We start from the raw sequence: 218,683 nt of genomic DNA on the forward strand, positions 1-218,683 counted from the left end.
CTACGGACACTACGTCCCTTCGTTTGTGGTCCTGGGCAGCGCCTGGCTGATCTCCCTGGTTGCAGTGTTCTTTGTATACCGCCGGCTGGTCTTCCGGGTCACCGGGCACGTGCTGAGGGACCTGGGCAGGTTTGCGCTGGTCAACCTGACGGCCCTGCTGGTGAACATGGTCCTGCTCTTTGTCGCATCGGATCTGCTGGGCGCGCCCCGGATTCCTGCGCAGATCATCATCACCTGCCTGACGGTCTTCATCAACTATTTCGGCCACAAGTACTTTTCCTTCCGACGCAAACCATCAGAAGTCCCCGGCACGGCTGAGCCGTCCGGGAGCAGGAAAGAGGACGACGCATGAGTCCCCGTGTTTCAATCGTGATCCCGGCCTACAACAATGCCGCCTATCTGCAGGCGACGCTGGAGTCGGTGTTCGCGCAGACCTACCAGGACTACGAAGTCGTCATTGCCGACCACAGCTCGGTCGATAAGACGGCAGAGATCATTGAGTCCTTCGCCCACGAGCCGCGGCTGCGGATCCTCAGCCCAACTCCGCACGGGGGAGGGGCAAAGGCAAACTGGAACCGGGTCAGCCAGCATGCCCAGGGTGAATGGATCAAGCTGGTCTGCGGGGATGACCTGCTGGCGCCGGACGCGCTGGCAGCTCAGATGGCTGCTGCTGATGCCAACCCCAGCGCCGTTATGGTGGCAGGTAAGCGGGACATTGTGGATGCCCGTGGCAAAGTCGTGATTTCTGCCCGCGGCCTCGGAAACCTGGAAGGTTTGGTTCCCGGAACGGAGGCGGTCCGTGCGACGGTCCGCAGCGGCACCAACATCTTCGGAGAACCGGCTGCTGTGCTGCTCAAGCGGGAGGTGCTTGCAGATGGATGGTGGGACGATTCATTCCCCTACATGATCGACGTGACGGCCTACGTGCGGGTTCTCCGTTCCGGCGACCTGGTTGCCCTGCCGAGGACGTTGGCGAGTTTCCGGATCAGCGCAAGCCAGTGGAGCGTCCGTCTGGCCCGATCACAGGCCGAGCAGGCGTCCGGACTCTACCGTGCTATCATGACCGATCAACCCGGAACTCTGACAAAACTCGATGCAGCCAGAGGCAACATGCTGGCGTTGGCTAATGCCTACGCGCGGCGTCTGGTGTACGTCGCGCTCCGTCGCCGCATGGGACACGAGCATGCCGTGGAGAGCACCATATAGGAACCTGCACCTGTAGGAGCGTGCCATGAGCCAGCGGACCGGCCCCCGGGCTCAGGAAGGCGTCCGCCGAACGGGGCTGCAACCGGTCCTGTCCTGGCTGCGTACAAAGGACAGCTCGCTGCGCGTTGCCGTCCTCCTGGCCTACACCGTGGTTGTGGTCCTGGGAGTGACCACCTCATCGATTGGCATGGGGCACCTGCGGCAGGATCCCGAAAACCCGCTCGGCACGCAGCTCGGCGAGTCACGGTTCATCCGGTCCGATGAGTACAACGCGTTTTCGCCGATCGCTCTGTCGGTCATGGCGACCGGGGCCGCGCCCACCCTGAGTGCCATGGGTGCCCGCGCCGATTTGGTGCACCGGTTCACCTCCGGGGGATTCTTCGAATCCGTCGTGTTCTTTGATTCAGGCCTGCTCAAACTAGCCGGGTTTCTCCCGGACGCCAGCGTCTTCGCCGCTCACTGGTGGCTGCCGTCCCTGCTCCTCCTGCTGTTTCTGCCCATCTGGTTCGAACAGGTAGGCGGAACCCGCAGGATGGGCTGGCTGGCGGCAGGACTGACCATCCTTGCCCCAGCTGTGGCATGGTGGTCCCTAATGCCGGTGGCCCTCATCGCCTATACCCTTACGGGCAGCAGTCTGATGATCACCTGCTACCGCCGGCTGTTGTGTGGCCGGTGGATCACCGGAGTCCTTGCCGGAGTGGCAGGCGGCATCCTGATAGCGGGAATGCCTTCGTTCTACACTCCGTGGTCCCTGGTGCTGGGTCTTCCGGTGCTGCTTGCCTCCGTCCTATGGATCCTCAGCCGTTCCGGTACCTGGTGGAGCCGAATCCGGCCCGTTGCGCTGACGGGTGTCACCGCGGCGGTCTTTGGCGCCGGCCTGCTCCTGGAAAATGCCGAAGGGTTGAACGCGCTTTTTGGTACGGTCTACCCGGGTGCCAGAAGGTCCACTGGGGAAGCACAGCCTTTCTCGCTGCTGTTCGGGGCGCCGCTGCTCTCTCCTTTGCAGGACGGAGCTGTGCCTGTTCAGGCCAACGCCAGCGAAGTCTCAATGTCGTTTACCGTTGCTTTCATCTGGATAGCGGTACTGATTCTGGCAGGGCTTGCGCCGGCGTTCCGCCGGGGAATCGCAGGATGGACAGTTCTTGTCTGCGCGCTGGTGTGGCTGGCATGGGCGGTGGCCGACTGGGGCGCGTTTGGAGCGCAGATCCCTCTCCTCAACCTTGTTCCGGCGGTTCGTGCCGCACAGGTAGTCGGCATTCTGGGTGTTATTGCGCTCTGCTTGTTTCTGTCTCAGTGCGAGCGCGGAAAATGGAGTGCCGCGGTAGTGGCAGCGGCGGCCTGCAGCACGGTGACGGTCTTCGCCGGATTCCAGTTGCGGACGGACTATCTGCCGGACCTCAGCCGCGGTGCCGTTCTATGGGCAGGCGCGGGCGTTGCTTTGGCGGTACTGGCGTTGACCCGGTATCCCAACCGGTCCTGGTCCATAGTGTTGGCACTTGCATTGGCCGCGGTGCCGGTTTTCCGTGCCAACCCGGTAGTCTTTGGCCTTGGCGACCTGCGTGAGTCTGAGACCGCCGGAGAACTCTCGGTGCTGGGTGTCCAAGCCCGCTCAGACGGCACCTATTGGGCCTCCAACTCCGGTGCGTTTGACACCGTTGCACTCGCCAATGGCGTGCCGCTGCTCTCCGGCCTGCAGCGATCCGGACCGGACGCCGGAATGTGGGAGCGGCTTGATCCTGGCCGCAGAGCCGAAGACGCATGGAACCGTGGAGGCGGATACCTTTCATTTGGCTGGACTCCGGGGGAGCCGACCGTCATTTCCACTAACGGTCTGGACGTCACTTTCGTGCATTCCGATCCGTGTGTCCTCGCATCCGAGATCCCCGAACTAGGGAACATCGCGTCCACCGCAGAATTGTCGGGTCCGTGCCTTGAACCCGCAGGCACACTCCAGTGGGCCGGAAAACAGATCTACCTATACAGCGTGGTCAGGGACTGAAGAGCCGTCCCTGGCTCGAATGGGCCCCTACTTTTGCAGATAGGCGCGCAGCGCTTCCTCTGCTGGGCGGGGAGTGAAACCCGTTGCCTTGATCTTTCGCAGATCCAGGACGCTGTTCAGGGGACGGGGCGCCGCCTCCGGTTTCGTGGCGAAGTACTCCTCGGTGGTGACACCGGTCACCGCCAGCGGGTCGGAACCGGTCAGCGCATAGACCTCTGCGGCGACGTCCGCCCAGGACGACGGCTCGCCGTCGTTGGTTATGTTGTATGTTCCGAAAGGTGACCCGGACTCCGTGAGGTGGCGGATGGCCGCAGCGAGGTCCCGGGTGAAGGTCAGCCTCCCGATCTGGTCACTGACGACGCTGGGCTTGACCCCCTTGGCGGCCAGGGACGCCATGGTGCGTACAAAGTTGCTGCCTTCACCGATGACCCAGCTGGTGCGCAGGATGTAGTGCTGCGGTACGGCTGAGACCACGGCGTCTCCGGCAGCCTTGCTCTGTCCATAGACACCGAGGGGGGAGAAAGGCTCGTCCTCGGTGTGCACGGGGTTCGTTCCGTCGAAGACATAGTCCGAGGAAACGTGGACCAGGGTGAGGCGGTTCTCTGTGGCCACGCGTGCCAGCCGGGCGACCGCGGCCGCGTTGATCTCCCACGCCGCGGGGCGTCCCTCAGGAGTCTCGGCAGCGTCCACGGCCGTGTAGGCCGCAGCGTTGATGATGGTCCCGTAGTTCTTCCAGCTCCGGTCCCAGGACGCCGGATCAGCGAGGTCGAACTTCGTCCTGCCCGCGAATTCGACCGACGTGTCGCCGTCGTATTCTTCGCGCAGGGCCTTGCCCAGTTGGCCGTCCGCGCCGATGACCAGTGTCTTCTTCGGTGCCATGGGCGCAACGTCCGCCAGGCGCGGATGTGCCTTGTCCTTCTCCGAGAGTTCGGCCCGTTCCAGAGGAATGGGCCACGGGATGGAAACCGTCTCATCGGCAAGGTTCAGGAAGGTGTACTGGCCCTGCGCTCCGGCGCTCCAATGGTCGTTCACCAGATACGTGTAGGCAGTGTTGTCTTCCAGCGTCTGGAAAGCGTTGCCGACGCCGCGCGGAATGAAGATGGCACGGCTCGGATCCAGCTCCGCGGTGAAGACAGCCCCGAAAGTGGGGCCTTCGCGCAGGTCCACCCAGGCGCCGAAGATCCTGCCGGTGGCCACGGAGATGTACTTGTCCCAGGGCTCGGCATGGATGCCGCGGGTAGTTCCTGCCTTTTCGTTAAAGGAGATGTTGTTCTGGACCGGACCAAAGTCCGGCAGCCCCAGTGCGAGCATCTTCTCGCGCTGCCAGTTTTCCTTGAACCACCCCCGGTTGTCCCCGTGAACCGGCAGATCGTAAAGGACGACGCCGGGAATCGGGGTTTCGCGAGCTGTGAGGGCCTTGGAGAATTCAACCATGGCCGTTACTGGCCCTGGACCTTGTACTTGGCTTCGGTCTCGGCCTTCTGGGGCCGCCACCAGGCTTCGTTCTCGCGGTACCAGGCGATGGTGTCCTCAATGCCCTTGTCGAAATTCGAGAACTTCGGTTCCCAGCCAAGTTCGGTGCGCAGCCGGGTAGAGTCGATGGCGTATCGCAGGTCATGTCCCGGGCGGTCAATGACCTGGTCGTAGGCGTCGGCCGGCTGGCCCATGTGGCTGAGGATCAGCTCGATGACTTCCTTGTTGTTCTTTTCACCGTCGGCACCGATCAGGTAGGTCTGCCCGATTTCGCCCTTTTCGATGATGGTGAGAACGGCTGAGGAGTGGTCATTGGCGTGGATCCAGTCGCGGACGTTCTCGCCGGCACCGTAGAGCTTGGGCCGAATGCCGTCGATCACGTTGGTGATCTGCCGTGGAATGAACTTTTCAACGTGCTGGTAGGGGCCGTAGTTGTTGGAGCAGTTGCTGATCGTCGCCTGCAGCCCGAAGGAACGCACCCAGGCACGCACCAGCAGGTCCGACCCGGCCTTGGTGGAGGAGTAGGGGCTGGAGGGGTTGTACGGCGTGGACTCGGTGAACCGCTGCGGATCGTCCAGTTCCAGGTCGCCGTAGACCTCGTCCGTGGAGATGTGGTGGAAGCGTGTCCCGTGCTTCCGGGCCGCCTCGATCAGCGTGTACGTGCCGACGATGTTGGTGTCCAGGAACGGGCGGGGATCGTGCAGCGAGTTGTCGTTGTGCGACTCGGCGGCGTAGTGGACCACGACGTCGGTCTCGGCCACCAGCCGGTCCACCAGCTCGGCGTCGCAGATATCACCCTGGATGAGCTCAAACCGGTCGGCAGGGAGCCCCTCGAGGGAGGCCTTGTTGCCGGCGTAGGTGAGTTTGTCCAGCACAGTGATCGAAGCGTCCGTGTGGGCCAGTGCGTAGTGCACGAAATTGGAGCCGATAAAGCCGGCGCCGCCGGTGACAAGGAATCTGCGCATGTATATGTACGTTACCGGATTTGCCGTGCCAGATCAGACGGGCGAAGATGAGCACCATGCGTGGAATTATTCTGGCCGGCGGTACCGGTTCGCGGCTGCACCCCATCACCCTTGGCGTCAGCAAGCAGCTGGTCCCGGTCTATGACAAGCCGATGATCTACTACCCGCTTTCGACCCTGATCCTGGCAGGGATTAAGGACATCCTGATCATCACCACGCCGCACGATGCTGACCAGTTCCAGCGCCTGCTCGGCGACGGTTCGCGGTTCGGTGTCAGTATCACCTACAAGCAGCAGCCCTCTCCTGACGGCCTGGCGCAGGCTTTTATCCTGGGTGCCGAGCACATCGGCAACGGACCCGTGGCACTGGTGCTGGGGGACAACATCTTCTACGGCGCGGGTATGGGTACCCAGCTCCGCCGCTTCTCGCAGATCGACGGCGGTGCGGTGTTCGGCTACTGGGTGGCTGATCCCACCGCCTACGGAGTGGTGGAGTTCGACGCAGAGGGCAAGGCGATTTCCCTTGAGGAGAAGCCGGCCAAACCGAAGAGCAACTACGCCGTTCCCGGCCTGTACTTCTATGACAACGACGTCGTTGAAATCGCCCGGAACCTCGAGCCCTCTCCGCGCGGGGAGCTGGAAATCACGGACGTGAACCGGGTTTACCTTGAGAAAGGCAAACTGCAGGTAGAGATCCTTCCGCGCGGAACCGCATGGCTGGACACTGGCACATTCGATTCCCTTAACGAGGCGTCCGAGTTCATCCGCACAGTCCAGAAGCGCCAGGGACTTTCAATCGGCTGCCCCGAGGAAATCTCCTGGCGTCTTGGCAACCTTTCCGACGACGAGCTGCGGGCCATCGCGGAACCGCTGGTGAAGAGCGGATACGGCGCCTACCTGCTGGGGCTGCTGGAGAACCGCGCCCGGTAGCTGGCACCGGACACAAAAAAGGGGCGCTCCTGGCGCCCCTTTTTTGTGTTTGGCTACGGTTGGTATTCTTCCTGGCCGTCGTTCTGAGGGCCGGGATCCGGGGCAGTCCCGGATGCGGATTCCTCCGGAGTCAGCGACGTCACCTCGGAGCGCAGATCTCGGACGGCGGTTTCAAGAATGGCAACTTCCTCGGCCAGGACACGCGTCTCGTCCTCCACCATCGAGAGTTCCCAGGAGAGGTGGAGCGAAACGCCCATCAGCAGCACGATGCTCATGGCAAAGAGCAGGTTCGCCGGAACTTCCACCCCCAGCCAGCCGGCCACGAGCGCCAGCAGATGCGGCCAGCCCGCGAGGATCAGTGCCCCGCCGCCTACCAGCAGCCACAGGACGGCGTACTTTTCCCGGAGTTTCCTGCGGCGCAGCAGGACCAGGACGATCACGACCATAAAAAGTGAGAACAGGAATGCAGCTGCGACAGCCATGGGTTATGCCTTACCTGAGTGAACCTGGGACCTGCGGCGTGTCATTGCCAGTCCGAGGGCGAAAACGGAGCGCAAGAGGTAGACAGTCGATTTGGCCGGGTTATGGCTCGGCACACCGCCCTGCCTGACCCGCATCTGCACCGGAATCTGGGTCACGGTGCACCCCGAACGGACGGCGACAACGAGCGAATCAATGGTGTCGCCGAGGTATTCGGCCGGATAGTGGTCAATGTACTGGTCCAGGGCGCGGACGTTCGCTGCCCGGAAACCGGACGTGACGTCCGTGAGTTTTTCTCCCGACAGCCGGGAAATGACCGCAGCGAGAAATGACATGGCCCACTTGCGGGGCCCGGAAACCTTGTAATTGCCCGCCTCTGCGAAACGTGCCCCAATGGCGATGTCCGCCTTTTGCAGGCCTTGGACCACACGGTCAATGTCCCGGGGATCGTGCTGCCCGTCGGCGTCCACCTGGACGACCTGCCGGTAGCCTTCCCGCCGGGCATATTTGAATCCCGCACGCATTGCACCGCCGACCCCAAGGTTAAAGGGGAGCCGCAGGACCGTGGCGCCGGCCTCCTCTGCCAGGGCGCCGGTGTTGTCGGCGGAGCCGTCGTCAACAACAAGGACGTCGTAGCTCTTTCCCTGGGCCAGGACCTCGCGGACCGTGTTTCCCACGGTTTCGCCTTCATTCCATGCCGGCATGATGACGAGGAGGCGATTTGGGTCCTGCATGGGCATGGCGGGGTTCGAGTTCCTATCTGGTTTTGAAGTCTGGTGCTGCGGATGCCTTGATCTGCGCAAAGTTCCGGACAAGCCCGAAGCGTCCAGTGCTAACATCGTAGCCGAACCCCGAAGGCCCGTCATGCGGAGCACCCGCGGGTGAGCATGCGCTCGGCAGGCCCGGCGGCTGCGATCGAGCACTAGGAACCAGAGGAGCACCGCACATGCTGCGCGAAGACAATCCGGAGGGTTCCACAGCGCCGCTGGCCCGCATTCGAAACCTGGTTTTTGGCCCGGCAGGACGCTATCTGCTGGTGGGTGTCCTGTCCTTCGCCATCGACTTCGCCCTGCTCGTCCTGCTCTACGAGGTCTTCGGTGTGGTGCTGTGGCTGGCGACGGCAGCCGCCTTCCTGACCAGCCTGGCCGCCAACTACCTGCTGCAGCGGTACTTCACCTTCTCGGGGACCCCGACCCGGGGGACCAGCTTCATCAAGTACATGCTCCTGGTGGGAGTGAACACGGTGGCTGCCAGCCTGATTGTCTCCGGCTTTGAAGCCATCGGCAGCAGCTACATGCTCGGAAAAATCATCTCCACAGCGGCCATGACCGTGTGGAATTTCTTCGCCTACAAGTACTGGGTGTTCGCCGCCCGGGGCGGGGACGGGAACGAAACACCGTCCCCGTCCCCGGCCCGCGAAGCTTAGCCCAGCGGAAGGATGCCCTTCCGGACGCCCTGCCGGTAGCCTTCCTGCTGCATGCCGGTCAGCGGGTAGGTCCAGTAGACCCCGGTGCGGTCGACGGCACCGAGAAGCCCTCCACCGCCGGCAGGTGAGGGAGCCGGGAACACACGGCTGAAGACGTTCCATCCGGTTCCAACGGTCTCGTGAACACCCAAGGTGCCGTTTCCGGTTCCCCGCCACAGGGACAGGCGGCCGTCCGGCGACCAGCCCAGTATGTCGCTGCGTCCGTCGCCGTCGTAGTCCCCGGGAGCTGCCAGCGCGGTAAAGCCGTCCCAGCCCCCGCGCCCGATCAGGGTGCGCTGTGCGTAGCCTTCCTCGCTTCCCCGGACGATTCCGGTTCCGTTGTACCGCCAGAGGTTCCCGGAGCGGTCGCGGGCCAGCAGATCCGGCCTGCCGTCCCCGGTCAGGTCGCCGGCACCGAGGACCTGGGTGTAGTCATTCCAGCCGGTGCCGATCCGCACCGCCCGGGCGTAGCCTTCGCTGGATGCGGACACCCGCCCGGTACCGGCGTAGAACCACAGCGTGCCGTCCGGCTTGCGGGCCAGCAGATCATTGCGGCCGTCGCCGTTGAAGTCGCCCACGCCCGTGATCTCTGAGTAGATCTGCCAGCCGGAGCCGATCCTGACCCGGGTGCCGAACGTACCGTTGGCTTTGCCCGGCTGGAACCAGAGCACCCCGTCCGCCGCAACGGTGAGCAGATCTGCAACGCCGTCGGAGTTGAAGTCCGGGGTTGCGGCTGCCAGCTTCTGCTGGGTCCAGGCCGCTGTGCCCCGCCGGACACCGGCGTTGTAGCCTTCCGCGACGGCGCCGGTTCCCTGGTAGAACCACACCCGCGAATCAGTGCCGATGCCGAGGAGATCAGTACGTCCGTCGCCGTTGAAGTCGCTTCCGCCCAGCACGGTGCTGAAGATATTCCAACCGGTGCCGACCACGTGTCCGGGCGCGAAGGCACCCCCGCCTGAGCCCTGCAGGAACCAGAGGCGGCCGTCGGAGGTCCGGGCCGCGATGTCTATCCGCCCGTCGCCGTTGAAGTCGCCGGTGCCGGTGAAATCGCTGAAGCGCCACCAGTCCCCGGAAGCTGAAACCGCCGGGCCGTGGGCCCCGGTGCCGGTGCCCCGGTAGATGACTGCTGAGCCGTTTGGCCGCACGGCAAGAATGTCCGTCCGCCCGTCGCCGTTGCTGTCCCCGATGCCAAGGAGGTGGCGGAACTCTCCCCAGCCGCCGCGGCCGATGACCTCGCCCGGACGGTATCCCTCGCTGGCTGCCGAGACCGAGCCGGTTCCGGCGTAGAAGTACAGGTTGCCGTCCACATGACGGGCCACAATGTCAGCCCGCCCGTCGCCGTTGTAGTCACCGGCAGCCACCAGGGCATTGAAGACCTGCCAGCCGCTGCCGATCTGGCGGGGTGAGCCGAAGCTTCCGGAGCCGGTGCCTGCATGGAACCACAGTGTTCCGTCTGACCGGCGCGTGAGCAGGTCCGGCCGGCCGTCGCCGTTGAAGTCACCGGGGCTGATGACCCTGCGGGTCCAGTCCGGAGCGGGTCCGTTCATCGCGAACCTGGCGAGGTCGTCAGCGGATCCCCGCCACACGTTTGAATCGCCTTCAAAGGGCCCGGTGCTGCTGTACTGCCAGATGTTGTAGGTGCTCCAGCCTGCGGGCATCGAGCCGGGGCCCGCAGTGCTGTAGCGGGCAATGTGCAGCGGGTGGTTGGCAAAGGCCGTGCTGTTGCCGGTGCAGCGGTTCCACCAGTCGGCGGTGGTGTAAATCATCGGCACCCGGCCGGTGCGTGCCCTGACCGTGTTGGAGAAGTCACGGATCCAGGACACCATCTGAGCGGGGCTGAAGTCGTAGCAGGTGTTGCCCAGCTCCGGATACGGGTTGTATTCGATGTCGAGCAGGGGAGGCAGGGTCCTGCCGTCGGCTGTCCAGCCCCCGCCGTTGTTGACGAAGAAGTTGGCCTGAGCGGCGCCGGAAGAATCCTTGGTGGGGATGGCGAAGTGGTAGGCGCCGCGGTACATGCCCACGGAGCCGGCCCCGCTGTACTGGCTGGCGAAGCGCGGATTCTTGTAGGTGGTGTGCTCGGTGGCTTTGACATACGCAAACCGTGACCCCTGGCTCCAGGCCCGGCTCCAGTTCACTGAAGACTGGTGGCTGCTGACGTCCATGCCCTGGATTCCGGCCGGCCGCCAGGTTGCCAGCGGTGCTGCCGCCTCCGTCTCGGCCTGCGCCTGCAGATTCTGCGTTGCCTGCCCGGGCGTCCTGGCCCCGGACTGCAGGGGAGCTGCGAGTCCGGCGTCAACCAGGGTCTGTTCAGCAGCCAGGCGCTCGGCGGTTTCACCGGCGGAAGGGGTCTGCGGATCACTGGTGGTCTCCATACGTTCCAGTCCCTGACCCATCTTCGCGCCGAGCAGGCCGATGAGATCCGCGACGTCGACCCCCTGCGCGGGTGCGGGGGCTTCCGCTTCGGATTCCGCAGTGCTCTCCGGCTCTGCGTTTACAGCGCTTCCGGAAGCCGTCCCGTCTGCCGGCGGCTGAGCGGGGTCAGTTTCTGCGGACTCTGTGCCAGCGGGGTCTGCTTCAGCCTCCGTGGGCTCGGGGAATTCGTTCTCCGGCACGTCCTCAGGGAGCAGCGCGGGAGTTTCGCCCGGGGCCGGTGCGGGCGTCTCCTGGACCGGCGGTGCCTCATTCAGCGTGGTGGCATAGGCAGGAACCGCGGAAACGGCGAGGGTGAGGGAAAGTACGCCTGCCAGCACAGGCGCGATGTGTCGTTGTTTCACGGGGTCTCCAGAGAGCAGATGTACGTCAGCCTGAACAATACCGGGGCTGCTGTGAATTTTGAGACTGGTGAACCTTCGTTCGGAAGTTAGGCCCGCAGATGAGGAAAACAAAAGCGTGCCGCTGCCTGGGGCGGACCTGCAGCATGATTCAGCTGGCTTCCCGCGCCGGAGTCTTTTCCACAAATGCCTCCGTCACTCTCGTCAGGGGCAGGGATATCTCCTATCCTCGCCCGCATGGCCGCAGGGGCCTGCAGGTTCTGTCTCCAAGATGCAGCAGGAATGCTGTGCGGATTCCGGGGGAGCGTTGGACGCGTTACGTATTGTCGAGGATGAGGTGCGGGAGCTCATCCGTGTGCGCGGGCTTGATCCGGCACGCCAGGGCGCAGAAGTGCGGCGCCTGGTGGAAGCTGCGGTCCAGGACTATGACCAGCGGTCCCTGCTGGGGACGCTCCCGCCGCTCGGCCAGCTTGAAAAGGCCCGGAAGCAGGTGTTCGACGCCGTTGCCGGCTATGGAGCGCTCCAGCCGCTGCTTGACGATCCAACCGTCGAAGAAGTCTGGATCAACTCACCGGGTGAGGTCTACGTCGCCCGGGACGGGCGTTCTGAACTGACAGCACTGAACCTGTCAGCGGAGCAGGTCCGGGATCTGGTGGAGCGGATGCTGAAGTCATCCGGCAGGCGCCTGGACCTTTCGTCCCCTTTTGTGGACGCTGCACTGCCTGACGGGTCACGCCTGCACGTAGTAATCCCCGATGTGACCCGACGGCACTGGGCAGTCAACATCCGGAAGTTCATTGTCCGGGCCAGCCGCCTGGACCATCTCGTTGAACTGGGAACCCTCACTCCGCAGGCCGCCCGTTTCCTTGCCGCCGCGGTCGCCGGGGGACTGAACATCCTGGTTTCCGGTGCTACGCAGGCAGGGAAGACAACCATGCTGAACTGTCTGGCAGCCTCGATCGGTGCCCGCGAACGGGTGGTCACCGTGGAAGAGATCTTTGAACTGCAGCTTCCCCTTCGTGACGTAGTAGGCCTGCAGTGCCGCCAGCCGAATCTGGAGGGGACAGGGGAGATCCCGCTGCGGCGCCTGGTCAAGGAGGCGCTGCGAATGCGCCCGGACCGGCTGATCGTCGGTGAGGTGCGGGAAGCGGAAAGCCTGGACATGCTGATTGCGCTTAACTCAGGTCTTCCCGGGATGTGCACGGTCCACGCGAACAGCGCGCACGACGCCGTTACGAAGATCTCCACGCTCCCGCTGCTCGCTGGAGCGAACATTTCCAGTGCCTTCGTGGTGCCGACCGTGGCCTCCTGCATAGATCTGGTGGTTCATTGTGTTCGGACCCCCGCCGGGCGGCGGGAAGTCGCGGAGATCCTCGCCCTGGGCAGGAGGGTGGAGAACGGAGTCATCGAGTCGACGCTGGTGTTCCAGCGTGAGAACGGACGGCTCGAAGCCTCGCCGTCGTCCCTTCCGTCACCGGACAAATTCGCCCGCGCGGGAATGAACCTCGCCGAGCTCCTGGAACCGGCAGCATGACCGCCGCCGCCGGTCTGGCCCTCGGCATTGGCCTGTTCCTGATCTGGTGGTCCTGCTGGGTCCTTCCGGAACGTCCGGCCAAGGTGCGCCGTCCCGGACGGATCGAAGAGCTGCTGAGGGCATCCGGCATCAGCCGCGTGACGCCGGCAGGACTGGTGCTGAGCAGTGCCCTGCTCGGAATGCTGGTGCTGCTCACCGTCTGGGTGCTCACGGCATCCCTGCCCATCGCAGGGTGTTTTGGTTTGTTTGCCTGCGCCGTTCCGGTCAGTGCGGTGCGGTGGCAGGCACGCAGGCGAAGCGCTTCGCTTCTGGAGCTGTGGCCCGACGCGGTGGATCATCTGCGCTCAGCTATCCGCGCAGGAATGTCGCTGCCCGAGGCATTGATCCAGCTTGGGGACAACGGACCTGCCGAACTGCGCTCTCCCTTTCGTGAATTCGGCGCCGATTACCGCTCCGGAGGCTCATTCGACGGAGCGCTGGACAGTCTGAAGGAACGGCTCTCCGATCCGGTGGGCGACCGGATTGTAGAGTCCCTGCGGCTGACCCGGCAGGTGGGCGGTTCAGACCTGGGCCGCCTACTTGGAACACTGGCGGAGTTCCTCCGGGAGAGCGCGCGTACCCGGAGCGAACTCTTGGCCCGGCAGTCGTGGACCATCAATGCTGCGCGCCTGGCGGTTACCGCCCCCTGGATCGTGTTGGTGCTGATGGCATCCACACCGGAGGCTGTGAATGCGTACAACACACCGGCCGGTGCCGTGGTCCTTGCCGCAGGCATGCTGATTTCAGTGGGCTGCTACCGGCTGATGCTCCGCATCGGCGCACTGCCTGCGGAAAAGCGGGTCCTGCGGTGACCGGCGTATGGCCGGCGGCCCTCCTGGCAGGAGCAGGCCTGGGAGTGGGACTGTGGCTGGCCGTCGTCCGGCTCCCTTTCCTCCGTCCCCAGTCCTTCACCGACCGCATCGCGCCGCAGCTGCGTTCAGCCACCCCGGGGTCAAGGCTGCTTGTGTCAGCGGACGTGACGCCGTTTGGGCCGCTGGAACGAGTGTTCCGCCCTATCCTCACGGACATGGTTGCCAAGCTGGAAAGGCTGAACCCGGCCGCTTCGGCACTGCAGAAAAGACTTGACCGGGCAGGCAACCGCATGACCGTGCTTGAGTTCCGGTCCAGCCAGCTGGTTTTCGCGGGCGGAGGGCTGCTGGCCGGCGGTGCTGGTGCCGTGTGGCTGGCAGCCCGGGGGCAGATCTCGGTTCCTGCGGTGGCGGTGCTGTCTTTGGCTGCCGGGCTGTTCGGTTACCTGCTGCGCGACTACCTGCTGACCCGGGAAGTATCCCGGAGGGAAGCACTTATGCTCGCGGAATTTCCCAGTCTGGCGGAGATGATGGCGCTGGCAGTCGGTGCCGGAGAAAGCGCCGGGGGAGCCCTTGAACGAGTTGCCCGGACATCGCGCGGCGAGCTTGCCGGCGAGTTCGGCCGTGCGCTCGCCGAGACGCGGTCGGGCGTACCGCTGCTAACCGCGCTGGGCAACCTGTCAAAACGCACTCAGCTGGCGCCGCTGTCCCGGTTCGTGGACGGAATCTCGGTGGCCATCGAACGGGGCACTCCGCTCGCTGACGTGCTGAGGGCCCAGGCCCAGGACGTGCGTGACCTCGCCAAGCGCGAGCTTATGGAAGAAGCAGGAAAGAAAGAGATCGCCATGATGGTCCCGCTGGTATTCGGTGTTTTGCCGCTCACCGTCCTCTTCGCCATCTTCCCGGGACTGTCGCTGCTCAGGATCGGCCTGTGAGGGCTGCTCAACCGCAAGGAATCACTTCCCCACAAGGAAAGGAACCCCAATGAAAACCCGAATCGTCCTCCGTAACCTGCCCGCCCTGCTGGCGGTCAGCCTCACCATCAGGCTGCGTGCGGCTTTGCTTCCGGAGGCTGACCGCGAGCGCGGAGACGTACCGGGATGGGTGATGATCACCCTCATGTCCGCTGTCCTCGTCGCCGCGATCCTCACAATTGCGCGGCCCGCGCTGGTATCTCTTTTTGAGTCTGCGATCGCCCAGGTCCGGCAGTAGCCGCCGGGCACCGGGCCCCGGCGACGAGGGGTCAGCCGTCGTCGACTTTGTCCTGGTCGGGGCGCTGCTCACCATCCTGGTACTGGCGGTGATTCAGCTGGCGGTTGTGCTGCACGTGCGGAACACCCTGATTGATGCTGCTTCCTCAGGCGCGCGCTATGGGACGCTCGCAGACCGGAACCCGGAGGACGGCGTGGAGCGGACAAGACAGCTCATATCCGGGAGCCTGAATGCCGGGTTCGCCCAGGACATCAGCCATGACCGGACGTCCCAAGCGGGCAGCTCCATGCTCAAGGTGACAGTCCGCGCGCCGCTGCCGGTCATCGGCCTGATCGGCCCGCAGGGAGGAATGGAGGTGACCGGGCATGCATACTGGCCCGAATAAGACTCCCAAAACCTTACTCCCTGGCGGGGAAGAAGGCAGCGCTGCGGTGGAGTTTGTCTTCCTTGGCGTGCTGCTGCTTGTTCCGCTGCTCTATCTGATCATCACGGCCGGCCAGGTCCAGGGTGCCGCATATGCCGTTGTAGGCGCCGCTGACCACGCAGCCAAGGTGTATGCATCCGCCGGGCAGGGAGGAGCACCCGGCGAGCAGGCGACTGCCGCGGCCGAGCTGGCTCTGACAGATTTCGGGTTTGATCCCGGGACCCTTGAACTCAGTGTTTCCTGCAGCCCGGAGTGCGGTATGCCCGGTTCAACCGTGACCGTCACCGCTGCGATGAACGTTCCGCTGCCGGTGGTAGGTTCCGTACCGGGGCTGAACCTGGCACCGGTGCGCGTGGATGCAACATCGATGCAGACCGTGGAGCGATACGGATGAGCCGGACTGCAGGCTGGAACCCGAAGCAAACAGGGGACAGCAGCGAAGCCGGCCAGGTGGGGGTCCTAATCATCGGCTACGTCCTGCTGGCACTGCTGCTCATCACGGTCATCGCCGCGGCTTCCTCCGTTTATCTGGGACACAAGAAACTCCTCTCAGCAGCCGACGGCGCAGCGCTCGCCGCAGCAGATACGTTCTCGCTTTCGCAGGTTCAGGGTTCCGGGGGAGATACTCCCGCAGCCGTCCTGGAGTCCTCCAGGGTCACGGCGGAAGTGCAGCGGTATCTAGCGGAGAGCGGGGCTGGAGAACGGATTGAGTCCCTGCAGATTGCGGCGGAGACGGGCACCCCGGATGGACGCACGGCCCGGGTGGTGCTGACCGCGGTGGTTCATCCGCCGATCGTTAATTTCCTGGTGCCGGACGGCGTCCGCATCAGCGCGGAATCCGACGCGCGGGCGCGGCTGACGCGCTGACGATTCTGCTATCCGGGCCAGCCCGCGCGGTCTCGGCGTCCACAGCGCACACGTAGACTGGTTGTCGATGTTTGAACGCCCGGCGACCAGGAATTGTTGATGACGGTTTTGGAACAGACTGACGAAGACCGCCCGCAGGGGCGGCGGAACCGCAGGCTTGGCGCGCCGGATGCGGGCGGTGCCCGGCGTATGCTCACCACTTCCTTTTTTGTGGTCTTCGCGCTGTCCATCCTGTGGTCTCTGGCATCTCCGCTGATGTCGGTGCCGGACGAACCCGCGCACACAATCAAGGCGGCCGCCGTTGCGCGCGGTGAACTTCTCGGTGAGACGGACGGGGAGCAGGGCTCAGCAATGACCGTGACCGTGCCCGGATACATCGCAGCCACGCATGACCAGACCTGCTATAAGCATCAGAAGCAGATTTCCGCGGCATGCGCCCCGGGCGTCGGGGAGGACACTGCGCTGGTGTCCGCTGAAACCACGGCAGGCAATTACAACCCGCTCTACTACTTTGTAACCGGTCTGCCCTCCCTCTTCCTCAGCGGAGCTCCGGCGATTTACGGAATGCGGATTGCCAGCGCACTGTTCTGCTCCGTGTTCTTCGCCATGACGTTCGCTGCAGCCGCCAAGTTCAAGCGTCCGCTGTGGCCCTTCGCGGCCGCAGCCGTTTCCACCACACCGATGGTCCTGTACCTGACGGGCTCCATCAATCCCAATGCCTTGGAAATAGCCGCCGCCGCAGCCTTTTTCCTCAACCTCTGCGCGGTCCTCGGCAGCAACACACTGAAGCAGGTCCGGAGCAACATGGTCTTCGTGGGTCTCTCCGGGCTCGTCCTGGCCAACACCCGGCCGCTGTCCCTGCTCTGGATGGCCCTGGCCGCCGCTGCAGCGCTGTGCATCTACGGATGGCGGCCGCTTCTGAAGGTGTTCAAGGACGGTCTTGGCCTTGCCATGACGGCACTGGTGGGCCTGGGCTGCGGGCTCAGCCTTGCCTGGTTCGCGGTGGCTAACAGCTTCGAAAGCCTCACCGGCACCGGCGTGGAGCTGAGTAAGTCCGACGCGGCCATCATCATGTTCGAGAGCACCCTGGACTATGCCACGGGCTACGTTGGCCGGATGGGATGGCTGGACACGGACCTGCCGATGGCCGTCTATATCCTCTGGTATTCCCTGATGGCACTGCTGCTGGTCCTTGGCCTGACCGCACGCGGATGGGGAAACCGTGCTGCGGTGACCCTGCTTGCGGCCGGGCTCGTGGCCCTTCCGCCGGTCATGCAGGCACAGGTCATCAACGAACTGGGCTGGATTTGGCAGGGCCGCTACGTCCTGGCATTGGTGGTCGTCCTGCTGCTGTGCTGCGGAGTTGTCAGCCAGTCCCTGGTGCTGCGCAGCTCTCCCCGGACCCGGAGCGTGCTGCGGCTCCTGACCGGCTTTGTGGTGCTGGCCCACGTCTTCAGCTTTATGTTTGTGCTGCGGCGGTACGCCGTCGGCATGATCGGCGAGCCGAACTGGGGACGTTTCCTGCTCTCGCCCGAGTGGCAGCCTCCGCTGTCCTGGCTGGGACTGACGCTGATCTATGCTGCAGCAGCTGCCCTGGCCGGGTTCCTGGCGTACCGGTACATGACCGCTGCCACAGTCCCGGACGAAGCTCCGGGCCCCGTCCAGGGCCGGAGCGCGGGAGCCGGCACGCCGGCCCCGGTTCAGCAGGTTTCCTAGGAGGCCCTGGCCTGCTTCAGCGGAGGGTAGTGCGCCCAGCCGCCGTGGTCCACCTCAAGCAGCGTGCCGTCGTCGGCGTAGCAAAGGGTGACCCGCTCACCGTAGAGATCGCAGTCCGGGTCGGGGCAGCGGTCGCGGAGTGAACCCGTGTAGTCGGCGGCGTCGTACTGGTCCCAGTCGTCCAGTTTTCCAAGGGCCCAGGGATCACCCTGCTCTGCCAGCTCCTCGAGCTCCTCGCGGCTGTAGCTGTGTCCGCGCTCAGGATGGCGGATGGGGGAGGGGGAAGCGTTCATTGAATTCTCGAAGCTCCTTTCCGGATCGGACAGCACCAATGTACTCCCGGGCCCTGACATCCCCGTGCCTATCTGCCGGTGTGCCGCCGGTGCACTGTGTCGCTGGAGCGGGGCGGTCCGAGCCGGGAAACCGGGGCATGGCGTAGTCTGTAATCACCATGGCTGAAATTGATTTTCCCGCAGAAATCCGCGCTCTCCGCTCAACGTTTGCCTCCATCGAGGACGTCTCAGACGTCGCTGCGATGAAGGAGGACATCGCTGAACTCAGCGAGATGGCGGGGGAGCCCAATCTGTGGGACGATCCGGACGCTGCGCAGAAGATCACCTCCAGGCTCTCGCATAAGCAGAGCGCCCTGGAACGGCTGCAGAGACTCGAAGCCCGGATCGACGACCTCGAGGTCCTCGTGGAACTGGCGCAGGACGAATCCGACGCCGACAGCAAAGCAGAGGCCGTCACTGAGCTGGAGTCACTGCGCAAGGCGCTGTCGGAGCTGGAAGTCGTGACGCTGCTCTCCGGCGAGTACGACGAGCGTGAAGCCGTAGTAACCATCCGCTCCGGTGCCGGCGGCGTGGACGCCGCGGACTTCGCGGAAATGCTGCTGCGGATGTACCTGCGCTGGGCCGAGCGGCACGGTTACCCGACCCAGGTCCTGGACACGTCCTACGCCGAAGAAGCCGGCCTGAAGTCAGCCACGTTTGAGGTCAAGGCGCCCTACGCCTTCGGCACCCTCGTGGTGGAAGCCGGCACGCACCGGCTGGTGCGCATCAGCCCGTTCGACAACCAGGGCCGGCGCCAGACGTCCTTCGCCGCCGTCGAAGTCATTCCGCTGATTGAAGCTACTGACCACATCGACATTCCGGACAACGAGATCCGCGTGGACGTGTTCCGCTCCTCCGGCCCCGGCGGCCAGTCCGTGAACACCACGGACTCCGCAGTCCGGCTGACCCACATCCCCACCGGCACTGTGGTCTCCATGCAGAACGAGAAGTCGCAGCTCCAGAACCGTGCAGCTGCCATGCGCGTGCTCCAGTCGCGCCTGCTGCTGCTCAAGAAGGAACAGGAAGACGCCGAGAAGAAGGCCTTCGCCGGAGACGTGAAGGCGTCCTGGGGTGATCAGATGCGTTCCTACGTGCTCAACCCGTACCAGATGGTCAAGGACCTGCGGACGGAGCACGAAGTGGGCAACACCTCGGCAGTGTTCGACGGCGAGATCGACGACTTCATTGACGCCGGCATCCGCTGGCGCGCCAACGGCAGCGTTTCCGCGCGCAAGTAGGCGGCGCCGGACCGGCAGGTGTCAGATTCCCAGGCTGTCCCGCAGCGGCAGCGCAAGGGTTTTGGCGAAGGAATCGGTGATGTGGTTGTCCCGGTACACCAGCACATTTCCCAGCACGGCCTGGCACTGCCCCTCCGGGCAGAAGTAGCCGCGGAAGTCCACCAGCTTTACGCCGTCGAGTTCCTGCGCGGACTGGGTCAGCGGTGCCGCCTCTCTGGGGGCGGGGAAGGCGCAGTCCGCGGGGTCATCACTGCCGGAGACGCATTCGGGAACGTTGAACGGCGGATAGGGCACGTCGCTGAGGACCGCAACCGAAAGCCCGGCGTCCCGCAGCGGGGCCAGGGCATTGGCATACCCCAGCTTCGCCTGCTCCGGGCTGTCCCAGCCCCAGTCCAGGGCATCCGCGTATCCGGCAGGGGTGAGCGACGCCGTCAGCACGAACGACGGGTCCAGATCAATGATCTGCTGGAGCGTCTGAGTGTTGATTCCTACGCAGGTCCGGTGGATTACTGTGCCCGAGTGAAGCGGTTCCAGGCTGAACGGGCAGCCGTTTCGTGCCAGCACATACAGCCGGTACCCGCTTTCCCGGGCGAGGAGGTCCACGGAACCCATGTACTGGGCAGCATGCGAATCACCAACCAGCACTATGCTCCGGGAACTGCCCGTGTCGCCTGCAACGCAGTCTTCCAGGTCCATAGTCCGGGGATCCCAGGCCGTCAGGCACGCTTCGACGCCGTCGGGCTGGTCTGAAACCGCCACCGCCGGGTCAGGCCGCACCGGCATTTCGGGTACGGGTGCGTTGGCGTGCACGGCACCGGCACCCGGATAGGCTGCCAGATCAAGTTCCTGGCTGAGAGCCCGGGTCTTCTGCTCCACGACCAGGTAGGGGGCAGCCGCGGCGGCTATGGGAACCAGGGTCAGAACGGCACCCAGGGCGAAAATCGGGCGGTACGCGCCCGCCGCAGCCCGGCGGCGCCCGCCGCGGCGCGGTTTCGGTTCAAACCTGCGGAACGGTTCCTCTATGAACCGGGTGGAGAGTGCTGCCAGCGCCACACTGAGCACGATGACAGCTCCTCCGTGGAGCCAGCCCGGATTCGGCCCCAGCACGTAGACCGAGAAGACGATCACCGGCCAGTGCCAGAGGTACAGCGAATAGGAGATGTCTCCCAGATACGTGACCGGACGCAGTGCCTGCCAGCGGGACACGGACCCAAAACCGGATTCCTTGACCGAACTGCCGGCCAGCAGCAGGGCCATGGTTCCCAGCACCGGCAGCAGCGCGGCATAACCCGGGAAGTCCATGGCAGTGGAGAACAGTACGGCGGAAGCCAGCACCATTGCCAGCCCCAGCCAGCCCAGCAGCACCGGTAGGAGAGAGCCGGAACGCAGCTGCGGAAGGGCGACTGCCAGCATGCCGCCGAGGGCAAGTTCCCAGATCCGTGTGGTGGTGAAGAAATAGGCCAGGTCCGGGTTCGAGGCGGAGAAGAGTACGGAGTGGACCAAAGAGGCCAGCGCGACGGCGGTAAGCACGGCAAGCAGCAGCGTACGGCCGGGCCTGCGGCCCCGGGAAGCAGCGGCACAGATGAGGATCAGCAGCGGAATGAACAGGTAGAACTGTTCTTCCACCGCAAGGGACCAGAAGTGCTGCAGCGGGGACACGGATGCTGTTGCGCCCTCGTAGCTGGTTGTTGAGAATGCCTGGTTCCAGTTCTGGATGTTCAGCCCCGAGGCCGCGATGTCCCGCGCAACGCCCTGCCAGCGTCCCTGCGGGAACAGCAGCACGGTGGCCGCGAGGGTCGCCAAAAGGACGGTTGCGGCAGCCGGCAGCAGGCGCTTGATGCGCCGGGTGTAGAACTTGGCAAGTTTCAGCGACCCCGTGGACATGGCTTCGCGTGCCAGCGACCCCACGATCAGGTATCCGGAAATGACAAAGAAGACATCAACGCCAACAAAGCCGCCCGGCAGGGTCTGCGGCCAGATGTGATACCAGACCACGAGTCCGACGGCGAGGGCACGCAGCCCTTGGATGTCCGGGCGGTGGCGCGCCGGAGCGGTGTCAGACGGAAGCCGTGCTGAGCGGCTGGCCCTGGCGGGGCCGAACGCCGGGGCGTTCAAAGAGAGTGGGGGCACAATCGGCCATTATATTCGGCATCCTAACCGCGCCGGTGCTGCCCCCGCCGGGAATTCACCGGCCGGAACGGGTTAGCCATTGACGCCGGTGTGATCTGTGCCATACATTTTCCGTAACCTGAATCGCCTTTCAGGTTAGTGCTCCAAAACCCCGGCCCGGCCGGCACCAAATGCATCCACTGCAGCCACCGCACTGAAAGGCACACCACCGTGAAGGCAACAAAGAAGTTCCTCCTCGCTTCGGCACTAACTGCCGGACTGGCATTGTCCGCCTGCGCCCCTGCCGCGGATTCCGGCACCGCACCGGCCGACGGCGAGGCGCCGTCGAGCGTCGACGTCGGAATCGTTTATTCCAAGACCGGGGCCCTGGCAGCCTACGGCGAGGCCTACTACGAGGGTCTGCAGGCAGGCATTGACTACGCCACCGACGGCACCGGCAAGGTCGGGGACACTGAGCTGAACATCACCTACCACGACGACGGCGGAGACCCGGACAAGGCAGTCACCGTTGCCAAGGACCTGATTGGGCAGGACTACAAGATCCTGGCCGGCACCGTGGTCTCCGGCATCGCACTGAAGCTGGCCGAACAGGCCGAGCAGAACCAGGTCCTCTACATTTCCGGTCCCGCGGCAACGGACGCCATCCAGGGCATCAACAAGTACACCTTCCGTTCCGGCCGCCAGTCCCTGCAGGACGTGGCCACGGCTGGATCCTTCGTGGACGACCTGTCCGGAAAGAAGGTAGTGGTCTTTGCGCAGGACAACGCCTTCGGCCAGGGAAACCTCGCCGCTGTGAAGGCTGTCCTCGGCGCTGAAGGCGCAGAGGTCTCCAGCGTCCTGGTCCCCGAGGACGCCACCGAGTTCACCCCGTTCGCCCGGCAGCTGATCGACGCCGCACCGGACATGGCCTTTGTGGCCTGGGCCGGAGCATCATCGGGTTCCATGTGGCAGGCACTGGACCAGCAGGGGGCTTTTGACGCCGCACCAATCGTCACCGGGCTGGGCGACGCCGCCACCTTCGGGGCCTACGGCGCTGCCGGCACCAAGATCTCCTTCCTGAACCACTACTTCCCGGGCGCCGGGGACAACGAGGTGGAGAAGGCCATGATCGAGTCCGTGGAAGCAGCCGGAAAGCAGGCCGACCTGTTCACCCCGGACGGTTTTGTGGCCGGGCAGATGATTGTCCAGGCTGTCCGGGAAGGCGGCAGCGACGTCGATGCGATGGTCTCCGCACTGGAGGGCTGGAGCTTCGAGGGGCCGAAGGGCACCACCACCGTCCGTGCTTCCGACCACGCCCTGCTTCAGGACATGTACCAGGTCACCCTCAATGACCAGGGCGGCACCTGGGTTCCCACCCTCGTTGAAACGGTTGCCGCGGATTCCGTTGCTCCGCCGGAAGCGGCAAAGTAAGCCGTGGACTCCATGGACACACGCATCGCCCTGGAACTCACCGGCGTCGGGCTCAGCATTGGCGGGGCCCGCATCCTGGAAGACGTCCACCTCTCTGTCCGCAGCGGCGAAATGATCGGTGTGATCGGACCGAACGGCGCCGGCAAGACCACCCTGTTCAACGTCATCTCCGGACTGCTGCGCCCCACCGAGGGGACCGTGGCAGTCTCGGGGAACGACGTCGGGCGGCTGGCGGTGCACCGGAGGGCGGCCGCCGGGCTGGGCCGGACGTTCCAGACCTCCAGCCTGTTCCCGCAGCTGAGTGTGCTCGAAAACGTGCGGCTGGCCGCCCAAGCCAAACTGGGCGGCAGCCTCTCGCTGCTGCGCTTCCCGCGCAGCGGAGACGAGGCCACCCGGATCGCCGCCGAGCGGATCGAGGAGGTTGGCCTGGGCGCGAAGGCGGCGGCCGGAGCCGGCGGCCTGTCCCACGGAGACAAGCGCAAGGTTGAAATCGCGATGCTGCTGGCTGCGGATCCGGCAGTGATCCTGCTCGACGAACCCATGGCCGGGGTCGGCTCGGGAGACGTCGCCGGGCTTTCCGAAGTCATCCGCCGGATGCACCGGGAGTCCGGACGCACCGTGCTGATGGTGGAGCACCACATGGAAGTGGTCCTGGGCCTGGTGGACCGGGTTGCAGTGATGCACCACGGCAGCCTGCTTGCCGTCGATACCCCCGACGCCGTCATGGCCAATCCGCTGGTCCAAAGCGCCTACCTGGGAGAACCTGTCTGATGAACACTGCCGCCGCACCCATCCTGCGGGTGCAGAATCTTTCCGCCTCCATCGGCGGCCAGCAGGTCGTCGAAGACGTCAGCTTCGAGGTCCCGGCCTCCGGCGTCACCGCACTGCTCGGCCGCAACGGCGTGGGCAAGACCAGTACCATCAAAGCGATCATCGGACTGATCTCCCGGACCGGCGGGGTAGAGCTCGACGGCGAGCGCATCGACGGAGCCGAAACGCACCGGATCATCGCCCGCGGCGTGGGCTACGTGCCGGAGGACCGGGAAGTCTTCTCCCGGCTCACGGTCGCGGAGAACCTGCGGCTCGCCGAGCGGGACGAACACCCCCGCCGCCAGCTCGTCGAAGACCTCTTCCCGGATCTGGTCAAGCGCTCCGCCCAGATGGCAGGCACGCTGAGCGGCGGGCAGCAGCAAATGGTCTCCCTGGCCCGTGCGCTGCTGAACACCAACAAGGTGCTCCTGGTGGATGAGCCCACCAAGGGACTGGCACCGAAGATCGTGCAGGAGGTCGGCGAGGCCCTGGCCGAAGCCGCACGCACCGTGCCGATCCTGCTGGTGGAACAGAACCTGACCGTAGTACGCCAGCTCGCCTCCACCGTCACCGTGCTCTCCGGCGGAAAGGTGGCGCTGACGGGCATGGACGCCGGGGAGTTCCTTGATGACACGGATCTGAACCACCGGCTGCTGGGCGTTCACACCGGCACCGCGGCGGAGACCCCCAACCCCGCCGGCACGGCCGCGCCGAAAGGAGCCTGAGGCATGAGCACCATCATCCTGCTCACCGTCACCGGCCTGGGCCTGGGCGCACTGTACTTCCTGGTCGCCTCCGGGCTGTCCCTGATCTACGGACTCATGGGCGTGCTGAACTTCGCCCACGGCTCCTTCCTGACCCTCGGCGCGTTCATTGGCTGGCAGGCGGCGCAGGCACTCGGTGCCGGGGGCTGGGGAGTCTTCTTCATCTCCCTGGCCGTCGGAGCCGCCACCGGCGCGGTGTTTGCCGCCCTGACTGAACGGATCCTCATCCGCCCGCTCTACCAGCGCCACATTGAACAGGTCCTCGTGACGGTGGGCCTCTCCCTGGCCTCGGTGGCCCTGTTCGAAGGTATCTGGGGCACCGATCCGTCCTTCATCGCCGGCCCCGCCTGGCTGAAGGAAACCACGGACCTGTTCGGGGCCCGGATCCCGAATGACCGGTTCGTCGCCATCCTGGCCGCAGCACTGGTCCTCGGCGGGCTGCTGCTGTTCCTGAAGAGGACGCGCTACGGCATGATCATCCGGGCCGGCGTAGAAAACCGGTCCATGGTTACCGCCCTGGGCATCGACGTACGCAAGGCCTTCACCCTGGTCTTCACCATCGGCGGGGCCGCCGCGGGTATGGGCGGTGTGCTGGCCAGCCACTACTTCGGCTACGTGTCACCGCTGCTGGGAGGTTCACTGCTGATCTTCGCGTTCATCGTCACGGTGATCGGCGGCCTCGGATCACTCACCGGCGCAGCACTGGCCTCCGTGGCAGTGGGGATCCTGCAGCAGTTCGCAAACTTCTACTGGGGTGTGGGGGACTTTGTGGTGGTCCTGCTCCTCGCCGCGGTGCTGCTGGCCAGACCGGCAGGACTGATGGGAAAGGCGGTAACGGCATGAGCACGGCCCAGGTCCGGGAGGACACCAAGAACCCGCCCGCGGCACAGCCTGCAGGCAAGGCACGACGCCGGCCCGCCGCCTGGGCAGCCGGCGCTGCCGGAGTGCTGATCCTTGCCGTGCTGCCGCTTTTCAACCTTTCACTGCCCGGGCTGCTGCCCGGCCCCACCTACACGCCGGGCTCTCTGCAGCTGATGGCCCTGTGCATGCTGATGGCTGCCGCAGCGCTGACCTACCACCTGCTGCTCGGGGTGGCAGGCATGCTCTCCTTCGGGCACGCCCTGTACTTCGGTGCCGGTGTGTACGGTCTGGCGATCATCCTGGACCGGACCGGGCTGCCCCTGCTGCCGGCCATGGCCCTGACCCTGGTGGTGGTGATTGTGCTGGCCAACCTGACCGGCGCCGTCGCACTGCGGGTCACCGGCATCCCGTTCGCCATGGTGACCCTCGCCTTCGCCCAGGCGGGGTCCGTGATGGTGAGGCGCAACCCGGACGGCGCCACCGGGGGAGAGGAAGGCCTGAGCCTGGCCACCGAGCATGTGCCGTCCTTCCTGGTGGGCGTGGCCAACACCCGGAACCTGTACTGGCTGGCGCTCGCCGCCCTGGTGGCCGTGTTCCTCGTAACGGCCTGGATCCAGCGCAGCCGGGCAGGGCACGTGGCTGCTGCCGTACGCGAGAACGAGATGCGTGTCCGGGTGCTGGGCCTGCAGCCCTACCTGGCTAAGCTGCTCATCTTTGTAGTGGCGGGCACCCTGGCCGGGGTAGTGGGCATGACGTACCTGCTGCTGCAGTCCGGTGCGGTACCGCGGGCAGTGTCTTCGGACTTCACCATCACCCTGCTGGTGATGGTGGTCCTGGGTGGGGTGGGATCCCGGTGGGGCGCCGTGCTGGGCGGGGTGGTCTACACCCTGCTGGACCAGCGTCTGACGGCACTCGCCAACTCTGATGCCATTGCCGGACTGCCGCGGATCCTGCAGATCCCCCTCTCGGAACCGCTTTTTATCCTCGGTACGCTGTTCATCCTGGTGGTGCTGTTCCTGCCAGGCGGACTGGCAGGAGCTGCCGCACGGCTGCGCAGCCGAGAAGCTGCCCGCCGGCCGCAGCAGATCCTGGAGGAAGCCGGATGAGTTCCCTGCATACCCTGGGCCGCTGGACGGCCGACCGCGCACTGTCCACCCCGGACCGCACCGCGATCGATGACCGCGGTGTGCCGCTGAGCTACCGGGACCTGGAGAATCGGGCCGCAGCTCTCGCCCGCGCGCTGAAGGATGCCGGCTACCGGCGGGGTGACCGGATCGCCACTGTCACCGGCAACAGTGCCGACCACGTAGTTGCCTTCTTCGCCTGTGCCAAGGCAGGGCTGGTCCTTGTCCCGTTGTCCTGGCGGCTTTCGGCCCGTGAACTCGCTGAGCAGCTCGCGCTCGCGGACCCGGCTCTGCTGCTGGTCGAGGATGAATTCTCCGCAGTGGCCATGGAGGCGGCCGCGCGCCTTGCCGTTCCTCCGCAGTCGGCCGCCCTGGGCCGCACCGGAGTGGAAGCCAGACCGCCGGCCCCGCTGCGGCTGCTGGAGGAACCCGTCAGCCCCGGGGACCGGGTCCTGGATGATGACCCGCTGCTGATGGTCTTTACCTCCGGTACTGAAGCGGACCCCAAAGCCGTGGTGCTCACCCACTCGAACTGTTTCTGGACCAACCTGTCCCTCTCCCGCACAGCGGAAATCGGGAGCCGGGACGTGGTGCTCGCGGTGCTGCCCCAGTTCCACGCCGGGGGCTGGAACATCCAGCCACTGCTGGCCTGGTGGACCGGCGCCACCGTGGTGCTGGAACGGACGTTCGACGCCGGACGCGTGCTGGCGCTGATAGAGGACCGGAAGGTCACCACCATGATGGGGGTTCCCGCGCATTACCTGATGCTCGCCTCCCATCCGCGTTTTGACCGGACGGACCTCTCCAGCCTGGGCCGCGCCGTCGTCGGCGGAGCGCCCATGCCGGCGCCGCTGCTGCGGACCTGGCACTCGCGCGGGGTTGCCCTGGCCCAGGGCTACGGGCTCAGCGAAGCCGGACCCAACGTGCTGTGCCTGCCGGAGGAGGAAGCCGGCGCCAGGGTGGGCATGGCGGGCAAACCGTATCCGCACGTAGACGTTGCCGTTGCCGACCCGGTGACCGGTGAGCACCTGCACGGGCCCGGAACGGGGGAGCTGCTGGTCTCCGGCCCCGGGGTTTTTCCCGGCTACTTCCGTAACCCGGAAGCGACCGCTGCGGCGCTCGCAGGGGGATGGCTGCACACCGGAGACCTGGTGGAGCGCGACGCCGACGGGTACCTCCGCGTGATCGACCGGCTCAAGGACATCTACATCTCCGGCGGCGAGAACGTCTCTCCGGCGGAGGTGGAAGCAGTGCTGCTGGAACACCCGGCCGTGGCGGAAGCCGCCGTTGCCGGTGAACCGGACCCGCGGTGGGGCGAAACCGGCGTTGCCTGGGTGGTCCGCCGCCCCGGAACTGCCCCGGATGCCCTGGACATCCTGGAGCACTGCAGCGCGAGGCTGGCCCGCTACAAAGTACCCGCACGCGTGTGCTTTGTGGATTCACTGCCGCGCACTTCGCTGCACAAAGTGGCCCGCTCCCGGCTGCGCGCCCGATCCGGCAAACAACAACCCGCAACCCCCGACCGGCAGGACACCAGATGAGCACCACACCCAGGACAGCCCGCGGCACCAGGACCCGTGCCCGGCTGCTAGAAGCCGCCGAACAGGTCTTCGAATCGGTGGGCTACCACGACGCCTCGATTGTGAAGATCACGGAACAGGCCGGGATTGGCCTGGGCACCTTTTACCTGTACTTCGAGGGCAAGCAGGCCATCTTCGACGAGGTGGTGGAGGACCTGAACCGCCGTGTCCGCCAGGCCATGACGGAGGCAGCCAAGGCCGCGGGCAACCGGATCGAGGCGGAGCGGGCGGGCTTCCGGGCGTTCTTCCGGTTCACCGCCGAGCACCCCGCGCTCTACCGGATCATCCGCCAGGCCGAGTTTGTTTCACCCGGAGCCCTGCGCATGCACTACACGCGGATCGTCAACGGCTATGTGGAAGGCCTCAAGGCAGCCCGTGACGCCGGCGAGATCCGTCCGATGGATGTGGACACGGTGGCGTGGGCACTGATGGGCATCGGCGAGATGCTCGGCATGCGCTGGGTCCTTTGGCACGCCGACCGGTCAGACGGAGGCACCGCGCCGGAAATCCCGGAAGCGGAATTTGAGGAAATGATGCGGTTCATCGAACGAGGCATGGCGCCCGAGGCGCCGGAAAACGGAGGCGGAGCATGAGCACTGAGGCAATTCTCCCGGCAGGCCTGGAAGGCAGGACGGCGCTGGTCACCGGAGGCGGGTCCGGCATCGGGGAGGCATGTGCCCGCACCTTCGCCGCCCTGGGCGCGAAGGTGACCGTGGCGGACGTCAACCGGGAAGCGGCGGAACGGGTGGCCGCTGCCACCGGCGGAACGGCATGGGAAGTGGACCTCAGCAACACGGGGGAGCTTGAAAACCTGTCCCTGGACACGGACATCCTGATCAACAACGCCGGAATCCAGCGGATCAGTCCGATCCAGGACTTCGACCCGGAGACGTTCCGGCTGATCCACCGGCTGATGGTCGAATCGCCTTTCCTGCTGATCCGTGCAGCGCTGCCGGGGATGTACGAACGGGGATTTGGCCGGATCATCAACATTTCCTCCGTCCACGGCCTGCGCGCCTCTGCGTTCAAGAGCGCGTACGTCAGTGCCAAGCACGCCCTTGAAGGGCTCAGCAAGGTCACCGCGCTGGAGGGTGGAGAACACGGCGTCACCTCCAACTGCATCAATCCAGCCTATGTGCGCACAGCGCTGGTTGAAGCGCAGATCGCGGACCAGGCCCGCATCAACTCGATTCCCGAAGAGGAAGTGGTCGCCTCGGTCATGCTCACCGAATCCGTGGTGAAGCGGCTGGTCGAGCCCGAGGAAGTCGCGTCTCTTGCTGCGTGGCTCGCCGGGCCGGGCGCTGGAATGGTCACCGGCGCTTCCTACACCATGGACGGCGGGTGGAGCGCGCGATGAGCACCTACACGAGCACTGCGGTCCCCGTCCGGGGCGGTACCCTGCACACCGGCATCTGGGGGCCCACCGACCCGGATGCGCCCACAGTCCTGGCCATCCACGGTGTCACGGCCTCGCACCGGACCTGGGGGATGGTTGCCGCAGCCCTGCCGGAGGTGCGCTTCATAGCCCCGGACCTGCGCGGCCGGGGCCGGAGCAACACCCTGCCCGGACCCTACGGGATGCCGGTCCACGCCGATGACCTCGCGTCCGTGCTGGAGGCACTGGACGTGCCCCGCGCCGTCGTCGTCGGCCATTCAATGGGCGCATTCGCGGCACTGGTGCTGGCCAACCGGCACCCGGCGCTGGTGGAGTCCCTGGTACTCGTGGACGGCGGACTGCCCCTGGACGTTCCGTCCGGACTGAGTGATGAGCAGATCATCCAGGCCGTGCTGGGTCCGGCCGCCGAACGGCTGGAACAGGTGTTCGCCTCTCTTGCTGACTACGAACAGTTCTGGGCTCCGCATCCGGCGTTTGCGGGGCACTGGAATGACCTGCTGCGCGATTACCTTGCCTACGATCTGCAGCCCCACGGCACCGGGTTCCGCGCCGCCACGTGCACCCAGGCACTGATTGAGGACACGGCCGAGCTGCACCGCGGCACCGCGCTGCTTCAGGCGCTGGGGGAGCTCGCCCATCCGGTGCGCCTGCTCCGTGCCCCGCGCGGGCTGCTGAACGAGGAACCGGGCCTCTACTCGCAGGAGTACATCCGCTCCTGGCAGGACCGGATCCCGGACCTGGAGATCACCGACGTGCCCGGCACCAACCACTACACGGTTGTCATGGACAACCCCGGGGCTTCAACTGTGGCCGCGGTGCTCGCGGAGCAGGCAGTCCGGCTGCCGGCAGGTGAACCTCCAGCGGGCTAAGGGCCGCCGCCGGGCATCCGGCGGCGACACACCACTTGATGCTCTGCCCGGCAGCGGGATCCGCTGGCTATAGTCGAAAGGCCGGTTCCCTGCTCCCAAGGCCAAAGGCCCTTGCCGTTCCGGCTGCTACGTAAGGGCATGAAACAGCAATGATCACTTTCGACAACGTCACCAAGGTCTACGACAGGAATTCCCGGCCGGCCCTGAACTCGGTCAGCCTGGACGTGGACCGCGGCGAATTCGTCTTTCTGGTGGGTGCATCCGGTTCGGGCAAGTCCACGCTTATCCGGCTGGTGCTCAAGGAAGAGCACGCGACGCGGGGAACCGTCTACGTCGCGGGTTCCAACGTGGCCAAGATTCCCAGCTGGCGCGTTCCGCGCCTGCGCCGCGGCATCGGCGTCGTTTTCCAGGACTTCCGCCTGCTGCCCAACAAGACCGTTTTCGCCAACGTTGCCTTCGCCATGCAGGTGATCGGCCGCTCCCGTGCAGTGATCCGTGATTCGGTTCCCGAGGTCCTGAAGACCGTTGGCCTGGAGGGCAAGGACAACCGCCTGCCCCACGAGCTTTCCGGCGGCGAGCAGCAGCGCGTAGCCATTGCCCGTGCGATCGTGAACCGTCCCGGCATCCTGCTGGCCGATGAACCGACCGGCAACCTGGACCCCACTACCTCAATGGGCATCATGAAGGTCCTGGACCGGATCAACCAGAACGGCACCACCGTGGTGATGGCCACCCACGACCACGACATCGTCAACGCCATGCGCAAGCGCGTGATCGAACTGCGCAACGGCAAGGTGGTCCGCGACGAACGTGAGGGCATCTACCTGGCGACGGCGATGCAGCCGGTCGTTCCGGCTGCCGGTGCCGGCGCTGCCGCGCCCGGATCCGAAACCGCATCCGGTGCGGCCGCACCAGCCGCTCCAGCCGCCGAAGGCCGTCCCGCAGACAAGGCAGAAAACCCCGGCGCCGCGGCGAAACAGAACAGCTCCGCCGGATCGGAGGTCTCGGAATGAGGATGGCTTTTGTCCTCGGCGAGATTGGCTCCGGCATCCGCCGCAACCTTTCCATGGTTGTCTCTGTCATCCTGGTGACCTTCGTGTCGCTGACCTTTGTCGGCGCGGCAGGCCTTCTGCAGATGCAGATCAACCAGATGAAGGGCTACTGGTATGACCGCGTCCAGGTTGCAGTGTTCCTCTGTGTGGACAACGACGTATCGCCGTCCTGCGCCTCAGGCTCCGTCACCGACGAGCAGCGCAGCGCCATCGAAACCAAGCTGAACTCAGCGGAGTTCGAGCAGTACATCGACACCGTGCATTACGAAGACCAGGAAACCGCCCTGGGCCACTTCCGCGAACAGTTCGCCAATTCGCCGATCGTGGACAGCGTCACCGCTGATCAGCTGCCGGAAACTTTCCGCGTCTCCCTGGTGGATCCGGAAAAATACGAAGTCATCAACGAAGCGTTCTCGTCGATGCCCGGAGTTGAATCGGTCAGTGACCAGCGTGAACTGCTGGAAAAGGTATTTTCCTTTATGAACATTGCGTCCCTCGTGGCGCTCATCATCGCGGTGCTCATGCTGGTCTGCGCGATCCTGCTGATCGCCACCACCATCAGGCTTTCCGCCTTCAGCCGCCGCCGGGAAACCGGCATTATGCGGCTGGTCGGGGCCTCGAAGGCAGTGATCCAGCTGCCCTTTGTGCTCGAAGGCGTGATCGCAGCGCTGATTGGCGCTGTCCTCGCTTCCGGAACCCTCTGGGCCGTGGCACACTTCTTCATCGGTATGCTGGCCCGCCAGTATCCGGCAACTGCGTTCATATCCGCACGTGAAGTACTTCTTTTGAGCCCGATCCTGCTCATTTTGGGTACATTACTTGCGGGTGTGTCATCGCTGCTGACACTCAGGCGCTATATCAAGGTCTAGAGTGTGGGCACTGGTCAAACGAAAGCAGAAACGTTTCATGGATAGTCTCGTCAATGGATAACCGCCGCGATTCCCGGCCGCGGGCTGCAGCAATGGCCGCTGCACCGCTGGGCAGCGTGCGGAAAACGGCTGCAGCCGGGGCAGCGCTGCTCCTGGCGCTGGTGCTTGCCTTTGCTTCCGTCCATGCTCCCGCGCAGGCCGATGAGCTGAACGACCGCAAGAATGCCCTGGAAGCGGAGCAGCAGCGCGTCCAGGAGGAATACGAGTACCTGGACGAAGACATCGCCCGGACCGTGGCCCAGCTGAACATTTACCAGAACGAAGAACTGCCCGCGGCGCAGGCTGTGCTCTCCGACGCCGAAGGCCGGGTCAGCAGTGCATCCGCCAAGGTCGGGGCGCTCACCGACCGCGTGGCCCTGGCGCAGGAAAGCCGCAACAAGATCGCTGCGCAGATCGAAGAAGACCAGAAGGCGCTGGACGAGACGCAGAAAGTCATCGGCCAGATCGCCAGCCAGGCGTACAAGAGCGGGGGAGTGCCTTCCAGCCTCACCCTGATGTTTGGGGCCGAGGGCGCTGACAGCCTGACGGACTCAATGGGCATGGCCGGGCAGGCGCTGCGCGGCCAGAACGCCGCCGTCGAACGCCTCTCCCAGCAGGCAGCGACGAATGTGAACTCCGAAGCGCGGCTTACCGCAGTGGAGGAAGAGATCTCCTCGCTCAAGGCACAGGCTGAGGAAGCCCTGCGTGCCGAGCAGGCAGCCCGCGACGAAGCGGCCGCTGAGAAAGAGAAGGTGGACGACCTCATCGCCAGCGCGGAAGCGCTCAACGGTGAGCTGGAAGCCAAGAAGCCCGTGATCCAGGCGAAGCTCGCTTCGATCCAGTCGGAGCAGGCAGCCGTCCAGGCAGAGATCGCCGAACGCCAGCGCATCCTCCTCGAAGAGGCACGCCGTGCCGAAGAAGCACGGATCGCCGAAGCCAACCGGCGGGCCGCTGAGGAAGCCGAGCGCAACAACCAGCCGGCGCCGCCGCCGCAGACCATCCAGCCCACCAACCCGTCGGCGTTCGGTCTGCGCTACCCCGTCAGCGCACCGCTGACTTCCGGATTCGGCTGGCGTGCGACGCCGGCAGGCACCATCGACTTCTCCGGCACCGGCGGCTACCTGCACTCCGGCATCGACTTCGGAGCCCAGTGCGGCACTCCCGTGTATGCAGCGGCTGCAGGTGAGGTCTGGCGCTCGGACACCGGCGGCGGCGAGATGATCGGCACCGGCAACCGGATCGTGCTGAACCACGGCGTGATCGGCACCAGCGCCCTGGCAACGAACTACTACCACCTGAGCAGCCGGATCGTCTCTGCCGGTCAGTGGGTCAATGCCGGACAGCTGATCGGCTACGTCGGCACTACCGGAAACTCCACGGGCTGCCACCTGCACTTCGAGACCATGCTCAACGGGCAGCTGGTAAATCCCATGGGACTGCTCTAGGGCCTAGAATGGGTGTTTCGCCTCCGGGAACGTGCCGGAGACGAAGGAACCGCGAGACGCAAAGCTATGAAGGAGAGTTGACCCGTGCCCAAAGAAAGTGGCCGAAAAGTCGTGGCCACCAACCGCAAGGCCCGGCACAACTACGAAATCCTGGACACCTATGAGGCCGGGATGGTGCTGATGGGCACCGAGGTGAAGTCTCTGCGCGAGGGACGCGCTTCCCTGGTGGATGGGTTCGCCACGTTCTACAACGATGAACTCTGGCTTGAGGCTGTCTACATTCCGGAATACCTCAACGGCAGCTGGACTAACCACTCCGCCCGCCGGCGGCGGAAGCTGCTGCTGCACCGCGAGCAGCTGGACAAGATCTCGCAGAAGATCCGCGAGTCCGGCTTCACGATCGTTCCGCTGCAGCTCTACTTCCTGGACGGCCGCGCCAAGGTTGAAATCGCCGTCGCCCGCGGTAAGCGGGATTACGACAAGCGGCAGAGCCTGCGGGAGAAGCAGGACAACCGTGAGGCGCTGCGCGAAATGCGTGCCAAGAACCGCGGAGCATAGCCGCCGGCGTCCGGTCTGACGTTCCAGCGCAGATGCGCTATAGTTAACGATCCGGCTGGTAGCAGCCGGACAAATCAGTTTGGTAACTGAATACGGGGATGACAGGTTTCGACGATGTTAGTCGCGACAGGTGAAGCGGGCCGAGGATGCAGGGTTATCTCGTAAACGCTCTCTGCAAACCAATAAGTGCCGATTCTAAGCGCACTGACTTCGCTCTCGCTGCCTAAGCAGCGGGCATAGTCCGTCAGACCGGGAATGCTCTCGTCCCGGATCCTGGCGTCATTTAGAGGGCCACTGCTGAGCACTCTCGCCGTTGGAGTGCTCGGGACTTTTAGACGGCTGGGCCCGGATCAGCCACTTGTTCACATGATGGCTGGGGCCGAGAAAATCCGACGTGAACTGCGCCCGGAGAAGCCCTGACAACACGACATCGGACGGGGGTTCAATTCCCCCCATCTCCACCATTGAAAAGCACCTCGGCCTTCGGGCCGGGGTGCTTTTTGTGTTCCGTTCCTCTGGCAGCCATTGTGCGGTCCGGCAGGAGAACCCGGGACGGCGGCAACGAAAATCCCTGCTCGCAGGGCTCACAGCGATTATTAAAGCCGCCTTCCCCCGGGTCCTCCGGCCTTGAGGATGGCTTAGCAGATGCCGAACTGCCAAGCGTCGATGGGGCATGCCCGCCGGTGACACGTACGCATAAAGTAAACCGGTTTGTCAGTGGGATCTGAGAGGATCGTCACTATGTCTAAATCTCAGGTTCTCTTCCGTGTCCTCGACACGGGTCGCATCCAGTGCGACGTCGTTTCTCCCAAGGGTTACAAGCTCACCCTGTCCGGCAGCCACACAGACGCCGAGCCTGAAGTCGGGCAGGGCATTCTTGGCGAAAACCAGTCGCTGATCAGTAACGCCTGGGCATACGCCCTCAACCGGCATGCCGCTGTGAACCTGCCCGACGAAGATCAGCAGAAGGCAGCAGAGAAACGGGCCAAAGGATTTAAGAAGGCCGCCGCATGGATCGCCGAACTGGCCGAGGACCTGACAGTGGAGGAGAGAACAGGTTGGTGCTCCTCCTGCTTCGGCAAGCATGCGCACCGCAAGGCCAACCGGCCCGTGGGACAGCTGCCCGCCTATATCTGCACCGGGTGCGGGGCGCCGACGCTTCCCTGTGCGGCCGTGATGTGTACGAACATGGCTGTCCGGGAAGAGGGCGCGATTCGGGTCCAGCGCTACTGCGCCGAGCACCGGCACGAAATCCCTGGTTTCGAGAAAGCCGATCGAAAGATGGGTGCGCTCAATGACTATGAGGAGTTTCTGAGTTACGAAAAGCCCAACTTGGCGAAAACGGTCAAGGTGGTGGGACTTGCAGGCGCGGGTGTTGCAGCAGCCACTCCTTTCGCCTTCCTCGCTGCACCCGCACTCGGAGGTGCGGTGGGAGCTGCTGTCGGAGGTTACAGCGGCATTGTGGCGACAAACTTCGGGCTGGCGCTGCTCGGCGGTGGTGCTGTGGCGACCGGCGGTTTGGGTGTGGCCGGCGGAACGGCTGTGGTCACCGCGGTCGGAGCAGCTCTGGGTGCGGCTCTCGGTGGCACGATTGCGAACGCCTACGTGCGGCAGGACAAGTCCTTTCACATCGAAATGCTCCAGGATGGAACCGGGGTTCCGGTCATTGTCTGCAACGGCTTCCTCAGCGAAACCAAAACCGGTTGGGGCGAGTGGCGGAATATCGTGACGGACCGCTATCCGGATTCACCCGTATACCGCGTCCATTGGGGTGCGCGTGAACTTCGGCACCTTACATTGTTCGCAGGTGCGAACGTGGGCAAAGCCGCCGCGGGGGCCGCGGTGAGAGGGGCTGCAGCAAAAGCCGCCAAGGTGGCCGCCAAACGGCTGGCTCCGGTTGCCCCAGCGCTGATCGCGGCCGATGTCGCGAAGAATCCCTGGCACATGGCGAAGAACCGTGCAGAGAAAACCGGCGTCATCCTCGCTGACCTCTTGGCTCGAACCGAGGTCGAGTCTTACGTCCTGATTGGGCACAGCTTGGGGGCCCGGGCAATGGTGGTTGCGGCCCAGGCGTTGTCCAGCAAGAAGGGTGGGCCGCGTGTCCAGTCGATGCACCTCCTGGGAGCAGCCATTGGTGCAAAGAGTGACTGGCACAGCCTGACGTCCATCGTCGACGAGGCCGTTTACAACTACCACTCGTCGAATGACCCTGTTTTGAAGTTTGCTTACCGTGGGACCCAGCCAGGTGAGAGGGCCGCAGGCGAGGTGGGCTTCCGGCCAGCTGACGCAAAACTCCAGAACGTAGACGTTTCCGCGAACGTCAGGGGGCACTCCCAGTACCATCAGGAGGTCCGGCTGCTGACTGAACCGATGATCCGGTGGGACCCGGCCGGGATAGGGTCTTCGGTCCGCTGAGATCTGTTCCTCTGGGACGGCGCGCCGTCCCAGAGGACATCGAAGCTGCAATCGTAGGTTCTGGCACCTACCTCCTGATAGTGACTACCGGCAGCAGCTTCATATCGGCGAAAGCCCCTCGTCCCCCTCGGATGTGGCCGCTGACAAACTCCGTCCGCGGAGCGTTGGGTGCTGAACCTTTGGGGCGCCTGTAGAAAGGGCGCACCTCGGAGGGCTTCTTGTCATCGGGGGAGCTGAAGAAATCCTCATCCAGAGTGGTGTTGACCTGCCCATCAGTGATGGTGATAGGGACCAGCCAAGTGCTCTCGGGCCGGTATCCAAGTTGCCGTGGAGGGGAAAGGGGCGACTGTGTGCCGCGTGTCGTATCCATTGCGGGAAGTCCGGAGGTTGCCTTCTTCCCTCGCACGCCGCGAACACCTTGTCTCAAGTTCCCGGCCACTTCCACCATGAACTTCACAATGTCCTGGTCACGTCTGGACAGGTCCGAGGAAACCGGGTTTTTGTAGGTTCCCAAGGGAATGTGATGCGTCGTCAGGGGGACGTACTCGCCGGCTTTCAAACCCTCTACCCAGTCGAGGGTATCCTCGAACCGGACTTCGAGCAGGTCCCAGGTCTTACCGACCCGCCACAGCACGAATCTATGATGGCTCATGTCTGTCAGCACACCCATATACATGGGACGCAACTTTACTAAGCCATTTTTGATGTTCCTGGCTGAAGGGGACGGCGCGAGGCGGGCGATCCGGCCAAGCTTGGCGCCAATGTCAGCGTAGGCGAAAATCCCATACTTGTACTCACATACTTCATTTATGATCCTTGCATGTTCCGGGTTCGTGGTCCCGTAGTTCTTTCTCCGGCCCATGGTCTGAGCAATCCTTCGATCCAGCTCGAGAGCTTCTCGGAACTGGTCAAAGAACTTCGAGTACATGCTGGGATGAAACTCTCTGAGCGTTTGCTGGAGACCGACAACTGCGGTCGAATTGGTCCCGATCGAGGTTTTGAAAGATTGAAAGGCCGACTCAGGCGCGGACCCGGTGTGCAGGCCGCCCTCAATTTCCTTGCGGATAAGTCCGGTGACACCCTGATTCTGGAGCCGCAACACGGAGGCTGGTTTTGGCGGAATCAGAGCTGTTGCCGTTGCTGTCGTGATTCGTGGCCGTCCGAGAGCGGACGGCTCTCGGCTTGGTGCCGACGTAGATGAGCCCGAGGCGGAGACCACGGAGGACTGGGCCTTTGACTGTGTGGAGCGTGAGTGTGTTTTCAGGTGGATAGGTGGGGTTCGACCCGAAACCGTGTCCCGGGCAACTTGCTGTTGATCCCGAACCTGGCGAAAGTGCTTGATTATTTGTCCCCACTCACGGTCCGGGTATCTGACCATCTCGCTCAGGGAGGGGAGGAAACCAGCCTTTACAAGTCCTTCACGGATACGGACGGGAATCCGCTGGTAGGTTTCGAAAGAGATCTTTCCGTCCGGTGAGGGCCTGTAGACAACGGGTATCCTTTGACGGGATTTGGTCCGTTCCGCGAAAAAACTCGTTAAGATCTCCACTTCTTCGGAGGTGAGAGGGAGAGAGGACTTGGCATGTTTCCTGGCGACGCCACGGCGGATGACCTCCTCCGCCACGTCGTGCCTCGGGACTCCGAGTTCTAAAGCGAGTGCCTTGATCGTTACGGGGGCAGGTTCGCGTCTCTTAGGACGAGGAGCCTCCTCCCTCTGATGCGCCGTTCTCACGCTTGATTCTTGTGCGGATGTGAGACGGGAGCTCTCATCCATGTCGCGAAAATCACCACCGGTCTTACGGATGACCCACTGGATTGACCGGTTCAGCTCTTTTGCCAGCCGGTACACGGGCGTCTTCAGGTCGTACTCCGGATCGGTCACGCGAGCGAGATCGTCTCGAAGCGGCTGAAGTTTTTGACGGAGTTCTTTATCTAGCACGGTGGATCATCTTTCGGGCAGCACGTCATCGTTGACGCGGAAGGAAAAAGAGAAGCTGGACAGGGCGGTGGCCCGGCACAACTGCCGGACCACCAGGGATGAAATGAGAAGAACGGGAAACCTACCCCGCCCGGGCCTCCGCAAACCGCGGCGCCATGGATTCCATCTGCTCCATGACGAGCTTGATCGCGGCAGGCTGCTTGTCCGGCGGATAGCCGTTCTTGACGAGCAGCCGTTTGATGGAGGAGCGGAGCTTGGCACGGACATCGTCGCGGACCGTCCAGTCCGTGCGGACATCGCGCCGCATCACGGCGACCAGGTCACGGGCGATATTCGCGAGGACGCCTTCACCCTGAACATCCACGGCTGAAGCGTTTTGGTACACGGCGTCGTAAAAGGCCAGTTCATCCTGGTTCAGCTCCGGGTTAAACTGCTTGCCGCGGTTCTTCTCCTGCGAGACTTCTTTGGCCAGTTCCACCAGGGCCGCAATGACCTCCGCCGAGGTCAGCTGCTGGTTGGTGTACTTGTTCATCAGCTCCGTGATCCGCTCCGAGAACGCACGCTCTCGGATGGCGTTGTTCCGCGTCGTCCGCAGGGCCTCCTCGGAGATGAGTTTCCGCAGCGCCTCGATGGCGAGCTGCGGGTTCCGCGCCTGCTGCGTCTTCGCCATGAACTCGGGAGTGAGGTCTTCGAGGGAAGGCTTGGGCATGCCGGCAGCCTCGTAGATGTCCATCACCTCGCCCGAGACTGTTGACGTGGCAATCAGCTGGCCGAGCAGGCGCTGGATGTCCTCCGGTACGGGGATCCCGCGGGACTGGCGGTCTTCGGCGTCCCACTTCGCCATCCATACCCGGATCTCTTCGTACACCTTGATCTCGGGCAGCAGGTGCGCCAGATGCGCCGACCCTGAACAGAGTGCCCAGGCCCGGGCCAGCTGTCCCGAATACCGGCGGTACTGGGAGGCCAGGGTCTCACTGTCGGGGGCGGGTTCGTTGCCGGGCGTCAGCGGGTCACGGAGGTAGTTGACGGCACCGGTGACAGCGTGGAGGAAAGCCTTGGGCCCGCCTTTGTTCAGTGTGGCCTTCCAGTTGTGCCCGGCCAGCAGTTCGCGGAGCTTCTCGACCAGTGTTTCGGTGAGCGCAATCGCCTCGTCGAGGTTCTTTCCCACCGGCTGATGCGCGGCCCCGTCCTGGCGGCTGTACTCCTTCAGTGCCGCCGCCAGGTTCTCCGCCAGCGGGGCGTACGCCACCAGCAGGCCGTCTTCCTTTCCCCGGTAGGTGCGGTTTACCCGCGCCAGGGTCTGCATCAGCAGTGCGCCCTTCAGCGGCCGGTCCAGGTACAGGGTGTGCAGGGGCGGGGAGTCGTAGCCCGTGAGCATCATGTCCTTGACGATCACCAGCTCCAGCTCATCGTCCGCGTCCTTGAGCCGCTGCTTGATGGTGGCGTTCTGCGAATCGCGGCGCACATGGTCGGAGACCGGTGGAGTGTCCGAGGCAGTCCCGGAATAGACAACCTTGATCTTTCCCCGTTCCAGATCATCGGAATGCCAGTCCGGGCGCAGCTGAACGATCGCCGAATAGAGATTCGCGCAGATCTCCCGGGTGCCGCCCACGATCATGGCCTTGCCCGGCGCGTCGATGAACTTCCGCATCTGGTCCCGCCGGTTCTCCCAGTGCGCCACCAGATCTTCGGCCAGCTTGGCAATGCGTTCCGGCGCGCCGTATACGGCATTGACGACGGCGACGCTCTTCTCGATACGCGCCCGTTCCGTGTCATCGAGGCCAGCGGTGACTTCATCGGCGGCCTGGTCCAGGGACTCCTCGCTGACCCCGTCGGCCAGGCCCACCTTGATCAGGCGGGGCTCGAAGTAGACGGGGACGGTGGCGCCGTCGTCCACTGCCCGGTTCAGGTCATAGATGTCGATGTAGTCGCCGAACACGTCACGGGTGTTGCGGTCCTCGAAGGAAATCGGCGTACCGGTGAACGCGATCAGCGTGGCATGCGGCAGGGCATCGCGCAGGTGCCGGGCATACCCGTCCAGGTCGTCATAGTGGCTTCGGTGGGCCTCGTCGACGACGACGATGATGTTGCGGCGGTCAGAGAGTAGCGGGTGCTCCGCACCGGCGTCGCGTTCTGCCTTGCTGCGCCCGAACTTCTGCAGCGTGGTGAAGTAGATGCCACCTGTGGTGCGGCTGCTGAGTTCCTCCCGCAGCTCGGAGCGTTTGCGGATTTGCCGTGCCGTTTCGGGCAGGAGCTGGCTGCGGACGAAGGTCTCGTAGAGCTGGCCGTCCAGTTCGTTGCGGTCGGTGATGACGACGACGGTTGGGTTGCGCAGCTTCGGGTGCCGGATCACCAGGTTGGTGTAGAGCTCCATTTCCATGGATTTGCCCGAGCCCTGGGTATGCCAGACGACGCCGGCTTTGCCGTTGCTGCCCACCGCCTGCACGGTGCTTCCCACGGCTTTGGTGACGGCGAAGTACTGGTGCGGTTTGGCGATGCGTTTGATCAGTCCGGACGCGCCTTCGTCGAACGCGGTGTAGCTGTTCATCAGCTGCAGGAAGCGTTCCTGGTTGTAGAGGCCCAGCAGTGCAGTGTCCAAACCGGTGACGGGTTCGCCGTCGAACAGGGCACCGGGAGGCACGGGCTTGCCGTCGTCGTCGACGTTCCACGGCGAGAAGTGGTTCAGCGGGGTGAAAGGGGTGCCGTAGCGGGCGAACAGGCCGTCGGAGGCGAGCGTGAAGACGCAGAAGCGGAATGCCATGGGGAATTCACGGACGTAGGTGGCCAGCTGGTTGTGCGCGGCGGCTACGTCGGCAGACTTGCTGCCTGCCTTCTTGAGCTCGATGATGCTTACCGGCATGCCGTTGCAGTAGAGCACCAGGTCGAAGCGGCGTTTGTAGTCGCCGTGCTGGATGGTGACTTGGTTGACGGCGAGCCAGTCGTTGTCGTCGGGGGAGTGGCTGACCAGGCGCAGTGTGGGGCTGACTTCCGTGCCGTCGGCGTCAATGTAGGTCAGGCGGAAACCATTTGTCAGGTAGTCGTGGATGCGTTTGTTCTCGGTGATCGCATCGGTGGACGTGGGAGCAGCGATTTCCGCCAGTGCCTGCTTGAGGTACTGGACGGGGACTTCGGGGTTGAATTTCTGCAGGGCGGACAGCAGCCGGGGTCGGATGAGCAGTTCATCCCACGAATCTCGTTCGCCGGTGCCGGGTGCAATGTCGTGTCCGGTTTTCGGACGCCAGCCGAGCGGTTCAGCGAGCATTTCCAGTGCGTCGCCTTCCCAGTCGGCTTCGGAATACCCCAGCTGCTGTGCCTGTGCCATTTAGACCATTTCCCCCATGGTGTTTTCGATATCTTTTACTCGCAGTTTTCCGGACATCAGCTGCGGGAGCAGTGCGTCGCGGGTGGCGGCGAGGGTGCGGTTTTCTTCAATGGATATCCTGATGGTTCCTTCAATCGAGGCAATTTCTGCCTCCAATGCCGTACCCGTTTCGAGCATCGGCACCTGTATGGTCTCCAACTGTTTTCTGTTTATCGAGCCGAAGACAGTTCCCTCGGCTTCATACGGTTCCCAGATGTCAGTCGAGGCCTGGAGAAGATGGAACAAGGTCGAGGGCGTGTCTCTCGTGGATCGAACGGATGCCAGTCCACGCCCTATACAGGTTCGTTCGCTCGCCAAATTGACCCGGCCCACAGGAGCTCGGACGCTTACCAAAGTGTCTCCCGGCTCCGCCATCCGTGTCGGACTCGTTGTCCAAATGCGATTTGCAGGAAAACGAAAACCGAAGTCGCGAACCCCTTGATAGAAGACGGTTCCGAGTCCAGATTCGTTTAGAGTTTCGCCAGTCGGAGAGGAACCCATGATCACCGAGGCAATTTCGTTCAACGGCTGCTTTTTGCCAGTGAAGTGGCTGCGCACGAGGCTGATAGCGAGTGCATCGGCGGTTTCGGCGAGCTTGGTGTTGGCGGCGATCTTGTCGTCGAGGGCTCCCAGCACTTCCGCGATCGCATCTTGGACCTCGCGGGCAGGTACTACGAGCGGGACGCGTTCAAGGATCCTTTGATTAAGCGAAAGCATCGTTGAGCCGGAGGCATGTTGCAGAAGCCACTCACGGACCGTCGGATTCTGAAACTGATATGCGAAGAACCTCGTATTTACGTCGAAGGGGAGGCGTAGTCGAATGCCATCTGATCCCAAGAACCAACCATCCTCGCTGGATTTCACCCATGCGCTACGGTCTACGGCTCCTTTCCTGCCGAACACGATGTCACCAGCTCGCAACACATACTCCGGCAGTCGTTCTGTGACTTCGACCGGTGCATGAGGAGTGTCTTTCCGTAGGCGAAGGGAACCATAATCGACTTCGCCCACCGAAATGATGGGGACGCCCGCGCCAGCATACTCGGCTGCCTTCAGCACGGTGCCGAAAGGACCAGTTTTCACGGTTCCGCCGTCAGCGAGCACATCTGCCAGGGTGACCTTTGCAAAGTCGGTCATCAGATCCGCCCCAACTGCTCGCGCACGACCTTCGCGAGCCGGTCGGATTCCTCGAACTGCTCGAACAGTTCCTTCTTCAGCCGCTCGATCTTCTCTTCGATCGGCTCGCCGTCGTCCTCGATGGCGGCAGCACCCACGTATCGGCCGGGTGTCAGGGCGTAGTCGGCAGCCTTGATCTCCTCCAGGGTGGCCGAATAGCAGAAGCCGGGCTCGTCGTTGTACTCCATCCCGGCCTCGACCGCGGATGTCTTGCCGCGCCAGGCGCGGAAGGTGTTGGCGATCTTGTTGATGTCGTCGTCGGACAGGGCGCGCTCGGCACGGTCCACCATGTGCCCCAGGTTGCGGGCATCGATGAACAGGACCTGGCCGGACCGGTCGATGGAACCGTTGGGACCGGCGGTTTTGTCCTTGGCGAAGAACCAGGTGCAGACCGGGATGCCGGTGCTGCGGAAGAGCTGGGTGGGCAGGGCGATCATGCAGGAGACCAGATCGGCCTCCACCAGCTGGGCACGGATCTGGCCTTCGCCGCCGGAGTTGGAGGACATGGAGCCGTTGGCCATGACCACGCCGGCCTTGCCGCCCGGCGCCAGCTTGGAAATGATGTGCTGGATCCAGGCGTAGTTCGCGTTGTTGGCCGGCGGCACGCCGTACTTCCAGCGCGGATCGGACTCGGAACGGGCCCAGTCCTTGATGTTGAAGGGCGGGTTGGCCAGCACATAGTTTGCTTCCATCTCCGGGTGCTGGTCCCGGGCGAAGGTGTCGCCCCAGCGGGAGGCAAGGTTGCCGTTGAGCCCGTGGATGGCCAGGTTCATCTTGGCCATGCGCCAGGTGCGCTCGTTCAGCTCCTGCCCGTACACCGAGATGTCCGAGCCCTCTTTTTTGTGGGCTTCCAGGAACTTCTCGGTCTGCACGAACATGCCGCCGGAGCCGCAGCACGGGTCGTACACCCGGCCGTGGTCCGGTTCCAGCACTTCCACCAGCACACGGACGACGCCGGCGGGTGTGTAGAACTCGCCGCCCCGCTTGCCTTCGGCACGGGCGAACTTCTCGAGGAAGTACTCGTAGACCTCGCCGAGCAGGTCGCGGGCCTTCTTGGCGCCGTCGCCGGTGAACCGGGCGGAGTTCAGCAGGTCCAGCAGCTCGCCGAGGCGTCGCTGGTCCACGTTGTCGCGGTTGTAAATGGTGGGCAGGGTGGCGGCGAGGGTGTGATTGGCACCCATGATGAGCGTCATTGCGTCATCGATCAGTTCACCGATGGACTTCGCCGGGGCGTCGGCGGAGGCCTGGGTGCCTTTGGCATTTTCAGCCAGGTACTGCCAGCGGGCCCGGGCCGGGACCCAGAAGACACCGCGGCCGGTGTACTCGTCGACGTCGTCAATGAACTGGGCAATCTGGTCCTCGTTCATCCCATCGGCTTCGAGCTCCACTCGGATCTGCTCGCGGCGCTCGTCAAAGGCGTCGGAAACGTACTTCAGGAAGACCAGCCCCAGGATCACGTCCTTGTACTGGGACGCATCCATGGAGCCGCGCAACTTGTCGGCGGCCTTCCAGAGCGTGTCCTTGAGTTCCTTCATGGTTGACGGCGCGGCCGCAACCTTTGTCTTCGGGGGCACTAGGTGATTCCTTCCATTGGGGCGTGAGTGGCTGTCACGGTGACGGTTCCACCGGCTACGCCGTCCAGGACAAGCGTAGTGAGTTCATCGAGTTGTTTCAGTCGGGCACGCGCCTGGGCACGCTGGGTGTCGAGCTCCAGCAGGAGACTGGAGACCTCCGGTCCGGGGTCGGCAGGGGTCTGCCGGACCGGCCAGCGCCGCCAGCTTCCCGGGGTGTCTGCTTGGGCGTTGATGTCCGCTGCCACCAGCTCAGGCAGCACCCCGGCCCGCTTCGTCTTGTTTACACGCAGCACACGGGCCGGGTACTGAACGACGGCGCCACCCGCGGCATCGACGAACGCTGCGGCCTGCGGACCGGTGCAGAACACGACGTCGCCGGGTTCCGTCCTGCGGTCGACCACGTGGGCATAAAAGTCCAGCAGTTCCATGCGGCGGGTGCCTCTCGGCTGGGTGCCGAGCAGTTCGGGAGTTCCATAGACCGGGACGCTGCCCGCAACGCCGGCCATACCCTCGGCCAGCCGGGTCCCCGGCACATACTTGACCAGGCCCTCTTCAACGAGCGATCCGAGCGGGCGCGGACGGCGTCGGGTGCCGCCGTCGGGCGTTGGCTCCACGGAGTACCTGGACAGGCGGTCCTGAGAGGTGCCGGTGCTGAGTCCTTCCAGCAGCTGGTCCGCCCGGAGAGCAGCTGCCGCACCGCGTGGAGCGGGCACCGGGGGTGCGGCGTGGGCTGTGGCGGTCAGCGCTGTGCTGCCGGGGAGGATGACACGGGTAAGGACTGGCCGGGCAAAGCGGAAGGAATGGGCCCGGACCTGCTCCTGGGACCCAAGGCTCGCGGCGAGGTCGCTGATGAGGTCCTGGACTGTGCCGGGATCCAGCTTCTCACCGGTCAGGTCCGCAACTACGGTCCAGCGGTCGGCGATTGGCACGTCCGGGTGCGCCGGTCCCAGCACCCAAAGCGCCAGCGCCTGCCGGGGTTTGCTGCGGAGCAGGCCCTCCGGCAGCCGCACGATGGCCCGCACACGGCCCTCGCGGATCAGCCCGGCACGTGCCTCCCGTGCCTCGCCCTTGGGCTGCACATCGGCCAAAACGGCAGCTGGAGCCAAAACGACCCCGCGCTGGCGGTCATCCATCTGCAGAACGGCCTGGTCTACGGCCGTGAGGATCTCCAGTGGAGTCATTCCGGGACGGCCGGGGGAGGGGTAGTGCGCCAGGTGGACGGCGGCGCCGTCGATCCCGAATTCCCCGCTGGGATCAACGGTGAGGGTGCGGCCGGATATGCCGTGGACGCGGAGCCGCCGGCGGACCAGCCGCGCGGTCTCTCCGCCTCCGCTGCGCGTCACGAGGGTGGCATCGGCCGCGTCGCCGAGGGCGGCGGCAAGTGCGAGCAAAAGGTCGCTTCCGCCGTCTGACGGGTCTGCGAATATGGGCGTCTCCGGGAGACCGGAGGCCAGTTCGACGGCGATCCCGGCGACCAGCCGGGCTGCTTCATCTGTGAGTGCAGTATCAGTGTGGCTTCGCAGGCCGGCACGGAACCGGTTTGCCATCAACAGTTCAAAGGCAGCAGCCGGGTTGAACGCGGCGTCTGCCAGCTCGGAAGCAAACCGTGCCAGGACAGGCAGGTCCGCCTGCACGGCTTCCAGCTCGCGGTAAAGGATCTCATCATCTGGGTCGTGTTCATCGGCAAGGTCCAGCAGGTCTTCAGAATCCCAATGCGAAAAGGGCTCTCCGCTCATGGCCAGGAGGGTCAGAAGTGATGTCAGAGCCTGGAAAGCCAGCGGATCATCCCGGCGGCCGTCGGCCAGCACGGCAAAAGCCGCAAGGTCGTCGTGAGCCTGCGGATTGTTTCCATGACCTGTCTCGACCAGCCACGCAGCTACCTCGCGCGCATCGAACAGTTCCTGGCCGCCGGTCTGTGTCACCGGGGCCGGGAAGGGGCGTTCCTTGCTGCGGAACCGGGTCCGCCACATGGAAACCACTGCGCGCTGGACTCTTGCAAGGGAAGCCACATCGGAAAGGGAGATGTGCAGTGCTGATGACGCCGTCATTGCATCTCCCTTCTCTGGATTAGTCCTGTGGTTACCAGCTTAGGGGCTAGTCAATCGATACGAAGCAGAATCCTGATAAGAGGGGTTATCAGCACTCTTGGCTCGAGATCAGGGTGGCGCGGCTTAGGTTGATGGAACGGGAACGGCCGGCGAGCTGAACCCGGGATCCGCGGTTGCTAACGGTTGGGGGGAGCAGCCGCGGGTCCGCCTCTTTCTCCCGCTCCCTGTCACGAAGGAACAACCATGACGCAAGAAACCAGCAACCAGCCGGGGCCCGGCACTGATGCCCCTGCAGCAGCGCCGCAGGGTCCTGGTGATTCTGAGGGCACCGATAATCCGTTCCTCAAGACACCCGGCAAGAAGACGCCCTTTCTCTGGGCGGGGGCTGGGCTGGCCGAAGGACTGATCCTGGGCATCGGAATAGCGCAGATCGATCTGGGCACCCAGTCACAGGCGCTGAGCCAGGCCGTGGCTGAGTGCGGAGTCGAGGATGAAATCTGGATCGAGCTGGGCGACGAGGGCCAGAGCCTCTCCATGGACACCGAGGGCGAGGAATCATCCGGAGCCTCCTATTCGGACGTCGTCTGTGTGCTGGATGAGCTGGGGATGCCGGACAGCGTCAGCAGCCGGATGGGAAACACCCGGGCCCTGGACGGCCGGCAGGAAGCGCAGTGGGGTGAATTCTCCGCTACGTGGGGCTATCACCCGGACAGCGGAATGAACGTCGTCATCGAAGTCGTGGAGGCGAAGTGACGAATGCTCATTGGCCGCCCGGCGTCAGGAAAGCGCCTACTCGGGAACCGGAGCAATCCTCCGGGACCCCTGCAGAGATGCCATTGCTGGAAGAGGAGCTTCCAGAGCCGAAACGCAAGCGTCGTTGGCTGGGACGTACCGCAGCCGTGGTGCTCCTTGTTGGCACGGGAGCCGTGTCCGGTGTCCTCCTCACCGATCCGACAGCCAGCGAAGAATACAAAGTCCTGGCCGCCGAACTGGAAGAGGCGATTGGGGACTACCAAGATCTCGACGCGCGGTACGTACGTCTATCGGCCGGGATGAGCAGCCGCGAGGACGCTGTCGCCGAGAAGGAAGAGGCACAAATCGCCCAGGGACTGGAGCTGGTGAAGCGTGAGGAAGCGGTCAAAGCACGCGAAGAGGCGGTTACGGGAGCCGAGGAAGAGAAAGCGGCGAACACGGTTTCCGACGGCACGTGGACGGTTGGGCGCGACATCACTCCAGGCACGTACAGATCCTCCGGTGAGGTCGGATCCCGGTGCTACTGGGCCGTGCTGCGCAGCGGTTCCAACGGTGCGGACATCCTCGAAAACGACATCCCGGGTGGTGGACGCCCGGTGGTCACGCTGGCAGAAGGCCAGGACTTCAACACGGCCCGCTGCGGTACGTGGGAGAAGCAGTAACGCTCCCGGCGCAAAGAGCAATCGGAAAACAATCAACAACAGTTAGGAAGAACGATGAACATTAATCACATCCGCAAGCCGGCGCTCGCCGCCTCCGCAGCGCTGATCCTGGGGCTGACCATGTCGGCCTGCTCCGCTGAAACCGGCGGCAGCGGAACAGAGGCTGGACAGCCTGCAGCGACCGCTCCCGAGACCGTGGAGACCCCGGCGCCGGAGGCACCGGCTGCACCTTCGGTGGGCATTCCCTTCACCGCCGACATGGGCAATGGGAACACAGCCCGCATTACTGTGGTCTCCGCTGAGTACAGCGACACGGCCAGCACCCAGTCCTTCGCCCCGGCGGCGCAGAACGGTGGGTTCCTCGTTCTTGACGTGCTCTGGGAAACCGAAGCCGGAGTCACCTCGTCTCACCCGCTGTACTTCAACGCAAAGGATGCCGAAGGCCGGGCAGGGGAGTACTACATGTTTGCCGATAACCAGCTGGCCAGCGGAGAGGTTCAAATGGGAGACAAGTCCCGCGGCACGGTCGTATTCGACATCGCTCCGGGCCCGGCGACAGTGGTGATCACCGATCCTCTGCTGCAGGAAGCCGCGCGGATCCAGGTTGGCGGCTGAGAAACGCAATAAGTTGAGGGTTCTCCTGCTGCTGGGGGCAGGAGAACCCCAGCAATGTCAGACCTTGGGCGAAATGCCGTCCAAACCCTCAGCAGACCAGAAGCTCATGGCCATGGTCGAACAGGTGGGAAGGTGCACGCGAACTACGCGGCTCGCAGACCCCACACAGCGTCTTCATAGCGCAGGGCTGGAAGGTGTGGCGGCAGCAGAAGCAGTCCTAACCGGGTGGGGATTTACGCGCCGTCCTGGTAGTACTGGCTGGAGATGCCGTAATCCGGGTCCAGCTCGGAGCGCTGCATCTGATGTTCCGGCGGGTTTTCCCGACAAGGAGAGGTGGCCAGTACTTCCACCCACGGGCGTCCGCTTTCCCTGTATGTGGCAGTGAGAATCACATCGTCCTGGGAATACACCAGGACCCGGATGTCGCCGCGTTCCTTAGGCGGAGAGGTGATCTCATCCTGGAGTTCCCATCCCTCAGCGTCCAGCCATGCTCCTACACGGTCCAGTGCGGCGTTGGCTGTGTCGCTGTCGGGCACCGAGTTGGCAGCGATGCCAAGCCACCTGGTCTCCAGATGCTGGTCCTCGATCTCAGGACGCAGGCAGGACTGCTCCCGCAGGTCCTCGATAAGGAGTCCGGCGTCGGCCTGTTCCACCAGGGCGGGAAAGACCTGCTCAAACCGGGACAGATAATCCGGTGATGTCTCTCCGGCAGGATCAGGTGTTCCTTCGGTGTTCATGGCACAGCCTCCCAGGGATGCGGTCAGGACGATTGCTGCGGAGATTGCAGCGGCTGGACGCAGGTTCATTTTTCGAGACTCTCGGTGCTCACAGTCGGCCACTTTCTGATCGTGTAATCTTCCGGGCGGTCTTCCAGCGGGCTTTCCCAGTAGGAGTAGCCGAATCCGTAGTGGAATACCTCTTCAACGTACAACCTCACCTCACCTCCATCGATCACAGCCTCGATGTTTGCCGCAGACGTTGACCGCTCGACGAAGTAGTCCGTGTGTCCCTTCATCAGCGCATCCGTCCGGGCCTGGTCCAGGAACCCGGACTCCAGGCGCACGGCGCCCATTTGAGTTTTGGGATCTCCGCCGCTCCAGAACGACCCGCTGTGGAACCCGCCGCCGGCCACCTGCGCTACCGTGATCGGGTCATCACGGGTCTGGATCCAATAACGGTTGGCGTCCGGGTTGGCGGTGTCCTGAGGACTCGATACTTCGTAGCCGGTTCCGGCGGTCGCCACGTAAACGATGTTCGTGGCATCCAGGCCCAAACGTTCGCCGGTGCCCAGCAGCGAGCCGCCGGCGCTGTAGCCGATATAGGTGCTGCGGGTGTCAGGGGGAACTTCAAGATCCAGCGCATGGTCGAAGGCTGCCAGCAGCGGACCTCCCTCCTCGTTATAAGAGCTGGTGAGGTTGTGGTGAAGTTCGTCCGGCAGGTCCGATCCCTGCCAGTAGAAGGAGAGTTTTTCCGGCCCGGCGTCCCCGTCCACGGCGTTCAGCCGGTCCGTGTAGCTTTCCACGCTGCCCAAGGCGGCTTCAGTCCCCGGCACCAGGACAGCCGACGTCGTCACCTCCGCGGAGGGCGTGCCCTTCATGGTGACGATCCGTCCGTCTCCTTCGGTGCTGACCATGACTACCTGTGCGTCGGCGCTGATCAAGTAGTCCAGTCCCTTGAGTTCGCCAGCCAGCCGGCCGTGTTCAGCTTCCCACGCTTCGTAATCACGCTGCCAGAGGATTACAGCTGCCTCTGTATGCCCGTAGTTGGAGAGCAGCGGTTTCTTCAAAGCATCCAGCTCCTGCTTTACGGTGTGCCGGTAGCCGGCCACCGTGATGGTGTTGGCGTGCGCCCGGGACGCAAACGGCACGCCGTTGAGCGCTCCGAATACGGCGGGGTAGAGGAGCAGGAGCTTCTCCTGGTCTGCTGCCGGGAGTTCCAGCCAGGCACCGCGGATTGCGGCGATTCCCGCTTGGGACAGGCTGTCATTCATCACGGCGGACATGGCTGCTTCCGGGCTTCCGGGGGAGAACGGCCCCATTGGCGTGTTGGCGGCCAGCAAAGCGGCGGCCTCCGGATTGGCTTCGGTCCAGGCCTTCAGCTCGGCCTTGTCCAGCCCCCGGAGTGACTCCAGCAGCTGACCGGGGGTTACGGCACCCAGTCGATCATCGAGGGTGACGGTCAGGGCAGCCCAGTCCACCTTCGGGAGCACGGGTCCGCCGGCCCGGGCGTGAATGGGCAACCCCTCTCCGGTGCCACCGGAGACGGAGGCGAGCCGGGCGGCTGTCTCCTGCTGGAGGGTGTTCCACCGCTGGGTGAGGTCACCCGCGCGCGAGTTGAATTCATCGAGGGCGCGCTGGGCAGAGGGATCGTCTTCAGCAGGAGCGGCCGCGGGCCGTTCAGCCTCGAGTGTCCGGCACTCGGCGCGAAGATAGCCCGCGGCCGCAGCGAAGTCCTGGATGATGCCGGCAGCGGCAACGAGGGCCGACCGCCAGCCGGCCATGGGAGCGGCCAGCGAATCCATTGCCGTGTGCACCAGGTCCTGGGTTGCCGGTTCCTGGTACGCCGGAATCACCCTCTTCCACGCGGCCGCGGCGTCGGTCAGGTAGCTCTCAGCCACTCCAGCCCGCACCCGCAGGTCCTCGGCGGCGGCTTCCAGGTCCGAGAAGTTCCCGCTGATGTCCGGGAGCGCGGCGCCTGCCATCATTCCTCCATGAACCGGAGCCGGCCCGTCCGCGGCGGGGAGGCAGGGGAGTAGGTTGTGGGCAGCATCGCCAGCGCCGACTCGGCAGCAGCGCTCATCTGGCCGTCAGCGTCCACAAAAGCCGCGGTGGCCTCTGCCAAGGCAGAGGTCTTGCGGAAGACCAGGCTGGCGACGTTCTGTGCGACATCCCGGCGCGAATCCCAGAACGTGGAAAATGCCCCGGCGACCGTTGCCGCGGAACCAAAGCTTCCGGCGAGCTGGTCAGCGCTGCTCCCGGCATCCCTGCCGGCGTCGAGCAGAGCCTGGCCGTCCGCAGCGATATCCACGATGGCCGCATGGATGACACCCGGCTGGATCTCGTACTGCATGTTCCCCCTGGAGATGATGGACATCTTCGTTACCGGAGAGTCTGGATCCTTTCCCTGCCGAAGTCGATGGGCAGAACTACCCATGTCAGGGCCTTGGGCCGGGAGCGGGAACGCAGGAAGACCCCGCGGCGGGGCTGCAGCGGACCATATTTGGCACCGGTCCCGGCCAGCCCTTGGTAAGCTTGGAAGAAGCCCTTCGCCCGCCGCACTGCCCACAGCAGTGTCCGGCTTCCGGCGCGGAGGCGCCCCTTTCCACCGCACCCACCACTGACCTGCTGCTCCGCTCTGCCCTGCGCCTTCGCAGGTGCCGCCAGGCCGGAGCAGCTGCACTGTGCCCCACGCCCCGCGGCGGGAAGACACGCAATACCGTAGGAGAAGCGCCACCCCCATGCAGTCCGCCCCCGCAGAAACGTCCGCAGACGCCCACGAAGATTCCCCCGCGGAAACCCCCGCAGAATCATCCGCAGATTCAAGCGCGCTGTCCCTGTTCGACCGCCGCTACGAACCCAATGTCGCTGAAGTAAACCAGCTGTGCGACACCCTCGCCGGACTCAAACCCGGCAGCGAAGTTCCCTATATCGATCCGCAGCATGACGTGGACGAAGCCCGGATCGTGAGCCTGTTCTCAAACAACGGCCCAGCTCACCCGTCGGGCTTCATCACCGCCGGCAGTGACGAAGCCGTCACCCGCCTCCTCGGCGTTCACTGGCAGGTGGGCCTGCAGCCCAAATACGTCATGCCGTGGAACGTCCACCCCTGGTACACCCCGGGAGAGCCGCACACCAAGCTCACCAAGGAAGAAGTTGCCGAGGGCCTGAAGCCGCTGCTGCGCTTCCTGGCACTGGTTCCCCGGGCATCGGTCATCGTTGCCCACGGCACCGAGGCACAGCGGCTGGCAGCAGCATTCCTGAAGACTGAAAACAGGATGATCTACCGCCGCAGTTTCAAGGTCTACAAGGCACGCTCTGCCGAAGGCCGTTCGTTCGGCGCCACAGAGGAACGCCAGCAGGAATCGCTGGCCGAAATGCGGATCGTCTACAAGGACGCGATGGCCCGCACCGGTCTGGCTGCGACCGGCCGCTAGAAAAGCTCGAAAGCTAGTTCGACCCGCTCACCGGAACATCGACGATTCCGGTGAAGCGGGAGCCAACACCCTCATATTCACTGCGGACGCTGCCTTCAGGAACTGCCGGCAGTTCCCGGCCGCTGTGGTCGTCACAGGCCACAAAAGTAAACTCCGGCCACCACTTCTTCGGACGGGCCGTTTCGCGGAAACCGCACACCGCGCATTCCAGCTGTACCCAGACGGGCCGCTTGCCAGTGCGGTTGGCGCGCGACTGTGCCAGCCAGGCCGGAGGATTGGCGTCGAGCTCGTTGAGCTCGGCCTGTTCCAGCCGCGCCGGGATGCCGTGCTTGGCGGCCATTTCGAGCGGAATATCAAGGTACTGGGCTGCCTGGCGTCGAGTAATCATCACTTCAACGATACGGCAGGGCACGACGGCGATTTGCCGCCGTCGTGCCCTGCCGCAGGTTTCGCAGCCCTTAGCTGCCGGAACCTAGTCTGCCTCGGCGAAGGCCTGCCGCAGATTCGCTTCCTGGTCCTTGGAGAGGTTGGTGGCGATCAGCGTCGCACCCGGGAAGCCATCCTTGAAGGCATCAAGGACCCTGTCCTCCACAGCATCGGAGGAGAGCACAAACAGGGCCGAGGTGCCCGGAGTGACTTCCTGGCGGACCTGCTTGATGAAATTGTCGTCGATGCCGACGTCCACCATGGAGCCGGTCAGGGCACCGATAGCAGCTCCGACAGCTGCACCAATCAGCGGGATGAAGAAGATCAGCCCAAACAGCAGGCCCCAGAAACCTCCTCCCAGGGCGCCGGCGCCAACCATGTTGTGCTCCTGGATGGTCCGGGGCTTTTTCTTGTCCTGGGGCCAGGTGACAATGGCCTCGTCCTGCACGGTGATGAGGCTCTGGGACTCAAGGCTGGCCAGGGTTTGCGTTGCCCTTTCAGCTGCGTCCGCGTCGGGGAATTTCCATACGGTAAGTGTTGCCATGGCAGATGCTCCAAACAGTTGGGATCCAGGCACTATCCGGCGTGTGCCGGGCACACGGACGGTTAGAGTAGGTGCCACGCTAGCCAGCGCCGGCCGCCCGCGGCAAGGGAACAGGGCCCGGGAAGCCCGCTGCCGCCCAAGTCTTCCCGCTGTCTCTGTCCCGCAGGGTTGTGCGGTCGTAGACTCAGTTCTGCGGCACGCCCGGACCGCCAACCCAGGAGCCTGAATGAGGGACCTTTCCCGCCCGGCATGGTGGACCAACGCGGTGGTCTACCAGATCTATCCGCGCAGTTTTCAGGACACCACGGGCGACGGCATCGGTGACCTGACCGGCATCATCAGGCGGCTGGATTACCTGCAGGAACTCGGGGTTGACGTTCTCTGGCTTTCCCCAATCCACGAGTCCCCGCAGCGGGACAACGGCTACGACATCAGCAACTACTGGAAAGTTGATGCGTTGTTCGGCACAGAGGATGAATTCGACGAGCTGCTCTCCGAGGTTCATGCCCGCGGCATGAAGATGATCATGGACCTGGTCATCAACCACACCTCCACTGACCACGATGCTTTTCAACGGTCCGTCTCCTCCCGCGAGAGTATTTCCCGGGACTCCTACTACTGGCGTGATCCGCGCCACGGGTTCCGCGGCGGCGAGCCCGGTGCGGAACCCAACAACTGGGGATCCCTTTTTGGCGGCTCAGCGTGGACGTGGCATGAGCCCACACAGCAGTACTACCTGCATATCTTTTCGCGCCACCAACCTGATTTGAACTGGGCTAGTACCCGGGTCCGGAACCGGGTCTACACGATGATGAACTGGTGGATGGACAGGGGAATTGACGGTTTCCGGATGGACGCCGTGAACTACATATCCAAGGATCAGCGCTTCCCTGACAGCATGATCCAGTTTGGCGGCGTGTGGGGCGACGGTGCTCCCTTCTACACCTCGGGCCCCCGGGTGCATGAGTTTGTGCAGGAGATGATGCGTGCGGTGTTTGCACATCGCAGCGGGGACTATCTGGTTGTTGGGGAAACCACCGGAGCAACCGTTGAGGAAGCACGGCTCTTCACCGATCCCTACCGGAATGAGCTGGACATGCTGTTCCAGTTCGAACACGTGAACCTGGACCACGGACCGGGCGGCAAATGGGACCGTCGTCCGGTAAACCTGCGGGACCTGAAGACCAGCTGGAACCGCTGGCAGCACGGTTTGGCCGAGCGGGGCTGGAACAGCCTGTACCTGAGCAACCACGACCAGCCACGCCATGTGTCCCGGTACGGGAACGACGGCGTCTTCCGCTACGAGTCAGCCACTCTGTGGGCGACCCTGCTGCATATGCAGCGCGGAACGCCGTTCATTTATCAGGGCGAGGAAATCGGCATGACCAACGCCGGTTTTACGCGGATCGACCAGTATCGGGACGTCGAATCGCTGAACTACTATGCGGATTCGACGGCCCGCGGAATTGATCCCAAGACGACCCTTGAAATCCTGGGGAAGGTCAGCCGGGACAATGCCAGGACCCCCATGCAGTGGACACCGGGACCGGGTGCGGGGTTCACGGACGGAACGCCCTGGATTGGAATCAACCCCCGGCACACCGAGATCAGCGTTGAGCAGGACCGGGCGTCATCGAAGTCCATCTTCCGCTATTACCAGCAGCTAATCCGCCTCCGCCATGAGCTGCCGGTGATCGCAACAGGCGACTTCCAGCTGCTCCACGGCAACCATCCGGCGCTCTTCGCATTCAGCCGCAGCCTGGGGGAGATGCGCCTGGGTGTCATGGGAAACCTCTCCGGCGCGGAGCAGAATATTCCGAATGACCTGCAGGGAGGCGAGCTGATTCTGAGCAATTACGAGTCCGGCCGGCAGACGAGAATACTGGGGCCCTGGGAAGCCCGCGTGATGGACATCAGCGGACTTCCCTAGAGACTGCGCACTGCTTTTGCTCCCAGCCGCTACTCGCCGGCTAATGTGGACCCGTAGAGCTCAAGCAGCCCGGCCGTTCCGCCGGAGTCCATGGCACGGCGCTGGCGTTCCGATCCGGTGCCGGAATCCCAGACGTCGTCCAGCCCGGCGCGTACCCACTCGGCGTCGTTCTCGGCGTCGAGCGCTTCGGCAGTGAAATCCAGCAAAGCCTGGATCCGGTCCCGGGCCGGGACCAGCTCCGCACTCACTGGATCCACGAGCTTGCCGGTCAGTCCTTCGCGTGCGGCCTGCCACATGGCAGCGTCGAGCAGCTCGGATTCGGGCACCGGACGGCCGGTTCCGCGGCCGGCTTCCTCAACTGCGGTGCTCACCAGCCCGCGGACCAGGGCTGCGATCAGAACGGAGTCGCGGGCCCGGAGCTGTGCATCACCGGCGCGTACTTCCAGCGTGGGATATGAATCCGACAGCCGGGCCATCCAGGTGAGCACACCCCGGTCGAGGATCGCTCCGGTGGACACCAGCTGCTGCACCCGGCGTTCATAGTCCGCGGCGTCCCGGAAGGTGGGAGGGCAGCCCTGCACCGGCCAGCGGCGGTAGTGGACCACGCGCCAGCTGCCAAAACCGCTGTCCCTGCCCAGCCAGTAGGGCGAGTTGCAGCTCAGGGCCACAATGGCCGGAAGCCACTCCCTGATCCGGTTCAGCGCCTGGACCCCGGCTTCACGGTCCGGAATCGAAACGTGGACGTGGAGCCCGTTCACGAACTGGTCCCCGACGATTCCCGGAGCGCTGTCGCGCAGCTGGCGGTAGCGTTCTTTGTTCGTCAGCTCCGGGTAGTGGTCTTCAATGAACGGCGCGGAGGCCGTTCCGGAGGCCACCACCGCTGCCTTGCGGGCCGCTGTCTCAAGCTGTCCGCGGAAGTTCAACAGGTATTCCTCTGCCTCCGTCAGGGTGGCTGAGACCGGTGTGGCGGTTTCAATCTGGCAGCTGAGCAGTTCACGCTGGATCTCCCCCTCGGTCACCCGCGGGGAGTGATGCAGGTAGCCTGCCACCTCCTCCGCCTTGTGTACCGGGAGCCCGGAGACCGGGTCCAGCAGCAGGTACTCTTCCTCGATGCCCAGTGTCGCCATGCATCCCTCCACATCTTTTCCGGCCGCAGGCATCCACCCGCAGCACTTCCTCAAAAAGACTAGGGCCGAAGGGTGCCCCGAAGCCAAATGAGAAGCAGGCTGAGGTTTTGTTGCGAAGCTATGCTCCGGCGGTCAGTGCCGACTGGTAAACGCCGGCGAGGCCCTCCCAGCCGCCGGCGGTGTAGGCGGCGCGCTGGCGTTCGGCTCCCGTCCCGGAAACGAGCATCCGCTGCACTCCGGCAAGGACATAGTCCAGGTCTCCGCTGTCCTCCAGCGACGGCCGGATGTGCTCCAGCAGGGCTCCCACCTGGTCAGCGGCAGCGGCTGAATCGCCCAGGATCCCCATCAGCCGTCCGCCCAGTCCGTACCGGGCTGCCTGCCACAATCCGGCGTCGAGCAGTTCAGGTTCGGGGACGGATCCCGGCGCCGCGGCGGTCAGTACCAGGCCGCGGACCAGAGCCGCGAGCAGCACGGAATCGGCGGCCTCCAGCTGTGCGTCACCAACCCGCACCTCCACGGTGGGGTACCGCTGGGAGAGCCTGGCCGCCCAGCCGATGTGTCCGGCATCCAGTACGGCATCAGAGTCGAGCAGCCGGGCAAGCCTGCGGTCATAGTCCGCCGCATCGGCAAACTCCGGCGGGCACCCCTGCACGGACCAGCGGCGGTAGTGGATCAGCCGCCAGCTGGCGAAGCTGGTGTCCCGGCCGCGCCAGAAGGGGGAGTTGGCACCCAGCGCGGCGAGGGTTGAGAGCCAGGGCCGGAGTTTGTTCAGCGCAGCTATGCCGGTTTCCCGGTCGGGAACCGCTACATGGACATGGGTGCCGTTGAGGTAGTGCTCCTCCGCGACAGCCCCGGTGAGTGCGCCCATGGCCTGGTACCGGCCGCTTCCGGTGATTTCGGCAGGACTGTCCGGAATGCGCGGCGCGGCCCCGGAAACCACGACGCCAATTCCCGCGGCTGCAGCAGCCGCCGCTACCGCGGAGCGGGCGGTGAGCAGGGATGCCGCTGCTTCCTCTACCGTCTCGCAGACGACGGTTGAGGTCTCCAGCTGGCAGGCGAGGAACTCAGCCTGGCCGGACGGTGCTGGTATGCCCGGGGGCGGGACGGCAGGTGCGGCGGCGAGGGCCTGGGACATCTCCGCTGCGCGGGGAGTGGGAAGCCCTGTGGCCGGGTCGACCAGCAGGAACTCTTCCTCGATGCCGAACGTCGCCATGCGTTCCCCCTGGTCGCCGAAGGATCCGGGAGATGCCTTCCCGTCGGCTCAGTTTAGGGCAGGTTTCTCCGCTGCCGGGAGGGGTCAGGAGGAAGTATCCGTGCCAGGGATCTCAGGGCCGGACTGCACGCCAGGTGAGCGTCAGGTAGGGAAGGCGCAGCTCTTCTCCCGGAGCGTGTCCCAGATGCTCGTAGAGATACCAGGAGAGGTTGGCCAGGACCTTGGCTCGGGTGGTTTCGGACGCGGACAGGTAATAGGCGCGCGACTGTGCAAGTTCCGCCAGGTCTTCCGGGGTCATGGCCACAGACCAGGAGGTGGTGTGGAATTCCTGCAGCTTCAGCTGCGGCCCCAGGTCGGGCCGGAACCCCGGCCGCAGGACGTCGCCGGCGTGGATGATCCGGGAAAACCGGTGCACCCAGGGCACACTGACATCCAGCTGGTTCCAGACCAGCCCGGCGAATCCTCCCGGAGCGAGGATCCGGTCGAATTCCGCGGCGGAAGCTGCAGGGTCGCACCAGTGCCAGGCCTGCGCCACGGTGACTGCGTCGAAGGATGCGTCCGGAAGACCCGTGTGCTCGGCCGTGCCCTCGGTGGCCGGAACTCCCGGCAGGGACCGGGAGAGCTGGGCCAGCATGTCCGCTGAGGGGTCAACGGCGTGGACCCGGAAGCCCGCGGAGGCGAGGGCAGCCGTGTACTTTCCCGTTCCGGCACCGACGTCCGCAACGGCGACGGCAGATGCCGGCCGTCCGGCGAGCGAAGGGACGTCAAAGAGCCAGTCCACCGCTTCAGCCGGGTAGCCGGGCCGGATCCGGTCATAGTGTTCGGCACCGGTGCGGTAGCTGCCGCCGAGCTGCCGGCGGCGCAGACCGTCTAGCTTGGGTCCGCGGGAAGCCAAATCAGTCCTGGAAGAGGTCGTCGAGGTCGGGGTTGAGGCGCTGCAGTACTTCGTTGTGCAGCATGCCGTTGGTGGCCAGGGCGTTGCCGCCGAAGGGTCCGTCTTCACCCTCGAGCGAGGTGAAGCGGCCGCCGGCTTCGGTCACGATCGGAACCAGCGCAGCCATGTCGTAGAGGTTGAGCTCCGGTTCGCAGGCGATGTCCACCGCGCCCTCAGCCACCATGCAGTAGGACCAGAAGTCGCCGTAGGCACGGGTCCGCCACACGGATTCAGTCAGGCCCAGGAACTCGTCCAGGTTCCCGCGCTGCTTCCAGCCGGTGAGGCTGGAGTAGGACAGCGACGCGTCGCTGAGATTGGAGACATCCGAGACCCGCAGCCGCGTTGCCGAGGCCAGGGAACGTCCCATGTAGGCACCGGTGCCCGTGGCAGCCCACCAGCGTTTGCCCAGCGCCGGAGCGCTGACGACGCCGACTACCGGAACGCCGTCGTCCACCAGCGCGATGAGCGTGGCCCACACGGGCACCCCGCGCACAAAGTTCTTGGTGCCGTCGATCGGATCGATGATCCAGCGCCGTGGCCCGGAGCCGGTTGAACCGAATTCCTCGCCCAGGACGGCGTCACGCGGTCGGGCCCGGGAGAGCTGGCCGCGGATGGCGTCTTCGGCTGCCTTGTCTGCGTCCGTGACAGGTGTCAGGTCCGGCTTGGTCTCGATGCGGAGGTCCTGGGCCTTGAACCTGGACATGGTCTGGTCGTCCACGGAGTCGGCCATTACATGGGCGAGACGCAGATCATCGTTGTAGTTCTGAACGAACGGCATACTTCAACTTATCGCTATTGCCGCTGCACTGCCCACGTTTACGCGGGCGCGCGGCGTGTGCCTGCCTGGAAGAGGTCTCCAGGATGTGCCTACTGGGTGCCCAGTTCTTTGGCCTGGGCGCGGTTCTCGGTCCGCAGGCCCCCGGATCCGAGGAGCCGGCGCAGGGAGGCCAGCCGGGCGGGACCGGCAGCGCCGGCACTGCCTGACTCAACCCAGGCGTCAAGGCCGCAGTTCACGGCGTCGTCGTCATGGCGGCAGCCGCGTTCGCAGGCTTCGGTGCCCGGTTCCAGATCGGGGAAGGCGCTGAGGATTCGGTCCGGATCCACGTGCGCGAGACCGAAGGAGCGGATGCCGGGAGTATCGATGATCCAGCTGCCCGCCGGGGCGTCCTGGACCTTCAGCGCGAGTGCCGACGAGGAGGTGTGCCGGCCGCGGCCGGTCACGGCGTTGACTCCGCCGGTTGCGCGGCGGGAGCCGGTCAGTGCGTTCACCAGCGTGGACTTCCCGACGCCGGAGTGGCCCACCAGGACGCTCACCTTGCCCAGCAGGTGCTCGTGCAGGGCTGAGACGGCGCCGCCGGCCAGCCGGGCGGACAGGCCGTCGTCGGATTCAGAATCGATCCCGGCGTCTTCAGCCTGGGCGGTGCGGCTGATGAGGACGTCCAGGTCCAGATGCTCGTAGTTGGCCAGCAGCTCGGCCGGGTCCTTCAGGTCTGCCTTGGTGATGCAGAGCAGGGGGGAGATGCCGGCATCGTACGCTGCCACCAGGGCACGATCGATGAACCCCGTGCGCGGCTCCGGATTGGCGGCGGCGACCACGATCACCAGCTGGTCCGCGTTGGCCACGACGACGCGTTCCACCGGATCAGTGTCATCCGCAGAGCGGCGGAGCAGCGTGGCCCGCTCGTTGACCTTGACCAGCCGGGCGAGGCTGTCCGGGGAGCCGCTGACGTCGCCGACCAGTCCCACCAGGTCTCCGGCGACCACCGGGGTGCGCCGCAGTTCCCGGGCCCGGGCCGCGGTGACGATTCGTTCCTGCGGGGTGTCTTCGTCCACGATTGCGGTGTAGCGGCCGCGGTCAACGGTGATGATGCGCCCGGTGACCGCGTCTTCGTGTGCCGGACGATCCTTGGTACGGGGCCGCGAGCCCTTTTTGTTGGGGCGGATGCGGACGTCTGATTCGTCCCAGCCTGAGGTGCCTCGTGCCACGGCTACTCCTCCCGCGCCGCCGTCGGCCCGGTTCCGGCCACCAGCGCCGTCCAAAGCTGCGCGAATTCGGGCATGGTCTTGGATGTGGCTGCGATGTCCTCCACGGCGACGCCGGGGACCACGAGTCCCAGGATCGCTCCGGCGGTGGCCATGCGGTGGTCCGCATAGGTGCCGAAGATCCCGCCGTGCAGCGGTGCGGGCTGGATGGACAGGCCGTCAGCTGTTTCAGTGACGTTCCCGCCCAGGGAGTTGATTTCAGTTCTGAGCGCTGCCAGCCGGTCGGTTTCGTGTCCGCGCAGATGGGCAATGCCGGTAAGGACCGACGGCGATTCCGCCAGTGCGCAGAGGGCGGCGACGGTGGGGGCCAGTTCACTGGTGTCCGCGAAGGTTCCGCCGCGGATCTCTCCGGTGCCGGTCACCGTCAGCACGCCGTCGGCCAGTTCGGCGGTGGCACCCATCTGCGGAAGGATGCTGCGCCACTTGTCGCCCACCTGGGTGGTCTGAGCCGGCCAACCGGGAATGCTTACTCTGCCGCCGGTGGCAACGGCGGCCGCCAGGAACGGTCCGGCGTTGGAAAGGTCGGGCTCGATGTCCACGTCGAAAGCCTTGACGGGGCCCGGGGCGACCTGCCACTCGTTGGGCACGGAGTCATCCACGTCCACGCCGCAGGAGCGCAGCACCTGAACGGTCATGGCGATGTGGTCCAGGCTGGGAACGGTCTGCCCGGTGTGGATCAGGTGCAGTCCGTTGGTGAAGCGCGCGCCGGCCAGAAGCAGCGCGGAGACGAACTGGGAGGATGCTCCGGCGTCGATCTCCAGCCGTCCGCCGGGCACAGTGCCGCGTCCGGTGACGCTGAAGGGCAGGGCGCCGCGTCCGCCGTCGTCCACCTCAATGCCCAGGCCGCGCAGGGCCTCGATAGTTGCACCCATGGGGCGCTGGCGGGCGTGGGGATCGCCGTCGAACGCTGCGGTGCCGGTACGCAGTGCGGCCAGCGGCGGCACAAAACGCATCACCGTGCCGGCCAGGCCGCAGTCAACCTCAGTGTCGCCCGAAGCTTCAGCGGGAAGCGGCTCAACCAGCAGGTCCGGACCAAATGGTCCGCTGCCGGGAGCTTCGGTGATCTTCGCGCCGAGGGACCGCAGCGCGGTGACCATCAGTGCGGAGTCCCGTGAGTGCAGGGGAGCGCGGAGTCGGGAAGGCCCGTCGGCCAGTGCGGCCAGTACAAGGTAGCGGTTGGTGAGCGATTTGGAGCCTGGGACCCTGACCACCCCGGTAACGGGGCGGCCAGGGGCGGGGGCCGGCCAGCCTTCTGTGACAGGCACGGATGTTTCAGTCATGGTGCTTAGGAACCTGCGATATCTGATGCGGTGCTGCGGACGGCGCGTTCTGCCTTGGCCAGCTGCTTACGGGTCTGCTTGGTCACTTTGCGGGAACGGCGGCCGGCGTCCTTGCCCATGGCCCGCACGCTGCGCTGCGTGTCCGAAACCAGGTGCTCGGCCCGCCATGCCAGTCCGGGACGGCCGTTGGTGTCCACAGCAGCCAGGAGCACCCCGCCGATCAGGGACATGTTCTTCAGCAGCTGGGTGCGGCGTGCCTTGCGGCCCTCTGCCGTGGTGGCATCTCCGTTGCGGTACTCCACCAGTGTGTTCACACCGGCGGTCGCTGCCAGGACAAGCCCGGCGAGGCGGGAGAACTTGCCCAGGCCAAGCATGGCCGCAGCACCAAGCTGGGTGGCGCCCAGAACCCGGGCGACGGCGGCCGGGTTCTCTGCAAGCCCGGCAGCGGACGGCACAGCCGAGCCCAGCCGGTTAAGGGTGGGGGTGAGCTGCTGGGCGGTCTGCTCGGCGTTGCGCAGCCGCTCCACACCCGCTGCCACAAAACCGGCGGCGAGGAGCGGGCGGGCTAGGGTTCGGACAATGCTCATGCGTGGCCTCCTGGGTTACGCCGGACCGGCGTGCGTTCAAAGATGATACGGCTGTGCCTGGCGGGACATGCCGTATGCAACGGATACCCCCTAGTCTGGCACCTTTGGCCCCCTTATACACCTCGGCGGGATTATCACCGGCGAGGGCCGCGCTCAGGAATATCCGCAGGCGGGCGGCCGTTATGGCTGATGTCGGTCCTGCACCGGCAGGTCCGGTGCGTACGCCGCCGGGAGTCGAGAGCGGAGTCGGAGGCGACGGATGGCAGGTTCGCTGGTACAGGAACGGAACACAGCACAGGGGGCCGTGCCCGGGTTGCTGGTGCGAACGCGCCCCTTACACTTGGAATTAATGAGAACTGATGTGCCGGAAGGCAGCCCACAGGTGGAAGATCCGGGCCTCGACGTCGCTACTGAACCGGAAGAGGCCCGCAAACTGCGCTTCGAGCGCGATGCCATGCAGTACGTGGACCAGCTCTATTCGGCTGCCATGCGCATGGCCCGCAACCCGGCGGACGCTGAGGACCTGGTACAGGAGGCCTACACCAAGGCCTTCTCGGCGTTTCACCAGTACAAGCCGGGAACCAACCTGAAGGCGTGGCTGTACCGGATCCTGACCAACACCTACATCAATCTGTACCGGAAGCGGCAGCGCGAGCCGCTGCAGGCGAACTCAGACGGTGTGGAGGACTGGCAGCTGGCCCGCGCGGCTGAGCACAGTTCCTCCGGCCTGCGTTCGGCTGAAGCTGAAGCCCTGGACCACCTGCCGGATTCCGACGTTAAGAGTGCGCTGCAGGCCATCCCGGAGGAGTTCCGCCTGGCGGTCTACTTCTCCGACGTCGAGGGTTTCGCGTACAAGGAAATCTCAGAAATCATGAACACGCCGATCGGCACCGTGATGTCCCGGCTGCACCGCGGGCGCAAGATGCTCCGCGAGCTGCTGGCCGAGTACGCCTATGAGCGCGGCATTAAGGGCAAGGCACAGAAGGCTGCCGCCGGAGCGGCGGAAACCGAGAATCAGGGGAAGACACTATGAGCGATTGCCAAAGCCTGGGTGATTGCGATGACGCACGCATCGAACGGCTGTATGAATACCTTGACGGTGCGCTCTCGCATGAAGACCTGGTTGAAATCAAAGAGCACCTCGACGGCTGCCCGGAATGCGCGGAGGAACACGACCTTGAATGCGTCATCCGCTCCGTCGTGAAGCGCTCCTGCACCGAAGAGGCACCGCAGACGCTGAAGGCGAATATCCTTGCCAGGATCAGCCAGATCCAGTCGGTGGACCACTAGCCTGCCCAAAAGGAAAACCCCCGCTGCCGGAAGGCTTCGGGGGTTTTCTTTCGTTAGCGCGGAAAATCCGGCCAGACGTCCGACTTAAGTGTTGGGACGCTTGCCGTGGTTTGCGCCGCCGCGCTTACGGTCACGACGCTTGCGTGCTCGCTTGCTCATGGCTGCCTCCTTCTTTCGCTTTCAAGTTCTGCCCTTCAGTCTCCCACACACTGCGCCCGTTGGCATAAATGCAGACGCGGTGCCTGCACAGCCGCGGGAGGGCTTCGCCTAGGATGAATCAACCAAGCGAGAAAAGGAGTTCAGGATGCGAGCCGTGTACGCCCAGTCCCAGTCCCAGGAGGACCCGCTCAGCGGCCTCGTGGTAGGTGAACTTCCCAGCCGGGAACCGGAGCCGGGGTTCCGGCGTGTGCGTGTCAAGGCGTCGGCCCTGAACCGGCATGACCTGTGGTCGCTGCAGGGCACCGGCCTGCCAGCGGACCGGCTGCCGATGATCCTGGGCTGCGATGCCGCTGGAGTGGACGACGACGGCAACGACGTGATTGTGTACTCGGTGATTTCCACCCCGGGCTGGGACGGCGACGAGACGCTTGACCCGCGCCGGACCCTGCTTTCCGAGCGCTACCCGGGCACCATGGCGGACGAGGTCTGGGTCCCGGAGCGGAACCTGGTGCCCAAACCGGCCCAGCTGAGCTTCGAGGAAGCCGCCTGCCTGCCGACGGCGTGGCTGACCGCCTACCGCATGCTCTTTACGGTTTCACCGGCGGCACCAGGGTCCACCGTGCTGGTCCAGGGCGCCGGGGGAGGGGTATCCACGGCCCTGGTGGCCCTGGCTTCCGCTGCCGGGTTCCGGGTGTGGGTTGCCGGACGCAGCCCGGCCAAGCTCGAGGACGCGCGGCGGCTGGGTGCTGAGGCGGTCTTTGAATCCGGAGCCCGGCTGCCAGAGCGCGTGGACACGGTCTTCGATTCGGTGGGCGAAGCGACCTGGAGCCATTCCCTGAAGGCTCTGAAGCCCGGGGGCGCGCTGGTCACCTGCGGAGCAACCTCCGGTCCGAATCCTCCGGCGGACCTGAACCGGATCTTCTTCCTGCAGCTGAAGGTCCTTGGTTCCACCATGGGCACCCACGCCGAGCTGCAGCGCCTGGTCCAGTTCCTGCTGGCCACCGGCGTACGTCCGGAAATCGATTCGGTGCTGGGCCTGGAAGACGCGCCCAAGGGCTTCCGCCGGATGCACGACGGCGCGGCCACCGGAAAGATCGTCTTCCGGCACTGACCTGCCCGCTGGCCTTCCCGGCACTCACCCGGGCATGGAAAAGGCGTCCGCCTCAGCGGACGCCTTTTCCATGCGGCGGGGTACTAGTTCATGTCCGGCAGGTCCAGCCAGCGGAACCAGCCGCGGTGCAGGACCAGCCAGGCAATCAGGCCGTACCCGGCCTGACCCGGAGTTCCTCCGTTTGATGCGAGGTCAGTACGCCACTGCTCATGGTTCAGCAGCGGGGTCAGCGTGTCCACGTAAACGTGCTTGCGGCGCGTTGTGACATCTCCGAAGGCAGCCGAGAGATCCGCGAGCCTGCGGTTGCGTTCGGCGTCGAGCCCGGGCGGCGGGCCGACGACCAGGACCTTGATGCTCATCTGGGCGGCGCCGTCCAGGATGTTGGCCAGGTTCAGCCGGCTGCGGGCCGTGGAAAGATCCAGGTCGAGGTCACGGTCGGAAAGGCCGATCACCAGCCTGTTCTCGCACGTCTCATCGAACCTTCGGCCGGCCTCCATGAGCCAGCGGTTGGCCAGGGCTTCCGTGCCCTCGCCGGGGGCGGCGAGGCTGTAGGCCTCAAGGTTTGCGTTGTCCGGCGTGGTACGGGCCAGCACGCGTCCAAGCCAGCCCAGGGCACGGGGATCGCCATGACCGGCGAGCAGTTCGTCACCGACCGCAGCGAGCCTGATTCTGCGTTGTTCCACGAGTTCCCTTTTCAGTTGCGTGTGTCCAGATGAAGGGTGGGTTAAAAGCCGGGTGGGGCACCACCCGGTGCCCCACCCAAACCTAACCTATTAGCGGCGTTCGAACGCCTTCTTGACCAGGATGTCCTGCTCAACGGCGTGGCGCTTGGCCGAGCCGGTGGCGGTGGAAGCCGACGCAGGACGCGAGACCAGCCGCAGCGGGCGGTCCAGTTCCGGCGGCAGGTTCAGGCCGATGAACGGCCACGGACCCTGGTTGGCCGGCTCGTCCTGTGCCCAGATGAGCTCCGCGTTCGGGTACTTGGCAACGGCGTCCTGGATCTCCTTGTAGGGCAGCGGGTAGAGCTGCTCGACGCGGATGATCGCGGTCTTCTCATCGCCCGCCTTCTGGCGGTTGGCCAGCAGGTCGTAGTACAGGCGGCCGGAGACCAGCAGCACCTTGTCCACGGCGTTGCCGTCCAGTTCAGCATGCTCGGCGATGACCGGCTGGAACGAACCCTGGGTGAAGTCATCCACCGAAGTGGCGGCTGCCTTCAGGCGCAGCAGCTGCTTCGGGGTGAAGATCACCAGCGGCTTGCGCGGCCGGCTGTACGCCTGGCGGCGCAGCAGGTGGAAGTGCGAGGCGCCGGTCGTGGGGTTGGCCACGATCATGTTGTCTTCGGCACACAGCTGCAGGAAGCGTTCGATCCGGGCCGATGAGTGGTCCGGGCCCTGGCCTTCGTAGCCGTGCGGCAGCATCATGACCAGCGAGGAGCGCTGGCCCCACTTCTGCTCGGCAGAAGAGATGAACTCGTCAATGATGGTCTGGGCGCCGTTGACGAAGTCGCCGAACTGCGCCTCCCACAGAACCAGTGCATCGGGACGCTCTACGGAGTACCCGTATTCGAAGCCGAGGGCAGCGAATTCGGACAGCAGCGAGTCGTAGATCCACAGCTTGGCCTGGTTGGGATCCAGATCGCTCAGCGGGGTCCACTCTGCGCCGGTGGCGCGGTCGTGGAAGACAGCGTGGCGCTGCGTGAACGTGCCGCGGCGGGAGTCCTGACCGGCAAGCCGGACGGGAACACCTTCCATAAGCAGCGAACCGAAGGCCGCAATCTCAGCGAAGCCCCAGTCGATGTTGCCTTCCCGGGACATCTGCTCGCGCTTTTCCAGCAGGGACTTCAGCTTCGGGTGGACCGTGAAGCCTTCGGGAATGGTCACGTGTGCCTTGCCGATCCGGGCAAGGGTGTCAGCGGAAATCGCGGTGCTGGCCGGCGCCACAATGGTGGAGCCCTCCTGCTGCGCGGCGGGACGCTCCAGGTCGGAGACAGCCTCGGAATCCTTGGTGATGACCGGGATCGGGGAAGTCTGGGCGGCATGCGTTTCCGCGAAGACCCGCTCAAGGCGGCTCTGGTAATCGCGAAGTGCCTGCTCAGCTTCTTCCTGGCTAATGTCGCCGCGGCCGATCAGCGACTCGGTGTAGAGCTTACGCACCGAACGCTTGGCCTCAATAAGGGAGTACATCATCGGCTGCGTCATCGAGGGGTCGTCGCCCTCGTTGTGGCCGCGGCGGCGGTAGCAGACCATGTCGATGACGACGTCCTTGTTGAACCGCTGGCGGTAGTCGAAAGCCAGCTGGGCCATCCGGACAACCTGCTCGGGGTCATCGCCGTTCACGTGGAAGATCGGAGCCTGGACCATCTTGGCGACGTCGGTTGCGTACACGGAGGAACGCGAAGACGTCGGTGCGGTGGTGAAGCCAACCTGGTTGTTCACGATGACGTGGATCGTGCCGCCGGTACGGTAGCCGCGCAGCTGGGAGAGGTTCAGCGTTTCCGCCACCACGCCCTGGCCGGCAAAGGCCGCGTCGCCGTGGATGAGGATCGGCAGCACGGGGAACTCGTCGCCGCGGTCCAGCCGGTCCTGCTTGGCACGGACAATGCCTTCGAGGACGGAGTCGCCGGCCTCGAGGTGGGACGGGTTAGCGGCAAGGTAGACCTTGGTCTGGTTGCCGTTGTCAGAGGTGAAGGTGCCCTCGGTGCCGAGGTGGTACTTCACGTCGCCCGAACCCTGCACGGAGCGCGGATCCTGGGTGCCTTCGAATTCGCGGAAGACCTGGGCATAGGTCTTGCCGGCGATGTTGGTGAGCACGTTCAGGCGGCCGCGGTGGGCCATTCCAATGCCTACCTCTTCCATGCCTTCGTCCGCGGCACCGGAAATGATGGCGTCAAGCAGCGGAATCAGGGACTCGCCGCCTTCCAGCGAGAAGCGCTTCTGGCCGACGAACTTCGTCTGCAGGAAGGTCTCGAATGCCTCTGCGGCGTTGAGCTTGCTAAGGATGCGCAGCTGCTCTTCGCGGGAAGGCTTGCTGTACGGAGCCTCCAGGCGGTTCTGGAACCAGGAGCGTTCCTCCGGATCCTGGATGTGCATGTACTCGATGCCCGCGGTACGGCAGTAGGCATCGCGGAGCACGCCAAGGATCTTGCGCAGTTTGAGCATCGGCTTGCCGCCGAAGCCGCCTGTGGGCCACTCGCGGTCCAGGTCCCACAGGGTGAGGCCGTGGTTCAGGACGTCGAGGTCCGCATGGCGTCGCTGGACGTACTCCAGCGGGTTGGTGTCCGCCATCAGGTGGCCGCGCACGCGGTAAGCGTGGATCAGCTGCTGGATGCGGGCAACCTTGTTGATCTGCTCGTCCGGGTTGACCTGGATGTCCGGGCTCCAGCGAACCGGCTCGTACGGGATGCGCAGCGATTCGAAGATGTCGTCGTAGAAGTTCTGCTCACCCAGCAGCAGCTGGTGGATGATGCGCAGGAACTCGCCGCTGCCGGCACCCTGGATGACACGGTGGTCATAGGTGGAGGTGAGGGTGATGATCTTGGAGATGGCGTTGCGGGCGAGGATCTTCTCATTCGCGCCCTGGAACTCTGCCGGGTACTCAAGGGCACCTGCGCCGATGATGCAGGCCTGGCCCTTGGAGAGGCGGGGTACGGAGTGAACCGTTCCGATGCCGCCCGGGTTGGTCAGGGAGATGGTGGTGCCCTTGTAGTCATCGGCAGTGAGCTTGCCGGCGCGGGTGCGCTTGACCAGGTCTTCGTAGGCGTGCCAGAACTCGGAGAAGTTAAGGGTCTCAGCCTTCTTGATGTTCGGCACTACCAGCAGGCGGGTTCCGTCCGGCTTGGGCATGTCGATGGCCAGGCCGAAATTGATGTGTGCGGGCTGGACTGCAACGGGCTTGCCGTCCACCTCGTCGTAGTACACGTTCTGGGAAGGGAACTGAGCGGCGGCGCGGATGATGGCGTAGCCGAGCAGGTGGGTGAAGGAAACCTTGCCGCCGCGTGCACGTTCCAGGTGGCTGTTGATGACAATGCGGTTGTCGATCAGCAGCTTGGCCGGCACCGCACGCACGGTGGTGGCCGTGGGTACGCTCAGGCTGAGGTCCATGTTTGTGGCGATAGCCTTGGCCGGACCGCGCAGCACCGTAACGGTATCTTCTTCGGTCTCCGTGCTGGGCTTGGTCTTGGGCAGCTGGGCCGGGATGGGCGCAGACTTGGTTTCCTGCTTTGCTTCCGGCTTCGCAGCGGCAGCAGCGGACTTCGGCTCATCCTTGGGGGATGCTGCTTCCTTGGCCACGGGGGGCTTTCCTGACTGCTGGGTTGCTGCGGGGGATTCGGCGGAGGCCTTCGGGGCCTGGGCCTCGGTGTTCACAACGGGCAGCTGGCGAGTGGCCGGATTGGCGCCGAGTTCGCTCGGAGGGGTCGAACCGTTGCCGGAGGCTGAGTTGCCGGCGGAGGACTTGGCATCCTCTGCTTTAAAGGAGTCGAAAATGCTCCACCACTTCTTGTCGACAGAATTCTTGTCTTTGAGGTACTGCTCGTACAATTCGTCGACAAGCCATTCGTTCCCGCCGAATTCCTCCGGCAGGCGGTGGTTGGGTTGGTCTGGCACTAGATATACGCCTCTTCCATGAGTTGCCGTTTGCCCTGATGGCACCATGATCTGAGCGCTTCCGCCTCAAGACTTGCTGGTGCGGCCCGGTGCGCAGTGACCGAGACTTGGTTGCAAGTCTAGTTACAGATCGATGGAAGTGGCCAATCTCAGGGGTGTCTGCCTGTGGGATGCGACACACTTTGCTCAGCTTTGAGCGCGAGATTGGGCACAGTGGTGCCCTGCGGAATTTGATCTGGTGCGCCGCGGCCAAAGCTGTAAACTGAAAGGTCTATGGACAGCAACTCTAGGCGCCGGCCTGCATCCACTGCGGTAACACCGCCACGGACGCACAGAGCCGGCAACGCCCGCATAAGATCCCCGCACTCTCCGGCTGCGTCATCGGAGCCTTCCAGTTCGGCTTCAGCCGAACCCCCTCCTTCCGGCGGTAATCCGCCAACAGGCTCCCGGGGAACCCCGCGCCCGTGTCTAAGCACGGAGGCTGGTTCCTGAGATGGAGTGGCTTTTCCTTCTGGCCGGGCTGCTGCTTATCTGCGGCACCGGCTTTTTCGTGGCCGTTGAATTCTCCCTGGTCGCCTTGGACCAGCCCACCGTGCGCCGCGCGGTGGAAGACGGAGATACCCGCGCGGAGCCGCTGCTCCGGTGCCTGACAACCCTCTCCACTCAGCTCTCCAGCTGCCAGCTCGGCATCACGCTGACCACCCTGCTGACCGGTTACGTGATGGAACCATCGGTGGGCCGGCTGCTGCAGGGTCCGCTGGCTGCGCTGGGACTGCCTCCCGCGGCGTCGCTTTCGGTATCAGTGGTAGCGGCCATGGTGCTGGCCACCCTGCTCTCGATGCTGCTTGGGGAACTGATCCCAAAGAACATGTCCATTGCCCTGCCCTTTAAAGTAGGGCGGGTGCTGGCGCGTCCGCAGCTGGCGTTCACGTTTGTGTTCAAGCCGGCCATCCTGCTGCTCAACGGCTTTTCCAACAAGGTGCTGAACCTCTTTGGCCTGGAAGCCAAGGAAGAGGTCTCCGGAGCCCGAACCCCTGCGGAGCTTTCATCCATGGTCCGCCGCTCGGCGGAGATGGGAACCCTGGATGCCGGCACCGCCAACTTCCTGGCCCGGACGCTCTCCTTCTCGGAACGGACCGCAGCCGACGTCATGACTCCGCGGATCCGGCTAGAGACGATCGACGCCGAGCAGCCTGTTTCGGACGTCATCGAAGCAGCCCGCCGAACCGGCTACTCACGTTTTCCCGTGCTGGGCGATTCCCCGGATGACATCCGCGGAGTGGTGCATGTGAAGAAGGCTGTTGCTGTTCCGCGCCGGAAGCGGTCTGAGCTTCCGGCGGCCGCCATCATGAGTGACATCCTGAGGGTGCCGGAGACCGTACATCTGGATTCGCTCCTCTCGGAGCTGCGCAGCGCGAACCTGCAGCTCGCCGTCGTGCTCGACGAATACGGCGGCACCGCCGGCGTGGCCACGCTGGAGGATCTGGTGGAGGAAATTGTCGGTGAGGTTTCCGACGAACATGACAAGCTCAAGCCCGGCGTGCTGCAGAGTGCCTCCGGGTACTGGTACTTCCCGGGCATCATGCGACCGGATGAGGTCTCGGACCTGATTCCCTCACTGCACGTACCGGACGAGTCCGGATATGAGACTGTGGGCGGCTACATCATGGCTGAGCTCGGCCGCATTGCAGAGGTTGGCGATACTGTGCCGGTTCCGGGCGGGATGCTGGAAGTTGAACGCATGGATGGCCGGCGGATTGACCGTGTCTGCTTTGTGCCCGGTGAACCCGATCCGGAGTCTGACACTGCCGCTGAGTCGACGCCGTCGGGCCGGCAGCAGCGCGCGGCTGCACTGGGAGTGTCCGGTGAACCCGGCGGTTCGGGTGTTCCCGGAGCGCCGGGGAAGCGCGGGGTATCTGCCCAGCCGGTGTCCAAAGGATCTTCGCCGGATGCGGCCGCTTCGGCGTCACCGGCCGCATCGCCCACTGCGGATGCCAAGGCCGCTGACGCCCCGGTTGCGCCGCATGGCGCACGGGCTGTGAACAGCACCTTCGGTGCGCCTGCCCGCAGGGAGGGAACACGATGAGTGATCTTGCCGGTATTTTCTGGCTCGTAGTCCTGCTGCTGGGCAACGCCTTCTTTGTGGGTGCGGAGTTCGCGGTGATGTCCGCGCGCCGCAGCCAGATCGAACCCCTGGCCGATGCGGGTTCCAAGCGGGCGAAGACCACTCTTTGGGCCATGGAGCACGTTTCGCTGATGCTGGCCTGTGCCCAGCTGGGCATCACGGTGTGTTCTCTGCTGATTCTCTATGTGGCCGAGCCCGCGATTCATCACCTGCTGGCAGCTCCGCTGGAAGCAGTGGGTGTGCCGTCCGAGGTTGCGGACCTTTCCGGTTTCCTGGCGGCGCTGCTGTTCGTCACCTTCCTGCACGTGACCATCGGTGAGATGGTCCCGAAGAACATTTCCGTGTCCGTCGCGGACCGGGCTGCCCTGGCACTGGCGCCGCCGCTGGTCATGATCTCGCGGGTGGTCCGTCCCATCACCGCAAGCCTGAACTGGATTGCCAACCATGCGCTGCGCGTCGTCGGGATCACTCCCAAGGATGAGGTGACCTCTTCCTTCACGCTGCAGGAGGTGCAGTCGATTGTTCAGGAATCCACCAGGCACGGCCTGGTGGCAGACGATTCCGGCGTCATTTCCGGGGCGCTTGAGTTCTCCGGTCAGACGGCCGGGGAAGTTATGGTGCCGCTCGATGAGCTGGTTACCCTGCGTACTGACTGCACGCCTGCAGAGTTTGAAAAGGCTGTGGGGCGCACCGGGTTCTCCCGCTTTGTGCTGATGGATGAGGCCGGCAACTTTACCGGCTACATGCATCTGAAGGACGTCATGGCCATCCCGGAGGAGGCCTACGAGCTGCCGATCACGGAGAACAAGGTCCGCACGCTGGCAAACCTGCGCCTGAGTGACGGAATCGAGGACGCGCTGGCAGTCATGCAGCGCACCGGATCCCATGTGGCCCGTGTCCTTGGCGACGATGCCCAGACCCGCGGGGTGCTGTTCCTGGAGGACATCATCGAACAGCTGGTGGGGGAGATCCGGGATGCTACCCAGTCCCAGGGGCTGCGCCGCTCCGGTGAGAGCTTCACGGGCTGAGCCGAAGGGGCCTGGTCCACGGGCTGGTCGCCGGGGGGCTGGTCGCCGGGGGCCGGTCGCCGGGGGCCGACCACCGGCCGGGCCCCGGGCAGCCCGCTCGGGGAGAGAATTACCTGAGCGGCTGCCCGGCTTCTTAGATGCGAATGATTCGCGTTTAGGTTATGCTGATCAAGCCCCGGTGCCGCCGGAGGTTGCACCAACACTTGAAACGGGGATACTGACACTATGCGCCGCCTGCCCATCCGTGTGGCTGGAATTCTGACCGCTTCCGCACTCGCGCTGTCCGCCTGCTCCGGAGGTTCCTCGGATGACAGCGCAGCCGGTGAGGGCGGAGACACCATCCGCGTGGTGGCCTCCACCAATGTGTACGGGAACATTCTCGAATCCGTAGGCGGCGACTTTGTCAGCGTCGAGTCGATCATCAACCGCCCGTCCCAGGATCCGCACTCTTATGAGGCGACCGCACGGGACAAGCTCGCTGTCTCCGAAGCAGCGGTTGTTGTCCTGAACGGCGGGGGATACGACTCCTTTATGGAGACCCTGGTCCAGGAAGAGTCCGTTGCATCCGAGAACGTGCTCAACGCCGTCGAGATCTCAGGTCTCGAAGAGGAGGGGCACGACGCCGAGGACCATGAAACCGAAGAATCCGGCGGCGATCACGCCGGGCATTCCCACGGCGGCTTCAACGAGCATGTCTGGTACGACCCGGAGGCCATGGGGCTGCTGGCTGAAGCCGCTGCCGAGCGCCTGGCTGAACTGGATCCTGAAAACGAGGAGGCCTTCCGGGACAACGCGGCAAGCTTCAATGCAGGGATCCAGGAACTGGAGGACCGTCTCGCTGAGGTACGTACGGTTGCAGCGGGCCGCGACGTCGCAATGACCGAGCCGGTCCCGGCATACCTGCTGGAAGATGCCGGACTGCACAACGTCACCCCCGATGACTTCACCGAGGCTGTGGAAGAGGGGCAGGATGTTCCTCCTGCCGTGCTCAAGGAGATGCAGGACCTGATGGCGTCCGGGGATATTGCGTTCCTGGCCTACAACGAACAGACCTCCACCTCGCAGACCGATGCTGTCCGCAGCACGGCCGAAAAAGCGGGAGTTCCCGTCGTCGACTTCTCCGAGACCCTGCCCGAGGGCGAGGACTTCCTCGCCTGGATGAACCGTAACGTGACGGACATCCAGGACGTCCTGAAGTGAGCCGCGCCGTCGTACAGCTGCGCGGGGCCTCAATGGCCTTTGGCAGCCGTACGCTCTGGCAGGGGCTTGACCTGGACATTAATGCCGGGGAGTTCCTCGCCGTCCTGGGTCCCAACGGGACGGGAAAAACCACGCTTTTGAAGGTGCTCCTGGGGCTGCAGCCGCTCAGTGCCGGTACCGTCACCATTAACGGGCACAGGGTTGAACGCGGCAGCAAGGACATTGGCTACATTCCGCAGCAGAAGTCCTTTGCTCCCGGAACTCCGCTGCGTGCCCGGGATCTTGTGGGTATGGGGGTCGACGGCGACAAGTGGGGTATCCGCCTGCGCCGCGGTCCGGTTCGTGCCCGGGTTGATGAGCTTCTGGCCCAGGTGGGTGCCACCAGCTACGCCGATGCTCCGGTGGGGAAGCTGTCAGGCGGAGAACTGCAGCGGCTGCGGGCTGCCCAGGCCCTGGCTACCGATCCGGACCTGCTCCTTTGTGATGAGCCTTTGCTCTCTCTCGATTTGCACCACCAGCAGGCGATCAGCGCTTTGATTGATGAGCGGGCGCATGTGCATGACTCTGCTGTTGTGTTCGTGACGCACGAGATCAATCCGATCATCGACTATGTGGACCGCGTCCTCTACCTGGCAGGCGGCCAGTTCCGTACCGGTACGCCGTCGGAAGTTCTGCGCTCTGACGTGCTTTCGGACATGTACGGTTCCCATGTGGAAGTGCTGCGCAGCCACGGCCGGATTGTGGTGCTTGGAGTTCCGGACGCCACTACGCACCACCACGGCGAAAGCGAGTCCGATCTTGGACCTTTCTGAGTTCTTCTCTTCTGTTTTCGACTTCAGCGACTACGGTCAGCTGCTTCCTCTGGTTACCAACTCTCTTTGGGCTGCGGCCATTCTGGGTTTGGTTGGCGGACTTATTGGCGTCTTTGTGATGATGCGCGATCTGGCGTTTGCTGTTCACGGCATTGCCGAGCTGTCCTTTGCCGGTGCTGCTCTGGCTCTGCTTCTGGGTGCGAACGTTGTTCTTGGATCCCTCGTCGGTTCCATAGCTGCCGCTCTAATTCTTGCTCTGCTTGGTTTGAAGGCCCGCGACCGGAACTCGATTACCGGTGTCATCATGCCGTTTGGTCTGGGTCTGGGTATCTTGTTCCTTGCTCTCTATGAGGGCCGTTCTGCCAACAAGTTCGGCTTGCTTACCGGTCAGATTGTTGCTGTGGACAGTGTCCAGCTGAACCTTCTTGCCATTTGTGCCGCCGTCGTTGTTGTGGGTCTTGTTGTTGTGTGGCGTCCGTTGACGTTTGCCAGTGCTGATCCTGAGCTTGCGCAGGCCCGTGGTGTTCCTGTGGGCGTGCTTTCCATAGTGTTTATGTTCCTGTTGGGGCTTTCCGTTGCGCTGTCCATCCAGGTTGTCGGTGCTCTTCTGGTGCTCTCGCTTCTGATTACCCCGGCTGCAGCTGCCCTGCTTGTGACCTCTTCTCCTCGTCTTGTTGTGGGGCTGAGTGTCATCTTCGCGCTGGTTTCTGCTGTGGGAGGCATTCTTCTGGCTCTGGGCGGGCGCATTCCCATCAGTCCCTACGTGACCACAATTTCGTTTGCGATCTATGTGGTTTGCCGGATCATCATGGCTGTCCGTGGCCGGACCCGAAAGCTGGCTACTGCTGCGTGAGCGGTGGGGCTGGCTGCCACGAGAGTTGGCTCCTGCTCCAGCCGCGCCGACGGCATAGGGATCAGGGGGCCGGTTGATGGGCAGCTGTTCAAGACTTTCTGCCCGAGACGTATTCGTGAACCATCAGGCAGATGACTGACGCGGCCGCAGCGACCGGGAGTGCCCGGAGAACGCCTGCTTGGGGGACGAACGTGCCTATCGCCGCGCTCAACAATGCTCCGGCAATGACCACTCCGATGGAGATGAGTGCGATTCTGGGTCCAGACATTTGGGAACCTTCCGGGGAGCCTCAACTCCGGTCAGAGTAACTTCCATCCGGTTTGCCGTCACTATGGACCCCGGCCCCTGGACCCTGGGAATCACTGCCGTCGCAGGTGCAGCGCCGGGCAGCGCCGTCCAGAGGGAGCCGGTTAAAGACGCTATGAGGAGCTAGAACGGTGGTGGATCATCGTCAGGACTCTCGCCTTCCTCCGCCAGGGCTGAGGATCTGGCTGTTGCCCTGGCCGGCATGAAAGCCAGTTCGGCGCCGGTGGTGTAGGTGCGGCCGGTGGGTGAGTCCCATTCGATGGTTCCGGGTTCGGGTTGGCGTGCTTTCCAGTGTCCGAGGGTTTTGAACCGGTGGTGTTTTGGACAGATGTTCCAGGTTCGTATGTTCTGTGGATCCCCCGTGGGAGAACGGTGTGGTGTGGTCGATCTCCGCGTGCGTGACACTGACTGAGCAGCCGGGGAACCGGCAGGTTCCGTCCCGGGCCTGGAGCCAGCGTTTGAGTCCGGCGGGGATGCGGCGTGTTCGTCCTACGCCCAGGATTTCTCCGCTGTTTGGGTCCTGGGCTAGGGGTGTCCAGTGCAGGGCGTGGAGGATCATGGACCGTGCGGTCTCTGGGCTGATTGGTCCGTAGCCGTTGAGTTCGGCGGGGTTCTCGTCGAGTCCGGCCAAGGTGTCTGCGTTGATCAGGACCATGACTTCCGTGCGGACTTTTGAGCGGTTCTGGTTGCGGTGCCGTTCGGCCCGGCGGGGACGTTTGATCGTGCTGGTCCCGGTATCGGGTCCTGCAGGAGCATGTGCCCCGGATTCGGATTCGGAGACGGTTCTGCTCTCAGTTCTGGCTCCGGGCCCGGTGCCGGTTCCCGTCGCAGCGTCGGTCCCAGTCCCGATTCCGGTCCCGGATCCGGTCTCGGGCTGGTTCGTAGCGGGCACGGGTTTCACCAGTCCGGGGCCGCCGTTGGTGTCGGTGCCGGCCCGGCTATCACGGCTGGGCGAGGTGCGGTGGCAGGGTCCTTCCTGATTGTCAGCACCGGACCGAGGAACGGTATGAGGCGCACCAGGATTCGTGCTGGCGGGCCCGGCGTCGATGAGCAGTTCGGTGAGGGTGTCGGCGCGGAGCTGGTCCATAGTTCGTGGATCTCCGGCTCGTTTCCCGGCTTTCGCGGCACCGGTGAGGGCGGCGAACATGGCCTGGCCTTTCTCCGCGGCGATGATCGCGCTAAGGCAGGACATACCGTCGGGCAGGGGCTGGAACATGATCCGGCGTTTGTCCTTGGCCTCCCGGTGGCGGACCGGAATCAGATCCGGGAAGCGGGACTCACGGAGCCTGCGGGCCCGCCGTCCGAATCCGGCAGCAGTCCTGCCCTCAGCCTGCGCGAGCAGATCGCGTTCGAACGCGCCACGGACACTCAGTGCACCGCTGACTACGGCCGTGTCTTCGGTCCCGGTTCCTGTTTCTTCGCCGACTGCTTCGTCCGGGGCGTCGGGACTGTGCTCAGTGCCCAGCCCGCCGTCCTGCCCAAAGTCCAAGTCCAGCTGGCCCGAATCGCTGGTGGACGAACCGTCCGGTGCCGATGGGCTGACGACCTCTGGGCCGGTCCCCGCTTCTGGAACGTCAGGGACGTCGGCGGGAAGGTTGTGGGTTTCGTCGAGGATGATCCGGGCATGCTGGAGCGCGATCTTCCCCTCGGCCAGACGGTCAAGAGTGTCCGGCGCCTCTGTACACAGCCGGGTGGATTCGCTGATCAGCTGCATCGCGGTCATGTGCGGAATGTTGAGGACAGTGGAAGCCTCGGCAGCTGCAAGACTCATGGCCAGGGCGGGCTCTTCCCGGCCGGACGCTTCGGCAATGTCCCGGGCGAAAAGCACTTCCAGGCGGGCAGCAACACGTGCCTGCTGCGCCTGCGCCCAGGACACCAGCATGCCCAGACGCTGCAAGGCCGAGACGGTTTCCTCATAACCCAGGGTCTCGGCACCCCGGAACGACAACCTCCCGGCAAATCCCTCCGGAAGGGACGACACCGACGCATCATCATCCACATCAGGATTGGCGCGGAACACGGATCCTGAACGGTTAACGGAGTCGGGGTGTGGGCCAGACGGGTGCTTGGGATCTGGGCCAGACGGGTGCTGCGGACCAGGCTCTGGGGGCTTTCCAAGATGAGTGTCAGACGGCCCACCGGGATGAGGCCCAGAGAAGGCGCAGGCACCCGGGCAAGCAAAGGACTCGGCACCCGATTCCACGGCGGGTTCAGTACCCGGCACACCATCGCCATCCCGGTCTGCTGACCGGGAAAACGGGGTGTCCGAGGAGCGCTTCATACCCCAACACTGTCAGCTGCCACCGACATTTCAGGGCCCAATCCGGCTCTTTTCAGGACCACCAATTACCGGTGATTTACCCGCTTTTCGCACATCCGGAGCCACTGGATACGGGGGGGAAAGAACGCCAAATCGCTCGGGATCACAAAGCGAACGAGACGCTGCTCGTTATGAGAAACGGAGCTCAGTCGTAGGCAATGCCCACGCGACTAGGCGCCATCAGCGTCTTACCGGAGCCCACAGCTCGGAGCCCGGTGCAGCCGACGTGGCAGCAGCTTTGCATACCCGCCCACGCGGTTGATCTTCAGCAAGCAGACGGAAACGGGACGAGCAGCTTGGTAAACGCCCAGACACACCGCAGGCCATCCAGCAGCTACCGCGAACACTCCGGACAAAGCCCAAAGACCTCAACAGTGTGCGCAACCTCGGTGAAACCATGCTCACGGCCCAACCGGGCGGCCCAGCTCTCCACAGCAGGAGCCTCAACCTCCACTGCCTTCCCGCAGTTGCGGCAAACCAGATGGTGGTGGTGGTGCTCAGCCTCGCAGCGGCGGTACAGAACTTCACCGTCAGCACCACGGAGAACATCAACCTGTTTGTCATCTGCCATGGACTGCAGGATCCGGTAGGTAGTAGCCAGGGAAACTTTGTCGCCGCGGTCCTGAAGCAGACGGTGAAGTTCCTGGGTACTTACAAAGTCATCCAGCGAATCCAAAGTGCGCCCCACAGCCAGCCGCTGCCGGGTAACCCGAGGCTCGGCAGTCCGCCGCGAGGACGATGGCTGCGCTGACATGGAAGCCTCCTGGGCTAACGGGGATCGGACCTGACCCCAGATTATCAGCGTTGGCACACCGTGGCCTGCCCGGAGCCGGCAGCAGACCCGGAGTATCGTGACCCTATGAAAATGACCAAGTACACGCACTCCTGTGTCCGTTTCGAAAAAGAAGGATCAGTCCTGGTACTGGATCCGGGAAACTTTTCCGAGGTCGAAGAGGCACTGCAGGACGCCAACGCCATCCTGCTGACACATGAGCACGCAGACCACATCGACAAGGAACAGGTTCTGCCCATCCTGGCCGAGCGCGCCGACCTCCAGCTATACGCACCCGCAGCACTGGCGGCATCTCTGCGCAAAGAGGCAGCAGAGAACGCACAGGACCGCATCCACGACGTCGAACCCAACACGGTGCAGGACATCGCAGGAATATCGGTACGCTCCTTCGGAGGGCAGCACGCACTGATCCACCCGCTGATTCCGATGGTTGAAAACCTCGCCAACCTGATCGAAGACCGCATTTACCATCCCGGAGATTCGTTCACGGTACCCAACGGACTCAAGGCAGAGGTGCTGCTGGTTCCAATCCACGCTCCCTGGTCCAAGGTGGGGGAGGTCATCGACTTTGTCATTGCAGTCGGAGCCGCAACCGCACATCCGATCCACGACGCACTGCTAAACGGCAAGGGCCGCGGAATTGTGGAGACACACCTGGAACGCTTCGGCGCCATGTACGGAACCAGCTACCAGAGGCTGGCACCTGGAGATGTGGTGGATCTGTGACGGAAATCCTCATCGGTGCGGCAGAGCTCCGCGAGGAACTGGCAGCTGGGAAACCGGTCCGCCTGCTGGACGTGCGCTGGGAGCTGGGGCGCAGCGACGGACACCGCAGGTACCTCGAGGGGCACCTTCCCGGAGCGGTCTACGTTGACCTGGACACTGAGCTCTCCGCCCCGCCGGGACCGGGAGGACGGCACCCGCTGCCATCGCCGTCGGTGTTCGCGGCTCTGGCGCAGGGCTGGGGAATCAACGACGGCGACACAGTAGTCGCGTACGACGCCGCCGGAGGTGCCGCAGCAGCACGGGCCTGGTGGCTGCTGCGCCATGCCGGCTTCGAGACTGTCCGGCTGCTCGACGGCGGTGTGCAGGCCTGGCAGGCAGCCGGCGGAGCGCTGGAGAAGGGGCAGGTCACGGCTGCCCCCGGCTCGGTAAACCTGTCCTGGGGCCACATGCCGGTGGTTGACATGGCTGAAGCGCCGGCCCTGGCAGCCAACGGTGTGTTCATCGATGCGCGGGCACCCGAACGTTTCCGCGGTGAGAGCGAACCCATCGACCCGCAGGCAGGGCACATCCCGGGAGCCATCAACGTTCCCGCAGCGGGCAACCTGGATGCCAACGGACACTACCTGCTGGTCCCGGAACTGAGACAGCGGTTCGAGGCTGCCGGGGTGGACGGTTCAAAACCCGTAGGTGCCTACTGCGGTTCCGGGGTTTACGCATCGGCGGAGGTCGCAGCGCTGGCTATGGCGGGCATTGAAGCTGCACTGTATCCCGGCTCGTGGTCGCAATGGTCCTCCACACCTGGGCAGCCGGTGGCAACCGGCGCCGCGGACGGGTAGCGTCAAAGCCATGTTTACCGGCCGTCCCGTTCCGCCCCCGCTGCGTGTGCAGCTGCCTGGCGGGGACCGCCAGCAGCCCGAGCAAGGAGAACGCATGAGCACGCTTTTCACCAAGATCATTGAGGGTGAAATTCCCGGCCGCTTTGTCTGGAAGGATGACGACGTCGTTGCCTTCCTCAGCATTGGCCCCCTCGCCGACGGGCATACCCTGGTGGTCCCGCGGCAGGAAATCGACAAGTGGACGGACGCTCCGGCTGACCTCCTGGCCAAGATGACGGCCGTCGCCCAGGCCATTGGGAAGGTTCAGGTGGACGTCTTCGGTGCCGAGCGCGCAGGACTGACGATTGCCGGCTTCGAGATCGACCACCTGCACATCCACGTCTGGCCGGCCAACTCGCTGCAGGACTTCGACTTCAGCCGGGCAGAAACCAACCCGGACCAGGACCGTATGGCAGCCAACGCGGAAAAGCTCCGCGAAGGCCTCAAAGCCGCAGGCCACGGCGAGTTTGTCCCCGAGGCGTAGCCCGGCAGAGCCCGGCACAGCCCAGCCCGGCAGATCCTACGCCGGAGCCAGCGCCTGGTTCAGAGCGGTCCGGATCCGTTTCTCCGAAACGGACCGGGCCGTTCCCAGTTCCTGGGCAAAGAAGCTGATCCGCAGCTCCTCGATCATCCAGCGCACCTCAGCCAGCGCCGGCGGAGTGCCGCGCCCGGGCACCAGGGCCGCTACGGCGTCGTCGTAATCATCTTCGAGCCCCTGCACCACCGCCATGCTCAGCGAATCCCGCTGCACGTTGGTGGGCAGTTTCTCCAGCCGCCGCTCAATGCCGGTCAGGTAGCGCGGCAGCTGCGCCAGCTGCGCGTAGCCGGTACGCGCCACGAAACCGGGGTAGACCAGCTGCTCCAGCTGGGCCCGGATGTCATTGAGCGCCGAAATCAGCGCCAGCGACGTGGTTCCCTTGAGCTGCTTCTGGATCCGCCGCGTGGCGGACAGGACCTTCTCAACAATTGCCGTCACGGTGAACACGGTGTCGATCAGGTCAGCACGCACCCGCTCATACAGCGCATCAAACTCCTCGCGGGTCCACGGCAGTGACTCCGGAGTGAGCTTGTCGATCGCAGCATGCGTGCAGTCCTCGATGAGCGCTGAAACGCTGCCGTGCGGATTCTGGCTGAAGGTCAGCTTCTCCGCGTTGCTGAGGTGTTCGAGCACGTACTTCGCCGGGCTCGGCACCCGCAGCGCCAGCAGCCGGATCACGCCGCCGCGCATGGCGGCTTCCTGCTCGGCAGCGCTCTGGAAGACCCGCAGGCCGGCGGTGGATCCTTCGTCAACCAGAGCGGGATAACCGGTGACGGTATGCCCGGCAACCAGCGTGTCGATCCGCCGTTCAAGGGTGCCCACGCTCCACTCGGTGAGGCCGGTCTCCTCACGGAACGACGGCGATGCCTTGCCGTTGGCCGCAGCGCCGGCACGCGCCGGCTTGCCCTTGGCAGCCTTCGGGGCGGGCGTCACCGTACCCGGTGTGGCGCCAAGCGACTCGGCAATGGCCCGGCGGGTTGCAGGAGCCAGCGACTCCTGCAGCGCGGCCAGATCCTTGCCTTCATCCAGTACCCGTCCGGAGGAATCCACCACGGAGAACCGCATGCGCAGGTGCTCCGGGATCGCATCCCAGTTCCAGGAGCCGGGCGGGATGATGTGGCCCTTCAGCCGGCGCAGGGCCAGTTCAAGCGACGGCTCCAGGGGATCCGACGCCGGATCGAAGTCAGCTGCCAGCGCAGCCGCAGCGGCACGCGCCACGTCTGGAGCCGGTATGAAGTTCTTGCGCACGGCCTTGGGCAGCGACTTGATGAGTGCAGTAACGAGTTCGGCGCGCAGCCCGGGAATCTGCCAGCGGAACGGTTCGGGATCCAGCTGGTTCAGGAACAGGACCGGCACCTCGACCGTCACGCCGTCGTTGGCGCCCGGAACGCCGGGAGTGAACTCGTAGGAGAGCGGCAGGTCGAAGTCCGCGTACCGGAAGGTTTTGGGGAACTCGTTCTCGTCCAGTCCCGCGGCGTCGTCCGTACGCAGGGCATCCGGATCAAAGTCCAGCAGTGCGGGGTTCTCGTGCCGCGCGTGCTTCCACCACTTGTCGAAGTGCCGTTCGGAGACCACGTCGGAGCCAACACGCTCGTCATAGAACTCGAAGAGGGTCTCATCGTCCACGCGCAGGCCGCGGCGGCGCACACGGGTTTCCAGCTCTTCGACCTCTGCGAGCAGCGCCTGGTTGCGGTGGAAGAACTTGTGGTGTGTGCGCCAGTCGCCCTCCACCAGGGCATGCCGGATGAACATCTCGCGGGAAAGCACCGGATCGATCCGGCCGTAGTTCACGCTGCGGCGCGGAATGACCGGTACACCGTAGAGCGTGACCTTCTCATAGGCCATCACGGAGCCGTTGCGCTTGGACCAGTGCGGTTCGCTGTAGGTGCGCTTGATCAGGTGCGGGGCCACTTCCTCCACCCAGAGCGGGTCAAACCTGGCCGCGATCCGCGCCCAGAGGCGTGAGGTTTCCACCAGCTCGGCAGCCATCACCCAGTCCGGGGACTTCTTGAACAGGGCCGAGCCGGGGAAGACGGCAAAGCGGGTTCCGCGGGCACCGGCGTATTCACGCTTGCGCTGGTCGTAGAGCCCAATGTGGCTCAACAGTCCCGCGAGCAGGGAGATGTGGACGTCTTTCTCCTTGCCGACCGGATCCACCTCGCCGGGGGAGAGCGTGATGCCCAGGGGCTTGGCCAGCTGGCGCAGCTGGGCGAAGAGGTCCTGCCACTCGCGGATGCGCAGGAAGTTCAGGAACTCGTTCCTGCACAGCTTGCGGAACTGGGAGGAGGAGAGCTCCTTCTGCTTCTCCTGCACATAGCGCCACAGATTGAGGAAGCCGGTGAAGTCCGAATTCTCGTCCACAAAGCGTTTATGCAGCTCAGCGGCCTTCTGCGCGCGGGCCGGATCGTCCTTCGACGGCCGCTCACGCGGATCCTGGATGGTCAGCGCGGCAGCCAGGACCATAACCTCACGCACGCAGCCGCGCTGGCCGGCCTCCACGATCATCCGGCCGAGCCGGGGATCGACGGGCAGCTGGGCCAGCTTGCGCCCGACGGCGGTGATCCCGCCCTTGGGTGCCAGGGCACCGAGCTCGCGCAGCAGCAGCGCGCCGTCGTTCACTGCCTTGGGATCCGGCGGCTGAACAAAGGGGAAATCCGCTACATCCTTGGGCCCCTGGGCCACACCCATCGCGGCCATCTGGAGGATGACGGCGGCGAGGTTGGTGCGCAGGATTTCCGGATCCGTGAACTCCGGCCGGGCTTCGAAGTCTTCCTCGGCGTAGAGCCGGATGGCGATGCCGTCCGAGACGCGGCCGCAGCGGCCGGAACGCTGGTTGGCTGAAGCCTGGGAGATGCGCTCGATCGGCAGGCGCTGCACCTTGGTGCGGTGCGAGTAGCGCGAGATGCGCGCAGTGCCGGTATCAATCACGTACTTGATGCCGGGGACCGTCAGCGAGGTCTCGGCAACGTTGGTGGCCAGCACAATCCGGCGGTGCTTGCCGGGAGAGAAGACCCGGTGCTGCTCCGCCAGGGAGAGCCGGGCGTAGAGCGGCAGGATCTCCGTATTGGCCAGGCGCGGGTTGCGGGTCACGGTCCCGCGCAGGGCATCGGCTGCGTCGCGGATCTCCCGTTCACCGGAGAAGAAGATGAGGATGTCGCCGGGAGCCTCACGGGAGAGCTCATCGACGGCGTCACAGACAGCGTCCAGCGGATCGCGGTCCTCTTCGAGCTCGTCTTCTTCGTCCTCCGCTGCGCCAAGGGCGGGCTGGTTCAGCGGCCGGTAGCGGATTTCCACCGGGAAGGTCCGGCCGGACACCTCGATGATTGGGGCCGGCGTGCCGTCCGGGGCGGCGAAGTGCCGGGCAAAGCGTTCCGGGTCGATGGTGGCTGAGGTGATGATGATCTTCAGGTCCGGGCGCTCAGGCAGCAGGCGCTTGAGGTAGCCGAGGATGAAGTCGATGTTGAGGCTGCGTTCATGCGCCTCGTCAATGATGATGGTGCTGTATTTCTTCAGCTTGCGGTCATGCTGGATTTCCGCGAGCAGGATGCCGTCGGTCATCAGCTTGACCTTGGTGTCCCGGCTGGTCTCGCCGGTAAAACGGACCTGGAAGCCCACCTCCGCGCCGATCTCGACGTCGAGCTCCTCGGCGATCCGTTCCGCGACCGTCCGGGCTGCGAGCCTGCGGGGCTGGGTGTGGCCGATCAGGCCCTTCTCCGCGAGGCCCAGCTCCAGGCACATCTTTGGAATCTGGGTTGTTTTGCCCGAACCCGTGGCACCGGCGATCACGGTGACCTGGTTCGCCGCGATGGCGGCCATGATGTCTTCGCGGCGTTCCGAGACAGGGAGCTGCGTGGGATAGGAGATTGTCAGTGCCATAGTTGGCACCAGTCTAGTGCGTGGGCGGAAGCGCCTGTGGAGAAGGAAGCGGCTGCGGGGCCGGGGGTGCTCCGGCAGCACGTGCCAGCAGCCCGGCGGCCGACCGCGCCCGTTCCCGCATTTCCTCGGGCGCCAGGATCTCGAACTCCACACCCATGCCCGCCATCCGGACCAGCGGCTGGTCCAGAGAGTCCCAGCCGCTGCGCAGCACGGTGTGTCCGGGACCGTCGGCCTCGAGGACAGCAACTTCGGCGGGAACCTGTTCCGCCACCGAAGCCAGGGGAGCCGCAATGCGGATAACGACGTCGTACTGGTAGGGACTGCGGGTGATAGCCGCCTGTACATAGGCGGCGAGGTCCTTGGCAGGCAGCGGTCGGGGAACGAAGCGCTCGCGGAGGACAGGCACCGACTGGCAGCGGTCCACCCGGAAGGTCCGCCAGTCCCGGCGCTCCGTGCACCACGCCACGAGATACCAGCGCCGTCCGGTGCTGACCAGTTTGTACGGCTCCACGATCCGCCGTCCCTCGGCAGCCTCAAGTGCCTGGTAGCGGAAGGCCGCTGTGCGCCGCTCCGAGATCGCAGTTGAGAAGGCGGTCAGGATCTCCGGGTTGACCGCCGAAGCTGCTGCTGAGGGTCCGGCCAAGACACTCACCGACTGGCGCAGGGCAGAGAATTTGGGCCGCAGCCTGCCGGGAAGCACCTGTTCAAGCTTCACCAGGGCACGGATGGAGGCTTCGCCGATGCCGGACACGGGGCCGGAAGCCACCGCGGTCAGGCCCAGGGCGACGGCGAGCGCCTCCTCGTCATCGAGCAGCAGGGGAGGCAGCTGCGCGCCTGCGCCGAGCTGGTAGCCCCCGGCAATCCCAGGAGACGCAGAGATTGGATAGCCAAGACTGCGGAGCTTGCCGATGTCCCGGCGGACGGTGCGTTCGGTGACGGACATGCGCTCGGCCAAAGCGGCGCCGGTCCATTCCCGGCGCAGCTGCAGCAGTGAAAGCAGATGCAGCAGCCTTGCTGATGTCTCGAGCATGTTCCTAAAGCTACTCCGGGATGCGGACAGAAGCTGTCCGGAATGAAAACTAGTCTGGGTGCACTCGAGAAAACCGCCCTTGCTCAATACATCAGGGAGCAGTCATGACTGAGCACACCCATGTCCACCACTCGCCGCCGCAGCCCTTGCTGAACTGGGGGACGGAGCTCACCGACCAGCTCAGGTGGCACTGGGAGAACCAGGCCAGACCCCGGCTGGAGGGTCTCACTGATGAGGAGTACTTCTGGGAACCGGTTCAGGGGTGCTGGAGTGTCCGGCCCCGGGGAACCGGAGACGCTCCAATCCAGGCCGGGTCCGGGGACTACACGTGCGACTGGGCGTACCCCGAGCCGGAACCCGCACCCGTCACCACCATCGCGTGGAGGCTGTCCCACATCCTCTCCGGCGTCCTGGGGCAACGGAATGCCTCCCACTTCGGAGGCCCGCCGGCCGACTATGAGAGTTTTAACTATCCGGGCAGCGCCGCCGCAGCCCTCACCCTGCTCGATGAGTACTACGAGCGGTGGATCAGCCACGTTGCGGCCCTTTCGGAGGAAGAGCTGGCCAGGCCCGTGGGACCCGCCGAAGGGGGATGGGCGGAGGCTCCAATGGCCACGCTGGTGCTCCATATCCACCGGGAACTGATCCACCATCTGGCGGAGGTGGCCCTGCTGCGTGACCTCTATGCCCACCGGGATTTGTCCGATGCGCAGCCCGCGGCGAACGCCGTGGAGGAGCAGGACACCAGCGCCTAATAGCCGCGGGGACGGTAGCTCTGGTAGTGCTCGTCGGCGGACAGCGACGGGAACAGGTCCCGGGTGTCCGTAGTGTCCCACAGGGCATTGCCGTGCCAGGGGCGTCGGGGTACAGGCGGGAGATGGCCGCGGCCGTCGCGGCGGATGGCGATCACCACTGCAGCGGTGACTGCGGCGAGTACCCCGAGAACCATAAGCGTGAAGAAGATTTCCATGGCTTCAGGTTCCGTCCGGGCCGGCGCAAAAATAAGTGGCAGGTATGACCATTAGCGTCAAAAAACTGCCATACTCGCCGCATGCTCAGAAGCGTTGCGCTGATCGCACTGGAGAACACCGGTCCCTTCGAACTGGGGTTGGTGGCAGAGATCTTTGGAATCGACCGCTCATCGCGGGGAACCGGTGTGCCGCGCTTCGACTTCCGGATGGTCACGCTGGTTCCCGGTCCGGTCCGGACCTCCGCCGGGTACTCAATCCAGGTGGAGAACGGACTCGACGCCGCAGCGGACGCGGACCTCGTTGTCATGGCGCCCTACGGACGCTGGCCGGACGGGCCTGATCGATTGCCGGAGCCGGTCCTTGAAACCCTGCGGGACGCCCACCGGCGCTCGGCGTGGGTCATGTCCGTCTGCACCGGCGCGTTCGCGCTCGCAGAAGCCGGAATTCTGGACGGCAGGAAGGCTGCCACTCATTGGAGGAACTCAGCCCTCCTGGCAAGGCTCCATCCCGCTGTTGCCGTGAATGCGGACGTACTGTACGTCCAGGACAGCAACGTCATTACCAGCGCCGGCACAGCTGCCGGCATTGACGCCTGCCTCCATCTGCTGCGGCAGGAACTGGGGGCGAAGGCCGCAGCCGCCATCGCCCGGGACATGGTGGTGCCGCCCCACCGTGACGGCGGGCAGGCGCAGTACATAGACCGGCCCGTTTCGGTGACCCGGGGCGACACGCTGGAAGACGTCCTGGTGTGGATCACCGACACCTTGGACCAGGAGCACTCCGTGGGCACCCTCGCTGCCCGTGCCCACATGTCGGAACGGACTTTCGCACGCCGTTTCAAAGCCGAAACCGGATCGACCCCCGGTGCCTGGATCAACGCCCAGCGCGTCCTCAAGGCGCAGGAACTGCTCGAAGACACGGGCCTGAGCATCGACGAGGTTTCCCGTGCCGTCGGGTTCGGCCAGGCCGTTCTGCTGCGGCACCACTTCAACCGGGCTGTGGGCATCAGCCCGTCGGCATACCGCAGGGTGTTCCGCGGCCGGGCAGACAGGCCCGCCTGGGCGCAGCAGGGATACCCGGTCCATCCGCGTGCGCCCCGGCGGCTGAGTTAACCCGGAGCGCAGGGCCCGGTGCCTGTCCTTCCGGAACATGGTGTAGCCAGGACGGGATTGTTGCGCAGTGCGTCGCCGGGAGGATGAGCCGTCTCCACCCGCGGGATGGATTTGGCGCGGCGCGGGCCGTTTCGCCGTCGTCGGCGGTTTAGTGCTGGTAGCGTCCAACCGCATCAACCGGAACCTGCCAGCGCAGCCGCTGTTCCTGGAACCGGACCATTCCCGCTGCCGGTATCCCGGCAGCGAATCGTACTTGGGGGATCTGCATGAGTGCTGCCCGGCGCTTGGTGTTTCCAGTTCTCTGGCTGGTGGTGTTTGGCGTAATCGCCGCAGCGCTGTTCAAGCTGGCCTTTCTTGACGGTCTGTCCGCGGAGACGGAAACGTACGCTCCTTCGGCTGAACTGCAAACTGCAACAGTCGAAGCCACCCGCGCCAGCGTGACCAACCTGGTCCAGGCGCAGGGCTCCGTCGTCGCCGATCCGGCGGCCAAGGTCCGCAGCACCAGTGACGGGACTGTGGTGTTCATCGACGTGGAGGCTGGCCAGGCGGTGGCCAAGGGGGACCGGCTCTTCCAGGTCCGGAAGCCCGTTGATGAACCGGCTGCACCGGTTATGCAGCAGGGCGACGACGACGCCCCGCCGCCCGCACCTGTCCAGCTGTACACCTATTCGGACGTCGTAGCGACGGCGTCGGGCACCCTCACCGATTTCCCCGTTCTTCTGAACCAGCAGGTCACCGTGGGGACTGACGTCGCATCGGTGGCCCCCGGAACGTTCTCGGTTCAGGGAACCCTCAGTGCGGAGCAGCAGTTCCGCATCCTGGACCGTCCGCAGACCGCCACCGTGACCCTCAACGGCGGACCGGCTCCGTTTGCATGCGCAGACATCACCACCGGCGGGGCCGCAGAAGGCGATGCAGGCCAGGACCCCGCATCCCCTGAAATGCAGCCTGCCGGCGGAACAACGGGAACATTCAGCTGTGCCGTCCCGGCTGGAGTCTCGGTGTTTGCCGGGCTCGGGGCGAGCGTGGACATCACCGCAGGCCAGGCGGATGACGTAGTCACCGTGCCTGCCACCGCCGTCCGCGGAGCGGTGCAGAACGGTGTGGTCTGGGTAGTCCAGGACGCTGCCGGCGCGCCGGAAGAGCGTGCCGTGGGCCTGGGACTGAACGACGGCCAACAGGTGGAGATCACCGAAGGGCTTGCCGAAGGCGAGCAGATCCTCCAGTTTGTTCCCGGGGCCCCGGCCCAGGACGGCGACCAGTTCGCCATGACGGGGGCGATGGGAGGATGACCCGGTACCTGTTCCCCGGCGGGGACGGTTCCCCCGCGGCGGAGGACCAGCCGCTGGTGCGGCTGCGGGACGTCACCCGGACGGTCCGGCTGCCGGATAACGAAGAGCTGCATATCCTCGGCGGCGTTGACCTGGACGTCCGGCAGGGAGACCACCTTTCGATCGTGGGGCGTTCCGGGTCCGGAAAGTCGACCCTGCTGAACATCCTGGGCATGCTGGACCTTCCCTCCACCGGCACCGTTGAGTTCAACGGTGTGCGGGTGGACACCATGGGAGGCAACCAGCGGGCCGTGCTGCGCGGCGCCGCCGTCGGGTTCATCTTCCAGCAGTTCAACCTCCTGGCGGAGCGGACGGCACTGGAGAACGTCATGACACCCCTGCTCTATGCGAAGGGGAGTGCCTTTTGGCGCAGGGAGAGGCTGGCAGCCGAAATGCTGGACCGGGTGGGGCTGGGAAACCGGCTGCGGGAGAAACCGCAGCGGCTCTCCGGCGGCGAGCAGCAGCGGGTAGCGATTGCCCGGGCTTTGGTCCGCAGCCCCCGGCTGATCCTCGCCGATGAGCCCACCGGTGCCCTGGACATTGCCACGGGTCAGTCCGTGATGGCACTGCTCTCTGAAGTGGCAGGCGAATCCGGGGCGGCACTGATCACGATCACCCACGACCCGAACGTGGCAGCCCTGGCCCACAGCCACTACCTCCTGGAGGGCGGGCACCTGCGTCTAGGGTCGGAGGCAGCGGCATGAGCTTCTCAGGCATTGCCGGTTCCCTGGTTGAAGCATGGGCCGAACTGCGGACGCATAAGACCCGGATCCTGCTGGCACTCGTTGGTGTGGCCCTCTCCGTGGCGTCCCTGACCACCGTCGTCGCGCTGGCGGACATGTCCCGGGAAGCGATGGAGCAGGGCTCGGAGGCCACCAGCGGGCGGCCGGCCACACTCACCGTGGGCGCCTATCCGATGGACGGGAGCCTCACGGACCCGGCGCCGCTGCGGCAGGCCTTCAGCTCTGTGACGGAACGGTATGCAGTCGAGTACTCGTCGCTGAACCTGCGGACCGTGGTTCCTTTCCAGTTCCCGGATGGGGTTGTGCAGGCGGAGACATCGGTGGTTGAAGCCGATTACGGTCTGATGCGGCGGGTCAACCTCACGTCCGGGTCATGGTTCAGCGAAACGGACGGCCAGCGTCTGGCCCCAGCCGTCATCGTGAACGAAGCGTTTTACGCCCGCATGGGTTCGCCGGACCTTGCTGTGGATCCCGTGGTGCGGATTTCGAACGGCACACCGGTGGACGCTGTCATTACCGGCGTCCGCCGGGACCTTTGGCCTGATGAACCTCCCTCGGCCTACATGCTCGCGGAGGCTTACGACCGGATGGGCGCAGGGGGCGGAACGGACATGAACGGCCAGCCCATGCTGGAGCTGTGGGTCCCGGAGGAACTCGCCGAACCCCTGCAGGCCGCAATCGTCTCGGATCTCTCAGCAGAGTTCCCGTCCATGCAGATCGATGCCTACCGCGGAGACTATGCGGCCTGGGGCGATCCCTACGCCGGAATGCAGCTGGCGGTGGGCGGAATCGCCGGCCTGGTGCTGCTGCTTGGGGCGGTGGGGCTGCTGAACATCTCCATGGTCACGGTGAAGTACCGCGTCCGCGAGATTGGCATCCGGCGCAGCTTCGGGGCCACCTCGGGCCGGATCTTCTTCGGGGTGATGCTCGAATCCGTTGTGGCAACCTTCGTCGCCGGGCTGGTCGGTGTGATGGCGGCCATCGCCGTAGCCAAACTGCCGGTTGTCCAACGCCAGGTCGCCTTCGGCATTTCCGAGCTGCCGCCGTTCCCGATTGAGGCCGCGCTGCTGGGACTGGGTGCCGCCACGGCGGTGGGTGCGCTGGCCGGACTGATCCCGGCACTGGTGGCGGTGCGGGTGAAGGTCATCGACGCGATCCGCTTTTAGCCCGCGGGGCCGGAAAGAAGGACACAAAAAACCCCGCTGCCTGTAATGGCAGCGGGGTTTTCCCTGCAGGTTTGGTGCCCTCGATAGGATTCGAACCTACGGCCTGTTGCTCCGGAGGCAACCGCTCTATCCCCTGAGCTACGAGGGCGGGACACCGGAAAACCGGTGTGTCCTGCAGGGACTAAAGAAGCTTAGCAGGTTCTGGCCGCTGCCTGGAAACCACTTTCGTTTCTTATCCCTCGAGAGGCCAGTTACGGCTCTTCTCAGCGCTGAAAAGAGCCGTAACTGGCCTCTCGGGGGGGGGGACGGGGAGGGGAGAGGAAGGTTAGTAGCCCAGGAACGGATCGGTGTGGACGCGGCGCACACCGGCACCCTTGAGCGCACTGCGGGCAGCAGCAACAGTCGACGGCGAGCCGGCCACAAAGGCGGTCCGTTCAGCGGCGTCGGGCACTGCCTTGGCCAGGGCTGCGGCATCGGGCAGTCCAGAACCCAGCCAGGTCCACCCCGGGATCGATGGGTCGGCAGGAGTGCACACCAGTACCCGGACCCCAAGATCCGAAAGCTCCTTGGCGTAGGCAAGCTCTTCCACGGAGGAGGCGGCGTAGACCAGCACAACGTCCCGGTCCATGGCCGCCGCAGACCGCAGCTGGCTGAGGAACGGCGTGATGCCGATTCCGGAGGCGACCATCAGGACCTTGCGGGACACGTCGCGGGGAAGCTGGAAATCGCCGCCGACCGAAGTTGCCGAGATCCGGGCACCTGGTTTGAGGGCCAGCAGCTTCGTCTTGAACGAACTGCCCGGCACTGACACGCGCAGGGCCACGGACACGGTCTTCGGATCCGCCGGATCGGAGGTGAGGCTGAAGATCCGGCGCAGGCCACGGCCATCCGGGCTGGGATGCGGCAGGCTGAGTTCCAGGTACTGGCCGGCGGTGTAGCGCAGCGGCCGCTCGGGTTCAAACACCAGCTCACGCGAGCTCGGCGTCAGCTCCCGGGAGGAGACCAGCCGCAGCGCAATGCCGCCGCGTTGTCCCGCCGCGAACGCCAGCAGGTTGCCGATCAGCAGAGCCAGCTCCGGCGACATAAAGACCGGGCCCACGGACAGCGGAACCGCAAACAGGACGCCCACGACGGCGGCCTCCGCCAGCCGCTGCCAGCGCAGCGGCGGCAGGGTCAGGGGCTCGGAAAGCATAAAGCCGGCGAAGAACAGTATGGGGTAGGAGGTAAAGGCAGTGGCAAGACCTTCCAGCACGGGTTCCCCTGCGGAAGCGAAACGCACGGTAACAATTCCGGCGGTGACGGCGGTGAACACCGCGGCCATCGGCAGCAGCCGGCTGCGGTAAAGCACCAGCAGAGCGGCGGGAACCACCACTGCCAGCATCAGCGGAGCCGCCACCCACCACACGGGAGCGTTCAGCCCGGTAACGCCCATAACAAAGGCACCAACGGCAGCCGGGTTGAAGATGTGGCGCCGGCGCCATACCAGCAGGTATTTCGATGCTGTGGCGGCCAGCCCGGCAAGGGCAATCCAGCCCAGCTGCGCGCCGTCAGTGGTCGGCCAGAACAGGAAGAACAGCAGCAGGCCGGTGATGAGCGCCGAGTCGGTCTGCGGGAAGGTCCGGAACAGCAGTCCCATAACGCGGCTGGCCATCAGGGTGGAGACAACGGCTGTGGCCAGGGTGGCAGCGAGCTCAGCCGGGCTGTAGAAGAGCGCCCCCGTAAGGGAAAGCACAAAGGACCACGCGGCCATGGCCAGCAGCAGCACCACAAGCATGCGGTACATGCTCATCCTGCCAAGCAGGCGCTGCAGCCGTGCGGAGGGAGTGCTCAGGGATACGGTCATGAAAAAAGGACTCCAGCCATTGCGGGTGAGAATTCTGCCCTGCCGTCGGAGAACATCCGTACATAGTCGAAGTCGAACTCGGCGGCGAGGGAGGAAGGGTCGGTAAGGAAAAGTGCTGTGGCCAGGCCGTCTGCTGTCATGGCGTCCCGGGCGAGCACCCAGGTTGCAGCTACGGCCTGGACCGGTGTGCCGGTGGAGGCATCCAGGACGTGGTGCAGGCCCCCGCCCCATGCCCGGCGGTTGGTGGCGGAGGCGCACAGTGCACGGTCCTGAAGCTGCACGACGCCGATCGCCTGGCTTGGGTTGTAAGGGTGCTCCAGGGCGACCCGCAGGTTTTCAGGCCCGGAATGGCGCATGTCTGAACCGGCATCAACCACAACCGAAGCATAGCCGCGTCCGGTGATCAGCTCCCAGACGAGGTCAACCAGCTGGCCTTTTCCGGCGGCTCCCACATCCACGGTTGCCGGCCGGTCCAGATGAAGCAGGATGTCCCCGGAATCTCCGCGCTCCCACCGTGCTGCTTCCCGCCACGCAGGGGCGCCGGAGGCTTCTCCCTGCGGTGTCAGGCGGTAGCCGGGACCATAACCGAGGCGTTCCAGGGATCCGCCGACCAGCGGGTTCATCCGTCCGCCGGTCAGCCGGTCCAGGGAATCGAAGAGGGTGAACAGCCCTGCCGTGTAGCCGGGCAGGGAAACACTTCCGCCGCTGCGGGCCGGGGTGGCCAGCAGTGAGTCGGGCCGGAAGCGGGACAGTGCCTTGTCGTAGCCGGCTACCAGCGCCGAGACAGCAGCGCGGGTAGCGGCGTCGATTGGTGCCCCGGCACTGATCTCCCATTGTGTGCCGATCGCTTCGAATCCCCAGGACTCCATGGCAGCCGCTAGCTGGCAGCCTCATTCATGATGGCGTCCAGGGCCTTGTTGAAACCGGAGCTTGTGAGTGAGGAAGAAGCAATCTTGTGGACGTCCAGCTCGTCAATGGGCTTTCCGACGACTTCTTTCTGCACGCCGTCGGTGAACTCTGCCTGGTAGCGCTTGGACGTCGGGTGGTTTCCCGAGGTGGAGACATTCAGCTCAGTGACGACTCCGTCACTGAGGGTCAGGGAGACAGTGACTTCTTCCTTGGTGTTGGACGGCGGAATGTAGCTGCCGGTGGCCGTGTACTCGCCGTCCGCGAACTCACGGGTGCCGGGAGCAGGAGCGGCGGAGGGGGTGCCTGAAGCCTCATCGACGGCGGCGTCCTGGGCGGTCCCGGCAGAGCCGCAGCCTGCGGTGCCCAACAGTGCCAGCCCTGCTGCAGCGCTCAGCAGCGGTTTCTTGGAATTCACGGATGCTCCTTCATTGCAGGCGGTTCTCCCCTTCTTTATTACAACCCATCAACGCAGCCGGGTGCCTTTCGGTGCCCGGCTGTGCCGCAGGACACACCGTCGCCGCTCCGGGACCGACACGGACGCAAACGGGAGGAATAAGGCCCGCGTGTGCCGCCCCGCTATGCTTAACCGGTGACTCCTGAAGAACTTTCCTCTGCCGTAACTGCCTGCCTCAAAGACGCCATCGATGCGGGTGAATTCAGCATCGAGCTTCCCTCCGAGGTCCGCGTGGAGCGGCCGCGGAACCGGGACCACGGTGACTGGGCCACCAACATCGCCCTGCAGCTCTCCAAGCAGGCCGGCATGAATCCCCGCCAGTTCGCACAAATCCTCTCCTCGCGGCTGGAGAAGATCGACGGCGTGGCGAAGGTGGACATTGCCGGCCCCGGCTTCCTGAACATCACGCTCGACGCCGGTGCCGCCGGTGAACTCGCCAAGGCAATTGTTGAAGCGGGCCCCGCCTACGGCCGTTCCGATGCGCTCTCCGGCACCCGGATCAACCTCGAATTCGTGTCCGCCAATCCCACCGGCCCGATCCACCTGGGCGGAACCCGCTGGGCCGCCGTCGGCGACGCCCTGGCCCGGGTCTTCGAATCCCAGGGCGCGGAGGTCACCCGCGAGTACTACTTCAATGACCACGGAGCCCAGATCGACCGTTTTGCCCGCTCCCTGCTGGCCTCCGCCAAAGGTGAACCGGCACCCGAAGACGGCTACGCCGGCGCCTACATTGAAGACATTGCCTCACGGGTGCTCGCCGTTGAATCCAACATCCTGGAACTGCCGGAGGCAGAAGCACAGGAGCGTTTCCGTGCCATTGGCGTGGACCTGATGTTCGGGGACATCAAGGAATCCCTGCACAACTTCGGGGTGGACTTCGACGTGTACTTCCACGAGGACTCCCTGCATGAGAACGGGCAGGTTGAAATGCTGCTCGAGAAGCTCAAGGGCTCCAAGAACCTGTATGAAAAAGACGGTGCCTGGTGGCTGAACTCCACCGAGTTCGGCGACGACAAGGACCGCGTGGTCATCAAGTCCGACGGCAACGCCGCCTACATCGCCGGTGACATCGCCTACATCCAGAACAAGCGCGAGCGCGGGTTCGACCTGAATATCTACATGCTCGGCGCCGACCACCACGGCTACGTTGCACGCCTCAAGGCCGCCGCTGCAGCGCTGGGCCATGACCCGGAGTGCGTTGAGGTACTAATCGGCCAGATGGTGAACCTGGTCAAGGACGGCAAGCCCGTGCGTATGTCCAAGCGCGCCGGAACCGTGGTCACGCTCGAAGACCTGGTGGACGCCGTCGGCGTGGACGCTGCCCGCTACACCCTGGCCCGGTTCTCCGCGGACTCGAACATTGACATTGACCTGGATCTGCTGACCAAGCGCAGTAACGAGAACCCGGTGTTCTACGTCCAGTACGCGCACGCCCGGACCTACGCCCTGGCCCGCAACGCCGAAGCCGCCGGCGTGGATGATTCAGCGTTCGACGCCGCGCTGCTGTCCCACCCGACCGAAAGCGCGCTGCTGGCTGCTCTTGGCCAGTACCCCGGCGTTGTGGCCCAGGCCAGCGTCTTCCGTGAACCGCACCGCGTGGCCCGGCACCTGGAAGTAATCGCCGGCACCTACCACCGCTGGTACGACGCCTGCCGCATCGCACCGCAGAACGGCGAAGAGGTCACCGACGTGAACCGCACCCGCCTGTGGCTGAATTCCGCCGCCCGCCAGGTCCTGGCCAACGGGCTGGACCTGCTGGGCGTCTCCGCTCCGGAGAGGATGTAAGGCCCGGCTATGACCGTTTCCCCGCTGGCCCCTGACTGGCTCAGCTGTCCCGAAGACGCCAACGTGCTCCGCCCCGGAATGTGGGCGCAGGATGTGCAGCGCGGCCGGGACGGTGAGCTGGAGATTTCCGGCATTTCCGTCTCAGCCCTCGCCGCTGAATTCGGTACGCCGCTGTTTGTGGTCTCCGAAACCGACTTCCGGGCCCGTGCCCGCGACTTCAAGGACTCCTTCGACGCCGCGTTCGCCGAGGCCTGCGGGGGAGTGGATGTCTACTACGCCGGCAAGGCGTTCCTCTGCACCGAAATCGCCCGCTGGGTGGCGCAGGAAGGGCTCCGGCTGGACACCTGCTCCGGCGGCGAGCTGGCAGTAGCTGCCCGTGCCGGCATTCCCGGCGCCAGCCTGGGCCTGCACGGCAACAACAAGTCCGACGCCGAACTGAACCGCGCGCTGGACATGGATCTGGGCCGTATTGTGGTGGACTCCCTGCCCGAACTGCACCGGCTCGGCGCCCTCGCCAGGGACCGCGGCGTGCAGGCCAACGTGATGCTGCGCCTGACCCCCGGCGTCCACGCCCACACCCATGAGTTCATTGCCACAGCGCACGAGGACCAGAAGTTCGGCCTGTCCATGGCAGCCGACCCGGACACCGGCACGTCCCCGGCTGCGGACGCCGTCGCTGCAGCTCTGCAGAACCCGGGCATCCGGCTGCTGGGCCTGCACAGCCACATCGGCTCGCAGATCTTCGACCCGGCCGGATTCGAGGAAGCGGCCCGCCGCCTGCTCGGCTTCCTGGCCGAAGTCAAGGCGCAGCACGGCGTCGAACTGCCTGAGCTGGACCTGGGCGGCGGCTACGGCATTGCCTACACCGAAGCGGACACCCCGCGCCCGGCCGCGGAGATCGCTGCCGCCATGGCCGCCGTTGTCTCCGGAACCTGCGCAGACCTTGGTCTGTCCGTACCGCGGATCTCGATTGAACCCGGCCGTGCGATCGTGGGACCAACCACCTTTACGCTGTACCGCGCCGGCACCATCAAGACAGTGCGCGTGGACACCGCCGACGGCGGCACCGCGGAACGCCGCTACGTCTCCGTTGACGGGGGCATGAGTGACAACGCCCGCCCGGTGCTCTACGACGCGGACTACTCCGCCGTCCTGGCCTCGCGCAGGTCCGAACATGACGCGGTTATGTCGCGCGTGGTTGGCAAACACTGTGAGAGCGGGGACATAGTGGTGAGGGATGTTTATCTGCCCTCGGACGTTGACCACGGAGATCTGGTGGCCGTACCCGGCACCGGCGCCTACTGCTGGGCGCTGTCGAGCAACTACAACTACATCGCCCGTCCGCCCGTCGTGGCTGTCCGCGACGGCGCCGCACGGCTGATCATCCGCGGCGAAACCGAAGAAGACCTGCTGGCGCGGGACGTTTCATGACCGGTATAGGAGAACGCAAAGCAATGAAGACCCTCAAGGTGGCCCTGCTGGGCTGCGGCAACGTGGGATCCCAGGTAGCCCGGATTCTCCTGAACGACGCCGCGGACCTCACGGCGCGCACCGGTGCAAAGCTCGAACTGGCCGGTATTGTCGTGCGCAATCCGGACGCGCCGCGCGACGTCGAGCTTCCCCGCGACCTGTTCACCACCGACGCGGAAACCCTGGTGGAGTCCGCGGACATCGTCATTGAGCTGATGGGCGGTCTGGAACCGGCACGCACACTGATCCTGCACGCGATCGGCCACGGCGCATCCGTAGTCACCGGCAACAAGGCGCTGCTGGCCGCCGACGGCGCCGCACTGTATGAAAAGGCAGACGCGGCCGGTGTCCGGCTGGCCTACGAGGCAGCGGTTGCCGGAGCCATCCCGATCCTGGGCCCGATCCGTGACAGCCTCTCCGGGGACCGGATCACCCGTGTGCTGGGCATCGTCAACGGCACCACCAACTACATCCTCGACGCCATGGACTCCACCGGCGCGCAGTTCGCCGATGCCCTGGCCGAAGCCCAGCGCCTCGGTTACGCCGAAGCGGACCCCACTGCCGACGTCGAAGGACACGACGCCGCAGCCAAGGGAGCGATCCTGGCTTCACTGGCTTTCCACACCACCTTCGAGATGGCGAACGTGTCCTGCGAGGGCATTACGTCAGTCACCGCAGAGGACATTGCCGCAGCCAAGGACGCCGGGTTTGTCATCAAGCTCCTGGCGATCGCCGAGAAGCTGGAGGCCGACGGCGCCGAGGGCGTCAGCGTGCGGGTCCACCCCACGCTGCTTCCGCGCACGCACCCGCTTGCGGCAGTGCACGGCGCGTTCAACGCCGTCTTCGTCGAAGCTGAAAACGCCGGCGAGCTGATGTTCTACGGCCAGGGAGCCGGCGGAACGCCCACTGCCTCGGCTGTGATGGGCGACGTCGTTACGGTTGCCCGCCGCCTGGTCCTGGGCGGACACATGGGAGTAGAAGCGGCTTCCGGGCATGTTCCGGCACTGCCGCTGGAGAAGGTTTCCACCAGCTACAGCATCGGGCTGGACGTTGCGGACGCCCCCGGCGTCCTCTCCGCCGTCGCCCGGGTCTTCGCCGAAAACGGCGTTTCGATCGAGACCATGCGCCAGACGAGCCACACCGACGCAGCCGGCGCCAGCGCCGAACTGCGCTTTGTCACCCACCGGGCGTCCGAGGCCGCACTGGCGGCCACCGTCGAGGCCATCAAGGGCCTGGACGTCATCAATTCAGTTACATCCGTCCTGCGGGTAGAAGGGGTCTAGAACCTTGGCTCATCAATGGCGCGGCGTTATCCGCGAATATGCCGAACGTCTGCCGGTTACCGAGAACACCGAAGTCATTACCCTCGGTGAAGGCGGCACACCGCTGGTTCATGCAAAGGCCCTCTCCGAGCTGACCGGCAACGAGGTCTACCTCAAGGTCGAAGGCATGAACCCCACCGGTTCGTTCAAGGACCGCGGCATGACCATGGCCATCACCGCTGCCGTGGAAGCCGGTGCGAAGGCTGTTGTCTGCGCCTCGACCGGCAACACCAGCGCATCCGCCGCTGCCTACGCCACCCAGGCCGGGCTCACCTGCGCCGTGCTGGTGCCGGACGGCAAGATCTCCATGGGCAAGCTCAGCCAGGCAATCGCCCACGGTGCCCAGCTGCTCCAGGTGAACGGCAACTTCGACAACTGCCTGGAAGTGGCCCGCAAGCTGGCCGAGGCCTACCCGGTGTTCCTGGTCAACTCCGTGAACCCGGCCCGCATCGAAGGCCAGAAGACCGCCTCCTTCGAGGTTGTGGACTACCTCGGCGATGCGCCGGACTACCACCTCCTCCCGGTTGGTAACGCCGGCAACATCACTGCGTACTGGCGCGGCTACCAGGAGTACGCACAGCCCTGGACCAACCAGGCCGGCACCGAACTGGCTCCGGTTGCCACCAAAACCCCCGTCATGTGGGGTTTCCAGGCTGAAGGCGCATCCCCGCTGGTCAAGGGACACCCGGTTACGGACCCGGACACCATCGCTACTGCCATCCGCATCGGCAACCCGGCGTCCTGGGACCAGGCAATTGCCGCCCGCGACGAATCCGGCGGGCTGATCGAAGCTGTTTCGGACACCGAGATCCTCGAAGCGCACCGCTGGCTGTCTTCCCGCGAAGGAGTCTTCGTGGAGCCGGCTTCCGCTGCCGGCGTTGCGGGCCTGCTCAAGAAGCATGCCGCAGGCGAGGCACCCACGGGCAAGAAGATCGTCATCACTGTCACCGGCCACGGCCTGAAGGACCCGCAGTGGGCACTGCGCACCGCAGACGGATCCGATGTTGAACCCACCAAGGTGGACTTCGACGTCGTCAGCGTTGCCGCTGCCCTGGGGCTGGAAGAGTCCGCCCCCGCTGAAGCCCGCTAGCCGGGCATGCAGGTGGAAATCCAGAACACCGACGCGGCTCCGGGCGCACTGGTAGCTGCCGGGCAGGACCTGAGCGTCCGGGTTCCGGCAACCAGCGCCAACCTGGGGCCGGGCTTCGATTCCCTGGGGCTGGCCGTCACCCTGTTCGACACCGTGCGTGTGCGCACCACGGACTCGGACGAGGTCCGGGTTCGCGTGCGCGGCGAAGGTGAGGCAGTGCTGCCCACGGATGGAACCCATCTGGTGGCCCGGACCATCGTGGACACCGTCCGCGCTGCAGGGTACTCCGTGCGCGGGCTTGAACTGGACTGCGAGAACATCATTCCGCACGGCCGCGGGCTGGGCTCCTCAGCCTCGGCGATCGTCTCCGGCGTTCTGGCGGGCAACGCACTGCTGCCCGAATCCGCACGCCTGGACGCGGCGGGACTGCTCCACGCCTGTTCTGCCTTGGAAGGCCATCCGGACAACGTGGCTCCGGCTCTTGCCGGGGCGCTGGCCGTCTCCTGGGAACAGGAGGGTGTGTTCCGCTCCGTGAAGGCCGACGTGCATCCGGACATCATTCCGGTTGCTGCTGTTCCCGCGACTGAACTTTCCACCGAGAGCGCCCGCGGGCTGCTGCCGGCCATGGTTCCGCACCGGGACGCCGCTGCCAATTCCGGACGCGCGGCACTGCTGATGCTGGCCCTGACATCGGATCCCTCACTGCTGCGTGAAGGAACAGAGGATTTCCTGCACCAGGGCTACCGGGCGCCGGCCATGGGTCCGAGCGCGCAGCTGATTGCCGCCCTGCGTGCGGCCGGTTTTGCCGCCGTTGTCTCCGGAGCGGGGCCAACCGTAATGACCCTGGCCACGGGCCCGGAGCAGGCCAGTGCCGCAGAAGCCTTCATCACCTCGCACCTCAGCGGGGAAGCTGCCGGGAATTGGCGTGTGCTGCGGCTTGGCGTGGACCGAGATGGTGCTAGAGTGGTAGTGCACCAGCGGTAAATACCGTAATTCAGTACATGAATCGGTATGAGACCGTATTGTGCTTCCACCGGCAGGTCGTCCCGTTCTGTGGACCACCGTGGCTCGCTCCTATGACCGGATTTGTTGACTGTTCTGCACAGCTTCCAGCTCAGGTGCTGATAGCAAAGCAGCCTTCATAACGATTCGGACGGCAGGGTCAAGTCCACCCGCGGAAATGCAAGCATCGGTGTAGCCTTCCGGAGACTGCCAAGAAACGGTCAGTCGAACGATTATCTGATCCGCGCGTTTTCCGGCAGCCAAGCTGCCGTAGCTCCCGTGGACTCTCCAATCAAGGCACCAGCAGATTCACCGTTGCCGGGAATCCCCCGCAGCAGGTGAACCCTGGACCGCATGTCAGATCATCGGTCCCAGGGCCATTCAACGCGGCCGGCACCCATGCCGGACCGCCCGACGAGGGGGAAGGATCCTTCGTGACAGATACCACCGACCTGACTGCAGGTGTGGACTCATCAGCATCCGCCGGTTCCAACGGTGAATCGAATTCCAAGAGCTCCGGACTTGCCGGCTTGAAGCTTGCACAGCTGCAGGCACTGGCCGGCCAGCTGGGCATCACCGGCGGGTCCCGCATGCGCAAGGGCGACCTGGTTACGGCCATCTCGAACCACCAGCGCGGCGGAGCAGTGGCAGACCGTGCCGCAGCAGACCGTCCGGTCCGCGGCTCCAAGGCCGAGGCTCCGCAGGCGGACAAGGCCGTAGCCGAGCACAAGGAAGCCGCTCCGGCTGCCGCAGCCCCGGCTGAGGCTCCCGCTGAGGGCGAGAAGGCCGCTGAGCGTCCCTCCCGCACCCGCAACCGCAACCGCCGTGCAGCGAGCGACGGCGTAGTTTCTCCCGCCGGCAGCGACGCCGCGGAAGCTGCGCCCGCCGAAGCTCCGGCTGCCGCACCGGCGCAGGAAAACAGCCGCGAGGAAGGCCAGCGCGAGCGCGGCCGGAACCGCCGCAACCGCCGCAGCGACAGCGAGAACACGGGAGAGGAAGCCGCCTCTGAGGCAGCTTCGACGGACACCCAGGACAAGGGCGAGAAGGCTGAGAACAGCCGGGAGCCCCGCGAGTCCCGTGAGGACGAGCGGAACGAACGCTCCGGCCGCAACCGCAGCCGCAGCGACCGCAATGACCGGAACGATAAGAACGACCGCGACGGCAGCCGGAACGAGCGCGAGAACAACCGCGACGGTAACCGGGACAGCAACCGCGAAAACAACCGGAACGAGCGGGAGAACAACCGCGAGAACAGCCGGGACAACAACCGCAGCGACCGCGACAACCGCGATTCCGACGGCGATGACAACAGCCGCAGCGGACGCAACCGCCGCAACCGCAACCGGAATGACCGCGGCGACCGCAACGACCGGTTCCGCGACCGCAACGAGCGCCGCCGCAACCGCGACCGCAACCCCGAGGTTGACGACGTCGAGGTCACCGAAGACGACGTCCTGCTGCCCGTAGCCGGCATCCTGGATGTCCTGGAGAACTACGCGTTCGTGCGTACCTCCGGCTACCTGCCGGGCCCGAACGACGTTTACGTTTCCCTGGCCCAGGTCAAGAAGTACAACCTGCGCAAGGGCGACGCCGTGGTTGGCGCCATCCGCGCCCCGCGTGAAGGCGAGAACCAGGGCAGCAGCCAGCGCCAGAAGTTCAACGCACTTGTCCGCCTGACTTCCGTCAACGGCAAGCCCGCGGAAGACAACAAGGACCGCGTTGAATTCAACAAGCTGGTTCCGCTCTACCCCTCCGAGCGCCTGCGCCTGGAGACTTCGCCCAAGGTGATCGGCCCCCGCGTCATTGACCTGGTTGCCCCGATTGGCAAGGGCCAGCGCGGCCTGATCGTCTCCCCGCCGAAGGCCGGCAAGACGCTGATCCTGCAGGCGATCGCCAACGCGATCTCCATCAACAACCCCGAAGTGCACCTGATGATGGTCCTCGTGGACGAACGTCCCGAAGAAGTCACCGACATGCAGCGCACCGTCAAGGGCGAGGTCATTGCCTCCACCTTCGACCGTCCGGCCGATGACCACACCACGGTCGCCGAACTCGCCATTGAGCGGGCCAAGCGCCTTGTGGAAATGGGCAACGACGTCGTGGTCCTGCTGGACTCCATGACCCGCCTGGGCCGTGCCTACAACCTGGCCGCTCCGGCGTCGGGCCGTATCCTCTCCGGCGGTGTGGATTCCTCCGCACTGTACCCGCCGAAGCGTTTCTTCGGCGCAGCCCGGAACATCGAAAACGGCGGCTCGCTGACCATCCTGGCCACCGCTCTCGTCGAGACCGGATCCAAGATGGACGAGGTCATCTTCGAAGAATTCAAGGGCACCGGCAACATGGAACTGCGCCTTTCCCGCAACCTTGCGGACAAGCGCATCTTCCCGGCCGTGGACGTCAACGCCTCCGGCACCCGCCGCGAGGAGAACCTGCTCTCCGCCGAAGAGGTCAAGATCATGTGGCGCCTGCGCCGCGTCCTCTCCGGTCTGGACACTCAGCAGGCACTGGAACTGCTTACCGGCAAGATCAAGGAAACCCAGTCCAACGTGGAGTTCCTGATGCAGGTGCAGAAGACCACCCTGGGCACCAAGAACGATTAGCTGCCCCACCGAGCCGCTCATGCCCCCGGTCCTTGTTATGAGGACCCGGGGGCCTGGGCGGCTTGGCAGTTAACGTTCAGAAGGGCAGCGCAATTATCCCCAGGTGCCGTCCGGGGCGAGAATGGTGCTAAGACAGCAGCGGGATCCGCGTACAACAGGCGCATCCCACGGTGCGAAGAAGGAATGGAAAACAATGTTTGAGTCCATACAGGGACTGCTGGACGAGCACGCCGAACTCCAGATGCGGCTCTCCGACCCCGCTGTGCACGCCGACCAGGGCCTGGCCCGCCGGCTGGGCCGGCGCTACGCCGAACTGAGCCGTATCGTCGACGCCTACAACACCTGGCACGGTCTGGAAGATGACCTCGCTGCTGCCCAGGAAATGGCAGACGAGGATCCCGAGTTTGCCGCTGAGGTCCCCGTGCTCAAGGACCAGCTGGCCGAAGCGCAGGAAAAGCTGCGCCGCCTGCTGATTCCGCGTGACCCCAACGACGGCCGCGACGTCATCATCGAGGTCAAGGGCGGTGAAGGCGGCGACGAAGCAGCCCTGTTCGCCGGCGACCTGCTGCGTATGTACACCCGGTACGCGGAGTCCCGCGGCTGGCGGACCGAGATCATCTCCGCCACCGAGTCGGACCTGGGCGGCTACAAGGACGTCTCCATGGCCATCAAGGGCTCGTCCAGTGACCCGGCTGAAGGCGTCTACGCCCGCCTGAAATACGAGGGCGGTGTGCACCGTGTGCAGCGTGTTCCCGTAACCGAGTCCCAGGGCCGGATCCACACTTCCGCTGCCGGCGTGCTGGTGCTGCCCGAAGTTGATGAGCCCGAAGAAGTCGAGATCAACCAGAACGATCTTAAGATCGACGTCTACCGGTCCTCCGGTCCCGGCGGCCAGTCGGTGAATACCACCGACTCCGCCGTGCGAATCACCCACCTGCCCACCGGCATTGTGGTGGCCATGCAGAACGAGAAGTCCCAGCTGCAGAACCGTGAAGCCGCCATGCGCGTGCTGCGTTCGCGGATCCTGGCGCACGAACAGGAGAAGATCGACGCCGCGAACTCGGACATCCGCAAGTCCCAGATCCGCACCATGGACCGTTCCGAGCGGATCCGCACCTACAACTACCCGGAGAACCGGATTGTTGACCACCGCACCGGCTATAAGGCCTACAACCTGGACACCGTAATGAACGGTGACCTGGAAGCTGTTGTCCAGGCTGCCATCGAGATGGATGAGCAGGCCCGCCTGGACGCAATCGGCGACGAAGCCTAGGCAAAGCCGATGCCCGCACTGACCCTGGAGCAGGCGCTGCGGCACGCGGCGGCGGAACTTGCCGCCGCCGGTGTGCCCAGCCCGCGCGTCGACGCCGAACTGCTCGCCGCACACCTTCTGGGAGAAAGCGTGGGCCGGGTGAAGGCTCTCGCCTTCACCGATGCCGCTGCGCCGGAAGGCTACGCGGAGCTGGTTGCGGAACGCGCCCGCCGCATTCCGCTGCAGCACCTGACCGGGAAAGCATACTTCCGGCGCCTGGAACTTGCTGTTGGTCCCGGGGTGTTTGTGCCGCGGCCGGAAACCGAAACCGTGGCACAGCTGGCCATTGACAAGGCACTTTTGGTGCCGGCCCCGGCAAGGGCCGCAGACCTCGGCACCGGGTCCGGTGCGATTGCCGGATCGATTGCCGCGGAGGTCCCGGGCGCGGAGGTCTACGCGGTGGAACTGAGCCCGCTGGCCCTGGCCTGGGCCCGGAAAAACCTTGAACCGCTGGGAGTGCACGTGCTCGAAGGCGACCTTCGGACGGCTTTGGCCGGGCACGAGGGAACGTTCGACGTCGTTGCCTCCAACCCGCCCTACATCCCTGCGGACGCTGTGCCCAATGAGCCCGAGGCCGCTGAACACGACCCCGCCATGGCTCTGTACGGCGGGGGAGAAGACGGCATGGAGCTTCCCGCCGCCGCAGCTCGGACGGCAGCCCGGCTGCTGCGCCCGGGAGGCTACTTTGTGATGGAACACGCCGAGGTCCAGGCCGGCACCATTGCCGAGCGGCTGGCAGCGGATCCTGCCTGGCAGGATGTCTCCTCCCACACAGACCTCAACGACCGCCCCCGCGCGACTTCCGCGGTTAGAACCGCAGCCGCCGCCCCCACCCTGACGTGAAAGAATAATCCCCGTGACCACCAGCTTTGACTGCTCCGATACAGATACCCGCAGCGCCGGACTGGCCGCTGCACAGCACGCCATCGCCAACCGGCAGTGCATCGTGCTGCCGACGGACACCGTGTACGGGATTGGCGCCGATGCATTCTCGCCCCAGGCTGTGGCGACCCTGCTCGCGGCCAAGGGACGGGGACGCTCCATGCCGCCGCCCGTGCTGGTGCCGCGGCTGCAGACCATGGATGGCCTTGCGGTTGACGTATCGGCCGAAGCCCGAGCCCTGGCCGAGGCATTCTGGCCCGGCGGCCTCACTCTGATCTTCCATGCCCAGCCATCGCTGACCTGGGACCTGGGGGATACCAAGGGCACGGTGGCGCTGCGGATGCCCGACGATGAGATTGCCCTGGACCTGCTGGCCCTGACCGGGCCGATGGCCGTTTCCTCGGCTAACCGCACGGGACAGCCTGCGGCACAGACCGCAGCCCAGGCACAGGCGCAGCTTGCCGAATCGGTGGAGGTCTATCTCGAGGCGGGACCCCGTCCGGCCGAAGGCAGCGAGGGAATTCCGTCCACGATCGTGGACGCCACAGCTTTTCCGCTGCGGGTTGTGCGCGAGGGTGCCATCAGCCTGGAGCAGCTGCGCACCGTGGTGCCCGGAGTCCTGGGACTGGGCGAAGAGCCGGCCATGGAGGATCCCGACGCCGAAAACACCGGCGCCGAAAACACCGGCGGCGCGGACACCGCTGAGGCTGGGTCCGGTGACGTCACGGAGACCTCCGCCGGCACACCCCGGCAGTCCTAGAACCGTTCTCCCGGATCAGCGGTCCGCGCGGCAGCAGCCCTAGCGCTGCTGCCGGGCCGCGCGGAGGATCTGGTCAACGCGCGCTTCGGGAACATTTCCGGTAGCTTCGGCCCAGCCACGTTCCTGCCGCTGCCCGAACCACATCATTTCAACCCGGCGCAGTGTGCCGTGCAGCCGCTCCCCGAGCAGCGCGGAAACGACATATCCGGCCTTCAGCCCGGCACGGCAGAGCCATGCCGGCAGCTGCAGCGGCTTCCGGCCGCCGGCGGCTGAAAGCACCGAAGCGACGGTCGCACCTTCCCACGGCTGCAGGATGACCGGAGGCACAGTGCCCGGATACCGTCCCGCCGCCAGTACAAAGTCGCACAGGGCGTCCACGGAACTCACCGGGCTGGGCGCGTTCCCTCGGCCTGCCACAGAAGCCAGGGGAGTGGAGGCAATGCGCACCAGGGAGTCCGTGGTCTCCCGGGCCGTACCCTGCACCGAAGTGGCACGCAGGCAGGTGACCGGACACTTCCCGGGTGTGCGGGCCGCCAGCGCAGCCTCACCGAGGGCCTTGGAACGCGAGTAGGCGGAGAACGGCTCCACCTCGGCGCTTTCGTCCAGCACCGGCCGGTGGCCCTGTACGGCAGCGCTGCTCAGATGCAGGAAGCGGCGTGCTCCGGCGTCGTCCGCGGCATCGGCAATGAGCACCGGCAGCAGTGCGTTGGCTCCCCTGAGCTCGGGGGAGTCGGCTCCCGTGGGCGTGGCCAGTCCGGCGGCATTGATCACGACGTCGGTGCCGGCCAGTTCGGCAGCAAGATCCTGGCGAACGTCGCGGAGCTCCGCCGCCTCGGCCAGAATGCCCGCAGGGTTTGTGGAGCCGGCGCTGAGGCGGGGAGCCTTCACAAAGCGCACGGTGATGCCGGCGCGTGTGAGGACTGCCTGCAGGGAGCTGCCAATGAAGCCGCTGGCACCGAGGACAGCCCATATGGGCTCGGGGGTATTGCTGGATGTAGTGCTGCTTATCAAGGTTTAACGGTCCTGGTTGGTGGAATTCGACGGCGGTGCGTCTGCTGATCCGGAGCCCGCGTCCGGACCGGACAGCGGAGACATGGGCTGCCAGCCGGTGTCCTTGAGGATGGAACGGGATTCACGCCAGCCGCGCCAGAGGCTTCCGGCGCCGCTGAAGCGGTGTTCGACGGCGGCCAGACGGAGCAGCTCCTTCGCCGCTGTGAGTGCGGTACCTGCGGCGAAACCGGCGCGGTTGAAGAGCCCGTGCGCACGCAGGTAGCCGGCGGTGTGCCCGCGGTTGCGCATGGCACAGAACCGGCTGAGGTCACTGGAGTCGTTCAGGTGACGGATGCCCAGGTCGATCTGCTTCTGCGGACGGACCTTCCGAAGGACAAAGTCATTGACGTAGGCAACTTTGTGGTTCAGGGAAGCAAGCCAGCCGTAGATCTCGTCATCGCCGTTGATGAAGAACCGGGGGTCCGGAAGCCCGATTGCACGCACGGTTTCAGCGCGGATCAGCATTCCCTCAAAGCACCCTACGTTGGTGTGGAAGACCGGGCTGTCACGGAAAACGTTGCCGCGGACAGGAACGTGCACACCCAGCAGCGGAATGAACCGGTGCTGCCAGAAGAAAGGGCGTCCGGTTTCATCGAAGCGGCGGCCGTGGATGCAGTCATACTCGGCGGTCCACTTGCCCAGGGCGGCCAGCGCTCCGGGCAGTGCCACGACGTCGTCGTCCATCAGCCACAGCCACCGGGCATCGAGGTCAAGGGCCGCGCTGATGCCGGCTGCGAATCCTCCGGAACCGCCGGTGTTTTCGGTCAGGGTGCAGACCGTGAGCGGCACCGGGAACTCACCGGCAACGCTGTCGAGGTACTCCGCGGTGTCATCGGTGCTGGCGTTGTTCACGACGACAACCCGCTCCGGTGCCGGGTCCAGGGCGGCTACGGACTCCAGCAGGCCGCGCAGGTAGCCGGACCTGTTGAAGGTCACAATGACCAGGGCCAGGCGCTCGATCCCCGCTGCCGTCCCGGACATGCTAGAAACCCTGGTCCGACGGCGGACCGAACATGTTTCCGCGGACGCCGCCTGCGTAGGCGCGCAGCCAGGAACGGAAGCCGCGCACATCACGGGTTCGGGCGAAGTGGATCGGGTACCCGGCTGCGTCGGCGGCGAGGGAGCGCAGGCGCTTGTATTTCCACGTGAGGTGTCCGCGGTTGCGGTAGAAGTAAAAGCGCTTGAATTCGGTGTCGGGAACCAGCACATGCAGGCGTCCGCCCAGCATCTCCTGGACTTCGGACCAGGCCGCGGGGTGGCTTAGGGCCACGGAGGTCAGGGTTCCGAAGGGAATCCCGGCCCGGCGCAGCCGGATCATGAAGTCGGTCTCGTCCCCGCGGATGAACAGCCGCAGGTCCGGCAGGCCTACACGGAAGAAAACTTCGCGGCGGATGAGAGCACCATTGAAGAAGTGTCCGACGCCGGGCAGGAAGCCTGCCTCGGCAACTTCAGCCCGGTTGTGGGTCAGGCGGCCGTCGATGCGAAAGTGGAAGGAGAGGGTATCGGGTTTGCCGGGGGCAACCACCAAGGGAAGGATGACATCCAGGCCGCGTTCGTTCGCGCCGTCCAGCAGTGCCTGCAGGCACTCCGGGTCCTCCGGGTGGGCGTCGTCATCCATGATCCAGATCCAGTCTGCGCCGGAGGCCATGGCCGTCAGGATGGCCAGGGAGAATCCGCCTGCGCCGCCCAGATTGGTTTCCGAACGCACATACGTGACGTTGGCTGCGGAGGACTCAGCGATATCCGCAACCGGGTTTTTGCCGGAGTCAACCAGCGCCACGGAAGAAACAGGTGCAGACTGCGCAGCCAGGGCTCCCAGCAGGGTCTTGACGTCATCGGGGCGGTCGAATGTCACCGCGGCCACGGCCACTGATTCCGGCAAGACGATCCTTTCAGGGCCCGCCCCGATACACGGCCAGTGCCGGACGTTCAGGGGGGTGCAGTTAGTATGCTGAATAGAATTCAGTCTATTACACCGGATTGGACGCTCTGGCGTGCCTGCGGCACGGCAGGACCGCTTACAACCTAGACACGAACCGGGCGCAGGCCCGCTGAGGACTATGAACGATTCAAGCAGGGACAGAACCACCCCGGCCAGGGAAGAGAAGCCGGCTCTCTGGCTCTGGTCCCAATATGTGCTGGACTCTCTGGCCTGGGTGGTGGCCATTGTCCTGGCGCTGGTCCTGCGCTACGAGCTTTCCGTGGACGAGATCAATGTGGCCGGCCTTGCCGCGTTCTGCGGCGTGGCTGTGGTGACGCAGCTCGCTGTGGGCTACTCGTTTGCCCTCTACCGCGGGCGGTACAGCTTCGGCAGCTTCCACGAAATGCGGCTGCTGGCTGTAGTCACCATTGTGGTCTCCGCCATTCTGGTGCTGGTCAGCGCACTCTTTGGCCTGGCGATTGACATTCCGCGAAGCACGGGCGTGCTCGCCTTCCCCTTCGCCTGCCTGTTCATGGCAGCCATCCGGTACATGAAGCGGATGTATGTGGAGAGCAAGGTGCGTCCCGGCGATGAAGCCCAGCGGACCCTCATCTACGGTGCCGGTTTCCTGGGCAACTCCCTGGTGACCCGGATGATGAATGATCCGGATTCTCCGTACTTCCCCGTAGGCCTGATCGACGACGATCCCGCCAAAAAGCACCTGCGCCTGGGAACCGTGCCCGTTGTGGGCAAGCTCTCGGACCTGCCCGAGGTTGTCCAGCGCACCCGGGCCAGCGTGCTGATCATCGCTATTGCCGACGTCGATGCCGCACAGGTCCGGCAGGTTACCGACCACGCCGAAGGGCTGGACCTGCGGGTCATGGTGCTTCCGCCGCTGCGGGACATGCTGGCCAAAGGCTCCGGCGCCGGGCTCACCGACTTCCGCGAAGTTGCAGTTGAAGACCTCATCGGCCGCCGCCCGGTGGACATCCACGTCGATGAAGTAGCCGGCTACCTCACCGGCAAGAAGGTCCTCGTTACCGGTGCCGGCGGATCAATCGGTTCCGAGCTCTGCCGGCAGATCACCGCGTTCGAACCGAGCGAGCTGATCATGGTGGACCGGGACGAGACAGGCCTGCAGCTGACGCAGCTTTCCATCACCGGCCAGGGCCTGCTGAATGGCAAAGACACCGTCCTGGCTGACATCCGGGACGCCCGGGCGCTGGATGAGATCTTTGCCCAGCGCCAGCCCGACGTCGTATTCCATGCAGCCGCGCTCAAGCATGTGTCGCTGCTGGAGCAGTACCCGCTGGAAGCCTGGAAGACCAATGTGCTGGGCACCGCGAACGTGCTCCGTTCGGCACAGAAGGCCGGCGTCAGCCACTTCGTGAACATCTCCACGGACAAGGCAGCCAACCCCACCACTGTTCTGGGACACTCCAAGCGCGTGGCGGAGAAGCTCACCGCGTGGATGGCCGGACGCAGCGGACGCCGTTTTGTCTCCGTGCGCTTCGGCAACGTGATCGGCAGCCGCGGGTCCATGCTTCCGCTCTTCACAGAGCAGATCCGCCAGGGCGGCCCGGTAACGGTCACCGATCCGGAGGTCACCCGCTTCTTTATGACCATCCCCGAGGCCTGCCAGCTGGTGATCCAGGCCGGAGCCATCGGCCGCGGGGGAGAGGTGCTCATCCTGGATATGGGCGAACCCGTTCGGATCCTGGACGTGGCCCAGCGCATGATCGCCATGTCCGGCAAGGACATCGAGATTGTCTTTACCGGCCTGCGAAAGGGCGAGAAGCTGCACGAGATCCTGGTGGGAACAGGCGAGGACGATTCACGGCCGCTTCATCCGAAGATCTCCCACACCTCCGTGGCTGTGCTGGATCCCGAGGAACTCGACGCCGAGGACTGGCTGCGCCGCTGCGGCTTCGGCGCATCGGCAGCCGCCGAGCCCGCCGGAGGCGCCGCTGCGGCGCTGTTCCCGCTGCCGGACACAGCCGCCCTGCGCCTGGCTGACATTCAGGACCCAAGTCCCTCTTCCGGGCAGGGCGAGCGGCGGACCGGCTGATGGCCCTTGCAGCCTCGGCAGCGGTGGCGTTTCTTGCCAGCCTGCTGCTGCCTTTCGCCTTTATCCCGCTGCTGCGCCGCCTGGGCGTTGTGGATGTCCCCAACGAGCGTTCCTCCCATACCAAGACCGTTATCCGCGGGGTGGGTGCCACCATCGCCGCAGGAGTCCTGCTGGGCCTGGGCACATCCCTGGGGACCGGTTACGTGGCCGTCGACCGTTCACTGGTGCTGCTGCTGATGGGCGTGATTGCCTCCGCTTCGCTGCTGGGCTGGGTGGAGGATTTCCGCGGTCTGTCCGTGAAAGTCCGCTTTGGTCTTCAGCTGGTGATCGGCGCAGCCGGGACGACTGCGCTGGCCGCAGCCCTGGGCCAGAGTTTCTGGTGGGTTCCGGTGGGAACCCTGGTCATTGCCGGCTACATCAACGTGGCCAACTTCATGGACGGAGTCAACGGCATATCCGGACTGCATGGCCTGGCCGTCGGCGTCCTGTATGCGGTTGCCGGGGTACTCTCCGACCAGGTGTGGCTGATCGCTGCCGGAACCGTGATCGCCGCTGCGTTCGCTGCCTTCCTGCCCTGGAACCTGGGCCGCGGGTCGGTCTTTATGGGCGACGTCGGCAGCTACCTGCTGGGGGCGGCGATCGCGGGCACCGCGGTCGCCGCCTTCCTGGCCGGGGTCTACGTGGAGTACCTGCTGTTCCCGATCCTGATTTACCTGCTGGATTCCTTCACCACGCTGGTGCGCCGGATCTGGCGCGGGGAACGGTGGTATGCCGCGCACCGCCAGCATGTCTACCAGCGGCTTACGGACGCCGGTCTTACCCATCTGCAGTCAGCCTCGGTGGTCACTGTGGCCACCGTCCTCATTGGCGGCACCGGACTGGTCACGGGCGGCTCAGGATGGGGCATCACGGCCGCCGGCACCCTGTTCGTGGCTGCGGTGGCCGCACTGTACCTCGCCGCACCGCGGATCGCTGCCCGGCTGCGGCACCGGACCCGCGCCTGATGCCCCTGCCGGAATATGCCGCGCTGTCACGCTTGGACGCCGATGTCACGGAGCAGTTCTATGTACTGTAGAATTCAAGCGTTACGGCGTAAAAAGACGCGTCCGCACTATCTTTTCCCCCACAGCACAAGGATGATCCTGCAGCCATGAGCCAAGCCAACGGCGCACGCGCTAAGCAGATCAGTGCTTCCGGGCCCACGGAGGCTCCCTGGCTCCGTATTCTGAAGACTTCCCTGCTCTGGACTGCCATACCGGCAGCCCTGGCTGCCGGAGTAGCAATGCTCGGCCCCGGCGTCAGCGGAGCAGCCAGCGTTGCGGCCGGCTGGGCGCTTATTGCGCTCTTCTTCGGCATCAGCCTCCTGGTTGGCCACATCATGGGGCGCAGGAATCCCTCCGGTGCCATTGGAATGTTCGCCGTAACATATGCCGTCAAAGTCGTCGGTTTCGCGGTGGCCCTGTGGAGTGTGGGAGTGCCCGAATGGCTCGAGCGTCCCTGGTTCGCCTTCGCTGGACTTGGCACCGTGGTGATTTGGCAGGTTGCGGAAATACGCGCCTTCTCCCGCACCCGTCAGCTTATTTTTTCCGATGCGCCCGCACGTGCAGACAACGAAGTGAAAGGAGCCTGAGGTGGCAGCCAAATCAAAGAAGAATGCAGCCGGCCAGGTTCCCGCAGCGTTTGAAGCACCGCTCAGTAAGCGCCGCGCAATCCTCCAATATGTCCTGTCCGGAATCATTGCCCTTGGTTTGATAGGGTGGGGGCTGGACAGTCTTCTGGGGACCCGCTGGATTCTTTTTGCAGGTATCGCCCTGGGCGGGCTGAGCGGTTTTTACGTAGCCGCCGCCCACGGGCTCACTTCCACTAAGCCAAAACCACCTGCGGGTGGAGAGCGGCCGGATGAGGGTTAGACGAAGCAATGTCACACAACTTAGTAAACGGATGCATGCCACATGCCCCCGCCAATGAAATGCCCAACGATGGACAAAGCAGAGAGGAAACGCGTTGATCGCGCTTGCGCTTCCCGCCGCCAATGAAGAGGGGTTTGTTCCACCAACCCTCGATGAAATGCACCTCCCTGAGATCCTTCCCTGGGGCGCCGAGTACGGCGAGGGCTTTGGAAAGCAGATGCTGCTTATCCTCCTGTCCGTTGCCCTGATCAGCTGGTTCTTTATTGCTGCCGCACGGAAGCGGCAGCTTGTTCCGGGCCGGCTGCAGTTCCTGGGCGAGTTCAGCTACAACCTGGTCCGCAACTCGATCGGCCGCGACATCATCGGTGAAAAGGACTTCCGTCCGTTCATCCCGCTGCTGTTCTCGCTGTTCTTCTTCATCCTGCTGAACAACCTGTGGGGCAGCATCCCGCTGGCGCAGCTGCCGACCACCTCACACGTAGGCACGGCGTACGCGCTGGCCGGCATCGTGTACTTCACCTGGATCATCCTGGGCATCAAGAAGCACGGCATCAAGTACTTCAAGTACGCCACTGTTCCCTCCGGTGTTCCGATGGCGATCCTGCCGCTGGTCGTGCTGATCGAAATCATCTCGACCTTCCTGGTCCGCCCGATCACCCACTCGCTGCGACTCTTCGCCACGATGCTCTCGGGCCACCTGATCATCATGCTCGCTGCCTCGGGCACCGAATTCCTGCTGCTGGAGGCCGAAGGCCTGCTGAAGCCGCTCGGTGCGCTGACCCTGGTCGGCGGCGTGGCGATGTTCTTGTTCGAAGTTTTGATCCAGTGCCTGCAGGCGTACGTCTTCACCCTGCTGACTGCGATCTACATCCAAGGCTCAGTCGCAGCCGCGGACCACTAAACCTCCCCTTAGGGGGAAACCCCTGAACCAAACAACCTGCCTGCGGGCATCTTGAAAGGAACAAACCAAATGACTGGTGAAATCAACGGCAGCCTTAACCTCATCGGCTACGGCCTCTCCGCAATCGGTGGTGCAATTGGTGTGGGCCTGGTCTTCGCCGCTTACATCAACGGTGTGGCACGCCAGCCCGAAGCACAGCGCGTGCTGCAGCCGATCGCCTTCCTTGGCCTCGCCCTGACCGAAGCACTCGCCATCCTTGGTCTGGTTTTCGCGTTCGTCCTCGGATAGTTTCAGCGCGTTTTCCCACACCAAGTAGATAGGACGGATGAGAAATGAACGAGGCAGTAATCCTCGCCGCCGCTGAAGGCGCTAATCCTCTGATCCCAAACATCTGGGAGATCCTGGTAACACTGCTTGGCTTCGCCGTGCTGATGTTCATCGTCGTCAAGTTCGTCGTCCCGATGTTCGAGAAGACGTATGCAGAACGTACCGAGGCCATCGAAGGCGGACTTGCCAAGGCCGAGGCAGCACAGGCTGAAGCCAGCGCTGCCCTCGACGAGTACAAGCAGCAGCTGATTGACGCACGCACCGAAGCCAACCGGATCCGTGAGGAAGCGCGCGCTGAAGGCGCTCAGATTCTCGCCGACCTGAAGGCAAAGGCTGCTGCCGAATCGGCACGCATCATGGAACAGTCCCAGGTAACCATCGAAGCAGAGCGCCAGGCAGCAGTTGTCTCGCTCCGCAGCGAAGTCGGAACCCTGGCCACCGAGCTGGCAAGCCGGATTGTTGGCGAATCCCTCGCTGACGATGCACGCTCCGCCCGCGTAGTTGACCGTTTCCTGGATGAGCTGGAAACCTCGCAGAACGCAGGTGCGGTTCAGTAATGGCAGGTATATCGAGCGAGTCACTGGCAGCGGCCCAGGGTCAGTTGGAAGCACGTCTTCCCAACGCGACCCTTGGCCTTGCCGAGGAACTCTTTGGAATCCTGGGCCTCCTGGACGGCCAGACCGGCCTGCTGCGGGCCCTGACTGATCCGGCTCGTGACGGCCATGAGAAGGCAGCCCTGGTCTCCAAACTGGTTGGCGGCAAGGTTTCGGCCGACGCCGAGCAGATTGTTGCTTCTTTGGTTGAATCCCGGTGGCGCACACCGCGCGACCTCGGGGATGCTCTGGAAACCCTGGCTGCAACGGTTGTCTCCGCGGTCGCGGAAAACAAGGGACCGGGTTCCGCCGGCCTTGAGGAACTTGAGGGCGACCTCTTCCGTTTCAACGAGACCGTGGCGTCCAGCCATGAGGTGCAGCGAGCACTGTCCAACCCGCAGGCAACCCTGCAGGCACGGGCAGAGCTGGCAGAGAAACTGGTACCCGGCAGCTCTGACGCTGCGAGGGTACTGATCCGTCAGGCTGTCACCGCTCCGCGCGGACTCCGCCCGACCGCCCTGGTCACCCGGTTCCTGGAACTGGTTGCCGGACGGCAGCAGCGGTGGATCGCCGAAGTGCGGACCAGCCGGCCCCTGACCGATGAGCAGCGCTCCCGGCTGCAGGCGTCTTTGAACGCCCTGTACGGCCGCGAGCTGAAGATCAACGCAACTGTTGATCCCTCGATCGTCGGTGGTATCCGGGTTACGGTGGGCGATGAAGTCGTCGATTCCACCGTAGTGACCCGGTTGTCGGAACTGCGCCGGAAGCTCGCGGTTTAGCCACCTTCGTGGCTTTACCGGGCCATGAGAAACATTTGAGAACCAATCGAAGGTCATCGGCACGAAGCGATGATCACAACATAGGAGAGCAGGGACTGCAGATGGCCGAATTGACCATCAACGCCGACGACGTCCGTAATGCGTTGAATGAATTTGCGGCGTCCTACGAACCCGGAAACGCAGAGCGCGTTGAAGTTGGCCGCGTAACCACCGCCAGCGACGGCATTGCCCGTGTGGAGGGCCTGCCCTCCGTGATGGCGAACGAGCTGCTTCGGTTTGAGGACGGCACGCTGGGCCTGGCCCAGAACCTCGACACCCGTGAAATCGGTGTCGTTGTCCTTGGCGACTTTGGCGGCATTGAAGAAGGCCAGGAAGTTCACCGCACCGGTGAAGTCCTGTCCGTCCCCGTTGGGGATGCCTTCCTCGGCCGCGTCGTCGATCCCCTGGGCGAGCCCATGGATGACATGGGTCCGATCCAGGCTGAAGCACGCCGTGCACTGGAACTCCAGGCACCGGGTGTTACCCAGCGTAAGTCGGTTCACGAGCCGCTTCAGACCGGTCTGAAGGCCATCGACGCCATGATCCCGATCGGCCGCGGCCAGCGCCAGCTGATCATTGGTGACCGCAAGACCGGCAAGACCGCGATCGCCGTCGACACCATCCTGAACCAGAAGGCCAACTGGGCCTCGGGCGACGCCGAGAAGCAGGTGCGCTGCATCTACGTGGCCATCGGCCAGAAGGCTTCCACGATCGCCGAGATCAAGCGGACCCTCGAAGACGCAGGCGCCATGGAGTACACCACCATCGTGGCCTCCCCGGCATCTGACCCCGCAGGCTTCAAGTACCTGGCACCGTACGCCGGCTCGGCCATCGGCCAGCACTGGATGTACGGCGGCAAGCACGTCCTGATCATCTTTGATGATCTCTCGAAGCAGGCTGAAGCCTACCGTGCCGTGTCGCTGCTGCTGCGCCGCCCGCCGGGACGCGAAGCCTACCCGGGTGACGTCTTCTACCTGCACTCCCGCCTGCTGGAGCGCTGCGCAAAGCTCTCCGACGAGCTCGGCGCAGGTTCAATGACCGGCCTGCCGATCATTGAAACCAAGGCAAATGACGTATCGGCTTACATTCCGACCAACGTCATCTCCATCACCGACGGCCAGATCTTCCTTCAGTCGGACCTCTTCAACGCCAACCAGCGCCCCGCCGTGGACGTCGGTATCTCTGTCTCCCGCGTTGGCGGTGCTGCACAGCAGAAGGCCATGAAGAAGGTCTCCGGTACTTTGAAGCTGGAACTGGCCCAGTACCGCGACATGCAGGCATTCGCCATGTTCGCCTCGGACCTGGATGCGGCTTCCCGCCAGCAGCTGACCCGCGGCGCACGCCTGATGGAACTGCTCAAGCAGGGTCAGTACGCTCCGTTCCCCGTTGAAGACCAGGTTGTCTCCATCTGGGCCGGTACGAACGGCTTCCTCGACGACGTTCCGGTGGAAGATGTCCGCCGCTTCGAAACCGAGTTCCTTGACCACGTCCGCCACTCTTCGAAGGTCATGACCGTTCTGGCTGAGACCAACAAGCTCGAAGACTCCACGGTGGATGAACTCAAGACCCTCATCACCAACTTCAAGCAGGGCTTCTTCGGCGAAGGTGACAACCGCATGGTTGCTGCCGGCCACGAAGAAGCATCGGCTCTGGACGAGGATGCAGTCGACCAGGAAAAGATCGTCAAGCAGAAGCGCTAGCGGCTTTGGGTTCCGCGGCCGGTGAAAGCCGGCCGCGGAACTCCTGGCCATTGCCTTAGCCCTAGTCAACGCTAGGAACCGAAAGGAAGAGTATGGGAGCCCAAATTCGGGTCTACCGCCAGAAGATCGCGTCGACCACGTCGATGCAGAAGATCTTCAAGGCGATGGAGCTGATTGCTGCCTCTCGCATTGGAAAGGCCCGCACCCGCGTTGCCGCGGCGCTGCCTTATTCCAATGCGATCACCCGTGCCGTTTCTGCTGTGGCGTCCCAGTCGGAAATCGACCACCCGCTGACTACCGAGCCGGAGCAGATCCGCCGGGCGGCAGTGGTCATCATGACTTCCGACCGCGGTCTTGCCGGATCGTACTCCGCCGGCGTCCTGAAGCAGAGCGAATCGCTTAACGAATTGCTCCGTGAAGAGGGCAAAGAGGTCAAGACGTACCTGGTGGGCCGCAAGGCCCAGGCGTACTACGACTTCCGTGACCGTGCCTACGAGCGCGTGTGGACCGGCGGTACGGATGCGCCCGAGTTCGAGACTGCCCGTGAAATCGGCAAGACACTCCTCGATGACTTCAATACGGCCTATGAAGACGGCGGCGTGGACGAAATCCACATCGTGTTCACGCGCTTCAAGTCCATGGTTGTCCAGGAACCTGCGGTAATCCGTCTGCTGCCGCTGGAAGTAGTCGAAGAGGAAGCACCGTCCGAATCGGACATCCTGCCCCTCTACGAGTACGAGCCCGAACCGGAACAGGTTCTTGACGCACTGCTGCCGCGCTACATCGAGTCGCGCATCTTCGCAGCAATGCTTCAGGCCGCCGCTTCTGAGCTCGCAGCCCGCCAGCGCGCCATGAAGTCCGCAGGGGACAACGCCTCCGAACTTATTAAGAAGTACACCCGTCTTCGTAATAACGCCCGTCAGGCTGAAATCACCCAGGAACTCTCCGAGATCGTGGCAGGTGCGGACGCGCTCAGCGCTTCCTAGCCCGCCTTCGAAGAGATCCATCAGAAAATACTTAGTCCACACGCCATCTAACTGAGTGAAGTGAGAGAGATGACTGCCCAAACTGCCGAGCACGGAGCAACCTCCGTAGCACCGGGCGCCACAGGCCGTATCGCCCGTGTCATTGGCCCGGTTGTCGACGTCGAATTCCCGGCTGACGCAATCCCCACAATCTACAACGCACTCACCACTGAGCTGACGCTCAACGGTGAGACCAAAACCATCACGTTCGAGACCTCCCAGCACCTGGGTGACAACCTCGTCCGCGCCATCTCCCTGCAGGCCACCGACGGCCTGGTCCGCGGCGCTGCCGTGGTCGACACCGGTGCTCCGATCTCCGTTCCCGTTGGTGACGGCGTCAAGGGCCACATCTTCAACGTGCTCGGTGAGCCGCTGGATGTTCCGGCTGAGCAGCTGGAAATCAGCGAACGCTGGCCGATCCACCGCAAGGCCCCGAACTTCGCGGACCTTGAGGGCTCCACCGAGATGCTGGAAACCGGCATCAAGGTCATCGACCTTCTCACCCCGTACATCAAGGGTGGAAAGATCGGCCTGTTCGGCGGCGCCGGCGTTGGCAAGACCGTTCTGATCCAGGAAATGATCACCCGTGTTGCCCGTAACTTCGGCGGCACCTCGGTGTTCGCCGGTGTTGGCGAGCGTACCCGTGAAGGCAACGACCTCTGGGTTGAAATGGAAGAGGCAGGCGTCCTGAAGGACACCGCCCTTGTATTCGGCCAGATGGATGAGCCGCCGGGAACGCGTCTGCGCGTTGCACTGTCCGGCCTGACCATGGCGGAGTACTTCCGCGATGTGCAGAACCAGGACGTGCTGCTCTTCATCGACAACATCTTCCGCTTCACCCAGGCCGGTTCCGAGGTGTCGACCCTGCTGGGCCGCATGCCTTCCGCCGTGGGCTACCAGCCCAACCTGGCTGACGAGATGGGTCTGCTGCAGGAGCGCATCACCTCGACCAAGGGCCACTCCATCACCTCGATGCAGGCCATTTACGTCCCGGCTGATGACTACACCGACCCGGCTCCGGCCACCACCTTCGCGCACCTGGATGCCACCACGGAACTTTCCCGTGAAATCGCATCCCGTGGCCTGTACCCGGCCGTGGATCCGCTGACTTCAACCTCGCGTATCCTCGACCCGCAGTACGTTGGCCAGGAGCACTACGACACGGCTGTCCGCGTCAAGCAGATCCTCCAGAAGAACAAGGAACTGCAGGACATCATTGCCATCCTCGGCATTGACGAACTGGGCGAAGAAGACAAGATCGTCGTCGCCCGTGCACGCCGCATCCAGCAGTTCCTGTCGCAGAACACCTACACCGCCAAGCAGTTCACCGGCGTCGAAGGCTCGACCGTGTCCGTCAAGGACACCATCGAAGGCTTCAAGGCCATCTGCGACGGCGACGTGGACCACATTGCCGAGCAGGCCTTCTTCAACGTTGGCGGCATGGACGATGTTGAGCGTCAGTGGGCGAAGATCCAAGAGCAGACCGGGAAGTAAGCCCCATGGCTGACACTGCTGAACTCGAAGTCGAGATTGTCGCGGCCGACCACTTCGTGTGGTCCGGCCCGGCAAAGATGGTCAAGGCACGCACTGCAGACGGTGAAATCGGGATCCTTCCCGGCCACGCGCCGGTGCTGGCGATCCTGGCCGAGGGCGAGCTGGCCATCGAACCGGTGTCCGGCAGCCGCATCACCGTTGGCGTTGACGGCGGATTCTTCTCCGTCGACTCCAACCGTGTGGTCATCGTCGCGGACAACGCCCAGCTGAACGACGCAGCCAACGCTGGGACCCGCTGACCCCCTCCAATGGACAGTACCTACGTGTTCATTGCGCTGGCAGCCTTCTTTGGCCTGCTGGCACTTGCAACGGCGCTTTTCTGGGTGCGCCGCACACAGCTGCGGCGCACCCTGGGTACCTTCGACGCCTCCATCTGCTTCCCGCCCGGCGGGTGGCGGATGGGGGTTTGCCGTTATACGGACACCCACCTGGAATGGCTCCGTCTGTTCTCACTGAGCCCGCGCCCGCCGTACCGGTTCCTGCGCAGCTCCCTGCTGCTGAAGGGGTGGCGCCAGCCCACTGAGGCTGAGCGCGCCCGGATTCAGCCCGGAGCGCTGGTAGTGACCTTCGAGTACGAGGGACGCGAACTGCTCATGGCGATGAAATACGACGTCTACACGGGACTGTCTTCCTGGCTGGAAGCCGGACCGGTGATAGGCATCGGCACCTGGCGCTGAGGCCCGGGACTAAGTACGCGCAAAGGCGCAGGGAATCTTCCCTGCGCCTTTGCACGTATCCGGCGCCTGTCGGGCGGCAGGGGCAGCGGACACCTAGTATGGAGGAATGGAAGACGTCATTGTTGTCACCGGCCCCTCCACGCTCAACGGCTCGGTGACAGTCCCGGGGGCAAAGAATTCAGTACTCAAGCTCATGGCAGCAACGCTGTTGGCGCAGGGACGTTCCACCATCACGAATGTGCCCAACATCCAGGATGTCTGGATCATGTCCGAGCTGCTGCGCCGGCTCGGCTGCACCGTGGATTACGAGGCCGATGCCGCTGAAGTGCGGATCGACGTTCCAGCCGTTCCCGGCCACCAGGCGGACTACGACCTGGTGCGTGCCATGCGTGCCTCTATTTCCGTTCTTGGTCCCCTGGTGGCCCGCTGCCGGCGTGCCGAGGTAGCCCTCCCCGGCGGGGATGCGATTGGCTCGCGCGGCCTGGACATGCACCGTTCAGGACTGGAAGCCATGGGAACCTCCATCTCGATCGACCACGGTTACCTGATTGCCTCCGTGCCCGAGGGTCTGCACGGTGCCCGCCACATCCTGGACTTCCCCTCGGTCGGTGCCACCGAGAACATCATGATGGCCGCAACCCTGGCCCGCGGCACCACCGTCATCGACAACGCTGCCCGGGAACCGGAGATCACCGACATCGCGCAGATGCTGACCTCAATGGGGGCCCGGATCAGCGGTGTCGGCACCAATACCCTGGTGATCGAAGGCGTGGAGAAGCTTTCACCGGTTACCCACCGGGTTGTTCCGGACCGCATTGTCGCCGGAACCTGGGCGTTTGCAGCTGCGATCACCGGCGGGAACATTCAAGTGCGCAACGCAGACCCGCGGGCGCTCACCGTTGTGCTGGACAAGCTGGCGCAGGCCGGCTGCGTCGTTGAAACCAGCCAGGACGGATTCACCGTCAAGGGGCCGTCGCGTCCTGAGCCGATCAACGTTTCCACCCTGCCCTACCCGGGCTTCCCCACGGACCTGCAGCCCTTTGTGGTTGCCCTTAATGCCGTTTCCACGGGATCGGGGATGGTCACCGAGAATGTCTTTGAAGCCCGCTGGGGTTTCACCTCCGAGCTGGCACGGCTGGGGGCAGTGGTGCGCCTGGACGGCCACCACGCCCTGATCCAGGGTGTTTCCCGGCTCTCCGGCGCTCCGGTGGAAGCCAATGACATCCGTGCCGGTGCGGCGCTGGTCATAGCCGGACTGGCAGCCGAGGGAACCACCGAAGTCAGGGGAGTGGACCACATCGACCGCGGCTATGAGAGGTTCATGGAGTCACTGCGCGGACTGGGAGCCAATGTGCTGCGCCGCCGCAGCTGACACTGCCGGAAAACCGTCCGGATACAGCAAAAGCGGGGACCGGCCGGTCCCCGCTTTTGCTGGTGCTAAGAACTAGAGGGCGGTTACGCCGGTGGCCTGGGGGCCCTTGGCGCCCTGGCCGATCTCGAATTCAACGCGCTGGTTCTCATCCAGGGTCTTGAACCCGTTGGACTGGATTTCCGAGTAGTGGACGAAAACGTCGCCGTCGGAATCATCCGGGGTAATGAAGCCAAAACCCTTTTCCGCGTTAAACCATTTGACGGTTCCCTGTGCCATTTGCCTATCTCCTTTATTACTGGAACTGTACCGGCACACCTCGTGCCTGTGGTTGTTACCGAAGCGGGAAGTCCAGGTTCCCTGCCGGTCAGCAGTTCCTACAGGAGCTTCACGCTCGCAACCGTCTTGCGAGCATGAAAAACACCTACACAAAGACTGGTTATAGCGTTACATACCACTAAAGACCCGTCAACGGATTCGAAGAAAAAGTTCGCAGAATTTTTGGCCCTTGTTTTGCGCGCATAAACCGCCCGGTTTAAACGCTTAGAACAGGCGCGACTCGACGTCGTCCACGCCGCGCATTTCGTCGTAGTCCAGGGTTAGGCAATCAATGCCGCGGTCCGTTGCCAGCACCCGTGCCTGGGGCTTGATCTGCTGCGCGGCAAACACGCCGCGCACCGGTGCCAGCAGGGGATCGCGGTTCAGCAGTTCCAGGTAACGGGTGAGCTGCTCGACACCGTCAATATCCCCCCGGCGCTTGAGCTCCACAGCAACCGTGCCGCCGTCGGCATCGCGGGCGAGGATGTCCACCGGACCAATCGCGGTCATGTATTCCCGGCGAATCAGGGTGTAGCCCTCGCCCAGCTTGGTGATCTGCTCAGCCAGCAGACGCTGCAGGTCTGCTTCGACGCCGTCCTTGATGAGGCCCGGATCGGTGCCCAGGTCATGGGCCACGTCGGAGAGGTGCTCGTAGACGCTGATGACCAGCTTGTCATCGGTCTTGGCGCTCTGGACGTTCCATACCTCCACCACGCCTGCCTCGGCGTCGTCCTCGCCGGGTTCGGTGATCCGCAGCGTTGCGGGCGGACTCATCCAGTTCAGCGGTTTGTAGGAACCGCCGTCGGAATGGATCAGGACGGAACCGTCCGCCTTCACCATCAGCAGGCGGGTAGCGAGGGGCAGATGGGCACGGAGGCGGCCGACGTAGTCAACGGAGCAGCGGGCTATCACTAAACGCACAGTTGCACTTTACCGGTTCGGCTGCGGCAAGATGGTTTTATGCCCCGCTCCAACCGTCCCCGCCGGCAGCTGCCGGCTTCCAGTACCGCTGCCGGGCGCAACGCGCGCCGCAAATGGGCAGCGCCGGTCCCGGAAATCGACCTGGAGCGTTCGAGGGCAGGGCTGCCGCAGCGTGAATCAGCCTCCGACGGTGAATGGTCGGTGCGCAGGATCACGGCACGCAATGCCGCCAAGGACTACCGGTGCCCCGGCTGCGGTCAGGTCATTCCGCCCGGCACCGAACACCTGGTGGTGTGGCAGGAGGACTCCCTCTTTGGCCGGCAGAGCGCGGTAGAGGACCGCCGGCACTGGCACGCACGGTGCTGGCGCACCCGGCCCGGATCCGTTCCGCTCCGCTAGCCCGGCCTGCAGGTTGTGCCTAGAGCCTGTCCTGCCGGGCGATGACGACTTCCTTCATCAGCAGCAGCACGGCAGCCGCCGTCGGGATGGCGATCAGGGCGCCCAGAACACCAAGAAGCGATCCGCCGGCGATGACGGCAATGACCGCCACGGCGCCGGGAACTGCCACCGCCCGCTGCATCACGCGCGGGGAAACGAAGTACGCCTCAAACTGCAGATACGCCATATATAGGATCGCGAAGACCACAGCGGTCTGCCAGCTGGAGGTCAGGGCCACCAGGGACACAAGCACCAGCGCGATCGGCGGCCCGACCAGCGGAATGAAGGCCAGGAGTGCGACGACGAACGCCAGCAGGATCGAGAACGGCACACCGGTGATGGTCATGATGATGAATGCGTACAGAGCGTCCAGCAGTGCGACGAAGCCCTGTCCGATCACGTAGTTGCCCACGCTGCCGGTGATTTCCTCCGAGAGTGCTTCCACGCGCTTGCGCCGGCTCCGCGGGGCCAGCCGGTAGGCCCACTTTTTCATCGACGGCAGCGAAGCCAGGAAGTACAGCGTCAGCACCAGGATGATCAGCGCACCGAACAGGCCGTTGGCGATCACCGTTCCGACGCTGAGTACGCCGCCGAAGATACCGCCAACGGCGTCGGTGTTGGAGAAGAACTTCTGCACTTCCTCGTCAATGCGTTCGCGGACCTTAAACTGCTCTTCAATCGTGACGAAGAAGTCCGAGGAGAGGAACCGGTCAATATACCCGGGGGCGTTGTTGACGATTTCGGTGGTCTGGCTGACGATCGTCGGGATCAGCGTGGCGAAGAACCCGGCTACGGCACCGGCGAGCACCAGCACGGTGATGGCTATGCCGGCAGGCCGCGGAACGCCCCGGGCGCTGAGCCAGCGGACCACCGGATCCAGCCCCAGGGCTATGAACAGCGCCGCACCGATCCAGACGAGCAGTTCACCGACGTTGGTGATGATGAAGAACAGCAGCAGGGCAAAGCCCACACCCACCGTGAACATGAAACCGAACCGGATGGGGTGTTTTTCCGGACCTCCAGTGCCCGGCAGCGGCGGGGTGCCGCCGAACCGGCGGCGCTCGTCGGAGAGTTTGGCGTCCGGGTCCACCTCGGGCTCGGGCAGCGGCTCGGGCGCCTGGTCCTCCGGCGGGAAATCGAAGCGGGGCCGGGGTCGTGCCCCGGGAACATGGGAAATCAGCCGGCGCAGACGGTCACCGCCGGAGGCCAGCCGGCCGCGCCGGGGCGTTGGCTCTTCTCCCGGGGCGGGGAGTGGCTCGTCGACGGGAACATCCCTGTCTTCACTCATCGAACGTTAGCTCTCTCCTGGTGCCTGCACTGCTGCGCGGGGAGTTCCGTGCCGCGCCAGATTATCAGTCGAACACCCGCGGCGGCGGCAGGCCCGCTGCGGGGCTGCATCTGCGGCCGGGATACCCAAATGTGCTCTTGGAAGGCCTTTCGTTACCATAGGGTTATAAAGCAACCCGCCAAGAGGATGACCATAGGGGCATCACGTCCCGTTCCCGCTGCCTACAGGCGCGCGGAGGACCGTGACCAACGATAGGTAAGCTGTGCGAAACAAAATTGCAGTTCCGCTGATAGTGCTCGGAATCCTGATGATGCTCGTCGGGATCGGCCAGCGCACTCTCTGGGCTCCGCCCCAGACCGTAACGGCCGAGGCGCCGCAGGGCAGCGAGGCCGCGCCCGTGGCCGTGCTGGAGGCAGATCTGCTGGCCTCCCGCCCGGACGGTGCTGAGATTACCGTGCGTTCCGAGGACGGCGTCTTCCTGGCAGTCGGGCGTTCAGCGGACGTTGATGCCTGGGTGGACGGAGCATCCGTAACCCGCATTGGTGCCGGCGAAGACAATGCCCTCACTGCCGAAACCTCGGAAGGCGAGGCCACCGTGCCCAGCCCCGCCGGCTCCGACCTGTGGGTCAGTGAAGAAGCCGAGGACGGGGAGCTGTCCTACACCTGGGCCGCGCCCGCAGCAGGGGAGTGGTCAGTCCTGATCGCTTCGGACGGAACCGCACCTGCCCCCACCCAGATCACGCTCAGCTGGCCGAATGATGAAGGAACCCCGCTGGCGGTTCCGCTGATCATCGCCGGTGCCCTGGTAGCCGTCCTTGGCCTGGCCCTGGCCTTCCTGGCCCGCGGTTCCAAGCCCACCCCGCCGGCTCCGGGCAGCCGGCGTGCAGTGCGGGAATCGGACACCGCCGCCCAGCGCATTGTTGCCCGGCGCGGACAGGACGCAGGCGCTGCGCCGTCGTCCTCGTCCACGACCGCCAACCGCACGGTTGCCGGCATTACGGCAGCGGCCCTCGCAGGCGGACTTGCACTGACCCTGGTGCCCGGTGCCGCCACTGCGGCCGAAACGGCTGCTCCGGAGGAGAACTACCCGGTTGTCCTGGACGGCCAGCTGTCCCGGATCCTCAGCTCCGTTGCCGGAACCGTCCAGAAGGCCGACGCCGCCAAGGACGCCTCGCTGCTGAAGGAGCGCACCTCTTCCACAGCCCTGGCACTGCGTGAAGCGAACTACGCCGCGGCCGCCAAGGTCCCGGATACGGAAGCTCCCGCCGCCGTCGCCGCCTCCCCGCTGCTCACGGACCTGGTCTCCACCGGGACCGGATTCCCGCGCACCGTCGTCGCGGTCACCCAGGGCGAAGACAATACCGTTCCGCAGGCTCTGGTGCTGGTTCAGGAATCTGCACGGGAAAACTACAAGCTGGTCTCTGCGATCCAGATGCTGCCGGGAACCACGTTCCCGCAGCCTCCGGCAAACGGCGCCGGTGTGGAAGCCGTAGCCGCAGACTCCGCTGAAGGACTCGCGCTGGCTCCGCAGGCGGCCGTTGATGCCCTTGCCGACGCCCTGACCAACCCGGACGGCGGCAATAAGGAAACGTTCGCTCCTAACAGCTTCGCCGAAGCCGTGACAACGTTCCAGGCCGAAGTGACTGCCAATCCGGACAACGAGTTCGCGACCATCACGTTCAAGCACACCCCGGTGGCCTCCGACACCCGGGCACTGCGTACCGCAGACGGGGGCGCGATTGTGTTCGGCTACATGTCCCACAACTACTCCAGCGTTCCGCGCGAAGCGGGCGACTCGATCAATCTCGAGGGAACGATTTACGAGACGCTGACCGGTGAAAAGAACACTGAAGCCGGGATCGATGTGACGTACGGCGAAGCCGTCATGATCTACGTTCCCCCGGCCGGAGGATCGGGCGAGGCAGAGGTTATCGGCGCGGCGCAGGAGCTGCTCTCCGCCAAACTGAAGTAGCCCGCCACAACGAAGCAATCCAGCGGCGCCGCGGCAACTGATGCCTGCGGCGCCGCTGTGCTGTTCCCGGACACTTGCCCGGGGGCGCGGTACCCGTATTAGGGTTGAAGCCATGAGCACACCGAACCACCGCCCTGCGCCCGCGCCGTCCATGAATCTTCGGGGAGCGGTGGATCTCTCCGCCCTCAAGAACCGGGCCAGCGCGCCGCCGCCCGCTGCGGCAGGCGGACAGGGCGAGGGCGCTTCGTCCTACGTGGTTGAAGTAACAGAGCAGACGTTCCCGCAGGTGGTGCAGCTCTCGGCAACCGTGCCGGTGATCGTGAACCTCTACTCTCCGCGCAGCCCTGAGTCTGCACAGGTCACGGCCGTGCTGGAGGAAGAGGCCGCCGGCCGGCAGGGACGGCTGCTGCTGGCCAATGTCGACGTCGATGCACACCCGCAGATTGCCCAGGCCTTCCAGGCCGTGGCAGTGCCCACGGTCGCAGCCGTGATCAAGGGCCAGCCGGTGCCGCTGCTGGACCGCCCGGTGCCGGCCGAGCAGATCCGGGCCCTGATCACCGAACTGATGCAGGTGGCCGAGGCCAACGGCGTCAACGGTTCCCTCGGCGAGGCCGGTGCTGCGGCGCAGGAGGAAGCTCCGCTGCCCCCGCTGCACCAGGAGGCGTACGACGCAATCGTGGCAGGGGATTACGACGGCGCCGCGGCGGCTTACCGCAAGGCCCTCGCCGAGCAGCCCGCAGACGCCGAGGCCAAGGCCGGCCTGGCCCAGGTCGAACTGATGCAGCGGCTGAAGGACGCGGACGCCGAGGCACTGCGCACTGCTGCAGCCGACAACCCCAACGACGTCGACGCCCAACTGGCGGTGGCGGACCTGGATATTTCCGGCGGCCACGTGGAAGACGCCTTCAACCGGCTCATCAAGCTGATCTCGCGGACCGCCGGGGACGACCGGGAACGGGTGCGACTGCGGCTGCTGGACCTTTTCGAGATTGCCGGACCCTCCGATCCGCGCGTAACCAAGGCCCGTTCCGCCCTCGCCCGGGCACTCTTCTAGGGGTTGCTAGTCCGCACGGCGGGGTCGGCAAAGCGCGCATTGTTACGGATTTCGTTCGCAGGGCGGAGGTCAATACAGGCCGCCGGTTGCTAGATTTTCGGTATGAGCCAAACACCTGATCCTGCCTCCGTGCCCGGCGGGGAACCGCAGCACGCCCCGACAGCACCCGCCCTCGCTATCCGCGGGCTGGCCAAGCGCTTCGGATCCAAGATCGCCGTCAACGGCATCAACCTGGACGTGCCGGCGGGATCCTTCTACGGGCTCGTTGGCCCCAACGGCGCCGGAAAGACCACGGCCCTGTCCATGGCCACGGGCCTGATGCGCCCGGACTACGGCCAGGTCTGGGTCCATGGAGTGGACGTCTGGGCGAAGCCGCTGGAAGCCAAGCGGCTGATGGGCGTGCTCCCGGACGGGGTAAGGCTTTTCGACCGGCTGACCGGCGAGCAGCTGGTCACCTATTCGGGACTGCTGCGCGGTATGGACCGCGAGACCGTCGCGGAACGGACGGCTGACCTCCTGAAGGCGCTGGACCTCGCAGCGGACGCAGGCACGCTGGTGGTGGACTACTCCGCCGGCATGACCAAGAAGATCGCACTCGCCTCGGCACTGATCCACGCCCCGCGGCTGCTGGTGCTGGACGAGCCCTTCGAAGCGGTGGATCCCGTCTCCGCAGCCAACATCCGCGACATCCTTGCCGGTTATGTTTCCTCCGGCGGCACCGTCATTGTCTCCAGCCACGTGATGGACCTGGTGCAGCGCATGTGTGACCACGTGGCCGTGGTGGCTGCAGGAAACGTGCTGGCAGCCGGCACCGTCGACGAAGTGCGCGGCGGCGTGAGCCTGGAAGAAAAATTCGTCGAACTGGTGGGCGGGCGCACCACCTCGGAGGGACTCTCATGGTTGCGCACCTCCTAAAACTAAAGCTCATCCTGCTGCGCAACTCCCTCAAGCGCAGTCCCTGGCAGATTGTTGGAATCGCCTTCGGTGCCCTTTACGGCCTGGGCATCCTCGGCCTGATGCTGGCAGGGCTGTTTTTCCTCACCTTCAACGACCCTGAGCTCGCCCGCACCCTGGTAATCCTGGGCGGCTCCGCCGCAGTACTGGGCTGGGCCGTCATTCCCGTGGTGGCCACCGGCGTGGACATGACACTTGACCCGGCCCGGTTCGTAACCTTCGCGATTCCCATGCGCCAGATGATCCTGGGCCTGGCTCTCGGCTCGCTCATCGGCATTCCCGGAATCATCACTCTGGCTTCGGCACTCATCCAGGCCGCTGCCTGGTGGCAGTATCCGGCGGCCGTCCTGGCTGGAATCCCGGCAGCGGCTGTCGCCGTGCTGACCTGTGTGGTGATGGCCCGGCTCGGGGTGGCAGCCACCACCTCGCTGGCCTCCAGCCGCCGCTTCAAGGACGTCTCGGGAATCGTGCTCATCATCCCGCTGATGTTCCTTGGACCCATCATTGGCTTCACCGCCACGACCGTGGCTTTCAACGGTGATTTCCTGCGCCGGCTCGCAGACATCCTGGCCTGGACTCCGCTGGGCAGCGCCTGGGCCGTTCCGGGAGACGTCGCGCTCGGCAGCGCGGGAACCGGGATGATCCGCCTGCTGATCTCCGTCCTTTTCCTGGCACTGATTTCCTGGGCTTGGAAAGCCCTCCTGGCCCGGGCCCTCGTCACTCCGGCGCACAATGCCACGGCAAGCCGCAGCGCGGGCAAACTCGGGTTCTTTGCCCGGTTCCCGGCAACCCCCACGGGCGCCGTGGCCGCCCGTGCCCTCACCTACTGGGTCCGGGACCCGCGCTACAGCGCCTCGCTGATCATTGTCCCCGTGCTCGCCGTCGTGCTGGTCTTCGCAGTCCAGACCGGCGAGGGGCTGCCGCCGGTGGTCCTGGCGATCGGTCCGCTGGTGGCGTTCCTGCTGGCCTTCGGTATTTCCGCGGATATTTCCTATGACAACACTGCGTTTGCGCTGCACGTTTCCAGCGGCGTTTCGGGTATGGCAGACCGCGCCGGCCGAGCCATCGCCTGCGCCGTGTTCGCGCTGCCGGCCACGCTTGTCGCCGCCGTCGTGCCGCCAATTGTCATTGGCCGGCCGGAGGCCGTTCCGGTGCTTCTGGGGGTTTCCGTGGGCCCGCTGCTGAGCGGGCTGGGACTCTCCAGTGTCTTCTCGGCCCGTTACACCTACAACGTGCCACTGCCCGGAGAGAACGCCTTCAAGACCCCTCCGGGATCCGCCGGGCGCACCATGCTGGTCCAGTTCATCTGGATGGGCATGCAGTTCCTGATCTCCCTGCCCATGCTGGTTCCGGCTGCGCTGTATGTCTTCGGGGCGGGCAGCGTATGGGGCTGGGTGGCCCTGGCAGTGGGTGTGGTCTATGGTGCCGCCGCCCTCGTCGCCGGCATCCGGATCGGCGGCAAGTGGCTGGATAAGCGGGCTCCGGAAGTACTGCTGGCCGTGACGGTCAACAAGTAGGAGCCGGAGCCGCGGGTACTAAGATGGGGACATGACTCTGCCTCCTGACCCCTTCGAATCCGACCCCATGCGCCGGGCTGACAGCGGTTCCTCCACCGCGGTCATCGAGCGCGAAGAGCAGCGGGAACTAGTTGAACCCGGTGACGCCGAGCGTTTCTCGCACTATGTGCGCAAGGAAAAGATCATGGAATCGGCCCTTTCGGGTGAGCCCGTCATTGCCCTGTGCGGCAAGGTCTGGACGCCGGGCCGGGACCCCAAGAAGTTCCCGGTCTGCCCCACGTGCAAGGAGATTTACGAAGGGCTGCGCCCGGGAAAGGATGACGGCGGCAAGAAGTAGCGCCGCTCGTAACTTTCGCCCTTCGTCGCCGTAGCATCCTGGCACGGCAGTAAGTCCTGATGCCTCTATGAGTGAGCCCCTGCCCGCGGACAGGCCGGACGGAGCAATGTCCGCTGCATTCCGGCCGCTGACCCTCGGCGTCATCGCCATCGTCACCTGCGTCGCCTTCGAAGCGATGGCGGTTACCACGGCGATGCCCGTGATCGGGGATGATCTGGGCGCCGGTGCAGGGTACGGACTGGCCTTCTCCATGTTCCTGACTGCGTCGCTCCTGGGATCCGTCCTGGCCGGTTCCCGGTGCGATGCCGAAGGGCCCCGCCGTTCCCTGATCACCGGGATGGCCCTGCTGGTGGCAGGTCTGGTGCTGTCTGCGGCGGCAGGGGAGTTCTGGCTGGTTACCGCCGGCCGTGCCGTTTCCGGTCTGGGCAGCGGAGCCATGGTGGTGGCGCTGTACGTGATCATCGGGCAGGTCTATCCCTCCCGGCTTCAGCCGGTGATCTTCGGCTGGGTGGCAACTGCCTGGATTCTGCCGTCCATGGTGGGACCGCTGGCCGCGGGCCTGCTGGCGCAGTTCGTGAGCTGGCGGTGGGTTTTCGCCGTCGTGATTCCGATTGTGCTGCTGGCGGCAGCCCTGGTGTGGCCGCGGGTGCGGCACCTGGGGGCACCGGAGAATCCGGAACTCGATCCTGCGCTGGGCCGGCGGCGGGCGCTCTGGGGCGTTTTCCTCGCCGGCGGTGTCTTCGCCGCGCAGTGGGCCGGCAATGAGGCTGCTGCCGCCGGATCAACCGCGCTGGGGGTACTTGCCGCGGCCGGGGTGCTGGCCGCTGTGGCAGCACTGATGGTGCTGCTGCCCCGCGGTGCGCTCTGGCTGCGGCGCGGGCTTCCCTCGGTGGTCGCGACACGCGGACTGATCAACGCTGCGTTCGTCTCCGCCGAGGCCTTTATGCCCGTTATGCTGCTGGCCGTGTACGGCGTGAGCCCGGCCACGGCAGGAATCGCTCTCACCGCCGGCGCGGTAGGCTGGGCCATTGGATCCTTCCTGCAGGCGCGGGTGCCCGGGCCGCGGCGTTACCTGCTGCTGGCCGGAGGTTCAGGCCTGCTGACGCTCTCGATTGGCGGTACGGGCCTGCTGGCCGGTGCCCAGGCGCCGTTCTGGCTTTTGGTGGCAGTCTGGTCGCTGGCAGGGGTCGCCATGGGAGCCGCGCTCTCCAGCACCTCGGTGCTGGTCCTGGACGCGTCTTCGGCGGCGGACCGGGGACAGAATTCAGCCTCGCTCCAGCTTTCGGACCAGGTGGGCGCCGTAGCCGGCACCACTGTTGGGGGCGTACTGCTGGCCGTGCTGGTGGAGCAGGAACCTGTGGGCCAGGAGTCCGGGTATGCCCTGATGTGGCTGGTCCTGGCGGTTTTCGCCGTGATTGGAACAGCTGCGGGCATCCGCAGTGCAAGTGTTAGACCAAGTACCGGAAAGGTGCATTCCCAAGCGTGAGTTCCGATACCCTGTTCGGCGGCGGACCGGCGCTGCCCCCTGCCTACCCTGAGCGGGCAGCCTGGGGAACAGCCCCGAAGCTGCGCCAGTGGCAGGCCGAAGCCCTGGAAAAATACTTCGCCAAGAATGACAGCGATTTTCTCGCGGTTGCAACGCCCGGTGCAGGTAAGACGACCTTCGCCCTGCGTGTGGCCACCGAGCTGGTGGACCGGGGAATCGTCAACCGGATCACCGTCGTCGCGCCGACTGACCACCTGAAGCGGCAGTGGGCCGATGCAGCCGCACGCGTCGGACTGGCACTGGACCCAAACTTCAAGAACGCGGACGGCCGGCACGGCCACGGGTTCATCGGCGTCGCTGTCACCTACGCTCAGGTGGCCAGCAAACCGATGCTGCACCGCGCCAAGACCGAGGCCGCACGCACCCTGGTGATCCTCGATGAGATCCACCACGGCGGCGACGCGCTGTCCTGGGGTGACGGCATCCGGGAGGCCTTCGAACCGGCGGCCAAGCGTCTGGCACTGACCGGAACCCCGTTCCGCTCTGACACCGCTCCCATTCCGTTCGTGGAGTACCTCGAGGATGGAGCCGGTATCCGGCGCTCGAAGGCCGACTACACCTACGGCTACGGCCAGGCACTGAAGGACCACGTGGTCCGTCCGGTGATCTTTATGGCGTATTCGGGCCAGATGCGCTGGCGCAACAGCGCCGGTGAGGAAATGGCAGCCTCCCTCGGCGAAGCCGCGGTCACCAAGGACATCACCGCCCACGCCTGGCGCACCGCGCTGAACCCGGCAGGGGAGTGGATTCCGGCCGTTCTGGCTGCCGCGGACCGCCGGCTCAGTGAAGTCCGCCGCACCGTGCCCGACGCCGGCGGGCTGGTGATCGCCACCGACCATGAGGATGCACGGGCCTACGCCGGACAGCTGAAGAAGATCACCGGGGAGTCACCCACGGTGATCCTCTCCGATGACGCGAAGGCGTCCGAAAAGATCGACGAGTTTTCCGCCGGAACCCAGCGCTGGATGGTGGCCGTGCGCATGGTATCCGAAGGCGTGGACGTGCCGCGCCTCGCCGTCGGCGTGTATGCCACTTCCACGGCAACGCCGCTGTTCTTCGCCCAGGCCGTGGGACGTTTTGTGCGTGCCCGGAAGCGCGGTGAAACGGCGTCGGTGTTCCTGCCCTCCGTCCCGCACCTGATGATTCTCGCCAATGAGATGGAAGTGGAGCGCGACCACGCCCTGGACCGTCCGGAGAACCACGCGGAGGAAGAGGGCTTCGGCCTGGACGACTCCCTGATGGAAGCGGCGAACCGGGAGGAAAAGGCCTCCGGGGAGCTGCAGAAGCAGAAGTTCGAAGCTCTTGAATCCCAGGCATCCTTTGACCGGGTGCTCTTCGACGGCGGCGAGTTCGGCACCGGCGGTGAGCTGGGCAGCGAGGACGAACAGGACTTCCTGGGCATCCCCGGCCTGCTGGACCCGGATCAGGTGACCATGCTGCTGCGCCAGCGCCAGCAGGAGCAGCTTTCCCGTCGTGGCCGCAAAAAGCCGCAGGAGGCAGAGCCGGTACCGATGCCCTCCGTAGCTGACCACCGGCACCTGACCGAGCTGCGTGCACAGCTGGCCAAGAACGTCTCCGCCTGGTCGGCGCGCTCCGGCATGCCGCACGGCATGGTCCACTCCGAGCTGCGCCGGATCTGCGGCGGACCCGCGGTGGCACAGGCGAATGAGGAGCAGCTCCAGAAGCGGCTGGCCAAGCTGCAGGACTGGTTCATCGGCCGCAAGTAGCGCCCTTTTTCCCGCACTTTCCCCCGAGATAGCAGAAACTGCCCGTATCAGGCCTGATACGGGCAGTTTCTGTAATCTCGATGAGGGAGGGGAGGAAGAGCTAGAGATCCAGGAGCTCGACGCCGGCGTCTTCCAGCTCGTCCAGGGCGGCACGGACGTCAACCCGGTCCAGACCCCGGCAGAGTTCGGGAATGACTGCCGTGTTGTACCCGGCAGCGATTGCGTCCAGAGCTGTGGCCTTGACGCAGTAGTCGGTGGCCAGGCCAACGATCACCACTTCATCCACGCCGTTGTCCCGCAGCCAGTCATCCAGGCTGACGGCGTCCTCGTCCGGCGCAGGCTCGGCGTCGGGATCACCCAGGGGAACCTCCACGTCCGGGGCGAGCAGGCCCTCAAAACCGGAGTACGCGGCCTCGTACTGGCCCTTGCGGAAGTAGGCGTCAATGAACTCCGTGTCCAGGTCCGGGTTCAGTGCTGCACCGTGGGTTCCAGCCACACAGTGCACCGGCCAGGAATCCCGGAAGTTCGGATTGTCGGAGAAGTGGCTGCCCGGTTCAATGTGCCAGTCCTGGGTGGCCACGACTGCCGCGTACCTGTCCCGGGACGTTTCGATGTAGTCGCTGATTTCCGCCGCGGCATCGTTTCCGCCGGGAACGGCCAGGGAGCCGCCTTCGCAGAAGTCGTTCTGGACGTCAACCACAATCAGTGCACGGGTCATCGGGTTTCCTCCTCGAATTCGGTTGGGATCACGGGCTCTCCGCGCTGCAGGCGGTAAGCGGCCGCCGGCAGTTCAAGCAGCGAAGCGTCATGGCGGGCACGGGCCCGGTTTACGGCGTCCGGTCCCGTCCAGCCGGACTGCACCACGCCGTCGGCGACGAACGTTTCAAGCAGCTCACGGTCATTGCCGTCATTCTTGGGCAGGGCGCCAACGCCCACTGCCTCGGCCACCGCCCGGCCGCGCTCGTTGAGCCGGCGCATGGCGTATTTGTGGCCACCCAGCGAAGCCTTGTTCTTGGCTGCCTTGGCCACGGAAACGAAGTTTCCGTCGGTGCCTTCGCGGCTGACAAGCTTGTAAACCAGTCCCGCCGTAGGCGCACCTGAGCCGGTCACCAGCGAGGTGCCGACGCCGTAGGCATCCACGGGAGCGGAGCCCAGGGCCGCGATCGCATATTCATCCAGGTCCGAGGTCACCATGATGCGGGTTGAGGTATTGCCGAGGTCGTCCAGCAGCTCACGGACCCACTGGGCCTGCGCAACCAGGTCACCGGAATCCAGCCGCACCCCGCCCAGCTTCTGGCCCGCGACGGCGACGGCGTTGCGTACGCCCTGCTCGACGTCGTAGGTATCCACCAGCAGGGACGTGTTCAGTCCCAGCGAGGCGGTCTGGGCCGTGAACGCATCAACTTCTGAATCATGCAGCAGGGTGAAGGAATGCGCAGCGGTTCCAACCGTCTTGATTCCGTACCTCAGCCCGGCCTCCAGATTGGACGTGCTGTCGAAACCGGCGATGACGGCCGCGCGGGCCGCTGCGACGGCGGCTTCCTCATGGGTGCGCCGTGAACCCATTTCGATGCACGGACGTCCGCCGGCGGCGCTGGTCATCCTCGAGGCAGCGGAGGCGATGGCGCTGTCATGGTTCAGCACCGAAAGGATCAGGGTTTCAAGGATGCAGGCCTCGCCGAAGCTGGATTCAACCTGCAGGATCGGGGAACCGGGGAAATACACGTCTCCTTCGGCGTAGCCGGTGATGGTGCCGGAGAAACGGAAGTCGGCGAGCCAGTCCAGCGTGCGGTCGTCCACGACGCCGTTGGCGGCCAGGAAGTTCAGCTGCGGTTCCTCGAAGCGGAAGTTCTCCAGCGCTTCGAGGAGCCGGCCGGTGCCGGCGACGATGCCGTAGCGCCTGCCGTCCGGAAGTTTGCGGGCAAAGGCCTCGAACACTGAGCGACGTTCGGCCGTGCCGGAGTGCAGGGCAGCCTGCAGCATGGTCAGTTCGTAGTGGTCGGTGTACAGGGCAGCATTTGGCTGCTGCCACGCGGTGGTAGCGTTCACACCCAAAACTCTAACCCGCCGTCCCCGGCCCGCGCCGCACCCGCCATCATGCGGACTGCAGGCAGTGCGCACCAAACTACAATTGGCAGCATGAGCGTAGCCACCCTCCCGGACACCGGGACCCAGACCGACTCACTGACAGCAGGGGAAACCGCCACCGACGTGCCCTGGGTCGTGATCGTGTGGAATGACCCGGTGAACCTGATGAGCTACGTCAGCTACGTCTTCCAGAGTTATTTCGGTTATTCGGAAGCGAAAGCGAACCAGCTCATGCTCCAGGTCCACAATGACGGCAAGTCCGTGGTGGCTACCGGCCCGCGTGAAGAAGCCGAACGGCACACGCTGGCCATGCACTCCTACGGTCTCTGGGCAACGTTCCAGAAAGCCGACCAGGCCTAACGGCCGCACACCACAGAGGAAAGGTCCTTCTTGGCTACCGGATTCAAGCTCACCCGCAAAGGCATCACCGCCCAGCTGGAGCCGGGCGAGCGTTCCCTGCTGCGCGGGCTGTTTGCCGACATCATCACCATGCTGGAACCGCCGACCCCGGCCTCTGAGGATCCGCTGGCCGCCATGGTGGGGCTGGACACCAGCGCCGAAGCCCCGGAGGATCCCGCTCTGCTGCGGCTGCTTCCCAACGCGGTTGCGGAGAACGACGCCGATGCCCTGGAATTCCGGCGGCTCACCGAGCGCTCCCTGCGGGAGGGGAAGATCGGCGCCCTGCGGGCGGCGTCCCTGGCCCTGGAGGCCAGTCCGCTGCACTTGGACAACGACTCGGCCAGGCACTTCGCCCAGGCGCTCAATGATGTCCGTCTGGTCCTCGGTTCCCGGCTGGGGCTGGAGACTGACGCGGACGCCGAGGCGCTGCATGACATCACCGAACCCGGTGATGCGCAGGACGTGGACCAGTACCTGGCCCTGGTGTACAACTTCGTCACCTGGCTGCAGGAAACCCTGATGAAGGCGCTGCTGGACGGCCTTCCCCGCCGCTGATCCTGCTTCCGGCGGAGTGCTGCTGTGACCAAGACCACGGGCCACCAAGTGCACCCTGTCCGGGACGGGGACTATTGTCGATACATCATGAGCTCTGACCATTCGGGTACTTCACCGCTGAAGGACGACCTGCCGAAGACCACCGACGCACCGATCGGCATTTTCGATTCGGGAGTGGGTGGCCTGACGGTTGCCCGCGCCGTCATTGACCAGCTGCCGAATGAATCGATTCTTTATGTTGGAGACACCGCGCACGGGCCCTACGGTCCGCTGCCCATTGCCGATGTACGGGCCTACGCCCTGGGTGTGATGGACGAACTGGTGGACGCCGGGGTCAAACTCCTGGTGATCGCCTGCAACTCTGCCTCCGCCGCTGTCCTGCGCGATGCCCGGGAGCGCTACACCGGCCGTTACGGCATTCCCGTCATTGAAGTCATCCAGCCCGCGGTCCGCAGGGCGGTCGCGGCAACCCGGACCGGACGCATCGGGGTTATCGGCACCGAAGCCACAGTCGGATCCCGGGCGTATGACGACACCTTTGCCGCAGCCCCGCACCTGAGCGTGTCCTCGGTGGCCTGTCCCGCGTTCGTTGAGTACGTGGAGGCAGGCGTTACCGCAGGCAAAGAAGTCGTGGAGGCTGCCGTTGGCTACCTCACGCCGCTGAAGGAACGCGGAGTGGACACCCTGGTGCTCGGCTGTACGCATTACCCGCTGCTCACCGGCGTGATCTCCTACGTCATGGGCGAGGACGTCACCCTCGTCTCCAGCGCGGAGGAAACCGCCAAGGACGTATACAAGGCGCTGCTCACCCACGGACTGGCCCGCGCGGCGGGAACTCCGCCCAGGCACCGTTTTGTGGCCACCGGGGACGCCGCGTCCTTCGAACTGCTGGCACGGCGCTTCCTCGGGCCCGAAGTACTGCGGGTTGAGCATGCGGACTCAGTGGCGGCACGCTATCCCACCGGGGTTCTGGCCCGGATCACACCCGAAATGATTGCCGCTGCACGCGCGCAGGCCGGACTGCCGGCCACCGGCGCTGCCCTGGGGAACGGTGCCCGATGAAACTGACAATCGTAGGATGCTCCGGTTCCTTTCCGGGACCGGCTTCGCCTGCCTCCTGCTACCTTGTGACAGCCAACGACGGCGAACGGGACTGGCGCATCCTGCTGGACCTGGGCAACGGTTCACTGGGTACGCTGCAGCGCTACATGGACATCAAGGACATTGATGCCGTGCTGATCACCCACCTGCATCCGGACCACTTTATGGACCTGTGCGGCCTGCACGTGGCCGTCCACTGGGACCCCAGCGGCTGGGGACGGGACCGCGTCAAGGTCTACGGGCCCGCTGCGACGGCGGACCGGATTGCGGTTGCCTATGGACTGGACCCGGAACCGGGCATGCATGAGGACTTCGAGTTCATGAACTGGACCGCGGGTGAACCGGTGCACATTGGTCCTTTCACCGTTACCCCGTACCCCGTTGCACACCCGGCCGAAGAGGCGTACGCACTGCGTGTGGAGGCTGTTGAGCCGGCCGGGGACGGAACCCGAAGGGTGCGGACACTGGCCTACTCCGGAGACACGGATTCCTGCCCCGGGCTGGTCGAGGCTGCCCGGAACACTGATGTGTTCCTCTGTGAAGCGGCTTTCCATGAAGGCCGCGACGACGCCATCACCGGCGTGCACCTGACCGGCAAGCGGGCAGGGGCAGCCGCCACCGAGGCCGGGGCCCGCCGCCTGCTGCTCACCCACCTTCCGGTGTGGAACGACGCGAACACTGCAGTCGCCGAAGCACGGGAGACCTATTCCGGCGGCCTGGCCGTCGCCGTCGCCGGCGTCTCCTACGACGTCGGCACGGACTTCGCGCCGCCGCTGGCAGTGAACGGCAGCGAAGTACGGGGACACCCGGCCCAGGGGCGGCCGGTACACGGCCGATAGACTGGCCCCATGACTACAGTTCCGAATTCTTCGCCTGCCCTGCGCACCGACGGCCGCACCCCCGACCAGCTCCGCACCATCAGCATCACCCGCGGCTGGTCCAGCCAGGCCGAAGGATCGGCACTGATCGAATTCGGCAACACCCGGGTGCTCTGCACCGCCTCGCTGACCCCCGGCGTGCCGCGCTGGCTCAAGGGTGACGGCAAGGGCTGGGTCACCGCCGAATACGCCATGCTTCCCCGCGCCACCAACACCCGCAACGACCGTGAATCGGTCAAGGGAAAGATCGGTGGTCGTACGCACGAAATCTCCCGCCTGATTGGGCGCTCACTGCGCTCGGTCATCGATACCCGTGCCCTCGGCGAGAACACCGTGGTCCTGGACTGCGACGTCCTGCAGGCCGACGGCGGAACGCGCACCGCCGCGATCACCGGTGCCTATGTGGCACTGGCGGACGCACTGGCATGGGCCAAAGAGAACAAGCTGGTGGCACGCAGCGCCGAACCGCTGCTGGACACCGTGGCCGCCGTCAGCGTGGGAATCATCGACGGCGTGCCGATGCTGGACCTGCCCTACGTGGAAGACGTCCGGGCGGAAACCGACATGAATGTGGTGGTCACCGGAAGCGGCAAGTTCGTTGAGGTCCAGGGCACCGCCGAAGGCGCGCCCTTCGACCGCGCCGAGCTGGACGCCCTGCTGGACCTGGCGCTGCTGGGCACCTCACAGCTCGCAGAGATCCAGCGGCAAACCCTGGCGGCTTCGTGAACGCGCCCGCACCACGGCTTGTGCTGGCTACCCGCAATGCCGGGAAACTTAAGGAACTGCGTGAACTGCTCCGCGGCCGGATCGAAGGGCTCGACGTCGACACCCAGGTGATCGACGCCGAAACAGCCGGAGTGCCGGATGTACCGGAAACCGGCGTCACCTTCGAGGAAAACTCGCTGCTGAAGGCTCGTGCGGTGGCCGAGGCGACAGGGCTTCCCGCTATTGCGGACGACTCCGGACTGGCCGTTGATGTCCTGGGCGGCGCACCGGGCATCTTCTCCGCCCGGTGGTCCGGAGCCCACGGAAACGACCAGGCGAACCTGGACCTGCTCCTCGCCCAGCTGGCGGATATCGGATCAGAGCACCGCGGCGCAGCGTTCATCTGCGCTGCGGCCCTGGCAGTGCCCGGCGGGGGAGAAACAGTGGAACTCGGTGAACTGCGCGGCACCCTGCTCTCTGAGCCCCGCGGCGCAGGCGGCTTCGGCTATGACCCGATCCTGCAGCCGGCGGGCGAGACACGCAGCTGCGCGGAGCTCACCGGCGCAGAGAAGAATGCCATCAGCCACCGGGGACAGGCGTTCCGCGCCCTGCTCCCCGCCGTCATCCGGGTCCTGGACGGTTCAGCCGGCGCCAGCTGAGAGTGAATTAGGCCACGCAGCGGCGCCGGCGATCCTTGCGGCGCCGCTCCGGGGCAGACCGGTTCGTTCTTGCCCGGCGGGGGAGTAGGGCACAATTGGTTCCGATATGAGTATCCTGACCAGCGCCTCAGTTGACCCCGCCAGCTCCGAATCGGCCCTGGGAGGGATTGCCCAGTGGGCCGTGGACATCATGGAGGCCATTGGCGCTCCCGGCGCCGGACTGGCTATTGCACTGGAAAACCTGTTCCCGCCCCTGCCCAGCGAAGTAATCCTGCCGCTGGCCGGCTTCGCGGCGAGCCAGGGCAACTTCTCCATCGTCGAGGCGCTGATCTGGACCACCCTCGGCTCCGTCTTCGGCGCCTGGGCACTCTACGGACTTGGCGCCTGGCTGGGCAGGGACCGCATGCGCGCCATCGTGGAGAAGGTCCCGCTGGTTGATATCGAGGACGTGGACAAGGTTGAAGCCTGGTTTATGAAGCACGGCTACAAGGCCGTGTTCTTCGGGCGGATGATCCCCATCTTCCGTTCCCTGATCTCCATTCCGGCGGGTATCGAGAAGATGCCCATGCTCAAGTTTTTGGGCCTGACCACTGCGGGCAGCCTCATCTGGAACAGCATCTTTGTGTTCTCCGGCTATTTCCTGGGCGAGAGCTGGCACATTGTTGAGGAATACGCCGGGATCTTCCAGAAGATCGTGATCGCGGCGGTGCTCATCGCAGCGGTCTGGTACGTGACCAGCAAGATCCGTGCCTACCGGCGGAGGAAGGCCCAGCGCGCGGCTGAAGAGTCCTGACGTGGGAGTCGACTTCACCTCCATTGACTTTGAAACAGCCAACGGTTTCCGCGGCTCGCCCTGCTCAGTAGGCCTGAGCAAGGTCCGCGGCGGCCGGATCGTGGAGGAAGCCTCCTGGCTGATGCGCCCGCCTGAAGGGCACGACTACTTTGACCGGCGCAACATCCGTATTCACGGCATCGAGGCGCACCAGGTAGCAGGCAGGCCCCGGTTCGGTGAGCTGTTTCCCGAAATCGGAGCCTTCATCGGCGAGGACCTGCTGGTGGCGCACAATGCAGCGTTTGACCTGGGCGTGATCCGTTCCGCCCTTGAAGTCTCCGGACTGCCCGGACCGGCGTATGACTACGCCTGCACTGTGGTGCTCTCCCGCAGGACCTATTCCCTGCCCTCACATTCGCTGCCGTTTGTGGCAGAGGCCGCCGGTGTCCCGCTGGAGAACCACCACGACGCGACGGCCGATGCGCGGGCCTGTGCCGGAATCCTCGTGGACATTGTTGCCCGGTCCGGGGCAGGAAGCGTGGCGGAGTATTTCGCCCGGCAGGGCCTGCGCCCCAACCATGCACCTGCCTACCGGCCCGGGATCGACCCGATGTCCAAGGCCACCCGGGACGCCCTGGAACGCGGCACCGGGACTGCTGCCGCAGCGGTATCATCCTTCACCGGCTGGCCGTCGGAGGGGATTAATCCGCCGCCGAACCCGGCTGCACGGCCCGGGCATCCACTCTACGGACAAACTGTGGTCTTCACCGGGAATCTGGGCATGCCGCGCCAGAACGCCAAGGAACGTGCCGCGGAGCTCGGCGCGCGGACGGCCAGCAACGTCACCCGCGCCACCACTGTCCTGGTGGTCGGTGACGGCTTCGAAGCCGGGGACCTGCGCAACGGGCGGGTCACAGGCAAGGCCCGCCGGGTCCTGGAACTGCACGACCGCGGGCAGAAGATTGAAGTGCTCTCCGAAGCTGAGTTTCTTCAGATGATCGGCGGTAGCTGGCCGGCCGGGAGCCAGTAGGCCGCCGGCCGCGCATGCTGCCGCTCAGCCCACCGTGACGGCCAGCAGCGAGTCCGCCATCTGTTCCACCGTTTCGCGGGCATCGATCGCTTCCAGCCACTGATCCGGGAGGGCTTCGGTGCCGTACAGGACGCCAAGGATGTTGCCGGCCACCGAGGCCGTTGAGTCGCTGTCGCCGTCGTGGTTCACGGCCAGCGCGATTGCCCGGCGGAAGTGTTCTTCCGGCTTGTGCGCCGCTGCCGTTGCCAGGGCTGCGTACAGCCCTATCGCCAGAGCTTCTTCCGCCACCCACCCTTCCCCGAGCGCCTGTTTCATGCGTGCTGCGGATGGCTCCGAGGTCCCGGCGAGGTCTTCCGCGGCCAGGGACACGGCAGCTTCCAGGCGTTCGGAGAGCTCGGGCACACCGGAGGCAGCGGCACGTTCCACCGCAGCTGACGCAGCATCTTCCAAGCGGGCCCCGGCCGGCAGAAGATCGTGGATCAGAGCGCTGAACACCGCGGCACTGTGCAGCGCGGAGGAGTGTCCGTGGGTCAGGGCAGCGCCGTCGGCACTGAACTTGTACACCGTGTCAGCGGCTACATAGGGGAGCAGGCCGAACGGGGCCGAGCGCATCACCGTGCCGCAGCCTTTCGATTCCGCGTTCACGGGCCTGGACTTTGTGCCCATCTCGCCGGTGAGCAGACCGGACAGGCAGGCGTTGCCGGGCGCCCGGCGGTGGTGGAGCACTTCCTGGGCATCGATCCAGCGGGCCGGCTGGTCCGGAGCGTTGGCCGGGAGTGCTTCACCCTGGGTCTTCAGCCAGCGCAGATACGCCAGCCAAAGGCAGGCGGTCTCATCGGCACCAACGCCGTCGTTGGCCCACTGCAGGACTTCAACCAGCCCGTCAACGGTATAGAGGGTCATCTGGGTGTCATCGGAGACAGGAGCAGGGCGGTCCAGCTGACGGAAGTCTGTCAGGCCTCCGGCTCCGTAGCGGGCCCGGATGCCGTCGAGGGAATCGAACTCCACCGCATAGCCCAGCGCGTCGCCTAGGGCGCCGCCCAGCAGGCACGCGCGGACCTTGGACGCAAAAACTTCGGGATCAACCTGCGGCAGGGAAGCGGAATTAGTCACCTCTCCAGCATAGGTCGCCCGAGACCAGCTCATCCTCCGCGGCCGCGAGTGTATGCTCAGTGCGCACCCAGCAGGCTCACAGGAAGCGGTGGAAGGCTGGGCTGTTTGTGCGGCGCCGGGCACCCAGGGTGCTGGTGCCGTCCGCGATACCCGTTCTACACCAACTGATAGGAATGACTCCCCACATGAGAGCAGAGCCACAATACCCAGCCGGCGCGCGCGCCGCAGCGGACGAGGGAACCATGATTACGTCCCTGCGGTCCTACGGACTGCTGGGCCGCAGCATCGCAGAAGCGGCGGGTTCCTTCCTGCTGGTGCTGGCAGGCCTGGGCGTCTCCTTCTTTAATCCCTCCGGCGGACTGTCCGCTCCGCTGGCATTCGGCCTGGTGCTGGCCGCGGCGATCATTGCCTTCGGCTACATTTCCGGCGGCCACTTCCTGCCGACCATCACGCTCGGCAGCGCACTGGCCGGACGTACGCCCTGGAAATCTGTCCTGCCCTACATCGTTGCTCAGCTGGTTGGTGCGCTGTTCGCTGCCCTGATCCTCTGGGTTTCAATGACCGGACACCCGCAGATTCCGGAGACCCAGCCCTTCTTCGCCGCTGTTGCCAACGGCTTCGGCGAGCACTCCGCCACGCAGTTCCCGCTGGCCGGGGCACTGCTCACGGAAGTCATTGCCGCGGCGCTGCTCACGGCCGTCTTCCTCGGTGCCGGAACCCGGCTTTCCGCTGCTGCGGGCGCCTTTGCCACAGGTGTCACCTACGCTGCGCTGCTGACGTTCCTGGTGCCCATCACCGGCGGTTCCATCAACCCCGCCCGCTCCACGGCCGTTGCCGTCTTTGCCGAGCCCTGGGCCCTGGAACAGCTTTGGCTCTTCTGGCTCGCTCCGCTGCTCGGCGCCGCGATCACCGGGCTGATCTACCGCAGCCTCGACTTCGCAGCCCCCGGCGCAGCCGTGGTTATTGAAGAGGAGTTCGAAGAAGACGACGATGAACTCCCGGCCGCATCAGCCGGCACCGGCGCGCCTGCCGCCGAGAGCGCACGTCCGGCCCGCACCGCTGCCGACGACGCCGACGCTCGCGGGTTCTTCGACGCCGACGGTTCCTCCGCCGCGGATTCGGCTCCCAGAGACACGGATTCCGGCGACGAGCCGAACAGCGGCACGGCCCCGGGCAGCCCCCAGGCCTGAGCCCCGGGCGGCCCAGCCGCCTGACTGACCGCCCGCCGGCGGCACTGCAGTACCGGCACGCCTGCCGGGGAAATCTGCGGTGTCACCGGCGGGCGGTAGTTTTATTGATATGCGAATCCTGCACACATCCGACTGGCATCTGGGCCGTTCCTTCCATGGCGTGGGAATGCTGCAGGCCCAGCGCTCCTTCCTGGACCAGCTGCTGGACACCGTCCGCACGGAGCAGGTTGATGCGGTCCTGATCTCCGGCGACGTGTACGACCGCGCCCTGCCGGGCGTGGATGTGGTGCGGTTGCTGGATGAGGCGCTGGCAGGAATCACCGCTGCAGGCGCACGAGTGATCCTGACCAGCGGCAACCACGATTCCGCCGCACGGCTGGGCTTCGGCGGACGCATCTTTGAGCAGGGCGGGGTGCACCTTCGAACCGGCATCGAAGCCATCACCTCGCCCGTGCTGATGCCGGCGGGGACAGCCACGGTTGCCGTGTACGGGATTCCCTACCTGGAACCGCGCCTTGCCGCCCCCGGACTTGGCGCAGACATTCCCGCAAACCACGCCGGTGTCCTCGGTGAAGCAGTGCGGCGCATCCGGCAGGATGTACAGGAGCGCGAAGAGGCCGGAAATCCTGTGCTTCCGGTGGTCATGGCACATACATTTGCTTCCGGCGGCATCACCTCGGACAGCGAACGGGATCTGTCAGTGGGCGGCGTTGGAGCTGTTCCGCTGGACCTGTTCAGTTCCTTTACCTACGCTGCGCTGGGACATCTGCACGGACGCCAGGAGCTGGCCCCGAACGTCTGGTACAGCGGCTCTCCGCTGGCCTACTCATTCTCTGAAGCACGGCAGTCCAAGGGCGGGCTGCTGGTGGAACTCGGCCCTGCGGGACTGGAGCAAGTCACTCCCGTTCCGTGGACGGCGCCCAAACGGCTGGCAGTGCTTCGCGGAACGCTCCAGGAACTGCTGGCAGATCCGGCACATTCCGAGGCAGAAGATGCCTGGTGCCAGGTCACCCTCACGGATGACAGCCGTCCTGCCAAGGCCATGGAACAGATCCGTACCCGTTTCCCGGACACCCTGGTGCTGTCCTTCGAGCCGGCGTCCGGATCGCGGGGAGTGAACGAGAGCTACAGCCGCCGCCTGGCCCGTGCCACGGACGACCTCGATGTCTGCTGCGGATTCCTTGACCATGTGCGCTCGAGGGAAGCGTCGCCGGAAGAGAAAGAGCTCTTCGCCGAAGTGCTCCGGACGGTGAACGCGGCGGAGGTGGTCAAATGAGGATCCACCGCCTGGAAATGCAGGCCTTCGGTCCCTTTGCCGGCCGCGAGCAGATCGACTTCGACGAGCTGGGTGCGCAGGGACTCTTCCTGCTGAACGGACCAACCGGCGCCGGGAAGACCAGTGTGCTGGATGCTATTTGCTTCGCCCTCTACGGATCCGTTCCTGGCGCCCGCCAGGAGGCCAGGAAGCTGCGCAGCGACCACGCTGCCCCCGGAGTGGCACCCGAGGTCCTGCTGGACTTCAGCGCGGGGGACCGGCGGTTCAGGGTCATCCGCAGCCCGCAGTGGGAGCGCCCGGCCAAGCGCGCCGGAAGCGCCACCGGCACGGTGACTGAGCAGGCACGCACGCTGCTCAGCGAGCTGGTTCAGGGGGAATGGGTCCAGAAGACTGCCCGCAACGATGAAGCAGCGGGGGAGATCCAGGAACTGCTAGGGATGAGCCGCGAGCAGTTCACGCGCGTGGTTATGCTTCCCCAGGGTGATTTCGCTGCCTTTCTGCGGGCAGACGCCACGTCCAGGGCGGAGCTGCTGCAGCGGCTGTTCGGGACCTGGCGCTACGAGGAGATCGAAAGCCAGCTCAAGTCCGAGCTCGATGCCGTGAAGTCGGAGTTGTCCGTGGCGCAGGCTGCTGCGGAGCTTCTGCGTGCCCAGGCACGGAGTGAAGTTGAACGCTGTGCCCGGCTGCTGGGCGGTTCAGACGGCAGCGGCCGGCTCGCTGCCGCTGAGCAGGAACAGAGCCCCGGGACGGACGCGCAGGGTCAAACTGACACCGAGGCTGCCCTGCAGGCGCCCGCTGAGGAAGGCTCGGAATGGCTCGCCGCTGTCCGCGCGGGGGTCACCGCCCGGCTTTTGTCCCTGCGTGAGGAACAGGCGGCCAGGAACACCATGTTCACGCAGGCTGAAGATCTCCTGCACAAGCTTGAAGCGCGCCGCGCGCGCGGGCTCGCCCGGCTTCAGCTCGAGGCTGAGGAACGCGAACACGCGCTCCGGCACGCCGCCAGCCTCCCCAGGCGGGCTGCGCTGGAGTCCCACCTACGGGCGGAGGGCCTCAAAGGTTACCTCGAGGCATTGTCCTCAGCGGAGCTGGGGTGCCGGCGGGCCGGTGCGGCGGCACGCAGCGCTCTTGAGGAGCTGGGCGATGCCGCCGGTACGGCAGGCCTGCAGGACCTTATCCCGGGGGATTCGACTGCCGTGGCGGTGCAGGACGGGGAGCTTCCCGGTCCAGACACACTTGCCGTGCTGGAAGAACGGACCGCAAAGGAATTCTCCGCTGCCGAGAACGCCCTGGCGGACTCGGAACGTGCCGCAGAACTGGCTCAGCTTGAAAGCCGGGAGCTGTCCCGGGAAGCGCAGCTCCGCAGCGAAGCAGATGCGGCGGAGGACGCGGCCTCGGACCTTCGGAACGAGCAGGACACCCTGCGTGCCTCACTGCCCGGACTGCGCTCCGGGGCAGCGGCAATGGACGCTGCCCGGCGCCGTATCCAGGACGCAGCCAGAATCCAGGAAGTCATCCGGGACTACCGGGCGGCACGGACCGCGGCGTCGGCTTCGGCCGAACAGGCAGCACAGGCCCGCGAGGCGTATCAGGACGCACGGGGGAACTGGCAGGACCTGCTGCAGCTGCGCCTGGACCAGGCGGCTGCGGAACTGGCGGCCTCCCTTGAACCGGGCCAGGACTGTCCCGTATGCGGCAGCACAACCCATCCGGCCCCGGCGCCGCTGCCGGAGGACCAGCAGTTCGTGACGCGTGAGGAGGAAGCGGCGGCACGGGCGGCAACCAGTGCTGCTGAAAAGGAGTGGGAAACAGCCCGCGCCGCAGCGGAAGCGGACACTTCCACAGTGTCTGCGCTGCGTGTGCAGGGAGGAGAATCCGATCCGGAGCAGGCCCGCCTGGCCGGTGAGCAGGCGCAGGAAGACCTGCGTGCCGCGGAAGAAGCTGCCGCCGGGCTCAGGGAGGCTGAAGAGCGGCTTCAGCGCATCGAGGCCGAACTGACCCGGCTGGAGCAGACACGGTCGCGTCTGCTCCAGGACGCGGCACAGGCGCAGGCACGCGCCGGCGCCGCCGCAGAGGAAACCGCAGAGCTGGGCCGCAGGGGTTCCGGGGATCTTTCCGACCCGGCAGCACTCTCAGCACGGCTCGACCTGCTGGAGCGCGTACGCCGCCTCACCGCCATGGCCAGGACAGCGCTGCAGACGGCCCGGCAGGCGGAGAGCTTCCAGACAGAGGCTGAACACGCCCTCGAGGACGCCCTCGCGGGAACCGGTTTCACGGATGCCGGGGCTGCGCGGGCGGCTCTGCTGCCCGGGGCGGAAGCAGACGGACTGCGTGCAGAGCTTGAAGCACTCGACGCGCAGGCAGCCCGCCTGGCGATGCGGCGCGAAGACGAGGATGCCCTTGCCTCTCTCGACAGCGACGGTGTGCCTGAGGCCACGCCTGACGAGGAGGACATAGCCGAAGCTGCCGAAGCTGCTGACGCCGCCCGGCAGGCTGTTTCCGATGCGGCTGTGCAGATCGGGCTGCTGGAAGGGTCAGCAGACACGCTTGCCGGCCTTGCGGCACGGCTCGCGGAGGCAGAGGCAGAGATGGAACCGCTGCAAAGCCGCTGTGAGCTCCTCCAGTCCGTCAGCGACACTGCACGGGGCCACGGCGAGAACAACTACCGCATGGCCCTGAGCACGTACGTCCTGGCCGCGCGCCTGGAGCAGGTCGCGGCGGCCGCAACTGAGCGGCTGGCCGCAATGACGGCCGGACGCTACGCACTGGTGCACGATGATTCCCGCTCCGGTAACCGCAGGGCCGGACTGGGCCTGCACGTCATTGACGACTGGACCGGCGTGCGCCGCGACACCTCGACCCTCTCCGGAGGCGAGTCCTTTATGGCCTCCCTGGCGCTGGCCCTGGGCCTGGCGGACGTTGTCCAGCAGGAATCGGGCGGCACCAGCATGGAAACGCTGTTTGTCGACGAGGGATTCGGAAGCCTGGACGAGGAAGCCCTGGAACAGGTGATGGATGCCCTGGAAGGGCTGCGTGACGGCGGCCGTGTGGTGGGCCTGGTCAGCCACGTGGCTGAGATGAAACAGCGCATCGGTGCCCAGCTCCAGATCACGAGGGGCCGCAACGGCTCGACCGTCAGCTACCGCGCCGCCGAAGCGCTGCCGGCGTAGGGGAATCCTGCCAACGTTCCTCTTCGCGGCATCGTCTGGGAGGGCTTGTACGCCGTCAGCGAGCAGCGCCTCCGGCGCCGGCGCCGCCGGGGTAGGATCGGCATGTAGCCGGGTCGGGCGCATCGGGAGGAGGGACGATGCGCGTTTTTGCGTGAACTGAGTACAGCATGAAACCTTTTTCCACTGACCAGCAGTCCGCCCGCGACAGCGGCACAGCAGCCAACTCCGGAACTACTGCACCTGCTCCGCCGGCCAAGGGACGCTACGGCCGCATCCTTGAACTGGCCGGGCCGGCCTTCTTCTCCGTGGCCTTCCTGGCCCGCCTTCCGCTGGCGATGCTCACTATCGGAGCCCTGACACTGGTCACCAGCATCACCGGTTCCTATGCACAGGGCGGTTTTGCGGCCGGCGCCGTTGGTGTGGGCTCTGCCCTCGGCGGTCCCGCCCTGGGCTACCTGGCTGACCGCATTGGGCAGCGGCCCGTCCTGCTGGGGGCCGCCGTCGCCAACCCGCTTCTGATCATCGCTACAATCCTTACCGCAGGGCAGCTGCCCGACGGCGGCACGCTGGCTGCCGTCCTGGCAGCAGCCTTCGGCATGGGAGCCACCGGCCCCCAGGTGGGTCCGCTGGCACGAGTGCGCTGGATGGCGCTGACAGCCAGGGATCGAACCGGCAAGGAGATGGGCACTGCCCTGTCCTATGAAAGCATGGCCGACGAGCTGAGCTTCGTGCTGGGGCCGGCCCTTGTGGGCCTGCTTGCAGCAGCAGTCACGCCCTGGCTCCCGCTGGCCCTGGCAGCTGTACTGTCAGCGTCCATGGTCAGTGCGTTTGCCTTCCACAAGTCCGCCGCACTTGTGGTGCCCGCACCGCGCCGGGCCAAAAATACCCCCCGGCCGCCCCGGGACCAGGCACAGCGCAAGGACGCCTCCTGGGGGCTGCTGGCGCTGCCGGTGCTTGGCATGGTGGCGATGGGCACCTTCTTCGGGGCCACCCAGGCATCCCTTGCCGCCTTTGGCGGCTCCTTCGGCGCCGCCGATGCCGCGGGACTGCTGTACTCCATCATGGGAATCAGCTCGGCCGCCGCCGCCCTGTCCGTAGCCTTCTGGCCCCAGCGTTTCAGCCAGTCCGCCCGCTGGGTGGTCTCTGCCGCCGCGATGACGGCAGCGGCACTTCTGCTTCTGGTGCCGTCCGGCATCCCCGGCATGCTGGCAGTTCTGTTCCTGCTGGGTATTCCTGTGGGGCCGACCATGGTCAGCATCTTCGGCATTGGTGCTGAACTGGCGCCAAAGCACCTTATGGGCACTTTTATGACCCTGCTCGCGAGCGGAACCGTGGCAGGCACAGCCGTCGGCTCGGGCCTCGCCGGACCGCTGGCGGAGGCGTACGGACACCCCGCAGCCTTCCTTGTTAGCGCCGGCGCAGCCCTGTCTCTGCTGCTCCTGGGTCTGGCGTCCGCGGCTGCCGTGCGCCGTTCCGCAAACCGAACAGCATAGCCCGCGCGCCAGGCCCTGCACACCGGTGCTTCCCGGCGCCGGTAACATTACCCATGCGGGTCTCGATTGTGTTGCCAATCACACTTTTCCTTGACGCAGAGTGACGTATTTCATAGCGTTTACCTGAAGAACTTTTGTTCAACATACGAACAACATGAAAACCTCAACGGTTTTTGGGGACTCGTTCCCTGTGTTTCGTAGCTGGCTGAAGCTCTGAGCCTGCGACCGTCTTCGCGGGTTTCCACCGTACAAGGAGCGCTCTACGTGAAACGCAATGCCCCCGTCCTCCTCGCCGCTGCAGCGGCTCTTTCCCTTAGTGCCTGTGGAGGCGGATCTCTTTCCGGGGACGACAGCACTTCCGGTGCCGAAGCTACCTCCGGACTGACCACCCTCTCCGTGGGAATCATGCCCATTGTGGACACGGCGCCCATCTGGCTGGGCAAAGAGCAGGGTTTCTTTGAAGCTGAAGGCCTGGACCTGGACATCCAGACCACCACCGGCGGGGCTGCCGCCGTTCCCGGTGTGGTCAGCGGCGACTTCGATTTTGCCTTCGGCAACGTTGTCTCGGTCATGGTGGCCAATGACAAGGGCCTGGGGATTGAGCTGGTCTCCAACGGCAATTCAACAACAGGGGACACCTCCTCGGACTTTGGTGCCGTCGTCGTTCCGGCGGATTCCGACATCCAGGATGCGGCAGATCTGGCCGGTAAGACCGTCTCCGTCAACAACCTGTCCAACATTGGTGACACCACGATCAGGAAGCTGGTGGAGAACGCCGGGGGCGACCACGAGAGCATCAAATTCGTGGAGGTCCCGTTCCCTGACGCTCCGGCCGCTATCGAATCCGGCCAGGTGGACGCCGCCTGGATCCTGGACCCGTTCCTCACCCAGACCGTTGAAAACGGCGCACGGGTTATCGCCTACAACTTCGCCGAAACACACCCGAGCCTGGACATCAGCGGATACTTCACGACCTCCTCGTACATCGGGGAGAACCCGGAGACCGTGGAGCAGTTCACCCGGGCCATGAAGAAGTCGCTGGAGTACGCGCAGGAGAACCCCGAGGCCGTCCGGGAGATCGTGGGCACCTACACCAAGATCGACGAAGAAATGCGCGCCAAGATGGTGCTGCCTGCCTTCCACGCGGACTTTGACCGCGAGGGCCTGACCATACTCGGCGAGGCCGCTGCCAGCTACGGAACGCTGTCCAAGGCCCCTGACCTGAACGCCATGCTGCCTGCACAGGACTAACACCGCGCCTTCCGCCCGGTTCGAGAAGAACGAGAGCATATGAAATCCGCCAAACGACTCCCCGCGGGGCCGTTGCTGGGACTGGCAGGAATCCTCGGGTTCCTGCTCACCTGGGAACTGATTCCCCGGCTCGGAGTGGTCAACCCACGATTCCTGCCGCCCGCCAGTGAGGTGCTGGGCGTCTTTATCAACAACCTGGGCCTCGGTGCCTTCTGGAAAGCGGTCGCGGACACCATGACCGGCTGGTTCCTGGGTCTGCTCATCGCCACCGTCGCCGCGGTGGTTCTGGGCCTGGTCATTGGCTCCAGCCCCTTCCTGCGCAAAGCCACAAACTCAACAATCGAGTTCCTGCGGCCCATCCCGTCTGTGGCACTCATCCCGCTGGCAGTGCTGCTGTTCGGCTTCCGGATCGAGTCCACCCTGCTGCTGGTGGTCTACGCCTCCTTCTGGCAGGTGCTGATCCAGGTCCTCTACGGAGTGGCGGACGTGGATCCCGTCGCCAACAACACTGCCAAGAGCTTCGGACTGGGCCGCCTGGCACGGATCCGCTACGTCGTGTGGCCAACCACCCTTCCCTACCTGATGACCGGAGTCCGGCTCGCGGCCGCCGTCGCGCTTATCCTTGCGATCACCGCCAGCCTGATCATCGGCTCGCCGGGACTGGGGAAAGAGATTGCCAACGCCCAGTCCGGCGGTGCGATCGCCCAGATGTACGCGCTGGTCCTGACCACCGGCGTGCTGGGCATCCTGATCAACATGGGCATGCGGGTCATTGAACGCCGCACCCTGTCCTGGCACAGCTCGGTCCGCGGGGAGGTCGTGGTATGAACACGCTCAAGAAAGCCGGTTACCTCGTCGGGCTCCCGGCACTGCTGATCTTCATCTGGTGGATCAGCACGCAGGGCAGCACCAACTTCTTTGTTCCCAAACCAGGCACACTGGTTGAAAAATTCGTGACGGTCTGGACCTGGGACCGTTTTATGACAGACGTGCTGCCCAGCCTCATCCGGCTGGTCACAGGCATCGCACTGGCGATCGTCCTGGGTGCCGGTCTGGGCATTCTGGTAGGCACAACCCGCTGGCTGCGCAGCCTGCTGGAGCCGGTGCTGGAATTCTTCCGGGCCATTCCGCCGCCGGTGCTGATTCCGGTGCTGATGCTCCTGATCGGCATCAATGACCAGATGAAGATCGCCGTGATCGTCTCCGGCTGCGTCTGGCCGGTCCTGCTGAACACCATTGAAGGCGTCCGGGCCGTCGACGGTGTGCTGAGCGATTCCGCCCGCACTTTCCGGATCAGCGGCTTCGCCCGGCTGCGGTACCTGGTGCTGCCCAGTGCCAGCCCGCAGATCATGGCCGGCGTGCGCCAGTGCCTGTCAATCGGCCTGATCCTTATGGTCATCTCGGAGATGTTCGCGTCCTCCGAGGGCCTGGGCTTCACCATTGTCCAGTTCCAGCGGTCCTTCGCCATTCCCGAAATGTGGAGCGGCATTGTGGTGCTCGGCCTGATCGGTGTCGCCATGTCATTTTTGTTCCAGTGGTCCGAGCGCCGCATTCTCGGCTGGTACCACGGTTTGAGAGAGGTAGAACATGCAGAGTAATCCCACCGAGGGCCAGATCCAGCCGCTGCTGTCGGTCCGGGGCGTCCAGAAGATCTACAAGGTGGATGCCGGGGAGATCGAAGCTGTCCGCAACCTGACCTTCGACCTGCGGCCCGGAGAACTCGTTTGCCTGGTGGGTCCCTCAGGCAGCGGCAAGACCACGCTGCTGAAGATCATTGCCGGGCTCATGGCCCCCACCTCCGGTGAGGTCATCCTGGCCGGAAAGAAGGTGACCGAGCCGCCCAAGGACATGGCGGTGGTCTTCCAGGAATATGGCAGGAGCCTCTTTCCCTGGATGACTGTCCGCGGCAACGTTGAGCTGCCGCTGAAGAACGCCGGCATCGCCAAGGCAGAGCGGAACCAGCTGGTGGATAACGCCCTGGAAGCCGTGGGGCTGGAGCATGTACCCACCAGCTATCCGTGGCAGCTCTCCGGCGGTATGCAGCAGCGCGTGGCGATCGCCCGCGCCGTCGCGTACCAGCCCAAGGTGCTGCTGATGGATGAGCCGTTTGCCGCCGTCGACGCCCAGACCCGCGCGGACCTCGAAGATCTGGTGCGCAGCGTCTGGGAGAAGCTTGGGGTGACGATCCTCTTCGTTACGCACGACATCGATGAGTCTGTGTACCTGGGGGAGCGGGTGGTGGTGCTTTCAAGTTCACCCACGGTGGTGCAGGAAGACATCTTGATTGATCTGCCGGAGCAGCGGGACCAGCTCACCACCCGTTCGCTGCCTAGGTTCGTGGAGCTGCGCAACCACGTGTATGAGCAGATCCAGATCGCCAAGCAGAACAAGGGCAATGCTCCGGCCGCCACAGCTGCCGTACCGCGGACCACGGTTCCGCACGACGGAGCTCCGGCCAGCTCATAGGAAGACTGAGAACACGCAGGTCCGGCCGGGTTGCTCCCTTGAGGAGGAACCCGGCCGGACCTGTGTTGTGCGCCGCAGGTGGCCTAGTATCGAAAGTCAGTGCCCGGGCACCGCCCGGGTGCCATGAACCACCGAAGGGGAGTACAAGTCATGACTGATGCAGGCAAGGGAACACCGGAGGAGAAGGACAAGAACGGCGGCGCCGGGCCGGAAGGCACCATCCCCGATTCAGGTGACGGTGTGGCGGCAGCCAGCACCGAAGACGCATCAAACTTTGAACCCGAAGAGGACACCGACGCCGATTCCTGACTCGGCGGGCCGACTGTGCTGAAAAGCCCGGTCTAGCCCAGGCTGGGGGCGTGCGCCGGCGGAAGAGGGATGTAAATGTTTCCGGTGGTCACGCCCCCGGTGCACACCTCTTCCGCGTCGGCGTCGTTCTCTGCGGCCTGCGGCACAGCCACTTCCGGTTCAGCCGCCAGCAGCCGCAGGGCCGCGGCTGCCTCGTGGGCGGCGGGGCGGGCGTCCGGCAGCCGGTTGGTCATGGCACGCAGCAGTTCCACCCATTCGCTGCCCAGTGACTCAGGAATTTCGGGATCGCGGAGCAGCCGGGCCACGGCAGCTTCCACAATGGGGCCGGGGAAGGCTTTTTCGCCGGTCAGGGACTCCAGCAGCACCAGGCCCAGGGAGTAGATGTCCGTGGACGGCGCTACCGTGCCGCCCTGCGCCTGCTCGGGGCTCAGATAGTTGGCAGTACCGATCGTAGCGCCGTGGGCCGTCGCGACCGTGGCCTCCACCAGGCGGGCGATGCCGAAGTCGGTGAGCTTGGGGTACAGCCGTGAGTCGTGTTCCTGCGGGAAGAGCAGGATGTTGGCAGGCTTCACGTCGCGGTGAATGACGCCCTTGGAATGGACGTAAGCCAGGGCATCAGCCAGATCGGCTCCAAGGGAAGCAACCGAAACCGCCGGAAGCGGGCCGGACTTCAGGGTCCGGCGCAGGTCCGGTCCGTCCACCAGTTCCATGACCAGGTAGTTCAGGACCTGGCTGTCCTCTTCATGATGCAGGCCTGCGTCCAGCAGGGTGACCAGGCCCGGGTGGTTCAGGGTCGCCAGCAGCAGAGTCTCAGTGTGCTGGCGGCGGTAGTCGTCGTCTTCCTGGACACTCGGCCGGAAGACCTTGACGGCGACTTCGCGGCCCAGGTTCTCATCAAGCGCCCGGTACACGGAAGCAGCGCCACCGGTGCCGATCAGGTCGGTGGTGCGGTAGCGCTGCCCCAGGAATAAGTCCACGGGCGTCCTCACTTAGGGGTTGAACTGCGGGGATGGAACATGGACGGATACTGCACAAATAAATCGAAAGCACACTTAGTAATCTCGTTTTACTGTACTGACTATCCAATCCTATCCTGCCGATTTACCCTAACCGCCCCTTTTCCGGCCCCCGTAACCAAGTCTTGACCTCACCTGTCCTGCGGGGCACCGGCGAGGAAATCGACCGCAGCGTTCTTGAAAGCGCGGGAGGTCACGGCATTGGCATGCCTGCGCCCGGGCAGGATCAGCAGGTCGGCCTGCCCGTTGAGTGAAGCGAGCCGGGGTGCACTAGCCGCCAGTTCATCCTGTTCCCCGGCCACCAGCAGGAGCGGCATTGCCGGCACACCGGTCTCCGGCGAGAACGGCTCCTCCTTGATTGCCTCAATCAGCGTGAGCAGCGCGTCCAGGTCATTGCTCGGCACCAGCTGGGCCATCCGCAGCAGGTCAGCACTCACGGGATCGGCAAGCGGGGTCCCGTCTGCGAGGAACTTGCGTGCCCCGGCCAGATCGAAGTCAGCCAGCGGATCCCCGGCTCCGGGCCCGCCCAGCACCATGCGGTGTACCAGGTGCGGAGCGGCGGCGCCCAGCTCCCACGCCAGACGCGAACCCAGCGAGTAGCCCACCACGTCCACACCGGAGGAGGCATCACCCTCAGTCAGCGGGCGGACGCCGGCGTCGGAGAGCAGGTCCAGCAGCCGGGCCCGGATGCGGCTCGGTGAGTAATCATCCCGGTCCCGCGGTGCGTCGCTGCGTCCGTGCCCTGGGAGGTCCACGGTGATGACCCGCCGGCCGGCTCCGGTCAGTGCGCTAATCCAGCCCGTTGACTGCCAGTTCATTTCCGTAGAGGAAGCAAACCCGTGCAGGGCCAGTACCGGACGAAGCGCGCTGCCGCCGTCGGGTTCGTGGATTTCGCTGTACAGGGCGGGGGAAGTGCCGATTCCAGCGCTCATCCTTTAGTCCTCGTCCAGCACAGCCGAAAGCCGGACCCGGCGGCGGGGAGCGGCTTCCTGCGGCACGGTGCCGACGATTCCGGCGGTGTCATCAGGAACTTCGAACACCACCAGGGGTTCGCCCACGTTGATTTTTTCGCCCGCTTCGCCGTAGATCCGCGCAACGACGCCGGCCTGCGGGGAAGGCAGCTCAACGGCGGACTTGGAGGTCTCCACCTCCACCAGCGGCTGGTTGCGTTCCACCTGGTCGCCCGGGGCCACGAGCCATTCCAGGACGGTTGCTTCGATCAGGCCTTCGCCGAGGTCGGGCAGGGGAAAGGAAATTTCAGCCACGCCGGTACTCCAATACTCGCTGGATCCCAAAAAGGATGCGGTCAATGTTCGGGATGTATTCGTCTTCCAGGTCACCCGAGGGATACGGTACGTCGAATCCGGTGACCCGCTCCACCGGAGCCTTGAGTGTGTCGAAACAGTGCTGCGTGATGAGCGCGGCTACTTCCGCCCCCAGTCCGGCGGTCAGCGGGGCTTCATGCACCACCACGGCGCGCCGGGTCTTTGAAACCGAGGCAGCCAGGCCCTCGGCGTCAATCGGCTTCAGCCAGCGCAGGTCCAGCACCTCTATGTCGATTCCGTCCTCGGCCGCCAGCTCGGCGACCTGCAGGCAACGGGCGACCATGGCGCCCCAGGCCACCAGGGTCAGGTGCTTGCCGGGCCGGACAATCCTTGCCCCCTGCAAGGTCCCCGGTTCGGCGGTGTCAACGGTGTCCTTCTGCCAGTAGCGGGACTTCGGTTCCATAAAGATCACCGGGTCGGGCTGGGCGGCAGAGTGCTTGAGCAGATGGTAGGCCTGGTGGGGGCTCGACGGCGACACAACTTTCAGGCCCGGAACGTGGGCGAACAGTGCTTCCAGGGATTCTCCATGGTGTTCCGGTGCCCGGATGCCGCCGAAGCTCGGTACACGCAGGGTCACCGGCATGGGCATGGTGCCGCGGCTGCGGTAATTCATGCGGGCCAGCTGGGTGATGATCTGGTTCACGGCAGGGTAGGCGAAGCCGTCGAACTGCACTTCGGGAATCGGGTGGAAGCCGGCCATGGCCAGCCCAACAGACATGCCCAGAATGCCCGATTCGGCCAGGGGAGTGTCAAAGACCCTGTCAGCACCGAAGCGCTTCTGCAGGCCGTCGGTGATGCGGAAGACGCCGCCCAGGCGCCCGACGTCCTCACCAAGCACTACGGCCTTGGGATCTTCGGCCAGGATTTCGGCCAGCGCGCGGTTGAGCGCTGCCTGCATGGACATGGTTTCGGCGGTGTCCGCGGAGTCGGCCTCCATGGGGCGTGCTCCTTCGGACAGTTGGCTAGACATGCTCGGATTCCTCCCGCCAGGCACGGGCCTGGGCCTTAAGTTCTTCGGTGGGTTCAGCGAAGACGAAGTCGAACATTTCCTGTCCGGGACGCGGCTGGAGTGCCTGGACGCCCTCGCGGACGGCATCGGTGTGCGCCTTGGCCTCCGCGGCAGCGCCGTCCAGGAATGCCTGGTCGGCTGCTCCGGTTTCCAGCAGCAGTGCTGCCAGGCGTGCCACGGGGTCTTCGCCGCCGTCGCGCCGTTCTTCGTCGAGGGTACGGTAACGCCCCGGATCATCACTGGTGGAGTGCGGTCCGCGGCGGTAGGTCATCGCCTCAATGAGTACCGGGCCCTTTCCTGCACGGGCGTGCTCAAGTGCGGCACGGGTTGCCCGCACGACGGCGGGGGCGTCGTTGCCGTCCACGGTCACCGACGCCATGCCATACCCTGCGGCACGGGCTGCCACGGTACCGCCTGCGACCTGTTCTTCGGTGGGCAGGGAGATGGCCCAGCCGTTGTTCTGTACGAAGAAGACCACCGGAGCCTTCAGCACACCGGCGAAGTTCATGGCTTCATGGACGTCGCCCTGGGAGCTGGCTCCGTCGCCGAAGTAGGTAATGGCTGCGGGCAGGCCGGCCGCTGAGTCTCCGGCGCCTGTCTCAGCGGCAGCCAGCCGCTGGCCGTGCGCCCAGCCGACGGCGTGCAGCACTGAACCGCCCACCACTGCCTGGATCGGCGCGAGCCGGGTGCTGACCGGGTTGTAGAGACCGCCGTGCCAGCTGGCCTTGTGGGTGGACATGTACTCCACCATGTCGACGCCGAGAGCCAGGGCGACGCCCATCTCACGGTAGGTGGGGAAGGCGAAGTCGCGTGAGCTGTCCAGGGCGAAGGCGCTGCCTACCTGGGCAGCCTCCTGTCCCAGTTCAGGGGCGTAGCCCGGAAGAATGCCCTGCCGCTGCCACGCCACGGCTGCGACGTCGAGGTCGCGGGTACTGATCAGCAGTTTGTACAGCTGGCGCAGTTCCTCGGCTGTGAGCTCGGGGATGCTCGATGTGTCTAGGTCCATGGGACAAAACGTAACCGGCGTCACCCTGCTCCGCAAACAGTTAGCAAGACTCTGAACATACTGTGCAGATCGTGCACTGATACGGGCAACTACCTATACAAACTGCCTAGTATCCCCAGGGTCCCCCGGAAACTGCGGCAGTCCCGAGGCGGGCACTTCTGCGCGGGGGTGCCCCGGCGCCCATGCGGCGCTGTGCCTGACGGTGACGGAGAAACCGGCCGCAGGACTGGCTTTTATTTTATTTCCGGGTATGGTCTGGGGTAACCGGTTTTTGAAAACCGGATTTCCCAAAGTGGATAAAAGTTAGGCGGCCTGAGAAAAGTCCACTGCCGCCTGCACGTCGCTGAGGAGGGCACATTGTCCGGAAACGCCAAGAAACCAGGTAAGTCCATCAAGGAGAAGCGCGCGGAGAAGCGGGCCAAGTCTGCTTCAGAGGAGCCGGCTCCCCGCAAGCGCAAGGGTCAGTAACCCCCTAGGGGTTCAGTGACTGGGCAGGCAGGCGCTCCGTGGAGCGCCTGCCTAAACGGTTGTGATGCCTGGTTGGCTCCGTAGGTGAACCGGGCTGCCTCCTCCGTAATTCTTCCAGTATTGTTTGGCGGGCTTCCCGGGGAAGCGGAAATAAACCATAGACCCCGGACCGGAATTTCTTCCGAAGAAAAAAGCGGCTTACTGTATGTCATTTCCCGAATGGTTCGCTGTGTGCCCTTGTTGTTTTTAATCTGCAATTCCTTGTATCAGGACTGCTCGGGAATTGGTGGCGGGATGCCGGCTTTTCCGTGCGTGGCGCAGTGCGGCAGAAGCGCCGCTGCCGCTAAAGTTCCCTCAGGGGCGGCACCAGCAGGCCCTGTTCCGGGCAGCTGCCCGGTTCTGCCCGGATTTCCTGCATGGAAAGGCTGCCATGGCAACAGATCAGCTCGATGCCCGGATCGTGTCCCTGTTTACCGACGACCCGCGGATGTCGGTCCTGGAAGCGTCACGAACGCTGAAAGTTGCCCGCGCCACCGTCCAGGCCAGGTTGGACCGGATGCAGCGCAACGGTGTCATAGCAGGGTGGGGGCCCCGGCTGGATCCGGCCGCGCTGGGCTACGTGGTCACGGCCTACTGTTCTCTGACGATCCGGCAGGACATGGGGCACGACGCAGTTGTTGCTGCTTTGGCCGAGATTCCGGAAATCCAGGAAGCGCACACCGTCTCCGGGGAAAGTGACCTCATTGCCCGGGTTGCTGCACGGTCCAATTCGGATCTGCAGCGGGTCATTGACTCGATGGTTGCCACGGGGGCCGTGCTGAGGTCATCCTCCGTGATTGTGCTGAATACCCATTTTGAGGGCCGCATGCTTCCCCTGCTGCACGCCGCTGCGGGTGCGGACGCCGGGGAGCCGGAGAAGAGCGCGTAACTTTTGCCGGGTAAAAGCCGGCTTTTCGCATGACTTGAGTTAGAGTCAGGCTGACTCTTACTAGGAACGGGCCGGCCCCAGCGGCTGCCGGCCGGGAAGGCACGCAGGAATGAGCCCCAGATACGCCAACGTTTCGGAGCGGGAGCAGGAACCGCCGTCGCTGGCTATTTCAACCGTAATCTTTGCCCTGCGCCCGGACCCGGACACCGGGAGCCTGACACTGTGGCTGCCGCTGGTCCGCCGGATCCGTCAGCCCTACCTGGATCTGTGGGCGCTGCCCGGCGGACCGCTGCGGCCCAGCGAGTCGCTCCAGGACGCAGCCGCCCGGAACCTGGAGGAAACCACTGCCCTGACGCCGCGTTACCTGGAACAGCTGTACGCCTTCGGCGGGCCGGACAGGTCTCCGTCTCCGCGCGTGGTGTCGATTGTGTACTGGGCGCTCGTGCAGCCCGACGAGGCAGCACTGGCACGGCAGGATGAAAACGTCGCCTGGTTCCGGGCCGACCGGGTAGGCACCCTGGCCTTCGACCACAACCAGATCGTGGAGTACGCCCTCTGGCGCCTGCGCAACAAGCTCGAGTACGGCACCGTTGCCTACGCGTTCCTGGGCTCCACGTTCACTCTGGCGCAGGTGCGGGAAGTCTATGAGGCCGTCCTGGGCCGTGCCCTGGATCCGGCCAACTTCCGCCGCCAGCTCCACTCATCAGTGCACATCGAGCCCACTGACGAGTATCTGCAGGGCGGCCGCCACCGGCCCCCGCGGCTGTACCGCTACACCGGCCCGGATCCCCGGGAGAATTCATTCCCCAGCCAGCGACGAGAAGCAACGGAGCACTGACATGACTGAAACGATTCCGGTCCCGGGCGGCAGCGTAGCCACCAGGATCGCCCTGCTTTCCGGTCCCGAGGAAGCCCTCAAACAGACAACAGCAACCACCTGCACCCCTGGCCTTGCCGCCGGTCCGTGGGATTTCGACGCCGCCCCCGGGTACGGCCCCGGCGCCTCCCTGGCGGACGCGGTGCCGGCCGGAACCCCGCGTCAGGGCAAGCTGCCCGCAGACTACCGCCAGGCGCCGGACGCCGAGCTGGAAGAACGGATCACCAGGGCCAAAGCGCTTCTGGGAGACCGTGTAGTGATCCTGGGGCATTTCTACCAGCGGGATGAGGTGGTGCGCCACGCCGACTTTGTGGGGGACTCCTTCCAGCTGGCCCGTGCCGCGAAGAGCCGCCCGGACGCCGAAGCAATCGTGTTCTGCGGCGTGCACTTTATGGCGGAGACTGCGGACCTGCTCTCCGGGCCCGAGCAGGCCGTAGTGCTGCCGAACCTGGCAGCCGGATGTTCCATGGCAGACATGGCCGACGCCGACTCTGTCGCCGAATGCTGGGAGCAGCTTTGCGCACTGTACGGCGAGTCCCCGGACGCTCACGGACGGCAGCCGGTTATTCCGGTGACCTACATGAACTCCTCCGCGGCGCTGAAAGCGTTCTGCGGCGAAAACGGCGGGATTGTCTGTACGTCCTCGAACGCCGCCGCAGTCCTGGAATGGGCCTTTGAGCGGGGGCAGCGGGTGCTGTTCTTCCCGGACCAGCATCTGGGCCGCAATACTGCCAAGGCCATGGGCATTCCGCCCGAAGCCATGCCCATGTGGAACCCGCGGCTGCCGCTGGGCGGGAACACCGCCGAAACCCTGCAGGGAGCCAGGGTTCTGCTTTGGAACGGCTTCTGCTCGGTCCACAAGCGCTTCACTGTGGCGCAGATTGAACAGGCTCGTGCTGAACACCCCGGCGTTCGGGTGATCGTGCATCCCGAATGCCCCATGCCGGTGGTGGACGCTGCGGACGAGTCCGGATCCACGGACTACATCCAGAAAGCCATCGCCGCAGCACCGGCCGGAAGCACCTTCGCCATCGGCACCGAGATCAACATGGTGAACCGGTTGGCGGCACAGTACCCGCAGCACACCATTTTCTGCCTCGATCCGGTGATCTGCCCGTGCTCCACCATGTACCGCATCCACCCGGGCTATCTTGCCTGGGTACTGGAGGGACTCGTGGCCGGCCAGGTCCACAACCGGATCACAGTCCCCGCCGCCACCGCCGAGGCGGCCCGCACTGCACTGGAACGGATGCTGGCGGTCCGGCCGTGAGCATCGCCGTCGTCGGCAGTGGAATTGCCGGACTGTACGCCGCGCTGTGTGCTGCCGAGGCGGCTGAGGTGGTGCTGGTGTGCAAAGATACGCTGCGGCACAGCAACACGTGGCATGCCCAGGGCGGGATTGCCGGCGTGTCCCAGGAAGCGGCGGCGCCGGGCGACTCGGCGGAGCTGCACTGCCGGGACACCCTGGCTGCCGGGGCCTGGGCAGGAAACCGCCGTGCAGCTGAAGTTCTCTGCCGCGAGGCCGGAACACACCTGAGACGGCTGCAGCGCCTGGGCGCCGCCTTCGACGCCAACCCGGACGGGTACCCGGCCCTCGGCCAGGAGGCTGCACACACGGCCCGCCGCATCCTGCACATAGGCGGTGACGCCACTGGAGCAGGCATTGCCGAAGCACTGATCGAGGCCGTGCTGCACCACCCGCGGATCACGGTCCTGGAGGACACCTTCGCGGTCCGGCTGGTCCTCGCAGAGGGAGCAGTCACCGCACTGGACCTCCTGGCCGGGGGCCGTGGGCGCAGGCTTCCGGCAGACGCCGTCATTTTGGCCACGGGAGGCGCGGGGGAGCTCTACCGCCACACCACCAATCCTCCCGGTGCCACCGGCGACGGCGTCGCCCTGGCTGCCCGCGCCGGCGCCCGGACTGCGGACGAAGAATTCTTCCAGTTCCACCCCACCTCTTTGGCGGTGCCCGGCAACCCGCTGATCTCCGAAGCAGTGCGCGGAGAGGGCGCGGTTCTGCGGGACGCGCGCGGCGGGCGTTTCCTGGCCCGGTACCACCAGAACGCCGAGCTGGCGCCGCGCGACGCCGTTTCCCGTGCAATAGCGCATCATCTGCTGGCCACGGGGGAGAAGACGGTGTGGCTGGATGCCACCGTAGTAGCCCGCCGCCGCGGACCGGGATTCCTGGCCCGCCGCTTCCCCGGCCTGGCTGCCGCCACCGCCGGGCGGGGCTACGACTGGGAGAAGGAAATGCTGCCAGTGGTCCCTGCCGCGCATTACTGGATGGGCGGCATCGCCACCGACCTGGCCGGACGCACCTCCCTGCCCGGTCTTTACGCGGCGGGGGAAGCCGCATGCACCGGAGTCCACGGCGCCAACCGGCTCGCCTCAAACTCCCTCCTGGAAGGACTGGTTTTCGGCGCCCGGGCAGCAGCAGCCAGCACGGCGCCCGATGCGCCAGCGGCGTGGGACACCGGGACGCCGGCCGGACTGTGGACAGGCATCGCAGCGGACCGTACGCCTGAACGCACTGCCGAGCCCGGTACCGAACCCGGGGGAGAGCAGGCTGTGCCGTCAGCTTCCCGGCCCGTATCCGGCCCAGGCGCCCCGGCCCGGCTGGACCGGGCCGCTTTGCAGGCGCTGATGTGGGAGGAAGCCGGAGTGCTGCGGGACGGAAAGGGGCTGCGACGGGCTGCCGCACGCCTGGACGTCCACACTGCTGCCGAAACCGCAGCGGGCCCAGCGGACGCCTGGACCGGTGACGCCGGTGACCGGACCGCACTGGAAGATGCCAACCTGCTGACCTGCGCGCACCTGCTGGTGGCCGCAGCGTCCCGCCGCAGTGGCTCGGTCGGTGCGCACTTCCGATCCGATGGCCTGCCCGCAGCAACCTCCCCGGTACCCGTGGCCGCCGCGGCCCCCGGAGCCGCCGGAGCCCAGCTTTCCGAACCCGCCTGACCTACGAACGGAACTTGTCGATGACCAGCATGCAGCTCCCCGCCCGCACTGAGGCCGGCAGTACGCCCAAACCACTGCCGCAGACCGCCGGAGCCGAACCGCTGCCGCTGCCGGCGCCGGCGGTGGATGAGGTGGTTTCTGCGGCGCTCGCAGAAGACGCCCCGTGGGGAGACCTCACCTCACACGCCCTGATTCCTGCGGACGCCGCCGCCACCGCGTTCCTGACTGCCCGGGAGGAGGGCATCTTCTGCGGCGAGCAGGTGATCGAAGCCGCCTTCCGGCTGGCCGGGCCGGGTACCGCCGTGATCCAGCTGGTCCGGGACGGAGAACGGTTCGACGCCGGAGGCATCCTGGCTGAGATCACCGGCCCCGCCCGGACCGTGCTCAGCGCCGAACGGGTGGCGCTGAACCTTGCCCAGCGCCTCTCCGGGATCGCCACCCTGACAGCCCGGTTCGTGGCGGAAACCGAGGGAACCCGGGCCCGGATCGCAGATACCCGCAAGACCACCCCGGGCCTGCGGGCACTCGAACGCTACGCCGTGCGCTGCGGCGGCGGATTCAACCACCGCTACTCCCTCTCCGATGCGGTCATGGCAAAGGACAACCACCTGGCCATCCTGGCGGCCGCCGGGCTGGACCTCGCCGCAGCACTGCGCCAGGCCAGAAACAAGCTCCCGCACACAACGCACTTTGAGGTGGAAGTGGACTCCCTGGACCAGATCGAGCCCGTCCTCGCTGGCGGAGCGGATACAGTGCTGCTGGATAATTTCACTGTGGAGGACCTGCGCCGCGGAGTGGAGACCGTCAACGGGCGGGCACTGACTGAGGCCAGCGGCAACGTGCGGCTGGATACCGTCGCTGCCATTGCCGCCACCGGCGTGGACATCATTTCCGCCGGAGTCCTGACCCACAGTGTCCGTGCACTGGACCTTGGCCTGGACGTCCGCGCCTCGCTGTCCAACCAGTAGGAGCAACCCGCGCATGATCTACTTTGATGCTGCTGCCACCACCCCGGTCCGCCCCGAGGTCCTGGCCGCGCTGGCGCCGCTGTACACCAGCGACTTCGGCAATCCCTCCAGCACACATACCGCAGGCGAAACGGCCGCCCGTGCGCTGGACTATGCCCGGCGTACGGCCGCGGAGGTGCTGGACTGCCGGCCCGGGGACATCGTCTTCACCTCCGGCGGTACCGAAGCGGACAACCTGGCTATCAAGGGCCTCGCTCTGGCCTCACCGCAGGGACGGCACATCGTCTCCAGCGCCGTCGAGCACCCGGCCGTGCTCCAATCCCTGGCCTACCTGCAGCGCTTCCACGGCTTCAGCATCACGCTGGTCCCGGTGGACGGTACCGGCCGGATCAACTCGGCAGACGTCGAAGCATCGCTGAAGCCGGATACCACGCTGTGCACCGTTATGACGGCCAATAATGAGGTGGGAACCCTGCAGCCGGTGACGGAGATTGCTGAGCTCTGCCGGGGCCGCGGGATCCCGTTCCATACCGATGCAGTGCAGGCCGCCGGCTGGCTGCCCGTCTCCGTGGCCGGAACGGGCATCGACGCCATGAGTATTTCGGGACACAAGCTGGGGGCTCCCAAAGGCTGCGGACTGCTCTACGTCCGCGGCGTGCTGCCCCTGGAGCCCCTGGTCCACGGCGGTGGCCAGGAACGCGGCCGCCGCTCAGGAACCGAAAACGTGGCAGGTGCCGTCGCTGTAGCCACCGCCCTGAAGCTCGCGGATTCGGAGCGCGCCCAGACCGTGCCGCGTGCCGTGAAGCTGCGCGACTACCTCATCGATTCGATTCTGCAGTCCGTGCCGGGAGCTGTGCTGACCGGCCACCGCACCGAACGGCTGCCCGGCCTCGCATCCTTCTGCTTCCCCGGAACCAGCGGCGAATCCGTCCTGCTGGAAGCAGAACGCGCGGGGGTGCAGTGTTCCTCCGGGTCTGCGTGCGCGGCAGGATCAGACGAGCCCTCGGCGGTTCTCACTGCCATGGGGGTGGACCGGGAAACGGCACAGACCGCCGTGCGGCTCAGCTTTACGCCTGCGGTACGGGAGAACGAGGTTGCCCTGGCGGCCAGGGCCCTCAGCGGTGCAGTGGAGCGGGTGCGCGCGCTGGCACAGTCATCCCGTACGTAGCATCGCGTCGCAAAACCCGCCGGTAACATAGCAGCCCTACACTGCTGCCATGTACACGAGCACACCGGCAGAAGCGCTGCCCCGGGACAGGGGAGAAGCTGCGGCTCCCAAACTGGCCCGGCTGATTACCTGCCGCACGGTTTCCTCCCGCGTTCCCGACGAGGTGGACGACGCCGAGTTTGCCCGCTTCCGCGCTGAACTCGCCGTCCTCTTCCCGGCGGTCCACGAACAGCTGGAGCTGGAGGAAGTCGGCGGGGGACTGCTCTTCCGCTGGCAAGGGCGGGAACCGAAGAGCGACCCGGTGGTGCTGATGGCCCACTACGATGTGGTTCCCGTCCAGGACGAGTCCACCTGGGAGCATCCGCCCTTCGCCGGAGTCCTCGCCGGCGGATACATCCACGGCCGCGGAGCCCTGGATGACAAAGGTTCCCTGGCTGCGATTCTCGAAGCCGTGGAAACCCTGCTGGCGGACGGGTTCGTTCCGTCCCGCACCGTGTACCTCTCCTTTGGGGACAACGAGGAAACCGCCGGAGACACGGCGGCACAGGCAGCAGCGCTCCTGGGCGAACGCGGCATCCGCCCCTGGCTGGTACTGGATGAAGGAGGCGCCGTTGCCGGGCAGGCCTTCCCCTTCGTGAAGTCCCCGGTCGCCGTCATCGGTGTCTCCGAAAAGGGAATCCTTGACGTCGAACTTTCGGTGGAGGACCCGGGCGGACACGCCTCCACACCAAACCGGCTCGGCGCCGCCGCCCGGCTCGCCCGCGCCGTCGTACGTCTGGACCGGCGGCCCTTCCCGGCCGCCCTGCACCCGGTCACCATCGAAATGCTCAGCCGCCTCTCCGCCGGGGCGTCCCCGCTGCCTGCGGCGCTGTTCGCCCGCGCCGGTTCCCTGCGGCTTCCGCTGACCCGGATCTTCGGCGCCCTGGGCGGAGAACCCAACGCACTGACCCGCACCACCGTGGCGCTTACACAGCTGGCGGGATCCAAGGCCTCCAACGTGCTTCCCACCCGTGCCACCGCCAACGCCAACGTGCGGATCGCGCCCGGGGAGAGCATCGCCTCTGTGCTCCAGCGGATGCGCCGCACCGTCCGGGACCGGAAGGTCTCCCTGCGCGTAGTGGAAGGCAGCGAACCGTCGCCGGTCTCATCGACGTCGAATGCCCAGTTCGCCGCACTGGAAGCGGCAATCCGGGAAGTGTTCCCGGACGCCATCCCTGCGCCGTACATCATGCTTGGCGGCACGGACTCCCGCCGCTTCACCGCGATCAGCGACGCCGTCTACCGCTTTGCCCCGTTCCGCATGGACAGGGCAGCGCGTGCCTCCATCCACGCGGACAATGAGAAACTCTCCGTCGCCACCTTCGGAGAAGGCATCCAGTTCTACCGCCGCCTGCTGCAGAACCTGGTGCCCTGATGCGCGCGCTCGGCCCCGTGGTGCTTTTCCTGGTGCTCGTCGAAATCACCAGCGGCATCCTGCAGGGGTACTACACGCCGATCCTCACGGACATTGCCCGGAACCTGGGCATCGCCGACGGCGACGTCAACTGGTTCGAGGCGGCGCAGCTGATGTTCAGTGCGCTCGCCGTTCCCCTGCTCGCCCGGCTGGGCGACATCTACGGGCACAAACGCATCCTGCTGGTCTCAACGGTCCTCACTGCGGCAGCGTCCTGGGGCGTGGCCTTCGCACCGGATTTCTGGACGTTCCTGGTGGCCTGGTCGCTGCAGGGTTTCTACGTGGTGTGGCTGCCGCTGGAAGTTGCCCTGATCTTTGCCCGCGCCGGGTCCGCTCCTAACCGGGCGGCGCTGACCCGGAAGGCCGCCGGCGTGCTGGTGGGTGGGCTGCAGTTCGGCGTCATAGCCGGGGCGCTCGCAGCCGGGGCGCTGGTGGAGGTTTTCGGCGGGGATCTCCGCCTGACGCTGATGGTTCCGGCTGCCGCGGCCACGCTGTGCATTTTCGCCATCTGGTTCGGAGTACCGGAATCGGGCCTGCGGACCCAGGGTGTCCTGGACATCCGCGGCTTTGCCATGCTGGCGGTGGGGCTGCTGCTGCTGACCTCCGGGCTGACGTTCCTGCGCATCAACGGACCCGGCACCTGGTGGGTGTGGGCTGTCCTGGCCGCCGGCCTGGCAGCGTTCATTCCCTTTGTGCGCTACCAGCTGCGCCTTGCCGAACCCCTGGTGGACATCCGGATGCTCTGTGCGCCCACCATGTGGCCGGTCCAGCTCACGGCAGGACTGTTCGGCATCTCCGTGCTGGGAGCCCAGGCACCCATGTCCACCTTCGCCAGGACCGACAGGGACCTGCACGGCTACGGACTGGGTCTGGAAGCCGGATCAGTGTCGCTGATCATCGGAGCCTACGTGCTCTCGGTGCTCGCCGGGGCGCTGCTCTTCCCGCTGGCGGCACGGCTGACGACGCCGCGGATCACCCTGGCCGGTGCGGCGGCGGTGGTGGGCATCGGGTATGGATTGTTCCTGCCGTTCCACGATTCACTGACGCAGACCCTGACCAACATGGTCATCGCCGGGCTGGGTTCCGGCGCCCTGGTCGCAGCCCTGCCCTCAGCAGCGGCTGCCGCGGCCCCGCTGAACCGGACAGGCATGGCCACCGGCCTGACGAACACCACCAAGACCATCGGCGGATCCTTCGCGTCCGCGGTCTTCGGCATTGCCCTGCTCAGCGCGGCCGGGCAGTCGCTGGGCGACGTGGCAGGGGCGGCTGCGGCGGCCCCGCTGTCCGGTTATCTGACCGTATGGTCGGTCTGCTCGGTAACGGCGTTCATTGCCGCGGGTGCGCTGCTGCTGGTACCCAAACTGGCATTCGCGGATCCGCCGCTGCTTCCGGAGAGCGGCATCGAGGGAAGCGACGGCGCCGCCGCCGGGGACTCAGCGTCCCGGTAGGCCGGCGTCCGTCTCCGAGCTAAGGCTGGACAGGAGCTTGTCCATCAGCTCCTTGACCTGAGCCAGTTCCTGCTGATCCAGTGCAGGGGAGAGCAGGTCGTGGATGCCGCGGACGTGGATCCGGCCAAGGCGCTTCTGGACGGCCCGGCCTTCCTCGGTCAGAGACAGCTCCACGCCCCGCTGGTCGTTCCGGGCCGGACGCCGCTGGACCAGGCCTTTGTTTTCAAGCCGCTCCACCATCCGGCTGAGGCTCGGCTGGCTGATCAGCAGGTGTTCGTTGAGCTCGTTGAGCCGGGTCCAGCCGGAGGGGCAGCGGCTGAGGTTGAACAGTACGTCGTACTCGCGCATGGTGAGTTCCTTGAACTCAGGATCGCGCTGCAGCCTGCGCATCACGCCAACCTGCGCCCGGAAGAGTGATTCCCAGGCCTCAGCGGTCTGTTTGACGGTGGTTGGCTGCTGGGTGGTCTCGGAGCTCATTGCTTTAGCCTACTGAAGTTGCGGGGACTGTGGTGGACAGGGATGCCTCGCGAGCCGCCACGCGTGCGGCGTGGGTGGGGCCGTCCGGCACATGGGCGGGACGGCGTGAATCCAGTTCCCGGCGCAGCTCCGGCAGTACGTACTCGCCAAAGAGGTCCAGCTGCTCCAGCACGGTCTTCAGCGGCAGGCCGGCATGGTCGATGAGGAACAGCTGGCGCTGGTAGTCGCCGAAGTACTCCTGGAAGGTAAGGGTTTTCTCCAGGACCTCCTGCGGGCTGCCCACCGTCAGCGGGGTCTGGGCGGTGAAGTCCTCCATGGAGGGGCCGTGGCCGTAGACCGGGGCATTGTCGAAGTAGGGGCGGAACTCGTTCACGGCGTCCTGCGAGGACTTGCGCATAAAGAACTGTCCGCCCAGACCCACGATTGCCTGGTCCGCGGAGCCGTGGCCGTAGTGCTCGTAGCGTTCGCGGTACAGGCCGATCAGCTGCATGTAGTGCTCCTTCGGCCAGAAGATGTTGTTGGCGAAGAACCCGTCACCGAAGTACGCCGCAATCTCAGCGACCTGCGGCGTGCGGATGGAGCCGTGCCAGACAAAGGGGGCAACGCCGTCGAGCGGGCGCGGTGTGGCGGTGAAGTTCTGCAGTGGAGTGCGGAACTTACCCTGCCAGTTCACGGTGTCCTTGTCCCAGAGCTGGCGCAGCAGGTTGTAGTTCTCCACCGTGAGGTCCACTGAATCCTGCGGGTTCTTGCCGAACCAGGGGTAAACGGGGGCAGTGTTGCCCCGGCCCAGGACCAGGTCCGTGCGCCCGTCGGAGAGATGCTGCAGCATCGCGAAGTCCTCGGCGATCTTCACCGGGTCATTGGTGGTGATCAGCGTGGTGGCTGTGGAGAGAATGATGCGTTCGGTCTGGGCGGCGATGTAGCCCAGCAGCGTAGTGGGGGAGGACGCGTAGAACGGCGGATTGTGGTGCTCGCCGGTGGCATAGACGTCCATGCCGATTTCTTCGACCTTGCGGGCAATGGCGACCGCAGCCTTGATGCGTTCGCCTTCCGTGGGCATCCGGCCGGTAACCGGGTCACGGGTAATGTCGCTGACGCTGAATACGCCGATCTGCATGGTGTCCTCCTGTTGCAGCGCTTTCCCGGCAGCAGCTCGCCGTCCCGGGAAGATAGATGCAATTGCATCTACTGGGAGTCTACAACAGGTGTCTCCTGAAAATCATTCCCTTCTCCGCGTCGGTCCTGACAACGGAGGCGCCGGCACCTGGACAGGTACCGGCGCCTCCGTGCGGGCCGTGGATGGATTAGCCGGCGGCCTCAGCCTGCAGGCGTTCGCGTTCCTCGCGGGCAGCATCTTCGCGGACCTTCGCCCGGCGTTCCCGGGGCCCTTCGATCAGCTGGTAAAGCACGGGAACCAGGACCAGGGTCAGCGCCGTGGAGGAGATCAGGCCGCCGATAACGACCACCGCCAGCGGGCGCGAAATGAAGCCGCCTTCCCCGGTCACCCCGAGTGCCATCGGCGTGAGCGCCAGGATCGTGGCCAGTGCCGTCATAAGGATCGGCCGCAGGCGCTGGCGTGCGCCGCGGATGATCGCGTCCCGGACATTCATGCCCGGCTGGCCGCCGTGCGGCCTGCGGTACTGGTTGATGAGGTCCATCAGCACAATCGCGTTGGTCACCACAATGCCCACCAGCATCAGCAGGCCAACCAGGGACGGCAGGCCCAGCGGAACGTTGGCGATGAGCAGCGCAATGATCGCGCCGGTTGCGGCGAACGGCACCGATACCAGAAGGATCAGCGGCTGGATCAGGGACTTGAAGGTGGCCACCATAATCACGTAAACGATCGCGATGGCCGCCAGCAGGGCCCAGCCCAGCTGGGTAAAGGACTCGTTCTGCTGCGTTGCGGCACCGCTGAGAGTCGCAGTCACCGACGTTGGCAGGTCCACGTTGGCCAGCTCGGCCTGCACTTCGGCAATGGCTCCGCCGAGGTCGTCACCGGACGGGGTCACCGAAACGAGCGCGGTGCGTTCCCCGCCGGAGGAGGTGACAGACGTCGGTACCTGGACTTCTTCCACCACGGCCAGGTCACTCAGCGGCACCGGGCCGCCAGCCGTGGGGACCACAATCCCGGCGAGCTGCTCAATGGTGGTGACTTCGGTGCCTTCGCCGATGAGCACGGGAAGGTCGTCGGTTCCCAGCCGCACGGTACCGGCTGGAAGCGGGCTCAGGGTGGAAGCCAGGATGCCGGCAACCTGCTGTTCGTCCAGTCCGGCGGCTACGGCCTTGCCGCGGTCAATGCTGACCTCGACCACCGGCTCGGAACCGGCGAGGTTGGAGGTTGCCTCCGCCACTCCCGGAAGGTCGGACATGGCCGCGACCAGGGCGTCGGAGGCAGGCTGAAGTTCCGCCGGGTCGCCTGCGGAGACCTCGATGTCCACGGTGTTGGAGGTGCCGAAGCCGCCGCCCTGGGTTCCCAGGGAAATGGTCCCGGCATCCTCGCCCAGGTCTTCGAGTTCGCGGCGGACGGTGTCCCGCAGCTCAACCTGGTCCACATCCTGCTCGGTGATGACGGTGAAATTGGCTACGGAGGCGCCGCCTGCCGTGAACGCGGCGATACCCGACGTGGAGGTTCCCATGGTGACCTGGACGTCCTTGATGCCTTCGGTTCCGGACAGGACCTCTTCAACGGATTCGGCGGCAGCGGAGGTTGTCTCCAGGGAGCTGCCGGCCGGCAGCTCCTGGCGGACGCTGAACGTGTTCTGGCCGGTATCGCCCAGCAGGTTGGTCTGCAGCAGCGGGGTCAGGGCCGCCGTTCCGCCCAGGATCAGGACGCCGGCCAGCAGCGTGAAGACAGGATGGTTCTGGGTGCCGCGGAGGACCGGCAGGTAGCCGCGCTGCAGGAAGGTTTTCTCTTCCCGTGCTTCGGCCTCTGCACGGTAGGCCTCCGGATCGCTGACGGGTTTGGAGGACTTCAGGAACCAGTAGGCGAGCACCGGAACGATCGTCAGGGACACCAGAAGCGAGGCGAGCAGGGCCAGGGACGTGGTGACGGCAAACGGGCGGAACAGCTCTCCGGCGAGGCCGCCCACCAGGGCAATGGGGGCAAAAACGGCAACGGTGGTCAGGGTGGAGGCCGTGACGGCACCGGCAACTTCGCGGATGGCGGTCAGGATGGCGGTGCGTTTCTCCTCGCCGTAGCCGAGGTGCCGCTTAATGTTTTCGATCACCACAATGGAGTCATCCACCACCCGGCCGATCGCGATGGTCAGCGCACCGAGGGTCAGGATGTTCAGCGAGTAGCCGAAGGCCAGCAGGCCAATGAAGGTCACCAGCAGCGAGAGCGGAATGGACACAGCCGTGACCAGGGTGGAGCGGACCGACAGCAGGAACACCAGGATCACCAGAACGGCAAAACCAAGCCCCAGCAGGCCTTCAGTGGTGAGGTCGGAAATCGACTTCTCGATGAACGGAGCCTGGTCGAAGATCACTGTGAACTTCGCGCCGTTGCCCAGCTCATCCTGCAGGGACGGGATCAGGTCCAGTACTTCGTGGGAGATGCCCACCGTGTCACCGGCCGGCGTCTTGGTGATGGAGATGGCAAGCGTGGCTTCGCCGTTGGTGCGCGTAATGGAGGTCTGCTCGTCGTCGGTTACTTCGACGGTCGCGACGTCGCCGATCGTCGGCGGGGCTGCTCCCGGAGCTGCGCCTTCGGCCTCTATGGGAAGCGCGGTGATTTTCTCGATAGAGTCCAGCGGGCTGCCCACCTGGATGGAGAGTGTACGGCTCTCCTCCTGGACGGTACCGGCCGGGATCAGGGCGCCGCTGTTTTCAAGGGCAGAGGCAATGGCCGACGGCGACGCGCCCAGTGCGGCCAGGGCCGCCTGGTCGGGTGAAATCGCGATGTGCCGCTGGGAACCGCCGGTCACCTCGGCAGTGCGCACACCCTCGATTTTCTGCAGCCGGGGAACGGTCAGGCGCTGCAGCTCGGAGTTCAGCTCGCTGAGTGACTGATCACTGGAGACCGCCAGATAGACGATCGGGAAGTCACTGATGCTGCCGGCCAGTGACTGCGGGTTCGCGTCCTCCGGGAGCGTCTGGCGCGCGTTGGAGATAGCCCGGTCAACCTGCCCGCGGGCACGGTCAAGATCCGTCCCGTAGGCGAAGGTGAGGGTGATGGCGGAGATCGAGGACCGCGACGTCGCGGAGGAGGACTCCAGCCCTTCGACTGCAGTCAGCGCAGCCTCAAGCGGCTCGCTGATTTGCGCATCCACGACCTCGGGGGAGGCCCCGGGAAGGGCCGTGATCACGCTGATCTGGGGGAATTCAAGTGCAGGGATAAGTTCCTGCTTGAGGGAGTTCAGCGAGATGACGCCGAAGACCGCTACAAAGACTGTGATGAGGGCAATAAGAGCCCGGTTGGAGAGGGAGAGTTTGGCCAGACGATCCATGAACCTGCCTTTATTTGTAGACGGATTCATCATACGTGCGCATGGACGTCCCTCCGGTCCGCCGCGGCAGCCCTCCACCGTGCGGAACGGGTTTAAAACAGCGGTGTCCCGGACTGCGGCAGCAGTCCGGGACACCGGCGGGGCAGCAGCGGCTAGGCCAGCTTCAGCACCCGGTTGGTCTCGGCAAGGATCTCGTCGGCCAGGGACTCATTCTCGTTGAGCTTGATGCCGTAACCGGGGACCATTTCCTTGATCTTGGCTTCCCAGCCCGGGAACTCGGCAGGGAAGCAGCGCTTCATCAGGTTGATCATGATGGGCGGGGCGGTGGAGGCTCCGGGGGAAGCGCCCAGCAGTGCGCCGACCGTGCCGTCCGCTGAGGTGATGAGTTCGGTGCCGAACTGCAGCACGCCGCCGCTCTTCGGGTCCTTCTTGATGACCTGGACGCGCTGTCCGGCGGTGATCAGGTCCCAGCCCTCGGTGACGGCCTCGGGGTAGAACTCGCGCAGGGCCTTGGTCTTGCCCTCGCGGGACTTCAGGACCTCGGTGACGAGGTACTTCACCAGGGACATGTTGTCCTTGGCAACAGCGAGCATCGGCACCAGGTTGTGCGGGCGCACGGAGAACGGCAGGTCCGTCAGGGAACCGTTCTTGAGGAACTTGGGGGAGAAGCCGCCGTACGGTCCGAACAGCAGGGACTTCTTGCCGTCCACGAACCGGGTGTCCAGGTGCGGCACGGACATGGGCGGGGCGCCAACCGAAGCCTGGCCGTAGACCTTGGCGTTGTGGGCGGAGATGATCGACTCGTCGGTGGAGCGAAGGAACTGGCCGGAGACGGGGAAGCCGCCGAAACCCTTGCCCTCGGGGATGCCGGAACGCTGCAGCAGATGCAGTGCGCCGCCGCCGCCGCCAATGAACACGAAGCGTGCCGACACGGTCCGGGAAGTCTTGGTGGCGCGGTTGCGGACCGTGACGTCCCAGCCGCCGCCGGAGTTCCGGGTCAGGTTGGTGACTTCGTGGCCGAAGTTCAGTTCCGCACCGTTGGCCCCGAGGTAGTTGACCAGTTCGCGGGTGAGGGCGCCGAAGTCCACATCGGTGCCGCCGGCAACGCGGGAGGCAGCCACCCGCTGGCCGGAATCGCGGCCCTTCATGAGCAGCGGAGCCCATTCGGCGATCTTGCTGTGGTCCTCGGAGAACTCCATGGACTTGAACAGCGGTTGGGCGCTGAGGGCTTCGTAGCGCTTGCGCAGGTACTCGGAGTGTGCGTCTCCCCAGACGAAGCTCATGTGGGGCAGCGGGTTGATGAAACCGCCGGAAATGTGGCCCTGTTCCACCAGGTGGGCCCAGAACTGGCGCGAGACCTGGAACTGCTCGTTGATGCCAACAGCCTTGGCGGGATCAACGGTGCCGTCCGGGCCGGCCGGGCTGTAGTTCAGCTCGCACAGGGCTGCGTGGCCGGTGCCTGCGTTGTTCCAGGGGTCGGAGCTCTCGGTCCCGGCGCGGTCCATCCGCTCATAGAGGGAAATGTCCCAGTCCGGTGCCAGCTGCTTCAGGAACGCCCCAAGGGTCGCGCTCATGATGCCGCCGCCGATCAGCAGTACATCAGTTCTGTTTGCGGACTTCTCCGCCGGGCTCTCAGCAGTCAACTTCATATCTCCAGTCACGTGGACGCTAGCCTTTGAAGCCTATCTCTCCCAGTGGTGCTTACTAAAATTCGGCAGCGATTGTCACCGCTCCCGCCAGTTACACGCTAGTCCGCGAGGCGGACGTTGTTGAAGACCTCGTTGAGGACCGGGGAAGTGGGGTACTGCGTCACCCGGGGCGAGAGCGTGAGGGTGGAGATCGGGAAAGCCAGCGGGACGGCGGGAACCCGGGTGGAAATGCGGTCGGAGATGGACCTGTACGCCTCAGCCCGTTCCTCGGCGTCAGCCAGGGTGCGCGCGCGGTCCACCTTGGTGAAGAGCTGGGCGTCGTCGTAGCCGAATTCCTCGGTGTAGGAACCGAACAGGGTGCCTATGAAGTTGTCCGCATCCATGTAGCTGCCCGACAGGCCGGACAGGTGGAGGGCGCGGTCTCCGTTCTTGGAGACAGCATCGAGGTAGCCCTCTGACCATTCCATCGGTACCGGCCGGATGTTGAAGCCGGCTGCAGTGAGCTGCCGGCTGAGCTCGGCGTAAACCTTTTCCGGGTTGGGCAGGTAAGCGCGGGTGACGCGGCGCGGGTAATAGAAGGGCAGCTCCTCGCCGGCGTATCCGGCTTCCTCCAGCAGCTCCTTCGCGCGCTCGGGGTTGTGGCCGTAATTGGTCACGTTCTCGGAGCGCAGGCCCAGTTTCTCCGGAAGGAACTGGTTGGCAGCCTTGGTGCCGTTCAGGAACAGGCCTTCCAGCAGGGCCGGCTTGTCGATCGCGTGGGCAATGGCCTGGCGCATCTTCGGCTCGTCAAGGCCGGGGAAGTTCTGGTTGATGCCCAGGTAGAGGATTGAATACGGGTCGCGCTGCAGGATCTGCATCCCGGCGCGGGCGAGTTCCCCTACATCGGAGACGGTCACCAGGTCATAGCCGTCCACCCCCCCGTTCTTCAGGGCGCGCAGGCGGGACTCGGGGCTGGTAATGGTGCGGAACACCAGATCGCGGATCTGGCCGCGCTCTCCCCAGTAGTCCGGGTTGGAGACCAGCGTCAGCTCGTCCTCCACCCAGCTGGAGAACATAAAGGGACCGGTTCCTACGGGCTGCTGCCCGTAGGCCGAAAGCCGCGTTCCGTTGCGTTCCTGGTCCAGGCTGTCGGCTTTTCCGCTCTCCAGCGCCTGGGGAGATGAAATGGCGAATTCCGGAGATGCCAGGGCGGGAACGAGGCCAGGCAGGCGGGTGTTGAGCTCCAGCCGCACGGTGTACTCATCTGCGGCGGTGCAGGACTTGAACGCCGACAGTTCAGGAGTGTCTGCGAATCCCTTGAAGACGGAGCTGAACATCAGCACCTCAGGGCCGCGTGCCGACTCGGGCAGGTTGTACCAGCGGTCAAAGTTCGCGCACACGGCTTCGGCGTTGAAGGCGGTGCCGTCGTGGAACGTGACTCCGCTGCGCAGGGTGAATTCGTAGGTCCGGCCGTCCTCGGATTCATTCCATTCCTCGGCGAGTCCGGGTACCGGGGCAGAAGTCAGGGGGTCGACGCCCACCAGGGTTTCCAGGATCTGGCGGGTCACGCGGTGTGATTCGGTGTCCACGGCCAGGAACGGGTCAAGTCCGGTGGGACGAGCCGCCGTGGCGAAGGTGAAGGCGGCAACCGGTCCGGCTGCACCGGAGGCAGAGGGTGAACCGCTTGGGGCCTCTTCTTCCGGCCGCGCGGCGGTGCACCCGGTCAGAGCGAGCGCGGCGGCAATGGCGGAAGCTTTGATCACGGAGCGCCGCGTGGCGGAATTAGTCACAGCTGCTGGGTTCTCCTCGAGGCACGCACCATCCCGGCCTGGGCGGTGGATTTCTTAGTCTAAATGATAAAAAACCGGTAAAGGCGGGTGAGAGTTGCCTCACAACAGGGCTTTGGTAAGGCAGGATATGGAAATGACTGAAACCAGCCCTGAATCTCCGCTGCTCGAAGTGACCGATCTCGCGGTCGGCTTCCAGACCATGGACGGCCCCGTGCAGGCGGTACGCAAGGCCGGATTCAGCCTCGGCGCCGGGAAAACCCTGGCGATCGTGGGCGAATCCGGATCCGGAAAATCCACGACGGCGATGGCGGTGATCGGGCTGCTTCCCGGCAACGGCAAAGTCTCATCCGGCAGCATCCGCTTTGACGGCCGGGAACTGGTGGGACTGCCGGAGTCGAAGATGCGCGCGATCCGCGGACGGTCAATCGGGCTGGTGCCCCAGGACCCAATGTCCAACCTGAACCCGGTAACGAAGATCGGCACCCAGGTGGCGGAGACCCTCCTGGTGCACGGCATGGCCACCTCCAAGGATGTGGACCGCAAGGTTATTGAGGTGCTGACGGCTGCCGGCCTGCCTGACGCGGCGGAGCGGGCCAAGCAGTACCCGCACGAGTTTTCCGGCGGTATGCGCCAGCGTGCTCTGATCGCCATTGGCCTGGCGTGCCGCCCGCGGCTGCTGATCGCTGACGAACCCACCAGCGCCCTGGACGTCACCGTGCAGCGGACCATTCTGGACCAGATTGGCCGGATGACGGACGAGCTGGGCACCTCGGTCCTGCTTATCACCCACGACCTGGGCCTCGCTGCCGAACGTGCCTCCGACCTGGTGGTCATGCACCGCGGCGAAGTGGTGGAAACCGGTCCGGCCCGCCAGCTCCTCGAGGACCCGCAGCACCCCTACACACAGTCCCTCGTCAGCGCCGCCCCGAGTGTCGCCGCGGTGCGGCTTCATCCCGGAGCCTTCGCTGCTCCCGCCGCCGAGCGGCTCTCCGTAGTGGAGGACACGCCGTCGTCCGCCGGTGCCCCAGAGAACGGAACAGGTGCGGAGAAGGCGCCGGACAATATTGTTGAAATCCGGGACCTGAACAAGGTGTACAAGATCCGCGGGAAGTCAGGGGACTTCCATGCCGTGAAGAACGTGAGCCTGGAGATTCCCCGGGGACGCACCGTTGCGATCGTGGGGGAGTCCGGGTCGGGGAAGACCACCACGGCGCGCATGCTGCTGAAGCTGATTGAACCGACCAGCGGTTCCATGACGTTCGACGGCGTGGACATCGCCTCCCTGCAGAAGGGCAGCCTCAGCGATTTCCGCCAGCGGGTACAGCCCATTTTCCAGGACCCGTATTCCTCGCTGGATCCCATGTTCACCATCGAGCGGATCCTTGAGGAGCCGCTGAAGACCTACAAGCGGGGCAACCGTTCCGAGCGTGCTGCGCGGGTCCGCGAACTGATGGAACAGGTGGCCCTGCCGGCCTCCATGCTGCGCCGGTATCCCGCGGAGCTTTCCGGCGGTCAGCGCCAGCGTGTCGCGATTGCCAGGGCGCTGGCCCTGAAGCCGGAGCTGATCATCTGTGACGAGCCGGTGTCCGCGCTGGACGTGCTGGTGCAGGCGCAGATCCTGAAGCTGCTCGGAGACCTGCAGCGGGACCTGGGACTGAGCTACCTCTTCATCAGCCATGACCTGGCCGTGGTCCGGCTCATCTCGGACTACGTGTGCGTGATGAAGGACGGGGAACTGGTTGAGGCTGCCACCTCGGAGGAAGTCTTCCAGAATCCGCGGCACCCCTACACCCGCAAACTGCTGGCCTCGATTCCGGGCAACGAGCTGAACATCCAGGATGAGATGGCTTCCTGACCCAGGTACCAAAAACGAAAGGGTCCGCTTCCCATTCGGGGAAGCGGACCCTTTTGCTTAAACGGACTACTTGCGCCGGGTTTTCGGATCCAGGGCTTCACGCAGGGATTCACCCAGCAGGGTAAAGCCCAGGGCCGTGACGGCGATGCAGATGCCGGGGAGGAATGCCAGCTGCGGTGCCACGGCCAGCTCATTCTGCGCGTACGTCAGCATGCGGCCCCACTCGGCACTTTCCGGGCGTCCTCCGCCCAGTCCCAGGAAGGACAGGGCAGCGGCGTCGATCACGGCGGTGGCCAGGGTCAGGGTGGCCTGGACAATCACGGGCCCGACGCTGTTGGGCAGCAGGTGGCTCATGGTGATGGTCCGGGTGCTCAGGCCCAGCGCCTGTGCGGAGAGGACATAGTCCGCCCCGCGCTGGCTGATCATTGAGGAGCGCAGGAGCCGGGCGAAGATCGGCACCTGGGAAACCCCGATGGCGATCATCACCGCCGTAGGCGTCTGTCCCAGCACCGCAGCGATGCTCACTGCCAGCAGCAGGTTCGGTACGGAGAGCAGGATGTCCACGAACCGCATGATCACGTTGTCGATCCAGCCGCCGAAACCGCCGGCGATGACGCCGAGCAGCATGCCGCCGGCCAGGCCCAGCGCGGTGGAGATGACACCGATGAGCAGGGAAGCCTGTGCTCCCCAGATGAGCTTGGAAAGAACGTCCCCGCCGAACCGGTCCAGACCCAGCGGATAACCGTCGATTTCACCGGGGCCCGGGATCGACGTGGGCGTGATTTCTGTGCGTCCGGGCAGTTCCTCGCCGCCGTACGGGGCAAGGATGGGGGCCAGGACGGCGACCAGCAGGAACAGGCCCACAATGACGGCACCGGCAATGGCGGCGGGATTGCGGCGGAGCCTGCGGAAGGCATCGCGCCACATCCCGCTCCCGCGGGTATCCGGTGCGGAGGGTTCGTCGGGGCGGACGGCGCCGCCTGGCGGCGGCGGAAGAACTGTACTCATTGCACCCTCACCCTCGGGTCGATGAAGCCGTACGAGACGTCAACCAGCAGGTTGATCAGTGAATACGCGACGGCAATAAAGATGATGAAACCCTGCAGCACCGGGTAGTCCAGGTTGAAGATGGCATCCCGGAGGAACCGGCCCACTCCGCTGAAGGCAAAGACTGTCTCGGTCAGCACCGCGCCGGAAATCAGCAGGCCGGTCTGCAGGCCAACCGTCGTCGTGACCGGAAGCATGGCGTTGCGCAGGACAAAACGGTTGCGGATGGTGCGTTCCATCAGGCCCTTGGCCCGTGCGGTGCGGACATAGTCCGCGCCCTGCACCTCAAGGACAGAGGCACGGGTGATGCGCACGATGATGGCCAGCGGAATGGTGCCCAGGGCAATACCGGGAAGCACCAGGTGCATCAGGGCATCCCAGGAGGCGTCCCATTCCCTGGTCAGTAATCCGTCGAGCACGTAAAAGTCCGTGACGTGCGTGGCGTTGATCCTGGGGTCCTGCCGCCCGTCCGTGGGGAAGAGCGGGATCTGGATGGCCAGGAGCCATTTCAGGATAAAGGCGAGGAAAAACACCGGAACGGTGATGCCGATCAGGGACAGCACCACGGAGGAGTGGTCCCAGAAACGGCCGTAGTGCCTGGCTGCCAGGTAACCCAGCGGTATGCCGATGCCGATCGCGAAGATGAGGGCGACGGCGGCGAGTTCCAGGGTGGCCGGGAACCTGGTGGCGAATTCTTCAAGGACCGGGCGGCCGGTGACGGTGGAGACTCCGAAGTCGCCCTGCAGGAGTTTGCCCACATAGGTGAAGTACTGCTCGATGAGCGGGCGGTCGAAACCGTAGGCCTCATTGATCCTGGCGATGGCCTCGGGTGTGGCCTTATCTCCCAGAAGGGCGGTTGCCGGGCCGCCGGGGAGGCTGCGGACCCAGATGAACAAAAGGATGGACAAGCCGATCAGGGTCGGGATCAGCATTAACAGGCGCTTGCCTATAACTCGCAGCACGAGTGTCCTTTCTCAGCCGGTTGTGCGGCTGCGGAAAAGGTAAGGACAGAACGGACCGGGACCCAGCGCAAGCTGGATCCCGGTCCGTTTCGCCGCTACTTGTTGAGCTTGATCTGGTTGAAGACTTCGTCGTTCACGGGGGAGGCCGGGTAGGAATCCACACGCTCCGAGAAAGCAAGCGACGGCGCCGGGTGGGCCAGCGGCACAGCCGGGACGTACTTGGCGATGTCGTCGTTGATCTTCTCGTACATCGGAGTCTGCTCTTCCAGGCTGCTCACCTGGCGGGCGGCTTCGAGCTGATCGAAGATCTCCTGGTTGGTGAAGCCGAACTCCGGCTTCTCCTGGCCGAAGAACACGCCCACGAAGTTGTCCGTGTCGTTGTAGTCGCCGGTCCAGCCCAGCAGGTGGATGCCGTGGTCTTCAGTGGCCTGGACGCGGTCGAGGTAGTCCGGGGACCACTTGCTCGGCTGCGGGTTGACCTTGATGCCCACTTCCTCCAGCTGTGCGGAGATGTTCGAGAACACCTGCTCGGGAGTCGGCATGTACGGGCGGGAGACTCCGGTCGGGTAGTTGAAGTCCACGGTGAAGCCGTCCGGGTAGCCGGCTTCCGCCAGCAGTTCCTTGGCCTTCTCGGGGTCGTAGTCGTACGTGGTGACGTCCTCGTTGTAGCCGTTGACGACGTCGGGAATGAACTGCGTTGCAACCTTGGTGCCTTCGGGAAGGGTCTGGTTGACCAGGGCTTCCTTGTCGATGGCGTGGGCGATGGCCTGGCGGACCAGCGGATCAGCGAGCTGTTCCACCTTCTGGTTCATGCCCAGGTAAAGGATGGTGAAGGGGTCACGCGGGATGACCTTGAACCCGGCGTCGGCCAGTGCCTGGGTATCGGCCGGGGCCACCAGGTCGTAACCGTCAATGTCGCCGGACTGCAGGGACTGGCGGCGGGAGTTGGGATCATCGATGACACGGAAGATGATGTCCGTGACCTGTCCCTGGTCGCCCCAGTAATCCTCGTAGGCGGACAGCGTGATCTGGTTGCCGACCTCCCAGCCTTCGAATTTGAAGGGGCCGGTGCCGGTGGGGTGTTCCTTGGCGTAGGTGGTCAGTGTGGGGGCCTCGGCGGTGCCGGACGCCTCGTCGGCTGCGTATTCTTCCATCGCCGTCGGGCTCTGCATGGAGAAGGCCGGCAGCGAGAGTGCGGCGATGAAGCCGGCGAAGGGCTTGGCCAGGGTGACCACGGCCTGGTTCTCGGCCGGAGCCTCGCAGGACTCGTACGTTGCGGTCTCCGGGCTGTCAGCGAAGCCCTTGAACAGCTTGCTGTAGTAGTAGGCAAGGCTTTCAGCCTGCTGGATGCCGGTGAAGTTGTACCAGCGGTCGAAGTTGGCGCAGACGGCTTCGGCGTTGAACGGCGTGCCGTCGTGGAACGTGACGCCCTCTTCGAGATCGAAGGTGTAGGTCAGGGCGTCCTCGGAAGTCTCCCAGGACTTGGCCAGCAGCGGTGCGGGATCCGCGGTGCCGGGCTCCACGCCCACCAGGCCTTCAAAGATCTGGCGGCTGACCCGGAAGGACTCGCCGTCGGAGGCGAACGCGGGGTCAAGGGTCTTGGGGTCCGAGGACGCTGCAAAGACGAAGGTACCGTCAACCTCGGAGGCTGTTGCGCCGTCGTCTGCTGCGTCCCGGTTGCTTTCGGCGCAGCCTGAGAGCACGAGTGCGCTCATGGCCAGTCCGGCGGTTAGGGCGGCAGCCCGTCGCCGGGTCTGCCGGCTGAGAGTGAATCTGCCAGCAAGGGTCATTTTTCTATCTCCTCTGGGCGTGAGGTCCGTTACCCGCCGGTTGGCCGGAAACGTCCATTGTGTTGTGGAACACACGTGTAGTCCCAGAGCCTAGCGGCACGGGCGGGCTGGTTTGGGACGCTAACCGTGTCCTGTCCGGTCACAATTCGGTTACACAGTGCCCTGCGGTTTTCCCGGAAACGGATGGACAGCGGTCCCGCCCGGCCGTAGCGTCGAAACATGGGCACCTCCTCGGCCGGCAATGGACGTCCTGCCCTGACAGCACTGGCTGCCGGGGCGGCTCTCGGCTTGACCGCCGCGGCCGCCGGGGCTGTGCTGGAACGGCTGCGCAGGAATCCGGTGCTTTCCCGAAGCGGGCGGTTTTTCCCTGATCCGGCAAAGCCGGGCGCCGCTTCCGTCCCCGTCAGCGCCCGCAAGGACCCGGACCTTCCCGGCTGGAAGCAGGCGATGCCGGGATCGGCGGGTACGGTGACGGTCGAGGTCAGTTCACTGGACGCCGGAACGGGAAGTCCGCGGCGTACCTGGATTGTCCACAACGGGCCCGAGTGGCAGTCCCGCCCGGGGGAGCTTATGGTGCCTCCGGAGCATCCCCGCGGGGCCGATGGGTCCGCCCGGCTGTGAATCAGCTCTCACTTGCCCGGTTTGGTTTTCGCCAGCGGAAAAGTACTGGTAGAGTTTCATGTCGTTGCCGAGCGCAAAGAGCTGGTTTCACCAGCATGAATGCTCTCAGCAGCTGCCAGCACCTCTAGCTCAATTGGCAGAGCAATTGACTCTTAATCAATGGGTTCCGGGTTCAAGTCCCGGGGGGTGCACAGCCAAGACCCGCTGTTCCGGCTTACCGGAACGGCGGGTCTTTTTTGGTTGGCCTCCTCCCGGCGGCGGTACGTTCCGGGCCCGTTGACGGGCGGCCGGCCGGGTTCAGGCGCTGCGCGGCGGGCGGCCGCAGGCGCCGACATGGCCACGGGAATGCATAAGCACTGCGGCGGGCGCCGTTTAGGACTGCGGGAAAAAGGATGGTAGAGTATTTTCCCGGTGCTGATCGCCCGGCAAGTTCGCCGAAACTGATCACCGCCACGCACCTCTAGCTCAATTGGCAGAGCAATTGACTCTTAATCAATGGGTTCCGGGTTCAAGTCCCGGGGGGTGCACAGTGCAGGAAAGCCCCGTCCTTGTCAGGCAGTATGCCGGACCAGGACGGGGCTTTTCGTTTGCCGTCCGGAGGCCTCTGCCCGCCGTCGGGCCTTCCGGCGGCTGGCCTGACTGCCGTAGCATCGCCGGGAGTAAGGAGCCGTTTTCCGGCGGCTCAGCATGCCTTATCACGGGAGCCTGCCATGAGCAGTGAAGTCCGAATCGAGAATCCGGCCAAGGACACTTATGTGCTCCGCAATACAAGCGGCAGGTCGCTGGATGAAGTGATGGTGGATCTGGCCCGGACCGGAGCAACATCCCAGGACCTTCCAGCCGGCATGGATCTGGCACCGGAGGAGGGGGTGGAGTTCCATCTCCACCATCACGGGGGCTACCAGCCGCCGGCAAGCATGCACGTTAGGTGGCAGGGCGGACCGGAATGGGTTGAAGTGCCCGTGGGCTAGTTCTACATCCTGCCCCAGCGGGCGCGCACCAGGGCGAAGACTCCGTAGCAGATGAGCCCGGCAGCAATCGCAAGGATCAGAGGTGGCCCGAACGGATAGCGCATCAGCGCCTGCAGGCTGCCGTCCAGGCCCGTCGATTCCTCTGGCCGGTGGTTGACGGCAGCTGCGATAAAGAGCAGCCCCACCAGGAACAGCGCTATGCCCTTTCCGATGTGGCCGGCCACACCGAGTGCATTCAGCAGATGGCCCCGGCGGGTGTCCGCGAAATACTTCAGTTCCGGCCGGAACCTCCGTGCACATCCCTTGAAGACGAAGTAGGCGCCGATGCCGAGGACCAGCGCACCGACTGCGCCCAAAGCGGGGGAGCCCGCCGGTGAATTCAGGACGGCGGCGCTGAAGTCCGAGGTCCTGTCTCCGGAATCCCGTCCCCTGCCGGCGGCGAAGGCAGCGAACGTACCTGCAACACTGCCGTAGATAAAGACCAGCGCCCCGGAAGAAACGCCCTTGGCCAGTCTGTCCCGCAGCGGCTTATGGCGCACGCGCACGGTAGCTTCGGCAAGCTGCCACAGTGCCAGGGAGGCACAGGCGATGCACCCGCCCCACATAAGCAGGGGGCCGAAAGGCTCCGAACGCGCCAGCGGACCTATGGCACCGCTGGTCTCCGCCTGCCCGTAGCCGCCAAGCGCAACACCGGCTGCGATTGAGCCAACGAGGATGTGCAGCAGGGCAAGGACTGCAAACCCAGACCGGGCCAGAATGTCCAGTCCAGGGCTGTCTGCCGCTTCCTGGAGTGCTTCGGCGGTCTCGCTGCCGGCATCCCGGTCAGGTTCGGCACTCATCACCCCATCCTCCTGCCGGCTTCACTGTGGCTGTGGATCTACAGTAGCCCCGGCGGGGCGTGGGGTGCGCTAAGAGATTAAACGCCGGAGGGCGCACCAAAACGGTGCGCCCTCCGGCGTAAAAACCCGAGTCCCTGTGCAGCCCTAGGCTGTCCTGGTAGCGGTGTCCAGCGGGACGTCCAGGGGTGCGTCCAGCGGTACCGGGAGGCCCGGAACATCCACTGCCATGTGCCAGCGCGGATTGCCGAGTTCGCGAATGACCGTACGCAGCTGACTGCGCAGGTCTTCGGAAAGCAGCTCCCCGCCGTCGAGCAGGGTGCGCTCGATGTCCTGTGCCTCATGCAGGGCTTCAATGCCGGCAGGAGTGATGGACACCATGTGGCTGCGCTTGTCCAGGTCGTTGCGGACCCGGGTGACGTGCCCGTGTGCTTCGAGACGGGCAAGCGTCTTGCCCATCGTCTGTGCTTGAACGCGAACCAGCTGCGCAAGATGCGCCTGAGTCATGGGGCCCTGGGAATCCAGAACTCCAAGGGCGATAACGCCCGCGTGGGTCACTCCTATTCTGACCAGCCGCTCGTTCCAGGCATGTTCTACCAGGCGTGCGGCTGTTGATAAGAGGCGACCGGTGGGCCAGTGCTCCATATCCGGCATAAAACTGAACTCTTCCTTTCGAGTGCGGATTCACGCGGCCTGATCGGATAGCCTACAAATCCAGTGTCTAGGATAGCCAACCGCAAGCCTGCTGTCGTCCTGTGACACAGCCTTTGCTCAATTGATACCTAAGGAGCCCCGTCTCTTATGTCGAAACTCACCCCCGGTGACCCGGCGCCCGATTTCACCCTGACGGCTTCGGACTCCTCTGCCCAGTCCCTGGCTGACCTGCGCGGCCGCAGCGTCATTATTTATTTCTACCCGGCGGCAGCAACTCCGGGATGCACCAAGGAAGCCTGCGACTTCCGTGACAACCTGAATTCACTTGCCTCTTCCGGGTACTCAGTCCTCGGCATCTCGCCGGACAAGGTGGAGAAACTGGCCAAGTTCGCCGCGGATGAGTCCCTGAACTTCCCGCTGCTCTCCGACCCGGACCACGCCGTGGCGGAGGCCTACGGAGCGTGGGGCGAGAAGAAGAACTACGGAAAGACCTACGAAGGGCTCATCCGTTCCACCATCGTCGTTGATCCCGAGGGCAAGGTTTCCCTCGCCCAGTACAACGTCCGCGCCACCGGCCATGTTGCCAAGCTGCGGCGTGATCTCGGTCTCGACTGAACCTCGGGTACACTAAAGGCTGGCTTTCGCCGGGGAACCGGTGGGCCTGCCGCGCGCGAGTGGCGGAATTGGCAGACGCGCTGGATTTAGGTTCCAGTGTCTTCGGACGTGTGGGTTCAAGTCCCTCCTCGCGCACCAGAGCAAAACACCCCGGTCACCGGCCGGGGTGTTTTTCTTTGCCCGGCGGGCACCGCCGCTAGGGTAGGGAAGCATGTCAGCCGAACCGAAAGTGCGCACCATCACCGTGCCCACACCGCAGCTTCTTGATGCCCTCTCACCGCTCCCCGCCGGGATGCGGGCTGTTCTCTGGGACTTCGACGGCGACCCCGAGGGCGTCAGCTACGAAGACATCGATGCCGTCGTCGCACCGTACACGGGCGGCACTTCCTGGCAGCAGGGCATTGCCCGGGTGCCGAACCTGCGGCTGCTCCAGGCACAGACAACCGGCTACGACGGTCTGCCGGAACTCGCGGGGCAGGGGACAGCCGTGGCAAGCGCCGCAGGTGTTCACGCGGCTGCCACCGCTGAACTGGCCGTAGGACTAATGCTCGCCTCACTGCGCGGAATCGATGCGGCCGTTCGGGACCAGCAGCATGGCCGGTGGAACCCGCAGCGGCACCCCGGGCTGGCGGACCGGAAGGTCACGCTGGTCGGTGTGGGCGGAATCGGCAGGGAGATCGCCGCCCGCCTTGAACCGTTCGAAGTCCGGCTCACCCGGGTTGGCAGCACGCCGCGGGACGACGCCGATGGGCGTGTTCATGGCGTGGATGAGCTGGTGGAACTGGCTGCCGATACCGAGGTACTGGTGGTTATTACCCCGCTCAATGAGCACACGCGCGGACTCATCGGCGCACGGGTGCTGGCTGCACTTCCCGACGGAGCGCTGGTTGTCAATGTGGCCCGCGGTGCCGTTGTCGATACGACGGCGCTGACCAGGGAGGTTGTCTCTGGGAGGCTACGCGCGGCGCTGGATGTTGTGGATCCGGAGCCGCTGCCGGCGGACCATCCGCTCTGGAGCTGCGCCAATGTGATCATTACGCCGCATGTAGGCGGCAACTCAGAAGCCTTCACCCCTCGGATTGAAGACTTTCTCCGCCGCCAGGTGCAGCAGCTTGCGGCCGGGAAAGAGCCACTGAACCTGGTCCAGGCCGGTCCCTGGCAGCAGTCCGGGGCCTAAGCCAGGTCCAGGAACACATCCAGGAACGAGTGGAAGTCCGTCCGGTCACCGTCCTGGCGCAGCAGCCGGCGCTCACCGCTCGGAGCGGCTGGGAGTTCAGCTTCCGCCTCGACCCCGAACCTGAAGACACGGCCGGTGCTGGTGCCCACCTCATAGCCGCCGGGAAAAACCTCATCCGTGTGGGAGAGGTTGGTGGTGTTCACTGCCGTTGGCGGCTCCAGGCCCTGCAGCGAGTCCGCAGCAAACGGTGCGAACACCAGTTCCGGCGGGCTCCAGCGGTAGCCCAGGACGAAGTACCCCGAGGAATCCGGCAGGGGAGTGGCGCAGACCAGGTTGTAGTCGCCGTAGTTGGGCATCTGTGAGTCGAAGACCCGGCGGAGGGAGGATTTCAGCTCATCGCTGGAGTGGGCATCTTCCGATCCTGTTTCCGCTGTCATGCTCCCCAGTGTATGGACTCGCACCCACATCGGGGGAAGCGCGCCGGGCGGGCGGGCAAACTTCATCCGGCTGTGCGGGCGGCGTAACCCGGACGTAACACGGACCCGGCGCCGTGGCTGGATGCGCGGGGCCGGGCGGGAAAGGAATAGGATTTTGCTATGACCACGGAGAGCACCCCTGACATCAAACCCCGCAGCCGAGTCGTCACCGACGGTATCCATGCAGCGCCTGCGCGCGGCATGTTCCGCGCGGTGGGAATGGGTGATGACGATTTCGCCAAACCCCAGATCGGCATTGCCAGTTCCTGGAACGAAATTACCCCCTGCAACCTCTCCCTGAACCGGCTGGCCCAGGGCGCCAAGGAAGGCGTGCACGCCGGCGGCGGCTTCCCCATGCAGTTCGGCACCATCTCCGTCTCCGACGGCATTTCAATGGGCCATGAGGGCATGCACTTCTCCCTGGTGTCCCGCGAAGTCATTGCCGACTCCGTTGAAACCGTGATGATGGCCGAGCGCCTGGACGGCTCCGTCCTGCTGGCCGGCTGCGACAAGTCCCTGCCCGGCATGCTGATGGCAGCTGCCCGCCTGGACCTCTCCAGCGTCTTCCTCTACGCCGGATCGATCATGCCCGGCTTCGCCAAGCTTGAAGACGGAACGGAGAAGGAAGTCACCCTGATTGACGCCTTCGAAGCCGTCGGTGCCTGCGCCGCCGGCAAGATGAGCCTCAAGGACCTGGACACCATCGAACGTGCCATCTGCCCCGGCGAAGGCGCCTGCGGCGGCATGTACACGGCCAACACCATGGCCTGCATCGGTGAGGCCCTGGGTATGTCCCTGCCCGGTTCCGCAGCCCCGCCCTCGGCAGACCGCCGCCGGGACGAATTCGCCCGCAAGTCCGGCGAAGCCGTCGTGAACCTGCTGCGCAAGGGCATCACCGCCCGCGACATCATGACCAAGAAGGCATTCGAGAACGCCATTGCCGTCACCATGGCATTCGGCGGCTCCACCAACGCCGTCCTGCACCTGCTGGCCATCGCCCGTGAAGCCGAAGTGGACCTCACCCTGGAGGACTTCAACCGCATCGGCGACAAGATCCCGCACCTGGGTGACCTCAAGCCGTTCGGCCGCTACGTGATGTACGACGTCGACAAGATCGGCGGCGTGCCCGTCATCATGCGCGCACTGCTCGACGCCGGCCTGCTGCACGGCGACTGCCTCACCGTCACGGGCAAGACCGTTGCCGAGAACCTCGAAGCCATCAACCCGCCGGACCCCGACGGCAAGGTGCTCCGCGCCATCGACAACCCGATCCACAAGACCGGCGGCATCACCATCCTGAAGGGATCGCTGGCTCCGGAAGGCGCCGTCGTAAAGTCCGCTGGCTTCGACGCCGATGTCTTCGAGGGCACGGCGCGCGTCTTCGAACGTGAGCAGGGCGCACTCGACGCGCTCGACGCCGGACAGATCCATGCCGGCGACGTCGTCGTCATCCGCTACGAGGGACCCAAGGGCGGCCCCGGCATGCGCGAGATGCTCGCCATCACCGGCGCCATCAAGGGTGCCGGCCTGGGCAAGGACGTGCTGCTGCTGACCGACGGCCGCTTCTCCGGTGGCACCACCGGCCTGTGCATCGGCCACGTGGCACCGGAAGCAGTCGACGGCGGACCGATCGCCTTCGTCAAGGAGGGCGACCGCATCCGCGTGGACATCGCTGCCCGTACGTTCGACCTCCTGGTGGAGCCCGAAGAGCTCGAAGCCCGCAAGGTCGGCTGGGAGCCGCTGCCGGCAAAGTTCACCAAGGGTGTCCTCTCCAAATACGCGAAGATGGTCAACTCGGCTTCCACCGGGGCTTACTGCGGTTGATACGCCTCCCCAAGGGCACCCGCTGGCGCGGATGCCCTTGGGGCCCCTAAGGCGCATCAACCTTATTAAGCCCTGCCGCCTTGGGCGGGCGGGTGCTGAAGACCCGCTAGCGCGGGTGGGTGCCCTGCCGCCTTGGGCGGGCGGGCGTCGCCAGGGCACCCGCCGTACTCCCGAAATGGCAGAAACTGCTCGTTACAGGCTTCATACGAGCCGTTTCTGTCATCTCGGTGGTGGGGGAGGGTCCCTGCGGCGCGGCTCGCCTGAAGGTTCTCGTGTCCGGAGAGTGGGACGGTTTGTCCATATAATGAGATGGAACAGCCTCCGGTTGACACCGTCAGCGGAGGAGGGGAACACTGATCTTTATGCAGATCGTAACCGTCGTCCTTAGCAAGCGCGTGGCGTAACAGCCCGACTTGAAAAAGACGTCACGCGCGGACCCCTACGGAGCCAACAGGCACGAGGGGTTTTTTTATTGGCTTCAGAAAGCACAGAGACCGCTCCGGGCTTACCCCCCGGGCGGCCGCCGCATCAGAACAAAATGGATATGTATCCGCAAAGGAAGTTTCCGATGAGTAAGGGATCGCCAGCCAGCCCGTCGCTGATGGCACACAAGACAGGCCCGGCCCGCACCGTGCCGTCCAAAAACAAAGATGCAGCTCTTTCTGTCAACCCGGCTGAAGCCATGGACACCCGCGTCCAGGGCCCCAATAACGTAGTACCGCCGACTCAGATGACCGGTTCGCAGGCCATCGTCCGGTCGCTGGAAGAACTCGGAGTCGAAGACGTCTTCGGTCTGCCGGGCGGGGCGATCCTGCCCACCTACGACCCGCTGATGGATTCCACCAAGCTGCGGCACATCCTCGTCCGGCACGAACAGGGCGCCGGCCACGCAGCCGAAGGCTACGCCATGGTCACCGGCCGTGCAGGTGTCTGCATTGCGACGTCGGGCCCAGGCGCCACCAACCTGGTAACCGCCATTGCCGACGCGCACATGGACTCAGTTCCGATGGTTGCGATCACCGGACAGGTCAACAGCGCCGTGATCGGTTCCGATGCGTTCCAGGAAGCGGACATCGTCGGTATCACCATGCCGATCACCAAGCATTCCTTCCTGGTGACCAACGCTGACGAGATCCCCAGGATCCTTGCTGAAGCGTTCCATATTGCAACGAGCGGCCGTCCCGGCCCGGTCCTGGTGGACATCACCAAGGACGCACAGCAAGCCAAGACCACGTTCTCCTGGCCGCCGAAGATCGACCTGCCCGGCTACCGCACCGTGGTGCGCGGCCACTCCAAGCAGGTCCGCGAGGCAGCCCGGCTGATTGCGGCTTCCCAGCGCCCGGTGTTCTACGTGGGCGGCGGTGTGCTCAAGGCTGATGCCTCAGCGGAACTGCTGGAACTGGCGGAGGCGGTCGGCGCACCCGTTGTGACCACCCTGATGGCCCGTGGCGTGTTCCCGGATTCGCATCAGCAGCATGTAGGCATGCCCGGCATGCACGGCTCGGTCTCGGCCGTTACCGCGCTGCAGCAGTCGGACCTGCTCATCACCCTTGGTGCGCGCTTCGATGACCGCGTCACCGGTGTGCTCTCTTCCTTCGCTCCTGGAGCCAAGGTCATCCACGCGGACATCGATCCGGCGGAGATCTCGAAGAACCGCACCGCAGACGTGCCGATCGTCGGATCCGTGAAGGAGATCATCCCGGAGCTGACGGACGCTGTCCGCAGCCAGTTCGAAGCCACCGGCACACCGGACATCACGGCCTGGTGGGCAGTCCTAAACCGGATTCAGGAAACCTACCCCACCGGCTGGACCGAACCCGAAGACGGCCAGGTTGCACCGCAGCACGTGATCAAGCGGATCGGTGAACTCACCGGCCCCGAGGGCGTCTACGTGGCAGGTGTTGGCCAGCACCAGATGTGGTCTGCCCAGTTCATCAACTACGAGCGTCCCCGCGCCTGGCTGAACTCCGGCGGCCTGGGCACCATGGGCTACTCGGTGCCGGCAGCCATGGGCGCCAAGGTCGGCAACCCTGACCGTGTGGTCTGGGCGATCGACGGCGACGGCTGCTTCCAGATGACCAACCAGGAACTGGCCACCTGCCTGATCAACAACATCCCGATCAAGGTAGCCATCATCAACAACTCCTCCCTGGGCATGGTCCGCCAGTGGCAGACCCTGTTCTATGAGTCCCGCTACTCCAATACGGACCTGAACACCGGGCATGACACGGTTCGGGTTCCGGACTTCGTGAAGCTCGCCGACGCCTACGGCTGTGTGGGACTGCGCTGCGAACGCGAAGAGGACATCGACGCGACGATCGAGAAGGCACTGTCCATCAACGACCGTCCCGTTGTCATCGACTTCGTGGTCAGCCGCGACGCGATGGTCTGGCCGATGGTTCCCTCCGGAGTCAGCAATGACCTCATCCAGATCGCCCGCAACATGACACCCACCTGGGAAGAGGAGGAGTAGGGAACATGGCACGCCACACCCTTTCCGTGCTGGTAGAAGACGTTCCCGGTGTCCTGACCCGGGTTGCGTCCCTGTTCGCCCGACGGGCGTTCAACATCAATTCTTTGGCTGTCGGGCCGTCGGAGGTTGCGGGTCTTTCCCGCATCACCGTGGTTGTCGAGGCCGAAGGTGACCTGTTGGAGCAGGTCACCAAGCAACTGAACAAGCTCGTCAACGTCATCAAGATTGTCGAACTTGTTCCCGAGTCTTCCGTGCAACGCGACCACATCTTGGTCAAGGTTCGCGCGGATGCCGCAACCCGGCTGCAGGTAACCCAGGCGGCCGAGCTGTTCCGTGCTTCAGTGGTAGATGTGTCTACAGACTCCCTGATCGTTGAGGCAACTGGCACCGCCGATAAGCTCAACGCACTGCTCTCAGTGCTGGAGCCCTTTGGCATCCGCGAAATTGTTCAATCCGGAACCCTGGCCATCGGCCGCGGCGCAAAGTCGATGTCCGACCGCGCGCTGCGCAGCGCCTAGTTCCACCCACAAACCTTTATCCAAGACCAAACAGGAGATATTGAAGTGACTGACATGTATTACGACGACGACGCAGACCTGTCGATCATCCAGGGACGCAAAGTCGCCGTCATCGGCTACGGCAGCCAGGGCCACGCACACGCCCTGAGCCTGCGTGATTCCGGTGTTGATGTCCGCGTTGGCCTCAAGGAAGGCTCCAAGTCCCGCGCCAAGGCAGAAGCCGAGGGCCTGAAGGTCCTCAGCGTTGCCGACGCCGTTGCCGAGGCAGACCTGATCATGGTCCTCACCCCGGACCAGGTCCAGCGCTTCGTCTACGCCGAGGAAATCGCCCCGAACCTGAAGTCCGGCGACGCCCTCTTCTTCGGCCACGGCTTCAACATCCGCTACGGCTACATCCAGCCGCCGGCCGACGTCGACGTCGCTCTGGTTGCTCCCAAGGGCCCGGGCCACATTGTCCGCCGCGAATTCGAAGCAGGCCGCGGTGTTCCCGACCTGATCGCCGTCGAGCAGGATGCCTCGGGCAAGGCCAAGGACCTGGCACTTTCCTACGCCAAGGCCATTGGCGGCACCCGTGCAGGCGTCATCGAGACCACCTTCACCGAAGAAACCGAAACCGACCTGTTCGGCGAGCAGGCTGTCCTCTGCGGCGGCGCTTCCCAGCTGATCCAGTACGGCTTCGAAACCCTGACCGAAGCCGGCTACAAGCCGGAGGTCGCTTACTTCGAGGTCCTGCACGAGCTCAAGCTGATTGTTGACCTGATGGTCGAGGGCGGCATCGCCAAGCAGCGCTGGAGCGTTTCCGACACCGCTGAGTACGGCGACTACGTCTCCGGCCCGCGCGTGATCACCCCCGAGGTGAAGGAAAACATGAAGGCTGTCCTCGCGGACATCCAGAACGGTGCCTTCGCCAAGCGCTTCATCGATGACCAGGACGCCGGCGCACCGGAGTTCAAGGAACTGCGCCAGAAGGGTGAAGACCACCCGATCGAGGCCACCGGCCGCGAACTGCGCAAGCTCTTCTCCTGGATCAAGTCCGACGACGATTACACCGAAGGCTCCGTCGCCCGCTAATTCCGCCAGTAACAAAGACACGGATTGTTCGTGTCCGGAACCGCGGCGTTACGCTTGAAAAGCAAGCCGTTTCGGTAAGGAGGCCGGGCCCTGCATGGGGTCCGGCCTTCGGCGTGAAATACCCAAAACCACATCGACACACAGCTAAAGAGGTCATCGGTGACTGCCACCAAACCAGTAGTACTTCTCGCGGAGGAACTCTCCCCGGCCACGGTTGAGGCCCTGGGCCCCGATTTTGAGATCCGCCAGACCGACGGCGCGGACCGTTCCCAGCTGCTCTCCGCCATCGCGGATGTCGACGCGATCCTGGTGCGCTCCGCCACCCAGGTGGATGCCGAAGCAATTGCGGCCGCCAAGAACCTCAAGGTCATCGCCCGCGCAGGCGTTGGCCTGGACAACGTGGACATCCGCTCCGCCACCCAGGCCGGCGTTATGGTGGTCAACGCCCCGACGTCGAACATCATCTCCGCTGCCGAACTGACCGTTGGCCACATCCTCTCCCTGGCCCGGCACATTCCGCAGGCTTCCAGCGCCCTTAAGGGCGGAGAGTGGAAGCGCTCCAAGTACACCGGCACCGAACTGTTCGAAAAGAAGGTCGGCATCATTGGCCTGGGCCGCATCGGCGCCCTCGTGGCAGCCCGCGTCCAGGGCTTCGGCACCGAGGTCCTGGCCTACGACCCGTACATCACTTCCGCCCGGGCGGCCCAGCTGAACGTCAAGCTGGTCACCCTGGATGAGCTGCTGGAACAGTCCGACTTCGTGACCATCCACATGCCCAAGACTCCTGAGACGCTGGGCATGCTCGGCGCCGAGGCGTTCGAGAAGATGAAGGACACCGCCTACGTGGTGAACGTCGCCCGCGGCGGCCTCGTGGACGAAGACGCGCTTTACACCGCGCTGACCGAAGGCAAGATCGCCGGCGCCGGCGTCGACGTCTTCGTGAAGGAACCGAGCACTGACCTGCCGTTCTTCGCCCTGGACAACGTCATTGTCACCCCGCACCTGGGTGCCTCCACCGACGAAGCGCAGGAAAAGGCGGGCATCTCCGTTGCCAAGTCAGTGCGCCTGGCCCTGGCTGGTGAACTGGTGCCCGACGCCGTGAACGTCGCCGGCGGTGTGATCGCCGAGGACGTCCGCCCGGGCATCCCGCTGATCGAAAAGCTGGGCCGGATCTTCACCGCCCTGTCCCACGATTCAATGACCGCCATCGACATTGAGGTGGCCGGCGAAATCGCGGCACTGGATGTGAAGGCACTTGAACTGGCAGCGCTGAAGGGCATCTTCACCGACATCGTCTCGGAGCAGGTCTCCTACGTAAACGCTCCGGTGCTGGCTGAGCAGCGCGGCATCGCCGTCCGCCTCATCACCACCCCCGACGTCGACGACTACCGGAACCTGCTGACCATCCGCGGCGCGCTCTCCGACGGCACCCAGCTTGAGGTTGCCGGCACGCTGACCGGTCCGAAGCAGATCCAGAAGCTCGTGGGCGTCAACGGCTACGACCTCGAAATCCCGATCAGCGAGCACCTGCTGGTGCTGCTCTACCAGGACCGTCCCGGCGTCATCGGCGCCCTGGGCCGCATTCTGGGCGAAGCGGACATCAACATTGCCGGCATGCAGGTTGCCCGTAACTCCGAGGGTGGCCAGGCCCTGTCCCTGCTCACGGTGGATTCCTCCGTGCCGCAGGACGTCCTGGAAACCGTCCGCGAAGCCATCGGCGCAACCGTGGCACGCGAAGTGGACCTGCAGGACTAATCTGCCCTGTTTTCGGAAAGGCCGGCACCCGCACGGGGCCGGCCTTTCCTGCGTCCGGGGACGCATCCGCGGGGCGTATGGTCTCCACCCGCAGTACGACACCGCGGGGCGCAGGGTTCAGGCCGGAAGGCGATGTGCGGTAGGGACCCGCCGGGACAGGATGGAAATCATGAGTTCATCCCTGCCCGGCACGCCCCTCCTCGCGGCCGCCAACCTGACCAAGTCCTATGGAAATTCCCCGGCACTGTCCGGTGTCAGCCTGGAGGTGCGGCCCGGCGAAGCCACCGCCGTCATGGGTGCTTCCGGTTCCGGCAAGACCACCCTGCTGCACTGCCTGGCCGGCATTGTGCTGCCGGATACCGGAAGTGTCCGATACTCCGGCGCTGCACCGGTGGAAGTCACCTCCCTCGATGATGAGGCACGGTCAGCACTGCGCCGCACCGAGTTTGGGTTTGTGTTCCAGCAGGGCCTGCTGATCCCCGAACTGACCGCCGGAGAGAACGTGGCACTGGCCCTGATGCTCAACGGCACTGCGCGCCCGGTTGCCGAGCAGCACGCGGCTGCCGCCCTTGCGGCACTGGGACTGGCCGGGATGGAAGGGCGGCGGATCGGTGAACTGTCCGGCGGCCAGGCACAACGGGTGGCAATTGCCCGTGCCCAGGTGAACGGAGCGCGGGTGCTGTTCGCTGATGAACCGACCGGGGCCCTGGACTCCCGGACCTCAGCGGATGTGATGGCCCTGCTGCTGCAGTCCGTTGCTGGGACCGGTCGGTCCCTGGTGGTGGTCACCCACGATCCCGAGGTCGCGCGCTGGTGCGGGCGGATAGTGACGCTGGCAGACGGGCGGATCGTTGCCGACACCGCCGGAGTCATCCGATGAGTGAGTCCTCCGTCCTGGTGCGTGCCGTGGATTCTTCGCGGTGGGCTGTACCGCTGCGGCTCACCTGGCTGCTGAACCGGCCCGGCACCTCGGGATCAGCCGCTGCGCTGCTTCCTGCCGCCTCGTTCGCCGTCGTCACCACCTTGCTGCTGACGGTGCTCGCCGGAGCCCTGTCCTTCACCCAGTGGGGAGACGACGAAGGATCCGTGTATCTGCTGCTGGCCGGCTTTGCGCTGATCCTGCTGGTGCTTCCCCTGATTACCCTGGGCGGGTCGGCAGCACGTCTCTCAGCCCGCCGCCGCGATGAGCACCTCTCCACCCTCCGCCTGCTTGGTGCTTCGGCTCAGACGGTCCGGCAGGTGACAGTCCTGGAAGCCGCTGCACAGGCCCTCGCCGGAGCCGTCGCAGGTGTACTGGGCTACGTGGTGCTAGCCCCGTTTGTGCAGCTCATCCACTTCCGCGGAGCACCTCTGGGCAGTGCCTTCTGGCTGCATCCCGCTGCTGTTCTTATAGCTGTTGCCGCAGTTGTGGTCCTCGCGGCGGTCAGCTCAGTGATCAGCCTGCGCCGCGTGGTGATTTCCCCGCTGGGCGTACGCACCCGGGCCGATGCGCAGAAGGTCCACTGGTCCCGCGCCGGCATCGCTGTCCTGATTGTGGTGCTCTGCGTGGCTGCCCTGATGACCCCCGTCGGCATTGCGGCGCTGGCACTGGCTATCATGTTCGGTGCGTTCGCAGCAGGTCTTGCAGTACTGAACCTGGTGGGGCCGTGGCTGGTGACCCTATCCGCGAAGCGGCGCCTGCGCAGGGCAGCAACGCCCCAGGCACTGCTTGCCGCCCGCATTGTGCTGGATGCGCCGAAGGCCGCCTGGCGCCAGGTCAGCGCACTGTCAATGGTGTGCTTTACGGCAGTTGTCGCCGGGGCCGGGGCGGCCCTGCTGCAGACCGCACAGGCTGAGGGCCCGGAAGACTTCCTGCTCCAGGACATGCTGACGGGCGTCATCATTACCGTCATCGCCGGATTCCTGATGGTGGCCTGCTCCGCCGGCATCAACCAGGCAGCCACGGTCCTGGACCGGGCTGAGCTGTACCGCAGCCTGCACCGGATGGGAATGCCTAGGGACATCATCGACGCAGCGCGCATCGGGGCCGTGATGCATCCGGTGGTCCTGGTCAGCGCCGCGTCCGCGGCAGTTTCCGGTGTGCTGGTGTTTCCCGTGACCGGAGCGGCGATCCTCTTCAATCCGGTGGCGATGGTGTTCCTGGCCGCCTCCGTCGCAGCCGGCGTTTTCCTGGTGCGCGCCGGACTTGCAGCCACCTCGCCGGTGCTCACCTCGGTGCTGGAGCGCGACGCCGGCTGACGCACGTTGCTTCGGGTTGGGGCAGTGCCCGGCCCGAAGCGACAAGCCCAGCCGAAACAGGGTAATTTTCTAATGTGACTTCTTCCCAGACCCCGTTCTACATCACCACCGCAATCTCTTATCCCAACGGCGTGCCGCACATCGGCCATGCCTGGGAAACGATCGCCACTGACGCGATGGCCCGCTTCAAGCGGCTGGACGGCTACGACGTCTTCTACATGACCGGCACCGACGAGCACGGCCAGAAGATGCAGCAGTCCGCGGACAAGGAGGGCATCAGCGCCAAGGAACTGGCGGACCGGAACTCCGCGGCATTCCGGCAGATGAATGATGATCTGGGAACCTCCTACGACCGGTTCATCCGGACCACCGATGCCGACCACTACGCCGCCGCCCAGGCCATCTGGAAGCGGATGGAAGAGAACGGCGACATCTACCTCTCCAAGTACGCCGGCTGGTACTCCGTCCGCGACGAGGCGTACTACACCGAGGACGAGACCGAGCTGCGCGAAGACGGCATCCGCTACTCCAAGGAAACCGATACCGAGCTGACCTGGACGGAGGAGGAGAGCTACTTCTTCAGGCTCTCCAACTACCAGGACAAGCTCCTGGCCCTGTACGAGGCGCAGCCGGACTTCGCCGCACCGCGCTCCCGTTTCAACGAGGTGATCAGCTTCGTCAAGGGCGGACTGGAAGACCTCTCCATCTCCCGCACCACCTTCGACTGGGGCGTTCCGGTTCCCGGCAACCCGGACCACGTGATGTATGTCTGGGTCGACGCGCTGACCAACTACCTCACCGGCGCCGGCTTCCCCGACACCGACTCGGAGACCTTCCGGAAGTACTGGCCCGCTGACGTCCACGTCATCGGCAAGGACATCTCCCGCTTCCACGCCATCTTCTGGCCCGCCTTCCTGATGTCCGCGGGTCTGGAACTGCCCAAGCGCATCATGATCCACGGGTTCCTGCACAACAAGGGCGTCAAGATGTCCAAGTCGCTGGGCAACGTGGTGGCCCCCAAGGACTGGGTGGAGCAGTACGGGCTCGACGCCGTGCGGTTCTTCCTGCTGCGCGAGGTCCCCTTCGGCGCGGACGGCTCCTACAGCCACGAGGCAATCGTGGGACGCATGAACGCAGACCTGTCCAACAACCTCGGCAACCTTGCCCAGCGTTCCCTGTCCATGGTGGCCAAGAACTGCGGCGGCGCCGTTCCGCAGCCGGGGGAGTTCACCGCCGAGGACAAGGCGCTGCTCGAAGCCGCCGGGAACCTGCTGCAGGTGTCCCGCCAGGCCTACGACGTGCAGGACTTCCACGGTGCGCTCGAAGCGACCTGGAAGGTCCTGGGGGATACCAACGCCTACTTCGCGGAGCAGGCTCCGTGGGTGCTGCGGAAGACCGACGTCGAACGCATGAACACCGTGCTCTACGTGACGCTGGAAGTGCTGCGGATCGTGGCCATCCTCATCCAGCCGGTGATGCCCGGCAGTGCCGGCAAGCTGCTGGATGTCCTCGGCCAGCCCGACGGCGATGCCCGCAGCTTCGCAGCGCTGGGCACTCCGCTGGTTCCGGGCACTGAGCTGCCCGCCCCGGCTCCGATCTTCCCGAAGTACGAGGAGCCTGCGGAGTAACCCCACCCATTCCGCCGAGAGGCCAGTTACGGCTCGTATGGACCTCCAAACGAGCCGTAACTGGCCTCTCGGCGGGAGGGGGTGGGGGCTAGGTGAGGAAACGGGCGGGAACGGTCTCCTCCATAACCTTCGCGACGGCGTCCTGCTGTTCCTGCGCGAGCTCCAGGAGTTCACGGATCCGCGGGGCATGGAACCGGTGGTCGTGGGCGGAGAGCACCAGCAGGGTCCGGTACAGGCATTCCTTGGCCCGGACAATCGACTGCAGTGTCTCCAGCTCCAGCTGTCCGGTGGTGCCCTTGCCGGTGCTCAGCGGGTTGATGGGTCCCAGCCGTCCGCCGGCAGCGCCCACCAGCGCCAGGGCCTTCTTGATCCGGCTGCGATGGTAGCCCAGAGCCAGGATCAGGGTTTCCAGCTCGTCTCGCTCATCGGAAATCTGCTGGACCAGGTCCGCAAAGACGCTCTCGTACTCTGTGCCCTGCCAGGTTTCCCGGGCTGCCTTGAAAAGCCGCACCCCGGTCTCCGCGCCCAGCAGGTGGTCATCCAGATAGGCTGCCAGCGACTCGTGGCGGGGTGTGCGGCCGGGCTCTGTGTGCGGCATGGCGGCTCCTTCTCTGCTCCAGGTACGGCGAAACAACGCCGGCACGGTTATCAGTATGCTTTGTATCTTTGCAGATCAGACGCAGAAAGCGCGAGGCGGCGTCCAATGGACACCGCCCCGCGCTTTGCCTGCGGCGGTTAGTCTGCCGCCAGCCCGGCCACGGGGGAGAGGCGTGCAGCCCGGCGTGCCGGGAGCAGCGAGGCTCCCAGGCCGGCCACCAGGGCAACGGCCAGGACCCCGGCCAGCTGGAGCCACGGCAGTGCCGGAGTCACCGTGGCGAAGGAACCCAGTGCGGACTGCGCGCCAAGCCAGCCGTACAGTGCCCCGAGCGCCAGCCCGATGAGCGCCGCCACCCCGGCAATCAGCACCGCTTCCAGCGCCAGCATGCCGCGCAGCTGGCCCTTGGTCAGCCCCAGCGCCCGAAGCAGGGAGGATTCCCGGGTGCGTTCCAGCACTGAGAGGGAGAGCGTGTTCGCTACGCCCACGAGTGCGATGACGACGGCGACACCCAGCAGACCCGTGACCACCATCAGCAGCACATCGATCACCTGTTCATAGGCAGCGCGTTCAATGGCGGCACCGGTGATCTGGTAATCCTGCACATGCAGTGCCTCGGTGAGCGCCGTCTGCAGGTCCATGATCTCCGCGGTGCCGAGGCCGTCGGCGACCGCCAGCCAGAGCAGCGGCTGCGGTGCGTAGGCATCAGCCTGTTCCTCGGCAGTGAGACCACCGAGGGCCTTCATTGTGTCCTCCGACACCAGTGGAGGGAAATAGTAGCTGTCCGAGGTAATGACGTTCAATTCAAGTTCGCTGTCCGCGCCCTTCACCGTTACCGTCTTGGCCTCGGTGCCCTGCGGCATCACGATCATGCCTTCTGCGGGGACCATAGCCGGGTCCTGCAGGACAGCGGTGTCGGCAGCTTCCAGTGCGTAGACAGCCAGGGCTCCGCCTTCCGTGGTTCCGGCCACGGGCAGCAGTGCTGCCTGTTCCACTCCGGCAACGGCGAGCGAATTGTCGACGTCGTACTGGGCGAAGGGCTCCTCGACAGGCATTGCGCCGCGGACCGTGATGTCCACCGGGTATTCTGCGGACAGCGCGCCGTCGAACGCGGAGCGGGCGGTGGCGGCACCGGTCATCATCATGACCACCAGCGTGACGCCGATCAGCAGGGCCGAAGAGGTGGCAGAGGTGCGCTGCGGGTTACGCACAGCGTTCACTGCTGCCAGTTTGCCGGGCACACCCAGCGGTGCGGCAAGGGCGCCCACGGCACGGACCAGCGGCGGAATGAAGAGCGTGGAACACATCAGGACACCGACGAAGCTGAGAATGCCGCCCGGCAGTGCAACGATCAGGTCGCCGTCGATCGCCCCGTAAGCCAGGAGTGCAGCACCGCCCGCGATCAGCACCAGGCCGGCCACCAGCCGGACTTTGCCCTTGCGGGTTCCGGCACGAACGTCTTCAGCGGGACGCAGAGCGGCCAGCGGCGCGACGGCGGTGGCAGCCCGGGCGGGCACCAGCGCTGCCAGCACGGTGAGCAGAACGCCGGCGGCGATTCCCGCGGCCACGGAAAGCAGCGGGACATCCAGGGTGGCGAACGCACTGTCCGGCAGCGTCTGCAGGTAGGCAACGGTGCCGCCCACCAGGCCTACTGCCAGCAGCACACCGGCGATGGAGGCGATGATGCCTACCAGCAAAGCTTCCACCAGCACCGAACGGCGAATCTGGTCGCGTCCGGCGCCGATGCAGCGCAGCAGGGCGAGTTCCCGGGTCCGCTGGGCCACCAGGACGGAGAAGGTATTGGAGACCACCAGTGCGCAGACCAGGAGCGCGACGGCGGCAAAGGCCAGCAGGATGACTGTCAGGCTGTCCTGCCCGCCGGTGAAACTGGCCATGAGCTCAGTTGTCTGTTCCTCAACGGTCAGGACCGTCACGGCTTTGAGGCCGGCGTCGGCAATGTCCTGGCGGAGCGCGGCCTGCACCGCTGTCACCGAGGCGTTCTCCGCCAGCGCCAGCTGGATCGAATCGAAGCCGCGGGAAGGATCGGCATAGCGAAGTACGGTCTCTTCTATGGCGTAGACCTGGGCAGATCCCATCATGGCGGGATTCGCGGAAGTCTCCATGAGGCCGGTGACCGTCATCATGGTTTCCTGCGCCTCCGGATCGGCGTCGGCGACCATCGGCAGCGTAGAGCCGACCGTGATTCCTCGGCGCTCGGCGCTCGTCTGGTCAACGGCAATCTCGCCCGCCGTGCTAGGCAGCCTGCCCTGGAGTACACCGACGGGCAGCAGAGACTCATCCTCCGGGATGTTAGTCATCGAGGCAAAAAAGGTTCCGCGACCGTCGCGGACGGCAGTGTAGGCGGAACGCACGGCATACGTGCTCTCAACGCCGTCGGCCTCCCGGGCCATGCCGGCAACCGCGTCGTCCAGAACCGAGAGTTGTTCGGCTTCCGCGTCGTACCCGGCGTTGATCACCAGGTCAGCGTTCCGGAAGCTCTGACCGACGCTCTGCGTCAGGGACGCCTTGGAGGAGGCATTGATGATCAGGGTGGCGGTGAGGAACCCAACGGCGATCATCACGGCAACTCCGACGGCGATGAAGCGGCGTGCATTCAGGCGCACCTGCGCCAGGGCTACCTGCAGCACTGTTATGCCCCCAGCTTCGTCAGTGCTGCCAGCACACTCTCCGGCGTGGGGCTGGAAAGCTCACCCACCAGAGCGCCGTCGTTCATCAGCACCACGCGGTCTGCGTAGGACGCGGCCACCGGATCGTGGGTGACCATGATGATGCTCTGCCCCATTTCACGGGAGGATCGGCGCAGCAGGGAGAGTACTTCGGCACCCGAACGGGAATCGAGGTTGCCGGTGGGCTCGTCACCGAAGATGACGTGCGGGCGGGTCAGCAGTGCACGGGCGACGGCGACACGCTGCTGCTGGCCGCCGGAGAGCTCGTGCGGACGGTGCTTGAGCCGGCCTTCGAGACCAAGGGTGCGCGTGATCTCCGCGAGCCATTCGGCGTCGACCTTGCCGTTGGCCAGGGACACCGGGAGGGTGATGTTCTGCTCGGCGGTCAGCGTGGGAACCAGGTTGAAGGACTGGAACACGAAGCCGACGCTGTCCCGGCGGAGACGGGTAATTTCGGCGTCCTTGAGCGACGTGATTTCCGTGCCGCCGATCCAGATATTGCCGGAGTCCGCGGAGTCCAGGCCTGCCAGGCAATGCATCAGTGTGGACTTGCCGGAGCCGGAAGGGCCCATGATGGCCGTGAAGGTTCCGGTCTCGAAACGGACGTCGACGTCGCGCAGTGCGTGGACGGCGGTGTCGCCTTTTCCGTAGGTCTTGTTCAGGGCCTGTGCGGCGGCGGCAGCCGTGGAGCTGCCGGGGCCCGGCACAGAGGAATGCTCAGTAAGGGTTGTCATGCCTTCAAGGCTATTTTGGGTGCCATGCCCGCCACATCGGAGGAAGGGCGGGTTGTTCCGGGCCCGTTCTCATCCCCTGGGTGGAGCCTGGCCGGCCAGGCGGTATGACTCCAGCAGCAGCTCCTGCAGTTCGTCCGGGTCCAGGTTCTCCAGCCGTACCAGGACCAGCAGCGGAGAGCGGTCGTGGTGCGGGGTCCAGAAGAACGTTTCGGGGTCAGTCCCGGCCAGGGCCTCACGTTCTTCAGTCTTAACGGTCAGCACCCCGTCATCCCACATGCGGGCCATCAGGGAGCGGGCGAACCAGGCCGGCTGCTGCCAGCTCAGCCGCTCGGTAACGCCCGGAAGGGCCAGGCAGCGGGAACGGACATCGTCGACGGATGCCATGGGCACCTCCGGGTTTTACGGGGTGACGATACCTGTCTCGTAGGCGATGACAACAGCCTGTACCCGGTCCCGTGCCCCCAGCTTGGCCAGGATGTGCCCCACATGGGTCTTGACCGTGGCCTCGGAGAGGAAGAGCTTCGCGGCGATCTCCGGGTTGGAGAGTCCGCCGGCGATGAGCGCAAAGACCTCGCGCTCGCGGGGGGTGAGGGTCTCCACGCTGGCGGCATGACGGCTCACCTCGGGAGTGGGCTCGCGCAGCATGGGGGCCACATGGTCCAGCAGCCGGCGGGTGGTCGACGGCGCGATCACCGCATCCCCGCGGTGCACGGTGCGGATGGCTTCGAGCAGTTCCTCGGGCGGGGCGTCCTTGAGCAGGAAGCCGCTGGCGCCGGCGCGGATGGCCGAGAGCGCGTATTCGTCCAGATCGAAGGTGGTCAGGACCACCACCTTGACCTCGGCCTCGCGTGAGCCTGCCTGCTCCAGGATCCGTGCGGTCGCTTCGATGCCGTCCATGCCCGGCATCCGGACGTCCATCAGAACGACGTCGGCGGGCACCTGGGAGAGCACACGCACGGCCTCGGCCCCGTTGCCGGCTTCCGCAGTGACAGTGAGGTCCGCCTGCGAGTTGATCAGCATCTTGAATCCGCCGCGGACCAGCTGCTGGTCATCGACGAGCGCAACCCGGATGGGCGCGGCCGTATGCGTCTCCCCGGGAATGCCGGGGGAGGGGGTGGTCATGCGTTAGGCCTCCGTGTAGGGAATGAATGCGGCGACGCGGAATCCTCCGCCGGGGGCGGGGGCGGCTTCCAGAGTTCCATCGTAGAGCGCCACACGTTCCTTCATACCGATGATGCCCTGCCCTGCGCCGGGGGCACGGGCAGCGCCGTCGTTATGTCTGGGTTCCGCTTCCGCCGGGTCCGCGCCTGCACCGCGTCCGTCGTCGGTTACCGTGATGTCCAGCCCGCGGGGCGTCCAGGCCAGGTCCACCTTTGCCGTGGCCCTGGGGCCGGCGTGCTTGAGCACGTTGGTCAGTGCTTCCTGGACAACTCGGTAGGCCGTGAGTTCAGCGCCCGCCGGGAGGGCACGGCGCATGGCGCCCGTAACGAGTACCTGGGCATCCAGTCCCGCACGCTTGACGCCCTCCACAAGGTCGCCGATGTCCGCGAGCGACGGCAACGGACGGGTGGACGCGCCGTCATCACCGCGCAGGACCCCGAGCAGGCGCCGCATTTCCCGCAGGGACCCCCGGCCGGTTTCGGCGATGGTGCCGAGAGTCGCCGTCGCGATTTCCGGGTCCTGGGCGCTCGCATACCTGGCGCCGTCGGCCTGCGTGATGATTACTGACAGTGAATGGGCCACGATGTCATGCATTTCGCGGGCGATGTGGGTGCGCTCATCTGCGGCTGCCAGATCCCGCTCCTGCTGCCGTTCAACCTCGAGGCGGCGGGCCCGGTCACGCAGGGATTCCATGGCCAGGCGCCGGGTCCGGGTCAGGTCGCCGAACGTCCAGCAGACAAGGACCACCGCTTCGACGGCTACGAGCGCTATGATCCAGAACCCGATCATTCCGGTGGTGGGGGCGGAGACCATTCCAGGTTCTCCGATGAAGGACGTGGAGGGGCGCACCACGTACTGGAAGATCACCAGGGCACCGCCGGTCAGCGCGAGGGCCAGGCCGCCCAGGCTGGCCCAGCGCGGGGCGTAGGCAGCCAGTGCGTGCACCATGACCAGGACGAAGATGTCTGCAGGCAGTCCGGTGTCCGGAACTGTGGGGAGCTGGATCAGGCAGGCTGCGGCCATCACCGCCGCGGCGGGTACCGGTCTGGTGCGGCGCCAGGCCAGGGGCAGGCAGATGGCTGCGGACAGGGCGAACTCGAGCAGGCCGGTATTGACTCCTGTCACCAGGAATGGGAACGCGAAGAGAAGAGTCGCGAGCAGGGCGCCGGCAAGGTCAACCTTGAACGGGTTGGCCTGGGTCCAGGCGTAGAGGCGTTGGTGAAGCAGCATGGACAACAACTTTAGGCTCGACTCCGGGCTCCGCGCGTCATGCCCTGGTCTGAGTTGTTCAGGGGTGCTTCGGCTAGGATGAAGCTGACTAGACGCAGAGGGGACAGTATTTTGCAGCGCCGAAGAGTTGTGTGGGGGTCGCAGCTCGCAGGAGCAGCGCTTTTTGTGGCCGGGATTATCAGCATCGCAGCAGACCGCACCACATCCGGACTGTCTCTGCAGGCGGCCGGCGTCGTAATTATCGTGTGTGCCCTCCTGCTCGGCCGGCGCGTCCGGCTGCAACGGAGGTCCTCTGCTGCGACCGCGCTGGACGACGCCGTCAGCCCACCGCCCTCCATTGGCCGGGCAGCGGGCGTTCGGGGGCCCGCCGAAGGAGAGGATCCCCGCGTGTTCCTCGCGGCACTCACCGCTGATTCGTCCCATCAGAACGATCCTCGTCCCTCCCTCCTCGCGGTTGCCGATGACGATCTGTCCGCCAGACTCGAGCAGTTTGGGCCAGTGGTACATCTCGCGCCGGGCCTGGGAGCGCCGCAGGTGTCACAGGGACCGCACCGCGCGCTCGTAATCGACCGGCGTGCCCTCAAGACCGGGAGGTGGGCCGGGGTGGAAACAGCAGCGGCGGGCAGTCTGTTCAGGGAGCTGGCAGAGATAATCCGGAAGTGCCAGGAAGAACACGTCTCAACCCTGCTGCTGGACTGCGCCGCGGAAGACGGGTTCTACACACCGACCCTTCGGGAGATCTGCCGGAACGTGATGCCGCTTCAGGCCGGGGCCCTGGGGCCCGAGGGCACCGCTCCGTCAGACCTGCTGGGAATGCTGCAGGAGTGGTCAGAAGGAGGGAACGTCCATGCCCGATGAGAGTGTCCTCCTGGTCTCCGCCCACGGCAGGGAGTCCCTTCCGGCCGCGCTGAATACCCTGCTGCTGCAGGAAAAGGCCGTTTTGGTGTCCCCGGATGAAAGTGCGGCTTCCACTGCTGCCGGCCTGCTCGCGGCCGCCCGGGCCAAAGACGCCGCCGGCACTTACACCCACGTGATCTGCCTGGGTTTCTCCCTCTCCTACGCGGCGGCCAAGGCCCGGTCCTTCGAAGGACGGTTCATGGCGTACGTCGATGATGCCCCGGGCCAGGGCAGACTGCTCTATCCGGGGGTGTGCGCCAAGCTGGGCGAGATCGCAGGGCAGGCTGTACGTCTGCTTGTTTCAGACGAAGATGAACGCAGCCACCTGGAGGCTTTTGTTCCCGAGTCCGCAGGCAAGGTGCAGCTTCTGCACGAAATCCTCCTGAGCCCTTCCCAGCCGCTGACCGGGCATACCAAGGCACCCGTCCGTGTGCTGCTGGCGGGACACGACTTCAAGTTTGCCGGGGAACTGGCACGGCACCTTGAGGCTCACCCGGGGTTTTCTCTCCGGACAGACGAGTGGGAATCTCTGCACCGGCATGACGAGGAGCGCTCACTCAGGGAACTGGCCCAGGCCGACGTCGTGATCTGTGAATGGGCCGGCGGGAACGCCGTCTGGTACGCCCGTCACATCGGTGCGCATCAGCGGCTGATCATTCGCCTGCACGGTTTCGAGGTGCAGGGCGAGTGGCTCAAGGACATCGACATTTCCGCTGTCCACACCGTTGTCCTCGTATCCGGGTTTTTCCGTGAACAGGTCCTCGAAACCACCGGCTGGCCGCGGGAAAAAACCATGGTCATTCCCAATACGGTTGACACCTCTGACTTCTGCCGCCCCAAGGAGGAAGACGCTGCGTTCAGGCTGGGACTGGTAGGCATGGTGCCTCTCTTCAAGCGTCCGGACCGTGCCTTGGACATCCTCGAGGAGCTGCTGCGCTACGACGAGCGGTTCACACTTCACATCCGCAGCCGTTACCCGTGGGAATACGACTGGTTCTGGAACGGGCGGCCGGCAGAGCAGGACGCCTACAGAATGTTCTTCGGGCGGCTCCGCGCAGACCGGAAACTCATGAAACACGTCGCATTTGAACCGGTAGGCGCGGACATGGCGTCATGGTTCCGCCGGATCGGTTTTTGCCTCTCGACCAGCTACCGGGAGACCTTCCATGTGGCACCTCTGGAAGGCGCGGCGTCGGGGTCCGTTCCCGTACTGCTGGACCGCCCGGGCGCGGCAGAAATCTTCGATCCGCGGTGGGTATTCAGCGACGCGAAGTCAGCGGCGGAGTTCATCCGTTCCGCAGCCTGCGACGCGGACGATCTCGCCCGTGAAAGCGAAGCTGCCAGGGACTTCTCGCACCGGTATGACATTCATGAGGTAGTGCCCCGCTGGGGTGCCCTCATCGAGGATGCGCTGCGATGACCCCTCCCGTTCAATTCTCCGTGATCTCGGCTGTCTACAACGCAGAAGAGTACATCGACGCGTTTATGGATTCGCTCGTTGCCCAGTCCTACCCCCTGCACGCGCTTGAGATCATCCTCGTTGATGACGGGTCCACGGATGACACGCTGGGACGGCTTCAGGCCTGGCAGGCGAAATTCCCCCGGTCCATTCGAGTCCTTACGGGCGTGAACGGGGGGCCAGGCAGGGCACGAAACCGCGGGCTGGATGTTGCACGCAACCCCTGGGTGACCTTCTGCGACCCGGACGACGTCCTGGACAGCGCATACTTCGAGCGGATAGCCGGATTCATCCGCAGGGATGTAAACAACCAGGCCGCTGCAGTGACCGGACGCCTGATTCAGTACTTTGAGGCTGAAGGGCGGCTCAGCGATACACACGCGCTTGCCTGGAAGTTCCTCTCAGGCGAACGGATTGTCGATCTGGAGGCAGAGCCGCACTACGTGCATTTGAGCGCGGGCACCGTCTTCCTGAGAAGGTCAGTTCTGGAGGAATTCAGCCTCCGCTTCAATGAGCAGGTGCGGCCAACCTTCGAAGACGCCCACCTGGTGGCCCGCTACCTCGGCTGCACGCCGCGTCCAACAATCGGCCTGGTTCCGGAAGCCCGCTACTACTACCGGCAGCGGGCAGCGGGAAGCTCCCTCGCCCAGTCCGGCTGGAAATCCAGCGCGCGCTACACACAGGTACTGGACCATGGCTACCTGGGACTTCTGCATCTGTTCAATGACAGGCAGGGAAGCGTACCCCGATGGGTCCAAAACACCGTTCTGTACGACCTCATGTGGTATTTCCTGGCAGACCGGGCCATGCGGCATCCCGTTGCAGGCCTGACGGAGAGCCGGCGGAGCGAGCTCCTGGACCGTATGCAGCGGGTCATGGCGCACATCGAACCGGAAGCCATCCTGGGTTTCGCGCTGGTTCCGGTAAGCATCGAGATTCGCACGGCCCTGGTCCTGCGTTTCAAAGGGGCTCTGCCACCCGTCTGGCAGCTGGTCAGCTCCGGAAGACATAACCGCTACCAGTACATGTACCGCGGGGACGCGCCCACGGAAGAGTATCTGAACGAAGACGGCTGCAGAATAGAACCGCTTGCCTCCAAACGCATCGCCGTAGAGTTCTTCGGGGAGGTCTTCGCCTATCAGCGCGTCACCTACTTCCTGTCCGGCGAATCTCCGCGGTGTGTGCTGGACGGAGAAGAGCAGCCTGCCGTTCCCCGGCCGGGGCCGCCCCAGGCGCGTTACCTTCCAAAACACCAGGATCCGGCTCTGGCACTCCAGCCGCTGGGCCTGGAGCGGCAGATGCTCCGTCTCACACAGCGGATTCCCCGGCCCGCACTTCGAAGTGCTGCATCAAGAGCTGTACGGCGTGCGTTTCGGCCAAAAGCCGCCGGCCCGCTTCCCCCGGGGCTTAGGGCCCAGGCTCAAACTGCTGCCGGAGCTGAACAGACGGATGCAGACGCGGCACTGCGGCTCAGGGCAGCTGCTCCGGAGGTTAAGAAACGGTATGCGGACGCGTGGCTCATCATGGACCGCCCGGAACATGCGTTCGACAATGCCGAGCATTTCTACCGGTACGTGAAGCAAAACCATCCGGAAATCAACGCCTGGTTTGTGCTGGCCGAGGACTCCCCGGACTGGCCCAGGCTCAGGGACGAAGGTTTCAGACTCATCCCCTACGGCAGCGAGGAACTGGTACTGCTTGCACTCAACGCCTCATACCGGATCTCATCCGATGCCGCGCTGCCCTCATACTTCCCCATTGACCGGGGCCGGTTCGGGGGAGGACAGGGCAGCTTTGTGTTCCTGCAGCACGGGGTCATCTGGAACGACCTGTCCCGGTGGCTCAATGACAAACGAATAGACAGGTTCATAGCCAGCACCCGAGCGGAGTACGCCGCCCTGACCGGAGATGGTTCCGTTTACTCCACGACGGCCAACGAAGTGCGTCTGACCGGTCTGGCACGGTTTGATTCGCTGTACACCAGGGCGCAGAACGCCGGTCCCCGAACCGCGAGGCTAATCACCGTCATGCCCACCTGGCGAATGAACCTGGCTGATTTGGTTGCAGCTGCTGCAAGCCCTGAGGAGCAGCAGAAAGTGGTGCTGGAAAGCCAATTCTTCGTGGAATGGCGCTCATTCCTGGAAAGCAGCCAGCTGCGGGACGCCGCTGCGAGGAACAACCTTTCCGTGGCATTCTTCGTCCATCCGTCCCTTTCGGAGCTCCTGCCGAAAAACGCACTGCCGGACTACGTGCAGCTGTACCCACAGCCCGGAGTAAGTCTCCATGACCTGATTCTGGAATCGGCAGCCTTCATTACCGACTATTCCTCCACCGCCTTTGACGCCGCCTACATCGACTGTCCTGTGCTGTACTTCCAGTTTGATGACTCCACATTCCTGTATGGTGACCACCCGGCCCGCCCTGGATATTTCGACTTTCAAAGAGACGGTTTCGGTCCTGTGGCAGCAACGGCCCAGGAGCTCCAGCAGAATCTTGCAGAACTCGAGTCGAAGGACTTCCGGATGCCGGATAGGTACGCAGACCGCGTCGAGAAGACGTTCACGTACCGGGATGCGTCCAACTGCTCCCGCATCTTTGAATCGATTCTTGAGCTGGAAAAGGGCTAAATGCAGAGCAACGACCAATGGTCCCCTTCCGGACCGGAAGCAAAGCGCGATTACCTCGTCTCACGGCTGGACTGGGCGGAACAGCAGGCCAGAGCGTACCAGCACGATTACGAATCGATGCTCGATGAACGAAACACCCTGCACAAGGAGCTCCTGCAGATTCGCGGGTCCCTGAAGGCATACCGGCGCGAAAATGCTGAACTGAAGCGGAAAATCGCCGCGAAAAAGGGACGCCTGGCCCGTCTGCTCCGCGGCAGACTGCCGGGCTCCCGCAGCACCGCTCCGGCCGGTCAGCCGGCTGCTGAGGCCGTACACACACCCGTCGGGTCCGGAGAGCAGACCGGTTCGGACTTCGAGCTGCCCGCTCGTTCCGCAGATCCGGCATATACGCCGGCGCTTGGCCTTGCGATGGTTGTAGCGGACTCTGAGAGCCGTAATTCAGCCGCAGACCGGGCCCAGGCGGCCGGCATGGAAGTCATCGTCATGCTTCGCCCCGGGTATCCGTGGGATACCGGCCGGCACTGTGAATACCGGGGAAGAACCTGCCTCACAGACAGTTCAGGACGGTTAACCGTCTACAGTCCGGGAGCAGACATCCGGACACAGAAAGAGCTGCACTTTTTGGATCTGTCCGCTGACGCGATCGTGCGGGAAGCGCGGCTTCACCGTCCGGCTCTCCTACTGTCTGATGGATCAGAAACCACCTCCCGTGCGGTCCTGCTCGCTGGACGCCGGCTGGGGATCCCCGTTGGACTGTGCGCAGCGCACGGTTCGGTGCTGGCGGCCGAGGCTGATGTCGACGTCGAAACCTTGAAACCGCTCAGCCGCACCCTGCTGCCGGGACGGAAGCTGGAGTCCCTGCGCATCGGAATCATCGCCGACGAGTTTACGCTTCGGCTTCTGGCCAACACCGTTTCGGCGCTGCCGCTGGATTATTCGGGATGGAAGGAGCAGCTCGAGGCCGGCAGCTGCGATGCCCTGATCGTGGAATCAGCCTGGCTTGGAAACCAGGGGCAGTGGATCGTATCCGACTACTACAAGGACCAGGCGGGGTACGAAAACCTCTCGGCTCTGGTCGGCTATTGCCGCGCCCGGGGGATACCCACAGTCTTCTGGAACAAGGAAGACCCGATCCACTACCGACGGTTTCGGCGTGTTGCAACGCTGTTCGACCACATCGTCAGCACGGACGCGGGGTCGCTGCAGTTCTATCAGGACAACGCGGGCGCATCGGCCAGGACGTACTCCTCCATGAGCTTCTTCGCGGATCCCAGTCTGCACAACCCGGTGTCCCAATCGGCGGGGGAAAAAGCCGTCGCCTATGCGGGGACCTTTTACGGAGAACGGTTTCCGGAGCGCTCCCACCGAATGATGGAACTCTTCCGGGCCAGTGAGCCCTACGGACCCGCGATCTTTGACCGGCACCACGGTGATGCTGCCTCGGGAAAGGCTTATCCGGCGGAGCTGGCGGAGTGGGTGCGCGGAGGACTGAGCTACGCGGAGACCCTCGAAGCGTACAGAGCGTTCCCGGTCCACCTGAATTTCAACTCTGCCCCCTGGTCAGAGACGATGTTCTCCCGGCGGGTTGTTGAAATAGCAGCTTCAGGCACCGTTGTGTACAGCGCAGCCGGTGCCGCTGTCACCAGCTGCCTGGGGAGTGCCTTCCCCGTTTCGAACGACCCGGAGATCTACCGCGCGCTGCTGCAGACGTGGATGACTGACGAACGGGAACGCAAAGCTACGGCATGGCGGCAGATGCGTACGGTCTACCGCGCCCACCTGGCCGGCCATGCCCTGGCCATTCTCTTTCGGACGATCGGTATTCCCGCAGTGTCCCCGCAGCTGCCGCGGGCTGCCGTACACGTGAATGACCTGACGCTCGAGCTGGCGGAGGCGCTGGCCAACCAATCGGTGCGCCCTGCGCTCTGCCTGTACAAAACGGCCGATCCGGCGGCGGTGGAGGTGCTCGCTCTCGCCGGTGTGGCGGCGAGTGAGGATGACCCGTCCGGCGGTAGTGAGGCTGGGGACGACGGGCCCTTTGAATGGCACGTGCGCTGGCCGGCACAGTCAAACCGGACCCTGCTGGAAGACCTGCTGCTGGGAACGGCATTCGGAGACTGGAAAACGATCAGCATTGTCGATGACGACGTGACCCGGTCAGACCGAAGCTGGAGTCCGCTGGCCCAAGCATTCCCCGAACCGCAGGAGAACGCGGCTCTGGTTGCCAGCCTCACCAGGCGGGGCGGTTTAGGGCAGGGCCATCTCGTTCTGGTGTATCCGGGAAGCTGACGCATCCATAATGTGAGACGGTTTGTTCACCATGCGGACCGTGTTTCTAGAATTGGAACATGAGCGAAGAAGCGTCGAAGGTCATTTCACTGGCAGTCATTCCCGGAGACGGAATCGGCCCCGAAGTCACGGCGGAGGCCGTCAAGGTGTTGAAGGCGGTCACCGCCTCCGGCTCCGCACGGTTCGATCTCACGGAATACCAGCTGGGTGCCGAGCACTGGCTGCGCACTGGCGAAACCCTTCCGGACGAGACACTTGAATCGCTCAAGACACACGACGCGATCCTGTTCGGTGCTGTCGGCGCTGCCCCGGGCGATACCAAGATGCCCTCCGGCCTGATCGAGCGGGAGATGCTGCTGAAGCTGCGCTTCAGCCTGGACCACTTCGTGAACCTGCGCCCGTCCAAGCTTTACCCGGGTGTCGCGAGCCCGCTGGCCAACCCCGGGGATATCGATTTCATCGTGGTCCGGGAAGGAACCGAAGGCCCGTACGTCGGCAACGGCGGGTCCCTGCGCACGGGAACCCCGCACGAAATCGCCACTGAGGTTTCACTGAACACTGCCCACGGCGTCGAGCGCGTGGTGCGCGATGCCTTCCGGCGCGCCAGTGAGCGGCCGCGCCGGAAGCTGACCCTGGTGCACAAGCACAACGTCCTCGTCTACGCGGGCAGCCTCTGGAAGCGGACAGTGGAAGCGGTTGCCGCGGACTTCCCCGAGGTGGAAGTTGACTACCTGCACATCGACGCCGCCACGATCTTCCTCACCACGGATCCTTCCCGCTTCGACGTAATCGTCACCGACAACCTGTTCGGTGACATCATTACGGACCTCGCTGCAGCCGTCACCGGCGGAATCGGCCTGGCAGCCTCCGGCAACATCAACATGGAGGGAACCTTCCCGTCCATGTTCGAGCCGGTGCACGGATCCGCGCCGGATATCGCGGGCCAGCAGAAGGCGGATCCCACGGCCGCGATCCTCTCGGCAGCACTGCTGCTTGCGCACCTAGGCTTCGCCGAAGAAGCCGCCCGCGTGGAGCGCGCGGTGGAGGCCGACGTCGCATCCCGGGCAGGAAACACACGCACCACCGCGGAAATTGGCGATGCGATCGCCGCGGCTGTGTCATAAGCTCAACAGGTACCCGATCAATAGGAAGACGAACGACGGCCGCGCCGTTCACCGTGGAGGAATAATGTCTGTCAGCGCTCTGGAGTTCACCCAGAAGCTATCCGCCCAGCCCAAGTCGGAGCAGGAACGCGCCGCGATCCTGGCTGACCCGGGCTTTGGAAACCACTTCACGGACCACACCGCAGTCATTGACTACCGCGTCTCGGAGGCGGGTGAGGGCGCATGGGAGAACGCACGCATTGAGCCCTACGGCCCGATCGCCATGGACCCCGCAGCCTCCGTGCTGCACTACGGCCAGGAAATCTTCGAAGGACTGAAGGCTTACCGGCACGAAGATGGCTCCATCTGGACCTTCCGTCCGGAAGCCAACGCTGCGCGCCTGAATGCCTCGGCACGCCGTCTTGCACTTCCGGAACTGCCGGAAGAACTGTTCCTGGAATCGCTGAGCCGGCTCGTCGCCGTCGACCGCGAGTGGGTTCCCTCAGGTGACGGGGAGTCCCTGTACCTGCGACCGTTCATGATTGCCACTGAGGCGTTCCTTGGTGTGCGGCCCGCCCGCGAGGTTTCCTACCGCGTCATTGCCTCCCCGGCCGGAAACTACTTCGGCGGAGAACTGAAGCCGGTCTCCATCTGGCTTTCCACCAAGTACGCCCGTGCAGGCCGCGGCGGCACGGGCGAAGCAAAGTGCGGCGGCAACTACGCCGCTTCCCTCATCGCGCAGATGGAAGGCGAGGCGCACGGCTGCAAGCAGGTGCTGTTCCTTGATGAGTTCAATGACAACGCCGTGGAAGAGCTCGGCGGCATGAATGTCTTCTTTGTCTTCAGGGACGGCCGCCTGGTTACTCCGGCGCTTTCCGGCACCATCCTGCACGGGGTCACCCGCAACTCTGTCCTGCAACTGGGCCGCGACCGCGGCCTGACTGTTGAGGAACGCAAGATCACCCTGGACGAATGGCGCGACGGCGTTGCCTCCGGCGACATCACCGAGGTCTTCGCCTGCGGCACGGCTGCCGTCATCACACCGGTGGGTGAGCTGAAGTCGGAGACTGAGACCATCGGGTCCCCGGAAGCCGCTGCGGGTGAAGTAACCATGTCCATCCGGCGTGAATTGCTTGGCATCCAGACCGGCGCCGTGGAGGATACCCGCGGCTGGCTGACACGTCTGGCTTAGGGGAGAGCATGAGTGAATCGGCGCCGCCGGCACCGGGCCGGATAGTCAGCAGTACCCCGCTGGCACGGTACCGGCTGGCCGATAATCCCGGGCCCATGAGCCTGGACGGCACCAAGAGCTACATTCTTGCTGCAGAAACCGGCGGTCCGTGCGTCATCGTTGATCCCGGGCCGGCCGACGAGGAGCACCTTGGTGCCCTGGCATCGGCCGGGACAGTGGAGCTGGCACTGATTACGCACCGTCATCCGGACCACACGGAAGGCGCCGAGCGCTTCCACGAAATCACTGGAGCTCCCGTACGTGCGGCCGATCCTGCCTTCTGTTTCGGGGGGACACCCCTGCAGGACGGAGAAGTTATTTCTGCAGGGGGAGTGGAGATCCAGGTCCTGGCTACTCCGGGGCATACCTCCGACTCTGTCTGCTTTATCCTCCGGGCGGACGGTCCCAACGGCTCAGTCCTCACCGGTGACACCATCCTGGGGCGGGGTACAACAGTCCTGGACTATCCGGATGGAACCCTGCAGGACTTCATGGCCAGCCTGGAGAAGCTGGGCCGGCTGGGACCGGCCACCGTGCTGCCGGCCCACGGCCCGGACCTGGAGAACCTCGAATCCGTAGTGCTCACGTACCGGGACCACCGCGATGAGCGGCTGGCGCAGATCCGTGGCGTGCTTGGGCTGCTGGGGGAGGACGCCACAGTAGAGCAGGTAGCTAACGCCGTCTACGCCGACGTGCCGGCATCTGTCCGAGCCGCAGCTGAACTGTCCGTAGCAGCCCAGCTGGAGTATCTGCGGGTCCGTGGCTAACGTCCGAACCGTGTGAGCACACCCACGCGTTCCCGACTTGCACCAGGGCGGGCAGCGCTCCGTAGAATGGAATTGCGCTGAAACGCGGGGAAGGTTTTCCGAGCCGTTGAAGAAGCGCCGCACCGGGGCCCGCAAGCCCGTGCAGGAGATCACAGACCTGCCGAGTTGCGCAGGGCTCACCGGATGTGTAAAGTAGAACGAGTTGCCGCGGGGCCGATGAGGCCGGACGGCAGCACAACCCACACAAATCAACCGGGTAAATCCGGTTGCTTTGGCGTGGCCCTGAAGGGCTGGAATAGCCGGTTTGGTTGAAATTCTTCGGAATTCACCGAATTGCTAAAACGGCCCGGATGGAATAAGCTAGTAAAACACCACAGCGGTGCGAAAAGAAAAGAAAGTTCCCGGTTGGGAATGGTTTTTCCGAGTAGGCCGGATGTGCCT

The 218,683-nt window shown here is 65.0% G+C and carries 191 protein-coding genes, 4 tRNA genes, 1 other RNA gene and 1 pseudogene (1 of these 197 running past the window's edge); 129 read left to right on the plus strand and 68 right to left on the minus strand.

The window, feature by feature from the left end; translation table 11 throughout:
* The 3 genes in view from ACWGQ2_RS11440 to ACWGQ2_RS11450 are tightly spaced (at most 25 nt apart) and all read left to right on the plus strand, a layout consistent with a single transcriptional unit that may run on beyond the window.
* On the plus strand, positions 1-352 hold the 3' portion of the coding sequence (locus tag ACWGQ2_RS11440) for a GtrA family protein (RefSeq protein WP_452017331.1). 197 nt of this gene lie to the left of the window's left edge; the window shows 352 of its 549 coding nt (coding positions 198-549); the start codon falls outside the window, past its left edge; its stop codon occupies positions 350-352.
* Positions 349-1,206, plus strand: a complete 858-nt coding sequence (locus tag ACWGQ2_RS11445) for a glycosyltransferase family 2 protein (protein ID WP_452017333.1) — start codon at positions 349-351, stop codon at positions 1,204-1,206. Before ACWGQ2_RS11440 ends, ACWGQ2_RS11445 begins: the two co-directional genes overlap by 4 nt.
* 25 nt (positions 1,207-1,231) lie before the next feature.
* Positions 1,232-3,205 (plus strand): DUF7657 domain-containing protein, encoded by a 1,974-nt coding sequence (locus ACWGQ2_RS11450; protein ID WP_452017335.1) that lies wholly within the window; start codon positions 1,232-1,234, stop codon positions 3,203-3,205.
* A gap of 27 nt (positions 3,206-3,232) precedes the next feature.
* Here ACWGQ2_RS11450 and ACWGQ2_RS11455 read toward each other — a convergent pair whose 3' ends face one another.
* Both ACWGQ2_RS11455 and rfbB read right to left on the minus strand, forming a co-directional pair.
* Entirely contained in the window at positions 3,233-4,639 is a 1,407-nt protein-coding gene (locus ACWGQ2_RS11455) for a sugar nucleotide-binding protein (protein WP_452017337.1), read from the minus strand.
* A 5-nt stretch (positions 4,640-4,644) separates the two neighbouring features.
* Positions 4,645-5,643 carry a dTDP-glucose 4,6-dehydratase gene (gene rfbB / locus ACWGQ2_RS11460; protein ID WP_452017339.1) on the minus strand — a complete coding sequence of 333 codons (999 nt, stop codon included), beginning with the start codon at positions 5,641-5,643 and terminating at the stop codon, positions 4,645-4,647.
* A 56-nt stretch (positions 5,644-5,699) separates the two neighbouring features.
* Between rfbB and rfbA the strand changes: the two genes are divergently transcribed.
* Positions 5,700-6,572, plus strand: coding sequence for a glucose-1-phosphate thymidylyltransferase RfbA (gene rfbA, locus ACWGQ2_RS11465; RefSeq protein ID WP_452017685.1), 873 nt, complete (start codon positions 5,700-5,702; stop codon positions 6,570-6,572).
* 53 nt (positions 6,573-6,625) lie between these two features.
* Here the strand turns inward: rfbA and ACWGQ2_RS11470 are convergent, their stop codons facing one another.
* Positions 6,626-7,054, minus strand: coding sequence for a DUF2304 domain-containing protein (locus ACWGQ2_RS11470; RefSeq protein WP_452017341.1), 429 nt, complete (start codon positions 7,052-7,054; stop codon positions 6,626-6,628).
* A 3-nt stretch (positions 7,055-7,057) separates the two neighbouring features.
* On the minus strand, positions 7,058-7,792 hold the full coding sequence (locus tag ACWGQ2_RS11475) for a glycosyltransferase family 2 protein (protein ID WP_452017343.1): 735 nt from the start codon (positions 7,790-7,792) through the stop codon (positions 7,058-7,060).
* A gap of 206 nt (positions 7,793-7,998) precedes the next feature.
* On the opposite strand from ACWGQ2_RS11475, the gene ACWGQ2_RS11480 reads away from it, so the two are divergent.
* Positions 7,999-8,478 (plus strand): GtrA family protein, encoded by a 480-nt coding sequence (locus tag ACWGQ2_RS11480; RefSeq protein ID WP_452017345.1) that lies wholly within the window; start codon positions 7,999-8,001, stop codon positions 8,476-8,478.
* Here the strand turns inward: ACWGQ2_RS11480 and ACWGQ2_RS11485 are convergent.
* Positions 8,475-11,291 carry a GH25 family lysozyme gene (locus ACWGQ2_RS11485; protein ID WP_452017347.1) on the minus strand — a complete coding sequence of 939 codons (2,817 nt, stop codon included), beginning with the start codon at positions 11,289-11,291 and terminating at the stop codon, positions 8,475-8,477. The genes ACWGQ2_RS11480 and ACWGQ2_RS11485 overlap by 4 nt on opposite strands.
* 304 nt (positions 11,292-11,595) lie before the next feature.
* Between ACWGQ2_RS11485 and ACWGQ2_RS11490 the strand changes: the two genes are divergently transcribed.
* From ACWGQ2_RS11490 to ACWGQ2_RS11525, 8 genes are all read left to right on the plus strand, one after another.
* A complete protein-coding gene (locus ACWGQ2_RS11490) occupies positions 11,596-12,822 on the plus strand; it encodes a CpaF family protein (protein WP_452017349.1) in 1,227 nt (408 codons plus the stop codon).
* Positions 12,819-13,673, plus strand: a complete 855-nt coding sequence (locus tag ACWGQ2_RS11495; RefSeq protein ID WP_452017351.1) for a type II secretion system F family protein — start codon at positions 12,819-12,821, stop codon at positions 13,671-13,673. Before ACWGQ2_RS11490 ends, ACWGQ2_RS11495 begins: the two co-directional genes overlap by 4 nt.
* The gene (locus tag ACWGQ2_RS11500) at positions 13,670-14,605 is read left to right on the plus strand and encodes a type II secretion system F family protein (RefSeq protein ID WP_452017353.1); all 936 of its coding nucleotides are present in this window, start codon (positions 13,670-13,672) and stop codon (positions 14,603-14,605) included. Before ACWGQ2_RS11495 ends, ACWGQ2_RS11500 begins: the two co-directional genes overlap by 4 nt.
* Positions 14,606-14,654: 49 nt before the next feature.
* Entirely contained in the window at positions 14,655-14,882 is a 228-nt protein-coding gene (locus ACWGQ2_RS11505) for a hypothetical protein (protein ID WP_452017355.1), read from the plus strand.
* Positions 14,851-15,267 carry a TadE family protein gene (locus ACWGQ2_RS11510; protein WP_452017357.1) on the plus strand — a complete coding sequence of 139 codons (417 nt, stop codon included), beginning with the start codon at positions 14,851-14,853 and terminating at the stop codon, positions 15,265-15,267. Before ACWGQ2_RS11505 ends, ACWGQ2_RS11510 begins: the two co-directional genes overlap by 32 nt.
* 46 nt (positions 15,268-15,313) lie before the next feature.
* Positions 15,314-15,700, plus strand: a complete 387-nt coding sequence (locus tag ACWGQ2_RS11515; protein WP_452017359.1) for a hypothetical protein — start codon at positions 15,314-15,316, stop codon at positions 15,698-15,700.
* Positions 15,697-16,173 (plus strand): pilus assembly protein TadG-related protein, encoded by a 477-nt coding sequence (locus ACWGQ2_RS11520; RefSeq protein ID WP_452017361.1) that lies wholly within the window; start codon positions 15,697-15,699, stop codon positions 16,171-16,173. The genes ACWGQ2_RS11515 and ACWGQ2_RS11520 overlap by 4 nt, the downstream gene beginning before the upstream one ends.
* 99 nt (positions 16,174-16,272) lie before the next feature.
* Entirely contained in the window at positions 16,273-17,889 is a 1,617-nt protein-coding gene (locus ACWGQ2_RS11525; RefSeq protein WP_452017363.1) for a DUF2142 domain-containing protein, read from the plus strand.
* Here ACWGQ2_RS11525 and ACWGQ2_RS11530 read toward each other — a convergent pair.
* Positions 17,886-18,182 (minus strand): hypothetical protein, encoded by a 297-nt coding sequence (locus ACWGQ2_RS11530; RefSeq protein ID WP_452017365.1) that lies wholly within the window; start codon positions 18,180-18,182, stop codon positions 17,886-17,888. The two genes, ACWGQ2_RS11525 and ACWGQ2_RS11530, sit on opposite strands and share 4 nt — an antisense overlap.
* A gap of 158 nt (positions 18,183-18,340) precedes the next feature.
* Here ACWGQ2_RS11530 and prfB point away from each other — a divergent pair, with 158 nt between their 5' ends.
* Entirely contained in the window at positions 18,341-19,459 is a 1,119-nt protein-coding gene (gene prfB, locus ACWGQ2_RS11535; protein WP_452017367.1) for a peptide chain release factor 2, read from the plus strand.
* Positions 19,460-19,480: 21 nt separating this feature from the next.
* Here prfB and ACWGQ2_RS11540 read toward each other — a convergent pair whose 3' ends face one another.
* Positions 19,481-21,589, minus strand: a complete 2,109-nt coding sequence (locus tag ACWGQ2_RS11540) for an acyltransferase family protein (protein ID WP_452017369.1) — start codon at positions 21,587-21,589, stop codon at positions 19,481-19,483.
* Positions 21,590-21,799: 210 nt separating this feature from the next.
* Here ACWGQ2_RS11540 and ACWGQ2_RS11545 point away from each other — a divergent pair, with 210 nt between their 5' ends.
* From ACWGQ2_RS11545 to ACWGQ2_RS11615, 15 genes are all read left to right on the plus strand, one after another.
* A complete protein-coding gene (locus tag ACWGQ2_RS11545) occupies positions 21,800-22,999 on the plus strand; it encodes a substrate-binding domain-containing protein (protein WP_452017371.1) in 1,200 nt (399 codons plus the stop codon).
* Between the two features lie 12 nt (positions 23,000-23,011).
* Positions 23,012-23,770, plus strand: coding sequence for an ABC transporter ATP-binding protein (locus ACWGQ2_RS11550; RefSeq protein WP_452017373.1), 759 nt, complete (start codon positions 23,012-23,014; stop codon positions 23,768-23,770).
* Positions 23,770-24,534: an ABC transporter ATP-binding protein gene (locus tag ACWGQ2_RS11555; RefSeq protein ID WP_452017375.1), complete on the plus strand. Its 765-nt coding sequence runs from the start codon at positions 23,770-23,772 to the stop codon at positions 24,532-24,534. Before ACWGQ2_RS11550 ends, ACWGQ2_RS11555 begins: the two co-directional genes overlap by 1 nt.
* 3 nt (positions 24,535-24,537) lie before the next feature.
* Positions 24,538-25,416 (plus strand): branched-chain amino acid ABC transporter permease, encoded by an 879-nt coding sequence (locus tag ACWGQ2_RS11560; RefSeq protein ID WP_452017377.1) that lies wholly within the window; start codon positions 24,538-24,540, stop codon positions 25,414-25,416.
* Positions 25,413-26,540 carry a branched-chain amino acid ABC transporter permease gene (locus ACWGQ2_RS11565; protein ID WP_452017379.1) on the plus strand — a complete coding sequence of 376 codons (1,128 nt, stop codon included), beginning with the start codon at positions 25,413-25,415 and terminating at the stop codon, positions 26,538-26,540. Before ACWGQ2_RS11560 ends, ACWGQ2_RS11565 begins: the two co-directional genes overlap by 4 nt.
* The gene (locus tag ACWGQ2_RS11570; protein WP_452017381.1) at positions 26,537-28,099 is read left to right on the plus strand and encodes a class I adenylate-forming enzyme family protein; all 1,563 of its coding nucleotides are present in this window, start codon (positions 26,537-26,539) and stop codon (positions 28,097-28,099) included. Before ACWGQ2_RS11565 ends, ACWGQ2_RS11570 begins: the two co-directional genes overlap by 4 nt.
* Entirely contained in the window at positions 28,096-28,731 is a 636-nt protein-coding gene (locus ACWGQ2_RS11575; RefSeq protein WP_452017383.1) for a TetR/AcrR family transcriptional regulator, read from the plus strand. The genes ACWGQ2_RS11570 and ACWGQ2_RS11575 overlap by 4 nt, the downstream gene beginning before the upstream one ends.
* Positions 28,728-29,495, plus strand: coding sequence for a 3-hydroxybutyrate dehydrogenase (locus ACWGQ2_RS11580; RefSeq protein ID WP_452017385.1), 768 nt, complete (start codon positions 28,728-28,730; stop codon positions 29,493-29,495). Before ACWGQ2_RS11575 ends, ACWGQ2_RS11580 begins: the two co-directional genes overlap by 4 nt.
* The gene (locus ACWGQ2_RS11585; RefSeq protein ID WP_452017387.1) at positions 29,492-30,403 is read left to right on the plus strand and encodes an alpha/beta fold hydrolase; all 912 of its coding nucleotides are present in this window, start codon (positions 29,492-29,494) and stop codon (positions 30,401-30,403) included. Before ACWGQ2_RS11580 ends, ACWGQ2_RS11585 begins: the two co-directional genes overlap by 4 nt.
* 149 nt (positions 30,404-30,552) lie before the next feature.
* Positions 30,553-31,416 carry a cell division ATP-binding protein FtsE gene (gene ftsE, locus ACWGQ2_RS11590; protein WP_452017389.1) on the plus strand — a complete coding sequence of 288 codons (864 nt, stop codon included), beginning with the start codon at positions 30,553-30,555 and terminating at the stop codon, positions 31,414-31,416.
* On the plus strand, positions 31,413-32,324 hold the full coding sequence (gene ftsX, locus ACWGQ2_RS11595; RefSeq protein ID WP_452017391.1) for a permease-like cell division protein FtsX: 912 nt from the start codon (positions 31,413-31,415) through the stop codon (positions 32,322-32,324). Before ftsE ends, ftsX begins: the two co-directional genes overlap by 4 nt.
* A 53-nt stretch (positions 32,325-32,377) precedes the next feature.
* On the plus strand, positions 32,378-33,808 hold the full coding sequence (locus tag ACWGQ2_RS11600; protein WP_452017393.1) for a peptidoglycan DD-metalloendopeptidase family protein: 1,431 nt from the start codon (positions 32,378-32,380) through the stop codon (positions 33,806-33,808).
* 84 nt (positions 33,809-33,892) lie between these two features.
* Positions 33,893-34,366, plus strand: a complete 474-nt coding sequence (gene smpB, locus ACWGQ2_RS11605; RefSeq protein WP_422400345.1) for an SsrA-binding protein SmpB — start codon at positions 33,893-33,895, stop codon at positions 34,364-34,366.
* Positions 34,367-34,460: 94 nt separating this feature from the next.
* Positions 34,461-34,830: a transfer-messenger RNA gene (gene ssrA / locus ACWGQ2_RS11610) on the plus strand.
* Between the two features lie 277 nt (positions 34,831-35,107).
* Positions 35,108-36,781, plus strand: a complete 1,674-nt coding sequence (locus tag ACWGQ2_RS11615) for a DUF726 domain-containing protein (RefSeq protein WP_452017395.1) — start codon at positions 35,108-35,110, stop codon at positions 36,779-36,781.
* A gap of 67 nt (positions 36,782-36,848) precedes the next feature.
* On the opposite strand, the gene ACWGQ2_RS11620 is transcribed toward ACWGQ2_RS11615, so the two are convergent.
* The 5 genes from ACWGQ2_RS11620 to ACWGQ2_RS11640 all read right to left on the minus strand — a co-directional run bounded on the left by ACWGQ2_RS11620 (position 36,849) and on the right by ACWGQ2_RS11640 (position 46,879).
* Positions 36,849-38,720 carry a hypothetical protein gene (locus tag ACWGQ2_RS11620; RefSeq protein WP_452017397.1) on the minus strand — a complete coding sequence of 624 codons (1,872 nt, stop codon included), beginning with the start codon at positions 38,718-38,720 and terminating at the stop codon, positions 36,849-36,851.
* A 121-nt stretch (positions 38,721-38,841) separates the two neighbouring features.
* Positions 38,842-42,042, minus strand: coding sequence for a type I restriction endonuclease subunit R (locus ACWGQ2_RS11625; RefSeq protein WP_452017399.1), 3,201 nt, complete (start codon positions 42,040-42,042; stop codon positions 38,842-38,844).
* Complete coding sequence (locus ACWGQ2_RS11630; RefSeq protein ID WP_452017401.1) at positions 42,043-43,218, minus strand: restriction endonuclease subunit S; 1,176 nt, start codon at positions 43,216-43,218, stop codon at positions 42,043-42,045.
* Positions 43,218-44,831 carry a class I SAM-dependent DNA methyltransferase gene (locus tag ACWGQ2_RS11635; RefSeq protein ID WP_452017403.1) on the minus strand — a complete coding sequence of 538 codons (1,614 nt, stop codon included), beginning with the start codon at positions 44,829-44,831 and terminating at the stop codon, positions 43,218-43,220. Before ACWGQ2_RS11635 ends, ACWGQ2_RS11630 begins: the two co-directional genes overlap by 1 nt.
* Complete coding sequence (locus ACWGQ2_RS11640) at positions 44,831-46,879, minus strand: hypothetical protein (protein ID WP_452017405.1); 2,049 nt, start codon at positions 46,877-46,879, stop codon at positions 44,831-44,833. The genes ACWGQ2_RS11635 and ACWGQ2_RS11640 overlap by 1 nt, the downstream gene beginning before the upstream one ends.
* Positions 46,880-47,122: 243 nt before the next feature.
* On the opposite strand from ACWGQ2_RS11640, the gene ACWGQ2_RS11645 reads away from it, so the two are divergent.
* From ACWGQ2_RS11645 to ACWGQ2_RS11655, 3 genes are all read left to right on the plus strand, one after another.
* Positions 47,123-47,632 carry a hypothetical protein gene (locus tag ACWGQ2_RS11645; RefSeq protein ID WP_452017407.1) on the plus strand — a complete coding sequence of 170 codons (510 nt, stop codon included), beginning with the start codon at positions 47,123-47,125 and terminating at the stop codon, positions 47,630-47,632.
* Positions 47,633-47,709: 77 nt separating this feature from the next.
* Entirely contained in the window at positions 47,710-48,294 is a 585-nt protein-coding gene (locus ACWGQ2_RS11650; protein ID WP_452017409.1) for a hypothetical protein, read from the plus strand.
* 54 nt (positions 48,295-48,348) lie between these two features.
* Positions 48,349-48,909, plus strand: a complete 561-nt coding sequence (locus ACWGQ2_RS11655; protein ID WP_452017411.1) for a DUF4352 domain-containing protein — start codon at positions 48,349-48,351, stop codon at positions 48,907-48,909.
* 233 nt (positions 48,910-49,142) lie between these two features.
* On the opposite strand, the gene ACWGQ2_RS11660 is transcribed toward ACWGQ2_RS11655, so the two are convergent.
* The 3 genes from ACWGQ2_RS11660 to ACWGQ2_RS11670 are packed head-to-tail and all read right to left on the minus strand — an operon-like array spanning position 49,143 to position 52,002.
* Positions 49,143-49,715, minus strand: coding sequence for a hypothetical protein (locus ACWGQ2_RS11660; protein ID WP_452017413.1), 573 nt, complete (start codon positions 49,713-49,715; stop codon positions 49,143-49,145).
* Entirely contained in the window at positions 49,712-51,613 is a 1,902-nt protein-coding gene (locus ACWGQ2_RS11665; RefSeq protein WP_452017415.1) for a hypothetical protein, read from the minus strand. Before ACWGQ2_RS11665 ends, ACWGQ2_RS11660 begins: the two co-directional genes overlap by 4 nt.
* Positions 51,610-52,002 (minus strand): DUF6507 family protein, encoded by a 393-nt coding sequence (locus ACWGQ2_RS11670; RefSeq protein ID WP_452017417.1) that lies wholly within the window; start codon positions 52,000-52,002, stop codon positions 51,610-51,612. Before ACWGQ2_RS11670 ends, ACWGQ2_RS11665 begins: the two co-directional genes overlap by 4 nt.
* Before the next feature lie 364 nt (positions 52,003-52,366).
* Here ACWGQ2_RS11670 and ACWGQ2_RS11675 point away from each other — a divergent pair, with 364 nt between their 5' ends.
* Complete coding sequence (locus ACWGQ2_RS11675; RefSeq protein WP_422400333.1) at positions 52,367-53,062, plus strand: uracil-DNA glycosylase family protein; 696 nt, start codon at positions 52,367-52,369, stop codon at positions 53,060-53,062.
* Between the two features lie 13 nt (positions 53,063-53,075).
* On the opposite strand, the gene ACWGQ2_RS11680 is transcribed toward ACWGQ2_RS11675, so the two are convergent.
* Positions 53,076-53,450, minus strand: a complete 375-nt coding sequence (locus ACWGQ2_RS11680; RefSeq protein WP_422400332.1) for a hypothetical protein — start codon at positions 53,448-53,450, stop codon at positions 53,076-53,078.
* A gap of 84 nt (positions 53,451-53,534) precedes the next feature.
* A complete protein-coding gene (locus ACWGQ2_RS11685) occupies positions 53,535-54,032 on the minus strand; it encodes a DUF1269 domain-containing protein (RefSeq protein ID WP_422400331.1) in 498 nt (165 codons plus the stop codon).
* Positions 54,033-54,258: 226 nt separating this feature from the next.
* Between ACWGQ2_RS11685 and ACWGQ2_RS11690 the strand changes: the two genes are divergently transcribed.
* A complete protein-coding gene (locus ACWGQ2_RS11690; RefSeq protein ID WP_452017420.1) occupies positions 54,259-55,962 on the plus strand; it encodes an alpha-glucosidase in 1,704 nt (567 codons plus the stop codon).
* A 29-nt stretch (positions 55,963-55,991) separates the two neighbouring features.
* Here the strand turns inward: ACWGQ2_RS11690 and ACWGQ2_RS11695 are convergent, their stop codons facing one another.
* The 7 genes from ACWGQ2_RS11695 to ACWGQ2_RS11725 all read right to left on the minus strand — a co-directional run bounded on the left by ACWGQ2_RS11695 (position 55,992) and on the right by ACWGQ2_RS11725 (position 63,146).
* Positions 55,992-57,089 carry a carboxylate-amine ligase gene (locus ACWGQ2_RS11695; protein WP_452017422.1) on the minus strand — a complete coding sequence of 366 codons (1,098 nt, stop codon included), beginning with the start codon at positions 57,087-57,089 and terminating at the stop codon, positions 55,992-55,994.
* A gap of 118 nt (positions 57,090-57,207) precedes the next feature.
* A complete protein-coding gene (locus tag ACWGQ2_RS11700) occupies positions 57,208-58,302 on the minus strand; it encodes a carboxylate-amine ligase (protein WP_452017424.1) in 1,095 nt (364 codons plus the stop codon).
* A 112-nt stretch (positions 58,303-58,414) separates the two neighbouring features.
* Positions 58,415-59,197, minus strand: coding sequence for a class I SAM-dependent methyltransferase (locus ACWGQ2_RS11705; RefSeq protein ID WP_452017426.1), 783 nt, complete (start codon positions 59,195-59,197; stop codon positions 58,415-58,417).
* A 1-nt stretch (position 59,198) separates the two neighbouring features.
* A complete protein-coding gene (gene hisN / locus ACWGQ2_RS11710; RefSeq protein WP_452017428.1) occupies positions 59,199-60,014 on the minus strand; it encodes a histidinol-phosphatase in 816 nt (271 codons plus the stop codon).
* 89 nt (positions 60,015-60,103) lie between these two features.
* Positions 60,104-61,222, minus strand: coding sequence for a ribosome small subunit-dependent GTPase A (rsgA, locus tag ACWGQ2_RS11715; RefSeq protein ID WP_452017429.1), 1,119 nt, complete (start codon positions 61,220-61,222; stop codon positions 60,104-60,106).
* Between the two features lie 2 nt (positions 61,223-61,224).
* The gene (gene aroA, locus ACWGQ2_RS11720) at positions 61,225-62,559 is read right to left on the minus strand and encodes a 3-phosphoshikimate 1-carboxyvinyltransferase (protein ID WP_452017431.1); all 1,335 of its coding nucleotides are present in this window, start codon (positions 62,557-62,559) and stop codon (positions 61,225-61,227) included.
* Positions 62,560-62,564: 5 nt separating this feature from the next.
* Entirely contained in the window at positions 62,565-63,146 is a 582-nt protein-coding gene (locus tag ACWGQ2_RS11725) for a DoxX family membrane protein (protein ID WP_452017433.1), read from the minus strand.
* A 349-nt stretch (positions 63,147-63,495) separates the two neighbouring features.
* Here ACWGQ2_RS11725 and ACWGQ2_RS11730 point away from each other — a divergent pair, with 349 nt between their 5' ends.
* Positions 63,496-64,179 carry a sigma-70 family RNA polymerase sigma factor gene (locus ACWGQ2_RS11730; protein ID WP_452017435.1) on the plus strand — a complete coding sequence of 228 codons (684 nt, stop codon included), beginning with the start codon at positions 63,496-63,498 and terminating at the stop codon, positions 64,177-64,179.
* The gene (rsrA, locus tag ACWGQ2_RS11735) at positions 64,176-64,436 is read left to right on the plus strand and encodes a mycothiol system anti-sigma-R factor (protein ID WP_452017437.1); all 261 of its coding nucleotides are present in this window, start codon (positions 64,176-64,178) and stop codon (positions 64,434-64,436) included. The genes ACWGQ2_RS11730 and rsrA overlap by 4 nt, the downstream gene beginning before the upstream one ends.
* An 84-nt stretch (positions 64,437-64,520) precedes the next feature.
* On the opposite strand, the gene ACWGQ2_RS11740 is transcribed toward rsrA, so the two are convergent.
* Complete coding sequence (locus ACWGQ2_RS11740) at positions 64,521-64,595, minus strand: 50S ribosomal protein bL37 (protein ID WP_369299106.1); 75 nt, start codon at positions 64,593-64,595, stop codon at positions 64,521-64,523.
* 145 nt (positions 64,596-64,740) lie between these two features.
* On the opposite strand from ACWGQ2_RS11740, the gene ACWGQ2_RS11745 reads away from it, so the two are divergent.
* Complete coding sequence (locus ACWGQ2_RS11745; protein ID WP_452017439.1) at positions 64,741-65,706, plus strand: zinc-binding dehydrogenase; 966 nt, start codon at positions 64,741-64,743, stop codon at positions 65,704-65,706.
* A gap of 83 nt (positions 65,707-65,789) precedes the next feature.
* Here the strand turns inward: ACWGQ2_RS11745 and ACWGQ2_RS11750 are convergent, their stop codons facing one another.
* Positions 65,790-66,389: a GDSL-type esterase/lipase family protein gene (locus tag ACWGQ2_RS11750; protein WP_452017441.1), complete on the minus strand. Its 600-nt coding sequence runs from the start codon at positions 66,387-66,389 to the stop codon at positions 65,790-65,792.
* A gap of 90 nt (positions 66,390-66,479) precedes the next feature.
* Positions 66,480-70,310, minus strand: coding sequence for a multifunctional oxoglutarate decarboxylase/oxoglutarate dehydrogenase thiamine pyrophosphate-binding subunit/dihydrolipoyllysine-residue succinyltransferase subunit (locus ACWGQ2_RS11755; protein WP_452017443.1), 3,831 nt, complete (start codon positions 70,308-70,310; stop codon positions 66,480-66,482).
* Between the two features lie 493 nt (positions 70,311-70,803).
* Here ACWGQ2_RS11755 and ACWGQ2_RS11760 point away from each other — a divergent pair.
* From ACWGQ2_RS11760 to ACWGQ2_RS11780, 5 genes and pseudogenes are all read left to right on the plus strand, one after another.
* Positions 70,804-72,132: pseudogene (locus ACWGQ2_RS11760) on the plus strand (hemolysin family protein); the annotation flags it as partial.
* Positions 72,133-72,392: 260 nt separating this feature from the next.
* Positions 72,393-73,463, plus strand: coding sequence for a hemolysin family protein (locus ACWGQ2_RS11765; RefSeq protein WP_452017445.1), 1,071 nt, complete (start codon positions 72,393-72,395; stop codon positions 73,461-73,463).
* A 225-nt stretch (positions 73,464-73,688) separates the two neighbouring features.
* Complete coding sequence (locus ACWGQ2_RS11770) at positions 73,689-74,663, plus strand: metal ABC transporter solute-binding protein, Zn/Mn family (protein ID WP_452017447.1); 975 nt, start codon at positions 73,689-73,691, stop codon at positions 74,661-74,663.
* Positions 74,664-74,695: 32 nt separating this feature from the next.
* Complete coding sequence (locus ACWGQ2_RS11775; protein ID WP_452017687.1) at positions 74,696-75,475, plus strand: metal ABC transporter ATP-binding protein; 780 nt, start codon at positions 74,696-74,698, stop codon at positions 75,473-75,475.
* Positions 75,462-76,328: a metal ABC transporter permease gene (locus ACWGQ2_RS11780; RefSeq protein WP_452017449.1), complete on the plus strand. Its 867-nt coding sequence runs from the start codon at positions 75,462-75,464 to the stop codon at positions 76,326-76,328. Before ACWGQ2_RS11775 ends, ACWGQ2_RS11780 begins: the two co-directional genes overlap by 14 nt.
* A 451-nt stretch (positions 76,329-76,779) precedes the next feature.
* On the opposite strand, the gene ACWGQ2_RS11785 is transcribed toward ACWGQ2_RS11780, so the two are convergent.
* Both ACWGQ2_RS11785 and ACWGQ2_RS11790 read right to left on the minus strand, forming a co-directional pair.
* Entirely contained in the window at positions 76,780-78,654 is a 1,875-nt protein-coding gene (locus tag ACWGQ2_RS11785) for a DUF222 domain-containing protein (protein WP_452017451.1), read from the minus strand.
* Positions 78,655-79,288: 634 nt separating this feature from the next.
* Positions 79,289-79,708 (minus strand): Fur family transcriptional regulator, encoded by a 420-nt coding sequence (locus ACWGQ2_RS11790; protein WP_452017453.1) that lies wholly within the window; start codon positions 79,706-79,708, stop codon positions 79,289-79,291.
* Between the two features lie 105 nt (positions 79,709-79,813).
* Here ACWGQ2_RS11790 and ACWGQ2_RS11795 point away from each other — a divergent pair, with 105 nt between their 5' ends.
* From ACWGQ2_RS11795 to ACWGQ2_RS11805, 3 genes are all read left to right on the plus strand, one after another.
* Positions 79,814-80,473 (plus strand): MBL fold metallo-hydrolase, encoded by a 660-nt coding sequence (locus ACWGQ2_RS11795; RefSeq protein ID WP_452017455.1) that lies wholly within the window; start codon positions 79,814-79,816, stop codon positions 80,471-80,473.
* Positions 80,470-81,309, plus strand: a complete 840-nt coding sequence (locus ACWGQ2_RS11800) for a sulfurtransferase (protein WP_452017457.1) — start codon at positions 80,470-80,472, stop codon at positions 81,307-81,309. Before ACWGQ2_RS11795 ends, ACWGQ2_RS11800 begins: the two co-directional genes overlap by 4 nt.
* A gap of 94 nt (positions 81,310-81,403) precedes the next feature.
* On the plus strand, positions 81,404-81,832 hold the full coding sequence (locus ACWGQ2_RS11805; protein WP_452017459.1) for an HIT family protein: 429 nt from the start codon (positions 81,404-81,406) through the stop codon (positions 81,830-81,832).
* A gap of 36 nt (positions 81,833-81,868) precedes the next feature.
* On the opposite strand, the gene hrpA is transcribed toward ACWGQ2_RS11805, so the two are convergent.
* Together hrpA and ACWGQ2_RS11815 are read right to left on the minus strand one after the other, a co-directional pair.
* Positions 81,869-85,762, minus strand: a complete 3,894-nt coding sequence (hrpA, locus tag ACWGQ2_RS11810; protein ID WP_452017461.1) for an ATP-dependent RNA helicase HrpA — start codon at positions 85,760-85,762, stop codon at positions 81,869-81,871.
* Between the two features lie 13 nt (positions 85,763-85,775).
* Positions 85,776-86,792, minus strand: coding sequence for a helix-turn-helix transcriptional regulator (locus tag ACWGQ2_RS11815; protein WP_452017463.1), 1,017 nt, complete (start codon positions 86,790-86,792; stop codon positions 85,776-85,778).
* Positions 86,793-86,896: 104 nt separating this feature from the next.
* On the opposite strand from ACWGQ2_RS11815, the gene ACWGQ2_RS11820 reads away from it, so the two are divergent.
* The gene (locus ACWGQ2_RS11820) at positions 86,897-87,547 is read left to right on the plus strand and encodes a DinB family protein (protein WP_452017465.1); all 651 of its coding nucleotides are present in this window, start codon (positions 86,897-86,899) and stop codon (positions 87,545-87,547) included.
* Here ACWGQ2_RS11820 and ACWGQ2_RS11825 read toward each other — a convergent pair.
* The gene (locus ACWGQ2_RS11825; protein ID WP_452017467.1) at positions 87,544-87,762 is read right to left on the minus strand and encodes a hypothetical protein; all 219 of its coding nucleotides are present in this window, start codon (positions 87,760-87,762) and stop codon (positions 87,544-87,546) included. The genes ACWGQ2_RS11820 and ACWGQ2_RS11825 overlap by 4 nt on opposite strands.
* Positions 87,763-87,843: 81 nt before the next feature.
* Here ACWGQ2_RS11825 and ACWGQ2_RS11830 point away from each other — a divergent pair, with 81 nt between their 5' ends.
* From ACWGQ2_RS11830 to ACWGQ2_RS11845, 4 genes are all read left to right on the plus strand, one after another.
* Positions 87,844-88,875: a GlxA family transcriptional regulator gene (locus ACWGQ2_RS11830; RefSeq protein WP_452017469.1), complete on the plus strand. Its 1,032-nt coding sequence runs from the start codon at positions 87,844-87,846 to the stop codon at positions 88,873-88,875.
* 266 nt (positions 88,876-89,141) lie between these two features.
* Positions 89,142-90,167, plus strand: coding sequence for a secretion protein HlyD (locus ACWGQ2_RS11835; protein ID WP_452017471.1), 1,026 nt, complete (start codon positions 89,142-89,144; stop codon positions 90,165-90,167).
* A complete protein-coding gene (locus ACWGQ2_RS11840; protein ID WP_452017473.1) occupies positions 90,164-90,910 on the plus strand; it encodes an ABC transporter ATP-binding protein in 747 nt (248 codons plus the stop codon). The genes ACWGQ2_RS11835 and ACWGQ2_RS11840 overlap by 4 nt, the downstream gene beginning before the upstream one ends.
* Entirely contained in the window at positions 90,907-92,115 is a 1,209-nt protein-coding gene (locus ACWGQ2_RS11845; RefSeq protein ID WP_452017475.1) for an ABC transporter permease, read from the plus strand. The genes ACWGQ2_RS11840 and ACWGQ2_RS11845 overlap by 4 nt, the downstream gene beginning before the upstream one ends.
* A 72-nt stretch (positions 92,116-92,187) precedes the next feature.
* On the opposite strand, the gene ACWGQ2_RS11850 is transcribed toward ACWGQ2_RS11845, so the two are convergent.
* The 4 genes from ACWGQ2_RS11850 to ACWGQ2_RS11865 all read right to left on the minus strand — a co-directional run bounded on the left by ACWGQ2_RS11850 (position 92,188) and on the right by ACWGQ2_RS11865 (position 95,282).
* A tRNA-Arg gene (locus ACWGQ2_RS11850) sits at positions 92,188-92,263 on the minus strand.
* A 177-nt stretch (positions 92,264-92,440) separates the two neighbouring features.
* Entirely contained in the window at positions 92,441-93,958 is a 1,518-nt protein-coding gene (locus ACWGQ2_RS11855) for an oxidoreductase (protein ID WP_452017477.1), read from the minus strand.
* The gene (locus tag ACWGQ2_RS11860; RefSeq protein WP_452017479.1) at positions 93,955-94,827 is read right to left on the minus strand and encodes an FAD:protein FMN transferase; all 873 of its coding nucleotides are present in this window, start codon (positions 94,825-94,827) and stop codon (positions 93,955-93,957) included. The genes ACWGQ2_RS11855 and ACWGQ2_RS11860 overlap by 4 nt, the downstream gene beginning before the upstream one ends.
* 8 nt (positions 94,828-94,835) lie before the next feature.
* The gene (locus ACWGQ2_RS11865) at positions 94,836-95,282 is read right to left on the minus strand and encodes an FMN-binding protein (protein WP_452017481.1); all 447 of its coding nucleotides are present in this window, start codon (positions 95,280-95,282) and stop codon (positions 94,836-94,838) included.
* A gap of 174 nt (positions 95,283-95,456) precedes the next feature.
* Between ACWGQ2_RS11865 and argS the strand changes: the two genes are divergently transcribed.
* The 9 genes from argS (at position 95,457) to ACWGQ2_RS11910 (ending at position 107,544) form a co-directional block, all read left to right on the plus strand.
* On the plus strand, positions 95,457-97,106 hold the full coding sequence (gene argS, locus ACWGQ2_RS11870; protein WP_452017483.1) for an arginine--tRNA ligase: 1,650 nt from the start codon (positions 95,457-95,459) through the stop codon (positions 97,104-97,106).
* Between the two features lie 9 nt (positions 97,107-97,115).
* Positions 97,116-98,537: a diaminopimelate decarboxylase gene (gene lysA, locus ACWGQ2_RS11875; RefSeq protein WP_452017484.1), complete on the plus strand. Its 1,422-nt coding sequence runs from the start codon at positions 97,116-97,118 to the stop codon at positions 98,535-98,537.
* A 23-nt stretch (positions 98,538-98,560) separates the two neighbouring features.
* Positions 98,561-99,859 (plus strand): homoserine dehydrogenase, encoded by a 1,299-nt coding sequence (locus ACWGQ2_RS11880; RefSeq protein WP_452017486.1) that lies wholly within the window; start codon positions 98,561-98,563, stop codon positions 99,857-99,859.
* Positions 99,860-99,863: 4 nt separating this feature from the next.
* A complete protein-coding gene (gene thrC, locus ACWGQ2_RS11885) occupies positions 99,864-100,988 on the plus strand; it encodes a threonine synthase (RefSeq protein ID WP_452017488.1) in 1,125 nt (374 codons plus the stop codon).
* Between the two features lie 6 nt (positions 100,989-100,994).
* Positions 100,995-101,972 (plus strand): homoserine kinase, encoded by a 978-nt coding sequence (gene thrB, locus ACWGQ2_RS11890; RefSeq protein WP_452017490.1) that lies wholly within the window; start codon positions 100,995-100,997, stop codon positions 101,970-101,972.
* 452 nt (positions 101,973-102,424) lie between these two features.
* On the plus strand, positions 102,425-104,590 hold the full coding sequence (gene rho, locus ACWGQ2_RS11895; protein ID WP_452017492.1) for a transcription termination factor Rho: 2,166 nt from the start codon (positions 102,425-102,427) through the stop codon (positions 104,588-104,590).
* 193 nt (positions 104,591-104,783) lie between these two features.
* Positions 104,784-105,863 (plus strand): peptide chain release factor 1, encoded by a 1,080-nt coding sequence (gene prfA, locus ACWGQ2_RS11900; RefSeq protein ID WP_452017494.1) that lies wholly within the window; start codon positions 104,784-104,786, stop codon positions 105,861-105,863.
* A 9-nt stretch (positions 105,864-105,872) separates the two neighbouring features.
* The gene (gene prmC, locus ACWGQ2_RS11905) at positions 105,873-106,745 is read left to right on the plus strand and encodes a peptide chain release factor N(5)-glutamine methyltransferase (protein ID WP_452017496.1); all 873 of its coding nucleotides are present in this window, start codon (positions 105,873-105,875) and stop codon (positions 106,743-106,745) included.
* Positions 106,746-106,758: 13 nt separating this feature from the next.
* Complete coding sequence (locus ACWGQ2_RS11910) at positions 106,759-107,544, plus strand: L-threonylcarbamoyladenylate synthase (RefSeq protein WP_452017498.1); 786 nt, start codon at positions 106,759-106,761, stop codon at positions 107,542-107,544.
* Positions 107,545-107,583: 39 nt separating this feature from the next.
* Here the strand turns inward: ACWGQ2_RS11910 and ACWGQ2_RS11915 are convergent, their stop codons facing one another.
* The 3 genes from ACWGQ2_RS11915 to ACWGQ2_RS11925 are packed head-to-tail and all read right to left on the minus strand — an operon-like array spanning position 107,584 to position 110,476.
* Positions 107,584-108,555, minus strand: a complete 972-nt coding sequence (locus tag ACWGQ2_RS11915; RefSeq protein ID WP_452017500.1) for an NAD-dependent epimerase/dehydratase family protein — start codon at positions 108,553-108,555, stop codon at positions 107,584-107,586.
* A gap of 3 nt (positions 108,556-108,558) precedes the next feature.
* The gene (locus tag ACWGQ2_RS11920; protein WP_452017502.1) at positions 108,559-109,575 is read right to left on the minus strand and encodes a glycosyltransferase; all 1,017 of its coding nucleotides are present in this window, start codon (positions 109,573-109,575) and stop codon (positions 108,559-108,561) included.
* 1 nt (position 109,576) lies between these two features.
* The gene (locus ACWGQ2_RS11925) at positions 109,577-110,476 is read right to left on the minus strand and encodes a glycosyltransferase (RefSeq protein WP_452017504.1); all 900 of its coding nucleotides are present in this window, start codon (positions 110,474-110,476) and stop codon (positions 109,577-109,579) included.
* A gap of 178 nt (positions 110,477-110,654) precedes the next feature.
* Here ACWGQ2_RS11925 and ACWGQ2_RS11930 point away from each other — a divergent pair, with 178 nt between their 5' ends.
* The 14 genes from ACWGQ2_RS11930 (at position 110,655) to murA (ending at position 123,460) form a co-directional block, all read left to right on the plus strand.
* Positions 110,655-112,583 carry a polysaccharide biosynthesis protein gene (locus ACWGQ2_RS11930; protein WP_452017506.1) on the plus strand — a complete coding sequence of 643 codons (1,929 nt, stop codon included), beginning with the start codon at positions 110,655-110,657 and terminating at the stop codon, positions 112,581-112,583.
* A complete protein-coding gene (locus ACWGQ2_RS11935) occupies positions 112,583-113,587 on the plus strand; it encodes an MraY family glycosyltransferase (protein ID WP_452017508.1) in 1,005 nt (334 codons plus the stop codon). The genes ACWGQ2_RS11930 and ACWGQ2_RS11935 overlap by 1 nt, the downstream gene beginning before the upstream one ends.
* A gap of 146 nt (positions 113,588-113,733) precedes the next feature.
* Positions 113,734-114,213, plus strand: coding sequence for a hypothetical protein (locus ACWGQ2_RS11940; RefSeq protein WP_452017510.1), 480 nt, complete (start codon positions 113,734-113,736; stop codon positions 114,211-114,213).
* A 1-nt stretch (position 114,214) separates the two neighbouring features.
* Positions 114,215-114,493: a hypothetical protein gene (locus ACWGQ2_RS11945; protein ID WP_422400731.1), complete on the plus strand. Its 279-nt coding sequence runs from the start codon at positions 114,215-114,217 to the stop codon at positions 114,491-114,493.
* Positions 114,494-114,587: 94 nt separating this feature from the next.
* Positions 114,588-115,394, plus strand: coding sequence for a F0F1 ATP synthase subunit A (gene atpB / locus ACWGQ2_RS11950; RefSeq protein ID WP_452017512.1), 807 nt, complete (start codon positions 114,588-114,590; stop codon positions 115,392-115,394).
* A gap of 69 nt (positions 115,395-115,463) precedes the next feature.
* A complete protein-coding gene (gene atpE / locus ACWGQ2_RS11955) occupies positions 115,464-115,682 on the plus strand; it encodes an ATP synthase F0 subunit C (protein WP_055239627.1) in 219 nt (72 codons plus the stop codon).
* A 44-nt stretch (positions 115,683-115,726) separates the two neighbouring features.
* A complete protein-coding gene (locus ACWGQ2_RS11960) occupies positions 115,727-116,278 on the plus strand; it encodes a F0F1 ATP synthase subunit B (RefSeq protein WP_452017514.1) in 552 nt (183 codons plus the stop codon).
* Positions 116,278-117,093 (plus strand): F0F1 ATP synthase subunit delta, encoded by an 816-nt coding sequence (locus tag ACWGQ2_RS11965; protein ID WP_452017516.1) that lies wholly within the window; start codon positions 116,278-116,280, stop codon positions 117,091-117,093. Before ACWGQ2_RS11960 ends, ACWGQ2_RS11965 begins: the two co-directional genes overlap by 1 nt.
* A gap of 101 nt (positions 117,094-117,194) precedes the next feature.
* The gene (gene atpA / locus ACWGQ2_RS11970) at positions 117,195-118,832 is read left to right on the plus strand and encodes a F0F1 ATP synthase subunit alpha (protein ID WP_452017518.1); all 1,638 of its coding nucleotides are present in this window, start codon (positions 117,195-117,197) and stop codon (positions 118,830-118,832) included.
* A gap of 92 nt (positions 118,833-118,924) precedes the next feature.
* Entirely contained in the window at positions 118,925-119,818 is an 894-nt protein-coding gene (locus ACWGQ2_RS11975) for a F0F1 ATP synthase subunit gamma (RefSeq protein WP_091603472.1), read from the plus strand.
* A 69-nt stretch (positions 119,819-119,887) separates the two neighbouring features.
* Entirely contained in the window at positions 119,888-121,351 is a 1,464-nt protein-coding gene (atpD, locus tag ACWGQ2_RS11980) for a F0F1 ATP synthase subunit beta (protein WP_452017521.1), read from the plus strand.
* Positions 121,352-121,356: 5 nt separating this feature from the next.
* A complete protein-coding gene (locus ACWGQ2_RS11985) occupies positions 121,357-121,650 on the plus strand; it encodes a F0F1 ATP synthase subunit epsilon (protein WP_055239633.1) in 294 nt (97 codons plus the stop codon).
* A gap of 9 nt (positions 121,651-121,659) precedes the next feature.
* Positions 121,660-122,088, plus strand: a complete 429-nt coding sequence (locus tag ACWGQ2_RS11990) for a DUF2550 domain-containing protein (protein WP_452017523.1) — start codon at positions 121,660-121,662, stop codon at positions 122,086-122,088.
* A gap of 106 nt (positions 122,089-122,194) precedes the next feature.
* Positions 122,195-123,460, plus strand: a complete 1,266-nt coding sequence (gene murA, locus ACWGQ2_RS11995) for a UDP-N-acetylglucosamine 1-carboxyvinyltransferase (protein WP_452017525.1) — start codon at positions 122,195-122,197, stop codon at positions 123,458-123,460.
* Between the two features lie 72 nt (positions 123,461-123,532).
* Here murA and ACWGQ2_RS12000 read toward each other — a convergent pair whose 3' ends face one another.
* Entirely contained in the window at positions 123,533-123,736 is a 204-nt protein-coding gene (locus tag ACWGQ2_RS12000) for a cold-shock protein (RefSeq protein ID WP_325790278.1), read from the minus strand.
* Between the two features lie 264 nt (positions 123,737-124,000).
* On the minus strand, positions 124,001-124,696 hold the full coding sequence (gene nucS, locus ACWGQ2_RS12005; RefSeq protein WP_452017527.1) for an endonuclease NucS: 696 nt from the start codon (positions 124,694-124,696) through the stop codon (positions 124,001-124,003).
* A 39-nt stretch (positions 124,697-124,735) separates the two neighbouring features.
* On the opposite strand from nucS, the gene ACWGQ2_RS12010 reads away from it, so the two are divergent.
* Entirely contained in the window at positions 124,736-125,095 is a 360-nt protein-coding gene (locus ACWGQ2_RS12010; protein WP_452017529.1) for a hypothetical protein, read from the plus strand.
* Positions 125,096-125,114: 19 nt separating this feature from the next.
* Here ACWGQ2_RS12010 and ACWGQ2_RS12015 read toward each other — a convergent pair whose 3' ends face one another.
* Complete coding sequence (locus tag ACWGQ2_RS12015; protein WP_452017531.1) at positions 125,115-126,422, minus strand: AI-2E family transporter; 1,308 nt, start codon at positions 126,420-126,422, stop codon at positions 125,115-125,117.
* A 262-nt stretch (positions 126,423-126,684) separates the two neighbouring features.
* On the opposite strand from ACWGQ2_RS12015, the gene ACWGQ2_RS12020 reads away from it, so the two are divergent.
* From ACWGQ2_RS12020 to ACWGQ2_RS12050, 7 genes are all read left to right on the plus strand, one after another.
* The gene (locus tag ACWGQ2_RS12020; protein ID WP_452017533.1) at positions 126,685-128,394 is read left to right on the plus strand and encodes a hypothetical protein; all 1,710 of its coding nucleotides are present in this window, start codon (positions 126,685-126,687) and stop codon (positions 128,392-128,394) included.
* 112 nt (positions 128,395-128,506) lie between these two features.
* Entirely contained in the window at positions 128,507-129,448 is a 942-nt protein-coding gene (locus ACWGQ2_RS12025; RefSeq protein ID WP_452017535.1) for a co-chaperone YbbN, read from the plus strand.
* Positions 129,449-129,550: 102 nt separating this feature from the next.
* Complete coding sequence (locus tag ACWGQ2_RS12030; RefSeq protein WP_452017537.1) at positions 129,551-130,363, plus strand: ABC transporter ATP-binding protein; 813 nt, start codon at positions 129,551-129,553, stop codon at positions 130,361-130,363.
* The gene (locus ACWGQ2_RS12035) at positions 130,345-131,919 is read left to right on the plus strand and encodes a transporter (protein ID WP_452017539.1); all 1,575 of its coding nucleotides are present in this window, start codon (positions 130,345-130,347) and stop codon (positions 131,917-131,919) included. Before ACWGQ2_RS12030 ends, ACWGQ2_RS12035 begins: the two co-directional genes overlap by 19 nt.
* Before the next feature lie 31 nt (positions 131,920-131,950).
* The gene (locus tag ACWGQ2_RS12040) at positions 131,951-132,256 is read left to right on the plus strand and encodes a DUF3039 domain-containing protein (protein ID WP_227894659.1); all 306 of its coding nucleotides are present in this window, start codon (positions 131,951-131,953) and stop codon (positions 132,254-132,256) included.
* A gap of 106 nt (positions 132,257-132,362) precedes the next feature.
* Positions 132,363-133,742 carry an MFS transporter gene (locus ACWGQ2_RS12045; protein ID WP_452017541.1) on the plus strand — a complete coding sequence of 460 codons (1,380 nt, stop codon included), beginning with the start codon at positions 132,363-132,365 and terminating at the stop codon, positions 133,740-133,742.
* Complete coding sequence (locus ACWGQ2_RS12050) at positions 133,739-135,529, plus strand: DEAD/DEAH box helicase (protein WP_452017543.1); 1,791 nt, start codon at positions 133,739-133,741, stop codon at positions 135,527-135,529. Before ACWGQ2_RS12045 ends, ACWGQ2_RS12050 begins: the two co-directional genes overlap by 4 nt.
* A gap of 100 nt (positions 135,530-135,629) precedes the next feature.
* On the opposite strand, the gene ACWGQ2_RS12055 is transcribed toward ACWGQ2_RS12050, so the two are convergent.
* Positions 135,630-136,247, minus strand: coding sequence for a nicotinamidase (locus ACWGQ2_RS12055; protein WP_452017545.1), 618 nt, complete (start codon positions 136,245-136,247; stop codon positions 135,630-135,632).
* Entirely contained in the window at positions 136,244-137,578 is a 1,335-nt protein-coding gene (locus ACWGQ2_RS12060) for a nicotinate phosphoribosyltransferase (protein WP_452017547.1), read from the minus strand. Before ACWGQ2_RS12060 ends, ACWGQ2_RS12055 begins: the two co-directional genes overlap by 4 nt.
* Before the next feature lie 90 nt (positions 137,579-137,668).
* Between ACWGQ2_RS12060 and clpS the strand changes: the two genes are divergently transcribed.
* From clpS to ACWGQ2_RS12100, 8 genes are all read left to right on the plus strand, one after another.
* Positions 137,669-137,977, plus strand: coding sequence for an ATP-dependent Clp protease adapter ClpS (gene clpS / locus ACWGQ2_RS12065; protein WP_452017549.1), 309 nt, complete (start codon positions 137,669-137,671; stop codon positions 137,975-137,977).
* 30 nt (positions 137,978-138,007) lie between these two features.
* Positions 138,008-138,571 (plus strand): DUF2017 domain-containing protein, encoded by a 564-nt coding sequence (locus tag ACWGQ2_RS12070; RefSeq protein WP_452017551.1) that lies wholly within the window; start codon positions 138,008-138,010, stop codon positions 138,569-138,571.
* 87 nt (positions 138,572-138,658) lie between these two features.
* Complete coding sequence (gene murI / locus ACWGQ2_RS12075) at positions 138,659-139,633, plus strand: glutamate racemase (RefSeq protein ID WP_452017553.1); 975 nt, start codon at positions 138,659-138,661, stop codon at positions 139,631-139,633.
* The gene (locus tag ACWGQ2_RS12080; RefSeq protein ID WP_452017555.1) at positions 139,630-140,511 is read left to right on the plus strand and encodes an MBL fold metallo-hydrolase; all 882 of its coding nucleotides are present in this window, start codon (positions 139,630-139,632) and stop codon (positions 140,509-140,511) included. The genes murI and ACWGQ2_RS12080 overlap by 4 nt, the downstream gene beginning before the upstream one ends.
* A 9-nt stretch (positions 140,512-140,520) precedes the next feature.
* Entirely contained in the window at positions 140,521-141,276 is a 756-nt protein-coding gene (gene rph / locus ACWGQ2_RS12085; protein WP_452017557.1) for a ribonuclease PH, read from the plus strand.
* Positions 141,273-141,914 carry an RdgB/HAM1 family non-canonical purine NTP pyrophosphatase gene (rdgB, locus tag ACWGQ2_RS12090; RefSeq protein ID WP_452017559.1) on the plus strand — a complete coding sequence of 214 codons (642 nt, stop codon included), beginning with the start codon at positions 141,273-141,275 and terminating at the stop codon, positions 141,912-141,914. The genes rph and rdgB overlap by 4 nt, the downstream gene beginning before the upstream one ends.
* 106 nt (positions 141,915-142,020) lie before the next feature.
* Positions 142,021-142,707, plus strand: a complete 687-nt coding sequence (locus tag ACWGQ2_RS12095; RefSeq protein ID WP_452017561.1) for a DedA family protein — start codon at positions 142,021-142,023, stop codon at positions 142,705-142,707.
* A 1-nt stretch (position 142,708) separates the two neighbouring features.
* Positions 142,709-143,716 (plus strand): exonuclease domain-containing protein, encoded by a 1,008-nt coding sequence (locus ACWGQ2_RS12100; RefSeq protein WP_452017563.1) that lies wholly within the window; start codon positions 142,709-142,711, stop codon positions 143,714-143,716.
* Positions 143,717-143,740: 24 nt separating this feature from the next.
* Here the strand turns inward: ACWGQ2_RS12100 and ACWGQ2_RS12105 are convergent, their stop codons facing one another.
* On the minus strand, positions 143,741-144,862 hold the full coding sequence (locus tag ACWGQ2_RS12105; RefSeq protein ID WP_452017565.1) for an ADP-ribosylglycohydrolase family protein: 1,122 nt from the start codon (positions 144,860-144,862) through the stop codon (positions 143,741-143,743).
* 152 nt (positions 144,863-145,014) lie between these two features.
* Here ACWGQ2_RS12105 and ACWGQ2_RS12110 point away from each other — a divergent pair, with 152 nt between their 5' ends.
* The 9 genes from ACWGQ2_RS12110 (at position 145,015) to ACWGQ2_RS12150 (ending at position 155,981) form a co-directional block, all read left to right on the plus strand.
* Positions 145,015-146,019 carry an MIP/aquaporin family protein gene (locus ACWGQ2_RS12110; protein ID WP_452017567.1) on the plus strand — a complete coding sequence of 335 codons (1,005 nt, stop codon included), beginning with the start codon at positions 145,015-145,017 and terminating at the stop codon, positions 146,017-146,019.
* A gap of 109 nt (positions 146,020-146,128) precedes the next feature.
* Positions 146,129-147,295 (plus strand): exonuclease SbcCD subunit D, encoded by a 1,167-nt coding sequence (locus ACWGQ2_RS12115; protein WP_452017569.1) that lies wholly within the window; start codon positions 146,129-146,131, stop codon positions 147,293-147,295.
* Positions 147,292-150,462, plus strand: coding sequence for an AAA family ATPase (locus ACWGQ2_RS12120; protein ID WP_452017571.1), 3,171 nt, complete (start codon positions 147,292-147,294; stop codon positions 150,460-150,462). Before ACWGQ2_RS12115 ends, ACWGQ2_RS12120 begins: the two co-directional genes overlap by 4 nt.
* Positions 150,463-150,629: 167 nt before the next feature.
* Entirely contained in the window at positions 150,630-151,955 is a 1,326-nt protein-coding gene (locus ACWGQ2_RS12125) for an MFS transporter (RefSeq protein ID WP_452017573.1), read from the plus strand.
* Positions 151,956-152,219: 264 nt separating this feature from the next.
* A complete protein-coding gene (locus ACWGQ2_RS12130; RefSeq protein ID WP_452017575.1) occupies positions 152,220-153,206 on the plus strand; it encodes an ABC transporter substrate-binding protein in 987 nt (328 codons plus the stop codon).
* Positions 153,207-153,245: 39 nt separating this feature from the next.
* Positions 153,246-154,034, plus strand: a complete 789-nt coding sequence (locus ACWGQ2_RS12135; protein WP_452017577.1) for an ABC transporter permease — start codon at positions 153,246-153,248, stop codon at positions 154,032-154,034.
* Positions 154,031-154,804: an ABC transporter permease gene (locus ACWGQ2_RS12140; protein WP_452017579.1), complete on the plus strand. Its 774-nt coding sequence runs from the start codon at positions 154,031-154,033 to the stop codon at positions 154,802-154,804. The genes ACWGQ2_RS12135 and ACWGQ2_RS12140 overlap by 4 nt, the downstream gene beginning before the upstream one ends.
* A complete protein-coding gene (locus tag ACWGQ2_RS12145; protein ID WP_452017581.1) occupies positions 154,794-155,672 on the plus strand; it encodes an ABC transporter ATP-binding protein in 879 nt (292 codons plus the stop codon). Before ACWGQ2_RS12140 ends, ACWGQ2_RS12145 begins: the two co-directional genes overlap by 11 nt.
* Positions 155,673-155,822: 150 nt before the next feature.
* Positions 155,823-155,981 carry a hypothetical protein gene (locus tag ACWGQ2_RS12150; RefSeq protein ID WP_452017583.1) on the plus strand — a complete coding sequence of 53 codons (159 nt, stop codon included), beginning with the start codon at positions 155,823-155,825 and terminating at the stop codon, positions 155,979-155,981.
* Between the two features lie 32 nt (positions 155,982-156,013).
* On the opposite strand, the gene ACWGQ2_RS12155 is transcribed toward ACWGQ2_RS12150, so the two are convergent.
* From ACWGQ2_RS12155 to ACWGQ2_RS12175, 5 genes are all read right to left on the minus strand, one after another.
* The gene (locus ACWGQ2_RS12155) at positions 156,014-156,958 is read right to left on the minus strand and encodes a serine/threonine-protein kinase (protein WP_452017585.1); all 945 of its coding nucleotides are present in this window, start codon (positions 156,956-156,958) and stop codon (positions 156,014-156,016) included.
* A 170-nt stretch (positions 156,959-157,128) separates the two neighbouring features.
* On the minus strand, positions 157,129-157,929 hold the full coding sequence (locus ACWGQ2_RS12160) for an alpha/beta fold hydrolase (RefSeq protein ID WP_452017587.1): 801 nt from the start codon (positions 157,927-157,929) through the stop codon (positions 157,129-157,131).
* 3 nt (positions 157,930-157,932) lie between these two features.
* Positions 157,933-158,262 carry a biotin/lipoyl-containing protein gene (locus tag ACWGQ2_RS12165; RefSeq protein ID WP_452017589.1) on the minus strand — a complete coding sequence of 110 codons (330 nt, stop codon included), beginning with the start codon at positions 158,260-158,262 and terminating at the stop codon, positions 157,933-157,935.
* Positions 158,255-159,292, minus strand: coding sequence for an alpha-ketoacid dehydrogenase subunit beta (locus ACWGQ2_RS12170; RefSeq protein WP_452017591.1), 1,038 nt, complete (start codon positions 159,290-159,292; stop codon positions 158,255-158,257). The genes ACWGQ2_RS12165 and ACWGQ2_RS12170 overlap by 8 nt, the downstream gene beginning before the upstream one ends.
* Complete coding sequence (locus tag ACWGQ2_RS12175) at positions 159,285-160,337, minus strand: thiamine pyrophosphate-dependent enzyme (RefSeq protein WP_452017593.1); 1,053 nt, start codon at positions 160,335-160,337, stop codon at positions 159,285-159,287. Before ACWGQ2_RS12175 ends, ACWGQ2_RS12170 begins: the two co-directional genes overlap by 8 nt.
* Before the next feature lie 898 nt (positions 160,338-161,235).
* Between ACWGQ2_RS12175 and ACWGQ2_RS12180 the strand changes: the two genes are divergently transcribed.
* The 8 genes from ACWGQ2_RS12180 to ACWGQ2_RS12215 all read left to right on the plus strand — a co-directional run bounded on the left by ACWGQ2_RS12180 (position 161,236) and on the right by ACWGQ2_RS12215 (position 170,605).
* Complete coding sequence (locus ACWGQ2_RS12180) at positions 161,236-161,733, plus strand: Lrp/AsnC family transcriptional regulator (protein WP_452017595.1); 498 nt, start codon at positions 161,236-161,238, stop codon at positions 161,731-161,733.
* A 109-nt stretch (positions 161,734-161,842) separates the two neighbouring features.
* Positions 161,843-162,571, plus strand: a complete 729-nt coding sequence (locus ACWGQ2_RS12185; protein ID WP_452017597.1) for an NUDIX hydrolase — start codon at positions 161,843-161,845, stop codon at positions 162,569-162,571.
* A gap of 1 nt (position 162,572) precedes the next feature.
* Positions 162,573-163,880, plus strand: coding sequence for a quinolinate synthase NadA (gene nadA, locus ACWGQ2_RS12190; RefSeq protein WP_452017599.1), 1,308 nt, complete (start codon positions 162,573-162,575; stop codon positions 163,878-163,880).
* Positions 163,877-165,568 carry an L-aspartate oxidase gene (locus ACWGQ2_RS12195; RefSeq protein ID WP_452017601.1) on the plus strand — a complete coding sequence of 564 codons (1,692 nt, stop codon included), beginning with the start codon at positions 163,877-163,879 and terminating at the stop codon, positions 165,566-165,568. The genes nadA and ACWGQ2_RS12195 overlap by 4 nt, the downstream gene beginning before the upstream one ends.
* A gap of 20 nt (positions 165,569-165,588) precedes the next feature.
* Positions 165,589-166,536, plus strand: coding sequence for a carboxylating nicotinate-nucleotide diphosphorylase (nadC, locus tag ACWGQ2_RS12200; RefSeq protein WP_452017603.1), 948 nt, complete (start codon positions 165,589-165,591; stop codon positions 166,534-166,536).
* Positions 166,537-166,549: 13 nt separating this feature from the next.
* Positions 166,550-167,704 (plus strand): cysteine desulfurase family protein, encoded by a 1,155-nt coding sequence (locus tag ACWGQ2_RS12205; RefSeq protein ID WP_452017605.1) that lies wholly within the window; start codon positions 166,550-166,552, stop codon positions 167,702-167,704.
* A 49-nt stretch (positions 167,705-167,753) separates the two neighbouring features.
* Positions 167,754-169,118, plus strand: coding sequence for a M20/M25/M40 family metallo-hydrolase (locus ACWGQ2_RS12210; protein WP_452017607.1), 1,365 nt, complete (start codon positions 167,754-167,756; stop codon positions 169,116-169,118).
* A complete protein-coding gene (locus tag ACWGQ2_RS12215; protein ID WP_452017609.1) occupies positions 169,118-170,605 on the plus strand; it encodes an MFS transporter in 1,488 nt (495 codons plus the stop codon). The genes ACWGQ2_RS12210 and ACWGQ2_RS12215 overlap by 1 nt, the downstream gene beginning before the upstream one ends.
* Here the strand turns inward: ACWGQ2_RS12215 and ACWGQ2_RS12220 are convergent.
* The 5 genes from ACWGQ2_RS12220 to ACWGQ2_RS12240 form a co-directional block, all read right to left on the minus strand.
* The gene (locus ACWGQ2_RS12220) at positions 170,591-171,082 is read right to left on the minus strand and encodes a MarR family winged helix-turn-helix transcriptional regulator (RefSeq protein WP_452017611.1); all 492 of its coding nucleotides are present in this window, start codon (positions 171,080-171,082) and stop codon (positions 170,591-170,593) included. The genes ACWGQ2_RS12215 and ACWGQ2_RS12220 overlap by 15 nt on opposite strands.
* Positions 171,083-171,086: 4 nt before the next feature.
* Positions 171,087-172,199 (minus strand): LLM class flavin-dependent oxidoreductase, encoded by a 1,113-nt coding sequence (locus ACWGQ2_RS12225; protein ID WP_452017613.1) that lies wholly within the window; start codon positions 172,197-172,199, stop codon positions 171,087-171,089.
* A gap of 187 nt (positions 172,200-172,386) precedes the next feature.
* Positions 172,387-175,533: an efflux RND transporter permease subunit gene (locus tag ACWGQ2_RS12230; protein ID WP_452017615.1), complete on the minus strand. Its 3,147-nt coding sequence runs from the start codon at positions 175,531-175,533 to the stop codon at positions 172,387-172,389.
* A gap of 152 nt (positions 175,534-175,685) precedes the next feature.
* A complete protein-coding gene (locus ACWGQ2_RS12235) occupies positions 175,686-177,182 on the minus strand; it encodes a malate:quinone oxidoreductase (protein WP_452017617.1) in 1,497 nt (498 codons plus the stop codon).
* A 98-nt stretch (positions 177,183-177,280) separates the two neighbouring features.
* On the minus strand, positions 177,281-178,951 hold the full coding sequence (locus tag ACWGQ2_RS12240; protein WP_452017619.1) for an ABC transporter substrate-binding protein: 1,671 nt from the start codon (positions 178,949-178,951) through the stop codon (positions 177,281-177,283).
* Positions 178,952-179,084: 133 nt separating this feature from the next.
* Between ACWGQ2_RS12240 and ACWGQ2_RS12245 the strand changes: the two genes are divergently transcribed.
* Positions 179,085-180,806, plus strand: coding sequence for an ABC transporter ATP-binding protein (locus ACWGQ2_RS12245; protein ID WP_452017621.1), 1,722 nt, complete (start codon positions 179,085-179,087; stop codon positions 180,804-180,806).
* A 66-nt stretch (positions 180,807-180,872) separates the two neighbouring features.
* Here the strand turns inward: ACWGQ2_RS12245 and ACWGQ2_RS12250 are convergent, their stop codons facing one another.
* From ACWGQ2_RS12250 to ACWGQ2_RS12260, 3 genes are all read right to left on the minus strand, one after another.
* Complete coding sequence (locus tag ACWGQ2_RS12250) at positions 180,873-181,814, minus strand: ABC transporter permease (protein WP_452017623.1); 942 nt, start codon at positions 181,812-181,814, stop codon at positions 180,873-180,875.
* Entirely contained in the window at positions 181,811-182,815 is a 1,005-nt protein-coding gene (locus ACWGQ2_RS12255) for an ABC transporter permease (protein ID WP_452017625.1), read from the minus strand. Before ACWGQ2_RS12255 ends, ACWGQ2_RS12250 begins: the two co-directional genes overlap by 4 nt.
* A gap of 95 nt (positions 182,816-182,910) precedes the next feature.
* On the minus strand, positions 182,911-184,605 hold the full coding sequence (locus tag ACWGQ2_RS12260; RefSeq protein ID WP_452017627.1) for an ABC transporter substrate-binding protein: 1,695 nt from the start codon (positions 184,603-184,605) through the stop codon (positions 182,911-182,913).
* Positions 184,606-184,824: 219 nt separating this feature from the next.
* On the opposite strand from ACWGQ2_RS12260, the gene ACWGQ2_RS12265 reads away from it, so the two are divergent.
* The 4 genes from ACWGQ2_RS12265 (at position 184,825) to ACWGQ2_RS12280 (ending at position 186,197) form a co-directional block, all read left to right on the plus strand.
* Complete coding sequence (locus ACWGQ2_RS12265; protein WP_452017629.1) at positions 184,825-185,226, plus strand: hypothetical protein; 402 nt, start codon at positions 184,825-184,827, stop codon at positions 185,224-185,226.
* 118 nt (positions 185,227-185,344) lie between these two features.
* Positions 185,345-185,417 (plus strand) — tRNA-Lys (locus ACWGQ2_RS12270).
* 263 nt (positions 185,418-185,680) lie between these two features.
* A tRNA-Lys gene (locus ACWGQ2_RS12275) sits at positions 185,681-185,753 on the plus strand.
* A gap of 183 nt (positions 185,754-185,936) precedes the next feature.
* Positions 185,937-186,197: a hypothetical protein gene (locus ACWGQ2_RS12280; protein WP_452017631.1), complete on the plus strand. Its 261-nt coding sequence runs from the start codon at positions 185,937-185,939 to the stop codon at positions 186,195-186,197.
* A gap of 2 nt (positions 186,198-186,199) precedes the next feature.
* Here ACWGQ2_RS12280 and ACWGQ2_RS12285 read toward each other — a convergent pair whose 3' ends face one another.
* Positions 186,200-187,036 carry a DUF1206 domain-containing protein gene (locus ACWGQ2_RS12285; protein ID WP_452017633.1) on the minus strand — a complete coding sequence of 279 codons (837 nt, stop codon included), beginning with the start codon at positions 187,034-187,036 and terminating at the stop codon, positions 186,200-186,202.
* A gap of 144 nt (positions 187,037-187,180) precedes the next feature.
* Complete coding sequence (locus ACWGQ2_RS12290) at positions 187,181-187,687, minus strand: MarR family winged helix-turn-helix transcriptional regulator (RefSeq protein ID WP_452017635.1); 507 nt, start codon at positions 187,685-187,687, stop codon at positions 187,181-187,183.
* Positions 187,688-187,834: 147 nt separating this feature from the next.
* On the opposite strand from ACWGQ2_RS12290, the gene bcp reads away from it, so the two are divergent.
* The 3 genes from bcp to ACWGQ2_RS12305 all read left to right on the plus strand — a co-directional run bounded on the left by bcp (position 187,835) and on the right by ACWGQ2_RS12305 (position 189,479).
* Positions 187,835-188,302, plus strand: a complete 468-nt coding sequence (gene bcp / locus ACWGQ2_RS12295) for a thioredoxin-dependent thiol peroxidase (protein ID WP_452017637.1) — start codon at positions 187,835-187,837, stop codon at positions 188,300-188,302.
* Positions 188,303-188,355: 53 nt separating this feature from the next.
* Positions 188,356-188,440: transfer RNA gene (locus ACWGQ2_RS12300), tRNA-Leu, on the plus strand.
* Between the two features lie 73 nt (positions 188,441-188,513).
* Entirely contained in the window at positions 188,514-189,479 is a 966-nt protein-coding gene (locus ACWGQ2_RS12305) for a 2-hydroxyacid dehydrogenase (RefSeq protein WP_452017639.1), read from the plus strand.
* Here ACWGQ2_RS12305 and ACWGQ2_RS12310 read toward each other — a convergent pair.
* Positions 189,476-189,916: a hypothetical protein gene (locus ACWGQ2_RS12310; protein ID WP_452017641.1), complete on the minus strand. Its 441-nt coding sequence runs from the start codon at positions 189,914-189,916 to the stop codon at positions 189,476-189,478. The two genes, ACWGQ2_RS12305 and ACWGQ2_RS12310, sit on opposite strands and share 4 nt — an antisense overlap.
* 159 nt (positions 189,917-190,075) lie before the next feature.
* On the opposite strand from ACWGQ2_RS12310, the gene ilvD reads away from it, so the two are divergent.
* The 8 genes from ilvD to metG all read left to right on the plus strand — a co-directional run bounded on the left by ilvD (position 190,076) and on the right by metG (position 201,462).
* Complete coding sequence (gene ilvD, locus ACWGQ2_RS12315) at positions 190,076-191,779, plus strand: dihydroxy-acid dehydratase (RefSeq protein ID WP_452017643.1); 1,704 nt, start codon at positions 190,076-190,078, stop codon at positions 191,777-191,779.
* Between the two features lie 568 nt (positions 191,780-192,347).
* Positions 192,348-194,252, plus strand: a complete 1,905-nt coding sequence (locus ACWGQ2_RS12320) for an acetolactate synthase large subunit (protein WP_452017645.1) — start codon at positions 192,348-192,350, stop codon at positions 194,250-194,252.
* 5 nt (positions 194,253-194,257) lie between these two features.
* Positions 194,258-194,770 (plus strand): acetolactate synthase small subunit, encoded by a 513-nt coding sequence (gene ilvN / locus ACWGQ2_RS12325; RefSeq protein WP_452017647.1) that lies wholly within the window; start codon positions 194,258-194,260, stop codon positions 194,768-194,770.
* Positions 194,771-194,815: 45 nt separating this feature from the next.
* Positions 194,816-195,841, plus strand: coding sequence for a ketol-acid reductoisomerase (gene ilvC, locus ACWGQ2_RS12330; protein WP_194782432.1), 1,026 nt, complete (start codon positions 194,816-194,818; stop codon positions 195,839-195,841).
* A gap of 159 nt (positions 195,842-196,000) precedes the next feature.
* Positions 196,001-197,596: a phosphoglycerate dehydrogenase gene (gene serA / locus ACWGQ2_RS12335; RefSeq protein ID WP_452017649.1), complete on the plus strand. Its 1,596-nt coding sequence runs from the start codon at positions 196,001-196,003 to the stop codon at positions 197,594-197,596.
* 169 nt (positions 197,597-197,765) lie between these two features.
* Positions 197,766-198,476, plus strand: a complete 711-nt coding sequence (locus tag ACWGQ2_RS12340) for an ABC transporter ATP-binding protein (protein WP_452017651.1) — start codon at positions 197,766-197,768, stop codon at positions 198,474-198,476.
* Positions 198,473-199,834, plus strand: a complete 1,362-nt coding sequence (locus ACWGQ2_RS12345) for an FtsX-like permease family protein (RefSeq protein WP_452017653.1) — start codon at positions 198,473-198,475, stop codon at positions 199,832-199,834. Before ACWGQ2_RS12340 ends, ACWGQ2_RS12345 begins: the two co-directional genes overlap by 4 nt.
* A gap of 74 nt (positions 199,835-199,908) precedes the next feature.
* On the plus strand, positions 199,909-201,462 hold the full coding sequence (gene metG, locus ACWGQ2_RS12350; protein WP_326831671.1) for a methionine--tRNA ligase: 1,554 nt from the start codon (positions 199,909-199,911) through the stop codon (positions 201,460-201,462).
* A gap of 88 nt (positions 201,463-201,550) precedes the next feature.
* On the opposite strand, the gene ACWGQ2_RS12355 is transcribed toward metG, so the two are convergent.
* The 6 genes from ACWGQ2_RS12355 to ACWGQ2_RS12380 form a co-directional block, all read right to left on the minus strand.
* A complete protein-coding gene (locus ACWGQ2_RS12355) occupies positions 201,551-202,060 on the minus strand; it encodes a hypothetical protein (RefSeq protein WP_452017655.1) in 510 nt (169 codons plus the stop codon).
* A gap of 137 nt (positions 202,061-202,197) precedes the next feature.
* Positions 202,198-204,705, minus strand: a complete 2,508-nt coding sequence (locus ACWGQ2_RS12360) for an ABC transporter permease (protein ID WP_452017657.1) — start codon at positions 204,703-204,705, stop codon at positions 202,198-202,200.
* A gap of 2 nt (positions 204,706-204,707) precedes the next feature.
* On the minus strand, positions 204,708-205,478 hold the full coding sequence (locus ACWGQ2_RS12365; RefSeq protein WP_452017659.1) for an ABC transporter ATP-binding protein: 771 nt from the start codon (positions 205,476-205,478) through the stop codon (positions 204,708-204,710).
* Positions 205,479-205,547: 69 nt separating this feature from the next.
* Positions 205,548-205,862 (minus strand): MmcQ/YjbR family DNA-binding protein, encoded by a 315-nt coding sequence (locus tag ACWGQ2_RS12370; protein WP_452017661.1) that lies wholly within the window; start codon positions 205,860-205,862, stop codon positions 205,548-205,550.
* Positions 205,863-205,877: 15 nt separating this feature from the next.
* Complete coding sequence (locus ACWGQ2_RS12375; protein ID WP_452017663.1) at positions 205,878-206,600, minus strand: response regulator; 723 nt, start codon at positions 206,598-206,600, stop codon at positions 205,878-205,880.
* A 3-nt stretch (positions 206,601-206,603) separates the two neighbouring features.
* A complete protein-coding gene (locus ACWGQ2_RS12380) occupies positions 206,604-207,869 on the minus strand; it encodes a sensor histidine kinase (protein ID WP_452017665.1) in 1,266 nt (421 codons plus the stop codon).
* 165 nt (positions 207,870-208,034) lie between these two features.
* Between ACWGQ2_RS12380 and ACWGQ2_RS12385 the strand changes: the two genes are divergently transcribed.
* From ACWGQ2_RS12385 to ACWGQ2_RS12415, 7 genes are all read left to right on the plus strand, one after another.
* Entirely contained in the window at positions 208,035-208,727 is a 693-nt protein-coding gene (locus tag ACWGQ2_RS12385; RefSeq protein ID WP_452017667.1) for a hypothetical protein, read from the plus strand.
* Positions 208,717-210,186 carry a glycosyltransferase family 4 protein gene (locus tag ACWGQ2_RS12390; protein WP_452017669.1) on the plus strand — a complete coding sequence of 490 codons (1,470 nt, stop codon included), beginning with the start codon at positions 208,717-208,719 and terminating at the stop codon, positions 210,184-210,186. The genes ACWGQ2_RS12385 and ACWGQ2_RS12390 overlap by 11 nt, the downstream gene beginning before the upstream one ends.
* The gene (locus ACWGQ2_RS12395) at positions 210,183-212,852 is read left to right on the plus strand and encodes a bifunctional glycosyltransferase/CDP-glycerol:glycerophosphate glycerophosphotransferase (protein ID WP_452017671.1); all 2,670 of its coding nucleotides are present in this window, start codon (positions 210,183-210,185) and stop codon (positions 212,850-212,852) included. Before ACWGQ2_RS12390 ends, ACWGQ2_RS12395 begins: the two co-directional genes overlap by 4 nt.
* Positions 212,853-215,141: a CgeB family protein gene (locus ACWGQ2_RS12400; RefSeq protein WP_452017673.1), complete on the plus strand. Its 2,289-nt coding sequence runs from the start codon at positions 212,853-212,855 to the stop codon at positions 215,139-215,141.
* A 59-nt stretch (positions 215,142-215,200) separates the two neighbouring features.
* Positions 215,201-216,265, plus strand: coding sequence for a 3-isopropylmalate dehydrogenase (locus ACWGQ2_RS12405; protein ID WP_452017675.1), 1,065 nt, complete (start codon positions 215,201-215,203; stop codon positions 216,263-216,265).
* Positions 216,266-216,329: 64 nt separating this feature from the next.
* On the plus strand, positions 216,330-217,436 hold the full coding sequence (locus ACWGQ2_RS12410; protein ID WP_452017677.1) for a branched-chain amino acid aminotransferase: 1,107 nt from the start codon (positions 216,330-216,332) through the stop codon (positions 217,434-217,436).
* Between the two features lie 8 nt (positions 217,437-217,444).
* Positions 217,445-218,242 (plus strand): MBL fold metallo-hydrolase, encoded by a 798-nt coding sequence (locus ACWGQ2_RS12415; protein WP_452017679.1) that lies wholly within the window; start codon positions 217,445-217,447, stop codon positions 218,240-218,242.
* Between the two features lie 248 nt (positions 218,243-218,490).
* Here ACWGQ2_RS12415 and ACWGQ2_RS12420 read toward each other — a convergent pair.
* On the minus strand, positions 218,491-218,683 hold a 193-nt coding region (locus ACWGQ2_RS12420), incomplete at its 5' end, for a hypothetical protein (protein WP_452017681.1).

Source organism: Arthrobacter sp. NPDC055585, assembly GCF_053619115.1.

Excerpts from the sequence above, each read along its gene's own strand:
- ACWGQ2_RS12125 (WP_452017573.1), top strand. The coding sequence starts at position 150,630 with ATGAAACCTTTTTCCACTGACCAGCAGTCCGCCCGCGACAGCGGCACA.
- ACWGQ2_RS11920 (WP_452017502.1), bottom strand. The coding sequence starts at position 109,575 with ATGTCCGGGACGGCAGCGGGGATCGAGCGCCTGGCCCTGGTCATTGTG.
- rfbA (WP_452017685.1), top strand. The coding sequence starts at position 5,700 with ATGCGTGGAATTATTCTGGCCGGCGGTACCGGTTCGCGGCTGCACCCC.
- ACWGQ2_RS12410 (WP_452017677.1), top strand. The coding sequence starts at position 216,330 with ATGTCTGTCAGCGCTCTGGAGTTCACCCAGAAGCTATCCGCCCAGCCC.
- ACWGQ2_RS11530 (WP_452017365.1), bottom strand. The coding sequence starts at position 18,182 with ATGAACGCTTCCCCCTCCCCCATCCGCCATCCTGAGCGCGGACACAGC.
- ACWGQ2_RS12215 (WP_452017609.1), top strand. The coding sequence starts at position 169,118 with ATGCGCGCGCTCGGCCCCGTGGTGCTTTTCCTGGTGCTCGTCGAAATC.
- atpD (WP_452017521.1), top strand. The coding sequence starts at position 119,888 with ATGACTGCCCAAACTGCCGAGCACGGAGCAACCTCCGTAGCACCGGGC.
- ilvN (WP_452017647.1), top strand. The coding sequence starts at position 194,258 with ATGGCACGCCACACCCTTTCCGTGCTGGTAGAAGACGTTCCCGGTGTC.
- ACWGQ2_RS12015 (WP_452017531.1), bottom strand. The coding sequence starts at position 126,422 with ATGAGTGAAGACAGGGATGTTCCCGTCGACGAGCCACTCCCCGCCCCG.
- bcp (WP_452017637.1), top strand. The coding sequence starts at position 187,835 with ATGTCGAAACTCACCCCCGGTGACCCGGCGCCCGATTTCACCCTGACG.
- ACWGQ2_RS12180 (WP_452017595.1), top strand. The coding sequence starts at position 161,236 with ATGGCAACAGATCAGCTCGATGCCCGGATCGTGTCCCTGTTTACCGAC.
- ACWGQ2_RS11820 (WP_452017465.1), top strand. The coding sequence starts at position 86,897 with ATGACTGAGCACACCCATGTCCACCACTCGCCGCCGCAGCCCTTGCTG.
- ACWGQ2_RS11825 (WP_452017467.1), bottom strand. The coding sequence starts at position 87,762 with ATGGAAATCTTCTTCACGCTTATGGTTCTCGGGGTACTCGCCGCAGTC.
- ACWGQ2_RS11475 (WP_452017343.1), bottom strand. The coding sequence starts at position 7,792 with ATGCCCATGCAGGACCCAAATCGCCTCCTCGTCATCATGCCGGCATGG.
- ACWGQ2_RS11830 (WP_452017469.1), top strand. The coding sequence starts at position 87,844 with ATGCTCAGAAGCGTTGCGCTGATCGCACTGGAGAACACCGGTCCCTTC.
- ACWGQ2_RS11525 (WP_452017363.1), top strand. The coding sequence starts at position 16,273 with ATGACGGTTTTGGAACAGACTGACGAAGACCGCCCGCAGGGGCGGCGG.
- rph (WP_452017557.1), top strand. The coding sequence starts at position 140,521 with ATGACTACAGTTCCGAATTCTTCGCCTGCCCTGCGCACCGACGGCCGC.
- ACWGQ2_RS11940 (WP_452017510.1), top strand. The coding sequence starts at position 113,734 with ATGAGCCAAGCCAACGGCGCACGCGCTAAGCAGATCAGTGCTTCCGGG.
- ACWGQ2_RS12280 (WP_452017631.1), top strand. The coding sequence starts at position 185,937 with ATGAGCAGTGAAGTCCGAATCGAGAATCCGGCCAAGGACACTTATGTG.
- ACWGQ2_RS12220 (WP_452017611.1), bottom strand. The coding sequence starts at position 171,082 with ATGAGCTCCGAGACCACCCAGCAGCCAACCACCGTCAAACAGACCGCT.
- ACWGQ2_RS12150 (WP_452017583.1), top strand. The coding sequence starts at position 155,823 with ATGACTGATGCAGGCAAGGGAACACCGGAGGAGAAGGACAAGAACGGC.
- ACWGQ2_RS12145 (WP_452017581.1), top strand. The coding sequence starts at position 154,794 with ATGCAGAGTAATCCCACCGAGGGCCAGATCCAGCCGCTGCTGTCGGTC.
- ftsX (WP_452017391.1), top strand. The coding sequence starts at position 31,413 with ATGAGGATGGCTTTTGTCCTCGGCGAGATTGGCTCCGGCATCCGCCGC.
- ACWGQ2_RS11990 (WP_452017523.1), top strand. The coding sequence starts at position 121,660 with ATGGACAGTACCTACGTGTTCATTGCGCTGGCAGCCTTCTTTGGCCTG.
- prmC (WP_452017496.1), top strand. The coding sequence starts at position 105,873 with ATGCCCGCACTGACCCTGGAGCAGGCGCTGCGGCACGCGGCGGCGGAA.
- rfbB (WP_452017339.1), bottom strand. The coding sequence starts at position 5,643 with ATGCGCAGATTCCTTGTCACCGGCGGCGCCGGCTTTATCGGCTCCAAT.
- ACWGQ2_RS11550 (WP_452017373.1), top strand. The coding sequence starts at position 23,012 with ATGGACACACGCATCGCCCTGGAACTCACCGGCGTCGGGCTCAGCATT.
- lysA (WP_452017484.1), top strand. The coding sequence starts at position 97,116 with ATGACCGTTTCCCCGCTGGCCCCTGACTGGCTCAGCTGTCCCGAAGAC.
- ACWGQ2_RS11975 (WP_091603472.1), top strand. The coding sequence starts at position 118,925 with ATGGGAGCCCAAATTCGGGTCTACCGCCAGAAGATCGCGTCGACCACG.
- ACWGQ2_RS11495 (WP_452017351.1), top strand. The coding sequence starts at position 12,819 with ATGACCGCCGCCGCCGGTCTGGCCCTCGGCATTGGCCTGTTCCTGATC.
- ACWGQ2_RS11815 (WP_452017463.1), bottom strand. The coding sequence starts at position 86,792 with ATGCTCGAGACATCAGCAAGGCTGCTGCATCTGCTTTCACTGCTGCAG.
- ACWGQ2_RS11695 (WP_452017422.1), bottom strand. The coding sequence starts at position 57,089 with ATGGCGACACTGGGCATCGAGGAAGAGTACCTGCTGCTGGACCCGGTC.
- aroA (WP_452017431.1), bottom strand. The coding sequence starts at position 62,559 with ATGACTGAAACATCCGTGCCTGTCACAGAAGGCTGGCCGGCCCCCGCC.
- ACWGQ2_RS12025 (WP_452017535.1), top strand. The coding sequence starts at position 128,507 with ATGAGCACACCGAACCACCGCCCTGCGCCCGCGCCGTCCATGAATCTT.
- ACWGQ2_RS12375 (WP_452017663.1), bottom strand. The coding sequence starts at position 206,600 with ATGACCACCCCCTCCCCCGGCATTCCCGGGGAGACGCATACGGCCGCG.
- murA (WP_452017525.1), top strand. The coding sequence starts at position 122,195 with ATGGAAGACGTCATTGTTGTCACCGGCCCCTCCACGCTCAACGGCTCG.
- ACWGQ2_RS12365 (WP_452017659.1), bottom strand. The coding sequence starts at position 205,478 with ATGACAACCCTTACTGAGCATTCCTCTGTGCCGGGCCCCGGCAGCTCC.
- ACWGQ2_RS11470 (WP_452017341.1), bottom strand. The coding sequence starts at position 7,054 with ATGGCTGTCGCAGCTGCATTCCTGTTCTCACTTTTTATGGTCGTGATC.
- ACWGQ2_RS11560 (WP_452017377.1), top strand. The coding sequence starts at position 24,538 with ATGAGCACCATCATCCTGCTCACCGTCACCGGCCTGGGCCTGGGCGCA.
- ACWGQ2_RS12170 (WP_452017591.1), bottom strand. The coding sequence starts at position 159,292 with ATGTCTAGCCAACTGTCCGAAGGAGCACGCCCCATGGAGGCCGACTCC.
- ACWGQ2_RS12340 (WP_452017651.1), top strand. The coding sequence starts at position 197,766 with ATGAGTTCATCCCTGCCCGGCACGCCCCTCCTCGCGGCCGCCAACCTG.
- ACWGQ2_RS11835 (WP_452017471.1), top strand. The coding sequence starts at position 89,142 with ATGAGTGCTGCCCGGCGCTTGGTGTTTCCAGTTCTCTGGCTGGTGGTG.
- ACWGQ2_RS12055 (WP_452017545.1), bottom strand. The coding sequence starts at position 136,247 with ATGACCCGTGCACTGATTGTGGTTGACGTCCAGAACGACTTCTGCGAA.
- ACWGQ2_RS12115 (WP_452017569.1), top strand. The coding sequence starts at position 146,129 with ATGCGAATCCTGCACACATCCGACTGGCATCTGGGCCGTTCCTTCCAT.
- ACWGQ2_RS11585 (WP_452017387.1), top strand. The coding sequence starts at position 29,492 with ATGAGCACCTACACGAGCACTGCGGTCCCCGTCCGGGGCGGTACCCTG.
- ACWGQ2_RS11675 (WP_422400333.1), top strand. The coding sequence starts at position 52,367 with ATGCAGTCCGCCCCCGCAGAAACGTCCGCAGACGCCCACGAAGATTCC.
- ACWGQ2_RS11775 (WP_452017687.1), top strand. The coding sequence starts at position 74,696 with ATGGCCTTTGGCAGCCGTACGCTCTGGCAGGGGCTTGACCTGGACATT.
- ACWGQ2_RS11805 (WP_452017459.1), top strand. The coding sequence starts at position 81,404 with ATGAGCACGCTTTTCACCAAGATCATTGAGGGTGAAATTCCCGGCCGC.
- ACWGQ2_RS12305 (WP_452017639.1), top strand. The coding sequence starts at position 188,514 with ATGTCAGCCGAACCGAAAGTGCGCACCATCACCGTGCCCACACCGCAG.
- ACWGQ2_RS11685 (WP_422400331.1), bottom strand. The coding sequence starts at position 54,032 with ATGGCAACACTTACCGTATGGAAATTCCCCGACGCGGACGCAGCTGAA.
- ACWGQ2_RS12310 (WP_452017641.1), bottom strand. The coding sequence starts at position 189,916 with ATGACAGCGGAAACAGGATCGGAAGATGCCCACTCCAGCGATGAGCTG.
- ACWGQ2_RS12405 (WP_452017675.1), top strand. The coding sequence starts at position 215,201 with ATGAGCGAAGAAGCGTCGAAGGTCATTTCACTGGCAGTCATTCCCGGA.
- ACWGQ2_RS11645 (WP_452017407.1), top strand. The coding sequence starts at position 47,123 with ATGACGCAAGAAACCAGCAACCAGCCGGGGCCCGGCACTGATGCCCCT.
- ACWGQ2_RS12250 (WP_452017623.1), bottom strand. The coding sequence starts at position 181,814 with ATGAGTACAGTTCTTCCGCCGCCGCCAGGCGGCGCCGTCCGCCCCGAC.
- ACWGQ2_RS11965 (WP_452017516.1), top strand. The coding sequence starts at position 116,278 with ATGGCAGGTATATCGAGCGAGTCACTGGCAGCGGCCCAGGGTCAGTTG.
- ACWGQ2_RS12045 (WP_452017541.1), top strand. The coding sequence starts at position 132,363 with ATGTCCGCTGCATTCCGGCCGCTGACCCTCGGCGTCATCGCCATCGTC.
- hisN (WP_452017428.1), bottom strand. The coding sequence starts at position 60,014 with ATGCCGTTCGTTCAGAACTACAACGATGATCTGCGTCTCGCCCATGTA.
- ACWGQ2_RS11845 (WP_452017475.1), top strand. The coding sequence starts at position 90,907 with ATGAGCTTCTCAGGCATTGCCGGTTCCCTGGTTGAAGCATGGGCCGAA.
- ACWGQ2_RS11655 (WP_452017411.1), top strand. The coding sequence starts at position 48,349 with ATGAACATTAATCACATCCGCAAGCCGGCGCTCGCCGCCTCCGCAGCG.
- ACWGQ2_RS12035 (WP_452017539.1), top strand. The coding sequence starts at position 130,345 with ATGGTTGCGCACCTCCTAAAACTAAAGCTCATCCTGCTGCGCAACTCC.
- ACWGQ2_RS12185 (WP_452017597.1), top strand. The coding sequence starts at position 161,843 with ATGAGCCCCAGATACGCCAACGTTTCGGAGCGGGAGCAGGAACCGCCG.
- hrpA (WP_452017461.1), bottom strand. The coding sequence starts at position 85,762 with ATGGCACTGACAATCTCCTATCCCACGCAGCTCCCTGTCTCGGAACGC.
- ACWGQ2_RS11795 (WP_452017455.1), top strand. The coding sequence starts at position 79,814 with ATGAAAATGACCAAGTACACGCACTCCTGTGTCCGTTTCGAAAAAGAA.
- ACWGQ2_RS11445 (WP_452017333.1), top strand. The coding sequence starts at position 349 with ATGAGTCCCCGTGTTTCAATCGTGATCCCGGCCTACAACAATGCCGCC.
- ACWGQ2_RS11575 (WP_452017383.1), top strand. The coding sequence starts at position 28,096 with ATGAGCACCACACCCAGGACAGCCCGCGGCACCAGGACCCGTGCCCGG.
- ACWGQ2_RS12260 (WP_452017627.1), bottom strand. The coding sequence starts at position 184,605 with ATGACCCTTGCTGGCAGATTCACTCTCAGCCGGCAGACCCGGCGACGG.
- ACWGQ2_RS12320 (WP_452017645.1), top strand. The coding sequence starts at position 192,348 with ATGAGTAAGGGATCGCCAGCCAGCCCGTCGCTGATGGCACACAAGACA.
- ACWGQ2_RS11665 (WP_452017415.1), bottom strand. The coding sequence starts at position 51,613 with ATGATGGCAGGCGCCGCGCTCCCGGACATCAGCGGGAACTTCTCGGAC.
- ACWGQ2_RS12390 (WP_452017669.1), top strand. The coding sequence starts at position 208,717 with ATGCCCGATGAGAGTGTCCTCCTGGTCTCCGCCCACGGCAGGGAGTCC.
- ACWGQ2_RS12110 (WP_452017567.1), top strand. The coding sequence starts at position 145,015 with ATGAGAGCAGAGCCACAATACCCAGCCGGCGCGCGCGCCGCAGCGGAC.
- ACWGQ2_RS11630 (WP_452017401.1), bottom strand. The coding sequence starts at position 43,218 with ATGACCGACTTTGCAAAGGTCACCCTGGCAGATGTGCTCGCTGACGGC.
- ACWGQ2_RS11935 (WP_452017508.1), top strand. The coding sequence starts at position 112,583 with ATGGCCCTTGCAGCCTCGGCAGCGGTGGCGTTTCTTGCCAGCCTGCTG.
- ACWGQ2_RS11625 (WP_452017399.1), bottom strand. The coding sequence starts at position 42,042 with ATGGCACAGGCACAGCAGCTGGGGTATTCCGAAGCCGACTGGGAAGGC.
- ACWGQ2_RS11730 (WP_452017435.1), top strand. The coding sequence starts at position 63,496 with ATGAGAACTGATGTGCCGGAAGGCAGCCCACAGGTGGAAGATCCGGGC.
- ACWGQ2_RS11690 (WP_452017420.1), top strand. The coding sequence starts at position 54,259 with ATGAGGGACCTTTCCCGCCCGGCATGGTGGACCAACGCGGTGGTCTAC.
- ACWGQ2_RS12265 (WP_452017629.1), top strand. The coding sequence starts at position 184,825 with ATGGGCACCTCCTCGGCCGGCAATGGACGTCCTGCCCTGACAGCACTG.
- ACWGQ2_RS11725 (WP_452017433.1), bottom strand. The coding sequence starts at position 63,146 with ATGAGCATTGTCCGAACCCTAGCCCGCCCGCTCCTCGCCGCCGGTTTT.
- ACWGQ2_RS11520 (WP_452017361.1), top strand. The coding sequence starts at position 15,697 with ATGAGCCGGACTGCAGGCTGGAACCCGAAGCAAACAGGGGACAGCAGC.
- ACWGQ2_RS12105 (WP_452017565.1), bottom strand. The coding sequence starts at position 144,862 with ATGAGCTGGTCTCGGGCGACCTATGCTGGAGAGGTGACTAATTCCGCT.
- ACWGQ2_RS11565 (WP_452017379.1), top strand. The coding sequence starts at position 25,413 with ATGAGCACGGCCCAGGTCCGGGAGGACACCAAGAACCCGCCCGCGGCA.
- ftsE (WP_452017389.1), top strand. The coding sequence starts at position 30,553 with ATGATCACTTTCGACAACGTCACCAAGGTCTACGACAGGAATTCCCGG.
- ACWGQ2_RS11505 (WP_452017355.1), top strand. The coding sequence starts at position 14,655 with ATGAAAACCCGAATCGTCCTCCGTAACCTGCCCGCCCTGCTGGCGGTC.
- ACWGQ2_RS12210 (WP_452017607.1), top strand. The coding sequence starts at position 167,754 with ATGTACACGAGCACACCGGCAGAAGCGCTGCCCCGGGACAGGGGAGAA.
- ACWGQ2_RS12355 (WP_452017655.1), bottom strand. The coding sequence starts at position 202,060 with ATGCCGCACACAGAGCCCGGCCGCACACCCCGCCACGAGTCGCTGGCA.
- prfB (WP_452017367.1), top strand. The coding sequence starts at position 18,341 with ATGGCTGAAATTGATTTTCCCGCAGAAATCCGCGCTCTCCGCTCAACG.
- ACWGQ2_RS12245 (WP_452017621.1), top strand. The coding sequence starts at position 179,085 with ATGACTGAAACCAGCCCTGAATCTCCGCTGCTCGAAGTGACCGATCTC.
- prfA (WP_452017494.1), top strand. The coding sequence starts at position 104,784 with ATGTTTGAGTCCATACAGGGACTGCTGGACGAGCACGCCGAACTCCAG.
- ACWGQ2_RS12225 (WP_452017613.1), bottom strand. The coding sequence starts at position 172,199 with ATGCAGATCGGCGTATTCAGCGTCAGCGACATTACCCGTGACCCGGTT.
- ACWGQ2_RS11790 (WP_452017453.1), bottom strand. The coding sequence starts at position 79,708 with ATGTCAGCGCAGCCATCGTCCTCGCGGCGGACTGCCGAGCCTCGGGTT.
- ACWGQ2_RS11480 (WP_452017345.1), top strand. The coding sequence starts at position 7,999 with ATGCTGCGCGAAGACAATCCGGAGGGTTCCACAGCGCCGCTGGCCCGC.
- ACWGQ2_RS11985 (WP_055239633.1), top strand. The coding sequence starts at position 121,357 with ATGGCTGACACTGCTGAACTCGAAGTCGAGATTGTCGCGGCCGACCAC.
- ACWGQ2_RS12095 (WP_452017561.1), top strand. The coding sequence starts at position 142,021 with ATGAGTATCCTGACCAGCGCCTCAGTTGACCCCGCCAGCTCCGAATCG.
- ACWGQ2_RS11860 (WP_452017479.1), bottom strand. The coding sequence starts at position 94,827 with ATGGAGTCCTGGGGATTCGAAGCGATCGGCACACAATGGGAGATCAGT.
- nadA (WP_452017599.1), top strand. The coding sequence starts at position 162,573 with ATGACTGAAACGATTCCGGTCCCGGGCGGCAGCGTAGCCACCAGGATC.
- ACWGQ2_RS11745 (WP_452017439.1), top strand. The coding sequence starts at position 64,741 with ATGCGAGCCGTGTACGCCCAGTCCCAGTCCCAGGAGGACCCGCTCAGC.
- ACWGQ2_RS12000 (WP_325790278.1), bottom strand. The coding sequence starts at position 123,736 with ATGGCACAGGGAACCGTCAAATGGTTTAACGCGGAAAAGGGTTTTGGC.
- ACWGQ2_RS12400 (WP_452017673.1), top strand. The coding sequence starts at position 212,853 with ATGCAGAGCAACGACCAATGGTCCCCTTCCGGACCGGAAGCAAAGCGC.
- murI (WP_452017553.1), top strand. The coding sequence starts at position 138,659 with ATGAGCTCTGACCATTCGGGTACTTCACCGCTGAAGGACGACCTGCCG.
- ACWGQ2_RS11555 (WP_452017375.1), top strand. The coding sequence starts at position 23,770 with ATGAACACTGCCGCCGCACCCATCCTGCGGGTGCAGAATCTTTCCGCC.
- ACWGQ2_RS11640 (WP_452017405.1), bottom strand. The coding sequence starts at position 46,879 with ATGACGGCGTCATCAGCACTGCACATCTCCCTTTCCGATGTGGCTTCC.
- ACWGQ2_RS11930 (WP_452017506.1), top strand. The coding sequence starts at position 110,655 with ATGAACGATTCAAGCAGGGACAGAACCACCCCGGCCAGGGAAGAGAAG.
- ACWGQ2_RS11455 (WP_452017337.1), bottom strand. The coding sequence starts at position 4,639 with ATGGTTGAATTCTCCAAGGCCCTCACAGCTCGCGAAACCCCGATTCCC.
- ACWGQ2_RS12160 (WP_452017587.1), bottom strand. The coding sequence starts at position 157,929 with ATGAGCGCTGGAATCGGCACTTCCCCCGCCCTGTACAGCGAAATCCAC.
- ACWGQ2_RS12235 (WP_452017617.1), bottom strand. The coding sequence starts at position 177,182 with ATGAAGTTGACTGCTGAGAGCCCGGCGGAGAAGTCCGCAAACAGAACT.
- ACWGQ2_RS11570 (WP_452017381.1), top strand. The coding sequence starts at position 26,537 with ATGAGTTCCCTGCATACCCTGGGCCGCTGGACGGCCGACCGCGCACTG.
- ACWGQ2_RS11770 (WP_452017447.1), top strand. The coding sequence starts at position 73,689 with ATGCGCCGCCTGCCCATCCGTGTGGCTGGAATTCTGACCGCTTCCGCA.
- ACWGQ2_RS11680 (WP_422400332.1), bottom strand. The coding sequence starts at position 53,450 with ATGATTACTCGACGCCAGGCAGCCCAGTACCTTGATATTCCGCTCGAA.
- ACWGQ2_RS11650 (WP_452017409.1), top strand. The coding sequence starts at position 47,710 with ATGCCATTGCTGGAAGAGGAGCTTCCAGAGCCGAAACGCAAGCGTCGT.
- ACWGQ2_RS11765 (WP_452017445.1), top strand. The coding sequence starts at position 72,393 with ATGAGTGATCTTGCCGGTATTTTCTGGCTCGTAGTCCTGCTGCTGGGC.
- ACWGQ2_RS12205 (WP_452017605.1), top strand. The coding sequence starts at position 166,550 with ATGATCTACTTTGATGCTGCTGCCACCACCCCGGTCCGCCCCGAGGTC.
- ACWGQ2_RS11600 (WP_452017393.1), top strand. The coding sequence starts at position 32,378 with ATGGATAACCGCCGCGATTCCCGGCCGCGGGCTGCAGCAATGGCCGCT.
- ACWGQ2_RS12415 (WP_452017679.1), top strand. The coding sequence starts at position 217,445 with ATGAGTGAATCGGCGCCGCCGGCACCGGGCCGGATAGTCAGCAGTACC.
- ACWGQ2_RS12395 (WP_452017671.1), top strand. The coding sequence starts at position 210,183 with ATGACCCCTCCCGTTCAATTCTCCGTGATCTCGGCTGTCTACAACGCA.
- ACWGQ2_RS12030 (WP_452017537.1), top strand. The coding sequence starts at position 129,551 with ATGAGCCAAACACCTGATCCTGCCTCCGTGCCCGGCGGGGAACCGCAG.
- ACWGQ2_RS12230 (WP_452017615.1), bottom strand. The coding sequence starts at position 175,533 with ATGGATCGTCTGGCCAAACTCTCCCTCTCCAACCGGGCTCTTATTGCC.
- ACWGQ2_RS11660 (WP_452017413.1), bottom strand. The coding sequence starts at position 49,715 with ATGAACCTGCGTCCAGCCGCTGCAATCTCCGCAGCAATCGTCCTGACC.
- ACWGQ2_RS12175 (WP_452017593.1), bottom strand. The coding sequence starts at position 160,337 with ATGGACCTAGACACATCGAGCATCCCCGAGCTCACAGCCGAGGAACTG.
- ACWGQ2_RS11580 (WP_452017385.1), top strand. The coding sequence starts at position 28,728 with ATGAGCACTGAGGCAATTCTCCCGGCAGGCCTGGAAGGCAGGACGGCG.
- rsrA (WP_452017437.1), top strand. The coding sequence starts at position 64,176 with ATGAGCGATTGCCAAAGCCTGGGTGATTGCGATGACGCACGCATCGAA.
- ACWGQ2_RS11700 (WP_452017424.1), bottom strand. The coding sequence starts at position 58,302 with ATGGCGACGTTCGGCATCGAGGAAGAGTTCCTGCTGGTCGACCCGGCC.
- ACWGQ2_RS12010 (WP_452017529.1), top strand. The coding sequence starts at position 124,736 with ATGCCCCGCTCCAACCGTCCCCGCCGGCAGCTGCCGGCTTCCAGTACC.
- atpE (WP_055239627.1), top strand. The coding sequence starts at position 115,464 with ATGACTGGTGAAATCAACGGCAGCCTTAACCTCATCGGCTACGGCCTC.
- ACWGQ2_RS11840 (WP_452017473.1), top strand. The coding sequence starts at position 90,164 with ATGACCCGGTACCTGTTCCCCGGCGGGGACGGTTCCCCCGCGGCGGAG.
- ACWGQ2_RS11960 (WP_452017514.1), top strand. The coding sequence starts at position 115,727 with ATGAACGAGGCAGTAATCCTCGCCGCCGCTGAAGGCGCTAATCCTCTG.
- ACWGQ2_RS12120 (WP_452017571.1), top strand. The coding sequence starts at position 147,292 with ATGAGGATCCACCGCCTGGAAATGCAGGCCTTCGGTCCCTTTGCCGGC.
- ACWGQ2_RS11450 (WP_452017335.1), top strand. The coding sequence starts at position 1,232 with ATGAGCCAGCGGACCGGCCCCCGGGCTCAGGAAGGCGTCCGCCGAACG.
- ACWGQ2_RS11615 (WP_452017395.1), top strand. The coding sequence starts at position 35,108 with ATGTCTAAATCTCAGGTTCTCTTCCGTGTCCTCGACACGGGTCGCATC.
- thrB (WP_452017490.1), top strand. The coding sequence starts at position 100,995 with ATGCAGGTGGAAATCCAGAACACCGACGCGGCTCCGGGCGCACTGGTA.
- clpS (WP_452017549.1), top strand. The coding sequence starts at position 137,669 with ATGAGCGTAGCCACCCTCCCGGACACCGGGACCCAGACCGACTCACTG.
- ACWGQ2_RS12290 (WP_452017635.1), bottom strand. The coding sequence starts at position 187,687 with ATGCCGGATATGGAGCACTGGCCCACCGGTCGCCTCTTATCAACAGCC.
- ACWGQ2_RS12345 (WP_452017653.1), top strand. The coding sequence starts at position 198,473 with ATGAGTGAGTCCTCCGTCCTGGTGCGTGCCGTGGATTCTTCGCGGTGG.
- ACWGQ2_RS12080 (WP_452017555.1), top strand. The coding sequence starts at position 139,630 with ATGAAACTGACAATCGTAGGATGCTCCGGTTCCTTTCCGGGACCGGCT.
- ilvD (WP_452017643.1), top strand. The coding sequence starts at position 190,076 with ATGACCACGGAGAGCACCCCTGACATCAAACCCCGCAGCCGAGTCGTC.
- ACWGQ2_RS11670 (WP_452017417.1), bottom strand. The coding sequence starts at position 52,002 with ATGTCCATCATCTCCAGGGGGAACATGCAGTACGAGATCCAGCCGGGT.
- ACWGQ2_RS12380 (WP_452017665.1), bottom strand. The coding sequence starts at position 207,869 with ATGCTGCTTCACCAACGCCTCTACGCCTGGACCCAGGCCAACCCGTTC.
- nadC (WP_452017603.1), top strand. The coding sequence starts at position 165,589 with ATGACCAGCATGCAGCTCCCCGCCCGCACTGAGGCCGGCAGTACGCCC.
- ACWGQ2_RS12140 (WP_452017579.1), top strand. The coding sequence starts at position 154,031 with ATGAACACGCTCAAGAAAGCCGGTTACCTCGTCGGGCTCCCGGCACTG.
- ACWGQ2_RS12040 (WP_227894659.1), top strand. The coding sequence starts at position 131,951 with ATGACTCTGCCTCCTGACCCCTTCGAATCCGACCCCATGCGCCGGGCT.
- ACWGQ2_RS12135 (WP_452017577.1), top strand. The coding sequence starts at position 153,246 with ATGAAATCCGCCAAACGACTCCCCGCGGGGCCGTTGCTGGGACTGGCA.
- ACWGQ2_RS12370 (WP_452017661.1), bottom strand. The coding sequence starts at position 205,862 with ATGGCATCCGTCGACGATGTCCGTTCCCGCTGCCTGGCCCTTCCGGGC.
- ACWGQ2_RS11855 (WP_452017477.1), bottom strand. The coding sequence starts at position 93,958 with ATGACCGTATCCCTGAGCACTCCCTCCGCACGGCTGCAGCGCCTGCTT.
- atpA (WP_452017518.1), top strand. The coding sequence starts at position 117,195 with ATGGCCGAATTGACCATCAACGCCGACGACGTCCGTAATGCGTTGAAT.
- ACWGQ2_RS11880 (WP_452017486.1), top strand. The coding sequence starts at position 98,561 with ATGAAGACCCTCAAGGTGGCCCTGCTGGGCTGCGGCAACGTGGGATCC.
- ACWGQ2_RS12285 (WP_452017633.1), bottom strand. The coding sequence starts at position 187,036 with ATGAGTGCCGAACCTGACCGGGATGCCGGCAGCGAGACCGCCGAAGCA.